We start from the raw sequence: 230686 nt of genomic DNA on the forward strand, positions 1-230686 counted from the left end.
GCATGCTGTTAAATGCAACTGGCACACCCGACATTTCAAGGCCAATATCAAAGCCTTCTGTCATGCCAAGCTCTTTCATTACATCTTCAAGCTTTTCAGTTGCCACATTTACAGCACGAGTAGCGCCCATTTTACGCGCTAAATCTAAGCGGTATTCATTTACGTCAGTGATAACCACATGACGTGCACCAACGTGTTTAGCAACCGCTGCTGCCATGATACCAATTGGGCCAGCACCTGTGATTAATACGTCTTCACCAACTAAATCAAACGATAACGCTGTGTGTACTGCATTACCGAATGGGTCAAAGATTGATGCTAACTCATCAGGAATGTTATCTGGAATTTTAAATGCGTTGAAAGCGGGGATCACAAGGTATTCAGCAAATGCACCTTCGCGATTAACACCAACACCTGTGGTGTTACGGCATAAATGTACACGGCCAGCACGACAGTTACGACAGTGACCACAGGTAATATGCCCTTCGCCCGATACACGGTCACCCACTTGGAAACCACGTACTTCTAGGCCCATATCAACCACTTCACCTACATATTCGTGGCCAACGACCATTGGCGTTGGGATTGTATTTTGTGCCCACTCATCCCATTTATAAATATGGACATCTGTTCCACAAATTGCTGTTTTGCGGATTTTAATAAGCAGATCGTTATGGCCAACTTCAGGCTTTGGCGCATCAGTCATCCAAATTCCTGGTTCTGCTTTTAATTTAGATAATGCTTTCATGATTCACACTCAATTAAACAAAACCGAAGCAAAGGCTTCGGTTTAGGAAATAAAATTAGATAACACCCATTTCTTTACCAATACGGGTAAAGGCCGCTATTGCGGTGTCTAATTGCTCTTTTGTATGCGCCGCAGAAATTTGCGTACGAATACGTGCTTGACCTTTAGGTACCACAGGGAATGAGAAACCCGTTACGTAAATACCCTCAGCAAGTAATTTGTCTGCCATGGCTGAGGCAACTTTAGCATCGCCTAACATTACAGGGATGATCGCATGATCTTTACCTGCACAGGTAAAGCCAGCCGCTTCCATTTGTTCACGGAAATATTTTGCATTGTCCCAAAGCTTAGCGCGTAATTCACCACCGTTGCTCAGCATTTCAAGTACTTTAATTGATGCTGTAACAATTGATGGCGCAAGTGAGTTTGAGAAAAGATACGGGCGCGAGCGTTGACGTAACCATTCAACGATTTCTTTCTTACCTGATGTGTAACCACCTGATGCGCCGCCCAGTGCTTTACCCAAGGTACCTGTGATGATATCAACACGGTCCAGTACACCACAATATTCAGGTGTGCCTTTACCATTTTCACCTACAAAACCAACCGCGTGAGAGTCATCCACCATCACTAACGCATCATATTTATCAGCTAGGTCACACACCGCTTCAAGATTACAAATTACGCCGTCCATTGAGAAAACGCCGTCTGTTGCGATGAGTTTTGTTTTAGCACCTGCTTCGTCAGCTGCAATAAGTTGCTTTTCAAGGTCGCTCATGTCGTTATTGGCATAGCGGAAACGCTTAGCTTTACAAAGACGTACACCATCAATGATCGAAGCATGGTTTAAAGCGTCAGAGATAATTGCATCATCTGGGCCTAGGATAGTTTCGAATAAACCGGCGTTTGCATCAAAACATGATGAGTAAAGAATGGTATCTTCTGTTTCTAAAAACGCAGAAATCTTTTCTTCTAATGTTTTATGAATATCTTGCGTACCACAAATAAAACGGACTGATGCAACACCAAAACCGTGATCATCAAGACCTTGTTGCGCAGCTTTAATTAGCTCTGGGCTATTTGCTAGACCTAAGTAGTTATTTGCACAAAAGTTGATAACTTTATCACCCGATGCAACTTCAATTTGAGCCTGTTGTTGTGAGGTAATAACACGTTCGCTTTTGTATAGACCTTCAGCTTTTACTTCGTCTATTTGTTGCTGAAGCTGATTAAAAAACGCAGATGCTCTCATCTGAAATCTCCAAATAATCTTTTAAGTAATCAGAGCCGATTAGCTGTGACTGTGAAATTTGCGCCTATTGTAAAAGCTTAGGCGAACAATTGCACTGTTTGTAGTTCGTCGCACGCCTTGAATGGGTGCGGATTTGCGAAATAAAACTGGTCTTACCTGCTATGAGTGTAAAACCAGAGCAGGTAAGTCGGCTAATGACTCACAAACGATATCAGCATGTTGTTCTGTTGACTCTGCGTAACTTTGCCCTGAACGCACCAATACACGCGTGGCAATACTTGCCCTTTCAGCTGCAATTAAATCCCCTAACTTATCACCAACCATGATACTTTTTTTAGGGTCAATATCATGCTCAGTAATAGCCTGTAAAAGCATTCCAGGCGCAGGTTTACGACAGTCACACTCTTGTAAATAACTCGCTTGTGCTTTTGTTGGATGATGTGGACAAAAGTAAACCGCGAGAATAGGCACGTCATGACGTTTAAACTCGTCTTTCATCCAAGCTGTTAGATTATGAAAATCCTGCTCAGAATAGTAGCCCCGACCAATCCCCGATTGATTAGTAACCACCACAATTTCGTAGCCATCATCAGTAAACTTTTTGCAGGCATCAAACACACCGGCAACAAATTCAAACTCTTGTGGTTTATACACATAACCGTGATCAATGTTCACCACACCATCACGGTCTAAAAATAATACTTTCTTCATTTCAGTTGCTCTTTCAACACGACAAGGTCAAACATTAAAGTGACATCTTCTACACTAATCTGTGTCATTAGATCTGCCCCTTTAACACGCGTCCCCCATGGTAACTGTTCAGCTGTTTTACCCGTTTGCTTAACAAGGTTTTGATGATAAACCTCAACCACGTAATCTTGGTACAAATAAGGACCTGTTCGTTTTGGGTTTGAATGAGCGTATAACCCTATCACAGGCGTGCCAACCGTAACCGCCATATGGGCAGGGCCTGTATCAGGAGCAAGCACTAAAGACGCGCGCTTTAGCACACATAACAGCTCTTTTAGCTGAGTTTTACCGACAAGATTCAAAATAGCCGTCTTACTGTGACTAATTATTTGCTCTGCAAGCGTTTCTTCGAGCGGCGTTGGTCCCCCCGTAATCACTACCGAGAAACCTTGATTATGAGCGTAGTCAGCAAGTGCTGCATAGCGCTCAGGCAACCAATTTCGCTCTTTTTTACTTGCCGCAGGTGAAATCACAAAAATACGCCCTGCTAAACGCTCTGCACCTAATAATATATCAGCAGCTTGCTGGTGCTGTTCGGTAATTGGCATCTGCCAGCTTGGTTGATAATCAGGCACACCAATGGCGCTGGCAAACCCTTTAAAGCCTTCCAGTACATGAGCCTCGGCTTGTGGTGCAATGCGCTTGTTAATACACAAGCTATGTAATTCTTTTGCACGCGCCCAATCAAAGCCAACTTTTACTTTGGCAGGAATACAACGTGCTACAAGGTTCGCTCTCAGTGCTACTTGCATATGTAGTAACACATCAAATTGTCGCCCTTTAAAAACCTGTTTAAGCTGTTTGTAGGCTTGCTTACCTTGTTTTTTGTCGAACACCACAAATTCAACACCCGGTAAATCAGCCAGTAACATTGCTTCGACTTTACCAATTACCCAAGTAATTTTTGCCTTTGGATGCGCTTTTTGAATAGCTTGCACAGCCGATACCGCATGGCAAACATCACCAATAGCCGAAAGCCTTAATATACATATCTCTGAATACGAGGTTGAATGAGTCACATGTGCCCTTAGCAACAGCAAATAAAATGCGATCTTAAATTAACTTTGTGCTATTGCAAGTACTTATACGAAATACCAAAAATACGGTACTATAATAAGCATAGATCGTTAATACGTTAAGTTGTTATGTTTGAGACTCTGCATCAAGAAAATACCACGCTACTTTGTCACCCCGCTTATACCCAGTTACTCACGCGCGAGTGGTTTGATGCTGACTTTTGGCAACAGCAAAATAAAATTGTTGGTGCTAAAAAAGGCCGTGCAACGGCTTGGTTTTTTAAACATGATCACTTAACTGCCGTGTTAAGGCACTACTGGCGTGGCGGCCTTGTTGGTAAACTTTTAACTGATCAGTATCTCTACTTAGGTTTAGAAAAAACTCGTGTGTATAAAGAGTTCTCGCTAATGATGCGCTTATCTGAATTGGGTTTAAATGTCCCCACTCCAATAGCTGCGAAAGTCACGACTCATGGCTTGATTTATCGAGGCGATATAATTACACAAGCAGTGACAGGCGCGCAAAGCTTACTCGATATACTTATTACACGCACACTTAGTCATGATGAATTAAAAAAAATAGCAACAACACTGAGTGAATTTCATAACCACGGGGTGTATCACGCAGACTTAAATATCAATAACATCTTATTTGACGATAGCGGTAACGTCTTCATTATTGACTTCGACCGTGGCGAAATAAAGCAACCTGACGTTAGTTGGCAACAAGAAAATATGAAACGCTTGGCACGTTCATTTGCAAAAGAGCAAGGCCGTAACGAAATAATGCACTGGCAGCAAAGCGATTGGCAATTACTCATTTGTGAGTACCAAGCACAACTAAAACATTAATTAAAAGATGCGCACTTCTTATGGGAAGTTAACTGTATTTTCATTATTTAAGGTTTCTAAGAAAGCGGCTATATTTTCAACCTCCTCCTCGCTGAGCTTTTTACCTAATTGATGCCAGCCAGTTAAGTGAATAGCTTCTTGTAAGGTTGTTGCAGCTCCATCATGAAAATACGGTGCTGTGTTTGCCACATTCCGCAAGCTTGGCACCTTAAATAAGTAATCATGATCTTTTCTATTGGTCACCTCCCCCATCCCCCTATCATCTCGATTAGGGTATGGGTTTACGATCCCCATTTTCATTGTAAACTGCCCACCTAAAAGACGGCCACTGTGACAACTTGCGCAACTATTCTCTTGAAACTGTAAAAGACCTCGCTTTTCTTGTACTGTTAAAGCGTTATTATCGCCGCTCAGGTAACGATCAAATCGATCTTGTGTGATCAATGTTCTTTGAAAGGATGCTAAGGCTTTGGTTATATTCTCAAAAGTGAGCGCAGGGCTTGAATCTGGAAAAGCATATTCAAACTCTTTACTATATAAAGTACTAAGTTTATCAACAGCCTCTTGCTTACTCGATAGCGCCATTTCGTGTTCACTTAATAATGGTTCAGAGGCTTGCTGCTCTAAGTTTTCAGCCCGTGCATCCCAGTTTTGGGCAAATTGAAAACCAGCATTCCATGTAGATGGGGCATTTCTTCGCCCTTTTATGCCTAAGGCACCTACTGAAACAACCTTAGCGTCGTGACCTTGTCCTTCGTTTAACAAGTTATGGCATGAATTACACGATTGGCTATTGTTACTAGATAAACGAGTTTCAAAATAGAGTTTTTTGCCTAACTGAATTAATGCGGGTGTATCTGCATCACTGCGCGGCATTTTTTCAGGAATAACACCAAATACAGATAGTGCATTATTACGAAGTACTTTGTCATCTATATCGGCTTGCTTTGCTCGTGCATTTAAAGTTAAAGAAGCTGATAACACAATAAAAAGTGTTAACTTCTTAAATAGGATAACAATCAACTGATTTATACTCATATTGCTGCAAGTTAAATAAAAAAGCGGCTTTAAATAAAACCGCTTTGTTTCATTACTTAATTATTTGAGATCGAAACGATCAGCCTGCATAACTTTGACCCATGCTTTGATAAAATCGTTAACAAAACGTTCTTTTGATGTATCGAAAGCATAAACCTCTGCAACGGCTCTAAGCTCGGCTGATGAACCAAATATTAAATCAACCGGTGTGGCTGTGTATTTGAGCTTATCAGTTTTTCTATCCACTCCTTCATAGATATCACCATTTCGTTTCCACTTAGTAGACATATCTAATAAGTTAACGAAAAAGTCATTGCTTAGTACACCAGGTTTATCAGTAAAGATACCGTGCTTGCCGGAATTATTCGCACCAAGTACGCGCATTCCACCCACTAATACTGTCATCTCAGGTACCGTTAAGGCTAATTGGTCAGCCTTATCAACGAGTGCCTCAGTGGGAGACTTGTAATAGCCTTTTTGGTAATAGTTTTGAAATCCATCCGCTTTAGGCTCTAACAAAGAAAACGAGTTGATGTCTGTTTGGGCTTGGGTTGCATCACCTCGTCCTGGTGAAAATGGCACTGTTACCTTGAATCCAGCCTCTTTAGCCGCTTTTTCAATGCCTGCTGCTCCTGCAAGTACAATTGTATCAGCGAGGGAGATCTTACGGCCTCCTCGCGACTTTTTGTTAAAGTCATCTTTCACTTTTTTCAGCTTAGCGATCACTTTTGCTGTGTCTTTTGGTGCATTCACTGCCCACTCTTTTTGCGGCTGTAACGCAATTCGTGCGCCGTTAGCGCCTCCTCGCATATCTGAATTTCGATAAGAAGCAGCCGATGTCCACGCAACTCTTACTAACTCAGAAACGCTTAAACCCGAATTTAAAATATTACTTTTCAGAGTTTTAATGTCTTTTGCATTAACCAGTTTGTAACTTGGTTTATCTATTGGGTCTTGCCAAATTAGCTTCTCTTTTGGAAACGCATCACCTAAATAGTTATCTCGAGGTCCCATATCACGGTGAGTCAGTTTGTACCACGCTTTTGCGAATGCTAAGCGGTATTCTTCAGGGTCGGCTAAGAACCTTTCCGCAATTTTTCGATACGCAGGATCAAACTTCAATGCCAAGTCAGCTGTTGTCATAACAGGCGGATTGAACTTTCCTTTAACATGCGCATCTGGAACGACTTTATGTAAAGACTCATTCGTCGGTACCCAAATAATCGCGCCACCAGGGCTTTTTGTTTTTTTCCACTCAAAGTTTAAAAGATTAGATAAATAAAGCGATGTCCAGCGGGTTGGTGATTGCGTCCACGCTCCCTCAAGACCACTTGTAACTGTGTCTTCAGAGTGACCTTTACCGCATTTATTTTTCCAGCCTAACCCTTGCTGTTCGAGCCCAGCAGCACCTGGCTCAGGGCCGATACATTTTGCCGCTTTATGCGCACCGTGCATTTTTCCAAATGTGTGACCACCGGCAATAAGTGCTAACGTTTCTTCATCATTCATCGCCATACGGGCAAAAGACTCTCTAATGTTAGCCGCTGAACCAACAGGATCAGGAACACCATTTGGCCCTTCAGGGTTCACATAAATCAACCCCATATGAACAGCTGCAAGTGGTCTTTTTAATTTACCATCAGCCTCTCGGCGGTCACTTGCTAACATTTCAACTTCAGGGCCCCAGTAAACCATATCAGGCTCCCAGTCGTCTTGACGACCTGCGGCAAAACCATATGTTTTAAAGCCCATATTCTCAAGAGACACATTGCCAGCAAGCACTATAAGGTCACCCCAAGAAATAAGTTCACCGTATTTTTGTTTCACTGGCCAAAGTAGTCGACGCGCCTTGTCTAAACTTGCGTTATCTGGCCAGCTATTTAGCGGGTCAAATCTTTGTTGGCCTCCACCGGCTCCCCCTCGACCATCAAGCGTTCGATAAGTCCCCGCGGCATGCCATGTCATACGTATAAAGAAAGGACCATAATTTCCCCAGTCTGCGGGCCACCAGTCCTGAGAGTCTGTGAGTGTTTTATTAATATCGCTTTTCAATGCATTCATATCGAGCTTAGAAAATGCTTTCTTATAATCAAAGTTTTCTCCTAGCGGGTTAGAGCGAGAGTCATGATCACGCAGCGGGGCTAGGTCAACCTGATTTGGCCACCAAAATAGGTTTGATTTTGCCTGATTTTGAGCAACATGGCCGCTGCCAACAGCGCCTTTAGGCTTGCTCATTTGAGCTTCAGCCGCAATCCCCTCAAAATTAATAATAATCGCCAGCGCACTGGCTATTAAAGTGTACTTGCTAACAATACGGTTATTCATAACATAATCCTCAAACTAATATAATTTTTAAACTAACTATTTAAAATTAAGCCAAACACCTAAATAATCTAAATAATCTAAAACTAAAACATTAGAAATTTAGAAAAATTTAAGCTCAATAGAATTCAAATTCACAAAAATAAACTAATATGAAAACCAACCTCCTTCATATCGACAAAACGATATAAAACGACCTACCACCCCTCTAACTTGCTAATGTGTAACTTGTGGTAGGTACGTTTTAAACCTTGTAAAGCGCTGAAAGTGGTTAGTTACTGCAACTAAAAATTTGCTTACACGATGCAATACCGTTTATGAATTTTTATGTCGCACAAATGAAAGAACCTCATTATTAACAACGTACTAAAACCTAACCAACAACAGACCCTTTTTAGATACATTAGATGCAAAATACGTTTAAATAAAATCGATTTTATAGATTATATTAATTTGTTTTCTTGATTAAATAATGATAAACAACTAGAAAAAAAAGCAGGGTATAAAATTTTAAAAACAGATAAATAGTAAAAAATAACGATGAGAATTTTAATTTTTAAATTTTAAAAATTAAAAACAAGCTCATAATGAAAAATAAATAGAACACAATATCAATAAGTTAAAGGCGACTGTTAAATATGAAAATAAGCAGGCAGCAAAAAAACAGAACTTTAGTTTTATAGCGAGTTGTAATTTACTAGGAAGTAAGAACTTACTTTAAAGGTAAGATTAAAATATGACTATAAAGACTAATCACTGCTGTCATATTTTTCAGCTTGAATTGCCCCCTTGCTTGATCTAAATCAGGCTTTTACTTATTAACTAATAAGTAAAAGCCTTTATAAAAATCAGCTACAGACTGGTTGCTTCGTAAAGGGCGGAGAAAAGCCCAGCACTTTAGGGTTAAGGTTGTTTAATTTTACTAATCACGTTAGAGGTTGAGCACCCGTCAAGAAACTCAAGCACTTCAACTTTGCCACCATGACGCAGAACATGCTCTGCACCTGCAATTTGCTCAACGGTGTAATCCCCTCCTTTTACGAGTACATCAGGGCTGATCGTTTCAATGAGTTTGGCTGGTGTATCATGTTCTTCTACGCTACCAAATGGGATCACCCAATCGACAGAAGCAAGGGCACTTAATACCATTGCACGCTCTTGTAATGGGTTAATTGGTCGCTCAGGGCCTTTTAATCGTGAAATTGATTCATCGTTATTCAAGCCTACAACTAAGCGATCGCCTCTGGCTTTTGCTTGCGCTAAATAACGCACATGCCCTGCATGAAGGATATCAAAGCAACCGTTTGTGAAGACTATTTTCTCACCATTTTGTTTTGCAAACTCAATATGTTGTAAAACATCGTCAAACGGCGTTTGATAGTGCTCACCTGTTTGCTGTAAGTATTGGCCAAGTTTACGGCTAAGCTCTTCAGGAGACACGGTTGCAGCACCAAGCTTACTAACAGCAATCCCCGCCGCAAGGTTGGCAATTTCAACAGCATCCTTAGGCGTCATTCCAGCGCCTAACATGACCGCTAAGGTCGCGATAACCGTATCTCCCGCTCCGGTAACATCACTCACTTCAAGCTCTTGGGCTGCAAAGTCAAACTTTTCAGCTTCGCTTATTAAGGACATGCCTTGTTCTGAACGTGTTAATAACATAGCCGCAATACCTGCTTCGCTAATCAGCTTACGCGCGCTATCTGTTAAGCTTTGCTCTGAACCTGTTTGTCCACCAGCAAGTTTAAACTCGTTTAAATTAGGCGTTATGTAATCTGCACCACGATATAAATTCAGATCCGATGATTTTGGATCGACAAGTACTGTTTTTTCGGCTTTTTTAGCAACCTGAATCATCGCCTGAATCAAGCTAAGTGAGCCTTTGTTGTAATCTGAAAACAATACGAAATCGTAATCATCAAGCACTAGCTCTAAGCGGTTAAGTAATAATTGGCTGTGCTGCTCAGTAAAGGTTTCTTCTAAATCAAGGCGAACAACTTGTTGATGTCGGCTTATGACACGCATTTTAGAAATTGTAGGTAGCTCACAAACACTGACTAGCTGAGAATCTATTTTTTCCGAGCTTAAAATTGTTTCAAGGATCTGCCCACTTTCATCTTCACCGATCAGACCCAGCAACCCCACCTTGCCATCTAAACGGGCTATATTCTTTGCAACATTTGCCGCACCACCCGCCTTGTCTTCAAACTTACTTACTTTAACAATAGGTACCGGCGCTTCAGGTGAAATACGCCCTGAATCGCCATGCCAGTATCTATCTAGCATGACATCACCAACAACCAAAATACGTGCTTTAGAAAGATTTTTTAGTAACGCTAAATCCATTACTGTTGCTCCGCTACAACCATATCAATGGCTTCACACAACCAATGTCCAATAAACATGTGCGCTTCTTGAATACGCGCTGTTTCGTCATTTTTAATAATGATCGGTAACTTCGCGATATCTTTCACTTTACCGCCATCACGGCCTGTTAAAGCCACAGTATACGCGCCAATTTCATTTGCAGCAGCCAACGCAAGATTAATATTAGGGCTCGTGCCTGAAGTCGTTAAGCCAATCACTAAATCATCTGGCTTACATAGCGCTTGAACTTGGCGTTCAAATACCGTGTCAAAATGGTAATCATTACTATGTGCTGTCAGAATAGAGGTGTCTGTTGTAAGCGCAATAGAAGCAAGCGGACCTCGCTCTAATTTATAGCGAACAACAAACTCTGCAGCAAGATGTTGTGCATCAGCTGCACTCCCACCATTACCAAACCAAATCACTTTTCCGCCTGCTTGTAATGTACTATGGCATGCTTCAAGAAGCTGCATCACTTCTGGGTGGTAGGTTTCCATCGTTTCAAACAACATTTGATGACGGTTTAAACTCTCTAGGTAGCTTGCCGCTACAGAATCAAGATTAGACATAGGTATTCCTCAAAAATAAATAACGGCTTCGCTTACCAAAATAATGCAACGGATAACCAAGTATAGTTCTCTCCAAACACATCTTCACCATAGGTAAGTGTTGTCTCGAGGGTGTGTTCATTCCATTGACGTGTATTACTCAATTGAAGTTCAATTGCTTTTTCATAGTCTGCGCTTGTTTGCCCAAATTCATTTAAATAATTACTTTCGTTTTCAATTAAGGTTAACTTACCACGCCATAAAGAACTTAGGCTCTCATTGTAAGTAAGTTCCATACTATGCACTTGAGTAGGGGGCGCATCTGCATAAACCTTCGCAACACCATCTGCATGAAAATCACTATAACGCTGATCAGCTGCATAGTGGCCAGTCACAAATCCACCCACCGTATTGCCGTTAACTGGATAAATTTCATTTACATACCATAGGCTATGCATATTGGTATATTCATACCGTAATGACATGGCATCTGTCATTTTCGGTAAGAAAAAGCCAACATTGCTTACTGTGTTGCCAAATTGATAGTTTTTATGGTTTTTAGTGTCCTCACCGCCATACTCAAAATAAAGTTCAATGGGCATGCCCCAATTAAAGTTTACGGTACTGGTAATCGTCGCGTATTGATCGCCAAGTTCATTATCTTTACTACCTGTAAGGCCAGAGTTGTCGTTTCCAGCAGGGTCAAAAAATGCATCAAACACATCACCTGCATCAACCTTACGAGGACCACCACCAAATTGCATCATACGGTTGATGCCAATTTTCCAACCATTGATTGGTTCAATACTAAAATGAGTACCTGCAAGCTTAGGTGTACCACTATGGAGCTCATTTTGATAAAGGATACCGTTATCAACATGTTCTAATTCTGAATAGTACAGCTCAAAGTCGAAATTCCACCAATTATGCGCCGGTTGAACCATGCCTATCGATACCGATGGCGCTGTTTTTGCATTGGTAGAAATCACTTGTGCAGCGTGTTTAAATGGTGAGAACCAATGCTCTTTGTAACCAATATTTAATTGTAGATCTTCACCAGCAAAACTAACGAACGTATTGTAGTTTACAAACTTATTTGCTTTAGCACGATAATCAATACCAACTTGCACTAATGTGTAATCGTTAGCACGCCATATGCCTTCAAAAAAGCCTTGCCCCCATTCATCAGAGCCCAAGCCTCGCTGGTTCGCTATTTGTTTGCTTGTATCAGAGTCAACCTGAAGTTTCACGCCGACGCGAGTTATAGCATCATCACTTTGATAAGGTTTAATCTTAGCGCGAATAGCAGCGACCAATGCAGGCTCTGAATTTTTTAGTTTAGTGAGTGCTGTCTCGACTTCGGCCAACCGATAAGGTTTGGCCATCGGCGTACCAGAGGTCAGTGCAAATAGTGTATCTAGTTGATGATCAAGCTGTGCGTCCATGCCTATAGGTAAGTAGGCTGTGGGTGTTGCAAACAGTGGAGAGGAGCAACTAAGTAACACACCTACAATTGAGGCTTTTATCATTTTTAATTTCATAACTACATAGTCCCTATACAAAGTATTTGAAATATTACCAAATTCGACGCGTCGAAACACTTAAAACTCTTAAAGATAACTGTTTTTAACATTTTATATTCAGCTGAGCTATGTTCCACGTTATCATAGCGTTTTATCTATGTTGTAGGCACAGTGATGGCGCGTATTTTATACTCCTTGATTTTATATCTACTTAGCCCGCTTATTATCTTCTATCTATACGTGCTAAGAGGTAAAAAAAATGGCGGTTATCGTCATCATTTTGCGGAGCGCTTTGGTTTTTTAGCAACTAAAAAGCAAGATATTGTTATTCATTGCGCATCGGTTGGTGAGGTGCTTGCAGCAACGCCGCTCATAAAAGCTATCAAACAACACAATCCCAAGTTAAGTATTTTAGTAACATGCAATACTCCTACTGGCCGTGAGCAAATAAAAAACAACTTTCAAGACTCTGTTAATTGCTGTTATTTACCTATTGACTTTCCTTGCGCTACTCACCGCTTTTTAAAACGAGTTAAACCTCAATTACTGTGTATTTTGGAAACAGAGCTGTGGCCTAATTTAGTGGCACAAAGCAATAAACGTGGGATTAAAGTGCTTATTTTAAACGCTCGCCTTTCTGTTAAATCACAGCAGGGTTATCAAAAGGTGATGCCACTAACAAAAGTGATTATGAATTCAATAAGTGCTCTTGCAAGTCATAACCAGGATGATGCTAATCGTTTTATTGAGCTTGGTTTAAAGCCTGAAAAGGTGCGGGTATTTGGCTCTATTAAGTTTGATATCACGCCAACAAACGAGCAATTACATAAAGTCGCTGCTCTTAAGGAGCAGTATCACAACGAGCGCTTTATCTGGGTGGCAGGCTCCACTCACCCTGTTGAACATGAGCTTATTTTGAGTGCTCATGAAAAGCTGTTAAAAGCCTTGCCCAACGCTCTTTTAATTATTGCCCCGCGTCACCCAGAGCAATTTGATAAAGTTGCTGAGCTATTAAAAAATTCAGCCATGAGCTTTAGTCGTCGAAGTGAGGATAACTATCGTAACCAACAGGTCGTGCTAGCTGACACGTTAGGCGAGTTACAATGCTTATATGGTGTAGCGAATATCAGTTTTATTGGTGGAAGTTTAATAAAGCGAGGCGGTCATAATCCGTTAGAATCTGCTGCATTTTCTGTTGGCGTATTAGCAGGCCCTCATACATATAACTTTGACCATATTTATCCTGAGCTAATTAGTGCTCAAGGAGCTGAAACCGTCACAGATGAAAATCACCTTGCTGACACACTTATCGCTTTAAGTAATGATGCAGAGCAAACTATCAAGCTCGGTCACCAGGCTGCGAAATGCGTTGCTAATAATCAAGGTGCTATTAGCAAAACCGTCAATTTAATTGAGCTTTACTTAGAAAGTTAGAATAGATAAATAGAGAAATTACGTGAGTTCAAAGCACACTATGAATCGCCCAGAAAAACAAATGCGCGAATGGGTATCCAGCGTAATTGTAAAATACAATTTTTGCCCCTTTGCTCGTAAAGAAGTTGAAAGCAATTGCATTCATTATCAAATCAGTCAGTCAGTAACGATTGATGATGCAGTAATGGATATGCTTCACGAGTGTAACGAGTTAGACCAACAAGCACAGCGCGAAACAACCCTTTTGATGTTTGAGCAAGGCTTTAAGGACTTTGAAGAGTTCTTAGATTTAGTCGATTTAGCCAATGCGCTTTTAGTGGCGCAAGGTTATGAAGGTAAGTATCAAATAGCCAACTTTCATCCTGACTATGTATTTGCTGACAGTGATGACAGTGATGCTGCTAATTACACCAATCGCGCACCTTACCCAACGCTGCATTTAATTCGTGAAGCCAGCATGAGCGAAGCGCTAGAAAACTACGATGAACCTGAGTCGATTCCTGAGCATAATATTAAACTTGCAAGGCGCAAAGGCATCGATTTTTGGCAGCAGCTGTTAAAAAGCTGTATCGATAAAAAATAAAGCCAGCATTGCTGGCTTTTTAGTTAGTTCAAAGGCTATTTTTTTACCCACTCACCATTTACTTCAATATAATGGCCAGACTTTGTTTTCTCGATGGTTTTTGCTGCAGCAAGGGATTCCACTTGCGATAAAGACAGGTTGTTCTTTTTCGCGAGTTTTAAATACTGCTCTTTACGCTTAGCATTAATATCGCTAATAAGCGCTTTTGCTTCACTATTATTTACCACTAACCCTAAATACCCCGAGCTATCTTCACCTACCAAACCTTGGTTCTTTGCATCATCTAGGCTAATTGCCCAAGCAGAAAATGATAAACAAACAGCACTAATTAAAGTGATCACATTCAATTTTTTAAGTTGTAATTTACGCATGTTTGCTCCTTAGAATAATTCACTGTCATCACTGAATAGGGTATCAAGTTCTTTATCCACTTTAACGCGGATCTCATGGTCAACTTTTACGTTTAAGTTGATTGTAATTGGCTCTTTAGCCGCCACCTCAACACGGTGAGTACAGGCACTTAAAAGCCCCAAAGCCGTTAGCATTACTAACCATTTAGCCATCATTGCTTCCTTTTTTTGCATACTCTTTTTCAACTTTTTGAGTAATTTCGTCACTTAAGCGTAGTGCCCTTAATAAGGTGAAGATATTCTCTTCGTGGTTATAATTAAAATTAACCGCTTGTTGCTGTTGTTCATTATAACCTTGTAAGTTTACATCTAAATGCAACCAACCATCAGATTCAAGGTCAACGCTACTCTTTAGCTGTTTGATATCTAGGTTTTCTAACAAACTAAGTGTCGTACTCAGCTCTTGTTGTTGCGCTTTTACTGCTTCAAAACCAGCATTATTGGTGATTAATAATTTACCATCACCTTGATTAACTAACTGCCCTTGTTTTACCTCTATACCTTGCTTACTTATTACGACAGGTAGAGTGCCAGCTAAGCGACCAGTTAGGCTAATTCCAGACTCAGCATCAAGGGTGACCAATTTGCTGGCATCAATATTTTCAAACTTAACGGTCGCGGTTTGGTTGTCTCTCAGTGGACAAAACTTATTAACCACAAATGCGCCACCCATAACCTGTCCGGTCAAATTAGCTGCGCAAGGGTGATTAGCCGTTACTTGCAATTGACCCTGTATGTTTTTGACCACGGCACCTGCACGCAGTTCATTGAGAGTAAATTTAGTTGGCACAATATTAAGCTGCCCTGAATTAAACTCCCCTTCAATCTCTATAGCAAAGTCATTAGCAAGGTAGTCATTATAAAGCACGCCTAGTTTTGCGATCTGAATATCCCCCTTTGCCTGCTGTAAATTCACATCGCCTTTTATGATCCCTGAAACAACACCATCAGTAATTGTCACGAGCGGTTCGAATTGGGAGATGATAGGGTTGAACTTCGATATAGCTTGTTCTGGTATCACTAACTCAAATGGGTGCGCAACCTTGGACATATGATGGCTGACAAGCGCCTCTAAGCCATCGGCAAACACATGGTGCGTTGCTTGTAAGGCTCGGCTTTGCAAAGCGTTAGTCACTATTGAGAGCTTATTTAAGGTAATTTGTGGGGTTATTAATTTAGCAGCTGTGGTTTTTGCATCAATATCGGCAAATAACTCACCCACACTTAAGTCGCTATTTACACTGAGCTCATTATTGATTTTTAATACTTGAATCTCATTGTAGTTTATAGACTTAGCCTGACTACTTAGTTTAGCACTTAAATGTTGCTCATCACTTAGTTGAGTAACAATGTGGCTAGTAAACTCTGTTATTTTTAGATCTGCTAAAAGCGCATTTTTAGCACTGATATCAGCGGTAAGTTTTTTAACTACGAGCTTAGAAAGCAACTCATCAACCCTCAAATTGCCACTAACCTGAATGCTATCAGCCTGAAAATCTAAAAACGTAGGGAGTGAATCCAATGACAGCTGAAAATCTGCAGTAACGCTTTTTTCATTCAAATGAGCATTGAGCTTAAGTTCATCAATATCTCTACTAATAAAATCAACCCTAACTTGACTATTAAGTGATGTAAGCGGGTTTTGTAAAGAAAGTGCCGTATTACTTACTGTAATCTCACTTTGCCCTTCAGTTGTTAGCAGTTTTACCATTGGGGCTGATAGCCGCTCACCTTCTATAGTAACAGGTTGTTCAATTTGTAACTGCCAATTAAGCGGTAACTGCGCTTTAATAAATGATTGATGTTGTTGATTTGCTATGTTGTTTAAACACTCACGATTAGCGCTAAGCTGATTATTTAAAGCTGATAAATCAGCATACATAAACTGCTGATTTAATTGATACTTTGCACTTGCTTGTCCTTCAGCCGTGAAACTTAGCTCACATTGCTCTATAGCATGCTGATATCTTGCATTAATTACGCTTTCAATCGCAACCGTAATGCCATCAAACCTAAGCTGTGACTCGCTAGTAAAATGGCTACCTTTTGGTAACTCAATGAATCGCTCAGCTATTTTATCATCAAGGGCAATATTGGCTTTCACTTCATAATTAGATATTGCAACATCTGCATTAAAGTCCCGTGAAACCGTAAAATGATTTAGGCGTTTTTCATGTATTGCCAACCTAACAGGGTTGTCGGTAAACGGTGAGACGACATCAAGCTGTTGAATGCTTATCAGCGGCCTTTGCTCAGGCAATGTTAGAGCAAGCTTTTTAAATTCAGTTTGCCTAGAGTTTGGTGCTTGTTTGCCAGCCAAGTTACTGACAGTCAAATTAGCTCGGGAAATTGTCACCTGCTGCTTATTCGCAATAATGCCTGCTAACTCAATTTGCTGCCCTTGATAGGTTAAGCATAATTTCTCGATATTTAAATCAAGCTTGCTGCTCAATGACCAGTCAATACAATGAAGCTCAACGCCACTTTTACCAAGCATAGGTGTTAAGAACCAGGATGTCAGTGGTAACCTGAATAGGTACGCCAAGAGCACAATGCTCAGTATGAACCCTAGCAACCCAACACTTACTCGCTTAAAACTCAAAAAACTCTCCTTGCCTTTGAACTTATACTCAGTCACAACTAACTTATTATAAACAAAAAGGCCACACATAATAGTGCAGCCTTTTTAGTTTAAACAGCTTGTATGAACCTAGCTTGTATAGCTAGGCACATAACTAAGTTCTAGCCAACGTTTTTACGTGCGTTGCGGAACATGCGCATCCATGGGCTATCCTCTTTCCACTCATCTGGGTGCCATGAGTTAGCAACAGTACGGAATACACGCTCTGGGTGCGGCATCATAACCGTTGCACGGCCATCAGTAGAGGTAATACCCGTGATACCTTCTGGCGAGCCATTCGGGTTAGCAGGGTATTGCGTTGTTGGGTTACCGTAGTTATCAACAAATTTCACTGCCACAGTGCCTGACTCAAGCGCTGCTTTAATTGCATCGCTGTTTGCAAACTCAGCATGACCTTCACCGTGAGAAACAGCGATAGGCATACGTGAACCTGCCATACCATTAAAGAATACCGATGGGTTTTCTTGCACTTCAACAAGGCTAAAGCGAGCTTCAAAACGCTCTGACTTATTGGTTACGAAACGTGGCCAGTGCTCAGTACCTGGGATCAATTCTTTCAATGTTGAAAGCATTTGACAGCCATTACACACACCTAAGCTGAATGTATCTTCGCGGTGGAAGAAGCTTTGGAACTGCTCACGCGCCATCTCATTAAATAAGATTGACTTAGCCCAGCCTTCACCGGCGCCTAGTACGTCACCATAAGAGAAACCACCACATGCCACTAAGCCTTTAAATTGCTCAAGTGTTAAACGACCTTCAAGGATATCGCTCATGTGCACGTCAACCGCAGCAAAGCCAGCGCGGTTAAATGCCGCCGCCATTTCTAAGTGAGAGTTAACACCTTGCTCACGAAGAATCGCCATTTTCGGCTTCGCACCTGTTGCAATGTAAGGCGCTGCAACATCTTCGTTTAAGTCAAAGTTTAGTTTTACGTTAAGACCTGGGTCTTTTGCATCAAACTTAGCATCAAACTCTTGCTTTGCACACTCAGGGTTATCACGACGCGCTTGCATTTGATAAGTTGTTTCAGCCCAAATAGTACGAAGCTCAGTACGGGTGTGGTTAAGTACTACATCATCACCACGCGTAAATACCACGCGGTCATCAGCGTTTAATGTACCAATTTCATGGCTGATAGCAGCTAAACCGTGGTCAGCAAGAACCGCTTTCACTGCGTCTAAATCGTCATTAGCTACTTGAATCACTGCACCTAACTCTTCATTATAAAGCGCTTCGATGTCTGAACCTGTTAAGCCTGCAAGGTCAACAGTGACACCTGTGTGGCCCGCAAATGCCATTTCAGCAACCGTAGTGAATAAGCCACCGTCTGAACGGTCATGGTAAGCAAGTAACTTATTATCAGCTACAAGTGCTTGCATTGCGTCATAGAAACCTTTTAATAATGCAGGGTTATCAACATCAGGTGTCACATCACCTAGTTGCTTATAAACCTGTGCAAGGCTTGATGCACCCAGTCGGTTTTGACCCGCACCTAAATCAACTAATAAGAGTGATGAGTCACCTTTATCAGTGCGTAGTTGTGGCGTCACTGTTTTACGAACATCTTCAACACGACCAAATGCAGTGATGATCAGCGATAATGGTGCAGTAACCGATTTTTGTTCACCGTTTTCATCCCATTGAGTTTTCATCGACATTGAGTCTTTACCCACAGGGATTGTTAAACCAAGTGCAGGACAAAGCTCTTCACCCACCGCTTTAACAGCCTCGTAAAGACCCGCATCTTCGCCAGGGTGACCTGCTGCAGCCATCCAGTTTGCAGATAGCTTAATATTTTCAAGGCCACCGATGTTAGCACACGCGATGTTCGTTAGAGACTCAGCCACCGCTAAACGAGCAGACGCACCGTAGTTTAAAAGTGCAGCTGGTGTACGCTCACCCAGTGACATTGCTTCACCGTGGTAAGTATCAAACGCAGCGGCTGTTACCGCACAGTTGGCGACTGGTACCTGCCAAGGACCCACCATTTGGTCACGCGCAACTAAACCCGTTACCGTACGGTCACCAATGGTGATTAAGAATGTTTTCTCAGCAATCGTTGGTAAGCGTAATAAACGTTGTGCAGCATCTGCAGCATCAATGTTAGCAACGTCTAATGGTTGCGATTGTGCTTTTTTCGACTCAACTTCGCGGTGCATTTTTGGTGCTTTACCTAGTAATACATCAAGCGGAAGATCGACAGGACTGTTACCGAAGTGGCTATCTTCAACCGTTAAGTGACGCTCTTCTGTTGCTTCACCAATTACCGCATATTCTGCACGCTCACGTTTACAGATTGCTTCGAAGCGCGCGAAGTCTTCTGCCGCAACCGCTAATACGTAACGCTCTTGAGATTCGTTACACCAAATTTCGTGTGGTGCCATACCCGGCTCATCGTTAGGAATATCACGAAGTTGGAATTTACCACCACGACCACCGTCGTCGACAAGCTCAGGGAATGCGTTTGAAAGACCACCTGCACCCACATCGTGGATGAAAGCGATTGGGTTTGCATCACCTAACTGCCAACATTTGTCGATAACTTCCTGACAACGACGTTCCATTTCTGGGTTTTCACGTTGTACAGATGCAAAGTCTAAGTCTTCGTTTGATTGGCCTGATGTCATACTAGACGCAGCACCACCACCTAGGCCGATGTTCATTGCAGGGCCACCTAGTGCAATTAGCTTAGCACCTACTGGGATTTCACCTTTTTGAACATGCTCAGAGCGAATATTACCTAAACCACCAGCAAGCATGATTGGCTTGTGGTAACCACGTACCTCGATGCCGTTATGGCTTGATACTTTTTCTTCGTATGTACGGAAGTAACCAAGTAAGTTAGGACGACCAAATTCGTTATTGAATGCCGCGCCACCTAATGGACCTTCAGTCATGATATCCAGTGCATTAACGATACGACCAGGTTTACCAAAGTCTGTTTCCCATGGCTGCTCGTAACCTGGAATACGTAGGTTAGAGACTGTAAAACCGACTAAACCCGCTTTAGGTTTAGAACCACGGCCAGTTGCACCTTCATCACGAATCTCACCACCCGAACCTGTTGATGCACCTGAGAATGGCGCAATCGCTGTTGGGTGGTTGTGCGTTTCAACTTTCATCAAGATTTCGATGTTTTCTTGATGGTATGCATACTCGCCTTCATTGTTCGGGAAGAAACGACCCGCTACTGAGCCTTTCATTACCGCTGCGTTATCTTTATAGGCAGATAACACGTTTTCAGGATTTTGCTCGTAGGTGTTTTTGATCATTTTGAACAATGATTTTGGCTGTTCGATGCCATCAATTGTCCAATCAGCGTTAAAGATTTTGTGACGACAATGTTCAGAGTTTGCTTGTGCAAACATGAATAATTCGATGTCGTTCGGGTTACGCCCCAACTTTTGGAAGTTTTCTACCAAGTAATCAATTTCGTCATCTGCAAGTGCAAAACCTTGCTCAACGTTTGCTTTAGCAAGTGCTTCACGGCCACCACCTAAAATGTCAACTGATGACATTGGACGCGGCTCATCGTGACGGAATAATTTAGCTGCGTCAGCCATATCCGCGTGCGTTGCTTCAGTCATACGGTCATGTAATAACGCTGCGACTTCAGCTGTTTGTTCAGCTGATAGCTGACCTTCAACGTAGTATGCAATACCACGCTCAACACGGTGAACTTGGCTTAAGCCACAGTTATGCGCGATGTCAGTTGCTTTTGATGCCCAAGGCGAGATAGTACCTGGACGCGGCGTTACAAGAATTAACGTGCCAGCAGGGGTATGCTCGGCAATCGTTGGACCATAAGTAAGCAGCTTTTCTAGCTTTGTTTGCTCATCGGCTGAAAGTTCAGCAGTAAGATCAGCAAAATGCATAAACTCGGCATAAACGTCAGTGACTGGAAGTTGTGCCTGTTGGCAACGCGCTAAAATTTTCTGAACTCTAAAATCGGAAAGTGCTGGTGCACCACGAAGGATCAACATAGGTATTTTCATCCGGGGTTAGGGATTGAACGATATTTTAGGCGCGTATTATAGTGCAAATAACGCCTAGATTTAACTCAAAATTGCGCTTTTATTTAAATAATCTTCATAACCGCTTTTACGTTTGCAACAATCGAGCACCCTAATACCCGTTATTTTTTCGCAGGTTCTTGTTCTGTATGACTTATCTATTTGCAACCTTGATGCCTTTATTAATTTAAAATAGATATATAAAACTATTCGCCAAGTGACGCAGCTTTGAAGTTTTGCTATAACGGTAAGGTAATGGTTTAAGGGGCATTTATAATCTATGCAAAAGTTACTCGCTATTTTTAGTTTAGTGCTCATGTTATGTGCATGCGATATGCAACAACAGCCTTCGCAACTAGCTCATATCAAGGCGCAGAATAAAATTAGAGTTGGTACTTTAGCCGGCGCGAGTAATTACTATCAAGCGCCACAAGGTGTGCAAGGCTTCGAGTATGAGCTTGCTCAAGAGTTTGCTGACTATGTCGGTGTTGAACTTGAAATGGTGCCCTTTTTTAACTTATCAGATATGTTCACCCGCCTAGAAAATGGCGACTTAGACGTAATAGCTTCAGGGCTTACGTACAATACGATTCGCGCTAAGCATTACCGCTTCGGTCCAACTTATCGCACAATTAGTCAGAAACTAGTTTACAAACAAGGCCGTGTCCGCCCCCGCGAATTCGACGATTTAACTGGCAACTTAACTGTGCTTGCAAAAAGCAGTCACTCACTTGCTTTACAGCAATTAAAACAACTTCACCCGACTTTGAGCTGGAATGAAACTGAGGACATGGATGAAGAAGAATTGTTGCAAGCTGTGATTGATGGTGAGATTGACTACACCCTCGCTGACTCGCATACATTGTCACTGTTTCGCCGTTACCATCCTAATTTAAGCATTGGCTTTTCGGTCACCCGAAACGATCCAATTGCATGGGTTTTAAGAAAAGATGGTGATGACTCTTTATATGCTTTAATGGTGCCTTTTTTTGGCGATATAAAACAAACGAACCAGCTTTACGTACTTGAAGAAAAGTACTTTGGTCATGTACGCCAGTTTAACTATGTAAATACCCTTGCCTATATCGAAGCGATTAAAGAAACCTTACCAAAGTACCAGCCTTGGTTTGAACAATATGCTGGTAATATTGACTGGCGCTTACTTGCTGCACTGAGCTATCAAGAATCGATGTGGAACCCTAAGGCTAAATCGCCTACTGGGGTCCGTGGTATCATGATGTTAACTCAAGCCACTGCCAAACAAGTTGGCGTAACCAACCGTTTAGCACCAGAGCAAAATATCAAAGGTGGCGCTGAATATTTAGCCCAGCTAATCTCTTGGATCCCTGAGCGGATCCCACAACCTGACCGTACATGGTTTGCGCTCGCTTCATATAATGTAGGTTGGGGGCATGTAAATGATGCGCGTATTATTACCGAACAAGAAGGTGCAAGCCCGGATAAATGGGCTGATGTGAAAAAACGTTTACCGCTTTTAATTAAAAAACGCTATTACCGTAAAACTAAATATGGCTATGCACGTGGTGATGTTGCCGTGAAATACGTTGATAACATTCGTCGTTACTATGACGCTTTAGTTTGGCTTGATGAAAATGACGCTATTTCAAACCCGAGTGATGAAGAAGCAATAACGCAACAAGAAGACCCTAACTTGCCGGATAATGACAACAAGCAGAGCAAACCTGACAATGAGCAACAAGCTGCTAATACTGAACAAAACAAGTTAAACAATAACTAACCAATACAGCAGAAATCAGTTTACTTGTCATCAAATGATCATTATCTTCTAGAACAATATCCCAATTCATGCCATGCTTTCTCTCACTTTAGGAGCTCACATGTTAAAAAGAAGACGTACCACACATAAATTTAAACGTAATGTGATTTACTCTACAGCGACACGCCGTCGCATCATGCTACGTAACACACACAAAAAAGTTATTTGGCGCCGCCGTTTATTTGCCATGCAATTAATGGAAGCACAAGAAACCCCAGCAACGCCGGTTGTTTAACTAGGCGTTGCGAGCAGCAAGCTTCGCCGCTTTTTTCTCTTTTCTACGGCGTTTAAAAAACGCTGAAATTACCGCGCCACACTGTTCACTCATTACGTCACCGGTTACTTCAACTTGATGATTTAGTCTTGGTTCTTGTAATAGGTTCATAATTGACCCTGCAGATCCTGTTTTTGCATCTTTAGCACCAAATACCAAACGTTTGATACGACTATGCACTAACAATCCTGCACACATAGAACAAGGCTCTAAGGTCACATATAAAGTACAATCAATCAAACGATAGTTATTAAGTACTTTACCCCCTTCACGTATAGCCATCATCTCAGCATGAGCAGAGGGGTCATTATCAGTAATTGAGCGGTTATAACCATAAGCAATGAGTTGATTATCTTTTACCAGTACTGCACCAACAGGAATTTCATCAATCGCTTCTGCTTTACTTGCAAAAGTGAGGGCTTTTTCCATCCAATACTCGTCACTATATTGTTCGCTCATAAATCACACAAAACTTGTAAAACTGTGAGTAATTATACCTAGTTAGTCAATAAAAAGGGCAATAAATACTGCTACACTTAAAAATTAACGCAAATTTTAGTGGCTTTTTCATGGCTCAACGGACCCATATTGCGCTATAATCTCGCGCTTTTTTTATTTCGCTAATAGCAATTCAACTAGGTAAATTTGTTGATTTACAATTTGCAATTGATATCAATACACGGGTAGCAAATGAAATTTCCTGGACGCCGCAGGCATAAACATTATTTTCCAGTGGAAGCTAAAGATCCACTTACTAATCAACTCAACTCAACGGAACGACTACAACGTAGTTATATAACCGGTATCGATCAAATTGTGGTCGACATTGAAGCTAAAGTTGATCAAGCTTTCCTTGATGAATTTCAATTGCGCCGTGGTATGTCGCAAGTCATTGATAACGATATTACCAATGCCCTATACGACCGCCTAAAGCTCAATAATATGGTCGATTATGAGTTTGCTGGTGGCACTATTGGCAACACAATGCACAATTACTCAACACTTGCTGATGACCGCTCAGTACTACTTGGTGTGATGAGTGAAAATATCAAAATTGGTAGTTATGCATACCGCTTTTTATGTAATACCTCTAGCCGCGTAGATCTTAATTACTTACAACCGGTTGACGGACCCATCGGTCGCTGCTTTACCTTGATTGACGAAACGGGTGAACGTACTTTCGCCATTAGTGCAGGCCTTATGAACCACCTTCGCCCTGAATCAATCGATAAAGAGCTCATAGAGAACTCTTCAGCACTGGTGATCAGCGCCTACTTAATGCGTACACAAGGCGATGAAACCATGACCGACGCAACAATGCAGGCTGTTAAGTATGCCAATGATGCAGGTGTCCCTGTGGTATTAACACTCGGCACTAAGTTCTTAATTGAACAAGACCCTACTTGGTGGGCTGAATTTGTTAAAGAACATGTTGATATTCTTGCGATGAACGAGGAAGAAGGTCTCGCCATTACAGGTTTTGAAGATCCGCTTCTTGCAGCAGATAAAGCCCTTGATTGGACTGACTTAGTGATATGCACAGCTGGCGAGAAAGGCTTATTTATGGCCGGTTATGTAGATGATTCATTCAAGCGCGAAACAGAATACCCGCTTCTACCAGGTGCAATCGCAGATTTTAACCGTTACGAGTTTTCGCGCGCAATGCGCAAAGATGACTGCCAAAACCCTATTCGTGCCTATAGCCATACCGCACCGTTTATGGGTGGTCCTGATAGCATCAAAAACACAAACGGTGCAGGTGATTGTGCGCTTGCTGCGGTATTACATGATTTATCAGCAAACGTTTACCACAAACTCAATGTGGCAAACTCAGCGAAGCATCAGCAACCTGCTATGACGTACTCATCGCTTGCACAAATTAGTAAATACGCTAACCGTGCAAGTTATGAAGTGCTTGTTCAGCACTCACCACGTTTATCGCGTGGCTTACCTGAACGTGAAGATTGTTTAGAGCAAGTATACTGGGAGCAGTAATCGCGACTAAAAAATCGAAATATCCAGTTTCTGGGATAAGCGCTCAAGGGCCGCTATCCCAGCCACTGAGTTACCATATGAATTTAAACGTGGTGCCCATACCGCAACCGTAAACTGATTAGGTAGTACTGCTAAGATTGTTCCAGATACTCCTGATTTTCCGGGCATACCGACACGGTAACCAAAGTCCCCCGCTGCATCGTATAAACCACTGGTAAACAGTAACGAGTTAAGTTGTTTATTTTGCCTTGCACTCAGCACTTTATTGCCGTTGGCATCTTTGCCCTGATTAGCGAGATAATTGTAAGCTTTTGCTAATTCAACGCAGTTCAATTCGATGGCACAGAAATTAAAATAAGCCCATAAGACATCATCTACTTCGTTATTAAAATTACCAAATGATTTCATTAAATGTGCCATGGCCGCATTGCGATGACGAAACTCATATTCAGAGTTAGCCACTTTTTTGTCGATTATGACGCTTGGATTCCCTGATAACTGCCGAAATGATTCAAGCATAGAATGCATCGGTGCAGACAGTCGACTGTAAAGCGCATCACATGTCACAATGGCACCAGCATTAATAAATGGGTTACGCGGGATGCCATGTTCAAACTCAAGTTGGGTCAATGAGTTAAACGCTGTACCAGAAGGCTCTTTACCTACTCGCTGCCATAATTCATCCCCATAACGCTGAAGCGCTAAAGTCAGGGTCATCACTTTAGAAACTGATTGAATAGTAAAACGCGCACTACAATCACCACCGCAGTAAGTTTGACCGTCTACGGTATGAATCGCTATAGCGAACTGATTTGGCTCAACCTCTGCTAACGCAGGAATATAGTCAGCAACCTTACCTTGGCTCAGTAATGGCTGAACTTCTTTGGTTATTTCATCTAATACATGTTGATAATCAATCTGTGACATACCGCGTCCTTAAAACAAAAAGCCCCGCATTTGCGAGGCTCTGTAGTCTACTAGAGATGGTTTGCTATAGCGATCGCTATTAGCTCATTGCTGATTGCAGCTTTTTCATCGCTGTTTTTTCTAGCTGGCGAACACGCTCAGCTGACACATTGTATTTTTCAGCAAGCTCTTGCAGTGTTGCTTTATCATCCGCTAACCAGCGCGCACTAACGATATCTTGCGAACGCTCATCTAGGGTTTTTAATGCGCTAAATAAACGTGCATGAGATTGCTCTTGCCATTGCTGCTCTTCAATATCATCAGCAAGGTCAGCACTGCCATCTGTTAAATACTGTACTGGCGAGTATGTGCTTGTCGGTGCGTCATCATTGTCGTCGCCCGTTAAATCGAAGCCCATATCTTGGCCACTCATACGTGATTCCATCTCACGTACTTCTTTTTCGCTAACACCCAGCTCGTTTGCAACGGTGCTAACCTCAGCTTGGTTGAACCAACCTAAACGTTTTTTGTTTTTACGTAGATTGAAGAATAACTTACGTTGCGCTTTTGTTGTTGCAACTTTCACGATACGCCAGTTTTTCAATACGTATTCGTGAATTTCTGCTTTGATCCAATGTACTGCGAATGAGACCAAACGAACACCGACACTTGGGTCGAAACGTTTTACCGCTTTCATCAGACCGATGTTACCTTCTTGAATCAAATCGGCTTGCGGTAGACCATAGCCTGAATAGCTTTTTGCAATGTGAGCAACAAAGCGAAGATGTGACATAATGAGTTGCTTTGCAGCATCAAGATCACCTTCTTCCTGAAGACGTGTCGCTAACTGTTTTTCTTTCTCAGCATCAAGCATAGGAATAGTGCTAACAGCTTGAAGATAGCCATCCATACTTGCGCTTTGTTGACCTACAGTAAGTGCCATTGCGTATAAATCTTTACTCATTTTTCACCTCAGTGATAAACATTTTAAAACCATCTTAGCACTCTTTAAGCGAGAGTGCTAATTTCAATTAAAAACTTTTTTGAACCTCAGATCAAGTGGTTTTTTTTATCTATTTTTAGTTTACGCTAACACGCTGAATATGCGGTGAATTCTAGCTTTGATTGAAAAAGCGATAAATTAATTACTACTTTATTTAGCGCTAATAGAGCAGTGTAACAACGAATTGTTACACTTTATTGTTATACTTTATCGGGTTCTATTTCTTTTATATAGCGGCTAACTGATAAGTAAGACCCGACAAAGCCGAGTGCTGTTGCAAGTGCAACTAAAACGCCGAATTCCGACATTGTCAGACCGATTAAATCAAAGCTGGTTTCATAGACGCCCGCCACTTCACTAACCGCACTGCCTAGCCACCACATCATTAAAGCAACACAAATAAAAGAGAACAAACCACCAATAATACCGTACCACACCCCTGTCCATAAAAATGGCGCATGAATAAAGGTGTTTGTCGCACCGACAAGCTTCATCACTTGAATTTCTTCTTTTTTGTCCATTATCGATAAACGGATAGTATTACCAATGATTAAAGTAACAGAGGTTAATAATAGTAGGGCAATAGTGATGACGCTCTCTTTTAATAAACTTAATAGTGCATTCAAACGTTCAAGCCACGCGATATCAAGCTTACCAAAATCAACCTCACGCTCAGCCTCTAGTTTTTTAAGTAATTGCTCTGCTGCATTTGGTTGACGGTGACGAATAGTGGGTGTAACGATAACAACATCAGGCAGTGGATTTGCATCAAGGTATTCCAGTGCTTGGCCAAAACCAGATACCTGTTTAAACTCAGTAAGTGCATCCCCTTTTGAAATAAACTCCACTTTATCGATTTCAGGATAAAGAGCTAAACGTTTCACTAGGGTTTGCGTTTGTTGCTGAGTCATACTTTCTTTAACAAACAACGAAATTTCTGCCGCGTCTTCAAAACCACTACTCACTTGAGATACATTTTTAACCACTAGATACAAAGTGGCCGGTAAGGTTAAACTCAAGCCTAAAACAGCAATCGTCATCAGTGATGCAAGAGGTGTTCGCCACATTTCACCGAGGCTGTGCACACCTTGTCGAATAAGGTTCATTATAAAAAAGTAAGGCGAAGCAAAAAGTGATTTTTGTTGTCCCTCTGTTTGGCTTGAACGACTTTTGAATAATAAGCTCATAGTGTTTCCTCCGCTAACGGATCTTGAATCATTCGACCATCCTTTAACGTAAGGCTGCGGTAACGCATACGGGCAATCAAGCCAATATCATGAGTTGCAATTAATACCGTTGTACCATGGTGATTAAAATCCTCGAATAAGCGCAGGATATCCATTGAAAGCTCAGGATCTAAATTACCTGTTGGTTCATCAGCTAATAAAATCGGTGGCGAATTAACAATCGCTCTAGCTATTCCTACACGCTGTTGTTCACCACCAGATAAAGTAGCAGGGCTACATTTAGCTTTATCGAGCAAGCCAACCTTATCTAATGCACCATGAACACGTTTAGCAATTTGCTTGTGGTGCGTTCCTTCAATCACAAGCGGTAAGGCAACATTATCAAATACAGAATAACGCTCTAAAAGGCGATGGTTCTGAAAAATAATACCAATATCACGACGAATATACGGCACCTGGCGTGACTTAACGGCATTTAAATCCACACCATTTATTAGTACCTGCCCTGCTGATGGGCGCTCCATGAGGCTAATGAGCTTTAACAAAGTACTTTTACCAGCACCACTATGGCCTGTTAAAAAAGCAAGCTCGCCAGGCTTAATATGAAAGCTGACTTTTTCAAGGGCACGATGGCCCCCCGGATAGGTTTTACTGACTTGCTGAAAATTTATCATTTTAATTATCAATCATCTTACAGCTAAAAAGGGAGTTAACTCCCTTTTTAATTAGTTATGCATCGTCCTCATCTTGGCTAAACAGCGCATCAATGAAGTCATTACTGTTAAAGGTACGCAGGTCGTCAATTCCCTCACCAACACCTATGTAACGAATTGGAATATTAAATTTATCTGCTACAGCAAAGATGACTCCACCTTTTGCCGTACCATCTAACTTAGACAATGTGATACCAGTTAAACCAACGCATTCATTAAAAAGTTTTACTTGGCTAATCGCATTCTGACCCGTACCCGCATCAATTGTTAACATGACTTCATGCGGCGCATCAGGGTCTATTTTTTTCATTACGCGGGCTATTTTTTCAAGCTCTTGCATAAGGTTATCTTTATTTTGCAAACGCCCTGCTGTATCAGCGATTAACACATCTACATTACGTGCTTTTGCCGCTTGAAAAGCATCAAATACAACTGAGGCACTGTCTGCGCCAGTATGCTGAGCAATGACCGGAATGCTGTTACGCTCACCCCATACTTGTAGCTGCTCAACAGCAGCAGCACGGAAGGTGTCACCTGCGGCTAACATGACCGACTTACCTTCACTTTGGAATTGCTTCGCTAGTTTACCGATAGTCGTTGTTTTACCAACGCCATTGACACCCACCATTAAGATCACAAATGGCTTTTTATCACCTGAAACAACCAACGGCTGCTCAGCAGTTTTAAGCATATCAGCCATTTCTTGCTTCATTAACTCATAAAGAGCATCACCATCTTTTAACTGCTTACGATCCGCTGCATCAGTTAGGTTATCAATCAACTTCATTGTTGTATCAACACCTAAATCTGCTGTTAACAGCTGTGTTTCAAGTTCTTCAAATAACTCATCGTCAATTTTCTTACCGCTAAAGATAGAAGCAAAGCCAGAGCCAATATTAACACGAGTTTTTAATAGGCCTTTTTTAAGGCGTGCGAAGAAACCTTCTTTCTTTGGTTTTTCAGTGGCGGCTTGTGCAGCTTTCTCTTGTTCTACACGTTCAGCTTCAGCCTTTTCAGCAGCAATGCGCTCTTGTTCTACACGTTCAGCTTCAGCCTTTTCAGCAGCAATGCGCTCTTGTTCTACACGCTCAGCTTCCGCCTTTTCAGCAGCAATGCGTTCTTGTTCAACGCGTTCCGCTTGTGCTTTTTCTGCTGCAATACGCTCTTGTTCTACACGTTCAGCTTCCGCCTTTTCTGCTGCAATACGCTCTTGTTCTACACGCTCAGCTTCCGCCTTTTCAGCAGCAATGCGTTCTTGTTCAACGCGTTCCGCTTGTGCTTTTTCTGCTGCAATGCGCTCTTGTTCTACACGCTCAGCTTCTGCCTTTTCTGCTGCAATGCGTTCTTGCTCTAAACGCTCTGCTTCTGCCTTTTCTGCAGCAATGCGTTCTTGCTCTAAACGCTCTGCTTCTGCCTTTTCTGCAGCAATGCGTTCTTGCTCTAGACGCTCAGCTTGTGCTTTTTCTGCTGCAATACGCTCTTGCTCTAAACGCTCTGCTTCTGCCTGCTCTACTGCAACTTGCTCGGCTTCACGCTGCGCCTTTTCAGCAGCAACGCGTTCCTGTTCTAATTTCATTGTAGCTTCTTGCTCAGCAAGACGAGCTTGTTGTTCCAGACGTTGTTGCTCTGCCGCTTGCTGCTCTTGAGCTAAACGCTCCGCTTCTGCCTTTTCAGCTGCGATACGCTCTTGCTCTAAACGTTCAGCCTCTGCCTTTTCTGCAGCAGCTTGCTCAGCTTCACGCTCTGCTTTTTCAGCAGCAACGCGTTCTTGCTCTAATTTCATTGCTGCTTCTTGCTCAGCGAGACGGGCTTGTTGTTCCAGACGTTGTTGCTCTGCCGCTTGCTGCTCTTGAGCTAAACGTTCAGCTTCCGCTTTTTCTGCTGCAATGCGCTCTTGCTCTAAGCGTTCGGTTTCCGCCTTTTCGGCTTCAATACGCTCTTGCTCTAAGCGTTCAGCTTCCGCCTTTTCGGCTTCAATACGCTGTTGTTCTTCTAATTGCTTCTGGTTATCAGCCTCTTTTGCTGCTTGCTCTGTTTGTTGTTTTTCTGATTTGCCAAAACCAAACCAAGACAAGAATTTATTTTTTTTTGCCATACTTGCTAATAACCACTTATAAAAATCTGATAAACTTACATGAATAATAGGTTGGTGATAGTTCAGCTACTTTCAGCCAAACCAAAACGGGTACCATCTATCGCTAAGACACTAATAGTAACACTTTTAGTGCAGTAGAAAAATGACACACTAGCTATAAAGCACAATATTATCTGAGCTAGGTATCAGTTACCATTTATTAGTGAGTTAAATGAGAAAAAAATCAACACCTAATCGCCAAATTAAAGCGACAAGCAATAAATCAAGCCATGGTTTTATTCGTATCATTAGTGGTCAATTTCGCGGTAGAAAACTTCCGGTCAAAGATGTACAAGGCTTACGCCCAACAACGGATCGAATAAAGGAAACCGTGTTTAATTGGTTAATGCAAGATACCCGAGGTGCAAGCGTACTCGATTGCTATGCTGGTTCTGGAGGGCTTGGTTTTGAAGCGCTTTCTCGGTTTGCTGCACATACGGTCTTTTTTGAACTTGATAAAAGCGCAGCGGCACAGCTAAACAATAACATAGCCACTTTGCAACTTGATAATGCCACTGTAAAACAGGGTAATAGCCTAGCGCTATTAGATAATAATGATGAAAATAAACAGTTTGATCTAGTTTTTGTTGACCCACCATTTCGCCAAAATTTGGCCGAAAAAAGTTGTTTATTACTCGAATCAAATCAATGGTTAACTGAGCAAGCGTTAATTTATGTGGAAGTTGAAAGTGAACTAAAAAGCTTAGATACTCCTAGTAACTGGTTGCTATTAAAAGAAAAAACCGCTGGGCAAGTAATTTGTCGCTTGTATCAACGCGCGACAAATTAACGCTGTTTTGCCATCCCAGTTTCTGTTAATATTATCCTTTACATGTGGTGTTGCTTCGGATTACAATACCGCACCATTTTTGAACCACTTGATCGTTATTCGATCAACTTGAGCAACGCTCATTATTTAGGTAGGTGAATTTTTAATGCCAGTAATTAAAGTAAGAGAGAACGAACCGTTTGACGTAGCACTTCGTCGCTTCAAGCGTTCATGTGAAAAAGCAGGTATCCTTTCAGAAGTTCGTCGTCGCGAGCACTATGAAAAACCAACAGCTGAGCGTAAGCGTAAAAAAGCTGCTGCAGTAAAGCGTCACATGAAGAAGCTTTCTCGCGATAACGCACGTCGCGTTAAATTATACTAATCAGTATTTGGTCTTGTATAAATGAGCCTTTTATTAACGCTAAAAGATGCGCAAAAAGATGCGATGAAGGCAAAAGACAAAGAACGTCTTAAGCCTATCCGCATGGTACTTGCTGCAATCAAGCAACGTGAAATTGACGAGCAAATCACGCTAGACGACGACGGTATTACCGCTGTTTTAGTGAAGCTTGTAAAACAACGTCGCGACTCTTACACCCAGTATATTGATGCGGGTCGTGAAGATTTAGCTGAAATTGAAGCCAATGAGATTAAAGCTCTTGAAGAATTCTTACCTCAACAATTGAGTGAAGAAGAAATCATAGCACTTATTGACTCGGCTATTGCTGATACAAACGCAGCGGGTATGCAAGACATGGGTAAGGTAATGGGAGTGATCAAAAGCAAAGCTGAAGGTCGTGCCGATTTAGGTAAGATTTCTGGCTTAATCAAGCAACGATTAACTGCCTAACCCCCACATACAGATGTATGATTCAAGCAAACCGAGCCTAGTGCTCGGTTTCTTGCTTTTGAGCTTTTATATAATCACCTTTTGTGTTCAAATCTTACTTTAAATGCAAAAATAGTGCAGGAAAAAACAACAGCCATGGCCGGAAAAATCCCTCGACAGTTTATTGATGATTTACTCGCTCGTACCGATATTGTTGAGTTAATTGATTCAAAAGTTGGCCTAAAAAAAGCGGGAAAAGACTACCAAGCTTGCTGTCCTTTTCATAACGAAAAAACCCCTTCTTTTACCGTCTCCCAAGATAAACAGTTTTATCATTGCTTTGGCTGTGGTGCGAATGGTAATGCCATTTCATTTGTCATGGAATATGACAAACTAGAATTTGTTGATGCTATCGAAGAATTAGCGAGTATGCTCAATTTAGACGTACCTCGCGAGCAAGGCACAAGCTCAGGTCCGCAACGCACCGCTGAACAAAAGCGCTCTGATTACGATTTAATGCTCCATGCTGCACGCTTTTATCAGCATCAACTAAAGCATCATGTTAATTCTAAAACCGTGATTGATTATATTAAAGGTCGTGGTTTAAGTGGCGAAACAGCAAAAAAATTCATGATTGGCTATGCCCCGAGTGAGTGGGAAGCACTGTGTCAGCAACTAGGCCGCAATAAAGAGCAAAAAGAACAGCTAGTAGAGTTAAAGCTTGCCTCTGAAAAGTCGTCTGGTCGCCAATTTGACTTTTTCCGTGACCGACTCATGTTCCCTATTCGCGACAAACGCGGCCGGGTAATCGCGTTTGGTGGCCGTGTAATGCAAGCAGATCAAGGGCCTAAATACCTCAATTCACCAGAAACGCGTATTTTCCATAAAGGTTTTGAACTTTACGGCTTGTACGAAGCTAAGCAAGCTCATAAAAAACTGGAACATATTTTAATTGTTGAAGGCTATATGGATGTGGTTGCTTTAGCTGAGCAAGGCATTGAATATGCCGTTGCAGCCCTTGGTACAGCAACCACCGCAGAGCATATGCACACATTATTCAGAACCACAGATAAAGTGATTTGCTGTTACGATGGTGACCGTGCTGGTCGCGATGCTGCTTGGCGTGCACTTGAGAATGCACTTCCTTACCTTGCAGATGGAAAGTCATTACAATTTGTATTTCTACCTGACGGTGAAGATCCAGACTCGCTGGTACAAAAAGAAGGCAAAGACGCTTTTGAAGCACGATTAAATGACGCAGATGATTTTAGTAAAGTGCTCTTTAATAAGCTCAGCCAAGAGGTTGACCTAACCCAGGATGCAGGTAAAGCAAAATTACTGAGTGATGCCCTGCCGCTGATTGAAAAAATTCCCAGTGATTTTTACCAAGAGAATATTTTAGAACACCTTGGCCGCTTAATTGGTCGAACGCGAGAACAGTTAAATAACCGCGTAAAATCACCAAAGCAGCAACATGCAATTGAACGTAAATTTAAAATCACGCCAATGCGCCAAGCAATCGGTATTTTATTGCAACATCCAAACTTAGCGACCAGCATTGCTTATATGCCAGAGTTGGCAGAAATGAAAATTGCCGGTATTGAACTTTTTTTGCATATCCAACACTTAGCACTAGAGCGACCAGGAATAACCACGGCACAAATTCTTGAGTCATTTCGTGATAGTGCGCAGTATGATGCCCTTGTTAAATTAGCAACTTGGCAACATCAAATAAATGACGATCGTTTAGAAACTGTTTTTAAAAATACTTTTAAATTTATTGAAGACCAGTGTTTAAATTATCGACTAGAGACCCTATTAATAAAAGACAAGACCCAAGGGTTAACAAGCGAAGAACGTCTTGAGTGTCACTTACTGACACAAGCGTTAAAAGGCAGCAACAGCTAGTCAGATTTGAATTATGCTGTTATACTGTGCTATTCACTGCGTCTAGTTAGTTTTCGTTTCGCTTATAAAGCGAGCTGGCGCCTGTTGTATCAACTTTCAGAGTGGAAGAATAAATCTCTATGGATCCAACTCCTCAGTCACAATTAAAGCTTCTGATTCAAAAAGGTAAAGAGCAAGGTTATTTAACTTTTGCAGAAGTTAATGATCACCTTCCACAAGACATTATCGACTCAGATCAGGTAGAAGATATCATTAGCATGATTAATGATATGGGTATCAAGGTAAGTGAAAACGCACCTGATGCCGATGAATTAATGATGCAAGAAACAACGACAGACGAAGACGCAGCAGAAGCCGCGGCCGCTGCACTTGCGACTGTAGAAAAAGAGATCGGTCGAACAACTGACCCTGTCCGCATGTACATGCGTGAAATGGGTACTGTTGAACTACTTACGCGTGAAGGCGAAATTGTAATCGCTAAGCGTATCGAAGAAGGTATCAACCAAGTTCAGATTTCAGTTGCTGAATACCCTGAAGCAATTACTTACCTACTCGAGCAGTGGGATAAATTTGAAGCTGAAGAAATGCGCTTAAGCGACATTATTTCAGGCTTTTTCGATCCTAATAATGAAGACGAATCACAAATTTCGGCAACGCATATCGGTTCTGAGTTAAACGAAGAACAGTTAGACGAAGAAGACGATGATAGCGACGATGAAGACAGTGATGATGATGACGACGGTGATGATGATGAAGCTGATACAGGACCAGATCCTGAAGAAGCACGCATTCACTTCGAAAATCTACGTGATCTTTATAATAAAGCGCGTGATACATTTGAAGAAAAAGGTCGCTCTCATCCTGACTCATTAGCTGCTATTACCGAAATCGGCGAATTATTTAAAACATTTAAGCTAGTTCCAAAACAGTTTGACCGCATGGTAAATAACATGCGCGAAATGATGGACAGAGTGCGTGTTCAAGAACGTCTTATCATGAAGCAAGCGGTTCAAATTGCTAAGCTTCCAAAGAAAACGTTTGTTAAGCACTTTGCTAATAATGAAACAGATACTAGCTGGATCGACCTTGAAATTGCAGCTAACGATAAACACTCAGTTAAGCTTGAAGAAGTAAAACCTGAGATCATTCGCTGTATCCAAAAATTAAGCGCTATCGAAGAAAGTACGGGTTTAAGTATTGAACGTATTAAAGACATCAACCGCCGCATGAGCATTGGTGAAGCGAAAGCTCGCCGTGCGAAAAAGGAAATGGTAGAAGCTAACTTACGTCTTGTAATTTCGATTGCGAAAAAATATACCAACCGTGGACTACAATTCCTAGACCTTATTCAAGAAGGTAATATTGGTCTAATGAAGGCGGTTGATAAGTTCGAGTATCGTCGTGGTTATAAGTTCTCGACTTATGCAACATGGTGGATCCGTCAAGCAATTACACGTTCAATTGCAGACCAAGCGCGTACTATCCGTATTCCTGTGCACATGATAGAGACGATCAACAAGCTGAATCGTATTTCTCGTCAAATGTTACAAGAAATGGGTCGCGAACCTAATCCAGAAGAATTAGCTGAGCGTATGTTAATGCCTGAAGATAAAATTCGTAAGGTATTGAAAATCGCGAAAGAGCCTATTTCAATGGAAACGCCAATCGGTGATGATGAAGATTCGCACTTAGGTGACTTCATTGAAGATACGACCATTGATTCGCCAATTGATTCTGCAACGATGGAATCGCTACGTGGCGCAACCAACGACGTATTAGCTGGCTTAACGGCCCGTGAAGCGAAAGTACTTCGTATGCGTTTTGGTATCGATATGAACACAGACCATACATTAGAAGAAGTAGGTAAACAATTTGACGTAACACGTGAACGTATTCGTCAAATCGAAGCGAAAGCGTTACGTAAATTACGTCATCCTTCTCGCTCAGACTTACTAAAAAGCTTCTTAGACGCGAAGTAATTACACTGCACTATTAATAACTAAAAGGCCGCTGTTGCGGCCTTTTTTCTATTCGAGAGATTATCATGGCTTGGATCCAAATTCGAATTAATGCAAACGCTGATAATGCTGACATGATCAGTGATTTACTGATGGACACAGGTAGTGCATCAGTGACTTATGTCGATGCAAAAGACACCCCGATTTATGAACCAAAACTGGGGACCGTTCAACTATGGGCTGATACCACAGTGATTGGCCTCTATGACGCTAACCATGATATGGACAGTGTAGTGGCGACATTAAAAGCAGAAGCGACACTCGCTGACAAGCTTGTTTATAAAATTGAACAACTTGAAGACAAAGACTGGGAACGTGAGTGGATGGACAACTTCCATCCGATTCAATTTGGTGAACGCCTTTGGATCTGTCCGAGTTGGCGAGATATTCCTGATCCTGACGCTGTTAACGTATTGCTTGACCCAGGCCTTGCATTTGGTACGGGTACACACGCAACGACTGCACTATGTTTAAAGTGGCTAGAAAGCCAAGATCTAACAGGTAAAACTGTGGTCGATTTTGGCTGTGGCTCGGGTATTTTAGGCATAGCGGCCATAAAATTAGGTGCTGAGCGTATGATCGGTATCGATATTGACCCACAGGCCATTGAAGCGAGCCGCGATAATGCCGAGCGTAATGGCGTGGCCGACAAACTTGAAGTTTACTTGCCAGAAGATCAGCCTGAATTTAGCGCTGATATCGTCGTTGCAAACATTCTTGCGCAACCATTAAGGGAGCTTCATGAGATCATTTTAGGGTTGTTGAAACCCAATGGTAAAATTGCCATGTCAGGTATTTTAGAAGAGCAAGCGCAATCAGTTGCCGACGTTTATGCCCCATTTTTAGCCCTTGATGATATCGCCATTGAAGGTGAATGGACACGCGTGAGCGGCACAAAAAAGGCATAAAACACACAATACTTTTAATCCATAACACGCAAGGTAAAGCCACTATTTAACAGGCTTTACCTTATTTTTACATGCGTAAATTTTACCATTTTAAAACGGCTAAATTTTTTTTGTTTAAATAACAAACAAATCGACCCGCTCGTCAAACTGTTATCAAAAGTCAATACAAAAAGGGCAAAAAAAAGTCACTTTTGTTCAATTTATAGCCTTTGATTTTTGGAAAAAAAACCGTAAACTTAGCGCCCCTTGAAAAGAGGCCTATTGAATAACAGTGCGTATCGGTTCATACCAACTTGAGAACAATGTAATTGTCGCGCCTATGGCAGGCATTACAGACAGACCATTTCGACAACTTTGCCGACGCTTAGGCGCGGGGCTTGCTGTATCTGAAATGCTCTCGTCGAACCCGAAAGTGTGGAAAACCGAAAAGTCGATGAACCGTATGGATCACAGCGGTGAATCGGGTATTCGCTCGGTGCAAATTGCCGGAGCCGATCCTGAGCTTATGGCACAGGCAGCACAATTCAATGTCAGCAATGGTGCACAAATCATAGATATTAATATGGGGTGCCCTGCTAAAAAAGTGAATAAGAAACTCGCAGGCTCTGCCTTATTACAGTTTCCTGAATTAGTAGAAGAGATACTCGATGCGGTTGTTAATGCAGTCGATGTCCCAGTAACACTGAAAATCCGCACTGGATGGGATCAGGATAACCGTAATGGTGTCGAGATTGCGAGCATAGCTGAACGCTATGGCATTGCTTCACTGGCTGTACATGGACGCACGCGCGCATGTATGTATAAAGGTGAAGCGGAGTACGCCACAATTAGGGATATTAAACGTTCAGTATCTATACCTGTTGTCGCCAATGGTGATATTACATCACCAGAAAAAGCAAAACAGGTTTTAGATTATACGGGTGCAGATGCCATTATGATTGGTCGAGCCGCCCAAGGTCGCCCTTGGATTTTTAGGGAGATAGACCACTATTTGCGAACTGGAGAACATTTGCCAGCACCTGAAATTGCAGAGGTGCGAAGCATTTTGATGGAGCATTTAGACAATCTTCATCAGTTTTACGGGGAGCCAATGGGAGCGCGTATCGCTCGAAAGCATGTATCTTGGTATTTGCAAACCCATGACAGTGACGGTCAGTTTAGGCGAGTATTTAATGCGTTAGATAACCCACAGGCACAAATCGACGCATTAGAAGAATACTTTAAAACACTAGCAGCTAACTAAGAAAGAAAGAGACATATAACGATGTTCGAACAAAACGTGACTTCTCCATTTATCACAAACCCTCATGTACAGTCACACGAGAAACCACAGCCGTTGCGTGATGCAGTGAAAAAAGCGGTTCATCACTACTTAAAGCAACTTAATGGTCAAGACGTACAAGACGTATACGACCTTGTTCTTTCTGAGCTAGAAGCACCATTACTTGAAGAAGTAATGACGTATACGCGTGGTAACCAAACTCGTGCAGCAATCTTACTAGGTATCAACCGTGGTACTTTACGTAAGAAGCTTAAAAAATACGGCATGAACTAATACCCGTTTTAATGGACTGATAGTAAGCCAGCATATTTATTTTGCTAATAAACGTTTACTAATCCAATACAACTGGTATAAAAGTTTTGAAAAAAGCACCTTCGGGTGCTTTTTTTATAACAACAAAAACTATGCAAAATCCTCATCCTTTAAACATCGTCTTTTGAGCCATATTCAGTTAAAATACCGCCTTTCTAAGCTAGCTCAAACACTGAGGTAATCAAAACTACAATGGATACACATCGTCCAATTCGTCGCGCACTATTAAGTGTGTCAGATAAAACCGGTATCGTTGAATTTGCTCGCGCTCTTGAAGCTCAAGGCGTCGATATTTTATCAACGGGCGGTACTTGTAAATTACTTGCTGATAATGGCATTAAAGTCACTGAAGTATCTGACCATACTGGTCACCCTGAGATCATGGATGGTCGCGTTAAAACACTTCATCCAAAAATTCATGGCGGCATTCTAGCGCGTCGCGGTCAAGATGAAGACGTGATGAGTGAGAACAACATCTCAGCTATCGATATCGTTGTAGTTAACTTATACCCCTTCGCAAACACTGTTGCGAAAGAAGACTGCAGCCTAGAAGATGCAATTGAGAACATTGATATTGGTGGTCCAACGATGGTTCGTGCTGCGGCGAAAAACCATAAAGACGTGACTATTGTTGTCAATGCAAAAGATTACGACCGTGTAATCAGCGAGATGCAAAGCAATAATGGTTCAACAACGTATAAAACACGCTTTGATCTAGCTATTGCAGCCTATGAGCACACCGCTCAGTACGATGGCATGATTGCAAACTACTTCGGTAAAATGGTTCCTGATTATACTGAGGAAGCCGCTGAAGACACTAAATTCCCTCGCACAATCAACATGCAGTTTACTAAAAAACAAGATATGCGCTACGGTGAAAACTCACACCAAGACGCCGCTTTTTATGTTGAAAGCGAGTTAACTGAAGCGTCTGTTGCAACGGCGGTACAACTGCAAGGTAAAGCACTTTCTTACAACAACATTGCTGACACTGATGCAGCATTAGAGTGTGTAAAAGAATTCGACGTACCAGCGTGTGTTATTGTAAAACATGCGAACCCTTGTGGTGTGTCAATTGGTGACAACATTCTTGAAGCCTATGATCGCGCATTCAAAACAGACCCTACATCAGCATTTGGTGGCATCATTGCATTCAACAAAGAATTAGATGCAGACACGGCAGAAGCGATTGTTGCGCGTCAATTTGTTGAAGTTATCATCGCGCCTAAAGTATCTGAAGCAGCAGCACAAATCGTCTCTGCTAAGCAAAACGTACGTTTATTAGAGTGCGGCGAGTGGACAGGTAATGCAACAGGTCATGATATTAAGCGTGTTAATGGCGGTATCCTAGTTCAAGACCGCGACCTTGGCATGGTAACGCAGAGCGATCTTAAAGTTGTCACTAAGCGCCAGCCAACTGAACAAGAGTTAAAAGACTTACTATTCTGCTGGAAAGTCGCTAAATTCGTTAAGTCGAACGCCATTGTTTATGCACGTGACGGCATGACTATCGGTGTAGGTGCAGGCCAAATGAGCCGTGTTTACTCAGCGAAAATTGCAGGTATCAAAGCAGCTGATGAGAACTTAGAAGTAAAAGGCTCTGTTATGGCATCTGATGCATTCTTCCCGTTCCGTGACGGTATTGATGCCGCTCGCGACGCAGGCATCACAGCTGTTATTCAACCTGGTGGTTCAATGCGTGATGAAGAAGTTATCGCCGCAGCTGACGAAGCAGGTATGGCAATGGTATTCACAGGTATGCGCCATTTCCGCCACTAATCACACAAAGGGTTAAACAGCGTGTTTAACCCTTTTTGTTTGCTACAAATTCACGTATTCTGATTACTAATTGCTTAATTAATGAAGGAACAGACGATGAAATTTGCTCTAAAATCTATACTTGTTGCAAGCCTTACGCTTGCTTCTGTACACGCTCTTAGCCAAGACCTAAACTCAGCACTCACAAAAGCAGTCAGTGCAGCTGAGCGTAGTGATAACAGTGCCCGTGATGAATATCGTCACCCAATCGAAACGCTTAACTTTTTTGGTTTTGAGCCATCAATGACTGTCGTTGAGATTGCGCCTGGTGGTGGCTGGTATACTGAGATTTTAGCTCCAGCATTAAAAGGTAAAGGGACTTATTATGCAGCACATTTCCCAGCTGATTCCTCAGTAGGTTACTATCAGCGTTCACTCGCAGGGTTTAAAAAGAAAATTGCAGAAGATGCACGTTTCAGTGAAGTAAAACTCACAGAATTTGCACCGAGCACGCATCTTGATATTGCTCCTGCTGGCAGTGCTGATATGGTTTTAACCTTCAGGAATGTTCATAACTGGTACATGGGCAAAGATAAAGAAGGTGCATTAAGCGCATTCAAATCGTTTTATAAAGCTCTAAAACCAGGCGGTACACTTGGTGTTGTTGAACACCGTTTACCAGAGCAGCGTAGCGATGAAGATCAAAAATCATCAGGTTATATGAAGCAAAGCTATGTAATTGATATTGCCAAACAAGCTGGCTTTGAACTGGTAGCAAGCAGTGACATTAATGCAAACTCACTTGATACAGCTGATCACCCTAAAGGGGTGTGGACACTCCCACCAAGCCTTCGTTTAGGCGAAAAAGATGCCGCGAAGTATAAAGCGATTGGTGAAAGTGACCGTATGACGCTGAAGTTTAAAAAACCGCTTTAAATAGGATTATTTCGCCATGAATGTACTTGTCATCGGCAGTGGCGGCCGCGAACACGCACTTGCGTTTAAGGCTGCCCAAAACAGTAAAGTAAACACCGTTTTCGTTGCTCCAGGTAACGCAGGCACGGCTCTAGAGCCAAAACTTGAAAACGTTGCAATCAATGTTGAAGATCTTGAAGGTCTTTTAGATTTCGCTAAAGCAAACAACGTTGAACTCACCATTGTTGGTCCTGAAGTACCACTGGTACTGGGTGTTGTTGATACATTCCGTGAACACGGTTTAGCTATTTTCGGCCCTACAGCTGGTGCGGCACAATTAGAAGGCTCTAAATCGTTTACTAAGGACTTCTTGGCTCGCCATAAGATCCCGACTGCTGATTACCAAACCTTTGAGCAAATCGACCCTGCCCTTGAATACCTTAAAGAAAAAGGTGCACCGATTGTTGTTAAGGCTGACGGTTTAGCAGCGGGTAAAGGTGTTATTGTCGCCATGACAGAGCTTGAAGCTGAAGAAGCTATTCGCGATATGCTTGCTGGCAACAGCTTTGGTGAAGCAGGTAGCCGTGTGGTTATCGAAGAGTTCTTAGAAGGTGAAGAAGCGTCTTTTATTGTCATGGTCGATGGCAAAAACGTACTGCCGTTTGCAACAAGCCAAGATCACAAACGTGCTTACAATGGCGATAAAGGTCCAAATACTGGTGGTATGGGTGCTTACTCACCTGCGCCTGTTGTGACTGATGAAATTCACCAACGTATCATGAATGAAGTGATTAACCCTACCGTTGAGGGAATGGCAAAAGAAGGCCACCCTTACACAGGTTTCTTGTATGCAGGCCTTATGATTGCTGCGGATGGAACACCAAAGGTTATTGAGTACAATTGTCGTTTTGGTGACCCTGAAACGCAACCTATGATGCTTCGTCTTAAATCAGATCTTGTTGAGCTAATTGAAGCGGCTAACCGCGAAGAGCTTGATAAAACAGATATTGAATTTGACCCTCGTGCAGCAGTGGGTGTTGTTTTAGCTGCAAAAGGCTACCCAGGCAGCTACCCGAAAGGTGATGCGATCAATGGCTTACAAGTAACCTACCCTGAAGGTGAGAAAGTATTCCACGCAGGCACGAAGCAAGATGGCGAGCATGTAGTTACAGCTGGCGGTCGCGTATTGTGTGCAACAGCACTTGGCAATACTGTCACTGAAGCACAACAACGTGCCTATAAGCTTGTTGATGATATTAGCTGGGAAGGTATGGAATACCGCACTGACATAGCTTATCGCGCAATAGCGCGCGAAAAAGCGTAAGGTCAAACCAGTTAAATCTAAGAAAAAGCGCAGTTTATCTGCGCTTTTTTAATGCTACACTATTGAGGAGCCAAACTAAGCTAAGAAGTCATTTTGAATAGTAAAACGCTAAAATATCATTTTTTGTCATTTTTTATTCTTGCGATCTTATTTTTTATTATCTGCACTTTATCGTCTCACTTGGCGAGCCCAACTCGTTACACCATTGACAAAACAGCCCCTGTTTACTCTCAAAATGCTTACCGCATTGATGAGACTAAATCGCTTACTCTTTTACAGTTTTTAAGTGAACCGAGCAAACTTGAAAAAAAGCCTTTTAAGCACATTGAGTGGGATTTAGCCGCAAAAGATTACTGGTTAAAGCTCGATTTAGAAAATAGGCAGCCGCACCCGATTGATTTGTTTATTCATTTTGATAACCCTATGGTTGACTACCTCACTGTATATCAACTCAATGAACGGCAACAACTTATTAGCACGATTGAACTAGGTGATAAGGTCAGTGGGCTGTCTTTATTTCAGTACAGTACACCACACACCTCTTTAACATTAAAGGGCAGTGAAAAAGTCTCTTTGGTCATAAAAGTAGATACTGTCGGGATAAGCAAAACACCCATCAATATTTACGGTAAAAAAGAATTTCAAGACTTATTGCGTTCACAAGCTGGTATTTGGGGAATATTTATTGGCGTGCTGATTATGGCTGCTCTTTATAACCTTGTACTTTTTTTGGGTATCCGTGATCGTGTTTATCTCATTTATATTGGCTACATTCTTTCTGCCCTGTTACTAATGGGTTCTGTGCTTGGGTTTGGCTTTTATCTTTGGCCACTGTCGTGGCAATTATTTTTTAACGAAAAAATAGTGTTTAGTAACTACGCCATTGCCTTTTTTACGGTTGCATTTTGCACCATGTTTTTGCGCTATCACAAAGATAATTGCCGACTATATAAACTCAGCCTTAGCTTCTTGGCTGTTCTTTTCAGCTTAGGCTTAATGAGCTTTTTTATGCTGGAATATAACTCCTCGAAGATCTTTTTTGCCATTATGGTCATTCTTTATATTTTATGTATTACCATGATTTATAAGAAACTAATTAGTGGTTTCAGATGGGCGAAGTTTTATGTCATGTCATGGATACCGCTTATTATTGGTGCTGCTGTACAGCCACTGGAATTAACTGGCTTTATTCCCTACAGTTTTACAACTCGTCACTTATTCTTAATGGCTATACTTTGCGAAATTGTTTTAATGGCAATGGCACTGGCTGACAGAGTGCGTTATCAACGCGAAAAAGCGCTGTATCACGCAACTCACACTCAACAAACAAAATTATTAAACCAAGCCATGCTCAAGCAAGGATACATGAGTTTAATAAATGAAAAACGCAGCGCACATTTGTGTTTAATTAAGATTGAGCAATTCAATGCATTACTTAGCATCTTAAACCCGAGCCAAAGTAGTAAGATTATTACAACGGTTGCTCTTTCGTTAGAAAACCACTTAGCCAAGCATAGGCAGTTTATTAACCTTGAATATGCACTGGATAATAGCCCTAAAATAGCTGATTTAGGTAATGGTATGCTGGCCTTTATATCAACCAAAATCCAGCCTAAAAGTGACTTATACGATGAGTTAGGTAATATCGCTAAACAGCTGCCAAAGCAATATAAAATTGCAGGCCTCGATTTGCAGCTTTATTACCGATTCAGTGTTACCGAGCCCATTGAAAATGATGGCTTTGATTCTTGGTTACAACGGGGGTTTCTCGCAATTTCTCAAAAACAGGCAATTAAAACTCTCGACTCTGCCTATGTTGATATGGATTTAAGCTTAGCTGCATCATTACAGCACGCTATTCGTAATGAGCAATTAGCGATATATTTACAACCAATCATTGATTTACGCACGGGCAAAATTGCAGGAGCTGAAGCCCTACTACGCTGGCCAAGTGCTGATCAAAATTTAAATATCGAACAACTAATCCAGCTTGCTGAGCGAACGGGACTTATCAATGAATTGAGCTTATGGGTAATTGAGAAAGCATGCCAAACCATAGCAAAACTCAATCAGCACGGGCATAAAGAACATACGATTAGTGTTAACTTAAGTGCCAAAAACTTAGCCATTCCTAAACTGGTTGAAAAAATTGAAAATACCATTTTAAAACGAGGTATTTTTGCCAATCAGTTAAAATTTGAACTGACTGAATATGCATTGATAAAAAACCATAAGGATATGATACGCTTTGTTAATGAGTTAAATAAATTAGGGAGCCAAGTGATTTTAGATGACTTTGGCACTGGCTACTCTTCCCTTAATTACTTAGTTAATTACTCGTTTAGCACAATTAAAGTAGATAAATCGTTTATTCTCGATTTAACCAATAACGATACTCACCAAGTGATCGTAAAAACAGCGATTGATATGGCCCATAACCTTGACATGAATATCACGGTCGAGGGGATAGAAGATCAAGAAACAGAGCAATTGCTTATAAAAATGGGCGCTGATCATGGCCAAGGCTACTTTTACAGCAAAGCCTTGGCAGTTGATGAATATCTTGAGCTTATCGACACACAATCGAAATAGAGCGTGTTACACTACCCCTTTTACATCTTTAGGGGCCAAGTAAAGATGCAAGGTACATTGCGTAAACTCAAGTCGACTCACAGTACACCTGTACAATATCAACTACCTGTTGGTGATGAACTAGTACCTTTAAACGACTATATAGGAAAAACACTCACACTTACGCACACCGGCAATATCTTTTGTTGTAACTGTGGTAAGAAAACCAAAAAAAGTTACTCACAAGGACACTGCTTTGTCTGTATGCGCAAACTAGCAAGTTGCGATATGTGTATTATGAAACCCGAAACTTGTCACTATGACCAAGGCACGTGTCGTGAGCCACAGTGGGGTGAAGAAAACTGCATGATCCCGCACTATGTGTATTTAGCAAATACTTCTGGCTTAAAAGTGGGGATTACCCGTCATACACAAATCCCGACCCGCTGGATTGATCAAGGGGCAACTCAAGCCCTACCTATTTTTAAAGTACAGACTCGTTTGCAATCAGGTTTAGTTGAAGTCGCGTTAGCCAAGTTTATTGCTGATAAAACCAATTGGCGTAATATGCTAAAAGGGCAATCTGACGTGCTCGACCTAAAGGCTGCCACCACAGAGTTACTGCCACAAATAGAAGAAAAGTTAGATGAACTTGCCGAGTTATTTGGTGCAACAGCCATCGAAAAACTAGATGAGGACGTTGTAACTCTCGATTACCCTGTCGACGAATATCCAACCAAGATCAGCTCATTCAATTTTGATAAGGCTCCAGAAGTCTCAGGTGTTTTAAAAGGCATTAAAGGCCAATACTTAATTTTTGATACTGGCGTCATTAATATTCGAAAGTTTACTTCGTATGAAATCACCCTAAGCTAAACTATGTTTGAGTATTAAGATAAAAGTCATACCACTGCTGTTTCGTAATGGGGCGGCAGAAGTAATAACCTTGAATCGTGTCGCAGTTAAGCCCTTGTAAGTAGTTTAACTGCTCCACTTTCTCAACACCTTCTGCAACAACGTGTATATTTAAGCTCTTAGCTAGTGTGACAATCGCCGAAACAATCTCACTATTGCCATATTCATCGGGGACCTTAGCAATAAAGCTGGCATCAATTTTAAGTGTATCGATAGGTAATTTGGTTAGGTAACTCAATGCTGAATAGCCAGTCCCAAAGTCATCAAGCGTAATATGAACGCCCAGCTTTTTAAGTGCCAGCAACTCTTGTTTAGCTTCACTAAAATGACTTATGAAGCAGCTCTCAGTGAGTTCGACTTCAAGTTTGCATGGGTCCACCTCATACTCTCTCAATAAGCGTTCAACATTAGAAGCCAATTGCCCTTGCCGTAAATGATTAGCTGAAATATTAATCGCTAAACGCCCTGCTTCAATATCATTTCGCTGCCATATAGCTAACTCTTTACAGGCTTGTTCTATAACCCACATATCCAGCTTTACAATTAAGCCAAGTTCCTCTGCCAATGGAATGAATTTAGCTGGAGAGATAACACCTAAGCTTGGCTCCTGCCAACGCAGTAAGGCTTCCACGCCTGATATTCGGCCACTTTCAAGGTGTTGCTTCGGCTGGTAGTACAATTCAAACTCATCGTTCTCTATGGCTGTTTGCAAACGACTCATCATCGCAAGCCGCTCAAGAGAGCGTGCATTCATGGCCGGCTTAAACAATTGAAATGAGTTTCGACCCACCTCTTTTGCCCGATACATTGCAATATCAGCATGTTTAAGCAAGGTAGCACTATCGATACCATCATCTGGAAACACTGCGGCCCCAATGGAGGCGGTTATCGCCACCACCTGCTCATTAATTAACAAAGGCATACTGACTTGTTGCAAGACCTGCTCTGCAAATCCAAGTAATGCTTCAATCCTCTCAACTTCGCATAAAAGTACAAACTCATCCCCGCCTAAACGAGCTAGGGTATCCCCCTCAGGTAGTACAGATGAAATGCGCTCTGCTATTTGTTGTAAAAGATTGTCACCTGCATCATGACCTAGGCTGTCATTCACCTCTTTAAAACGGTCTAAGTCAACAAACATAACGGCTAATAAATCTTGATTACGCTTGGCTGCACTTAACGCAATTGACAACCTATCGTGAAATAACCGTCTATTTGGCAAACCGGTTAGTTCATCGTAATACGCCAGTTGTGAGATTTTTTCTTCCGCTCGCTTACGCTCTGTTATATCACTAAAAATAGCCGCATAGAGTACTTCATCAACATTTGGATCTTTAATTTGAATAATCGTCAGCCATTCAACAAACTCTTCACCGCTTTTTTTACGGTTGCAAATTTCTCCTTGCCAAACCCCTTCATACTCTATGGCATGCCACATTTTTTGATAAAATGAACGGCTGTGCATAGACGAGCTTAAAATGCTCGGTCGCTTGCCAATCACTTCATGCTCTTCAAACCCTGTGAGTTTAGTAAATGCAGGATTAACTTGAATAATCGTGCCATCTTTACGAGTTAGCATGATGCCATCCAATGACGCATCAATAATTTTATTAGCTAAAAATAAATTTCGTTGCGACTTTTGTAAGGCAATATCGCGCTGCTCAATCGCTCGTTCCAGTTCGCAGCAATACGCTGACTCTATTTCTGTGATTAAATCTGCAAACGAAATGACTCCACAAATATCAGTCTCTCTCACCGCTAAATGACGAACATTATGTTCAGACATAAGACGATATGCATCAAACAAGCTGCTGTCACTGTCTATCTCTATCAATGGATAACTTGCGTATTGCCAGCAAGGGTTAAGCCATTCAGTTTGAATAATTAGCCCAACAATATCTCGCTGTGTGATAATGCCATGAATAGCTAAGGCTGAATTATAAACAAGCACACTTTCTAGGCGGCTCGTGCGCATAATCTCTACCACGCTTTCTATTGGCAAATTTGCATCAACAATGTCTAATTCAGTGCGATATTGTTCATGAATAGGACGAAACTGTAGGTAGTGATCAAGCCCTTGATTGTGCACAATGTCCGACAAGCTCAACATACCAACAGGCTGTTTATCGCTATTCATCACTAATAAGTGTCGAATACCATGCTGTTGAAAGCGCAGTGTCGCATCGCTCAGTAAACACTGACTTGGCACGGACACCACCGGTGCTGACATAACCTCATGAATAGGTACATTTTTAAATTCAGGGCTTGTAATATCAATGTTTAGGCAGTCCGCCTCAGTCCATATACCAACAATAGATTGGTCGTGTTTAACAAAAATAGCCGTCACACTATGAACATGCATCAACCGCACAGCATCAACCAAAGGGGTATGTGCAGGGCACGATACCAGCTTTTGCGAAATAACATCCCCGACCTTTTGATGCCGTCTTGGTTGACTCATAAGTAGACTTACCTAGTTCTTACAGGAATTAGCAATTATAATCATTTCATTATGTCGGGCTTTGATACAGGACAATAAATGCAATTATCATTTCCTTTGATCATTTTTAGTAAGCAAGAAGTAGCGTACCTTGAAGGTGAGAGCGACTTAAATGATTTTCTCTATAGTTTAACTAAGGAGCAGCGAAACGAGCTTTTACTATTGAATAAAGCTGGAAGGTATGTTGATTTATATAACAACGACGTGACACCAATCACAAGCACAGAACTGGCAAAACGAGTGACGCAACAACTTGCACAAGAGGGGAGCTGCTGCTTGAGTAAAGTGACTCAATTAACGCCGGAACAAGCTTTTATGATGCTAGATAATTAAACTGTATCCACCAGCGCTTTGATATGAGCAACAGCACTACGCCCTAGTGCTGACAAGGCATACCCGCCTTCTAAAAATGACACAATGCCTTTGCAGCCTTGTTGCTGGCATAGCTCCGCTAATTGTGACGTAAGCCAAGCGTAGTCATCTTCAACAAACTTCAAACTTGCCATATCATCTTCTAAGTGTGCATCAAACCCCGCACTAATAAACAATAGCTCGGGTTTAAATTCAGTTAGTTTAGGTAACCACTGCTCATAATAAACCGCTTTTAAATCAGTCCCATCGCTGGCAATAGGTAAAGGTGAATTTACCAAAGTCGGATTATTTTCAACCGCTGTATTAGGATAGAATGGATGCTGAAACAAAGAGCAAAACAGTACATTGTCATCGTTTAAAAAGATGTCTTGTGTGCCGTTGCCGTGGTGAACATCAAAATCAACAATGGCAATGCGTTTCACTCCTTTGCTTTTTGCATACTGCACGGCAATTGCTAAGTTATTAAACACACAAAAACCAGCAGAGGTGGTCCTGTTTGCATGATGACCAGGCGGCCTCACTGAACAAAAAGCGGCATCTAGCTTATCAGCAAGAATTTCATCAACAGCTAATAACCCTGCTCCAACAGCACGTTCAATTGCTTTCATTGAGTCGGGACACAGCCATGTGTCACCATCAAGTTCTGCAAGGCCTGACTCTGGAATAGTTTGCTCTACGTGACGCACCAAAGACTCATCGTGGGCACGTAAAAAGTCTTCACGTGTGGCTTTAGGAGCTTGTAAATGAGTGACTGCGATATCAACACCGCTTGCCAATAAGCGGTCAGTGATCATATCTAAACGCGCAGGACACTCAGGGTGATCTTCAATCATTTTATGTTTTCGACAAAATGGATGAGAGATAACGGCCGTTCTCATTACGCGCTCCTTGAAGTAATTGTCAGCCAATTATAACAAAGCCGCTTTTGAGCGGCTTTGCGACTTTGGTTTACTTTTTAGCTTGTAGATCTAGGTTTCTAAAATCAAAGCTAAAATCTGTCACAGCAGTTGAAACTGCTCGCATTTTGGCACTTTCAACGCGGTTTTCGGGACTCATTTGAAACTCAATAAATGCATCGGCTTCAAGTAGCTTTTCATCCCACTTCACAATAAACGTATTACCCGTGTAATGTTCAAGCTGGCCTTTCAAGCGTTTAGTATGCGTAAAGTCGATACGTAACTGCCCATTAAGCTCTTCGATTACCACATCACCATACCAGTTATCATGCAGTGTGCCTGTGTAATTTATATTTGGTAGCTTTGGTTGATAATCTGCCGGTGTTTCTGGTTTAGCATTTGCGTAGGCTTTTTCTTTACCTTCAAAGTGCTTTTTAGCTAACTCTTCGACCCAATCTTTATCTTCCAAATCCAGCGCATCTTCAAGCACTTCATAAGTAACTGCAGATAACGCACTAAACGCTTGCTGGTTGGTTAGAATAACGATACCTAGGTTTTTTTCTGGTAGTAAGGTCACCTGAGAGACCATACCTAAAATCCCACCACCATGACCTAATTTTTTAATGCCATGAAAATCTTCAATACTCCAGCCTAAACCATAGCCTCTAAATTGTTGATGGTATGCCTCGTATGCACTTTTCGATGCTAAAGAGGTAATATGCGGGTGCCACATTTGCTGTTGCTGCTTTTCAGTAAATAACTGTTCGCCATTTGGCATTTGGCCATGGGCAAGTTGCGTGCGTAGCCACTGGCTCATATCATTGACACTTGAAGCGATAGCACCGGCACCACGAAAGTCTTCTAAATAATTAACAAAAAACGGGTGTAACTGGCCATCCATAGGAATATGCCCTGTGGCCCAGTTTTTATTACTTTCTGGAATGCGTGAAAAACCAGCTCGAGAGTTTTTCATATCAAGTGGCTCTAGAATATTTTTCTCAATGTAATCATTCCAGCTCATCCCTGACACACGTGCCACAACTTCACCAGCGGTCACAAACATTAGGTTGTTATACGCGTATTTACTACGAAAACTACTGGCTGGTTTTAAGTACTTAAGACCGGCAATGATTTCATCAATCGATTTATCGGTGTCAGGCCAAATCATTAAGTCGCCCTGCCCTAAACCTAGGCCACTACGGTGGCTCAATAAATCACGAATCGTCATTTCACGTGTTACATAAGGGTCGTACAGGCGAAACTCAGGTAGATGATCAATTACTTTGTCGTCCCAGTTTAACTTTCCCTCATCTATCAGCTTCGCTAAAGCGGCTGCAGTAAATGCTTTCGTATTTGAGGCGATACCAAATAAAGTGTCTTTATTAACCTTTTTCCCCGTATCAAGGTTGGTCACCCCAAACCCTTTTGCCAAAACGACTTTGTCATTTTCAACAATGGCAACAGCCATACCAGGCACATCAAAACGTGCCATTGATGTTTCAATTACTTGCTCAATTTTTTCACTGTCGATATCAGCGTAACTAAAGAATGAACAGCTTGATAATAAGGCCGCAGCAACGGCTAGTTTACACAGTTTCATAATGTCCCTTGATCATTTTTATTGTTGTGAATAGCGAACTCTCTCGCTGCTCGGGTTTTATCTGGATCATCGCAACTTTCGCGCGCGAGTATTGAATCACTGTAATCATTTGGCACGCCAGCTTCAAGCGCACCGCGATGAACATGCTGTAGATACCAGTCGAATGGCAAAAGTGCAGCGTCTACTGTATTGGCGATATAACAATGTGCTGTTAATTGCTCTCCATCTAACAATTCAACAGACACATCAACGCAGTCATAGCGAGGGCCTTCAATCGTATCTAGAATCGCTTTTTCATCTTCATTAAGCTCATAGACGACCCCATAAACCAGTGCGTCTGGCTGAGAAGTTTGGCGAACACTGCATTTCGCTGAGCCATCGGTACTGACCATATCAAATGTCAGCTCATAGCCTCTGAGTATGGCCGTACCGATACGTTTTGCTTGAGGTAATCGTGCCAACAACCGATTTGATGACATGTTTGAACCAAACGAAAAATTATAAATAGTCATAATTCACCTTACACAACAACACGAATAGCCAACGCAATTAAGATCACGCCGATACCTCTATCAAACCAAAAACCACTTTTTAAGAAAAATTCTCGCACAGCGGCTTTTGTTAACACCAGTGATAAACATGAAAACCACACCCAAGTTGCCAAAGCCATATACACCCCATAGCTTGCTTGCACTAATACTGGGGTCTCAGGGCTGATAACTAACGTAAAAAGCGACATAAAAAACAGCGTTGCTTTTGGGTTCAGTGCATTGGTAAAAAAGCCACGCCTAAAAGCTTTATACACTGACTCAGGCTCAGCCTGAGCAAGCGTTGGCTGTGTGTTATCAGCCGGTTTTGCACTACGTAAAGCGTGTACGCCTAAATACGCTAAATAAGCACCCGCCAGATATTTTAATGCCATAAATAAGCTCGGCGATTGCGATAGGATAAGGGCAACACCCAATACACAATAAGCAACATGAAGTAAAATGGCTGCCCCCACCCCCGCACTTGTCCATAGTGCATTTTGACGGCCATGCTGAATACTTTGTTTAAGCACAACAGCAAAGTCAGGGCCAGGACTTGCAACAGCAAAAAAATGCGCGACAGCAATTAATAAAAACTCATCTAAATACGGCACTGATTATTTACCCTACTTTTTGTTCATCCAACGCAAGTAATAGCGGGTTAGCACTACTATTAACTAATAACTTTATTTGCTTTTGCGCTTTCTTATACTGACCTCGTAAATGAGGCTTTAGGTATTTTTTAGACTGATTATCGCCTTTAAAATGCGATACCAAAGCATGCATAAATAAGGTTTGCGGCTCGGTTAACGCGGCTTGGCGATTGGCATAGGGGTTATAACCACATCCACAGCCCCCTTTAAATTGATACACAGTATTGCTCATCATCACACCAAATCCTAAAAAACAAGCAAGTGCGTCGCTGGCCTGTGGTAAAAACTCTTTACCTCCAGGTGGTAAAACACCAACGTGATGAATAAGTATTGTCGCAAGTGTTCCAGCGAAGCTTGCAACTAAGTCTTGTGGCTGATTTATTTGGTTTGGGTTAAAAGACACATTAATTAAGTGATTCGCAGGCACGATTAACTGAGCGTGTTCTCCTCTTAGAGAAGCCTGAAACTCAAAGTGCGGAAATACCTGTGGAACAAGCTGTGAGGGTGATACTAAACTTACAGGCCACGCCTTCATCCCCGCATAGCCAACAACGCGAGAAAATACTGTTTTAGCCATATCTTCAACGCTCGTGACACTGTCTGGGAAAAACTGGCTATTGGGTAATACAATCTGCGTCTTCTGTAAAAAGTAATCGCTATCAAAATGCTCAACAGCCCATATAAATGTGTCTATTAGCCACTGTTGCTCCTGCTCGTCAAGTAAGGGAGCAGATTTAAATAGGGTTAACATATTTTACTCTTGTCCTTGCGCCCACTGCCATGCATCTGTGTTATAAAGCGGAACGGTTGATAAAGCATGATGATGACTGCCTGATGATTCTTTTGTCGAGTATGATAAATACAAAAGAGTACGGGTTGGTGCATCGTAAATACGACGCACCTTCAATGATTTAAATAAAATACTCTTTGATGATTTAAATACCACATCACCGGATTTACTGCGGTCTATTTTTTGTAACTGTTCAGCAGTAATGGGACCAGTTTGACGACAGGCAATTGACATATCTGAAGGATCTGCAAAATCAAGATTTGCTTCAATATGGCTGATATGACAGGTAACACCACTAATGATTGGGTCTTGTTGCGACACCACTTTAATATCTTTAGTCGTAAACAATCCTAAACTTACAGAAGCCGCGTCATCCGAACAACCATTCAACAAGATGATTGAGGCTGTCAGTGCAGCAAGTTTTAGTGTCTTCATCTTCGTTATCCTTATTAAAAAGCGATAGTTGTCCATTTACAACTATTTGCTTGCTATGTTTCAATACTATCTCAAAATATCTTCAACAACGAGCACCTAAACCATGAAAAAACCGCTCAGTTTACTGTGTTTAATGTTCTTAAGTAGTACCGCTCACGCTGGCTACTCTATTAGCGCTGGTTTCGGCAAAAACTTTACTAACTCAGTACAGACCGAAGAAAACCTTAAAATCGAGTTAGAAAATGATAGTCACTTTACGGTTAGCCTAGACAGAACCATTGATAATGCTCGTTATGGATTCTTTTATTCAGCAACCGAACTTGATATGAAAGACCAAGCCAATAAGCAAATCGAGATGCAATACCTGCTATTTCAAAGTGCCATAGAGGTGCCATTAGCTGACCATATAGTTGGTTTTGTTGGTGCCCAAATTGGCGCAAATCACGTCAGTACTGATTTTGCTGATTCCGACACTTTTTTTACTTCAGGCTTATACGGTGGCGCTGAGTACCTATTTACAGACCAAGCGCGAATTTATGTTGAAACTCGCTGGTTGGCGACTATTGTAAATAATGCAAGTAACATCTCATGTACTTTGCCTGCATCCGAAAACGAACAATGCCTTTGGCACTTCGATGGTGATGTATTAAACCAATTTCAAACAAACATCGGTTTTAGTTACCGCTTTTAAGGAAGAGCCTCATGCCGCATATTGTTATTGAACATTCAGAAGATCTCCCTATTCTTCCTCAAGTGCTGGTTGAAAAAGTCCACCAAGCGGTATTCGATTCTGGTTTATTCGAATTATCGACCATTAAAACACGTGCTATTGCCTACCAACACTATGAGCTAGGTGAAGGGAAAGATGGCTTCATCCATATTGCTGCATCTATCATGGAAGGTAGAACCGTTGAACAAAAGCAGCAACTAAGCGAACAACTACTCAATTGCTTAAGAAAGTACTGTCGCCGTTCTTATAGTTTAAGCGTAAACATTTATGATATGAGCCCTGATATTTATCGTAAGTGCTAATTTTACTGCGGCAGAAATGCCGCAGGAAGACGCTTAATTTCAATCTCAGGTGACAGGTATCCCGTGTATACAAGCCAGCGTTCATCATCCACATAGGTCAGCCCTGATGAACGACTATAAGCACGCTCGGGTAATGCCATCACATCAAAATGCTGTTTTTTCGCCAAATCATAATAACTAATACGATAATCACCAACGCGTACTTTAAAGTAATAAATACGCGCATCATTGTATTCATTCTTCTCGACAAATAACCACGAAAAATGCCTCGCTAAATGGATATCGTCAACAAGTACCTGTTCTTGCCCCGTTCCATGGTGTTTTATCCATATAGCCTTATTGTTATCAGTAAAAAGAATATCACCCGATGATAACTCAACAGCATATTTAGCAGGAGAACTTATCACTTTACCAAGGTTATTACCTTTTAAATCAAATCGATAAACATAATCGTTGTCAGACACAAGAATAGATTGGTTATCACTAGACCACGTTGGTTTGCGTGCATAGGCAAATGGAATATTTAACGCTTGCCTCTTATCGAGCTTAAAGTCATATAGATAAAGTGTACTCAGCCCTTTATCCAGCACTGAAAACAAAATGTAGCGCCCATCCTTTGACCACGTTGGGTCAAGTATTTGCCCAATAACATGTGGAAAGCTCGTCAACTGTTTACGCGAGCTTGCATCTGGGTTAACTATCCATAATTGAGAGCTGCCAGACTCATTTGATACATATAATAGCTTTTTCTGCGCCGAATTATATTCTGGAAAAAGCGAACTAAAATTAGTGGAAAGCATAGAAAAAGGTGAACTGGCAACTTGCTCATCAATTTTTAGCCGTGTAATCACCTTGTCTATATCCCATTGATGAAAATAGACACTGCCATCAGCGCTATACCTTGGCGAACTCATCCCTGCCACTTGAGTGTTAATCAGCTTTTGCTGTTCAATATCGTAGAAAAAACCATAACGCTTACCGCCTTTAGTTGCCGAAAAAACCAGTAAGTTCTTACTCGGATGCCAATCAACACCATGAATAAAGGCAAAGTTTGGAGTAAGTCGTTTAGCTTGCCCTGTTTGTACATCAATCATAAAAAGTGCTTGCTGGTCGTTTTCAACATTACGAGTAACCACGACATGTTTTGCATCAGGTGAAAACGACACGGACTCATCGTTAATATGGCAATAATCAACACAAGGAATAGATGTTTCATGTAGGTTATCTGATGCAAGGCTCAGTAACTTAATGCGGCTTACCGTTTCGCCGGCTTCGGTTACATACTCACCGATATAAGCGAGTGTTTTACCATCGGCACTGACATCAAGATCAGTTCCACCTTCGCGGCGACATTCACTCAGGACAACGCTCGTCGCATTTACAAGTGATAGTTTCACTATTTCGCACGCACTGTTTTGCGTATAACGATAGTAATATAAGGTGCTTGAGTCAGGACTAAACACGGAGCGCCCTTCAGTCTCTACACTGTCGGTTAGCTGTTTTGCTGGATGCTCAGGAAAATGGAGGTCACGTAAATATAAATCCGCAGATTTATCTAAACGGCGCCATGAATAAACCAAGTAATGTTGATCATTTGATACGGCAGGATAAATTTCACGCCCAGGGCTTGCTGTTACACTTTCTATACTGTTTATCGGCATCACAAAGGCCGTGTGCTGCTTTGTTTGATAACTAGAAACATACCAGAATACACACGCAGCAAATACGCAAAGCATAAATACAGCAGCAACACCATAAACTTGAGCACGTTTGAAACTGGGTATATTTTTTTTAGGTTGCTGTTCAATTTTTTCAGGTGATTGAACCAATCGATACCCTGTTTTACGCAAGGTTTCAATGTAACTTGAGTTTGGGTCTAATTCTTTAAACGCCTTACGTAAATGCCAAATAGCATTTGTTAACGCCTTCTCTCCTACAAAATGGTTACCATCCCAAACAAGATTAATTAACTCTTCGCGAGTAATTGGCTCAGGATAACGGGCAACTAAACAACCTAATAACTCGATGAATTTAGGCTGTAAAACGTGCTCACTATCATCACAAACTAGTTTATTTTCAAGGGGATTAATTGTACACCGACCCAAACGGTAGGCGTGATGAGTGGTTTCCATTAAGTCTAAACTTAACCTCTTTTTAGATTTCTAGACGTGTATTTAGCTATCAATTTATCTCAAATAACAATGATTAACCAGCATTATAATTGTCAATAAGTTGACAGCGCAAAAATAACAACACATTGATTTTAAACGAATAGATATTAAATAGATATAAAATAGAGAGATAAACGAGTCACTAAAGATTGCAGTTGTATTCACATTTTTATAAAAAATTTTACGTCAATACCGACAAACCAGGGTGTTGTTCACTGTAAATTTTAACTGCCCTTAAAAGAGCAGCGCTCTGGTTTCACACAACTAAAAATAAAATAAGTACAACTAGGAACGCCTGTGAGAAATCTACTAACTAAGCCATGTGCAATAGCGCTTGCTGTTGCCAGTGGTTTTAGCCAACATGCACTTGCTAATGAAGCAGACATTGCACGCACAGCTAATACCAGCCCTGCAATCAAAGAACAAAACGAAACACCCGAAAAAATTATCGTTACGGGCTCACGTATAAAACGAGACAGCTTTTCGATACCCACGCCACTGGTTACTATGGATCGTGACGCTATCTTGGATACTGGGTTAACGAATTTATCTGATATTTTAGTCGATAACATGCCTGCGCTTAGTGAAAGCATTGGTAATACCACCAGCCAATCAAGTGTTTCTGCAACTGGTTTATCCACTGTTCAATTACGTGACTTAGGTGCTAACCGTACACTGACACTGATTGATGGTCGTCGCGTTGTTTCAAACAGCTACAGTGGTAATTACGTTAGTTTAAATACCATTCCTAGCGGCATGGTTGAACGCGTTGAAATAATTAGTGGCGGTGCATCAGCAACCTATGGGGCAGATGCGGTCGCAGGTGTTGTAAATATAATTACTCAATCGAAAAAAGAAGGCTTCGACTTTAAAGCCAATACAGGTGAAACCACTGATGGTGGCGGCAAAGAGTTTACCCTTGATTTAAATTATGGCACCTCATTTGCCGATGATCGCGGCTATGCGTATTTCAGCGCTAACTGGGACCGTGATTTTGGCATGACGTTTTACGACCGTAAACGTGCCCAGATTGAAGATAGCTACGATTATGACCCTGATCGCATGTGTAATGTGATGCAAACAGCCAATGGCGACCAATGTATGCGTGACATCACTCAAGCTGACTGGGTAAGTAAGAGCGACGGTATTCCTGGCGGTGTGTTCTTAGAAAACGGTAATAACGACACCCAGTTTTGGTACGATGGTCAAACTCTTCGTGATGACTGGAAAGGCAACGAAGAAATTTACGGCATCAACTCTAACCAATACGTGATGTTGGATGTGCCAAGTGATAACTTCTCAACGGCACTGAAAGTCGACTTTGACTTAACAGATGATGTCATGCTGTACGCACAGGTACAATACAGTGACAGTGGATCATTTAACAATAAGTCTCCAGAGGATGAGTACGAAGGTGCTTTTGTACCTCGCTATGATCCCGTCACTGGCGATCCACTTTCGGATGTTGCACCAGGTTATATTCCAATTGATAATCCTTATGTGCCGCAAGAAATCTTAGATGCCAACCCATATAAAGATCGTATTTATTGGGATCGTCGTTTTAGTGAAGTGGGTAATATCAGTACTGATAACACACGTAAAACGATTCGTAGCTGGGCAGGTTTACAGGGGACACTCTTTAACGGTGAATGGGATTGGGATGTATCAGCCAGCTACGGTCGCTTCACTCAACATCAAGTTCGTAGCAATGAGTTAAACACAGTAAAACTAAACCAAGCTTTACAAGCTGAGGAGCTTGCTGATGGCACAATCCAATGTATTGATGAAGCAGCTCGCGCAGCAGGCTGCGTGCCTATCAACTTGTTTGGCGAAGGGTCAATCACTGATGACATGGCGGCATGGATACGTACTAATCCGGTTATTGATACCGAAGTAAAACAATATGGCGTAGTCGGTTACATTGCTGGTGACTTATTTGAACTACCAGCAGGCTCAGTGTCGGCTGTATTTGGTGGTGAATACCGTAAAGATAGCCAAGATCTGAAAACCAGTGATGATATGAAATCCGGTGGGATCACCTTTAACTATGTACCAAACTTCTACGGTGAAGTTGAGGTCTATGAGGCCTTTGCAGAACTTGCAATCCCACTGTTAAAAGATGCACCACTGGCAAAAAACTTAAGTGCTGAAACGTCACTTCGGTTGGCTAATTACAGCATGGAAAACGTCAATACAGTTGCCAGCTACAAACTCGGTATTTTTTGGGAGCCTATCGAAGGCTATGCTTTTAGAGCGAATTATGCACGTGCGCAACGCGCGCCAACCATCACTGAACTTATGTCACCACCGCGTGGCGATTACGACAGCTATGATGATATTTGTGATGGTTTAACTGCAACATCGACTAAACCTGGTCACGATAACTGTCGTAAAGAGCCCACTTTAGCTGCGCAACTTGCTGCCGATCCTGATTTCGAATTTAACGATGAAAATAACAGTTATTCACCGGGTGCTGGTAATGAAAACTTGAAAGAAGAAACTGCCGATACGTATACGTTTGGCATCACAGTGGCACCTGCGTTTTTAGACAATTTCAACCTTGCGGTTGACTACTATGATATTGCAATTGTCGATGCAATTTCGCAAATCAGTAATGAAAACATCATGCGTGAATGTTACGACTCTGAAGTTGCGTGGGGAGCTGAAAACACCTTCTGTAATGATATTACCCGTAATAATGAGGGCAATATTATTAAGGTTTTACAACGTCAATATAACCTCGATGAGCTCACAGCTAGAGGCTATGATGTGGTTGCACAGTACAAGTTTGATTTTGACAGTTATGGTCAACTCTCGTTAAAGCTTGATTATAATCATGTGATTGAAAACTCACAGACCTATGAAGGCCTCGATGGTAGCTTAGTGACCAGTCATTACGCAGGCTATGGTCGCACTAAAGATAAAGCGTCAATGTCGATTACTTGGCGTAATGATGATCTACGTATTCGCTGGCGTACAAATTTCTTAGGCTCGTTTAAAGCAAGCCAGAGTCTTGAAGAAGGTTACAATGAGTATGTAGCCGAAAATGATGCCCGCTGTGAGGCTGGTGAAGATACCTGTATTAGTAACCCAGAAAAACTTGCCTACCAAGATTATGGCTCGTTCTTAAAGCACAGCCTTTCAGCGTCTTACACTTTGTCACTTGGTAAACAAAGCCAACTACGCGTATTCGGTGGTGTAAATAACGTGTTTGATAATAAAGGTGATTTTTATCCTTCAGGGCGTGGTAATTATTACTCTGAGTATGGTGGGGGTAAAGGTCGTTATGTGTATGTAGGCGCACAATATAGTTTTTAACATTTTCATATAAACCCCAGCTAGACTGACAACAAAGGCGCACTTTTTAATGCGCCTTTTATCTTTTCCAGCTTTGCATCTCGACTAATCGAGACTCTGTACGCGCATACTCAAATGCCAGTTTTTGTCCTTGATATATATCACTAATGCCCGCCTCAGCCGAGATCACCAGTAATCGACCTCGGTCATAAAACTCATCAACCAAAGCAATAAAGCGCCGGGCTTCATCATCTAAAAAGTGCTCTTGTAAATCCTGTTTTTCACGTTGATAACTGTCTTCAATACCATGCACAATTTGTTTACCCGTTGCTCCGCGTCCCATTACTGGCACATTGAGCAAATAAATGCGCTGAAAGCGCTCTGCTAAATAAATGTAATCTGCTGTGCTTCTAGCACCTGAACATAACGCCATAAAGTCAAACATAATGGCATCTTGAGCTTGCAGCTCACAGCTAAGCTGACGATAGCAAACCTCTATCGTTGTTTGCTTTTGTACTGCTTGCTCTTGCTTTAAAAAGCGCCCTATAAGGGCACTTTTGTTATCAATAAAGTAATGTTCGGTTTGTTTACCAAAGCGAAAGCGATGATCGGTATTGCCTTCAACACTTAAAATATGACAATGATCATTTAACAAATCGATAGTGGGTAAAAATCGTGCTCGTTGTAAACCGTTGCGATACAACTGCTCAGGTTGACAGTTAGACGTCGCCACTAACACCACTTGGTGCTCAAACAAGGCTTTGAATAAGCCACCTAAGATCATGGCATCGCCAATATCAGAAACAAAGAACTCATCAAAGCAAATCAAACGAATGTTCTGTGCCCACTCCTTAGCAATAAGTGTCAGCGGATTTTTCTGCCCTTGCAGCTGAATCAAACGCTCATGCACTTGCTTCATAAAATGGTGAAAGTGCAAACGCTGCTTCGCATCAATGTTAACCAGCTTAAAAAACACATCCATCAACATGGATTTGCCACGCCCTACTGGGCCGTATAAATAAACCCCTTTTATTGGCTTAGCGCTTTGCCACCAATGTCTTGGCGCAGCCAATTCTGTGGCTAGATTATCAAGCGCATTAATCGCTGTGCGTTGAGCATGGTCTTCATGCAGCTCGCCTTTGGCTATTTGCGCTTGGTAATACCTTAATATTTGTCCTTGCTGTACTGTCATAGGTCACCAGTATCCGCTATACTCGCGGCCATTGTAGCCGACTAAAAATGTGATCCCAATGAAATTCCCATGCCGTTTAGATAAATTTATCAGTCATATTGCTGAATTACCTCGCAGTAAAACCAGAGCTGGTATAAAACGTAAATACGCCACCGTAAACGGTGAGGTGATCACCTCTTTTGACTTTTCAGTCACTGAACAAGATGATATCCGCTGGCAAGGCGAGCCGTTGGTCTTTTTAGGCAAGCGCTACTTCATGCTCCATAAGCCTGCAGGCTATGTGTGTGCCAATAAAGATGACCTTCACCCGACAGTATTCGACTTACTCGATGAGCCAAACATGAGTGACTTTCATGTTGCTGGTCGCTTAGATATAGACACCACCGGCTTAGTTATCATCACCAATGATGGTGACTGGTCGCACAAAATAACTTCACCAAAGCACAACAAGTTCAAAACTTATTTAGTTGAAACGCAAGAACCGATTAATGAAGAAGCAATAGTAGCGTTAGAGCAAGGGGTGCAATTACACAACGAAAAAGAGCTAACTCGCCCAGCCATTGTTGAAAAACTTGCAAGCTACAGCTTACGCCTATCCATTTGTGAAGGTAAATATCATCAAGTTAAACGAATGCTGGCCGCAGTTGATAACAAAGTTGTTGAACTACACCGTGAAAAAATTGCCAATATTCATCTTGATGAAAATCTAGCTAGTGGTGAATACCGCCCCTTGACCGCTGCTGAGCTTTCACTCTAAATAGGTACTTGAACAAATATCATGATAACGCTGTCATTTTTACTTAATAAAAGCTAACAAGTTGCCGATAAACATGGTAGAAAAGTAGAGGGGATATAATAAAAGGAGGCTAACTGTGTTATCAGGACTAGCTTTAAAAACAAAAATTAGCTTATTTGCTACCGCCATTTTTATTGCACTTTGCGCAATAGCCTTGTTGGGTTTACAGTCGTTACGTCATGCAAGTGAGAGCGATAACATTGCGCGTATTAACCAATTGATGAAAAGCACAACTAATATCGTTGAGCAATTCGAATTGATGGTAAAAAATGGCCAGCTTGATGAAACTCAGGCTAAAGAGTTGGCAACTCAGGTTTTAAGAGAAAATAAATATCACGATTCAGAGTATGTTTATGTCGTCGACAATAATTTAGATTTTGTTGCCACGCCACATGACCCAGAATTGCATGGTACTAGCTTTAATGACTTTAAAGATGCCAGTGGTAACAGCATTGGTCGCATGGTCGAGCAACTCGTGGGTAACACAACAAATAAAATTATCACTTACCACTGGGACTCTGTCCGTGATGGTGAAACAGTAGACTTAACGTCTGTTGTACAAAAAACACCGCTGTTTGGCTGGTATGTTGGCACAGGAATTAGTGCAAAAGAAGTCGATGAACGATACTGGAGCACAGCAAAGTGGCTATTGGGTTTATCTATGCTCATTGCCATTGCCCTCACGTTTGCAATTGCACGCTTTGGCTCATCACTGACCAATGCATTGGGAGGTGAAATCAATGAAGTTATTGATATCGTTAAAAACGTATCACGTGGCAACCTCCACTCAACTATCCGCCAAGATGCGCCAAGTGAAAGTATTATTGCGGCCATGCATTACATGCAACAAGGCTTACGCGGCGTTGTTGATGGTATCAAAGATGTAACTGATAGCCTCAAAAATCAAAGTGTTGATAACGAGTCTCGCTCTATTGAGCTTGATAAACTCACCCGTAGTTTAAATGAAGAAACACAAATGGTTGCCTCAGCCATTACTGAGCTAACCGCCTCAGCGCAAACAGTTGTTGAGCATGCCGAACAAGCAGCTTACTCAGTACAAGAAGCTGAGAACCAAGGGCAAAGCGCAAGCCACTTAACCAACGAAGCAGCACAAACAATCGCACTTTTAGAGCAACAAATTGACAGCGCTGGTAATAACATTCAAGTTCTTGATGATGAAGTAAATAATATCGCTAATGTGCTAAGTGTTATTCAAGGAATTGCAGAGCAAACAAATCTATTAGCCCTTAATGCAGCCATTGAGGCAGCTCGTGCTGGCGAACAAGGTAGAGGGTTTGCGGTTGTTGCTGATGAAGTCCGTGGCCTTGCACAACGAACACAAACCAGTACCGAAGAAATCCGCAACATGATTGGTAAATTACAATCAGCAACACAAGATGCTAAGTCATCTGTTGCACTGAGTATTTCGACCAGTGAACAAACTGTGGCTAAATCAACCAAAGCCAATGAAGAACTAAACCGAGTTGCGAGTTCATTAAGTGCAATCGCACAAATGAGCCATCAAATTGCTATAGCAGCTAAAGAGCAATTAGACGCAGGTGAAGATACAGCAAAACGTGTGGTCACCATTTCAGATACTGCCTCACAGACGGCTAACGTATCCAGTCAGGCACATACGGCAACCGATTCAATCAAAGGCCTTACCGCTGATTTAGAGACAGAAACAGCTAAATTTAGCTAACTATTCACGTATCAAAAGCCAGACATAAAAAGCCCAGTAAGTTTACTGGGCTTTTAAGACTTAATCTGTACCAAATCGAAATCGGCCATTCCTGGCACTATTTTTTGTAATCGAGATTCAGTGACATCTAGTGAGTTTAAACACTCACAGTATTCAGAGGCTTTCATTTCAAGCTGCTCCGCTTTCTTTTGCAGTGACTTATCTATTTCCTTAGAGATAATATCCATACGCTGACCCATGTCGTTAATACGATCTTCGATATTTCCCTCACGTGATTTAAACGCATCACCTAATGAAACTAAAATAGCCCCTAATGAGCCATGTACAGCTGAGTGAATTTTTTGGCTGATCTCTTTGGTAAAAAAGTCATCGATTTTCGACAATGATTGCGGGGCGATAAAGAAAAAGTCATCGCCACGCTTAAACTTATCCATCAAAGCACGTTCAACATACTGTAATTGCGTTTTAAGTACTTCAGGTTCTTTGTCGGACATGCCCTCAACGACCTGCTCAATAGCACTCAAACCTAAATTTACACCGTCAGTGGCCAGTTCAACTAATTCAGGCACAGTGTCACGAATACCTAAACTAAACTGCTCCACGACTTTGCTTTCTTCTGGATTAAGGTCAACCCAATAGCCACGAATAAATAACTGAGTATTGTTGTTTATTTGTACACGGGTTTGGCCTTTATCAACAATACGAATAACATCATCTGTAATGATCAAGCCGTGACTAAGCTCAACTTCGCATTGTTTTTTAGCTAATGAGGCATAACTTGAAAAACTCGAGAATGTAATAGCTGCCGCAAGCAGCGAGCGAGAAAAAAACGCCATATACACCCCAAGAAGACAAAAAGAGAGGTCGGTAGATTAGCAAAAATCCAGTTTTATGCAAGTAAAACGCCTAGCTATGCTAGGCGTCTTAAAATAAAGGTGGGTTAAATTGGTGAACCCGGTGGCATTGGCAATACTTTAAAGTTTGCAGGCCACTCACCGCTTGTTAAAAAGTGGCTGATTTGTTCGCTTAAATATTGTTTGAAGGCGCTATCACCTACTGATGCACTTCCTAGCATTGATTCTTGCTGGTAACTCTTTGCAAGCTTGGCAAGATAATAACGAAACTGTGCTTGTACCTCGGGGGCGACTTTATCACTCGTTACTAAATCAGCAAATTGCTTAGCCGTTAAAAGCTGCACTCGTTGGTTAATCTTACCCGCCATCCCCTGGGCAACTTTTTGCTCGAAAATTTGCTGATAAGTTTGAGCTAATAATGAATCTAAACTATAAAATGCATCGCTACGCGCTTGTTGCTGCGCGAGACGATTAACACGCTGGTTATTAAATAATAGGCTTAAACTATGTGCAGCCGCGACTTCAGGCAGTGCCATAGCATCAAGGGTTAATCCTGTACGACCGACGATGCTCTCGCGTGATTTAGATTCCCCATACGCTTTTGGTGGAATAAGCGCTAACACTGACTCAGGTAAAACTAGATTCTCAGCTTTTAGTGTAGCAAGTAATGCATCAACAGCCGCCTGCTGGGTTTGCTTAGCTACAACTTGCGCCCCTTTTGGCTCTGAGCCATCACGTACTTCATATTCGTAATTAACACCGGCAATTAATTTAACCGCAGCTTCAACTTGATAGCGATGGAATAAATAAAGTGGCACCAGCATTTCTTCTAGTTGCGATAACGCAGTCCCCGTTTTGATATTTTCAATACCAAAGCTCGTCAGCGCTTGTTTGCGAACATCAAGTACACGCATTAACTCATCACTTGGTGAACGACCGTTATCCCACAAATGCCCCGTTGGATGAGCGCCCCCTTTAGCACGTGCATCACTGTCCGAAATGAATTCCAGCCCTTTACTTTTATTTTCAGCTAAAATTGCGGCCAGTTGTTGTGGTTCATCTTGGTTTGTAAAATCGCTATAACCGTATTTTATCACTTGTGTGTCCCACACTCCCATACCAGAGGCATAGCCTCGGCTCACATCCAGTTTGCCTTGCTCATTGAAACTAAGTAGCGGGTGAGGATAGTCCATTACCGATGCTCTATCAGCGACCGACGCTGAAAAGTTATGTGCAATCCCTAACGTGTGGCCTATTTCATGAGCGCTTAGTTGACGAATACGGTCAAGAGCCATTGCTTGTAAACGAGTAGCAACTTCATTACCTTCAAAATAAGGGGCAGCTAATGCCTCAGCGATAAGGATATCTTGACGTACACGTAATGAACCCAGTGTTACATGGCCTTTAATAATTTCGCCCGTCCTCGGGTCTATCACTGAGCTGCCATACGACCAGCCACGTGTTGCACGGTGTACCCATTGGATCACGTTGTAGCGTATATCCATAGGATCAGCATCATCAGGTAACACTTTAACGATAAATGCGTTCTTATAACCAGCAGCATTGAATGCATCATTCCACCATTTAGCGCCCTCTAACAAGGCTGTTTTAACTGGCTCAGGCACGCCTGGATCTAAATAGTAAACAATCGGTTCAACGGGTTCGCTAATTGGCAAGCTCGGATCTTTTTTTGCTAAACGATGACGCGGAATGTAACGCACATACATAGACTCACCAAGTGGCGCGGCATAATCTTTATGCTCAATACTCCAGTAACCGGATTGAGGATGGAATTGACGTGGTGTGTAGTTATCATCAGGCAGTTCAATAAAAGAATGATGCATATGTACTGTAAGTACGTGAGGATCAGCGCTCACTTGACGAACAAACTCACCAGGGTTACTACCTTGAAAAGTGAGTATTGCCTCTAACTCTGTATTTTTCACAAATGCGTTTGAACGAGCTAAATAGACTGCGCTTCGATTACCATCTAAATTAAAGCTCCCCTGCGAGGTTGCAGCTAAACGACGACTTACACCGTGCACATCACTCAATAAATAAGGAGTATAGTCTACAAGTACCGCTGAGTCTGACTCTGCAACAACACTAAAGCCCGCAAGAATACTCGAAGCAAACGCTTCTTTGATACTTTGCAGCTCAGCCAAGTTGGCCGTATTCGCCCGATAATAAGTATTCAATGCTCGTAACATCACCTTATCACCAAAACGTTCAAATTGTACTAAATAGGTATTGCCAAGTTGCCCTCGATCAAGCCCTATATCATTTGAGCCGACCCCATAAGGTAAGCTTTGCTGAAGTAAAAAAGGTTGCTTGAGTTTATCAACTGCAACGTACACTTTGCCGCTTTCAGAATCATAATAGAAAGAATAATAGCCCGAAAAATGACTCATTTTTTCAGTAAAATCATTTATAGGCTTAATTGCTGCGTGTGCTTGAGTTATTATAGTAAGCAGCACAGCTAAGAGCAGGTATCGTAGTAATGGTATTTTTTGCATAATCTTATCTTTGTTATTCGCGTTTTAAATACTGTACAGGTATTTGGCAGTATAAAGTATCGCCAACAAAAAACAGCTATTTAAGACGAAATTCAGCGCTTGCTAAGACATTCTCTCTCACACTTAAAAATGTCTGGCTACAACGTTATCAGGAAAATAGAATGCGTAGACTCCCACCGGTATTATTAGAAGATGGCTGCCCTCGTGAACTGATCTCATTGATCAGAACAGTGCTTGCGGCATGTAAAGAAATTTCATTCCGTGTTGGTCAAGGTGCCTTATCAGGTGTGTTAGGTTCAACTCTTGATGAAAATATTCAGGGTGAAACACAAAAGAAATTAGATGTACTTACCAATCAGCTTCTAAAAGACATTTTACTCGAATCGGGCTACGTAAAAGCCATTGCTTCTGAGGAAGAAGACTTTACCGTTGCAGGTAATCCTGATGCTAAATACATCGTTGCCTTTGACCCGCTTGATGGCTCTTCAAATACCGATATTAACTCACTGGTTGGTACAATTTTCTCAATTATGGCAGCGCCTGATGGCGCGGATCCTGCTGATCCAAGTATCTTTATGCAACCGGGTAAAAACCAAGTTGCAGCGGGTTATGTATTATATGGCCCATCTACCGTGCTGGCATTAACAACTGGCAAAGGCACACGCTTTTTCACCTTAGATAAAACGCACGGTACCTTCTTATTAACAGAAGATTTTGCAAAAGTACCTGAAGACACCAGCGAATTTGCTATTAATGCCTCTAACCAGCGCCATTGGCAACCGGCGATGCAAAATTACATCAATGACTTAATTGCTGGTGACACAGGCCCTCGTGGTCGTAACTTCAACATGCGCTGGATTGCTGCAATGGTGGGTGATGTGCACCGTGTTTTATGTCGTGGTGGTATTTTCACTTACCCGACCGATACGAAAGATCCAAATAAGCCTAACAAATTACGTTTACTATACGAAGCAAACCCTATGGCAATGTTAATCGAACAAGCTGGCGGTATTGCCTCAACGGGCACAGAGCGCATCATGGATATTCAACCTGACGCTATCCACCAGCGTGTTGCGGTGATCTTAGGCTCGAAAAACGAAGTTGAAACCTGCTTGAACTATCATAAGTAGCAACAAGTACATACCTTAGGCTGAAAAATATAAGACTCTTTCAGCCTAAGCTCAGTTCTAATAACTTCTTTAGCGTACTTTTACTCAACTCACCCATTTGTTCGTTATTACTTAAGGCAAAGATTGCGCCTTCAACCGCACTTTCGTCGATGTCTTGACGAGACTCTAATACATTTGCCCAAAGTTCTAACTCATCGATATCTATTTCACCGTCAATAACACGCTGTAAAACCTGACAAAAAACGTCTTGCGTAACAATATACACATCACCTTGATTGTCAGGGCTGCTGGTAATAATGGCGATTGCCTCAAATCGGTTTTCACCAAATCGAGCAAACTCATCTAATGCGTCTAATTTATCCATTTGCTATGCTTACCTTTTCAATCTCAAAGCATCTTTTTACAGAATGACAACCCTTACTTGCTCACAATGCAAAGCAACACTTAACTGCCAAGTCGACAATATAAATGCGTGTTGGTGTAATGAGTTACCCGCCATTTTACCACTTGATGAAGCAACTACATCCTGTTTGTGCCGTGATTGTACGATTAAGAAAATAAATTTATTTTTATTCAAACTATACCAACAGCCTCTAAAGCAACAGCTCGCTTTTGCCAAACCTTTCTATGATCAAGGTAAGTTAATTGAAAATCTCGATTACACGATGCAAAACAACTACATGGTATTTAGTCGCTGGTTCTTTTTAAAGCGCGGCCATTGCTGTAAAAACGGCTGCACCCATTGCCCTTTTTCCGATAGTTAACATCCAGATAGAGTATTTATTCAATTATTTTGCATTTTATTGCAAATAACGCATGACTATAAGAATAAAAATACACTATAATTGGATATAAATTCACTAAATCAATCTCTTTTAAGCTTGAATTACTAGCTACGCCTATTTTTTAAGCATAAATTTACTGTAACTACATCGGAATCAAACATGAATACCTTTAGGCCTGCTCTACTTGCAAGTGCAATTTCTGCGGTTTTAATCAATAGCAATATGGCATTTGCAGCAGAAGATGCTATCGAAGTCGATAAATCAATTGAAACAATTCAAATTACTGCAACACGACGAGCAGGTTCTGTGCAAGATGCACCACTCAATATTACGGCCCTAAATGGCGATGTCATTAGCGACCAAAATATTAGTGATTTAGAAGATGTTGCACGCTGGGTGCCAGGCCTAACGATTTCTGATCAAGGTGGCCGTGAAGGTTCTCCGATTATCGTTCGTGGTTTGAACACCAATACCTCTGATCGTATTTCTGATAGCGGCACAGTCGCAACTTATGTTGGTGAAATTCCACTTAGTATTGATTTACGTTTAACTGATGTTGATCGCATGGAAGTACTCATCGGCCCACAAGGCACGCTATACGGTGCAGGCACTTTAGGCGGTGCGATTCGTTACTTACTAAAGCAACCTGAGCTTGATATTACTGAGGGCAAAGTAACAGGCGATATATTTAGCATCAACGAAAGTGACGGTACCGGTGGTGAGTTTGGCGTGGTATTCAACACGCCACTAATCAACGATAAACTAGCATTACGTACTAGCTTAAATTATTACGATAACCCAGGTTACATCGATTACACCCATGTAGTTCAAAAGCCGGGTGTATCAAACCCGGACCCTGATTTTTCTGACAGCAGCGATGTAAATGCCAACTTAAAAAGCGTCAGTGATGTTAACGATGAGCAAATCACCACAGCACGTTTATCACTTCGTTGGCTTGCAACCGAAGATGTTGATGCAACGCTTAACTACTTCTATCAAAAACAAGAAAATGGAGGCAACTCGACATCGCAATACGGCTCACTTGCTAATAGCAGTGCGCTGCAAGGTGTGCCAGGTAAATACGAAAACGTAGCCCGTGTACTTGAGCCTGGTGAAGAAGAAAATGATTTATTAAGCTTAGAAGTAAAAGCAGATCTTGGTTTTGCTGAGCTGGTCTCTGCATCTGGTTGGTCTAGCTATGAGCAATCTGGTCAGCGCGATCAAACCGATCTACTTTACGATATTTGGTCAGGTTATGCCGACTTCCCTTCATTTGTTGGCTACACGCACGATACCTCAGAGCGCGATACCTTTACGCAAGAACTTCGTTTAGTATCAAATAGTAGTAGCGCTCTTAACTGGATTGTGGGCGGCTTTTACAACAAATTAGAAAGCCACTCAGATGATCGTGAATACACACCTGGTTTAACTGAGTACTGGGGTGGCGGCATTCCTAACGTTGAACAAGATCTTGAGTACATTCTAATTTCAGACAGCGAAACCACTGAAAAAGCACTTTTTGGTGAAATTGGCTACAGCATCACAGAGCAATTTGATGTGACCTTAGGTGCACGTTTTTACGAATACGATGTTTCTACAACATCAGGTTCTGCAACACCGCTCTATTCTGGTGATTTTGATTCACTAGATAACCTTGTTATGGAAAATGTGAGCGCTAGCGATAACGGTAACTTATTTAAGTTTAATGCTAACTATACATTCGATAATGGTGTACTTGCTTACTTTACCGTGAGTGAAGGTTTCCGCATTGGTGGTGGTAACGGTATTGCTCCTTGCCCTGATGTATTACCTGAGCAACAAATTGTTTGTGCCCTGCCAAACGAAGAAGATTACAAACCAGATACCACAGTCAACTACGAGCTAGGCTTTAAGTCATCATGGTTACGTAACCGCCTACACTTCAATGCAGCGCTCTTTAACGTTGATTGGAAAGATGCGCAAGTTGGTAGCAGTACGGTAAATGGTCAGGAGTTAATTACTTCGAATGCGGGTTCTGCTAATTCAAAAGGTATTGAGCTTTCAAGCCGCGCTATGATTGGTGATAACTGGGCTGCCTATGCGACATACGCTTATGCAAAGGCTGAATTAACCGAAGATGCCCCCTACTTATTTGGCGTATTAGCCGACGACTTAGCGCAATACCAAAGCTACTATGATGGTACTAAAGGCGACCGTTTACCAGGTGCGCCTGAGCATCAATTCTCGTTTGGTCTTCGTTACGAGCAAGATATCCTAGGCGATAAACTATTAAGCGTAAACTACGGTATTACAGCGCAAAGCGATGTGATCACCAAAGTCGGCCTAAAAGCAGACGGCGAAGTATTACCAGGTTACGCACTAAGCAATTTATCAGCCAAAATTACCGGCGATATGTGGTCTGCAACCCTATACGTAGATAACTTATTCGATAAGTACGCGTTCACTTCTGTACGTCGTGATAAGTCTTGGGCTGGTATGTCGCAATATGCTGAACTTAACAAAGAACTACCTGAACTACAGCGTGTTTATGGTCACTACACCACAACACCGCGTACTATTGGTATGAAGTTTAGCTACAACTTTGAGCTGTGATTAAACATACCCATAAAAGCCTTGCCATCTTTAGGCAGGGCTTTTATTGGGATTGGTATAAGCCTTAAAATAATTAAGTATTATTGTGAATTGGTATACTATGCGCTTATGCTAAATGATACCCAACAAGCGCTTCGCGCTCATATCCAACAGTTGTTAGCCAACAAGCAACTAAACGATGCACATTATCTACTTGTGCAGCGCCTAAAGCAAAACCCTGAAGACCACGTTTGTTACTTTTTACTTAGCGAAGTCAACGCTGCTGCGGGCGATATCAACAAAGCGATTAAACTGCTTGAAAAAGCGCTCAGCTTAGCCTCTTTTGCGATATACCATTTAGCCCTTGCCAAGTTATACGTACTGTTAGGCAAAGTAAGTAATGCAGCTGTGCATTATCAAGACGCTTTGCAAACAACTGACTTGAGTGCCGCTGACTTTGATACCTTAGCCAATATTGCGACCCGATTAGGGTATTATGACGACGCCCTTAGCTTGCAAAAAGCAGCCTACCAACGCAACAAAGATAACCTACAAATTAGCTATAATTTGGCGGTGTGTTATAAAATTCACGGACTGTTCGATGAAGCAAAAAACGTGCTACAGCAACTAACTACAAAGCAACCTTACTTTTATCAAGCCCACTATTCACAGGCTGAACTCAATACTGATGTAGATGCCAAGCTACATATCCAAAAACTACAAGCCTTGGCGAATAAAGAAAAAACCATTATAGAACAACAAGTGTATTTTCATAGTCTTGCGCTTAATTATGAGCACCTTGATGACTACAAAAATGCATTTAAATACTTTGCACTAAGTAAGCAAGCCATAGCCAGTAAAGTTAATTATCAAACCACACAGCATCGCCACTTTTGTCAAAAACTTATTACCAAGAGCAAACAGCAAGCAATTGAAAGTAGTGACTCTGCGTTCTCGCCCGTTTTTGTGGTTGGTATGCCCCGCTCTGGCACAACCTTAATTGAGAAAATCCTTAATCAAAGTGAGCAGCTAAAAGGCATCGGTGAGCTAAACGATATTGCGCAACTCATACAACACGCCACACAATCAGTTCATGTGATTGATAGCGAAATGCTCGATAAAGCATATACATCTAAGGCAATAAAGGCAGCACTTACCAACTATCAACAAAGAGCCGAGCAACTAAGTGATGGCCTTAGAAGTTGTGATAAACAGCCATTTAACTTTTACTATATTGATTTTATATTAGCGGCTTTTCCTAATGCTAAAATAGTTTGTATGCAGCGGGACTGGCGAGATTGCAGCATTGCCAACTTTAGGCAGCTGTATAACCCGCAAAGTGTGTTTCATCACTACAGCTTTGCAATTGAAGATATTGCCTCATACCATCAAGATTACTCTGCATTAGTCAGTCATTTTGCCAACAAGTATCCTGAAAACGTTTTTTTACAAAGCTATGAACAACTCGTGGCAGAACCTACCCAACAGACTCAAAAGCTCTATGCTTTTTGCGATTTAAGCTGGCAAGAAAGCTGCTTATCCTTTTATAAAAACAATGCAGCCTCAGTCACGGCGAGTAAAAAGCAAATTCGCCAGCCTTTGAATAAAAGCAGTATCGGCAGCTGGCAAAATTACGCTAAATTTATTGATGCGGACCTGTTTCAATAGGTAAGTCGTGACGAGCGCCCCACTCACTCCATGAGCCATCGTAGACACGTAAATTGGTGTAACCGCATTCATCGGCGCACAATGCAATTGCACAAGCTGTTACACCTGAGCCACAGCTAAATTGTAACTGGGTGTGATGCACTGCAATATGTTGCTCAAATAATGCCTGTAATTCACCCAGCGGTTTTAGCTCACCGTTATCCAGTACACTTGCAAGTGACAAACTGCGACTATTTGGAATATGACCACTGCGCATGCCTTCGCGCGGCTCTGCGTGTTCGCCGGTAAATCGCTCATAAGGGCGAGCATCCAATGTTAGTGTGCTTTGTTCATCCAGTGAGTTAAGCACTTGCTCTGCACTGATAAAGTAATCAGCACGGGGGCTAGCAACAAAGTTACCTTGACCAGTCGCAGCTGAATAGCTTGCTTGTGTTGCAAAACCAAGTGCCTGCCACTTAGCCAAACCGCCGCTTAAAACTTTAACGTTGTCAAAGCCCATTGCTTTGAACATCCACCACGCACGTGCAGAGCTGAATAAGCCTTGGTCTTCATAAATGACTACCAGTGAGTCTTGGTTTACACCGGCAAGCTGCATATGCTCTGTAAACTGCTCGCTACTGCACATCATACTTGGTACAGGGTTAGTGCTATCTGCTAGCGTCTTTTTAAAATCAAAACGCTGTGCATTAGGCAGCATTGCTTGAGGCGCATACTCGCCAGGCATACCAGGGCGCACCATTCCCGCATCAAAAATAATGATATTTGCGTTATTATAATTTTTATTGAGCCACTCTGGCGTAATTATATTTTTCATTTTGACCTTCCAACTGGAATAACTAACTCAACTTTAAGCTCAAATAAGTCTAGATAATACGTTGTATTTAATGTCATATTCATACGCACTTTCTTATTATGATGATAAACTACAAATAAATACATAACTGGGCAAGAACTCGATTAGAAAATAACGGTCTAACCCCAGCAAAATTGAGCCTTATTCTTTCAAAAAATGAGCTGGGTATTGTCATTCATACTCTCTATCATCTTTGGAAAAATAAGATAAAAGTAAACTTATTGAGAATAAAAAAGCCCTTGCTAACTCACTAATCTGACGTTAAAAAGATAAGCATTAGCAAGAAGTAGTTAAAGATTAATCTCTCAAGAACATAGCAAATAAAAACGTCTCGGCCTCATTCAAATGCCCAAAAACCAAACAATTGATAGTAAAAAAATCCAAGGAAATATACTGGTTGTACTTCCCAAGTTCATTGGCGATACAATTAATTGCACCCCAGCAATCAAAATGCTTAAAACACTTTACCCGAACAAAAAAATCTATGTGTTAGCGCGCCCACATCTTGTTGAAATGCTATCTCGAGATCACTCGATTGAGGTTATTGCTGATAATCGCTTTAATACGCATCAGCCTTGCTCACTTTTAAGCCAAGCGAGTATATTAAAAAAAGCCGATATTGACTTAGCAATCATACTCAGAAACTCTCTTTCAGAAGCGCTCCTTTGTTTTGTAGCTAAGATTAAATATCGTATTGGCTATGCACAAAATGGACGTTCGCCACTACTAACTCACGCATTAAAGCTTAATAAAAATCACCATTATATTTACCGCTATTGCCGTTTAATAAACGAGACACATGGGTCTCCTTTCTCTGAAATCCCCAATACCGAAGTACAAGCTAAAAAAAGTAGTTTTTTAAAAGGTGATAAAAAGAAAAAGCTGGGGATTTACTTTGGTGGTAAAAATAAACGATGCCGTCATTACCCTGAAGATCTCGCCATTCAAACCTTAGAAAAACTCAGTGAAGAGCACCCTGACTGCGACTTTTACATTGTTGGCGACCCTTCTGAGAAGGATGAAGCTGAGCAGTTAATCGCCAAACTTAATAAGAGTAACGTGTCAATCACAAACCTAGCCGGTCAAACTTCTATGTTAGAAATGCTCGACTTAGTTGCGTCTTTAGATTTATTTATCACCATTGATTCTGGCCCTATGCATATCGCAGCCGCCGCAAACATCCCGTTTGTAGCATTAGTCGGGTTAGGCACATCGCCTTGGAGTACCGTCGCTCCGAAGCAAAAGAATTACATTGCCTTGGTTGCCAACGGCCAGCAATTAATAGACAGTGAACTAATAAGAGACATCAAGCCTAGCCAAATTTGTGAGGCGGTTAACCAGCTAATTTAAATATTGATCACTTCTGAACGCATGGGCGCTAAGCGCTCTAAAAGCGTGTTTTGCAGCCGTTGAGGTATTTGCTGCTCGTCCATTGCGTTTATTAAAAGCTCAACCACGCGGTTAAAGTCTTTTTCAGATATATTCATACCGGTATGAATATCAATCATCGAATCGCCTGTATAGCTGCAAGGCCCATCAGTGACTGAGCATAGGTGCAAAATGAAACCTTGGCGAAAGTGCGCTACATTTGCTTGCTTAAAATACTCAAGAATCCTGCTATCGTGCCCGATTTGGTTAATAAAACTATCAACCAGCTTTTCTATACCTTGCTGTCCATCTAGTTGTTGATAGAGGCTAAGCTGGTTTGTTGCTCTACACCCACTCAGCAATACCACAAGTGCAAAAACATAAAGACCATATTTCATTACCAATATCCTGTCACTGACAAATACCAACCTGTTTGATCATCTGCCCCCGCAATACGCCCTAAATCAAGCCATGCAGCAGTGACACTAATATGTTTATTAGGAAACCAAGCAATAAATATATCTTTCCAATCTTGCTCCGAAAGACCAAGGTTATTGCTTTTTTCACGGTACTCGATACCCACTGCCACCTGATGCGTTAAAAATACAGCACTGGACGCTTCAAATAACAATTTTTCAGCGCTGTTTTTACCCCCATATCCTAGTAAGCCTAACTGGTTAGCCTCGCTGTAACGCACAGTAGTGTTCCAAAACCAATTATATCCAGCAAGTGCCCCTAAATGGAGTTTACTTGCTGCAATATACACATCCGTGCCTTTTGTATCCTTAGCGCCTAAAAGTGAAGCAAGCGCACCGTTTTGTAGTTCCTTATGCTGCATGCCTAAGCTTACTTGTGGCCATTCACTGTAAACAATATCACCATAAAGCCTTATTTTAGCCGCACTAATTGATTGTTCAATTTGAGTGTCCAGTGCAGGCACATCAAACTGCTGCTGCGCATAGCTAAGTTCTACACGGTCGAATAAGTTAAACTGCACGCCACACACATCTAAGCGGTAGTCAGTTACATCTGCACGACTACAAAAACCGTTGATTGCCACTTCATCAGCGCTTGCATAACCCGCTAATTGCGCCCACGGTACTAACCCGCCCCCAGCACTTCCTTCAACTTGCGAAACCCCAGGTGTTGCCAGCAACTTGCCCGTTGCTGCAAGGCTTGAAGCTATATTAACTAAACAGTATAAACCTATAAGCCATTTACAATGTTTCATTGTATTGTGCTAACCATTGAATAAATTGTTCGGACTTGAGAGGTCGACTTAAATAATACCCTTGTGCGTAGTCACACTGTATTTGTGTGAGCAAATCAAGAGATGCTTTATTCTCAACCCCTTCTGCTACAACCGAAAAGCCAAGTTGATGGCCCAGGCTTACGGTCGATTGAACTATGTATTGGTCTTGCTTAGATTGATCTAGCTTTAAAATAAAACACTTATCTAGCTTTAACTCGTCAATAGGCAGCGACTTCAGGCGTCCAAGTGATGTTTGTCCCACACCATAATCATCCAAAGAAATCTTAACACCTAAGCTCTTTAGATTTTCAAGCGCTTTTATCCCTTGCTCTTCATTTTCTATGATGTCACGTTCTGTAAGCTCGATTGTGATTAAATGGCCACTTAACTGGTGTGCTTTAAGTTGTTTAGACAAATGAGAGTAAAAGCTTGGGTAAGCAATATCCTGCGCCGATACATTGATGGCAGCCTGCATCGAAATTCCCATTTGCTGCCACTGTGCAACTTGTGATACTACCGTTTTTACCACCCAAGACGTTAACTCAACAATCACACCGGATTGCTCTGCTAAATCGATAAATAACTCTGGGGAAATCCATTGACCATCTTTACGCTGCCAACGAATCAGTGACTCAACTTTATCAATACATTGCGTTTTAATATTTAGCTTGGGTTGATAGGTCATAAAAAGCTGCCCGTCATCATCAAATAATGCTTGCTTTAGTTCATCTATAATAGCCAATCGTTCAAGGTGCTCTTCATCCTCACCTTCTTGATAATAGTGCACATTTTTTTGTTCAGATGAGGCTGTATCAACAGCAATTAATACACGGCGCATTAAATCATCAGGGTTCACGCCTTGTGACATACAATGGACGACACCAGCGCTAAACCGTAAGCTTATATTTAATCCTCGGATCAAATAAGCCACTTGTAATTGAGCCATTAACTCCATCACACTACTTTTTAGCTGCCCTGCTTTTTGACTGGGGAATAAAGTTAAAAACTCATCGCCACCAATTCGAGCATTCACTCCACCAATCTGCTCTGAGTACTCACAAATTCGCTTTGCCACCGCTTTTAAACATTCATCACCAATCCGTGGGCCCAGTTTATCGTTAATATGTCGAAGGCCTCTGATATCAATTGCCACTAAGGTGTAATCAATGCCAAGTCCTAACAGAGATTCCATTTTTTCGAGCATGGCACTGCGGGTTAAAAAGCCAGTTAAAGAGTCATGGCTCGCTTGAAAGCTGATTTGCTGCTCACGCTCTTTAATATCATTACCCATGTTATTGAAAGCGTCGATAAGTGTTGTAATCTCACTACTTTGCTTTTTACCAACAAAGTCTGCCTGATAATTACCACGGGCAAATTGTTGCGCCAGTAATGTCAGCTGTAATAAAGGCGTCGTTAAATTTTTAGCTAAAAAGCCACTGGTCAAAACCCCAATAAACACCGTAATAACCGCTAAAATAATGATAGTAAAAAAGAGCTGCTCAAATTCTCGGTAACTTAGCGTTAAATCTGCACTAAGTAATACCGTAACCTGATGTCCTGACAATGAAGGTAGCTGAATTATACGATTACGATAAACTGGCTTCTCACCAAAAATACGATGTGTCATTTTATTATTGAAGTGATCAAGTACTGAGCTTCCATAAAGCTCATCAGTGAGCGATGTTTCGACAACATCATCCTCTTGACCAATAAAGCTCACATCCATAGTGGTCAGGTTTTTCAACTCTTTAGCGACTAAGTCTGTAATTTTGAAACCAACGAGGCTGTATGCCACTGTACGAGGCGCTCGCACTGGCAGTAAGATCACCTGATATAAAGTTTTATCAATTATAATAAAATTTGATTGCTCAGCATGCTTCAGCAGTTCACGCATCAAAGGGGTAAACTCATCAGAGGTATGATCTAAGTCAGTATTTGCCGATACAAGTTGACCCGACAAATCAATTAACATCATTAAATCTGCGTTAATACGTCGACTGTGATTATTTAAAACGCTACTGATTGTGTCGGCATCTTGCGTGGCAATAGCTTGTTTAAAACCAAAATCAGCAGTCAGCACTTTCGCAGCCGTTAACAATAAGCTTTCTTTGGCGCTAAGATACTGCTTGAACACATTCTCAGCAACATTGATATCTTCAACTAACTTTTGATTATTAAAACGATTTGTTGACCACCAAGAACTCAATAAACTCACCAGTGTGGTAAGTAGAACTAAACCCACGCATAGCGCAATAATTCGCCCTCTTAAACTATTAACCATTATTTACCTTAAACATCTCGCCAAATGTATTTCGTGGTGCAGGTTCTACAGTCTCAACAATAACTTCATAAAACTTTTTAGGAGGTTGATTTACAATCAGTGACTGCTTAAAAGTAATATCACTTACTTGGTTTGGGTGCCAAATAGTTAAACTTAGTGGATATATAACGTCGTTAAGTGTTGTCATTCCCTGATGATTTGTTTTTGTAGCCCGATGATTTTTAGCGACATAGATATAGCCCACCATTGAATCATGGATATTACAACCCAGTACCACAACACCTGAGGTATCAAATTTTTCAGGCTTTTCGGGTTGCCCCGCATACAGTTTTATATCAAAGACTTTAGCAGGCGAAAAAGAGTAAACATGATGGCGAATATCATCACTATTAGGAAAGTCCACTAACTGCCCTTGTTGAACAATCAGTACCGTAGGAGAAAATTGTTTATTAACTTGATCCATTACCGCGACTGGAAGAGGCGTAGATTCATTATTTTTTATTGCAACCTGCTCAATAACAGCGTCAGATAACGGATTTCCTAGCTGGTCACGAACAACAAATGAAATATCCGCTGCAAACAAAGTTGAACTGGTAAAGAGTGCAAGACCACACGTCGCGCGAAGCCAATGCGCAAATAAAAACATAGGTTGGTTCCTTGCTTAGCTTATTCTGCTAATTAGTATAGATTAATCTTGTGTTAAGTTAATGACTGAAAGCAGGAAAAGCAAGAAAAAAGCCAAGCAGATGTACCTAAAATACAAACCTGGCTTAAAAATAATAAAGGCCTTGTAGGAATGTTAGGCCTAAAAAGGTATTTAACTGTGTTTAATCAAACCGTATTCATTGTCTAAAATAGCAATCACTTCACCACGCGGGTCGCTTGGTATCGTTATTTTTTCGCCCACTATTTTACTTGCGATACCAACATAAGTATCAGACACTTCAAGCATCACAGATTCAGGCAATGTGTAGTCTTTTGCTAATTGCTCCCGCTCACCCATGCGATCTTTATTTAACAATACATCACTGTCTGGCACATTATTAATTAATAACTGGCGGAAACCTTCTTTTGAATTTTCAACTATTTTACCATCACGATAAGCAGGGCCATCCCAAATACGTGATGAGTCAGGCGTACCCACTTCATCAATATAAATAAGCTTGTCTGAGCCATCGATATCTTCTACGTAACCAAACTCAAACTTAGTATCTACGAAGATTTGGTCAAGCTGTGCTAACTCATCACTAATAAGCTTAAAGCCCTCAACTAGCAATTGCTCATATTTAGCGACATCATCTTCAGATTTAAAGTTAAATACTGATAGATTATTCGTAATGTTTTCGCGAGTGATATTAACATCGTCCACCTCAGGAATTTCGGCAACACCTGTAATAATCCCTTTTGTTGATGGTGTAATAAGTACATCATCTAACTTTTGATTAGCTGTTAGCCCTTCAGGCAAATCAATACCACAGAAATTGCGTGTGCCTTTCGCGTAATCACGCCACATGCTACCTGTAATATATTGGCGAGCAATTGCTTCAACTTTTACTGTACTTGCTTTACGCACAATCCACACATAAGGATGTGGAATATCAACAATATGATTACCTGCAAGACCTGCTTTATCAAATAACTTAAACCAATGTGATGCCACTGAGTTTAAGGCAATGCCTTTACCTGGCACACCATTTAAGCCATTTTCACCTTGCCAAATACAATCAAACGCAGAAATACGGTCTGAAATAACCATAATAGCTAGCTCAGTTCCCTCTGGAACTTGGTAACCTTTTTCATTAATTAAACGAGCGCTGTCTTCATCAGTTAACCAATAAACTGAACGCACTTTACCACTGTGTACCGCACCTTTGGTACGGATCGGTAAATCATCGTTTACGTCTAAAACTTTATAGCTAGTCATGCTATCTCCGAAAGTATTTGGCATGCTCAAATGAGCACGTGTATGGGATTGGGGTTATGGCCGCCTATAATAATCTAGACGCTATGAAAGCTCAATCATTGCGCTACGATCCGCTTTTCAATTCTCATAACAAAATCAATAAACTTTAAATGTTCTGTAATTTTGCTGTCATAAACAAAACTTCGCTATAATAGCGCCCTCACAATAGGAGGTTTTCTTGGATTACTTAGCAGCTACCGCAGAAAAAAAATACTTAATGTATATTTCACAGAATTATTCATACGCCATCTTGCGCCCTCTACAGCAAGAAATTTTAGCTCATGGCGGTGAGGTTAAGTGGTTTCTAGAAGGAGACGAGGTTAACCCTGATTTTCTTCACCAAGAAGAACAACGTTTGATGTCATTAAACGATGTAAAAGAATGGCAGCCCGATATTGTCTATCTACCAGGAAATATTGTTCCAAACTTTATCCCTGGCAAAAAAGTCAAAGTTTTTCATGGCTTTAATTCAGGAAAACGCGTTAATAATGGCCTAGATAATCATTTTAAAATTCGTGACTGTTTTGATTTATATTGCACGCAAGGGCCATCAACTACGACCACCTTTATAGAGCTTGCTCAGAAGCATGGCTACTTTCAAGTAAAAGAAACAGGTTGGCCAACACTTGATCCCTACTTTTCTGAGATTGAAAATAACCCCTATGAAGATAAGCAAGATCCGCGTAAAACATTGCTCATTTGCTCGACTTTTTCTAGGCGTATCTCACTTGCTCCAAAGCTTTATGAACAAATTAAAGCCTTTAGCGAGCAAGGAAAATGGCGCATTTTAATGCAGTTTCATCCTAAAATGCCAAGTGAACTCGTTGCGCAATATAAAGCGCTACAAAATGAAAACTTAACCTTTGTAGAAACCGACAATGTTTTACCGCTTCTAAAAGCAGCGGATGTGATGCTCTGTGATACCTCATCGATATTACTGATGTTTATTTTACAACGTAAGCCTGTGGTGACCTTCTGCAACCAAAACCCAGGGGAACATCTCGTTGACATTACAGATGCAGACAAAATCGAACAGGCCATCGATTATGCTCTCACAGAACCCGATGAGCTAATGGCTAAAATTGAGCACTTCTGCCAACAGTTACACCCATATCAGGACGGCTTATCGAGTCAGCGTGTACTTGCTGCCAGCAATGAATTACTATTGACTAATCCAGCACTTAAGCCAAAACCACGTAATTTTATTCGTAACCTAAAAATGCGTAAAAAATTAAATTACTGGCGATGGTAACAACTTATAGGTCGTTATGATCACGCTTTCAAATGTGCTATTTAAGTGGCACTCACAACAAACGGCGCCAACGATCAATATTGCACAATTGCAGATTGATCAAGGCGAACATGTTTTTCTTCATGGCCCGAGTGGCTGCGGTAAATCAACGTTGCTGTCTTTGCTTGCCGGTGTTGCTACTCCTAACAAAGGCACAATAGAGTTACTTGGCAAAGCAATAAACCAACTTAGTAATAGCCAACGCGACCGTTTTCGTGCCGACCATATTGGTTATATTTTCCAAAACTTTAATTTACTGTCTTACTTATCACCCATTGAAAACGTGACATTAGGCTGCCAATTTTCACCATCTCGCAAACACCATGCGCTTCAAAACAATGCCACTATTAGTGCAGAAGCGAGCCGACTGCTTACAGCGTTAGGGTTAACAGGCAGCTTACAGCATCAAGCTGTCGGTGAATTAAGTATTGGCCAACAACAACGTGTTGCAGCAGCCAGAGCATTTATAGGTAGCCCAGAAATCATTATCGCCGATGAACCAACCTCGGCACTGGACACACAAAACCGTCAAGCATTTGTGAAGTTACTGTTTGCCCAAGCCACAGCCACTAATAGCACACTCGTGTTTGTCAGTCATGATGAGACCCTGCGCAGCCTTTTCAAACGCAGCATTGACCTTGTTGAACTACAAGGAGGCACACATGCTACTACTTAAACTTGCCGCAAAAAGCTTATTCAATCGCAAAGCCAGTGCTTTGCTTACGTTATTCACTATTGCTATTAGTGTGATGTTGCTCATGTCGATTGAGCGTGTTCGTATCGATGCCAAAAGTAGCTTTAGTAATACCATTTCTGGCACAGATTTGATCGTTGGCGCTCGCACGGGCGACATTCAATTGCTGCTCTCTTCTGTATTTCGTATTGGACATGCTAATAACGGCGTCAGTTGGCAAAGTTATCAGTATATTGCAAAGCAACGAGGAGTAAGCTGGAGCATTCCACTGTCGTTAGGTGATAGCCATAAAGGCCTTGCGGTGCTTGGCACAAACAAGGACTACTTTACTCACTATCGCTTTGGTAAGAAGCAGCCATTAAGCTTTGCAAACGGCCATGAGTTTAATCACTTATTTGACGTTGTTCTTGGTGCTGATGTAGCCAAATCCCTTGGCTATCAACTGGGTGATAAGGTCGTGATTGCTCACGGCATGGGTAATACTAGCTTTCATAACCATGATGATAACCCATTTACCGTTGTTGGTATTTTACAAGCAACAGGTACACCCGTTGATAAAACCTTGCATATTCCACTTGCAGCGATTGATGAAATTCATGGTGGTCATAGTCATCAACATGAAAAAGCCCACGACCACGACCACGACCACGACCACGACCACGACCACGACCACGACCACGACCAGCATGATGCTGTCGATCTCATCGGCACACCAAAACAAATAACCGCTTTTCTACTCGGTTTTGATTCGCCACTGTACACCCTACAAGTACGCCGTAATATCAACCAATACAAAGAGGAGGCATTACTTGCCATCATGCCTGGTGTGACCTTACGCGAATTGTGGGAAATGCTCTCAATTGTCGAAAAAATATTATTACTTTTTTCAATTGTGGTGGTCATTATTAGTTTACTTGGCATGTTGACCAGCCTGCTGTCGAGCTTAAATCAGCGTCGCAGAGAATTGGCTATTTTGCGCTCGGTAGGCGCTAGGCCTTGGCATATTTTTACATTGATAAGCGCAGAATCATTACTCATCACTGGGCTAGGCTGCCTTGTTGGTGTCGCCTTGTTCTACGGTTTAATGCTATTCGGCGCAGGTTACTTGCAAAGCCATGCCGGAATAAGCCTTAATATAGCGCTATTATCGGCCTATGAACTCATGCTATTAGCTGCGATAATGTTTGCAGGTTTTATCGTCGGGTTGATACCTGCAACCCGCGCATATTTTTACTCACTTGCCGATGGCATGAGTATCAAAATTTAAGGAATTTTATGCAATTTTTTCAAAAATTTATTGCTGTTGCCATGCTTTTATCTTGCACTTTTGCGAATGCAGGCAAACCTAAAGAAATTTTTTGGGAAGACTTAATCCCTCAAGGGCATGTACAAATTGACACTCAAGCACAAGCTAACCATGAGGGTTCAGAACAAAATTGGGTGCAACCTGATTTAGATGCGCCGGTTGTTAAAGAACTGAACGGCCAATCAGTTAGTTTGCCTGGCTTTGTAGTGCCACTAGAGGGCGACAGCGAAGTGATTACTGAGTTTTTACTGGTACCATATTTTGGTGCCTGTATCCACGTACCACCACCGCCACCAAACCAAATTGTGCATGTCACAATTGAAGGTGGTGTGCCTATTGAGAGCCTTTATGATGCAATCGTTGTTACAGGGGTGATTAGCACAGAAACGTGGTCGGGTGAAATTGCCCAAGTTGGCTATAAAATGAAAGCGGTCGGTGTCGCACCATTTGAACTATAATTTAAAAGCACACCGAGGCGTGCTTTTTCATGGTTACTTTCAGAGTCACTTTTGGCAATTAGCACAGTAAACTGTGCTTCTTTGCCCTAATCTAATTTCCTTTAGTGGCTCTTTACAGTTAACGCACGGCTCGCCTTTGCGGCCATAAACCAGCAATTGCTGCGCAAAATAACCAGGTTTACCATCACTTTGGGCAAAGTCTTTTAATGTTGTGCCACCTTGTGTAATCGCCGCTGCAAGGGTTTCTTTAATAATGGGCACTAATTGCTGATAACGCTTTAATGATACCTTGCCGGCTTCACGTTTTGGATGAATTCCGGCTTTAAATAGCGACTCATTAGCATAGATATTACCTACACCAACCACCACAGCGTTATCCATAATAAATTGTTTAATAGGTACTTTTTTGTTTCGTGACTGCTCAAAAACGCGCTTTGCAACAAACTCTTCTGTTAACGGCTCAGGCCCTAGCTTTGACAGCAAGGTATGGCATTCATTTGGCGCTTGCCATAAGCAAGCCCCAAAGCGACGAGCATCATTAAGCCGTAACGCTTTACCAGATGCTAAAATAAACTCAATATGGTCATGTTTTTTTAAGGGCTCTGTAGCATCCACAACACGTAAATTACCCGACATACCTAAATGCAAAATAACACTACCCAGTTCACAGCCAAGTAATAAGTATTTTGCTCTACGTTCAACGGACGTAACTTTAAGCCCTTGTAATTGATAAACATCATCAGGCACAGGCCAACGCATGCTGGCGTTATGAATATTTACTTTGGTTACTGTTTGGTCAAGCACATGCGGCGTTATTCCCAAACGGCTAACTTCAACTTCTGGTAATTCAGGCATCTATGACTCTCTTAAAACGGGTATAGCGGAAATAACTGAACGACATCGGCTTGCTCAAGCACAAACACCCGCTGTAACCGCTTATCCAATAAATAGTATTGCTGCTCAATGCTATATAGCTGATACACCGCTGGCAATTGCTCACCAGCAAGCCATACAGAGGCAACATAATCCGCTGATGCCTTTGAAATTTTACTCACTGGCAGCGCTGCGATGGTTAATTGCTGACGCTGCCAACGCTCAACTAATTGCTCTAGTGTTTGTTCATCGGCTTGCCAGGTAATGCTTTGTAACTTTTGGCTCCGCCACGAAGTTCCTATGCGCTCAATTTTCAGTTCAGGAAAAGCCATTGCTAAAATAAAGCTTTGCTCAGGCAGTAGAGCTTGAACGCCCTCATTCGCAGGGGGAGTATTGAGCTTTTTGTGCAAACCGTTAAAGAAAAAAATCATCAACAGCATCGAAATAATCACCACATTATTCCATGCTTTTCGGCTCAAACGCATCGTATCTTCCTCACTTTTCAATACCTTAAAGTGTAACTAAAAAGCCCGTTAATTGGCAGTTGTAATTGATCAACAAAATTTCATGTCTGTTATGTATCAATCTGTAGAGACTTTGCTAAAATATCCGCCAAATTTAAAGGAGTTCCGTCAATGTCAATGTATGTAGTGGGTCATAAGATCCCTGATTCAGATTCAATTTGCGGTGCAATTGCGCTTGCTTATTTAAAAAACCAAATCGAAGAACCTGCAATACCAACGCGTTTAGGTGAAGTATCGCCTGAAACACAGTTTATCCTAGATAAATTTGGTTTCGAAGCCCCTGAGCTAAAGCTTAGCTACGCAGGTGAAGACGTTTATATCGTTGACCATACAGAAAAAACGCAAGCACCTGATGACATCGATCAAGCACGTGTTGTCGGTGTTGTTGATCACCACAAATTGGGCGATTTAACATCATCAACACCGCTTGAGTGTTGGATCCGTCCTGTTGGCTGTTCAAACACTATCATCAAAATGATGTATGACTTCTATAATGTAGAGATTCCAAAAGATATCGCTGGCATCATGCTATGTGCAATTTTAAGCGACACAGTAATCTTTAAATCACCAACGTGCACAACGGCTGACATCAAGTGTGTTGAAGCACTTGCTGAAATCGCAGGTATCGAAGATTTTAAAGAGCTTGGCATGGAAATGTTCAAGGTGAAATCAGCGGTTGAAGGCACACCTGCACGCGACTTAGTCATGCGTGACTTTAAAGACTTCAACATGAACGGTAAGCTAGTAGGTATTGGCCAGCTAGAAGTGATCGACCTTGCTGTATTTGATGAGATCAAAGCAGACCTTAAAGCTGATATCGCAAAGCTGAAAGAAGAAGGCGGTCGTCATTCAGTGTTACTACTACTAACAGACATCATGAAAGAAGGCTCGCAAATGCTGATCGCATCGGATGACACATCGGTTATCGAAACAGCTTACGGTGTTGAGTCTGAAAATGACCAAGTTTGGTTAGATGGTGTACTAAGTCGTAAGAAGCAAGTAGTACCTCCACTACAAGACGCTTTCGCAAAAATCTAATCTCACGAAATAGATACAAAAAAGCCGATGTAACTTCAAACATCGGCTTTTTTATTACTCTATTATTTAAATTTTATCTAGATGTTACTAAGGCTACCTATAATAGGTGCTTTTTCAAAAACGGCGTTATCTCAGAGAATAACTTTACTTGGCTTTCTTGATCGTCAAAAAAGTGTGTTCCATCCTCTATTTCAACATATTTAATATCTAACTGCTTTCTCGCTTTGTCATAGAAATCTTTCGATTGATTATAATTAACGCGCGTATCGTTATTACCATGTATTAAAAGAATAGGTGCCTTAATATGGTTTATTTTTCTTATTGCTGATACCTCAGCTAACGCATCGATAGACTTATCATCTTTAACATCAACAATATTACCTAAGTATTTCCCTTGTCTATCGGTTTTAGTAACAAAAGTTTCAAGGTCAGAGACGCCTGATATACTCACCACACATTTAAAGCGCTTAGGCTCTTGAAAGGCTGCTGTTAAGGCAACATACCCACCGTAACTTGCACCAAAAATACAGGCATTGTCTTTTTTAGCTAAGCCTTGCGCAATTGCCCAATCCATTGCCTCATACACATCTTGTTGCATGCGTTTACCCCACTGGTAATAACCAGCCGTTTCGAATGCGCTCCCAAAGCCTGCAGAGCCCCTAAAGTTAACTTGTAATACAGAAAACCCTAACTCAACAAGGTATTGAAGCTCTTTGTCAAAATACTTATAATCTCTGGCATGCGGACCACCATGCGGCATAACGATCAATGGCGGATTTTTAACATTTGCTGGCTGCGTAAAGTAACCCGTTATTTCCAGACCATCACTGGCTTTAAAGCTATAATTTTGTACAGGGCTAAATGACTTTCTGACTAAATAAGGGTATTTCGATAACCAAACACCTCCTTTTTGAGTATTTAAGTCAAAGTAATAATAAGTTGGCGGCGTAACATCGTTAGTGACTGACACTAATAATCGCGTATGATCTCGGCTACGGCTGCTGATTGTGGCTTGCTTTCCTTTAAATAGGCCTGCTACCTCACGCTCTTGTGCGCCATCTTTGTCATCAAAATAGTGAGTGCGATAGTAGTCATCAAAAAAAGATACACCGATAAACTCGCCCTCATTATCAGTTATTGCGCCATCGAGATCATATTTATCATTACTAAAAATCAACTCCTCAAACTTGCCTGCTTCTATGTTATAGAGCCAAAGAGCTTCACGTCCAAGCTCCCTATTAGAGAGCACATACGCTTTCGAGCCATCTTTTGATAAAGCTTGAATAGAAAAAGTGTCATCTTCGCCCCACACCTGTGAGTGAATTTTTTTAGCTCTGCGTCTTTATTTGCTCTGTACCAAATTGATGCGGTAAATACGTCGTCTTTTTCTTCAACGGCTAGTCCAAGTCTGATAACCCCTTTACTATCAGCATACCAGCTACCAATATCATTTTTATTACCCTGAACTTTATCAAAGTCAGATGTGCCTAAATGCACACGATAGACAACATAGCCCTTATCATTTTTGTCGTAGGTGGAAATAAGCGCGTAATCGGTTTCATCCTTGAGTGATGATACTAACTCAAACGACTGATACTTATACCAACGATCATCTGTAAAACGTGGAGATGTAAGCACTTTAGTTTCAGAGGTTTCTACATTGATAGAGTACAACCTAGATACTCTGAAAAACTGACCATTTACATATTCGGGATAACTTGCCGAAACGATAATGTAGCGATTGCCTGACCAGCGAATAAAATCAACACGGTCTTTGTTTTTCTTTAACCGTGCCAGCACCTTAAAATCAATATCAGGAAACTTAGTAACACTAATCGTTGGGCCCGAATCAGTATTATAGAGTGTCGCAATAAGCTCACCATTTGGCGATAAGCTTGGCTGCTCAACCATTGGAAGTTTGGCGTAATGTTCCCATGCAGGGGCTTTTGCATTGACAATGAATGTTGCCAAAAGCAGGATTGTCACGATTCCTTTTAACATATTTTCCCTTTTGAATTAACCAGTTAAATGACTAATAAAAGGATAACACACAGGAAAAGCTAACACAGCATTAATTTTTAGTTAACGTTTTTGAAGAGCTTTTAGATATTAAATAACCACCTTTATAAAGGTGGTTATTTAATGATATTCGGTGGGTTGCAGTCAGCTTTATAGCTGGGTCGCATTACGCTGGCGTAACACTTCAAATAAACAAATACCGGTCGCCACTGATACATTTAAGCTAGATACCGTGCCTGCCATTGGAATTTTAACAAGTAAATCACAATGCTCACGAGTCAGGCGGCGCATACCATCTCCTTCGGCACCCATAACAACAGCCATTGGCCCTGTCAGGTTTGCATCAAATAATTCCGTATCTGTTTCACCGGCAGTGCCAACCACCCACACGCCAGCGTCTTTAATTTCACGCAAGGTACGTGCAAGATTAGTGACTTGTACCAATGGTACTGTTTCCGCTGCGCCGCATGCTACTTTGCGTGCTGTACCATTGAGTTTGGCAGATTTATCTTTAGGCACAATAATCGCGTGTACACCCGCAGCATCAGCGCTACGTAAACAGGCCCCTAAATTATGCGGATCAGTAATGCCATCAAGCACCAATAAGAAAGGCGTTTCTTCACGGGCAATGATCTCATCTAGATCTTTCTCGTTATACATACGCGCCGCTTTTACATTGGCAATAATGCCTTGGTGTTGCTCACCATTGGCTTTATTATCAAGCGCTTTACGCTGCATAAACTGTACAGAAATACCGAATTTACGTGCTTGGTCAATAACCGGATTTAAACGTTTGTCTTCACGGCCTTTTAAAGCATAAATTTCTAAAAAGCGCTCAGGCTCTTTTGCTAAAATTGCTACAACTGAGTGAAAGCCAAAAATTAATTCATTACTCACGTATTATTTGCTCCTCGGCCATTACGTTTACGGGCATTCCTACCCGGTCTTTTTGCCTTTTTAGTGGCTTTTTTCTTACTCTTTTTGTTACTGGCTTTTACTGCATCAGCTTTTTTACTACTTGGCTTTTTGCGCCCTTTAGAAGGAGAAGACTTGCCACGTTTTTCGTTGTCTTTATCGCCTGATTTTGCTTCAAAGCGACTTGATTCAGATTTTTTACCAGGAATTTTACCTGCTTTTAGCTGGGCACGAACACTTGGTTTTGCAGGGGCGCTACGGCCACGACGACGGGCATAACGGTCTTGCTGTGCCTCGCCTGCTAACACTAAGTTTATGCGTCGCTCATCAAGACTGACAGATGATACCTGAACCGTTAATTTATCGCCTAAACGATAAACAGTGTGGGTTTGCTCACCAATCAAGCAATGCTTAGCACCATCGTAATGGAAATATTCATTGCCTAAGTTGGTTACGTGGATCATGCCATCGATTTGTAAATCGTCTAAACGCACAAACAACCCAAAGTTAGTCACCGATGAGATCACCCCACCAAATTCGTCACCAACATGGTCTTGCATAAATTCACATTTAAGCCAATCTGCTACTTCGCGAGTTGCGTCATCAGCACGGCGTTCAGTGGTTGAACACTGCTCACCTAACATATCAACTTCGTCATCAGTGTATGCGTACTCACCCGATGTTTGCTGGCCTTGCGCTTTAAGCACAGCTTTAATTGCACGGTGTACCACTAAATCTGGATAACGACGAATTGGCGACGTAAAGTGGGCGTAAGCAGGTAACGCTAATCCAAAGTGACCAATATTATCAGGCTGATAAACCGCTTGCTTCATTGAGCGTAGCAACATGGTTTGAATAAGCTCAGCTTCAGGGCGGTCGCCTAATTTTGCTAACACTTGGGTTATTTCTTTTGGTGTTGGCTCATCAGAAATCGCGGTTTCGATACCAAGCTCTGATAAAAAGTTTCTGAAAAAACCAAGCTTTTCAGCATCCGGTTCATCATGCACACGATATAGCGCACTCGCCTCGTGTTTTTCTAATAATCGGGCAGCAGATACGTTCGCTAAAATCATGCACTCTTCGATAAGTTTGTGCGCATCATTGCGCACCACAGGCACGATTGATTCAATCTTACGGTGTGCATTAAACACAAAACGTGTTTCTAAGGTTTCAAACTCAATCGCACCACGCTCTTGGCGTGCAGCTTTAAGTGCCATATACATTTGCTGTAAGTCAGTTAAATGCGGCACCATCTCGGCATAGTCTTCACGCAGCTTTTCATCGCCTTGTAAAATCGCATTCACTTTAGTGTAGGTAAAACGAGCGTGTGAATTCATCACTGCTTCGTAAAACTTATAGCCAGACAACTTACCCGCATCAGACACCGTCATCTCTGCAACCATACATAAACGGTCAACTTCTGGGTTTAATGAGCATAAGCCATTGGATAATACTTTTGGCAGCATCGGAATAACTTGCTCAGGGAAATACACTGAGTTACCACGCTCGATCGCTTCTTTATTCAGTGGTGTGTTCATACCTACATAATGCGACACATCGGCAATGGCTACCCACAAACGCCAACCACCTGATGGCTTGCGCTCACAATAAACGGCATCGTCAAAGTCACGGGCATCCTCACCGTCGATAGTAACCAGTGGTAAGTCACGTAAATCTACACGACCTTGCTTTGCTTGCTCATCAACAAATTCCCCTAAATGAGCAACTTGCTTTTCAACCGCTTCTGGCCACACATGGGGAATATCGTGATTACGCAGTGCAACTTCAATTTCCATCCCTGGTGCTAAGTGTTCACCGAGAACTTCGGTGACTGTGCCCACTGCATTCATATGTCGGCTTGGGTTTTGGGTAATTTGCACCTGCACCATTTGATTATGGCGCGCGCCATTTTCACTGCCGGGCAGTATCATAATATCTTGCGTTATGCGTGGGTCTTCCGCCACAACAACGGCGATACCATGCTCAACAAAATAACGGCCGACGATGGGCGCGCGTTCATTAGTTAATACTTTAATGATACGTGCTTCGCATTTGCCACTTGAACCTTTGCGATTGCCTTTAGCAAGCACAATGTCACCGTGCAACACCATATTCATTTGGTGCTTTGCGATAAACCAATCTTTACTCTCACCTTCAACTTCTAAAAAGCCGAATCCGTCACGATGACCAATGACCTTGCCTTTAACGAGGCCTGATTCATCTATCAATGCGTAGCATTTAAACTTATTGAAATACAGTTGACCATCGCGCTCCATTGCACGTAAACGACGTTTGAACGCAATTTGACGCTCTGTATCATTCACCTGTAATTCGTCACAAAGTTGTGTGAAGTTTGCTGGTTTAGCGCGAGATTCTAAGTGAGTAAGTATAAACTCACGGCTAGGGACGGGGTTTTCGTACTTTTCTTGCTCTCGACTGAGATTGGGATCCTGTTTTGACATTCACTATCTTGTTAGTTGGTTATGTTGTTATTTTAACCCATAACCTCACAATGAGACAGGCAAAAGCTATGAAACTTTTAAGAAATTGATTAATTCTGCTAAAAATGGGGCTTTAATATTCTTTGCAGCAAACACTCTGTGTTAATATTTTCGGTAAATAACAACACACTAACAAATTTATATGGATATTAACTTAACCCACTACCTATCAACGATGGCCTATAACAGCGCCTATATTGGTTTGTTCATTGCGATTATAGCCGTTGCAAAATTGTCCTATAACCTAGCGACCCCTTATAACACCACCAGCCAATTAACCGACAATGCCAACAGTGCTTTAGGTTTATCCATTGGCGGCTACTTAGGTGCGATTACTATTATTTATGGTTTTGTGTTAGCAGGGCCTAGTCAAGGTCTACTGAGCGATTTAATGAATGTATCACTTTACAGCGTATTAGGTATGGTGCTACTTACTTGCTCACGCATTTTGAATGACAAGTTACTACTGCGCTTATTCTGCAATGAAGCACAATTAATCAACCAACAAAACGAGGCGGTTGGCCTAGTACAAGCGGCTAACTATATGGCCGCAGCACTGATTATTGGTGGCGCATTAACAGGCGAAGGAACGTGGTTATCAGCCATCGTATTCTATTTACTTGGGCAACTGATGCTGATCATTTTTGCCAAAGGCTATGATCGCCTAACAAGTTTCAACCTTCATGAGCAACTCGAAAAAGGCAATAAAGCCGTCGCACTTAGCTTTTCTGCCACTATGTTGGCATTAGCTATAATCTTATGCCATGCGCTGATTGGTGGCTTCCACAGCTGGCAACAAAGCCTGAGTTTATTCTTTATTGACGCATTATTTGGCTTTTTAATTTTACCAATTGTGCGCTACCTCGTTGATAAAATTATCTTTAGTAAAATCTCCCTCGACCAAGCAATGCACGACAACAACACTGCGGTGGCGGTTATTGAAAGTAGCATTGCAGTGTGTGTTGCTGTAATCATTACCATCGCTATTTGAGCTTATTTATGGAGTAACGGATGAACATCTATAAGCTTTGTATTATCGCTGCCATCACATTTTTGGCCTGCTTAATAATACGTTCAGACCTACAGACGCCCCTAATCAGTGGCCAAGATGGTAATTTTAAAGACTACGATGGACAAGACAAAGCCTACCTATTTACAGTGCCTGAAGATGGCCAAATGATGCGTTTAGAAATAACAGGTAGCCTGCCTTTAAATTCATGGAAAGCCATTGATATGGAAATTTTTGACCCTGAAGGCAACTATCTATTTAGTTATTCTGATGAGCTATGGGCTGAATCAGGGCGTGATTCTGAAGGTGAATGGCGAGAATATAAGAGCAGGGCTTATCATGATGTGCACTTCCCTAAAAAAGGCCAATATAGTGCATATGTGAGCAGTAGCTTTGGCCCCAGTAATAGCGCTAAGCATTTCAATTATACATTTCGCATCATTCCAATCAAAGGCAACATCAGCTTCATCGACCCTCTACTTTGGATCACTGGCATAATAACAGGCTTCTCTTTCATTGTTATTTTCCATCGACTTGGCGCAAAGAGAAAAAACTCTGAACTTACTTATAAACCAATCAACACGTTAAGCCCAGAGGCTATGAAAGCAATGGAAACCCATATCCCAGCTTGGCCAATTGCATTGTTGTTTTTCGTGCCTGTGCTAGTTGCATCTTTGTTGGCTTATAGCAAAGGCGATGATGAGCACGATTGGCAAGTTTATTCATATCACCACTTCAATATAAACGTTGATAAACAATTACGTGAGCAAAGTATCGGCAGCGCAGGTTTCCGTTCATGAGGCGGCCCAGGTGGTAAGTAAGTCAATTCGCGAAAGCCACATTTTACTGTTTAGTATTTTTGTCGCCGGTCTTTGCTCTATAATTTATGAATTATTAATTGCGACCACTGGCGCCTATTTTTTAGGTGATAGCATCACCCAATTTTCCCTGACAATTGGCGTGTATATGGCGGCAATGGGGGTTGGCTCTTATTTTTCTCGCTTCGTGCCTGATAAGCCATTGCTGGTTTATTTTATCGGTTTTGAGTTACTACTAGCATTACTAGGTGGCTTGAGTGTGCCATTACTATACTTCGCTTATGCGTATGGCTTACCACTACAAGCGATTAGTATTTTACTCACCACCTTAATAGGTATTTTAATTGGTTTAGAAATTCCACTGTTAAGTCGCTTAATGGAAAAGCACTATGCGCTAAAAGCAAACCTTGCCAATGTACTATCAATTGACTACTTTGGTGCCCTGCTCGCAACTTTACTATTCCCTTTTCTATTTTTACCTTGGCTGGGGGTATTTAAAACAGCCTTAAGCTTTGGCCTAATGAACTTAAGTATTGCGCTGTTATTGCTGTGGTACTTTATTGACCATATCAGCACTCATCGTCGACAGGTGCTAAGGTTCACGCTCATTTTAGTTAGTCTCATATTGGTGCTTTGTTTATTTGCTAGTAAACAACTCACCCACCTTTGGCAAAGCCAAATCTATGATGATCGTGTGGTACACTCAGAGCAAACGCCTTATCAACAAATTGTTCTGACTCGCCATAAAGATGATATTCGGCTTTATTTAAATGGTGGCTTACAATTTTCATCGATTGATGAATATCGCTATCACGAAGCGCTTATTCATCCAGCTATGGTGCGCCATGGCAACGCAAAACGAATTCTAATTTTAGGCGGTGGTGACGGCTTAGCAGCTAGAGAGCTTTTGAAGTACCCGCAACTAGAGTCTATTACCCTTGTCGATTTAGACCCTGCTGTTGCCAAGCTTGCAAGGACTAATCACAATTTAACAACCCTTAATCAACAGTCGCTAAATGATCCAAAGGTTAAAGTTATTCACCAAGATGCCTATGTGTTTATTGAGCAAGGCAAGCAACTGTTCGATATCATTTTTATTGATTTACCTGACCCTAAGGCGATTAACTTAGCACGACTCTACAGCAAACAATTTTACCAATTAGTAAAAGCTAGCTTGCCTGACAATGGCATTGTTGTGACCCAAGCAACGAGCCCGTTTTTTGCGAAGCAGGCATTTTGGTCTATCAACAATACGCTCAATGCAGCAGGCTTCGCCCATACTTTGCCTTATCATTTGAACGTACCGTCTTTTGGTGAATGGGGCTTTGTCATGGCGTGTAACCTGATGTGTAGTAACCACCAGTTATTGCCTGTTAACACTCGCTTTTATCGTCCAGAAAATGATGCTCAACTGTTTATTTTCACCCCCGATATTAGCGCTAACAATGAAAAAGTATCGACGCTTGATGAGCCTAATGTGCTCCACTATTACTTGCAAGGTTGGAAATATTGGAACTAACCGAATGGATTAGCCTATTTAGGGAGTTTACAAAGTAAAGGATTACCGTTACAAAGAGAGTTAATAACAACAAAAGCAAGGTTTGTAATGCAGGCGCACAAACAGAGCCTTATGTACTTACATATTGCAGTGCTACTATTCGGTGGCACCGCATTGTTTGCCAAATTGGTCAGCCTAAGTGCATTAGATATTACCGTTTATAGGACAGCGATTGCAGGCTGTGCCTTGCTGATTTTACTCACAATTCAACACAAAGCCATTAAGCTTCATTCTCGCCGTGATTACCTAATAGCCTTGTTACTTGGCATCACGGTTGGAGTTCATTGGCTCACCTACTTTGCTGGTATGCAATTGGCAGGGATTGCAGTGGGTATGATTGCCTTTTTTACTTACCCTGTGATTACGGTATTTTTAGAGCCTTTTTTTCATGGCAGCAAACCGCAACTCAAAGATATAGCAAGTGCCTTGGTGGTGATGTTGGGTATTTACTTACTCATTCCTGATGCCAGCTTAGGAAATGATGTGACTCTAGGGATTGCCATTGGTATTTTGTCAGCGTGTTTTTTTGCTTTTAGAAATATTGTGCATAAGCGTTACTTTAGCCAATATGGCGGCCCACAAACCATGCTTTATCAAACTTGGATCGCGTGTATTATGTTATGCGCGTTTGTCGAAGTACCACCATTACAAGTTGATACAATAAATTGGCTGCTATTAATTACCGTAGGGGTTATTTTTACAGCAGCACCGCATTCACTGTTTGCAGCAAGCTTAAAACATTTATCCGCTTCAACCGCTGGTTTAATATCTTGTTTGCAACCTTTATACGGTACGTTTTTCGCTTTTTTAATTTTGCATGAGCAACCTACAATTAGCACACTTATTGGTGGTACATTAGTGATTAGTGCCGCTTTTTATGAAACATGGTCAGTGACTCGGAAACATAAGCAATGATGAAAGTATTCGCTCACAGAGGTGCCAGTGGTACCTATCCAGAAAATACCAAAAGCGCCATTATTGCCGCAGTAGATTTGGCAGTAGATGGTATCGAAATTGACGTACAGAGCTGCCTTGATGATTACATGATCATTCACGACACTTGGCTCGATCGCACAACCTCTGGTCGCGGTAAAGTAAATGCCTGCACAAAAGAGCACATTCAACAATATGATGCAGGTAACGGAGAAGTTGTTCCCTGTCTGCAAGATGCCATTGACTGGGTAGAAGATAAAACGCTTTTAAACCTTGAACTAAAACACACTTTTTCTTTAGATAAGTTTGTTGAGATGGTAGAGTCAAATATTAGTATTGGAAAAATATCAAGAGATAATATTTTGGTATCATCTTTTGATCATCATCAACTCATGTGGCTCAAACAAAAGTTACCATGGGTAAAAATTGGCGCTCTTACGGCTTCAATTCCAATCAATTACAGTGAATTTGCTCAAAAACTGCATGCCTACAGCATTCATATAGATAAAAACTTTATAAACCATGAATTTGTTGCAGATGCAAAACAACGAGGCCTTCAAGTTTATGCTTACACGGTCGATAAAGTAGAAGATATTGAATTAATGTTAAGTTATGGCGTGGATGGTATTTTTACCAATTTCCCCTGTCATACACAAATGACACTTCAATCACTGTAACTCAGCAAGAGTAAGCTATACTGTTGAATTGAGTGGCATTGAACAAGACTAAGAAACGTCCAAATGAATCAACACAACACCTTAATGAGTAGCTATATGCGCATGTATAATTTTATCGAACAGACTTTCTTTTACACCTTAACGCGTAAAATTGTCGGTAATTTAGGATTCGTGTTTGCATTCCAGGCGATCACTTTAATCTGGCTTTACAATAGCCTTTCAGAGCAACAAGCAAGCATGAGCTTGTTTTGGTTAATGGCACTTATCATCGTCGCGAGCTTTATTTTTACGATTTTCTATATGCGTTTTTTAATTGTACGCCCAGTCCAAGCCATGCGTGACACACTAGCGCACATTAACCGCCATGATGCTGATTTATCTGCTAAGTTACCACACTTCACATTTGATGAATTCAGAGATCTCAGCGAACAATACAATACCTTTACGGCACACTTAGGTGAGCTACTTGCGACAACTTATCAAAGTGCGCAAGCCAGTGCTGACAGCAGTTCAAAGATGACTCAATCAATGCAACAGACAGCAGAGATTAGCCATCAGCAGATTAAATTTAGCCATACAATTACTGATTCAAGTAACCAAATTACTTCAAGCTTAGAACATATTTCGGCTAACACAGACAGTGTACATACGATTAATAGTGAGCATCTGGCATTTGTAAAAAATTCAGCTACAGAGCTCTCTGCACTTGTAAATAAGGTTGCGATGATTAGCCAGATTTTAGCTAACTTCTCAGCGACTATTTCAGGTTTAAAAGAAAACAGTGAAAATATTCGCGCTATTTTAAAAATGGTTGAAGAGTTTTCCGATCAAACTAATTTACTTGCATTAAATGCAGCCATTGAAGCGGCACGCGCTGGCGAAGCTGGACGAGGCTTTGCTGTGGTTGCAGATGAAGTGAGAACACTTTCAGTAAAAGTGAATGATGCGACTCGTCAAATAAGTGACTTCATTAATCAAATGAATACATTAGTTAATGAAACAAACAAAGAGTCTGAGCAGTTAATTAGTCATTCTAGCGATGCAGAAACAGCGATCAGTGATACCTCTGCAGGGTTTAGTAATATGCTTGGCGAATTTGAGCAAAATCAGCAGCAATTACAACAAATAGTCAGTGCAGTACATTTACTGGAACAAACACAAACACAAACTCATCAAAGTGTTGAACAAATTGTGACATTAGGTGAACAAGCGAAACAGCAAATAGATGAGTCACTGGCTGATTGTGAGCAATCACATTTACTAAGTCAACAAACACTACAACAATTAAAACGCTTTGTTTAAGGTCTGTTTTAGCTCTTTTGTTTTAACTATTTATGGTAAAGTAGCCACTTCTTGGCTACTTTTTTATTGACTGTGACAACTCCTACTACCGATTACCAACAACTCGCTTTGCAAATTAAACAATGGGGTAAAGACCTTGGTTTTGCCGAAGTGGGGATCACCGATATCGATCTCACTAAGCATGAAACACAGCTTCAGCGCTGGCTAGATAAAGGTTATCATGGTGAGATGGAGTACATGGCTGCCCATGGTATGAAGCGTGCTCGCCCTGCTGAATTAGTCCCCGGCACACAAAGAGTCATTTCAGTTAAAATGAATTACCTGCCCCCCGATGCCAGCTTTGCAAAAAACTTAAAGCAAACAAACAAAGCGTACATCAGCCGCTATGCCTTGGGTCGGGACTACCATAAGCTACTTCGTAATCGCCTAAAAAAGCTCGGCCAAAAGATTGAGCAGCATGTTGGCGAGCTAGGGTTTCGCCCATTTGTCGACTCTGCGCCAGTACTTGAAAGGCAACTTGCTGAAAAAGCAGGCTTAGGTTGGCGAGGTAAGCATAGTTTGTTAATCAATAAAGAGGCGGGCTCTTGGTTTTTTTTAGGTGAGTTATTTGTTGATATTCCACTGCCTATCGATGAGGAAAACACCTTTGAAGGCTGTGGTAAATGTGTCGCTTGCATGACATTATGCCCTACAGGCGCGATTGTAGAGCCTTATGTAGTGGATGCTCGTAAATGTATTTCATACTTAACAATCGAGCTACAGGGTGCGATCCCTGAAGAGTACCGTCCTTTACTCGGTAATCGGGTTTACGGCTGTGACGATTGCCAGCTCGTCTGCCCTTGGAATCGTTATGGTCAAATAACGGATGAAGCTGATTTTCACCCGCGAAAGCAATTAAAAGATCAAGACCTGTTAACTCTTTTTGCTTGGGATGAAGCAACCTTTCTTAAAAATACCGAAGGCAGTCCTATCCGACGAATAGGCCACCAGCGATGGCAGAGAAATCTCGCTGTAGGCTTAGGTAATGCTGAATATAACGAAGAAATAGTGGCAACATTAAGCGATGCGCTTAAAAGCGCAACTTCACTTGTAAAAGAGCATATTGAATGGGCGCTTGATCAACAGACCCATAAGCGCCAACAACAGTTACGTAAAACAGCGCGACTAATTCGTATTGTAGAAAAAGGCTTACCACGAGACGCCTAGTACGTTACGTCATAAATGTTAGCTTTTCAGTAACAAGGATAAATCTGCTTCAATTTCTTTAAATGCCGCTTTAACACCTTGTACTGACTCTTCACGTGCAACTGAGTTTTGAATCGTTTCATCAACTTTTTGATAAATGAAAACCTCTTGGTCTTCATCAAGGCCCATTGTTGGTATTCGCTGTTCAAGGTCTTCCTGTAGTTGTTTAAAAACAGCTTCATTATTGAGACGGTTCTCATTTAATAGCTCAATCAAACCACGAAACTTACTATGTACTTTACCCACCGCGTCATTTAATTGCTGTTGCTGACGAATAAGCTCTTTTTTAGTAATAATCGCTTTAAGCTGTTGCTCGGTAACACTCACCAAAAAACAAATATGATCTCGAATTCGGCCATGCTTATCAGGGTCTTGTTCAGGCATATTGAGAATCAATAAACTGATCATTTCATAGTTCACTAAAATGCGGCTCGAAAACTCATGTAAGCGGCCTTTATTTTTTAGCATTTCAAACAGTTCAACCACAATAGGTGAGCATATCCCTGTTACAGAAAAATGCTCTACCCCCGAATCAAGACGAAACTCAACATTGCTTTGTAAATCAAATGAGCTTAAACAGTGGAGCAATGCCTTTCCTAGCTCTTGTTCATTATCAATAGAACCAATATGTTCAATATAATTAACAATTTGCCCCATCTCACTGCTATTTGCCATCGCGTTAAACGCTGTCGATGTTGCATCCTCGACTTGTTGTTCTAAGGACTCTTTTTCAATCAGTACTTGGTGTAGATGCTGAAGCTTCAGTTTTAATTCTTCATGCCCAAATGGCTTCACAATATAATCTTCGGCACCAACAGAATACCCTTCCATACGCTCTTCAACTGTGCCTCTTGCCGACACAAACATAACAATAATATTTGCTGTGTTTGGATTTTCTTTAAGCTTTCGGCATACCTCATAGCCACTCATTTGCGGCATACTCACATCAAGTAAAATAACTTGTGGGTCAAACTCTTCAACTACAGCTAAGCATTCTGGACCACTATTAACCATTTTTAATTCAAAATCGAGCTCTTCTAAGATCTCTTCAATGATCTCTAAATTAAAAGGCTCATCATCAACTGCTAAAATTCGTTTTAAGGCCATCTCACCCTCTTCCATTTTAAATTAAGCTTCATAATTACTTTGCACTCGCTCTTCATTTGTTAAATGCTGAGGAAAGTCAATTTCTAAAGGTAGGGTCACTAAAATAGTGGCACCACCGTATTCGTTGTTACTTGCCACAATAGTGCCTTGATGTAGCAAAACAAACTCACGGCAAATTGCTAAACCGAGTCCGGTGCCTCCTGCACCGCTATTGGTTTTACTGCTTTGTTCGAACTTTGCGAATACTTTTTCTAATTCGTCGTCAGGTATACCTATACCACGATCAACAACTGCAATTTCAGCCGATCCATTGCTTAGCGCCAGCTTTATGTCTATATCGCTATTGGGCTCACTAAATTTAAGCGCATTGCCAAGTAAGTTACGCATAATTTGGTTAATTTGTTCTTCATCACACTCAATGGTGATGTTTGTATTAGGCGCAATTAATTTAATGGTGATATTACGTTCAAGTGCTGTACCCGAGACATCATCAATACTGGTTTTTATGATATTCATCAGGCTATGCTTCTGCGGGTTAAAAGGAAATTTACCAACATCAAGCTTAGATAAGTCAAGCAAGTTATTGAGTAAAGAAAGTAACCGTTCACCACTTTGCTCTATTCGTGATAAATACTTATTAAGCTTCTCTTTACTGAGGTCATCATTGGCTACTTTTTCTAAGCCAAACCGTGCGAAGCTAAGAATAGAATGCATAGGTGTTCTAAGCTCGTGAGACATATTAGCTAAAAACTCTGACTTACTGTGATTGGCAGCTTCAGCGACATTTTTTGCGTGCTCTAACTGGGCTGTGCGTGCTTTAACTTCTTCTTCTAGGGTATCTTTTGCTTCAAGAAGTAGCTCTTCTTTCTCTTTCAGGTGCGTAACATTTTTAAAGATGACAGCAAGTGCTATTTCACCGTGATGGTCAATTTCATTGAACGAGCCCACCAATGGAACCGATGCACCATTTTCCTTCAGTACCTTTAAATCACAACTAAATTGACGATTTTTATTAAGTGTACTGACCTTGTCTTTTATACGTGTAGTCGAAGCTAAGTCAAAAAAGTCATACACCGAGCAATTTTCAAACTCTTTTAACGATTTCTCAAATAATGACTCACAGGCATCATTGGCCTCAATAATTTTACCGTTACGATCAAATAGAATGATCGCATCGGGGGTGTGCTTAAAAATAACACGTAATAAGCTGTCTTTTTCGATTAATGCATCAACCGTGTTTTGTAGACGCTCTACCAACTCTGCATTGTGGCGTTTTAACAATTCAGTTTGCCAAAGCTTATGGACCGATTGCAGCAAGCTATTGTCATCTATTGGCTTAATTAAAACATCTTCAACACCTTGACGAATGGCTGCAACCATAGAGACTTGATCGGGCTTAGAGGTATAAAGTAAACAACGGCAATTAGGTTGCAATGTTTTGAATTTATTAAATAGCTCAAGACCTGTACCATCTTCAAAGGTAAAGTCACTAATTAATAAATCAATTGCATGCTGGTTCACTAACTCTACCGCTGAGAATATATTTTCTGCGGTGAAGGTTTTAATATGTGCACCTTTTAAATTGTGCGCGATCGTATTTAATCGCTCAGGGCAGTGATCAACAAGTAAAACCGTAGGAAGTTTTAAGATATTATCGGAATCAAGTTCAAGCACGCCTTCTAATAGAGCGCTGATCTCTTTGTTGGCAAAGAAAGGGTATATGACCACCGCATTAGGTAGTAAGCGATTAATTTCACTAAAGTGCTCAAGTAAATCACTGCGCTGTGCTTTAGGTGCCAAAAGTAAAAGATGCTCTTGAGAAAATACCCCCATTAGCTTTTTGATAGTATCTGTTGGTACACCGTGTGAAGCAGCAACAAGGTCAAATTGCTGCGCTAAAACAGCATTATCAACCATTGAAAAGTGTATCAGCTCAACCCTACACCCTATGAGCTCTAGTAACACCTTTACTCGCATTGCTAAAACACTATTACTATCAACAATTAATATCTTTCGCACTTTACGCTACGCCCAATTAATCATATTACTTAATTAGCGTAGTCGAAAAAAATCGATGCAGCACAATTTACACCGTATTTTTTTATTAGTTTATGAACAAACTATGAATCTAAATGTTTTCCCAAAATAGTTAAGCTGTAAGGTTTTCCATCCATAATTGCCACACTTGGCAATTCACCCCATACTTTATAATTAAATAGATTAAATAACTTAATACTCGGTAGGTTATGACTAAAAATAAATGCTAAAAGTACTTTTATTTTAAGTGTGCTTGCATGGGTCTCCGCGAATGTCAGCAATCGTTTACCTAGCCCTTTTCCTTGTGCACTTGCGGTAATATAAATGCTCACTTCAACAGTTCCATCGTAAGCGGGCCGTCCGTAAAAAGACTTGTAACTTATCCATGCTAAAACCTTTCCTTCTTGTTCATATACAAAAATAGGCCGATTAATAGAATGGGATAAAAACCATGCTTCTTTATCTGTAACAGTTACCTCTTCGGTATCGGCTGTTACCATACGTCCTGGGATTGTTTCATTGTAGATTGCGACGATTGCCGCTAAATCATCATAGGTTGCTGTACGAATAGTCATAAAACGAATATTTGGTGATCACTTTTGCGCATATTAGCGTATATTCGATTGGAAAAACTAGCAGGAAATAACCATGTATAAATTTGCTTTGTTACTTAGTGCAACTCTTCTAACCACTCAGGTTGCAGCTCAAACGCCCGCATCATCAAACACAACACAAGCACAATGTGATGATTTCACTAATGTTGAATTACGGAAGCTTCGTTCCAAAGAAACGATAAACCTATGCCAATTTAAAAATAAACCACTGCTAATCGTTAATACCGCAAGCAACTGTGGTTTTACCCCGCAGTTTGAAGGCTTAGAAGCACTAAACAAAGAATATAAAGACCAAGGCTTAGTTATATTGGGTTTTCCATCTGATGATTTTTTCCAAGAAGAAGATGATGAAAAAGAGACTGCCGATGTATGTTTCATAAACTATGGGGTCACTTTCAACATGTTCGCTACCAGTGAAGTGAGAGGCAGCGGCGCAAACCCTGTATTCCAGCATTTAAATAAGGTAACTAGCTCACCCAACTGGAATTTTTATAAATATCTTGTTTCCGCCGACAGAAAAACAGTGACGCGCTTTAACAGCAAAACCAAACCGCAGTCAGAGAAATTGCGCAAAGCTATAGAAACAGCGCTAGCTACACAATAAATTTAATTGTTCGTTCGTTAAATATTGAACTAGACTATTCATTTAATTCACAAAAACACACATTGTGGGGAGTAATTATGGCAGTAGCCAGCGCGAGGCATATCTTAGTAGACAGTGAAGCACACTGTTTAGACTTAAAACAGCAAATAGAACAAGGTGCAGACTTTGCAGATCTTGCACGAGCTCACTCAAATTGCCCATCAGGCCAAGATGGCGGTGCATTAGGTGAGTTTGGACCCGGTATGATGGTGCCAGAATTCGATAAAGTGGTATTCTCTGCTCCAGTAAACCAAGTACAAGGCCCAGTTCAGACTCAGTTCGGTTATCACTTACTTGAAGTCACCAGCCGTACAGATTGATACAAATACCAACAAATGAGCCGCTCACAGCGGCTTTTTTTTCGACAGGAGATCGTCATGGAATTACTCGGTTCAACAACCTCCCCCTTTGTGAGACGTATTCGAATATGGGCTGATTTAAATGGACTTGCTTTAGTATTTAAAAATTTAGATATATTTTCTGAGCAAGATAGGCAAACGATGATAACTCATAGCCCCGCAAGAAAAATTCCTATTCTTATTGATAATGGTTTTAGCCTATCCGATTCAAATTCGATTATTCGCTACCTACTCGAAAAAAACAATCAACCACTGTTGAGTTGGCGACAAGAGAATTTTCTTACCATCATTAATGCCTGTAATGACTCATTAGTAGAAATGCTTCTGTGTCAACGCTCAGGATTCGACACACACTGACACACTGTTTTTTAATTTACAGAATGAACGAATTGCTGAAACATTAGCCTATTTAAATAATCATTTATCTGAGCCAGTATTTAAAAGCTGTGAATACCTCAACATCAGTTTATACTGCTTGCTAGATTGGATCCGCTTCCGCGAATTAACTGATTTTAGCCAACTAGAAAATTTAGTTGGCTTTTACCATCAATTCGCCGATCAAGCGGCGGTACAACAAACAGATCCACGAAAATAAAGGTAAGGGTTAGGCAAATGAGCGATATCGAAATTGAATCAGAATTAGTAAGCTTCGTTGAAAAAGTTCGTCTCAACGAAACGATGTGGGCACTGGGTGCTGAAGATGGTGGTTTTGTTGTCTGTGAATCAAACCAATTTAGTGACACTGATGTCCTATTACTTTGGGGCACCGAAGATGCTGCAAAGGCGCAATGCAAAGACGAATGGCAAGACTATACGCCAGTTGAAATTGGCCTTGATGAGTTTCTTGATGAATGGGTTGAAGATCTAAACGAAGATGATGCACTGGTTGGTTTAAACTGGAATGATGACCAAGTATGTGTAGAAATTGAGCCTGTAGGACTTGCAAAAGCACTTTGTGATTAATTTTATCACGACACTATGCTCTATGTCGTAGTGTCGTTAGGCTGGAAACTAAACGTTGTTCAGGTATACTCCTTAAAGCGTCTTTATTATCAAGGTATTAGGTTGAAGTCCCATCTCGGTCGCCGGCCCTTTTCGGCCATGGAATTACATACCCTGTATAACGGTTACATCTACAGTGACCAACGTCTTCCTCGTGAGCAAGCAAAGCATTGGCACTTTTGGCTGCCTTTGTTCGCTTATTACACCGGTGCCTACAGCGATGAAATTGGTCATTTAACTCTTGATAACATTGTCACGTGTGATGGTGTTCGCTGCTTTGATTTTCACACTCATGGCAAGATAAAACCACGCTATGTGCCCATCCACAATGCACTACTTAATGCTGGACTTGATCAGTACTTAGACTTTTTAAGCGAACAAAACCAACAACGGCTGATGTTTGATTTACCTGCTAAATCAGGCCGCTATAGCGAAAAAGTACGCATTTGGTTTTCCGGTGAAGGTGAACGTGCTGGTTATTTACAAAAATGCGCTATTCCCAATGTTGACCAACAAGGAATGAAAACGGCGATTAGTAGCTTACGGCTCAACTTTGAACAACAAATTCGTATTCATGCACTGCAAGCAAACAGCAAAGATGCCTTTAACTACTTACTTGGTTTTAAAGATTTCAATGAGCAACGTTTTACGGATATGCCACTATTGAACACCGTGCTACAAAATGTGCGACAAATCAACCCGCAACTGCATTGGCAACGTTTCATCGACCGCCATCATTAGCTGACAAACTTTGTTACTAACTATTTATTACTGTTCAAATTAAAACCTGATAGCATGGTATTTCGCCCCTCATAGCAGGTGCCTTTCTAACAACAAAAAATCAGGGATACTTATGTTCTTAAAAAGCCTATTAACAGTGAGTGTTGCACTTGCTGTTAGCTCAGCCCACGCCAATGAATATGTTATCGAAAAGCTTGCCAAGCCTAGCTCACAACAAGTAAAACTTACGCTTGATCCTGCAAAAGACAATTTTTCCGGTCATACCGACATTGCCCTTGAAGTACTTAAAGCAACGAATTATATCGAACTAAACGGTATTGATTACGCTGTGAGTATGGCCAAGATTTTAGGTGCAGAGAACTGCGACCTTAGTGCTGAAATGCTAAAAACAGGTAAAGTTAAATTCACCTGTGATGAAAAAATTCAGCCTGGTAAATACACTTTAAAAATTGATTTTACAGCGCCTTACAACCGTCAAAGTGTCGGTTTATATAAAACGCTTGATCAGGGTACGCCTTACCTATTTACTCAATTTGAAATGAGCGATGCCCGTCGTGCATTCCCTGTATTTGACGAGCCTAGCTATAAAATTCCATTCCAGCTAACAATCACAGCGCCCACATCTCAAAAAGTGTATGCCAACACACCAGTATTAAAAACCAAAGTTGATGGCGAGATGACAACGCACTTTTTTGATAAAACGCCGCCTATTCCTTCTTACTTAGTCGCAATGGCTGTGGGCCCATTTGAAGAGCTTGAAATTAAAGGCATGCCAATTCCTGGCCGCGTACTGACGCCGCAAGGTAAAATTCATCTTGCTGATTACGCAAAAGAAAATATGCCACGCGTATTAAAAGCACTGGAAGATTACTTTGGCATCCCTTACGTTTATAAAAAACTTGATTCAGTTGCAGTACCAGAATTCCCATTTGGCGCGATGGAAAATGCAGGCCTTGTTACTTACCGTGAAGATATTCTTCTAGTCGACCTTGCCACTGCAACACGTAGTAAAAAAGAGCGCAATGTATCAATCATTGCCCATGAATTAGCTCACCAATGGTACGGTAACCTAGTCACCATGAAATGGTGGAATGACTTATGGTTAAACGAAGCGTTTGCAAGCTGGATGGCTGCGAAAATCACCGCACAAATCAACCCTGAGTTTGAGTCACACTTAGACTTACCACAAAACCATGTAATGGCACTCGATGCACGCTTAAGTACTAAGCCTATACGTAAGCCTATAAAAACCGAAGCTGACATCATGGATGGCCTTGGCCTTGCTTACAGTAAAGGCAGTGCGGTGCTTTCAATGGTGGAGAACTGGATTGGTGAAGAGGCATTCCAGCAAGGTATTCAAGCTTACTTGAAGAAGTTCTCATATAAAAATGCAGAAGCGGCAGACCTTTGGCAAGCATTAGGCGAAGCCTCGAATAAAGACGTTGCAAGTGTATTAAAATCGTTTATTGAACAATCATCTTTCCCACTAATCAAAGTAACCCAAGACGGAAAGAAAATTAATATTAGCCAAAGCCGCTTTGTGAATGCCGGTGTTGATGCGCCAGCACAACTTTGGAATGTTCCGGTGGCAATTAAATATGGTGCAGGCGATAAAGTTGAAACAGCGAATATATTGCTGAACAAAGAGACACAACAGCTAACCCTCGATTTTGAACCAGAGTGGATTTATCCAGATCAAGGCGCCATGGGTTATTACCGCTGGCTATTAGATGACGCACAGTTTAGTGCCCTACTCGACAACGCAGCGGATAAGCTAACCGTGCGAGAGCGCCTAGCGCTTCTTTCGGCGGTAGACTCTCTATTAGATGCAGGCGTTATTTCCGCTGCAAATCTAATGCAAACTCTTGAAGCATTCGTAAGCGATGCGCACCCGCTTGTTGCTAATACAGCCCTTGGTTATTTAGCGTCGCAAAAACGTGTCTTTGAAGATGACAGCAACCGTGATTTATGGCCGAAATTTATCCGTAACAGCATTGCACCGGCGGCGAAGCAATACGGCCTAACAGCAAAAGCAAATGAAGATGCTGCTGTATCACAATTACGCGCACAGGTTATTAGCCGTTTAGGTTTTGATGGCGAAGATCAAAAAGTGATTGATACAGCAAAAGCACAAGCAGCGCTTTATTTGAATAACCCTGAAAATGTTGACCCATATTTAGCTTCAACCTACCTAAATTTGGCAGCCTATCACGGCGATGCAAAGCTCCTTGAAAAGTACAAGCAAACCTTTAAAACAACCAAAGATCCGCAAGTACGTACTAAAATGCTAGCTGCGATGGGGTATTTCGGAAAGCCTGAGCTACAAAAAGCGGTATTAGATTATAGCCTAACAGATGAAGTAACAGCCTCAGATATGCGTACTTTATTAGGTGGCCTAAGTTATGGTAAAGAACGCCAAGCGTTGTTCATTGATTGGATCTACAAAAATTACGATGCTATCACTAAGAGCTTACCGCCGTTCTTTATACCAAACTTGCCATTCTTCACAACCGCAAACTGTGATGCGAAAAGTTTAGAAAAAACCAAAACCTTCTTTACTGATAAAATCTCTGAACAACCTGGCTATGCTCGCACTTTGAGTAAGTTAGAGGAAGGAGTGAATGATTGTATCGCACTGAAGAAACGTGAGCTAAGCTCAGTGAATAGTTTTCTTAAACGCTAACAACCAGCCACATTAGATTAGGGCCACATCTGTGGCCCTTTTCATTGTGCTAAAATAGCACTTAACCGCTTAATAAATAATTCAACGGCTTGGGTGGTTGTCACTTTAAAAGCAACACCATAATGAATGGGCTGAGCACTTTTATAAATCCGCGTAGGGAAGCGTGTCATTTCACTACTATGAAAGTAGTCTTTAACTCTAGAGATACCTTCCAAAGCTTCAAAATCAGCGCTAAACACTTCAAAAGCAGGCCTTATAATTAATTTAGCCTGACCACTTTGCTCATGCACATAAAACGCCTCTTTGGAGTGAGCAAGCATGAACTCGTTAATATTTTTTATTTTAAAATTACTACGACAGCCTAATTTTATAAGCTGTTCACTAAGTTGTGCTGCGGATAAAGACAAGTGCGCGCCTTGTTAAAAATGTTCAATAATAAACACAGTACAGTAATCTATTGAAAATCGTTACTTATTTATTGCACACAAATGCAAGCTTACTATTATGATAACTTAATCGTGTAATTGAGGTTTCACAATAACGACCTAAATCAAGCCACTGCGACACCCCCCCTGCATCATTCAAGTCACGTTTATAAATACGGCTTTGAACCGCATACGCCACTGTGTTGTGATTCACTAATGTAAAATCTTGTACTGCGTCAGGTAGTCGGAATAAATCGGCAACTTCATTCGTCTTAGCTGAAAAGCGTGCCAACCAATGCTGGTTATCTTTTTTATAACTAAACAAAAAGCTGTTTGTGTGTTTATCAAAAATAAGTGTACGACCTATATCACCGGCAATAATTTGAGGATTAGCAGCAGCGAGTGATGTGTATTGTAAGGTATGTGGTTCGCCTAAAATAAACATAACAAGATCATTGTCGGCTCCCCATGCATGGTAGCCAACAGGCTCAATCCATTCAAAAATACGACTTGCTTGTTGGTCTGATTTTAGAGGGTATTGCCACAATTTTTGCTTACCATCCTTTTCCACTACGATGGCTGATAAAGCCTGTTTGTCAGGCATTAAAGTAGGTGAATATTCACTAACAGGAGAATTTGTTAGGTTAGAGGCACTTTGACTGGCAAAATCAAAATAGTACAAGTCAGTTTGTGATTGCCCCTGCTCAGCAATTACTTCATGGGTATAATAAACACCTTGGTCAATCAAAAATGGTTGATTGTTATAGCTTGTATCATCGGTAATACGAGACACCTTCATGCCATAAGGTGTATCAAGATCCGCTAATAATATTTCGCTTTTCGGCATCGCAGCATCCACTGCAGTTGATAAAAATGTACTTGTCAGCGCAAAAAATAAAGGCGAAATTAATTTCATGTTGCTCTCTAGTTTTAATTCTTATTCGCTCATGATAGCGTTATTTAATTGGCCAGTCACTTGACCTTACTATACTCGACCTTTATAACTAAGGCGTGTTTGTTTTTTGTTACTTTAACTGAGTGCTTGAGCAAATAACACGACTTCACTAATAACGAGAACAATTATGTCAGCTAAACACCCAATTATCGCAATTACCGGCTCATCTGGTGCAGGCACAACCACCACCACGAATGCCATTAAGCATATCTTTAGAAGCTTAAATATTGATGCGGCCTTTATTGAGGGTGATAGCTTTCATCGTTATACGCGTCCTGAAATGGATAAAAAAGTTCGTGAAGCACAGCAAGAGGGCAAGCACATAAGCTATTTTGGTCGTGAAGCTAACGACTTTGGTGCACTCGAAGAATTATTCTACCAATATGGTGAAACTGGCCAAGGAAAAATTAGACGCTACTTGCACACTTTTGATGAAGCCGTGCCTTACAACCAGTTGCCTGGAACCTTTACTCCTTGGCAAGACCTAGAAGCCAATACCGATATCCTCTTTTATGAAGGCTTACATGGTGGTGCAGTTGATCAAGACCATGATGTAGCCAAGCATGTTGATTTGCTTATTGGCATGGTGCCTATCATCAACCTTGAATGGATCCAAAAACTAATCCGTGATACCTCAGAGCGAGGCCACTCTCGCGAGGCTGTCATGGGCTCAATTGTGCGCAGTATGGACGACTACATCAACCACATTACGCCACAATTCTCACGTACTCATATTAACTTCCAGCGCGTGCCAACGGTTGATACTTCAAATCCATTTAGCGCTAAAGATATTCCGTCACTAGACGAAAGCTTTGTTGTTATCCGTTTTCGTGGCATTGAAGATGTAGATTTTCCATATTATCTACGCATGATTGAAGGTAGTTTTATGTCACGTATAAACACCCTAGTTGTACCAGGTGGGAAAATGGGCTTAGCGATGGAACTTGTTTTAACACCGCTAATCAAAGACATCATTTTGAAAAAACGTGCACTGGAAAATTTAGCCCCAGTTGACTTGCCGATTTAAATCACTCGGGTACACTGCTGACTCAACCAACAATGATGGAGTCGTCAGCTTGAAAGAAATATTACGTGTTATTGTCGGTTCAAAGAACCCTGTTAAAATTAATGCAGCTAAACATGTCTTTAGCCTTTACTTCCCAGACCATATCATTGAATGCAAAGGTGAACACGCCCCTTCCGATGTGCCTGATCAGCCATTGGGGGAAGATGAGACCCGTATAGGTGCTGAAAACCGCGTAAAATACTGCCAAACTCACTTTAACGCTGACTTTTATGCAGCAATGGAAGGTGGCGCAGAACAGTTTAGTTATGGTGCAGCAACCTTTGCATATGTAGTTATTGCAAATAAACAACAATTTAGTGTTGGTCGCAGTAGTAACCTCCCCTTACCGCAACCTTTTTACGATGCCTTATTGGCCGGTAAAGAACTGGGTGATGTCATGGATGAGGCATTCAATACAGTTAATATCAAACAACAAGGGGGCGCTATTGGCTTATTAACCAATCACCTTGCTACCCGCGAAAGCACCTATATACAAGCGCTTACACTCGCAATGGCGCCATTTTTACACCCGAGCTTATTTAATCAGTAGTTAGGATAACCATGAAGTATAGCCACGTATTATTCGATGCCGATGAAACCCTATTCAGTTTTAATGCATTTGAAGGGTTAAAGGTGATGTTCGCCAATTATGGCGTAAAATTTACTGATGCAGACTATCAGCATTACCAAGCCACTAATAAACCTCTTTGGATTGCCTATCAAAAGCATGAGATCACTGCCAGTGAGCTACAAATAACCCGTTTTACCCAGTGGGCTAACAAGCTCAATGTTCCCGCTAAAACTCTTAACGATGGCTTTTTAGATGCGATGGCATCAATTTGTGTGCCACTGCCTGGTGCTGTTGAGTTGTTGGCAAAGTTAAAGCCACATGCAAAGCTGGGCATTATTACTAATGGCTTTGCTAAATTACAGCAAAAACGCCTAGAGCATACAGGTTTACAAGATATGTTTGATTGGCTCGTTATTTCAGAGTTAATAGGTAAAGCAAAGCCTGCTCCTGAAATTTTTCAGCACACGTTTCAATTAATGGGCAATCCGCCAAAAGAGCAAATCTTAATGGTTGGTGATACAGCAGCCAGCGATATTTTAGGGGGTTATAATGTGGGTATCGATACTTGCTGGTTGCAACACCCAGGTGTTCTATTACCTGAAGATATTAAACCAACTTATCAAATCAACCAGTTAGTAGAGCTTGAAGCTATTCTTGGATTATAAACAAGGCAAAAAAAATGACGCTAAAAGCGTCATTTTTTATAACTGTAATATGCTTGCGATTAAGCTGTCGCTACTTCTAGGCCTGGTGCAGGCATAGTCACTGGGGTCTCAAATGTTGCCCATTCCCATGCTGACTCAGTCGCCATAATTTTACGAAGTAGTTTATTGTTTAAATCATGACCTGATTTATAAGCCGTGATTTTACCTAGAATGTTGTGGCCAGTCATAAACATGTCGCCGACACAGTCTAAGATTTTATGTTTAACAAACTCATCGCTATAACGTAAGCCGTTTGGATTTAGTACTTTAAAGTCATCCAAAACAACTGCGTTATCCATGCTACCACCTAATGCTAGGTTATTAGCATGCATATACTCGATATCTTTCATAAAGCCAAAAGTACGTGCACGGCTGATTTCTTCAGTGAAGCTTTGCGTAGTAATATCTAAACCGATACGTTGACGGCTTTCATTGATTGCTGGGTGATCAAACGCAATTTCAAAGTCGATGTGAAAACCATCATAGGGTTCTATTTCAGCCCATTTATCGCCTTCTTCAATACGTACTTTTTCTTTAATACGAATAAAGCGCTTAGCTGCATTTACTTCTTTAATGCCGCCTTTTTGTAACAAGTAAATAAATGGTAATGCACTACCATCCATAATCGGCACTTCTGAGCTATCTAATTCAACAATTAGATTATCAATCCCCATTGCCGCAACGGCAGCAATAAGGTGCTCAGTCGTTGATAAACGAACACCATCTTTGTTTGTTAAACAGGTACACAATTGCGTATCGCCAACGGCTTCAGGTGTTGTTTCAAAATCAACAACCGGGTCAAGGTCCACACGACGAAATACAATCCCAGTATTTGCGCTCGCAGGTCGGAGAGTAATAGTGACCTTCTCACCTTTATGAAGTCCAATTCCTATGGCTTTGACTACTTCTGCAATCGTACGCTGTTTAATCATAGGTTCGCTCACTTATAGTTACAGTTAGACGGCGGATTGTATCATAAATACACTCAACTGCCAAATTTGTTTACTTTTCAGGCAAAGTACCATAAAAAAATCTTAGTCAGCTTGTTTTCTCAAAAACGCTGGAATGTCGAAATAATCGCCACCTTCTGACTTATCAGACTTTTTGCTGCTTTCAGTATTACTTGATACTGAACTACTTGCTGTATTTTGCTTCACAGATTCTTGCTTATCAACACCTGCTGACACGCTTACATCGTCGCTACTACCTTGGCTTGCAAAGCTTGGCACGTACATGCTGCTAGTCGATTGGCTTGTTGTGCTTTGCACATCTGAACCCGATGCTTTTTTAAAGCCATTATCAACAATACCAAACTGTGGACGACGCTCGCCACCTAAACCAGTTGCAACGACTGTAACGCGTAACTCATCACTCATTTCAGGGTCAATTACCGCACCAACAACCACCGTTGCGTTTTCTGACGCAAGCGCTTTAACGTGATTACCAACAATCTCAAACTCTTCAATCGCAATATCCATACCTGCTGTGATATTAACTAGAATGCCTTTAGCACCGGTTAAATCGACATCTTCAAGTAATGGGCTTGAAATAGCGGCTTCTGCTGCTTCTTGCGCACGGTCTGGGCCAGACGCTGACGCAGTCCCCATCATCGCAGTGCCCATCGCTGACATAACAGTACGTACGTCGGCGAAATCCACGTTGATTAGACCAGAGCGTGTGATTAATTCTGCAATACCTTGAACCGCACCAAATAACACATCGTTTGCTTTTGCGAAGGCATCTAATAATGTCGTGCCTTTGCCTAAAACTTTAAGCAATTTATTGTTCGGAATTGTAATAAGTGAATCAACAGTTTCTGACAATTCATTAATACCTTGTTCAGCCGCTGCGGCACGCTTTTTTACCTTCAAAGTCAAACGGGCGTGTTACAACTGCAACAGTTAAGATCCCTAACTCTTTAGCAATTTTAGCAACCACAGGAGCCGCACCGGTACCTGTACCACCGCCCATACCTGCAGCGATGAACACCATGTCAGCACCTTCAAGGCTTGCACGGATTGTTTCAGCATCTTCTTCCGCTGAATTACGACCCACTTCAGGGTTGGCTCCAGCACCTAAGCCAGAAGTGATTTGCGTACCTAGCTGTACAGTGACATCTGCTGATGAATTACGCAGTGCTTGTGCATCGGTATTCGCCGCAATGAAGCGTACACCTTCAATTTGTTGTTTTACCATGTGCTCAACAGCGTTACCGCCGCCACCGCCCACGCCAATTACTTTAATGACAGCTTCTTCGCTGTGCTGTTCCATTATATCAAACATCTTTACTCTCCGACTTGAGTCTTAAAACTCACCTTGGAACCACTTCGTAATACGGTTCCACCAATTATTATCACCTTCTGCTTTCGACTTTTGTGCATTCATCGATTGCATTGTACGGCCGTATTGTAACAAACCAACAGCGGTTGCGTACGAAGGATCATCAACATAATCTGTCAAACCAACTATCCCAATTGGTTTGCCAATTCTTACAGGCATTTGGAAAATGTCTTCTGCCACTTCCATTGCGCCTGTCATTTTTGCCGTCCCGCCAGTTATGACAAGACCGGCAGCAATTTGGTCTTCTAAACCTGAGCGGCGTATTTCTTCCATTGCCAACTCGAATAATTCTCTAAATCGTGGCTCAACAACCTCAGATAAGGTATGACGCGACATAATACGTGCAGGTCGACCACCCACACTCGGCACTTCAATGGTGTCTTCATTGCTTGCCATTTGGCTGCTTGCACACGCATATTGTACTTTGAGTGATTCAGCATGCGATATAGGTGTTCTAAATATTTTTGCAATATCGCCAGTCACCTGATTGCCCGCAACCGGAATAACTGCTGAGTGACGAAGCGCACCATTAATATAAATGGTGATATCCATCGTTCCACCACCGATATCCATAACAGCCACGCCCAGCTCTTTTTCATCATCTGTCAGAACGGAATAGCATGACGCTAATGCAGTAAATATCAGTTGATCAACTTCTAACCCACAGCGCTCAACACATTTTTCTATGTTTTTAGCCATGTCATTTGAGCAAGTAATGATGTGCGCACGCGCTTCCATACGTACCCCACTCATGCCTAATGGGTTTTTAATCCCCTCTTGCATATCAATACTGTATTCTTGCGGTAACGCATGTAGCATTTTTCGTTCCGCCGAAATAGGCACTGAGCGTGCAATGTGAATCACATTCTCAATATCTTCATCAGTGACTTCAGTGTTGTTAATCGCAACCACGCCGCTTTCGTTTTGACACTGAATATGTTTACCAGAAATACCTAAATAAACAGAACTGATACGGCAATCTGCCATTAGTTCAGCTTCATCAATAGCGCGACGAATCGATTCAGAAACAAGGTTAAGGTCGTTAACGCCACCTTTGTCCATACCATGCGAAACTTGGCTGCCAACACCCACAATGCTGAGTTTATTATCTGCGGTGATTTCACCAACGGTGGCCACTACCTTCGAGGTGCCAACGTCTAATCCAATCACTAGGTTTCTTTCTGCTGACTTAGTCATGCCTTACTCTTATTTTCTAATTGTTCCTCTTGCAATGGCTTCCAGCTCACTGCAAGACCGGTATCGTACCGTAAATCAACAACATCAATTTGTGCATCTACACGTTGTTCCATGCGCGGATACACATCTATAAAACGTTGTACACGCTTTGCTTTTTCTTTACGCCCCAAATTGAGGCGAATGCCATTATCAAGCCACAGCTGCCATGAAAAACGCTCTGAAAGCGCGAGGCTTGTTAGCTCTAAATTATTCACTTTTAGCATCGCTTTAAATTGACCAAATGCCGTCCATGCTTCTACCTCACTCCCTTCAGGGCCATAGAGCTTAGGTAATGTGTTTGGTAATTTATCACTGCTTGCTTGAAACACTTCACCAGACTGATTTAACAATAAATCATCATTCCAATGTGCAACCGCTTCATGCTCAACCACATACACTTGAATAGTATCAGGCCACTGCTTTCTGACCGATGCCGTCGCCACCCAAGGCAAACTTTGTACTAAGCGTTGCACATGTTTAACATCCAATTCAAAAAAACTCGATAAGTCGGCTTTTTTTATTGCGCTAATAATAGCCTTTTCATCTGTATACTTAGGCTCACCTTGTACAGCTAAGTGCTTTATTTGCGCATCTTTATTTTCGACCAACCAATCTGACACACCGGTAGTGATTTTAATCAAACTAAAAATCACGATAAGAAAAAAGCTCACGCCAAAGATCAACGACCAATTGAGCCGCTGCTTTAACTGTTGTGCTTTTTCTAAAAAGTGATGCATATTAAAGGGTTTGCTCCAAAATGCGAACAACTAATTGCTCAAAACTCGCTCCGTTGGCTTTTGCTGCCATTGGTACCAATGATTTTTCAGTCATGCCAGGAACTGTATTGACTTCAAGTAAGTAAAAATTACCTTGCTCATCGCGCATCGCATCGACACGCCCCCAACCACTGGCTCCGACTAAATCAAATGCTTTTAATGCCATATCTTGCAACAGTTCAGTTTCTTGCACAGATATATCCGCAGGGCAATGGTACTGAGTTGTACTTGACTGATACTTAGCTTGATAGTCATAAAAACCATTTGGCGTGGTCATCTCAATGACCGGCTGAACATCGTGTCCAAGCACAGCAACGGTAAACTCACGCCCCGTGATCCACTGCTCAACAAGCACTTGGCTATCAAACTTAAATGCAGCGTTGAGCGCAGTATCTAGTTGCTCTGCGCTGTTTGCTTCTGCCATACCAATACTTGAGCCTTCATGTGACGGCTTAACCATCACTTTGCCAAACTGATTAATAATTGCTTGGCTATCAAACTCATAACGGCTATCAACAACAGCATAAGGAGCGGTACTTAAGCCCATTGCTTTAAATAAGTGTTTACAGCGTACTTTATCCATCGCCAGTGCTGAGCCTAAAACATCACTACCGGTATAAGGAATCCCCATAAATTCAAGTGCACCTTGAATCGTACCGTCTTCACCACCACGACCATGTAGAGCAATGAACACACGTTCAACATTTAACTCTTTTAATTGCCACAGCGGCTGGTCTTTTGGATCAAAAGCAATGGCATCAACGCCGACATTTTGCAAAGCGTTCAACACAGCTTGGCCTGATTTTAGAGAAACTTCTCGCTCAGCAGACGTGCCGCCAAAAAGTACTGCTACTTTGCCAAATTTGTCGCTTAACTGGCTCATACATTTACCTGCTTAAGTTGTTCAATAGATAAGTTAGTAGCCGCGAGCGTCTTAACTAACTGACCAATATTACCAGCACCTTGAGTTAATACTAAGTCGTTATCTTGCAGAAGGTTAGCAAGAACGCCTGCAAGCTCAGAGCTATTAGCAACATGAATAGGCTCTTTGCCTCGTTGACGCAAACTACGACATAAACTCTTACTATCTGCTCCGACTATTGGCTCTTCACCTGCTGAATACACATCAAGTAATAAAAGTTGATCGACATCTGCCAATACCTTCACGAAATCTTCATACAAGTCACGTGTACGGCTATAACGGTGAGGCTGATAAACCATCACTAAACGCTTATCAGGCCAACCTTCGCGCACTGCCGCAATGGTTGCTGCAACTTCTGATGGATGATGACCATAGTCGTCCACCAACATGACATTACCACGTTCATTATCAAAAGTGCCGTAATGCTGAAAACGACGACCCACTCCTTCAAACTGCGCAAGCGCCTCTAAAATCGCTTGGTTAGCAATATGCTGATCTTTGGCAACAGCAATAGCCGCTGTTGCATTTAAAGCATTGTGCTTACCAGGCATATTTAAAGTTACAGGTAAGCTTTCACCTTGTTTATTCACAACATCGAACGAGCATGTGTTAGCTGTTTGACTGAAGTTAAGCATTCTATAATCTGCATCCGTTGACTCACCATAGGTGATCACTGGGCGGCCAAAACGTGGAATAAGCTCAGCAGCAACGTCTGAATCGATACACACAACAGCGAGACCGTAAAATGGCAGGTTGTGGATGAAATCGACATAGGTATCTTTCATCTTCTCTAAACTGCCACCATAGGTATCCATATGATCTTCTTCAACATTCGTGATCACCGATACCATAGGTTGTAAATGCAAAAATGATGCATCACTTTCATCGGCTTCTGCAATCAAGAAATCACTCTTACCGACTTTGGCATTACTACCTGCGCTATTTAAGAGACCACCAATTATAAAGGTTGGATCAAGACCTGCTTGTGCATAAATGCTCGCGATTAAGCTGGTTGTAGTTGTTTTACCGTGCGTTCCAGCCACAGCAATACCGTGGCGAAAACGCATTAGTTCAGCGAGCATTTCTGCACGGCGAACAATAGGAATACGCGCTGCTCTGGCCGCTTTAATTTCGGGATTTTGCTCATTGATGGCACTTGATACCACCACAACGCTGGCATCTTTTACATTGTTTTCATCATGGCCAATAAACACTTCTGCGCCAACATGAATTAGGCGCTCAGTCATTGCACTGTGCGCAATATCAGAGCCGGTAATACGGTAACCTTCAAAAGCAAGTACTTCGGCAATACCACCCATCCCTGCACCACCAATTCCGACAAAGTGGATGGTGTCGATACGACGCATCGCAGGGCGCGTGTTGTTTTCTTTTATCATGCTTTCTTTCACTACGAATCTCTTCTATCTACTAGCTGCTCACAGCGGTTTGCAACCTTGGCTGTGGCATCTAAAATAGCAAGCTGTTTTGCTTTGCTTGCCATTATGGAAATTTTTTCTGGTGCAATTAAGTACGGTGTCAACAAATCCACCACCGCCTCTTTAGAAAACGCGTTTTGCTGCATCATCAGTGCAGCACCTGAATTAACTAAATAAGCAGCATTAGCAGTTTGATGGTCATCCACTGCATGTGGGAACGGCACAAATAATGCCATTCGACCTGCTGCGGCAATCTCACTAACCGTTAATGCACCAGCACGGCAAATTACCAAATCAGCCCATTGATACGCACTATCCATATCATCAATAAACTCAGCCACTTTCGTATTTTCAGCAAGACCTAGTTGTTGATAGTCTGCCGTGACTTTTTGTTCATTATTTTTTCCGGTTTGGTGCCATATATTAAGCGTTGTTTGCGCTGAAAGTGCACTGAATACAGCAGGTAAAGTGTGATTAAGCACCTGCGCTCCCAACGATCCCCCCACGACTAATATATTAATGGGTGTGCTTGTTTGTTTTGCACTAACTTGAGCAACACTTGCCCTCACTGGATTACCGACTACCTCGCACTGCCCCTTAGCAAATGCTGAAGGAAAAGCCGCCAATACTTTACTGGCAAACTTGGCTAGCCAACGGTTACTCATACCAGCGACTGCATTTTGCTCATGAATCACTAACGGGATACCTAAACTTTTTGCTGCAATCCCTGTTGGTCCTGTCACATAACCCCCCATTGCAAGTACCACATCAGGGCGTTGTGCTTTTAAAATTTTACGTGCTTGAAAAATCGCATTCATCACCATAAATGGTGCTTTAATTAACCGTTTAATGCCATTACCTCGCACCCCTTTGACATCGATAAAATCAATTTCAATGTTGTGCTTAGGAACCACAGTTGCTTCCATTCGATCAGGTGTACCAATCCAGCTAACCTGCCAGCCTTGCTGTTTGAGAAAGTCAGCCACTGCAATGCCCGGGAAAATATGTCCACCAGTACCACCGGCAACAACAAGTAATTTTTTACTCATCGCTTACCTCCTGAAGTCGCTTGCTTGGTGGCCATTTTAGTTTCAAAGTCAATACGTAAAAGTACACCTGTGGCTATCGTCATCACCAACAAACTCGAACCACCATAAGAAATAAATGGCAGTGTTAAGCCTTTGGTTGGTAAAATACCAGCACTTGCACCGACATTTACCATGGTTTGAAAAGCAAACCAAATACCTATCGCAAACGCAAAATAGCCTTCATACTCTTTTCCGCATTTAAGTGCCTTTTGACCAATTAATAATGCCCTGAATACCAAAACAGCCAACACACATAAAATACTCATAACCCCAAAAAAGCCGAGTTCTTCGCCAATTACAGCAAAGATAAAGTCATTATGCGCTTCTGGTAGATACTGCAATTTTTGTACGCTGTTACCTAAACCTTGCCCAAACCAGCCCCCTTGGCTATATGCCATTAGTGACTGCACGAGTTGATACCCCTTACCAAACGGGTCTTCCCACGGCTCTAAAAAGCCTACAACACGTGCCATACGGTAAGGTTCAGCAATGATCAATCCGACAACGGCGGCAACGCCTGTTAAAATCAAGACAAAAAACTGCCATAGCTTCGCACCGGCTAAAAATAATAGGCCCACCGTCGTAACAAATAGTACTACTACGGTACCCAAGTCAGGCTGTAATAAAATTAATAAAGCATATGCACCGAATACCACCATAGGCTTTGCAAAGCCTTTTAAGTTTTCTTGCACTTCTTCTCGCTTACGAACCAAGTAGCCAGCGATGTAACTAAAAAAGTATAATTTAGCGGCTTCAGCAACCTGAAAACCCACAGGCCCAATCGGGATCCAGCGTTTTGCTCCATTCACTTCGCGACCCACAACAAGGACTAATAAAAGCAAAGCAAGACCAAGCAATAACAAATAGGGATTACTTCGTTTCCACCAATCCATAGGTACATTGGTTGTGATCCAAAATAAGATAAACCCCATAACAAGGAACATCGCATGGCGAATAATAATATGGTAAGGGTCGTCAAATAACCTTTCAGCGGTAGGCATAGAAGCACTGGTTACCATGACAAAACCAACACCAATCAGCATTATCATGCAATACAATAAGGGGACGTCATAAAGCTGTGCGGACTGCTTAGGCGTTAATGCGTCACGGATATCTGCAAATGCAATCATACTGCCTCCGCCAATACGCATTGCGTAAAATCATCACCACGTTGCATGTAGTTGTTATACATATCAATACTGGCACAAGCTGGCGCTAAAAGTACGATATCACCATTAACACTGAGGTTTTTCGCTAGCTGCACAGATTCATGCATACTCGTGGTTAAGTGACCTTTTTCACTCAGTGCCACGAGGGCTTTGGCGTCTTTACCAAAACATACCAAGGCTTTGACTTTGCTGCTTAAATACGGTTTTAGAGCATCTAAATCAGCCCCTTTCGCATCACCACCTGCAATAACAACTAACTGCTTTGCTTGATCGGCTAGGCTTTCAATGGCTGCGATGGTTGCGCCGACATTGGTCGCCTTTGAGTCATTAAAATACTTTACACCCTTAATTTCAGCAACAAACTGACAACGGTGCGCAAGTCCTGTAAATGCGCCGAATGCTTGTTCATAATGCGCCGCTGTTATGTCAAAAGGACTGAGCAATGCCATTACAGCTAAGGCATTTTGTTGATTATGCGAGCCCACCACTTTCAAGCTGCTTGCGGGTAACACGGGTTTCCCATAAGCTGCAAAATATTGCTCACCTTGATGCTCAATCAGTGCATAGTCAGCATGCGCAAGGGCAAAGCTTACTTGTGGTTGTTTTGCTGTGTGCGTTGCCACATCAATAGCATTGACGACAGCAAGCTCTGATCCGTTATAAATACTTTGTTTTGAATCTATATAAGCTTGATAGCTTGAATAACGATCTAAATGATCTTCGCTCACATTAAGTACGCAAGCGCTCTTGGCTTTTAAGCTGTGCGTGGTGTCAAGCTGAAAGCTCGACAGCTCAAGTACATACACATCGCAGTCTTGCGACAGTAAATCAAGCACCGCAGTGCCAATGTTACCGCCAAGGCCTACTTTATAACCCGCCGCTTTAAGCACTTCAAACGCCAATGTAACAACGGTCGACTTACCATTTGAACCCGTCACTGCGACAATGGGTTTATTTGTTAGGCGCGCGAACAACTCAACATCACCAATCACTTCAACACCAGCATCAATTGCGTTTGCGACAGCCGGTGTCGCTAAGCTTAAACCAGGACTGATGATAATAATGTCATTGCTGCTCAGCTGTGCATTATCTAAATCACCAAAGTGAGTCGTTAACTCACGAGCATGCTCCCTTAACCAATCTGCACCTGGTGGCTGTTGACGACTATCAACTACCCTAGGGCTGATGTTCTGAGATAATAAAAAACGCACAATGCCCAGACCGGTTACACCGAGTCCGAGCACTGTAATTTTTTTATTTTTTATCTCGTTAATAACTGTCATTTACCTGATCTTCAATGTAGCAAGGCCAGCAAGAACTAGCACGATTGAAATAATCCAAAAGCGCACAATTACACGTGGCTCAGGCCAACCTTTCAACTCATAGTGATGATGAATGGGTGCCATTCTAAAAATACGTTGGCCGCGTAATTTGTAAGAGCCTACCTGTAAAATCACCGATAATGCTTCCATTACAAATACACCACCCATAATAATTAAAATAAGTTCTTGTCGAACGAGTACCGCAATAATGCCAAGTGCTCCGCCCAGCGCTAATGAGCCGACATCGCCCATAAAGACTTGTGCTGGGTAAGTGTTAAACCATAAAAAGCCAAGGCCTGCACCAACAATCGCGGTACATACCACAACCAGCTCACTTGCCAGTGGTAAATGCGGAATATGTAAGTAGCTTGAGAAATTCACATTACCGGTAAGGTAAGCAATAATAGCAAGGGCTGAAGCCACTAAAATAGTAGGTACAATCGCTAAACCATCTAGGCCGTCTGTCAGGTTTACTGCATTCGATGTGCCGACGATTACAAAGTAAGTCATGACGATATAAAACAAACCAAGTTGCGGCAGTACATCTTTAAAAAATGGCACAACCAAAGACGTTTCACTTGCTTGCTGGGATGTAAAGTACAATGCACTTGCTACGACTAAAGCAATGACTGACTGCCAAAAATACTTCCATTTAGCAATCAGCCCTTTTGGATCCTTACGAATAACCTTGCGGTAATCATCAATAAAGCCAACGATACCCAATGATCCCACAACAAATAAGGTTGCCCAAACATACTTATTAGATAAGTCAGCCCACAACAGTGTGCTGGTAAAAATCGCACCTAAAATCAAAATGCCACCCATGGTTGGCGTGCCTTTTTTCGACAGGTGAGACTCTGGTCCATCATGACGAACAACTTGACCAATTTGCATCTTTTGCAAGCCACGGATTAATATTGGACCAAAATAAAGTGATATCAGTAATGCTGTTAAAATACCTAAAATCGCGCGCAGCGTTAGGTACGAAAATACATTAAAACCACTGTAATATTGTGTTAAATACTCTGCCAGCCAAACTAACATGACGATACTCCATTGTTGCCATTTTGCTGGCTATTAACTAAATCTGCGACGACTAGTTCCATACGAGAACTACGTGACCCTTTTACAACTATCGTGGTTTTTTGCTGAGACTGAGCAAGCACACTCTGCAATTGTTGTAGTAATTGTTCGCGGCTTGAGAAGTGGCGGTTTGGCTTTTCAAATACATCACTGGCTGACTTGCTCAATACGCCTAAGCTGTATAGCTCATCAATCCCTTTTTGCTGTGCGTACTCGCCGACTTGTTGATGATAAAAACGCGCTTCTTCGCCAAGCTCGCCCATATCACCTAGTGCAAAAATGCGACGACCAGGCATATCACTTAATAAATCAATCGCCGCCTTTACAGACTGTACATTGGCATTATAAGTGTCATCAATCACAGTCAGGGTGTCAGAGACTTTAAGCACATTCACACGACCTTTAACTTCACCCATGGTTGCCAGTGCCGATGCAATGCTTTCAAGGCTTACGCCAAGCTCAGTCGTTAAGGCTGTGGCAATCAATGCGTTAGCAATATTGTGCTTACCTGGTAGAGCAAGGGTGACAGGTACTTTTTTATCTTGATTACACAGCATAAAAGATGCGCGAGCCTGTTCATCAAGCACCACATCTTCTGCCCAATAATCTAATTGCTTGCTGGTAGAAAAACGTTTTACGTTGCGATCATTTAGTTTGGCGAGCCAAAAATCAGCAAAATCGCTGTCACAGTTAACCACGGCTACACCATCTGGCTTTAAGCCATCATAGATTTCGCCCTTTGCTGTTGCTACACCTTGTAATGAGCCAAAACCTTCTAAGTGAGAAGCTGCTACATTACACACCACGGCGACATCGGGTTTAGTCATTGCAACAGTGTAAGCAATCTCACCGATGTGATTCGCACCCAATTCAATCACCGCATATTCATGCTGTGGTTCAAGGCGTAATAAAGTCAGTGGCACACCAATGTCATTATTAAAGTTGCCTTTCGTCGAAAGCACTTCGCCGTGCCCTGACAAAATTGCCGCACACATTTCTTTTACGGTTGTCTTACCAACACTGCCTGTAATCGCAATAGTTTTAGGTGCAACTTGTGCCATAACGGCTGAGCCAATTTCACCTAGCGCAATGCGTGTATCAGTGACCACAAACTGCACAATATCGACATTAACAGGATGTGCCACTATCACGGCAATCGCCCCTTTTTCTTTGGCTTGTGCTATAAATTTGTGGCCATCAAAGTTTGGGCCTTGAAGCGCCAAAAACACGTCTCCCTCACAAAGTGTGCGCGTATCTGTATTTATATTTTTAACTTGTTGATTACCACCTTGGTAATCGGTTGCTAGAACCTTTGCTAGCCAATCAAAATCCATAGGGATCATAACTGCGCCCCTTGCGATTTTTCTTTTAATTGTTGTTGTACATATTGACGATCACAAAAATCGATACGTTGCTCGCCAATAATTTGATAATCTTCGTGGCCTTTACCTGCAATAAGAATGACATCATCAGCACTTGCTTGTTCTATTGCGTAGCTGATTGCACGCGCGCGATCTGCTTCACTATGCGCTTGCTCTGGGTGTTCAAGCCCAGCAATCACATCAGCAATAATCGCATCAGGATCTTCACTGCGTGGATTATCGCTGGTGACAATAATACGGTCTGCATTCCCTTCTGCAGCTTTTGCCATCATTGGGCGTTTGCCTTTATCGCGGTCACCGCCGCAGCCAAAAACACAACTCACGCCACCCGGAACATGTTTTTGCAATGCTTGTAATGCAAGTGCCAGCGCATCAGGAGTGTGAGCGTAATCTACAATACAGGTTGGTTGACCTGGCGCACTAAATGCCTGCATACGCCCTGCAACAGGCTGCAAAGTACTACACGCATCAGCTAATAATTTAAGTGGATACCCTAAGCCAAGAAGCGTTGCGAGTGCAGCAGCCAAGTTATAAAGATTGAATTCACCAAATAAAGCGCATGTAATATGTACATCGCCCCAACTGGTTTCGAACTTAGCGGAAATACCTGTGTTGTCATAGGTTACGTCACTGAAATAGACAAAACGTGCATTTTCAGGTGTTAAGTTTTTGTGTCCATAACAAACAAGGTTATTAAAGTCGTATTTTTCTAACCACAATTCAACTTGCGCATCATCTTGATTAAGAACGACAAGTTCAGGATTATGGTCACGCATTAACATCAATTTAGCGTCACCATACGCTTCCATTGAGCCATGATAATCTAAATGATCCCGTGAAAGATTAGTAAATACTGCCGCCTTAAACTGGCAATGATCAACACGTTGTTGCACTAAGCCATGGGATGAAACTTCCATTGCCACAATGTCAGTGTGCTGTTGTTTTAATTCAGCTAAAATACGCTGTAAGTCAACACTTGAAGGCGTAGTATTCATCAGCGGCGTTAAATTATCAGGATGACCATAACCTAAGGTGCCTATAACCGCAGCTGACTTGTAACACTGCTGGGCTAAATGCGCAATCATAGCTGTGGTTGTTGACTTACCATTGGTACCCGTAACCCCCACTAATTCGAGCTGTTTAGAAGGCTGACCATAAAAAGCAGCGGCCAAAGCAGGCAATTTTTTAGCTAAATCAGTAATTAAAAAAAGTACTTCAAAATGGCTCTCAAACTGACATAAGCGGTCAGCAATGATTGCCACAGCACCGTTTTCAATGGCTTTATCTATAAACTGGCCACCATCAAGTTGGTGTCCTTTAATTGCCACAAATACATCGCCAGGTTTTACGTCTCGGCTATCGAGACGAAGTTGGTTAACCAATAAGCTATTAGCTTCAACATCAATATGATTAAGAATCGGTTTTAAATCACGCATCGTTATCTTTGCCTTCTACGTACGCAACCGCATCTTTGTCCGGTGCGACGTTTAAAATTCTTAAGGCATTGGAGACAATCTCTGCAAACGCAGGGCCTGCCGTCGCACCGCCATAATACACATCTCCACCGGGTTCATTAATCATTACTACAACAGCTAAACGAGGGTTACTAGCCGGCGCGACACCTGCAAAGTAACCGACATATTCGTCACCATAGCCACCCACAGCAGCTTTTTTAGAGGTGCCGGTTTTACCCGCTGCACGATAGCCATCAACTTTAACGCTTCTAGCCGTACCATCTTTTTCAAATACGCTCTCCATCATGTGAACTACGGCCTCAACGTCTTTTTGTTGAAAAACACGCTCACCCTCAGGGATTGAATCTTGCTTTAAAACTGTTAGCGGACGCATTACACCACCCGAGCCAAGCATGGCGTAGAAACGGGCCATTTGTGCTGTGCTAACCGCTAGGTTATAGCCAAATGAAAGCGCTGCTATCTCATGATCTGACCAACGTCGATTAGGGTAAAATAAGCCACTACTTTCGCCGACCATGCCTGTTCCACTATCGCTTCCGAAACCTACTTTTTGATAAAGACCAACAAAGTAGTCTTTCGGTACGGTTTGGCTCACTTTTGTAACACCCATATTACTTGAATACTTCAAGATTTCTCTTAAAGTCATTTCACCATGGTTTCGTGTGTCTTGTACTAAGCTGCCACCTACGCGCATCCAGCCTGGGTAAGTATCAATGATGTCATCCGGTTGGATCGAGCCGTAGTCTAAACCAGCTAAAATGGCTAGCGGCTTAACAGTTGAGCCTGGCTCAAATAAATCTGTAATAGCACGGTTACGACGCTTATGAGGTGCTGCATCGTTAAGGTTATTAGGGTTAAACGAAGGGCTATTAACCATCGCTAACACTTCACCTGTTTTTACATCAACAACCATCGCTGATCCTGAGGTTGCTTTATATGTCAACACTGCCGACTTAACAGCCTTATAGGCGATTGCCTGAATACGTTGATCAATACTAAGTTGAATATTTTCGGGTTCAACACGCTCACGCTCATCAAGTACTTCCACTTCACGACCTTGCGCATCTTTACGGATAGTACGTTGCCCTTCGACACCTGTAAGTTGTTTTTCGTAAAGTTTTTCAATGCCTTCAATACCGTGGCCATCAATGTTAGTAAAACCAATAACATGCGCAGTCACTTCACCGGCAGGGTAATAGCGTTTTGATTCATCAAGTAAATGGATACCTGGTAAACGTAAATCACCAATATAATTTGCTACAGCGGGAGTCACTTGACGCTTTAAATAAACAAAGCGGCGTTTAGGGTTATCGCGTAGGCGTGCATTAATTTTCTTTGGCTCAATACGAAGCACATCAGCCAGCTCTCGCCAACGTAAATCGTGGTTATAGTACGTGGCAATACGTTTATTGAGCTCATTGGTGTTTTCAGCAAGGGCATTTTGGTCTTCACCATTTTTACGGGCTTGACGGAGTACTTTGCTTACTAAAGATTTATGAAGTGCTTTTGGATCTGCATAAACGCTAACAACAGGAACACTAACAGCAAGTTCTTTACCATTGCGGTCAAAAATCATACCTCGTTGTACATGTTGTTTTTCAACTCGTACTGTGCGTTTATCACTTTCTGAACGGGCTTTATCAGGCTCAATCACTTGCAAATAGGCAGCACGAGCAACTAACGTCATAAAGACGAGTAGAACAACTGAACACACGAGCGTAAAGCGCCATGTGATCAAGGTATTTGTTGGCTTTTTCCCTCTGCTTCTCATTGCAGTACTACCACCTGTTCATCTTGGCTAGTTGGCCTTTTCATTTCAAGCTGCATGGTCGCAACTTCTTCGATGCGTGCATGCTGTGAGTAAAACTCTTCTTCTACCAACAAGTAGCGCCACTCTAAATCGAGTTCATCACGCTCTTGCAATAATTTATCCTGTTCAATTAGCTGTTGACGCGCTAAGTGTGTCACTTGAACCACAGCTAAGCTCGATGCAAGGATCACAACCAACAAGGCCAAGGTCAGCTTATTCGCTCCTAGGCCTTTAAAAATTTCTTTAAATAAATTTGGTTGGCGATGCGTCGCTTTAGCTTTCATTACAATCTCTGCGCAACCCTTAGTACCGAACTACGCGAACGAGGATTCATTTCAATCTCCGTTTTGCTAGGCTTAATGGCTTTACCCACTGCCTTTAACGTCAGGTTTTTGTTTATTTGTGCGTCCGTTAAAGGCAGACCTCTGGGTATCGCCTCTCCCTTACTCTGTTTTTTAATAAACTGCTTAACAATGCGATCTTCTAACGAGTGGAACGAGATAACGACTAAACGCCCACCTGGTTTTAAAACGTCAACAGCGGCTTGCAGTGCAGTTTGAATTTCTTCAAGTTCACTGTTGATATAAATACGGATCGCTTGGAATGTGCGTGTTGCAGGGTGCTTATGTTTATCTTTTACGGGGACTGCTTCATCGACCAAATCAGCAAGCTGCTTGGTACTAGTAATCGCAGTGTGCTCACGAGTCTCAATAATTTTATGAGCAATACGGCGACCAAACTTTTCTTCGCCATAGGTTTTGATCACATGAGTGATGTCTTCAAGTTCAGCTTCAGCTAGCCATTGTGCTGCGCTGCGACCACTGGTTGGATCCATGCGCATATCAAGTGGGCCATCTTTCATAAAACTAAAGCCGCGCTCAGCATCATCTAGCTGTGGTGAAGAAACACCGATATCTAACAAAATACCATCAACCTTGCCGATTAAATTGTTATCTTCAGCAACCGTTTTTAAGTTTGAAAAACGGGTATGGGCAATTGAAAATCGCGTATCGTCGGCAAATTTTTCGGCGGCTTTAATCGCTTGCGGATCTTGATCGATTGCTTGTAAGCGACCTTGGTCACTTAGACGCGCAAGAATTTGACCTGAATGTCCGCCGCGACCAAATGTGCCATCCATGTAAATGCCTTCGGGTTTAATGTCCAAAGCATCTATGGTTTCGTCCATCAGTACAGAGACATGTTCAAATTGCGCTGTCATTAGCTATTTTTTGCCTTTTTATTATTGTGGTTAGAGTGAAAAGTTATCGAACTCAGGGTTCGCCTCAAAATCACCTAGGCGTTCAATTTCAGTATCTTGGCGCATTTGCTCATGCCAACGATCTTCATCCCAAATTTCAAACTTATTCATCAAGCCAACCAACATGATTTTTTTTCCAAGTTCTGCATGAGCCCGTAACGACGGCGCAAGCAAGATTCGGCCATTTTTATCGAGTTGATATTCTGTAGCATTACCGAGCAACATTCGTTGCATACGGCGTGCGCGTGGATTCATGTTAGAGATCTTTAATAATCGTGATTCAATTTCTAACCATTCAGCTAATGGATACAACCACAAACAAGGCTCGTTTAAAGCAACAGTGCAAATAACCGTGCCCTGATCTTCAGACAAGATCGCATCTCGGTACTTGGTTGGTACCGCAAAGCGTCCTTTATCATCCAAACTCAGAGAGCTCGAACCCCGAAACATAGCTTGCCTTAAAATTAGGTTGTTAATCGCTGACGATTATTTCCGATCCAATTTGATCCACTAAAAACCACTTTTTACCACAGTGCTCCAGTTTAGGGCTTGACAAGCCATTTTGTCAAGTAAGCTGATCATCATACTCGCCTTCTAAAGCCAGAAAAAATAAGGCCTCAAGCAAAGCTACTGAATTAAGTGGGAAAAAGTGGCAAACAAAGAAAAAATTTTTTTTACCTGTTTTATTGGCATGCTATTGGGCAAAAATGATGAATGAATGAGCAATGAATAGTTACACTATTTCTACCGCACTGTAATTTTTACTCAGTTACCCTGCAAGAGTTACGAGAAAATAGTGCTAAAACAAAAACCATTCAATTCGAAAAAACATAACCCATTAAAACTTAAGGATATTTATATTTGGTATGAAGGTTGCGACATGTTGTTTACCAACTAATGGCAATATTTAAGGAATGATTATGACTACCGCAACGACAAAATCGAACTCAACTGCAACAAGCAACAGTAATGTAGATCCAAAAGCGGCTCAAGTTGAAGCGCCATTCACAGATAAAGCAACTGAAGCAGCACATCACGCTGTGGATGCTTTATCGACTCGTGCAGCCAGTGCCGAGCACAGTGTTCGCCAAGGTGCGTCAAGCTCTGCTAAAACGCTTTCTGAAAAACAAGCTGTAGCGCGTGCTAAATTTAATGAATACAGCGGCAAAACACGTCAGCTTGCCTCAGAAAACCCACTTGCAACAGCAGGTATTGCGTTTGCAGCGGGTATGCTAGTAACTGCACTTATTCGCCGTAAGTAATTGTTATGCAATCTTCTCAACCTACAGATGAGAAAACGCAAGATGCCACTGATCAGAAGTCAAACGCTGATCAGTGGCAAAATCATCTTGCCAAACTCTCAGACTACTCTAAGCAGCTATACGTCGACTACCGAAAACAAGCGGGTATATGTAAAGAGTTAGCAGCCGCTGAGTGGCGTTTATCAACACGCTCGTTGGCACTCACTATTATTATGCTGGTTTGTTTCGCAGGTGGTCTAGTGCTGTTATGGGCTGGTTTACTTGCCACAATCGGCATTGCGATATTCACCCTAAGTCAATCGCTAATATTATCAGCGATTTCATTAATCGCTTTGCAATTACTTTGTTTAGTATGGCTTTGGAAGAATATAGGGTATGTCAGCAGCAAGATTGGGTTTGATAAATCAGTACGTAGTTTTAAACAGCTTCTTAATATTGATAAGGATGAATCATGATTATTGATTATTTTATTCATAAGCCTCAAAAAAATGTACGCTCACTTAGCGAACAAATGGATTTGGCTGATGAATTAAAACGCCAACATCATCAAGCTTTTAATTATCGTTTAAAACGCTTTGCAGTAAGCAAAGCCGGTATCGCAAGTGCTTTTACCGCAGGGATGGGTTATCAAGCAATGAAAAGTGATGAACCTTCGAAAGGTCCTGTTAAGCAAGTCACTCAGTTTGCTTGGTTGCTAAGATTGCTATAATCATGATTTATATCATCTAAATCTATTTTGCTACTTCTCATTTTCACTTTATGCTATTAACTTAAAGCTATTATGGCTAATAGGATAGGTAAATTGTGAAAAAACGGATTGTGTTAACAGGTGGACCTGGTGGTGGTAAAACAACGGCAATTGATTTATTACGACGTGAGTTTTCAAATCAAATTGTAGTTGTTCCTGAATCCGCAACCATGCTGTTCAGTGGTGGTATAGAGCGTAATGATTCGCCTAGTCTAATCAAAGCACAACAACAAGCAATTTATAATCTCCAGAAGCACCTTGAACATATCCAACGCACCAAACATCCAGACCGTTTAATGCTTTGCGATCGTGGCAGTTTAGATGGGCTCGCCTATTGGCCCGATAACCCTGATGAGTTTTTCAAATACCTAAACACCGATTTAAACACCGAGCTCGCGCAATACGACGCTGTTATATTTTTCGAAACCGCGGCTAAATCAGGTCAAAGCATCCACTCAAATAACCCTGTTAGAAATGAATCAGACAACCAAGCAATTATACTTGACGATAAACTTCAAGCCGTCTGGTCGCAACACCCAAATTTTAACTTAGTGAAAAGTTCAGAGTCATTTATTCAAAAGGTGATGTTTGGCATCAACACCATTCAAGACGTAATGAAGGGTTATCAATAGCAGCTGAAGTAGCTGCTATTGCGTGCTGTAATTAGCCACGATTATGTGCTCGGTTGTAATCTATTTCAGGACCTTTTGGCACAACTTGAGTTGGGTTAATCATGGTGTGGCTAAAATAGTAATGACGTTTTATATGATAAAAATCAACGGTCTTACTCACACCTTCAAGTTGATATAGCTCACGTAAATAATTGCTGATCGCCGGATAGCTCTCGATAGTACGTAAGTTACATTTAAAATGCCCCACATACACACTGTCAAAGCGGATCAAGGTGGTGAATAAACGCCAATCAGCTTCTGTCAGTGTTTCGCCCACTAAATAACGATTAACAGTTAAACGCTGTTCAATTTTATCTAAAGCGGCAAACAGATCATCAAAGGCTTCTGTATAAGCGTCTTGTGTCGTTGCAAAACCCGCACGATACACACCGTTATTGATGTTGTGATAAACAAACTCGTTTATTTCATCAATTTCAGAGCGTAGCGACTGTGGATAAAAATCTCGCTCATTACCTGTAAGGGTATTAAACGCACTATTAAACATTCTGATAATTTCAGCAGACTCATTACTGACAATGCGCTGCGTTTTTTTATCCCAAAGCACAGGAACCGTAACACGGCCTGAATAATCAGCTTTATTACGCGTATAAATTTGATGCATAAAGTCACTATTGAAAAGTGCATCACCGGTGCTGTGATTGTCTTTATCAAACGTCCAGCCGTGCTCTAGCATATCAGGGCTTACAACCGACACACTGATATAATCTTCAAGGCCTTTTAAATGGCGAAAAATCAAAGTGCGATGCGCCCAAGGACAGGCTAAAGAGACATAAAGGTGGTAGCGATCTTTTTCTGCTTTAAAGCCAGCATCACCACTTGGTCCTGCACTGCCATCTGCGGTGATCCAGTTACGTAACTGGGCTGCCTCTCGCTTAAATTCACCTTGGTTGTTGTCTGTGTCGTACCATTTATCTTGCCATTGGCCATTTACGAGTAATCCCACAATAACCTCCTATAGTGTGCCAAATTTACCTTGTTGATAGTCTTGTACTGCTTGATGTAATTCTGCTTGAGTCGTCATTACAAACGGGCCCATATGGGCGATTGGTTGCTTAAGTGGCGAGCCTACAAGTATCAAAACGCCAGCACCTGTTTGTGAGTTAAATTCAATGTCACTATCAGGCTCTAAAATCAGTAAGCTGCCTGCTTTAACTGGACCGCCCTGTTCAGTATGAATTTCACCCGTGTGGACATACAGCATCACCTTGGTTTGTGTAAGCGGCGCATGGTAAAACTGTGTACCAGCCGGTAAAGTTACATCAGCGAGCATGCCATCAGCTGCTAAGTCTTGTAGACTAGAAACCTGCTGCTCACCGGCGAATTGCCAGCTCCCAGCAAGTGCTTTAAGTTCTACACCTTGCTCATTGCGAGTCGTTGGCGCTGGCGCTTCTGTAGTATCTTGATAGCGTGGCGCTCTGAGTTTTTCTGCACTTGGCATATTTAGCCAAATTTGAAAACCATGCATGCCCTCTTTAGCATCAGCCAATGGCATTTCACTGTGAATGACACCAAAGCCGGTACTCATCCACTGCACATCGCCTGCACGGATGGCTTTTTTGTTACCCATTTGATCTTGATGCTCAAAGCCACCTTTAATGATATACGTAAAGGTTTCGATACCACGATGAGGATGTGCAGGAAAGCCCCCCATAAAATCACTGTGATCATCTGACTTAAGCTCATCGATCATTAAGAAGGGGTCTAAATATTTACCATCAAAGCCTGGAATACGGCTAATATTTACACCATCGCCATCTTGTGTGGCACGGCTATTTAGCTGTTGAATCACTTTCATAACTTTACTCCCGTAAATTGTATGAAATGATTGTAGGCGCTAATTTAACTAACAACCATGCGTAAAATTCGCGCTAATCATTCTTTTTATTAGAATGCTCATTTTGTTGCCTAGTTAATCTATCAGCCACAGTTGCTCCGCGCTCGCCGACTTCTTTTACTGGCCCTACAGTACTATCAACCAGTGTTTGCTGTTCTATACTGGCATTAACGGCCGCACCAAAAACAATGAAATAAGCACTGATATAAAGCCACATCAACATGATCACAACACCACCTAACGAGCCATACGTTTCGTTGTAACTTGCAAATTGCGAGACATAATATGAAAAGCCAATGGATGCGAGGATCCACAATAAAGTGGCAATAATCGAACCTGGCGTAATCCAACGCCACTTTGCGGGGGTACGGTGAGGTGCGTACCGATATAAGAATGCCAGTGCGCAGTTAAAAATAATAGCTAGCAACGGCCAAGTAATGAGTTTAATCATTAAATCAATAAGCTCAGTTAAGCCTACTAAATTAAGCACTATCGGTAAGATACCAATGATCAATAATGCCACCAGCGCAACAACTATCGCGCCAAGTGAAAATAGAAAACGTACCAGTAATGCCACAAAAAACTGTCGTTTGTTATATTGATGATAGGTAATGTTACAAGCTGTGATTAGCGCTTGGCAGCCTTTACTGCTACTCCAAACAGTCAATAACAAAGTACCTATTGCACTCATACTTAACACTTTTTGCGACTGCTGTGTCACCTCACTGACTTGCATCAGAATAATATCGCGACTACTAGCAGGTAAAATGGCAATCACTTTATCAAGCTGATCATGAATATCGGTTGGTGAGGCAAAGTAAGCATAAACAGATACAATCGCAGCCAAAGCAGGAAAAATAGCTAACAACGCATAAAATGCCACACCAGCCGCTACAAATGATAAGTTATCTTGTGATAAATTATGGTACACCCGCTTGCTAATATCCCACCAACCTCGCATTGGAATTTCCACCGGCGAGTGAGCCTGAAAACCGCGATTGTCTTTAGTCATATGTGACCTAAAAAATTGCTTAGATGATTATAAAGGTGCAAACAACTTGCCAATCGTAATGGCGCCTAATTTGCATTGAGCTAAGCTTATAAGAGTAAAGCAATTATCCAGGGAACGGTGCAATGAGTTATTATTTAATCTTTAAAAATCAATTAGCTAATCTACTTATATCGAACACACCTATAGTACCAAAGGCGGTCGTAGATAGTTTATCTTGGCAAGATTTAAACTCACAAGTTACGCAGTTCTTACACACTGCATGGCAAATGTTACCCGCACTGACACTCGGTATTACAGCCATCATTATCTGCTACTTATTAGCTCGCCCTTTATCGTATCTATTGATAAAGCCGCTTGGTTTTGTAAGTGAAAGTAAACTATTACATGTGGTGACACGGCGTTTTTTTAGCATCATTATAATCTTGTTTGGCGTGTACTTATTTTTGCGTCTTGCAGGGCTCACCAGTTTTGCTGTAGCCATTATGAGCGGTACAGGATTAGTCGGGCTTATTTTAGGTTTTGCCTTTCGCGATATTGCCGAAAACTTTATCTCAAGCATGCTGCTCAGTGTACAACGCCCTTTTCGTATTGATGATGTTATCGAAGTGGATGGTCGTTTAGGGGTCGTTAAAAAGGTTACGGCTCGCGCTACTACCTTGGTTGATTTTGATGGTAATCACATTCAAATACCCAATGCGACCGTGTATAAAAACGTGATTAAAAACCTCACAGCCAACCCCAAAATGCGAGGCCATTTTACTGTTGGCATTGGTTACGACAATGACATTCGCTACGCTCAGCAACTAGCGATGAAAGTGGTTAATCAAAACCCTGCTGTTATTAATGATCCACCGAGTCAGGTCTTGATTGAATCGCTTGGCTCTGCCACTCTCAACTTAACAATATATTTTTGGGTGAACAGCAACGAGCATAGCACTGTAAAAGTCGCCTCACAATTAATGCGAGAGCTGGTCAATACTTACTTAGCCGAGCAAATAAGCATGCCTGATGATGCTCGCGAGCGAATTATTTTAAATAGCGATACCGATCAACCAAGCAACACCGAAAGTGCGCCTGTAAAAGCAACAAAATCACTCGACGACCACAGCCTTGATGACGTTAGCAGTGACGCCGATGATATTCGCGAACAGGCAGATCAATCTCGTGACCCTGAACAGGGGAGTAATATAATTTAAAGTAATTGCGAACTAGGCTTCATCATTAGGTTTATCTTGCATAGCGCGTTTAAACCCTTTGACTGACGTCCCTAAATCGCCACCTATTCGAGATAGTTTTTTTGTGCCAAATAAAAGCACCACAATTGCGGCAATAATGACTAATTGCCAAACACTAATTCCTGCCATAACGACCTTTTTTAAATTAAAAGCGCCCTTGCAGGCGCTTGTACAACACTAACATTAGGAATACTAAAATTAGAAACTAGCTCGAACACCCAAGGCAACTTGAGTACCAAAACGCTCAAGATAACTCACTTGGTCAGTACGCTTTGTGTAACCCCAATAACGCTCATTTGTTAAGTTCGTTGCTTCGGCAAACACAGTGAATTGGTCACTGATGTTATAGCTCATGCTGGCATCTAACTGACCATAATCAGAGATCCAATATGGACCACCCCATGCATCAGGATCCGACAAGAATTTGCTACGCCAGTTATACGCTAAACGCGCTTGGAAACCATATTGCTCATAGTAAACCACGGCGTTGTATGAGTTTTTCGACATACCTCTAAATGGCAAGCCTGACTCTTTCAGCTCTGGCTCCTCGTAGCTGCTGTCAACATAAGTGTAGTTAAGCTGAAAACCTAAGCCATTGAAGGGTTCAGGTAATAAGTTCTCAAGCGATTGCTGATAAGCAAACTCAGCTCCTTTAATAGTTGCACCATATTCACTCTTACCAGGGTAAGATGCAAAGTAACGAACGCCTTCGATTTCAACTGGGCTTTCGACGTAATCGATAAATGATTTCAGGTCTTTTACAAACACCCCACCACTCAACGAGCTGCTGTCTTCAAAGTACCACTCTAAGGTCATGTCGGCTTGATTAGCTTCTTCTGGTGTTAACGATGAATCCCCCATCGAAAGTTGTGGTAAACCTTCACGATAAGTATCAAAGTTTGGCGCAAGCCATGGGCGTAAATAAGCTAAAGATGGGCGGCTAATGACTTTAGCGGCTGAAAAACGATAAATAAAATCATCTGTAATACTCAGTTTAAAGTTCATGCTAGGTAAAATATTGCTGTAATCACCTTTAAATGATTGCTCAACGGTATCGCGCCAACCATTTTCGAGTGGTTTACCATCATCTTGTAAATCAATTAACGATAAATCATACACCGACCCTTTAGAGCTCACTTCCGTTTGCGAACCGCGAATACCGACGTTTAACATGTACGGCATTTTTGCAAGGGTACTTTCGAGCGTCACTTGCGCATACGCAGTAAGAACCTCTTCGGTTACCTCATAAGTGCCCGATGAATTAAGCGATGCAACGATACTTTTATCAGTTGCTTCAGCATTAATTGAACGATAATAAGCAAGTAACTTATCGTAATCAAAACTTGGCCAAGGCTCAGGTGTAATGCTGCTTTCGCCTTCTAAGAAGTTATCGAAATTGGCCTCAACGAACACATCGCTTGGGATTTCAAATAGGTTAAAGTCACCGACATTCACCACGGTGCTGTCATCAAATTCATAACCATCACGCTCTAAGTATTGACCACCATTGCTAAATTGGCTGGCATTTTTTGATGCATATTCAAGTTGACTCTTAGTTTGTTCAAGATAAGTTAAACCAAAATCAACACGGGTAACTAAATCACTTTCCGGCACAAACGTACCGGTAAACTTAAAGTCATTAACCGTGTCTTCAACACCGGTACCTGTGTTACGGCTATAGTGAGCACCGTAAGATTGATCCGCAGTTAAGCCTGGCGATAAAGTCACATCTGGTAGCATATTACCTGTGGTGTAATCGATACCAATCGAGTCAATAAAACCACGCGCTACCACGAAGCGATTATCACCACCGTTTTCGTTTTTCGCTTTTGAGTGTGCAACATCCACAGCCAATGTTAGACCATCCATTGGATACCATTTGGCATTAAGGGCAAACTGATAAGTGTCGGTTTTACGAGGGTTGGTTAAGTTGAGTAACTCCACCATGGTATTACCGGTTTGCGTCATTGATACTACACGGCCTGTGTCATCAAATTCTGCATCAGTAAACACTGGCGTGCCTGGCGTCCAGCTTTCATCATAGTTTACAAAACCGATTTGATAGCGATGACCATCAGTATTGTAACGTGAATAAAGAGCATCAAAGTTTATATCTAGGGTATCTGTTGGACGCCATTGCATTGCTAACGTCGCACCGACGCGCTCACGCACATCCTGCGCGTTCGCAAAATACATGTAACTCGGAATTTTTGAGGCAAATATTTCACTTTGCCCATCAATTTCTCCGTTGCCATTCATATCGACTGGCACACCTGCGCTGTCTGCCCCCCAACCTTCTTCTTCGTCAAAAAAGCCGCTAGCAGAGTATGTGTCTGCACGTAAGGTTTTCTTTGAATAAGCACCCGAGAAAAGTACACCAAAGGTATCATCATTAAAGTTGTCACCAATGATGAATGAAGCATGCGGATGTACATCGCCTGTTCAGTGATTCATAAATTCCTTTTGCAGAAGCGCTCAAAGTAAAGCCGTCTTGGTCTAATGGTTTGCGAGTTTCAATATCAACAACCGCACCAATGCCCCCTTCAATTAAACGTGCTTCTGGCGACTTATAAACCTGAAGCGCTCCTACTAATTCTGAGGCAATTGTGTCAAAGTTAAAGTCGCGGCCTGAGTTTTCAGACGCCAGTTTACGACCATTCAAAGTGGTAATGTTGTAGCCACCACCTAAGCCACGCACGAGGATATTTTGCCCTTCACCGCCATTACGAGTAATGGTGATGCCCGGTATACGCTGCAATGCTTCGGCTAAGTTTTCATCAGGGAACTTACCGATATCATCAGCGACAACGACGTCAACGACTGTCGTTGCTTCCTTCTTTCGAAAGTTTGATTCTTTAATACTGCTACGGATCCCTGTAACTTCAATAACCTCAACATCCTCTTCGGCCTTACTATCTTTTTCTTGTTGTTGAGCAGTTGCAGCAAAACTGATTGATGAGGCCAGAATCGAGCTTATCAGCACACTCAAATATGTTTTTCTAGTTGTTGTTGCCATGATGATTTCCTGTTTTTAATGTTCAGTTTTTTTCACCATTAAAATGGTAATGAGTAAGGCCTTATATTTAATCTATAACAAAACGAAACAAATTGGCAACAATAAATCACCTACCGAAACTTTCGATAGTTACGAAATGAGTTTTAAAAATGACAGAAATGGCTTTAAAAGCCTTTATGGACGTGAATTTAATTTCGAAAGTTACGATAACAATTTTTTTTGAAGGTTGTCTTTTAAGTGAGCTGGTACGGTTTTTTAGGATAATAAAAAAGGCAGCTAACGCTGCCTTTTCATGATCCTATTTAACTAGAAAATTAAACGGTAATCACCTCAATACCTAAGCTTGTTAATGACTCAACGAACTCTGCCGGCATACTTTTATCGGTTACCAGCACATCAATTGATTTCAGCGGCAATACATTATACAAAGCACGCTTACCAAATTTACTTGAATCGGTTACTGCAATGACTTTATCCGCGCGAGTGCACATAGTGCGATTCAACATTGCCTCGGGTTCATAATGGGTGGTGATCCCTGCTTCTGAGTCGATACCATCAACCCCTAAAATAACCTTTTTAAAGTTATACTTACTGAGTGCTTGTTCAACTTCATTTGAGTAGAAAGACATTGATTTCTTTCGTAATTGTCCACCCAGCATAAACACATTTGCATCATCAATATCAGCCAGTACATGGGCAATATTAAGGCCGTTTGTCATCACAGTAAGGCCCTGTTTATTGGTTAATGCTTTAGCAACTTCTTCTGTTGTGGTGCCAGAATCAATAATTAATGAGTCGCCATCATCAACTAAACTTGCCACAGCTTTCGCTAATAACACTTTCACAGCGTAGTTTTCGTTATGCTTATCTTTTACCGAAAGCTCTTTAGCCAATTTATCGCAGGCAATTGCCCCACCACGTGAACGGACAACTAAGCCTCGTTTACCGAGCTCGTTAAGATCATGGCGAATACTAACCTCCGAAATATCAAAGATCTTTGCAAGATCTTTAACATTTACTTTGCCATTTTCCTCGGTCATCAGAACGATTTTTTGTCTTCTTTCTATTGTGGTTAACATAGCTGGCCTGTTGTTTTAATAGCTGCTTTCAAATTCGTAGTTCAATATTACACAATTTACAGTTCCAAAGCCAAAATTAGTTTCGAAATAAAATAAAACTTTCAAAACTTACGGAATATGTTTTATGATTATTTCACAATAAACTTCTTTGGTGACAAAAATGACAACACAAAGCTCACTGTTAGAGCAAACAGAACACACCAATCGCACGCAATTACTGCCTATGATGATTATAGGTGGCTTGTTTTTTTTATTTGGCTTTATAACCTGGCTAAACGGCTCCTTGATCCCATTTTTACAAATGGTCTGCGATCTCAATCATATTGAAGCTTACATGGTGACACTGGTGTTTTATATCGCCTATACTGTGATGGCACTGCCAAGCGCGAAGATTTTGCAAATCTTCAGCTATAAACAGGGTATGTCATTCGGTTTAGGCACCATGGCATTTGGTGCAATGCTGTTTATTCCTGCAGCACAAATTCAAGCGTATTGGTTGTTTTTGGTTGCCTTATTTACTCTCGGTAGCGGCCTCACCTTATTACAAACCGCTGCGAATCCTTACATTGTACTCATTGGCTCTAAAGACACGGCTGCGGTGCGCATTAGCATTATGGGTATTCTCAATAAGAGCGCCGGTGTGGTTGCTCCACTGCTCTTCTCAGCAATGGTGTTTAGTGATATTGCGAGCTTTAGCCCTGAAGCCCTTGCTCAATTAAACAGCATTCAAAAACAATTGCAGTTACAAGAACTGGCTAATCGTTTAATTACTCCTTACTTTGTAATGGCAATTGCGTTAGGGATATTAGCGGCGTTAATCATGCTGGCTCCGTTACCTAATATTGAGCAACCAAAAACCAGCAACAACAGTGAGAGTAAATCAGTACTGCAATTTCCACACTTAGTTTTAGGCGTGATAGCTCTATTCTTTTACATAGGTGCAGAAGTCATTGCCGGCGACACCATTGGCCTTTACGGTAAAGAACAAGGGGTATTACAGTTTGCTGATCTCACATCTTACACCATGGGCTTTATGGTGCTAGGTTATGTATTAGGTATCGTGTTAATTCCCCGTTTTTTTAGTCAGCAACAGGCGCTGATATTTTCTGCGTTAAGTGGTTGTGTGTTTTCACTTGGTATCATTTTGATTGAACCGCAACAAACTGCGATTTCGAATTTAGTGCTCTTTTGGCTTGCTGATAACAGTTTTCCAGATACCGTGTTATTTGTTGCATTACTTGGCTTATCGAATGCGCTGGTATGGCCGACCATTTGGCCTATGGCCCTTGCAAATCTTGGCGATAAAACTCAAACCGGCGCGGCATTACTGATTATGGGGATTTCTGGTGGCGCTCTATTGCCTTTGGTATACGGTGTATTTGCAGAATATACAGGCAATGCACAACAAGCTTATTATCTGTTGATCCCTTGCTATGCGTTTATTCTTTATTACGCACTGATTGGTCACAAACTAACAAGTTGGCGTAAGTAACGACATGGGCAGGCTTAGTTGTTTTACTATTTAACTAGCCTGCAATTTTTCTGATGTGAAATAGCCCAGTAGCAAAAATTCACGCACGGTAAAAATACACTTATAAATTAAATACTCGTCACGCTTATCAGGGCTCACTTCTGAAAGAGGTAAGGCTTGCTGCGCTATTATGCGCTGTTGCTGCAGTGAAGAGATAGTAAATAAACCTGTGAGTTTATCTGCTAATTGCGACGATGAAAGAGCACCTTCTGCAATCAGCTCCGCGCCTTTTAAGCATGCCGTACGCTCAGTCGTAGTTTGTGTATTTGCTAGCATTAAATCTGTAAAAGCGACTAAATTAAAATACAGCTGTTCATTTGGCTCCAGTTCCAAAATAACCGCCTGCATTTGCGTGACCACATCCCGGTGAGCCGCTGTTTTAAGCACCTCAAAATGATTGTCATCCACTTTATCAAATAGCTGAGTCGCAGCCACTGGCGTAATAGCCGCACCGAATAATGCTGCTAAACATTTAATCGCATTTCGCCTTTGTAAATCAGCCATTGAACACCCCATTTTGATAATGTCGTGCAGCATGATCGGCGGCTCTTGCAGTAAATGCCATATAGGTTAACGAAGGGTTCTGATAAGCCGACGAGCACATAAACGAGCCATCAGTAACATAGACGTTACGCACACTATGAATTTGGTTATAGCGATTAAGCACAGAGCTTCTCGCATCATGCCCCATTCGCGCAGTTCCCATTTCGTGGATGGCCTGCCCCGGCGCTGAGCCTTTATCGTACGCTTGCACATTTTGGTAACCTGCTTTGGTCAGCATCTCGACGGCTTGCGCTTTCATATCCTCGCGCATGCGCTGCTCGTTTTCAGCAAATTGGCAATCGAAATTAACTAAAGGTAATCCCCATTGATCTTTTAATACCGGATCTAAGCTCATTTTATTACGATGATAAGGCAAGCATTCACCAAAGCCTATCAATGCAACTTGCCAAGGCCCTGGTTTGGCGAGCTCTTCTCGATAAGACTTACCAAAGCTAAGTTCTTTAAAACCGCGCCGCCAATCTTTACGTGTTGCATACCCTTGATAGCCATAGCCACGAATAAAACTATGCTGCTCTTTATTATTAAGGTTTCGAAAACGCGGGATATGAAAGCCAACGGGTCTATCGCCATCATTGAGATCATTATCAAAGCCTTTAGGCTCACCCGTTGCGCCAACCCTAAAATGGTGATCCATGAGGTTATGGCCAAGCTCTCCACTGTCGTTCCCTAAGCCATTAGGAAAACGTGCAGAGGTTGAATTTAATAACAAGGCTGTTGTTGCCACCGTTGATGCACAGCAAAAAATAATGTTCGCTCGTTCAATACGCTCTTTTTTAGATTCAGCATCAATCACAGTCACACCTGTGGCTTGCCTAGTTTCTGGGTTGTATATAATCTCTTTGGCAATGGAGTGAGTCTGAATGGTAAGTCGCCCAGTGCGCATTGCAGCAGGCAAGGTCGAGGCTAAACTACTAAAGTAACTACCGGTTGGGCAACCACGCATACAGCGGTTGCGCTTGGTGCATGCGGCACGACCTTGCTCAGGTTTTGCCTTGGTTAAATGCGCCACTCGCCCGATTGTTAGGTGCCGATTAGTGTAGTGGGTTAATAAACTGTGTTTAAGTTGCTGTTCTACGGCATTAAGCGCGAAGGGAGGCAAGTAAGGTCCATCAGGTAGCTGAGGTAAATTTAGCGCTTCGCCAATAACCCCGATGTAGGCTTCGACTTTATCGTACCAAGGCGCAATATCTTGATAGCGCACTGGCCAATCAACGCCGTGACCATCTTGTTTGTTGGCTGCAAAATCTATATCACTGAGGCGTAAGCATTGCCGCCCCCAAGTTAATGAGCGCCCACCAAGGTGATACCCTCGGATCCAGTCAAAACGTTGCGATTCTAGATAAGGGTGCTGCAAATCATTCACAAACCAGTGTTTTATTGACTGTTTGGTGGCATAGCCAGTGCGTGCTTGTTTAGCTTGATGCCGCTTTTCTAGCAGGCTAGCTCTGCCGCGAAATGGCAGTTGCCAATCGTCTTTAAACGCAGTGAAATAGTCAGAACCGTGCACAACCTGCCTGCCACGTTCAAGTAGCAGTACATTGAGCCCTTTTTCAGTCAGTTCTTTGGCAGCCCAGCCGCCTGTAATGCCACTGCCAATAACAATGGCATCAAATACTTTTGCCTGCATTCGTATCGTTAACTTTTAAAAGATTTGCTTACCCGCACATATCGTTGCTTGAACAGAAAAGTCTTTATCGAGCAGTGCAAAATTAGCGTGTTTACCAACCGCAATACTGCCTATTTGCTCCGCTTTATTTAAAAACTCAGCGGGTACTAAACTGGCCATTTTAGTTGCTTCAACTAGGCTTGCATCAGTTAGGTTATAAAAACGTCCAACGCCCACTTCCATGGTTAATGTACTGCCCGCTAAAGAGCCGCTTTCGGTTCTTGCAACCCCTTGCTCAACCACAATAGGAAGCTCTCCTAAGCGGTAGCGACCATCTTGTAAGCCTCCGGCACTTACACAGTCTGTAATTAGAGCAATTTTATCTGCCCCTTTTAAGCGGTAAACCATGTTCATGATGCTTGGGTGCAAATGAATACCATCAGGGATAAGCTCAACCATGGCATCGTTGTCCATCAACAGTGCGCCAGTACAACCAGGGTCACGATGATGAATACCGCGCATACCATTAAAAATATGCACACCACCGCAGGCACCATGGGCAAGAGCGTGTGTTGTTTGCGCAAAATTAGCATCTGTGTGGCCCAGCATCACCCGTACACCTTTATCAGTGATATAGCGGATCATGTCAGGTGATTTAAGTAGTTCTGGCGCTAATGCAAAGGAGCTTAAGCAACCTTCACATGCGGCATAAATTTCATCAAATCGCTGTTTAGTCAGTTCTAAAAAAAATGACTCGTTATGCGCGCCTTTATGCGCTTCTGCAAAGAATAAACCTTCGTTATAAGCCCCCAGCAACTGCGCACCCGCTAAGCCTTTTTGATAGGCACTCGCCATATTTTTATAAGCTTGAATTGATACGTCCCAGTCTGCGGTCACCGTGGTGCCAACAAACCCCGTTACGCCATGCTTTGCTAAAGCACGAGAAATAGTCTCTAGTGATTCTGGGGTGCCATCCATAATATCGCAGCCTTCACGGCCATGAATATGCAAATCGATAAAGCCCGGAAATAAACTGTGCTCACCTAAGTCTATTACCTCGATCTCGGGCTCTATTTGCGTGGTAATAGCACTAATTTTACCTTGCTCGACCAAGACCACATGATCGAGTAAAACCGCATCAGCAGTCACCACGTTTGCGGCTTTTAAGTAATAACGATTAAGATGCGCTGGAATTAGCATGAACACTTCCTATTATTGCAGCGCCTCTTACGCCGCTAGAATCACCAAATTTTGCGCGCTTCACGTCGGGCACGGCAAAACCTGAAAATAAATGAGTTTGAATTGCGTCAGGGAGCTTTTCTACAATTGCATCAATGAGCGACAAACCGCCCCCAAGTACGATAACTTCTGGGTGTAAACTTTTACTAATGGCAGCAAAGGTTTCGCCAAGAATATCTAAGTAACAAGCGAGCACCTTTAAGGCTTGCTCATCCGAGCGCTTGATATCGTTTGCCCATTCAATCGCAGATTTAGGAGATTGCGTAATATGTTGATACAAGGTTTGTACACCTGGCCCCGCAATATAACTTTCGACACAGCCATTTAAACCACAGCCACATTTTAAAACCGGCAGCTGGTATTTTTGCTGCAAATACGCAGACAGCGGTAAATGACCGTACTCCCCCGACATACCCAAGCCTTGGTTAAACAAGGTTCCATCAATGCACATACCACCCGCCGCACCAGTGCCAACAATAGCACCAAATACTCGGCTGTAACCTTCACCAGCTCCGCCATTAGCTTCTGATAAGGCGAAACATCGGGTGTCATTTAATATCGCAACAGGGCGTTTTAATAATGCTTGAAGATCGTTGGCAATCAATTTGCCTGTGGCACACGGCACATTAGCCGACAGCACTTTACCTTCATCATTAACGATACCTGGCATACCGATGCCCACCGCACCTTGGCAACCTGTCAGCTCATCGGCTTTAATTACCTGCTGATAAATTGCGTGCAAAAATTGCTGATAGTCATCCGTTGGCGTAGTAATACGCCAACTTTGCTGTTGCTCTAAATTATCATTAAAAATGGCGGTCTCTATTTTTGTACCACCAATATCGAGTCCGTAAACAGCCATACTTTACCCAACACTACTTAGCGAGAAGTTAATGGGTAAATAGTTACCCCTTTTACAACACGGTTAACTTCGCCCGTCGGACAAGGGTTATCAGGTGTTAAACCGAGTGACATTGATTTATAAAATGCAAAAATCTGACAATAGACAATATAATACAAGCCTTGCCAAACATCATCTAGCTCGACCAGTTCAGTATTTAACGCCAGTTTTTTAACCGCTAAACATTGTTGGTCATTTAATAGCTCATTATGTAAATCAGCATCATACAAACTACTATAAAAATCACTTGAGGCCATTAACAACACTGCGGTTTTATCATTAATGATGGTTTTAGGACCATGACGAAAGCCAAGCGGGGTTTCAAAGTAACTAATTAAATCCCCATTGGTCAGCTCTAAGCACTTTAAAGCCGCTTCTTTAGCATAGCCAAGTAACGAGCCAGCCCCTAAAAACACCAAACGTTCAATGTCAGTTTGCGCAAAGCCTTTGATCTCTTCAAGTTGAGTGTCGAGTAGCTGCTCTGTCTGCGTAGCTACTTGTGCAAGCTGGTTAACATCAGGGGTAAAAATACATAAGGTTGAAAGCAGCATTGAGGTGAAACTGCTGGTCATTGCAAAACTTTCATCTAAGGTTTCTTTTGGCATAAGTACACTAAAACTATTTTTTTTAGCTGCCGCCCTTTTAGCTAATTCACCATTTTCATTACAGGTAATGACTAAGTGATAGCACTTTTCAACAACTTGCTCTGCGATATCAACCGCAGCAACACTTTCAGGGCTGTTACCTGAGCGCGCATAAGAAATAAGTAAGGTTGGTGTGCTCTTTTGTAAAAACCCATGTGGGTTAGACACAATGTCGGTAGTGCTAACTGCACGCACATTTAAATCAGTTTTGGCCGTTAAATGAGGTGCTAATACTTCGCCAACATAGGCTGATGTACCCGCGCCAGTTAAAACAATTTTTAAGTTTTTAAATGCTAAAATCGGCACTAAAAAGTCATTAATTTCAGCGCGATTATTATCAACCAGTTTTGCTGTATTACGCCATGAACTTGGCTGTTGTGAAATTTCTTTTGCTGTCCAATAAGCGCTTTGTTGCTTAAGTTCTGTTTCGTTTAATGATAGATACTGCGTCATAATTAATTCTCTCTCAACACCACTTATTGATTACAAGCAAGCGAATAGGTATTCGTTACTTCCATTATTTTATTAAGTACTAACTCACGCGGTGATGAGTTAATTTTGCCATTATTCAATGCCTTGTATTGCGCTGGCATAAATTGGCTAAGCAAAGTCTGTGGAATAGTTTGCGCTTCTAAGTTGGCAAATAAGGTTTCTACTGTTTGTTTTATTTCATCTTCAGGCCAGTAGTAGCGAATACGGTCGCTATAACTATAAGCTCTAAACAGCTTAGCTTCAGCACCTTCTGTTGGATAAAACTTATTCCAGTAATGTGGCTTTTCTAGCATGATACGCTCACACACATCCCGCAAATGAGAGCGTTTAGCAGGTTCAACTAATTGATCTTCAATATAAGATAAAGCAAACAACCCTTCGCGTAGTGCGTAGGTAAGCTGTGGACCCACTTTTAATATGGCAAAGTGATCTTGCACCAACTCGTGGTAGCAATGTTCTGGCTGATAATCAGTAGAGTGAGCCTCATAAACAAGATTATCGACAGTAGTAATAAACTCTTTCAGTTTTTTCGCTTTATTACGTTGATAGTCAAAAACTTGATGGTTATCAAATTCAACGCCTGGCTGCACAACAACAGCAATAACACGCGACCACACATCACTCATGTTTAAGTTAGCAAACGCAGCCTGATGTAATTCAATTGTTTGCTGTACCCCCTCAACATGCGATACCTCAATAACTTCATGCTCTTCTGTAGCGCCACCCGGAGGAGGAACCTCAGTACCCACTACATAAAGAATATCGTTATCTTTTGAGACTAACTCAGCAGCTTGGCACATCAATGCTGCACGCTTGGCAATTTCAGCATCAGCTAAACGCGCACCATCATCACTACATGGCATACTGGCATCTAAGTGAATTTTCTTAAAACCAGCACTTGCATAGGCTTTTACTAGTTCTACAGCTTTTATCATCGCAACGTCTGCAGGCTCATTCACCCAACACACTGGGCCTAAATGATCACCACCTAAAATAATGCGCTGGGTATCTAACCCTACTTCTTCGGCTATTGCATGAACAAACTCAACAAAGTCATGGGGCTTCATACCTGTGTAACCACCAAACTGGTTAACTTGATTCGCTGTAGCTTCAATTAAAATTTCGGTGTCATCATTGAGAGCTTGCAACATTGCTGCTTCGATAACGAGCGGGTGTGCACAGCACACAGAATAAATACCCTGCGCTTGCCCTACTCGATTGTGATTTATAATCGTTTTTAATGCATTCATGGTTTTCTCCAAGCAGCTTACGCTAATGGTTAGATATCTGATTTGAAATTACAGTAGCACAGAGCGAAACCACACACAATATAATGAAAGAAAATGAAAGATAAAAAGTAAGCTTAAAATACACTAAGCACGCTATTTTACAAGGATTGAAATAGTAAAAACCAAATTTACGAAAGAATTTGAAAGCATTTAATTGTAATTAACTTTGAGTTGCGATATAACAGAAACAACTGAAACACACTATTAAAATAATCTCAGTGATTTAGGTATCGTTATGACAATAGATAGACGTAGTTTTTTAAAATCTGCCGCAGCCATTACCGCCGCGACAGTCGTGACTGGCTGTGCGAAAAGCCAACAAGGTGATAATCAGAGCACCCCACTTGCAGCACAAGGTAAAAGCGTAATGGGCTTAGCTGTGCCAGCAATGGATGTGGTACGTGTTGGTTTTATTGGGGTTGGTCAACGTGGTAGCGGCCATGTAAAACACCTTTGCCACATTGAAGGTGTTGAAATTAAAGCGATTTGCGATACAGATCAGCTGATGCTAGACAAGTCTGTTAACTATGTTGTTGAAAAAGGCTTACCTAAACCTACTGCTTATACGGGGTCTGACAAAGCCTATTTAGACATGCTGGCTCGCGATGACATCGACATTGTGATCATTTCAACACCTTGGAAATGGCACACACCGATGAGTGTTGAGACCATGGAAAGTGGTAAACATGCCTTTGTTGAAGTACCTGCAGCAACTACGATGGAAGAGTGTTGGCAACTAGTGAACACTGCTGAGCGTACGCAAAAGAACTGCATGATGATGGAAAACGTTAACTACGGCCGTGACGAGTTAATGGTATTAAACATGGTTCGTAAAGGCGTATTTGGCGAATTACTACACGGTGAAGCCGCTTATATTCATGACCTGCGTTGGCAAATGAAAGAAATTGATCGCAGTACTGGCTCGTGGCGCACTTACTGGCATACAAAAGTGAACGGTAACTTATACCCAACCCATGGCTTAGGCCCTGTATCTCAGTATATGAATATCAACCGAGGGGATCGCTTTGACTTTGTTACATCAGTCAGTTCACCAGCACTTGGCCGCGCCGCTTATGCAGAGCGTGAATTCCCTGTAGGCCACGAACGTCGTTCACTAAAATTTACTGCTGGCGACATGAACACCAGTATTATTAAAACAGTGAAAGGTCGTAGCATTATGGTGCAGCACGACACCACAAGCCCGCGCCCGTACAGCCGCCATAACCTAATTCAAGGTACGAATGGAACATTTGCCGGTTTCCCTAACCGTATTGCCCTTGAAGATGTGCCACCAGCGATTGCAAAAATTTATCAACAGCAATATGAAGCTGAGCTCGCAGCGTGGGAAAAAGCGGGTTCGCAAGGTCGTAAGCCACATTTACAAAACTTCCATAGCTGGGATCAAGATATGGAAAAATGGCGTGCTGAATTTGATCATCCACTGTGGAAACGCATGGGTGAAGAAGCGGTTCGTAACGGTGGCCATGGCGGTATGGACTTCATTATGCTTTGGCGGATGATCTACTGCTTACGTAATAATGAGCCACTCGATCAAGATGTATACGATGCCGCAGCATGGTCATCAATCTTCCCGCAAAGTATGGCATCGGTTGCAGATAGAAGTAACAGCAAAACAATTCCAGACTTTACCCGTGGCGCTTGGCAAACAGGCAAGCCTCTGGGGATTGTGGCTTAATACACCTTAACTAAAATATAAAGCCCGCAGCGTATGCTGCGAGCTTTCCTAATCAATAATAATTATTCGTTAATTTGCGACGCAATATCAGCATAGTTTGCTTGAAACTCAGCGTGGCGAGTTTGTGCTGCATCAAATGCACTGAAAGTGACTTGTTGCCATCCACCTGAGTTTGGTTTTGCTGTATTTGCTTGATCTATCATCACATTTTCTTGACGTGTTTTAAAACTTGCTGAACCAAAATCGCTGGCCTCGAGTGTTTCACGGTAAGTTTTATTTGCCCAATAGCGATCCCAACTGTCGCTATAAAATGTATCTGTACCACGGTAATGACTAACAATCACTGGCGTATAGAACACTCCCCAGTTACCTAAGAATTCGACTGTTTCTTTGTCTTGCTGATTTGCATAGCGAAATGCATGAGTACCAATACCATCTTTATGAAAAACAACCATAGGATGACCGTTTTGCTGGAGCACTTCATTAAACGCTCGCGTATCATAATTACCATGGGCACTGGTGCTTATGTGACTAATATACTCATTACCACTTTCTTTCACAGTCCAAACGATCACCGTTTCAACGTCATGACGATGTCCACCCGCAAATGACCAGTGAACTGATTGATCCTTTTCAAAATAGAGCTCATAAAAGTGCGCACAGTATTGGTCTTGGTTATCTGTTTGATGGCATAACTGACGATGCATAGTATTCGCGAATAGCTCCCAGCCAGTATCTCTACATCCTCCCCAAGGCGTTTTCCATGCCGCATCTTCGCCTTTGTTTTGCGCCAAATTATTATTTTTATCAAAAGGTGTGGCTGGATAACAGCCGTCCGAGTCAAAATCAAATACCGGTGCAAAATTACGTACTGCTGCTTGATTATACCAAGTCACTGCTTCATCTAAACGAGGCAATTCTTGCCCAAAAGCAGCATTCGTTATTAAAAGGCTTGCCGTGGTTAATGCCATTAATTTATCCATATTATGTTCCTTATTCTCTGTTGATGAGTGACACTTGAGTGCCACTATTTAGACGAAACATTTCCCATTTAGTGGACAAGAAATTCAATGAAAGTTTTCTTACAGAGTTAATGAAAGGCTAAGTACAAAACGGCGACCAAATTGCTCAACCTTCATAAGAGATGAAGCATCGTTTGTTTGCACCTCTCGAACAAGACTTTTGTCTGTGGCATTAAAAATATCAAAACGCAATGCTACCGCATCAGAGAAAAACCAACTGTAGCTGAGATCAACACTGGTAAACTCATCAATATATACATCAGCATTATTCGATAAGTCTCGTTGCTCTAAAAACTCGCTTCGATAATTAACGTTAACAGCACTTTGCCATCTCTTAGCATTAAACAAGAAGCGCAGATTTGCAGTTAGTTCAGAGACCCCTTCAATCTCAGGGTTGTTAATTTGCTTAGCCGTTAATTTAGCGTCCAGCAACTGACTAACACTCGTTATCATACGACTTTGCAAAAAAGAGTTTGATAGCATAGGCAAACTCAAATCAGCACTTAATTGCAGCCCATTTATTGTTGCTTGGCCATCATTGGTTGCCTGTAAAGCTGGGTACTGTTGCTGTTGATAGGTAATGGCTTTAATTTGTTCAACAATAAAATTATCGAGTTGGTGATTAAAGGCCATGAGTTGCAGGTTATTTTCTTCTGTTAACCAATTGAGCGATAGACTTGTCGTATCTGCTACCACGGGTTTTAGAGTTGGATTGCCGACTTCTGCATAAGGTAATCCTCCAGAATTAACATGAAGCTTTGGGTTTAAGTCAGAATAATTAGGTCGATTCACTGCTCGGCTATAGCCTAATCGACCAAGCCATTGGTCAGACAATTGCCATTTAAGATTCAAAGAAGGCAACCACATAGAGAATTTAACTTGCTTATAAAGCTCTTCTAATTGGTTATTCTCATTGAGCTGATACCCTAATGTTTTACTCCTTGTATCACTATACCTAAGTCCAAAAGCAACCGTTAAGCTTTCAAGTTCTGGTATCTGCCATAAACTGTGAATATAGCTTTCATAGGCAGTAAATTTGTTTTCATAGCTATTCAAGTAATCATTGGTGTGTCGCTCAGAAAAGGGCAGCTCAATATCATAAAGCTGCAAAAGATCACGTTTTGGGATCAACCAAGCTTGCATTGGCTGCGATAGAAAATCAGCTTTAAATGGCTTATTCAGAGGCTCCAACCAACGGCCATCAAGATCAGGTAAAGCAGCTAATTGTGCTTTAGATAAATTAATATCTTGGCGCAGGTATTGATGAGATTGTGCTGATTTTACGGCACCAAACTGCACACTCGACAACCCCCAACTAGATGAAACTTGCCATGTATTATCGACTCCCCACTCTGTTACTTGGTCATTGACCTCTATCATACGTCGACTCAACTGCGACAACTGCGAGTAACTATTAACCAGTGCTAGATTTGTAGCAAATTTATACTGAGCCAATTTTTTGCCTGAAATCGAAACCGCTGCTGACACAGGCTTTAAATCAACATGAGTTCGAGTAATAGGGGCTTTGGTTGCACTAAGTGATTCACTATGGCTATAAAACGGACTTATTTGCCAGTGGCTACCGTCTTTTGCATACCATGTTGGTATGATTTGAAAGCTCTGATTATGGTAATAAAGACCGGATTCTTCTCGTGAGGATTTACTTTGCGTGGCGCCAAACTGCACATTTTGAACACTATTGTTCTTTTCATCTAAGGTGGCTTTAGCCTGTTCACTTAGAGGATTAATCGAGAGACGATGCTCATCGTAAGTAAAATCTGTATCCGAACGAAGCCATAGCGTATCTAACTCGAACTGCGGGTGCGGTCGCCAAGCTAGGTTTGCATAGTAACTCGTTCGTGTCCTGTCTTCATTTTCGATGGTCAGTGCTAGCGTATCGGTAGGTACTAAGCTATTACTTTCTAATCCCTGCCAATAATAAGCTGCGGGAGCTCCCTCATTATTGCCCCAGTGCCACGTTTCAAATTGAAATTGCCTTTGTAATCGGTTCTCGTAATTAAATTTAACAACCGCAGCTAACTCCTCATCAGCTGAAAGAGTATTCGCTGTTAAGCCAAAACTTGGTTGAAAGTTACGCTCACCTGCAAGTGCAGCACTGGTCAGAGTTACCTTTAAATGATCACCATCAAATGAAAGCGGATCATCACTCACCAAGTTAACTGTCGCTCCTGCCGCTCCGCTTGGAAACCTTGAGTCAGCCAATTTGTATACCGCAATATTAGAGAAAAGTTCGGCGCTAAATGTATCAAAACGGTACTGCTGACCGTATTGATTCGAGTTACGAACGTTTTCAGTATTCGCTAACCTGTGACCATTCAATAACGTTAATTGATACTCTGGTCCAAGTCCCATCGCACTTATATTAAGTGCTTCGCCGCGATCTCGGGAAATACTCATACCAGGAATAGCCTGCAATGCCTCAGCTAAATTCTCTGCGGGCAATAAAGAAAGCATTGCGCCATTAGCAAAGTCAGCTTCACCTAAGTAATTTTGCTTTTGTTGCTGTGCATAGTCTGCACTTTGTTGATAGTTTCGGTCATAAAGACGTGTATAGGCTTTGCTATGCTTATCGCCCGTCACCGTCACTTCTTCCATCACAAGCTGTGATGGAGTTTTACTTTGTATTTTAACAGACTTTGAAACCACAATTCCCGATGGGGTTTGCTGCCAAATAAAGCCATTTTTTAGTAATAATGTATCAAGGCGTGCTTCTATACTGTTAGCTTTAGGAACTTCAGCTGACGGTAAAACCACGTCACTCACTAACTTATCTGGGTAAATAATTGCAACTTGGTACTGCTCAGCCAGTGCATTAAGCGCTGCTTTTAGGGTGCTTTGTGCAGCATATAGCTGCTTGGCATACACACCAAACAGCATCAAAGCAAAGCAGAAAATACGCCCCATTAACTTGCATCCTCATTACTAGAGGAAAACATTGTGTCTATTTTCGATGAAAGGTTTATGACAAAATCATGTCAATTTCGAGCCTTTTTACTTAACTCAATGCTATCAGGATACTGCTTGACATCGAGTGTATTTAGCTGAGCAATTAACTTTGCGGCCCCAAATATATCGTTAACAGCAAAGCGACCACTTACTTGTATATCTGCCGACACATTTTTTAACACGACCGGTTTTTCGCTATAACGGTTTAACTGAAATAGAGCATCATTGATAGACACGTTATCTAAGTCCAACCAGCCTTGCTGCCAATCAGGTTGTAAAGCATTAAATTGCGATACCTGTATTGCAGAATCGCTCACTCGGGCACGCTGTCCTTTCACTAATTCAACATGCTGCAATCCATCTAAACTAGTCACTGACACTTTGCCATGAAAAACCTCGACTAAGGTTTCACGCAATGTTTTATCCACATTAAAAGCCGTACCAAGCACTTCAATCGTGGCATTGCCTGCATCAATAGTGAATGGCCGCGATTCATCACGGTGCACAGAAAAGTACGCTTCGCCTTTACTTAAGATTGCTTTTCGAGTTTGACTATTTTCAGTAAATTCAAGTTGAGCATGCACATTCATTGCAACCTGTGTCCCGTCAGACAAGCTGACTTGCTGTGCTGTATCACTACTAAATTGCTGCACAGCTACAAGATTAGAGGCTGGTATCGAGCGCTGTTCATTTAGTGGCATTAACGTCCACATGAAAATAGCAAAGCACGCTGCTACAGCACCGCAGCCCCAAGAGTATTGCGCTAAACGACGACGTTTTTTAGCTTGTTCAAGTTGTTCATTCTGTTGCGTATCCACCAGCTCAAGCGCGGCTAATAATGCAGGGTCGTCCCAAATAGCCTTTTCTAGCGCATTATCCGATTCGTAATCATGTTGGTGTGAAGAGTTCATCGTTATCTCAATTACTCGTAATACTAATGTGACGGGTTAATCGCCCTAACGGGGACACTCATGCATTAAAAAATACTCAGTCATGGCATTTTTTAGCATATCCATTGCCCGCGAAATATGTTTTTTTACCGCTTCTTCAGAGATCCCCAAACTGCTTGCGATCTCAGAACGAGTTTGGCCTTTAATCCGACGCCGAATAAACACGTCTCTACGCAGTGCTGGCATTTGTGACAAAATACGCTGATAGAGCGCAATACGCTGCTCATACTCAAGCGCGGACTCAAGCGATAACGCCTCACAATGCGGCTCATGCTCTAAGCTTTCTGGTATTTTCTTTTGCTCACGATGATGATCAATAACCAAGTGCTGGGCCATTCGATAACCATATGCCAGTGGATTATCTATCGGATCTAAATGCTCAGAGTTAAGTGCTTTTAGCAGCAACTTTTGAAATAAATCGTCCGCATCCGCACGCTCTGCAACGGCTTTGCAAAAAAAACCTTTAAGCGCGTCTTGATTGGCTATAAAGCACTGCAATAAGGTTCTGCTATGCGCTGTAACTGTATTATTCAAACCGTTAGTCATTGAAGGTAAAGCCATAATTTAGTGGTGAAGGCTAGCTTATTTATCTAGATATAACGCAAATGCTAGCCTAAAGGGGACAGCTGTTTGATGATCATTTGGTTACAGTTTTAAGTAATTATCGACTTAAAAACGTCACGAAAGCTTCACGAAAAAAGGCGTCCCCTTCTTTGTTATTGCAGCGTCTTTACAGGCGAATTTAAACCAAATATTGCATTTAACAGGAATTAACTCACATGACGTATCGTGCATTTTCATTATCACCTTTAGCACTTGCTGTTGGCTCATTATTAATCACTCCCGCTTACGCAGAAAAAAACCAAGAACCGATTGAAGAAATTGTTGTCACTGGCAGCTACATAAAAAGTTTAGAAAAAGCGATTGATTTAAAACGCACAAATATTGGCTTCTCAGATTCAATAGTGGCATCTGATATTGCTGACTTCCCAGAGCAAAACTTAGCGGAAGCTTTACAGCGTATGCCAGGTGTTACTATTGAACGTAATAAAGGCCTAGGTCAAAAAGTCAATGTACGAAGCTTACCGTCTGAGTTTACATTTGTTTCTATTAATAACCTTGCCACAGCCTCTGGCAGTGGTGGCCGTGATGTTGAATTTGATATGTTCGCTTCAGAGATAATTCAAAGTGTCACTGTAAAAAAATCACCAACAGCAGCAGACGAAGAAGGTGGCATTGCCGGCTCTGTAGCCATTACCACTGCGCGCCCATTTGACTATGATGGTCGTCAAATCGTAGCATCAGTTGAGGGGGCATATAACGACATCTCAGAAAAGAGCGATCCTAAATTTGCATTCTTAGCAAGTGATACCTTTGGCGACTGGGGTGCGCTTGCCTCATTTGCATACTCGGAACGTACCAACAGAACAGATAGCAACTCTGGTATTGATTTTCGTCCTTTATCACGCTGGCTAGAAAAGTCAGGATCCTCGCAATGGCAATCAGATCAAGCTGCTGATGTTCTAGAACGCGATACGGGTATCACTATAAATGATCGTTTCGATAAAGATGAGACTAGCCGTGTAGTGTTTATGAATAAAGTCGGCGACAGAGCTTTCTTAACAGAACAAGAAAAGTGGGGCGCAACCTTATCACTGCAATATAAACCGAGCAGTGAGTTCAGCCTCACCTTTGATGCTTTACTTGGTAACTTTGATAATCATGAGGATCAATATGACGCAGCGGCCTACTCTGCTTCAAGTATCAGCTCATTAGAAAAAATAAACAATTACGATAACACCACCCTTGCTGACTATGGTATTACCGTTTTAACTGATGTTAACTATGCCGCAACGCAGCACGAATTTTTAAGTAAGGAAAATAGTAGCGATACAGACTATCAACAATTTAGCTTAACCCTTGATTGGATGCTGGGCGATTGGGAAGTTTACGGAGTAGTTGGTTACAGTGGTGCAGACAAACTAGCAGAAACAACTAATTTAAAGCACACAGCATACCGCCCAACTCGTACTCGCTATACATCAACTGGTGGCGAAACGATTCCCAGTGATAATCCAGATACATTTGACATGTATAATTCTCCTGAAGCTTATACATTTGACTATTATGAGGTAAATTTAGAAGATATCTCTGATGACAAATATGCGGCTCAGCTCGATTTTAGCCGCCATTTTCAACTAGACTTCTTCCCTGCATTATCAAAAGTACAGTTCGGTGCGCGTTATACAGATAAATCTAAACAACGTAATTATGGTAGTAACAGAGTTACAGGCTCTTCTGCAGGTGATTCATCATGGGTAGGCACACGTACTTTAGCTGATAGCGAAATCCATGATATTTCAGATTTAGTGTCAGGTGGTGAGTATCTATCTGATGTATCGTCTAAACAAGACTGGAGTCAAATTTCAAATAATTATGCACGAAATGAATTACGTTACGATGGTTTTGCAGTAGATTTCGCACCGGATGAGTTTTACGAAGTATCAGAAAAAACCACCGCTATTTACGCTATGGCTGACTTTGTATTTGATATTGGCACATTACCAGCTACTTTAAACGCGGGTGTCCGTTATATCGATACCGATGTTAATTCTTCTGGCTATCACCAAGTACAAAGTGATGACGGTAGCACAGGCTATACGCCTGCGCCTATTTCAAAAGAAGGTAACTACAAAGAGACCCTACCAAGCATTAACTTTAGTTTAGAGCTTACAGACAACCTATTATTCCGCGCTGCTGCATCAGAAACATTTATTCGCCCAGCACTGACTGATATTGCCTACAAACGTACAGTTAGCTTAAGTGAATTTAAATATCGTGACGGTAACCCTGATCTTAAACCTACTTACGCAGACCAATGGGAAACCGGTTTAGAGTGGTACTTAGAAGAAGGTGGTTTACTTGCTGTGTCTTACTTCGAAAAAGAAATTGAAGGTGTAGTACGTGAATCCCTTACAGGTGTTGTAAATGACGTAACTAAATATAACGACAATGGCACTGTCGATGGCGTGTATGATTTTGACGTTTATCAAAAAGTAAACGCTGAAGGGTCTTATGATGTAAGTGGTCTTGAATTTATTGCACAAATTCCATTTTCCCGCTTCCACCCAATGTTACAAGGTTTTGGTATAAATGCTAACTACACTACGCTTGATAACTCGCTCACTGGCGCGTCTGATTTAGCGATTCCAACACCACCAGAAGGGCTTAGCTGACGAAACCTATAACCTTACCTTTTATTTTGAGAATGACAGCTTTGATGCACGCATTTCTTACAACTACAAAGATAAATATGTTGAATACATAGAACGCGATATGTATCCAGTTTACCGCGATGCTTACGGTCAAACAGATGTTTCGTTTGGCTACAAAATAAATGACACGATAAAAGTCACCCTTGAGGGCATCAATATTACAGATGAGGAGACCACGGGCTACACCATAGCACCTGCTTTCCCAACTATGTATGAGTTCTCGGGTCGTCGCTTCTCATTAGGCTTACGCGGCAGTTTCTAAGCGGATCATCGGGGCGGTGCGCCCCGATTTTTTCAGTAAGGCTATATTAATGCGATTATTTGCACTACTTTCACTGCTTTTTGCGACGTTTCAACTCTATGCCAAAGAGCTAAACACGCAAATTGCTTTTATACCAGATATACATTTTCACGATATTTACGCTGACTTTAGCCAAGCTGGCTTCGCTGGCATTAAGCTCGATAACCAATCGAAGCCTGTCTCTATTCGCAGCATGAAATCTCAGCTTCACTCAACTCGATTATTTAATGAAAACTACTTTGCTCTGATAGCAGCGCTAGATGATATTGCCGCACGCGGCGTGAAATTAGTGGCATTACCGGGGGATTTTACCGACGACGGACAACCTGTTCACCTAAAGGGATTAAAAACTCTTTTAAGTGATTACAGCAAACGCTATGGAATGCGCTTTTTTGCTATTCCAGGCAATCATGATCCTGTTAAGCCAATAAGAAGTGCGGCTGGTAAATCAGACTTGTTAGATGAGCAAGGCCGTGAGGTGGCAATTTTTAGTAACGACCACGCTATGTGTAAAACCCCTCATACTGATTTCTTGTTTTGCGATGATGCTATTAGCCACGGTGGCTATCAAGAAATCATGGACGCGATGTCTGAATTCGGTTTAAAGCCACAGAGCCAAGACTTGCTATGGCAAACACCTTTTTTAGATAATCACGCTTCTTTGGCCGAGCGCCAGTACCAGCAGTGCACTAATGATAATAAGCACTGTGTAATGATCCCTGATACGAGTTACCTTGTTGAACCTGTTGCAGGATTATGGCTTTTAGCTATCGATGCCAATGTTTATTTACCTGAGTTTAAGAATAACCAACTTACTTTCAAGGGATCAGGCAATGCAGGATACAACAAGGTCTTAACGGAAAAGCCGTACTTATTAAGTTGGATAAAACAACTTGTTACCGCAGCAAAAGAACAGCACAAAACACTGATTGCATTTAGTCACTTTCCAATGGGGGAGTTTTACGATCAGCAAAGTGAATCAATTAAGGACTTGTTCGGCGACAACGCTTTTCAACTAACTCGAAAACCCACAAATCAGACGCAAAGTGCGTTAGCTGAAACTGGGCTACGTTTGCATATTGGCGGCCATATGCATATGAATGACACCCGTATAATTAGAGCAAAGAAAAACACGCTTTATAATATTCAAGCTCCATCCATAAGCGCTTACCGCCCAGCTTACAAGCTCGTAAGTATACTTGGAAGTGAAGCCAAAGTTGATACAGTACTACTTGATTCCATAGCTAACTTTGACACATTATTTCCTGCTTATGAGAGAGAATACGATCACTTAGCAGAGCATAATCCAGATGAAAAATGGCTTGCGGATATTCTAGGCAGCGAAAACTATCAGCAATTTACTTTGCAACACCTAGCCGGACTCGCAAAATGGCGATTTATACCTAAAGAGTGGCCTGACAGTTTTAAAACCCAGCTAATCTCATATAGCTTCCAGGAGCTATTAACACTTTACGATAGCCCTACAAGCCCTCCAATAACGCAAGCTTCAGATGCTTTGTTGAGTAAAGTCACTTTATTTGATTTTATTCGTGACTTTTACCTACTACGAAATGCAGGTTCATTAGCATTTGAAGATATTTCAAAAGAACACTTCAAAACTTATAAGCTGATAACACAGCAGTTAAATGCTATGGGGCAATGCTTACCAAGGCAAATGAGTAAAATAGCGCAAACAGTTGATGTCTGTACTCTACAAGTGGGCCTTAGCAAAGCGCTTACTATTTTCGAAAAACTAGCAGCAGGTGAAAATGATCGCTGCTTGATCATTGATCTGAATCTAAAAACTAATAAGCCAGCAAAAACCTGTGATTCCATAAATAAAAGCGGCACCTAAGTCGATGCCGTTTTTATTATTTTTTGCGATTACTGAGCATGTGCTGCAGCACGGAAAATTGTGTTAGTTAGCAGTACATTCATACCTTCAAGGTAAGCACGATAGGTTGGTGATTGTGTAAAGCCAATCACCATGCCTTTACCTTGCGATTGATGAACTAATAATGGCTTATACGCAAGCTGTGCTTTATTTTGCTGCCATAGATAACCACTTGCTAGCACATCGTCCTTACCTGTGAACCATGCTAAGTTTTTACCTGAGTTCAGTTTTATTGGTGTGTAAATATCGTTACCGTAAGCCACCGCAACGAGGTTTTTATCAACCCCTGCTGTTAACCAATGCTCTTGGTCTACTTCAACATTAGCAAGTACACCCGCTACATAGTCTGGCGATGTGTGAGGCTCGATGCTTGCTGCTTTTAAATCATCACGAGATGTGAACAGCTGCCCTGCCACTTTACTGCTTTTATCATCGCTGCTGTCGGCTTTATCTTCACGGTAAGCTTGCTCACGCTTAACATCTAATAAGCCGTAATCGGCATTACTAGTAAAGCGGTTTGCATTACCAAGGGCAATCAACACGCCGCCTGCTTCAACCCAGCTTTTTAAATTAGCCGCGCCTGATTTACCGAGCCCTTGCTCGTAATCACCTTCCGGTAAAATAAGCACTTGGTAATCACTTAAATCAGCCCATGCGAGCATTGGCGTGCGAATCGCCGTGACTGGGTAACCTAGCTGTCTTTCTATAACAAAACGGGTGTTACCGGCGCTTAGCTCACTGGTGGGTGCATCCCATGCCATCGCCACTTTTGGCGCCACCATGGGCACTGTTTTGTTACTACCAAAGCTTGGGCCTTCAATCACCCAGCTAGAATTGACACCATCAACAATTGCACCAGTTTGCTCGGCGATTTTGCTAATTTTAGCAAGTAGTTCTTTGTCGTTTAAACGCTTTTCGATTACTAAGCTCCCCGCTGGGTACTTAGTTTTATCACCTAATACAAATGCTTGGTCAGCACTTTTCAGTTTAATGCCTGCTTGCAATGCTGCTGTTAAAAAGCGTGCTGCGGCCGTATCACCCCAGGCAACAACATAAGCCACTGAAGCTTCTGGATTATTCACTTTACCAAGCAATGTGTCATCGGCCAGAACCGCTTTGCTGTCTGCGCTAACAGTACGGTCACAACTATCGCTATCAACATTAAACATCATCGGCAGTGACCAACCTGTGACATCGTAAATTTCATCGTCAAGGTTACGCGCACGGCGTCTTTCTTGCTCTTTTACAAATGCCTCAGCCATATCAACTTGGTCTGTAAACGTGGTACGCACAAATACACCACGCGGCTGTGCGGTATCAATAAAATAGCTACCCGCTTTATACTTAACGCCACATGCTTTGAAGTCTTCAGTTGCTTGTTTAACTTCAACACCATGCTCAGCCATTAAGGTTGCGAGTCTATGAGCGCCTTCACGGTTACTTTGTTTAGGTAAGATATAAACACGCTCCTTGCTATCTTTACCCGAATCAATCGCATCAACTTGATATTGATAAAAATCACCCAGTAATTTTTCACGTTGATTGGCGGCACCTTCTGCGGTTGAAATTGACGCTATAAACTGACGTTTTACGGTATTAAAATAACTGAGCAGTTCACCGGTGTTTTTCTCAAACACGTGCCCTCGAGCTGAACCTACTTCGTAAGTTGATGCAGACGCCCCATAAAATACGGGCCAGCTATCGCCGTAGCCTGGGTAAAAGGCATCAAAAATTTCACGGGTAAAATAATCAAAGCCAAACTCATCAAAATACTTCGCATGATTTTGACCAATCGCATCCATATTGGCGATTTGTGTTTTTGTCATATGTGGGTTAAATGGCTGAGCAGCTGGTGCAAAGTAGTAAGATTGATCGCCGCCCATTTCATGAATATCAACCACCACTTGTGGTTTATATTTATTGATTGCAGCCACTCTTCCATTTGTTTCAGGCTGAGTAAGTGCTAACCAATCACGGTTCATATCAAACAAATAATGATTTGTTCGACCTCTTGGCCACGGCTCATTATGCTCTGCACTTAAGCGATCGGCACTGTGCTCAAGACCGACGGTTGCATAGTAACGAGTAACAAATCGCTCACGACCATCTGGGTTTTGTAATGGGTCGATAAAGACCACTGTATTGTCTAAAATTTTATTGTTAACAGCATCATTAGGGGCTGCTAATAAGTGATACGCTGTAAATAATGCGGCATCGGTTGAGCTAATTTCATTACCATGCACCGCATACTGAAGCCACACTGATGTCGGTAAGTTTTTAATCAGCGACTTAGCTTCTTTTTCAGAAGTAATTCGCGGATCAGCCAAAGCTTGTGTGTTATTCGCAAGGGTTTCTAGTGAGCGAATATGCTCAGCGGTGCCAACCACCGCATAAACCAGCTCACGCCCTTCCCAGCTATTTGCGTACTTAAACACTTTAATACGATTAGGTGCCGCCTTTTCAAGGGCACTGAGGTAACGGCGCATATCGTTATAATTAGTAATACGCTCACCTACATCATAACCAAGAACCTGCTTAAACGTAGGTATATCGGTATTGTAAACAGTACCATGCCACATCACTTCGGTATTGTTAATACTTGCAGTGGCACTAAAGCTGACAGACATTGCCATCATGCACATTGAGACTGCTTTGATTGCTCCCTTTGCTAACATATGAATTCCACCCATTAGAAAAACGTAAATAAACTAGTTATCAACATATAAAACTATTGAAAATAAGGGAATTAAAAGCGTTAGAAAGGCTTAAATTAGAGTTAACTGGAAATAACACCCCTTGTCAGCGAGAGTCATAAGTGCAAGGGGCATTAGGTGTGATTTGATTTTATGCCTTGGTCTTCAAGAAATCATACAGCTTATCTTTCAGCGCCGCTCTTTGATGTTTCTTTTCATGCATTTCACTGTCATCAATCGGAGAACTATTGAGCTCAAGTTCTCTAATTTCTTTATCCATATCATCATATCGCTGCATGGTATTTTTAAAGTGCGCATCACTTTTAGCAAGGTTGTGGATTAATTCATTAAACTCTGGGAATTCATTCAATAACGAGTGTTTTTCGCCTAGCATGGGCAACTCCTTTGATTAGAATTAGATTTCAAATTCACTGTAACATTGTGCAAAATAGAGTCAACGTCGCAACCTTGTCCGAGATCAATAATGGTGGCGATTAGGGAATAATAGTACTTGGTTAAAAATTGCTTGTGATTTAGAAAGCAAAAAGCCCCGCATTACTGCGAGGCTTTGATCTAATTTGATGAGTCAGCCAGTAAGCGATGTTTTGTATGCGCGGAGTGGATTTTCTTCCCCAAAAAAACAAAAGCCCCGCATCGCTGCGGGGCTTTAATCTAATTTGGTGAGTCAGCCAATAAGCCGGGTTCTGTCGTGGATAATCATTCGTCTAGGCCATAAATTGCTCTATGGCTCAAGCAACCTACCCGGTTCTCACGTGGGCCACGCGTTCATTATTTAAAATGATAGAACCCTATTTGGTCTTGCTCCGGGTGGAGTTTACCTTGCAACCAACTGTTACCAGTGGCTCGGTGCGCTCTTACCGCACCCTTTCACCCTTACCAACCGAAGTTGGCGGTCTCCTCTCTGCTGCACTTGTCGTAGGCTCGCGCCCCCCAGCCGTTAGCTGGCACCCTGCCCTGTGGAGCCCGGACTTTCCTCCCCCTGCGCATTTTCGTTGCAGGCAGCGATTATCTCGGCTGACTCGGCGCGCAGTATACCTGAGCGCGCACGTCTATGCAGTAAAGAATTAGTCTTTTTCGTCAATAATTGCTTTATAAAGTGCGTTTTTCTTCAACCCAAAATACTCAGCTACGACACCACAGGCTTTTTTCAGTGGCATTTCGGCTTCGAGTAAAGCAAGCATACGGCGCGCATCTTCTGGAATATCATCACTTTGCTTCGCCTTACCTGGGAGCATAAGCACAATTTCGCCGCGCTGCTTAGTTGGATCATCTGTTAAAAACTGCTTTAGCTCGGCAACGCTGCCGTTAAAGAAGGTTTCGAAGGTTTTTGTTAGCTCTTTCGCAAACACCACAGGCTGCTCTGAGCCGAGCGCCTCTTCTAAATCATCAAGGCTTGCCATAATACGGTGGGTGCTTTCATACATGATGCTGGTTATACCTGAGTTTACCGCTTCCATAAAAAAAGTTTGTCTGGCTTTACTTTTTGCTGGCGTAAATCCAATAAACTGAAAACGGTCAGTTGGTAAGCCTGAGCAGCATACCGCAGTGATCGCAGCACAAGCACCAGGCACAGGCGTTACATGTGCGCCTTGTTCACGACATAAATTGACAACTGCATAACCTGGGTCGCTAATTAATGGTGTGCCGGCATCTGATACCAGTGCAATGTTCATTCCCTGCTCAAGCCAGTCAACTATTTGCTGCGCTTTTTGTTTCTCGTTATGATCATGTAAAGCAAAGGTTTTTGCTTTGATATTAAAGTGGCTTAACAACTTCCCCGTATGACGAGTATCTTCAGCGGCTATTAAGTCAACCTCAGATAGGGTTTGAATGGCACGCTGGCTAATGTCATCAAAGTTACCAATAGGCGTGGCAACAATGTAAAGAGTGCCGATTTTATCTGAATTGTCCTCATTTAACATTGAGGTCTCCTGCGTCAGTCAGTAATATAAGCAAATCGCGTTAACGTATTGGGAAATCATTGTGCGACTTAAACTTGTTAGTCTATTAATTGTATTGTCAGGGTTATCGGCTTGTAGCACAACCGAAAAACCATCAAATAGTACAGAAAATCCATCGAGCCAATCGAGTAGTGCTCTGTCACAATTAACCGACGCACAATCTATGTATCAAACGGCACTTAATCGCCAAGGTGCTGATAAAATCCAACTACTTTATACAGCCCGAGATGCAGCGATTAGTGAAGAGCGTTGGTCTCTTTTAGAAAATATCTGTTTAGAGCTTGAAGCAACTCCCAGCGTAGACCAAATTCAAAACAAGCTTTATATTGCGTTAGCACAAGAGCAGCAAGGTAAAAGCGATCTTGCACTTGAGCAACTACGAGTACTTGAGCCTGAGCTAAGTCTGCCTGAACATAAGGCTTGGCATCAGTATTTAACGGGTCGAGTTTACGCATCACAAGGTTTGCCAAAACAAGCCATGCCCTATTATTTTGCGGCTTCAACAATTAGTAATGATAACAACTTTAGCGTTGCAAATTTAAATCAGGATTTATGGCATAGCCTTACTCAGCTTTCATCGTATGCACTAGAGCGCTTTAACCGCGGTTCTGTTGTGCAACAAGGTTGGGTTAATTTAGCGCTTTATCATCAAGTATATTTAGGGGCGCCGGTTGAATTGCATCAAGCGATGAACAACTGGATGCGACGCTATCCAGGTCACCCTGCCGCAGAGGTTTTACCTAAGAAAGTCACTGAGCTTGTGCAAGTTGAGCCTCTTAATGTCAACCGTTTAGCGGTGCTTATTCCACAGTCAGGCGCGAATGAACGTTTAGGCGATGCACTCAAAGCAGGAGTACTCGCTGCACTTGATAACAATCCGCTAGAAGAAACCTTATTTATAGACGAATCGCTGTCAGCGGCAGAAATTGCCCTAAAACTCAGTGAATTTAAAGCCGATTTTGTTATTGGCCCTTTACTCAAAAGCAATATTGAAAAATTAAGCACAGCGCAAACACTTATTGATTACCCTGTTATGCACCTAAATACGTTTGATGGTGAACGAGTGTCTCAACAGCACTTTTTCTTTGCTTTAAACCCTGAACATGAAGTGCAACAAGCACTTGAGCGCTTTTTAACAGCGGGTTACCAAAAACCTATGCTGCTGGCACCAAATAATAGTAATGGCCAACGCTTAGTTGAATACTTCAACCAGCAGTGGCAACGCTATAGTGAGGTTAAACCACAAGTTGGCTTTTACGCTAGTAAAAATGATATGCCTAAAACTATTACAGGCTTATTAGAAGTAGACCAAAGTAAAGAGCGCATTAAAGTAGTTAAGTCATTATTTAGGCAAGAGGTTGAGAGCGAAACGCGATCGCGTAGCGATGTGGATGTTATCTATATTCTTGGAGATGCAACTGAGACACGCCTAATTAAGCCTTACTTAGATGTTAATGTCAGTACTTTTGCTGAACGTATTCCGCTTTACGCTAGTTCAAAAAGTCATAGTAAGCAAATAGATAGAACTGACAAAGGTGACCTAGATGGCCTTTATTTCACGGAACTCCCTTGGATGCTCGAAGGTCAAATAAAGCAACATAACTTGCGTCAGCAATATGAGCGCCTTTGGCCTGAAAATGCCGATATTAACCAGCGTTTATTTGCGATGACCTATGATGCAACCAGTATGCTAGGAAGCGTAAAACAATTGAGTATGGTTGCAGGCAAGCGCTTTAATGGTATCAGCGGCGAGTTGAGCATTGCCAGCAATGGCCATGTCACACGTTCTTTAGATTGGGCGCAATATAAGAATAAACAAATTATTGCTGTTGATTTAGCAACTGAGCAACCTATACCGTTATTCATGCAGTCAGCTTCAGGAATTAGCTCTGCAGAATAGCCAATAAGATTCAAGGATGAGGTCATGTCGTGGTTCAAAGAGTTATGGCAAAATAGCCGCGAGAAAGGTTTATATTATGAAAAGCAAGCCGAAAGCTACCTGAAGCAGCACGGCTTAAAAACCATTGAGTGTAATTACTTATGCCAATATGGTGAGCTTGATCTCATTATGCGAGAAGGCAATACACTCGTATTTGTCGAAGTGAAGTTTAGAAAGAACAAACTTCGTGGTGGCGCAAATTATGCGCTTAGCCAACAAAAGCAGCAACGGCTTAGGCGAACTATCGCCCATTACCTTGCAGATAAAAAATTACCCAACCAGCGTATGCGCATTGATTACGTCGCCATAACAGGTGAACAAGATAGTGAAATAAACTGGTTTAGAAATGTATATTAACATCAAAGGCCAACAAGCCTTATTGGTAGGTTATGCAAGAAACTATTAAAAAGATTTTTACCGAAAATATTCAAGTCCAAATAGCCGCTGGTGAAGTTTTGCCAAGTGCTCTTGAGTCTGCAGCATTTACCATTGCACAAAGTCTTATAAATGGAAATAAGTTACTTTGCTGCGGTACCGCCAGCTGTCATATGCTTGCACAACATATGGCAGGCTTACTGATTAACTTTTATGAAACTGAACGCCCTTGCCTACCCGCTGTTGCGCTTGCACAAGAGCAAGTTAACCTTGGCCAAAGCAATCATAACGATGAACATGAAGCTTTTGCGAGACAAATTCGCGCTTTTGCTCAAGAAGGTGACTTATTACTCGCTATTGCAGTGAATGGCAATGAGAAACAAATTATTTCTGCTGTAGAGGCTGCGCTAACCCGCGATATGAAAGTCATTGTATTAGTCGGTGATGATGGCGGAGAATTAGTTGGTTTATTAGGCCCTAACGATGTAGAGATCCGCGTCCCTTCAAAACGCCCAAGTCGAATTGTTGAATCTCATCTCGTTAATTTACACTGCTTAGGTGAGCTTATTGATTTAACCTTATTCCCACAGGAAGAAAACAATGTTTAAACAGTCTCTTATTGTCATAAGTACCGTATTACTTCTACAGGGTTGCGCTGCAGCAGTCGTTGCTGGCACAGCAGGTGCTGTTACCTCAGCCAATGATCGCCGTACAATAGGCTCACAAATTGATGACAACAACATTGAAATTAAAAGCTCTATTGCTATAAGTGAAAATGAGCGCCTACACAAGTTTGCCAATGTCAATGTAATCAGTGTGAATGGCATTGTACTGATGATTGGGCAAGTTGCTAACCAAGAAATGAAAAACGAAGCACAACGTGCTATCGAAGGCGTGGATGGCATACGTAAAATTCATAACCAAATTCGTATAAGCTCAAATATTGGTATGAGCACGCAAACTCACGACTCATGGCTAACATCAAAAGTAAAAACGCAATTACTCACCACAGAGAACATCAGTAGCAATAATATAAAAGTGGTTACAGAGAATGGCGAAGTCTTTTTAATGGGCTTAGTGAGCAATACAGAAGCTAATTTAGCCGTTGAAGTGGCACGTAATGTTTCAGGTGTTGAACGAGTCATTAAGGTATTCGAATACCTATAACTTTTACCACTAATAATAAAAAACCCGCTACGAAGCGGGTTTTTTGTAAGTCTGAAAGGTTATTTAATCACTCGTAAGTGAGACCCTTTTTTCTTCTCTGGTTTAGTCGGCGGCTCATCATCTGGCGTAATATCGTCAGGTGTTTCAACACTTTCTAATACCGGAGCAAACTCTTCTTCGTCCTCGATGAATTCTTCTGCAGTAAATACAGTCCCTTCACCATTCTCACGTGCGTAAATTGCGAGTACAGCGCCCATGGGTACGTATACTTGCATAGGCTGTCCACCAAAGCGTGCATTAAAGCTTAGCTGTTGGTTATCCATAGCAAAATTTGTAACTGCCGATGGGCTAATGTTTAAAACGATCTGGCCGTCTTGAACAAACTGAGTTGGCACTTGTACAGCAGGAAAATCAGCGTTCACAACTAAATGCGGTGTGCACTGATTATCAACAATCCAATCAAAGAAAGCGCGTAGTAAATAAGGACGATTAGGCGTCATTATAAACGGATCTCACGCTCAGCTTCAGTTAGTGAAGCTTGGAATGATTCGCGCTCAAATAAACGCAACATGTATTCTTTAAGCTCTTTCGCGCCTGCACCAGTAAGCTCTATACCAAGTTCTGGTAAACGCCAAAGTAGTGGCGCTAAGTAACAATCAACTAGGCTGAACTCTTCACTCATGAAGTAAGGCGCTTCAGAGAAGATAGGAGCAATTGCAAGTAATGCTTCTGTCAGCTCTTTACGCGCTTGAGCTGCTTCACTGCTACCGCTTGAGATTTTGTTAGCTAAGCTATACCAGTCAGTATCAATGCGATGCATCATTAGACGACTACGGCCACGCATAACCGGATAAACTGGCATTAGTGGAGGATGAGGAAAACGTTCATCAAGGTATTCCATGATGATGTTTGCCTGATATAAACCAAGCTCACGATCGATCAGTGTGGGTACTGTACCGTAAGGGTTAATTTCATGAAGTGCTTCTGGCAGGTTATCCTTTTCAGCCAGGTGAATGTCAACACTTACACCTTTTTCAGCAAGTACAATACGTACTTGATGGCTATACATACAGTTAGCACCAGAAAACAGGGTCATTACAGGGCGCTTATTGGCAGCTACGGCCATGCCTACCTCCATTATATTACAAAAACAGCAATAGGGGCTTAAGCCCCTATCACAAAATTACCTTTCAACATGCCCAGGATTAGTGAACATCTCTCCAGTATTCTTTCTTCAGCATGAATGCCAAGATAAATAGAATCACTAGGAAACCAATTACCTTAAGACCTAACGCTTCTGACTCTAAACGTGACGGTTCGCCAACATAAGCCAAGAAGTTAGTTAAGTCACGAGCAGCACGGTCGTACTCATCGTCACTCATTTCACCGGTACCATCTGTTTCAGTGCCAACAACTTTAGTCACAGTATGACCATGTTCTTCGACTTCTTCAGTGATTGGTGTTGGTAAACCCTGCAGCTCTTGAAGAACATGAGGCATACCTACCGATGGGAAAACAATATTATTTACGCCAAACGGACGTGATTCGTCTTTATAGAACGACTTCAGATATGTATAAATCCAGTCAGTTCCACGAACACGTGCTACAAGTGTTAAGTCTGGTGGCGCAGCACCAAACCACTTAGCAGCATCTTCTTTACCGATCGCGTTTTTGATATGGCTACCTACTTTTGAACCGTCAAAAATAAGTTGTTCTTGACCAATTTCAGTAGGAATACCGATATCGCGGAACGTACGTTCATAACGCTGATACTGCATTTGGTGACAACCAAGACAGTAGTTCATGAACAATTTAGCACCACGTTGTAAAGACGCATTGTCTTTTAGGTCAATGTTCGCATCCATTAACGGAACCGAAGGACCTGCTGCCATTGTCAACGATGGCAACAATGCGAATAAACCGATAATTAGCTTTTTCATCATTTCGTCAACCTCGTTGGTAATGGCTTAGTTTTCTCATTCTTACTGTAAACAAATAACAATACGAAGAACATGAAGTATGTCACAGTCGTGATTTGTGATAACAGCGTTTTGAAATCAGTTTGTGGTGTTGCACCAACCCAACCCAAGATAATGAAAGTTACCACGAATTGAGCAATGTTTAACTTGTGTAAGCCACAACGATAACGAATAGAGCGAACCGAACCACGGTCAATCCAAGGTAGTAACGCAAGCACTACGATAGATGCACCCATCGCGATAACACCAATTAGTTTATCTGGGATAGCACGCAGAATCGCATAGAATGGCGTGAAGTACCAAACAGGGAAAATGTGCTCAGGTGTTTTCAGTGGGTTCGCAGCTTCGAAGTTTGGCGCTTCTAAGAAGAAACCATTCATCGCAGGCATAAAGAATACAACCCAACAGAATAAGATTAAGAAACCAACCACACCCACAATATCTTTTACTGTGTAGTAAGGGTGGAACGGGATTGCATCAACAATGTCTTTCTTGTTGGTGTAATACTCGTGGAATTTGAATTTAGGTTTATCTTCTTCAGCAACAGAACCTTTCTTACGCTTGATTTCAACACCATCTGGGTTGTTTGAACCCACTTCGTGGAGTGCAACAATGTGTAAGAATACTAAAATAACGATAACTAAAGGTAACGCAATTACGTGAAGCGCGAAGAAGCGGTTAAGCGTTGCACCAGAGATTACGTAGTCACCACGGATCCAAAGCGTTAAGTCATCACCAATAACCGGAATCGCACCGAATAGTGAAATGATTACCTGTGCGCCCCAGAAAGACATTTGTCCCCAAGGAAGTAAGTAACCCATGAAAGCTTCAGCCATAAGTGCTAAGAAGATGAACATACCGAATAACCACAGTAACTCACGTGGTTTTTGGTAAGAGCCGTAGATCATGCCACGGAACATGTGCAGATAAACAACGATAAAGAACGCTGAAGCACCTGTTGAGTGAAGGTAACGAAGTAACCAGCCGTATTCAACATCACGCATGATGTATTCTACCGATGCGAAAGCACCCTCAGCAGACGGCACGAAGTTCATTGTTAACCAAATACCCGTTACGATTTGGTTAACAAGTACTAACATGGCTAATGAGCCAAAGAAGTACCAGAAGTTAAAGTTTTTTGGTGCTGGATACTGTGCGATATGCATGTTCCAAACACGTGTCATTGGAATACGATCGTCGATCCAACCAATAATTTTACCAAACATTATGCCACTCCTTCTTCTTCACCGACTAAGATAGTCGTGTCATCAATGAAGGTGTACGGAGGGATTTCTAGATTTAATGGCGCAGGTACAGATTGGAATACACGACCAGCCATATCAAATTTAGAACCATGACACGGACAGAAGAAACCGTCATCTGTGCCCTCTACTTTTTCACCAAAGCCACCTTGTAAGAAGCTCGGAGAACAACCTAAGTGTGTACAAATACCCACAGCAACGAAAATCTCTGGTCGTTGTGAACGGTATTCATTGGTTGATGATTCAGGTTGTTGAGGCTCTTCAGATGCAGGATCACGAAGTTGACCTTCATGCTCTTTCATCTGTTCAAGCATTCTCGGGGTACGTGATATAACCCATACAGGCTTACCACGCCACTCGACACGTATTAATTGTCCTGACTCAAGCTTGCTGATATCTACTTCTACAGGCGCACCCGCAGATTTAGCTCGCTCACTTGGATTCCAAGACGCAATAAAAGGAACAGCAGCCCCAGCCGCACCAACACCACCAACAACAGAGGTAGCTATGGTTAAAAAGCGACGTCGGCCATTGTCTACAGGCGCATTGCTCATCCACTTATCTCCACTATGATTCCCAACACTTGCCATATTGAGAACATCAGTTACAGCAGGTTAATTTTTAGAAATTTCAAAATAGACGCGATCATAATTAAAAGCCTTGATTAAAACAAGGTTATTCACAGTCTCATGCTTGAATAAACCCGTTTTAATACTTTATTAATTTGGGTTAGCTCGAGTATGAAGCCGCTATTTATGATAACGCATATAAAAAAACAATATACTGACCAAGATCAACCTCACTAAGAGGAAACAGAATTCTGTATTAGCTGTTGTTGAACTCACTCACATTACTTGCCCTCCAATTGTAGCAAAAAAATTCATCAATTAACTGATGGATTTAAGCTAATTTTGCTAAATCATGAAGTTTTTTTACTGTAATACGTAGGAATTACTAAGAGCGGTTAAATATCGAGCGAAAAAAAGAAACATCTGTGCGTAAAGGATGCTTGATTTTGCTCCCCCTCTATAACGAATTGAGAGTCAGCCATTTAAAGTGAGGAATGAGAATATGGTTTGTGAGTTAACCGTGGCGGCTGAATAAATCAATACACTTTTTACACGAAAACAAAAAACCCAGCCGAAGCTGGGTTTTTGGTATTCTGATAAACGTAAATATTAACGTTTTGAGAATTGTGGACGCTTACGTGCTTTCTTAAGACCCACTTTCTTACGCTCAACTTTACGTGCATCACGTGTAACGAAACCTGCTTTACGAAGTGTAGGACGTAGTGACTCGTCAAACTCCATAAGTGCACGAGTGATACCGTGACGGATAGCACCAGCTTGACCAGTAGTACCACCACCTGAAACAGTGATGTGTAGGTCAAACTTTTCAGTCATTTCTACGTGCTCTAATGCTTGACGAACAACCATGCGAGCAGTCTCACGACCAAAGTACTCTTCTAGAGAGCGCTTGTTGATTACGATGTTACCAGTGCCTGGGCGTAAGAATACGCGAGCACTTGAACTTTTACGACGACCTGTACCGTAGTATTGATTTGCCATGATAGTGCTCCTTAAATGTCTAGAACCTGAGGCTGTTGTGCAGCATGGTTGTGCTCAGTACCCGCGTAAACTTTAAGTTTACGGTACATTGCGCGGCCTAAAGGACCACGTGGCAACATGCCTTTAACAGCTTTTTCGATAATCATTTCAGGCTTTGCAGCTTGAAGCTTGTCGAAAGTAGTAGACTTAAGACCACCTGGGAAACCAGTATGAGCGTGGTACATTTTGTCTTTTGCTTTATTACCAGTAACAGTCACTTTCTCTGCGTTGATAACGATGATGTAATCACCAGTATCTACGTGAGGAGTGTACTCAGCTTTATGCTTACCGCGTAGGCGACGAGCGATTTCAGTAGCGATGCGACCTAAAGTTTTACCTTCAGCGTCAACTACGTACCAGTCACGTTTTACTGTTTCTGGCTTAGCAACAAACGTTTTCATTTATTAAAATCCAATGTTTTCTTATTTAAAACCACAGGTAATTATCATTAATTACCGCTCTAAGTTGAATGCTTTAACCCCTTCGAGTTTAAGACTTTGAGCCATCAATTAGAGGCTAAACTAATATCAGGCAATAGAACGCAACGTGGCAGACGCGGGAGTATACCAGCACTTAAACCACATTGCTATATGATGGTCGTTTTTTATTCTAAAAAATAAAGCATAGCCGCTAGGCTTGTCAGGCACATTTCAAAGAAAGAAATTGCGCCAACAGCTTTATGCCAAATGCTCTTTTGCTAAATATTCGAGCGATTGCATTTCTTGTAATCGGCTAATGCAACGCTTAAATTCAAAATTTAAATTTCCCTCGCTATACAGCTCGGTTATTGGCTTTTCAGCGGAGATAATCAGGGTTACATGACGCTCATAAAATTCATCCACTAAGGCGATAAAACGACGTGCCGCATCATCATTAGCCTGACCAAGTGCTTTTACGTTCGACAAAATCACCGTATTATAAAGTCGGCTTATTTCCATATAATCGACTTGACTGCGAGCTGTTTCGCACAGTTCACTAAACTCAAACATGGCAATACAGTCTGAAACTTTACGGGTTTTGATCATCCGCCCTTCAATTTCAATTGCCTTATCAAGCACACCTGGCTCAGGCGACAATTTATCGAAATATTCAAATAAATTTTCATCAGCCTGCTTATCAAGCGGGCTATGGAAAATCTCAGCCTGCTCTAGTGTACGTAATCGGTAATCAATGCCAGAATCAACATTGACGATTTCGGTATTCGCTTTTACCAACTCAATCGCTGGTAAAAAACGGGCCCGTTGTAAACCGTTACGATACAGCTCATCAGGCACAATGTTTGACGTCGCAACGAGCACAATGCCGCGTTCAAATAATGCTTCCATCAAACCACCTAGCAGCATTGCATCGGTAATATCTTGTACAAAGAACTCATCGAAACAGATAATGTCTGTTTCGGACTTAAAGATATCGGCAACAACGTTCAATGGATTACGGGTGTTTTTTAACTTTTTAAGCTCATCATGCACGCGATGCATAAAACGGTGAAAGTGCACACGCATTTTACGTTCGGTGGGTAAAGCTTCGTAAAACGTATCAACTAAATAGGTCTTACCTCTGCCCACTCCGCCCCAAAAATACAGCCCTTTTATGCTAGGCGTGCTATCTTTAGAGAATAGTTTGGCAAACCATCCCTTCGCGGCGGGTTTGTCTGCCGTTAGGTCATCATAGAGTCTTTGCAAATGGCGCACTGCATTTTCTTGCGCTGCATCATGTACAAAGTCTTCTCGCTGTAAATCTTGTTGGTATTTTTGCCAAGGAGTCATAGGTCGTTACAATAAAACACAGTTAAATTTGCACAGTATATTAACACGCATCGTATCTCAGGGTATATTAACCCGCAGTATGATTTCACAATCACATTAAGCTTTTTTTAATATAGATTGGACTATAAAGGCTTCAACAGCATAGTTTTTGTTATTTTTCCCAAAGGGGTAGGTTTATGGGTACTATTACCTGGATAGGTATTTTAATCATTGTTGCAATCTCGGCATTCTTCATTGGCGCATTTGTAACTAAAAAGCAATTTAAACAAGACGAATTAGAAGAGCAAGTTGAACAAGCCAACAATGCACTTGAGCAATATCGCCAAGATGTTGCTGATCATCTCGCAAGCACAGGTAAACTAGTATCTAAAATGAAGGATAACTATGACCAATTGCTTAACCATGTTGAAGAAACAAATAAGTTATTACTTGCTGATAAGAAGCAGCACCCTGCTGAGCCTTTCTTTTCGAAAGAAACCACTGAGCAGCTACAAAACTCATTAAAAGATCGCAGCAGCGATCGCTCAAACGCCGAGGCTCAGCCAGCTGACTACGTTGTTGGTGAGAGTGGCTTGTTTGCCGGTGAAAATAAAGTTTCAGAACATTCTAAAGCCTCTTGATGAACTTTTTTTTGACCCCATAGTCTTTAGGTATAACAGCTTTATATCTAAACCAAGAAAAGGGCTGCTTACGCAGCCTTTTTCTTTTTGGGCGAGTTAACATCAAAAATTAACACGCCTCATTTGCTTTAACTCTGAAATCTCTGAAGTGGAGTAAACCCAGACTATGAAAATGAAATTATCTGTTATTAGTGCTGCCCTTTTATCGTCAAGCTTATTATTGAGTCCGGCGATTGCAACTGCAAAACTTCCTATTGCAGTTAATGGTCAACAGTTACCTACCTTAGCGCCTATGCTTGAACAGATCACCCCTGGGGTTGTCAGTATCCAAGTTTCTGGCTCAAAAGAAGTACGCCGCCGTGCAACACCCTTTGATGACTTTTTTGGTGTCCCCCGAGGTGGTAGCCAAAAACGCCAGTTTAGCGGTCTTGGGTCAGGTGTAATCATTGATGCAAAAGAGGGTTATGTAGTCACCAACAACCATGTGATCGAAGACGCAGAAAAAATGGTCGTCACGTTAGAGGACGGTCGTGAGTATGAAGCAACAAAAATCGGTAGTGATAAAGAGTCTGATGTCGCATTGCTGCAAATTGATGCCGAAGACTTAACAGCCCTGAAGATTGCCGATTCGGATAAACTTCGTGTGGGTGACTTTGCCGTTGCGATTGGTAATCCATTTGGTTTAAGTCACACCGTGACATCAGGTATCGTCAGTGCCCTTGGCCGCAGCGGTTTAAATATAGAAGGCTATGAAGACTTTATTCAAACCGATGCTGCTATTAACCAAGGTAACTCTGGCGGCGCCTTAGTTAACCTAAACGGTGAACTAATTGGTATCAATACGGCTATTTTAGGCGCCTCAGGCGGTAACGTAGGTATTGGTTTTGCCATTCCATCAACCATGATGAAAAACCTTGTTGACCAAATTATTGAGCACGGTGAGGTTCGACGTGGCTCACTAGGTATTTCAGGTCGTCCACTTGATGCAGGCCTTGCTAAAGCGCAAAAGCTCGATGTGAAACAAGGTGCTTATGTGATGCAAGTAATGGATGATACCGCAGCGAGTAAAGCAGGCATAAAGGCTGGTGATGTCATTATTAGTGTTGATGGTAGCGAGATCAGTGGTTTTCATGAACTGCGCAGTAAGATAGCTACCCTAGGTGAAGGTAAAAAAGTCAAACTGGGCATTTATCGTGATGGTAAAGTTAAAACAGTGAGCGTTACCTTAGATGGTGCAGCAAGCTCAGTGTCCGCTGGCGAAGAAACCCACCCTGCTTTCCAAGGCGCAACCCTTGAAAACACGCAAAAAAGTGATGGTAAAGGCGTAGAGGTTACCTCGGTAGAAGCTCGCTCACCAGCAGCACGAGTAGGCTTGGAAGAGGGAGATGTGATCATGCAAGTCAACCGACAACGCGTTGAGAATATCCGAGATATGCACAAGATTATTGAAAACACCCAAGGCAATATTGTCCTAGGTGTAAAACGTGGAAGAGAGCTTATTTTTGTTCTTATCCAATAAACTTAATTGATTAATCATGAAAAAATAACAGTGGTGCTTGCCGCTGTTATTTTTTTTGTGCCATCATTAAGGGATTGCTCACTGATAATAAGAATACTGTGCTTAAACTTTTAAAATTTATTCTTCCACCACTTTTCACAGGCTTAGGCATTGCCTTTTTAGTCGTTTTGCTCAGTCCTACGATGCGCGCGGCGCTGTTTCCGAATGTCAGCCTACCGGATGCAATATCCACTCAACATATGAGTTTTGCGGACGCAGTCCATCGTGCAGCGCCTTCGGTAGTGACTATTTTTTCAGAGAGCATCAGTAATCAACCTCGTTACAAGCGACAAAATACCATTCAAGAGCTTGGCTCTGGTGTAATCATGTCGCAAGACGGGTATATTTTAACGAACTACCATGTCATTAATAATGCCGATCAAATCATTGTTATCTTAACTGATGGTCGTCGCTTCTATGATGTTCAGTTAATTGGCTTTGATACAATCACTGACTTGGCCTTATTAAAGATCAATTCTGATCATTTACCTGTTATCCCGATTAATGATGACTTCAAGCCTCGCGTTGGTGATGTTGTTTTAGCGATTGGTAATCCACTTAATTTAGGGCAAACAATTACTCAAGGTATTATCAGTGCAACAGGAAAACAAAAAATTACAGATAGTCCTTACAATAACTTGCTCCAGATGGACGCTGCGATAAACGTGGGTAACTCCGGTGGCGCATTAGTTAATTCTCGGGGTGACTTAGTCGGTATTACTTCTGCACAATTTAAAACCCGTGAAAATTTAGATATACAAGGTATTTTCTTTGCAGTGCCCTACTCACTGGCGAAGGATATTATGGACAAACTGATTAAACACGGCCGAGTTGTCAGAGGCTATCTTGGCTTTACGGGTACAGCTGTTGATAGCACGGGTAAAGATGTGAGTGACAACTACACCCCCGTCACTGGAATGCGTATTAATAACCTCGATCCCCTAGGCCCTGCCTGGCAAGCGGGTATTAAAGAGCAAGATATTGTGATTAAGATCGCCGGTTTATCGGTCGCTAACCCACAGCAAGTTCTTGAAAAAATTGGGAACACGGAACCTGGTAAAGAAATTGAATTTGAGCTCTACCGTGATGGTAAAATATTGAAAATCATGGTGACAGTTGCTGAACTCGAAACCAAATTATAAGCACAAAAAAGGCCTAACTTAGTATTAGGCCTTTTTTACACTTAACGTTTTCTAACTAATTTGAGCGGCGCTTAATATTAGCACCCAGCGCGCTAAGTTTATCCTCAATGCGCTGGTAACCACGATCAACGTGATAAATACGATCAACAATCGTTTCACCTTGCGCTACAATCCCCGTTAAGATAAGGCTCGCTGAAGCGCGTAGATCCGTTGCCATTACTTGTGCACCTGACAACTTATCGGTATCTCCACAAATCGCTGTATTGCCCTCTAAACGAATATTAGCCCCCATACGCTGCAACTCAGGCACGTGCATAAAACGGTTTTCGAAGATAGTTTCTGTGATTGTTGCACTGCCTTTTGCCACAACATTGAGTGCAGTAAATTGTGCTTGCATATCTGTTGGAAAACCTGGGTGTGGCATGGTTTTGATATTCACGGCTTTTAAATCACGGCCGCGCATGTCTAGGTAAATACTGTTATCTGTCACTTCAACCAATGCATTGGTAGCACGCAGTTTTTCAATCACAGGATCAAGGCTATGGTAGTGGGTATTTTTACACAGTACCTCGCCTCCGGCCATTGCCGCTGCAACCAAGAAGGTGCCTGTCTCAATACGATCTGGCAATATGCTATATTCACAACCAGATAGCGACTCAACGCCTTCAATTTCGATTCGGCTCGTACCTGCGCCAGTGATTTTTGCACCCATTGCGATTAAGCAATTAGCAAGGTCGGTAATTTCAGGCTCACGGGCTGCATTCTCAAGTACGGTTTTACCATCAGCCAGCGTTGCCGCCATTAATAAGTTTTCAGTAGCGCCGACACTGACCATTTCCATGAAAATCTCAGCACCTTTTAAGCGACCGTCAACTTTGGCATTTATATAACCGTTTTCAACCTTAATCGCCGCGCCCATGCGCTCAAGGCCCTGAATATGGATATCAACCGGACGAGCACCAATTGCACAGCCGCCAGGCAGTGATACTTGGGCTTCGCCAAAACGCGCAACCAGCGGCCCTAAAGCTAAAACCGAGGCACGCATCTGCTTTACTAATTCATAAGGTGCAAGTGTCTTATTGACGGTTGCGCCATCAATTACAAGCTTATCTTGTTGCCACTCGACATTTGCGCCCAGCGTTTTTAACAAGGCTTCTGTGGTACCGATATCGCGCAAGCGAGGGACATTACTAAAGGTACTTTTGCCTTGTCCCAACAGTGCAGCAAAAAGAATTGGCAGAGCGGCATTTTTAGCGCCTGAGATAGTGACTTCACCTGCCAGTGATATACCACCTTGAATAACAAATTGATCCATGAGGAGGTCCTGTGACTATTGTGGAAGTATAAATTTTTGTTCGCGTTTCCACTCTGTTGGTGTAAATGCTTTGATTGACACTGCGTGGATGGTACCGTCTGAGATAGTCGCCATTAATGGAGCATATACCAGTTGCTGCTTTTTAACGCGAGATAAACCATCAAAACACTCACCAACAGCAATCACTTCATAGTGACTACCGTTTGCTTTAACAATTACTTCATCTAATTTTAATTCGTCGCGTAATAACGTTTCGACTTGGCTTGTTTCCATAAATCTCACTCAAAAAGGTTTGTGACCTGACCTAATTGCATTAATTTCTGCAGTTGATCAGGGCTGTTTTTCAGCTCAAGGCGCACACCTTGCTGCTTTAATTCTGCGAAAGAATGAATTAACCAAGCTAAGCCCGCCGTGTCAACCCTAGAGACCTCAGAAAGGTCAAAATACCATGTTTTATGCTTAGTTTGTGGCTTCATATTCAGAAGTCGTTCATGACCGATAGAATTTCGAGTCAGTTCACCGCTGACGCGAAATTGGTCATCATCGAGTTGAGTAATCGATACTTTACTCATTCCCACCTTCACCTCTAAATTGCACTGGCAGTTGGCTCTTTTGCTCTAGTAAGTCACTCACATGCTCAATACCTTGTTGACGTAAGATACCTTGGAACTCACTTTGCTTTGCATCCAGTAAACTGATCCCTTCTGCAATCATATCGTAAGCGCGCCAATCACCATCACGATCTTCACGTACTTTAAAATCAATTTTGATATCAGGTTTGCCCGACTCAACAATTTTTGTCTTAACTAAAACAACGTCTTGACCTTTAAAAGGCTGAGCAGGGCCAAACTCTACACTTTGATTTGTATATTGTGTGAATACACCTGCATATGTCGCAATTAAATACTTTTGAAACACGTCAATAAAGCGCTGTAACTCTTTAATTGCTTTTGCTTTTTCAGCCTTATCCTCGATTGCTCTTACTTTTGAAACATGATTACCCAAAACACGCAGCGCTGCGTATTTATAATCAATGTATGGCATCAACTCTTCTTCAACGATAACACGCAAGTGCTCTTTGTCTTTAGCAATTAATGGCTGATCTTTAGTAATACGTGCGAATGTATTGTCAGACACTTCACGCACCATTTTATATGGATCTTTTAAATCGACGGTTGGTTCAGCCGCGTTGGCACTTAGTGCACATACAGCACTTAAACATAACAAAAATTTCTTAAACATAATTACTCACCACCCTGGTTGAATAAGAACTGACCGATTAGCTCTTCAAGTACTAATGCTGATTTAGTATCAGTAATGTAATCACCATCAGCTAATGCTTTACTCTCGACACCAAATAGTTCATCTAAGCCTGCATCTTGCTCATCGGCAGTGACTTCACTTCCCATGCAACGTTGCTCAGCTGACTGTGGCGCAATAACAGGATTGATACCTAAATATTGCTCACCCAAAATACCTGACGTTAAAATAGAGATTGATGTCGTGTCCGAAAACTTACATAAATAGTTCGCATCAATAGCCATGTTAACCACAGGAACAAACTCTTTAGGATGAATGGAGATAGACTCGACACGCCCCACAACAACCCCCCCACTTTAATTGGCGCACGCGCTTTTAAAGAGCCAATATTTTCAAACTTGGCATTAAGCTGGTAGGTCTCACCATTACCGCTGATCCCCGCATTGGCGACTTTGAATGCTAATAGCGCAAATGCAGCAATACCAAGGGCTACAAAAAAGCCAACTAAAATTTCTAATTTCCGTGAATTCATCTTTATACCCTAATTAGCTGGTAAACATTACCGCTGTTAAAATAAAGTCAAAACCTAATACTGCCAGTGACGAGTGCACAACGGTTTCTGTTGTGGCTTTGCTTATCCCTTCTGAGGTTGGGATGCAGTCATACCCTTTATAAAGAGCAATCCAAGTCACGATCATGGCAAAAACAAAACTTTTAATCATGCCGTTTACGATATCTTGTTGAAACGACACCTGCGATTGCATGATTGACCAGAAGCTACCCGAGTCAACACCAAGCCAATCAACACCCACTAAATGAGCGCCTATAATAGCTACCGCAGAAAAGATAAGTGCCAATATGGGCATACTAATGAAGCCAGCCCAGAATCGGGGTGCAATAATTCGCTTGAGCGGATCAATTGCCATCATCTCTAGACTCGATAGTTGCTCGGTTGCTTTCATTAGACCGATTTCCGCCGTTAAAGCACTTCCCGCTCGACCGGCAAAAAGCAGTGCTGTAACCACAGGCCCAAGCTCACGCAATAGGCTAAGTGCAACCAATGGACCTAAACTGTCCTCAGCACCATAACCAACTAATACAGTGTAGCCTTGGAGCGCAAGTACCATGCCTATAAATAAGCCTGACACCATAATAATAAGCAGCGATTGCGACCCCACCATATACAACTGACGTATAAGTAAAGGCGTGCCCTTTTTAAAGTTCGGCTTATTGACTAAGGCGCCAAATAACATTTGTGTAGAACGACCCAGTGCCGCAAAACGCCCTAAGGTTTTATGTCCTAGCTTTTGCAAAAGATCAAACATTGCGCACTCCTAATAACTCTTCACTGTATTCAGGAGCAGGGTAATGAAAAGGCACGGGGCCATCAGACAAACCTTTTAAGAATTGTTGTACTAATTCAGACTCGTGGTTCTGCATTTGCTCAGGGGAGCCTTCGCCTATCACCCCTTGTTCAGCAATTATAATAACATGGTCTGCAATGCTTAAAACTTCAGTGACATCATGTGTCACAATTAAAGAGGATAAACCGAGCACCTGATTAAGTGATTTTATGAGTTTCACTAACACCCCCATCGAAATAGGATCTTGGCCAGCAAAAGGCTCATCATACATAATGAGTTCAGGATCAAGTGCAATAGAACGCGCTAGTGCAGCACGCCTTGCCATACCACCCGATAACTCAGATGGCATCAAATCTTGTGCACCACGTAAACCAACGGCTTGTAGTTTCATTAACACGACAAGACGAATTAAGTCTTCACTGAGTTGCGTGTGTTCACGTAAGGGAAAAGCAATGTTATCAAATACAGTCATATCAGTGAACAAAGCGCCACTTTGAAATAACATGCTCATTTTTGTACGGGCAGCATAAAGTGCCTTGCGTGACATATTAGGGATACTCTGCCCTTCGAATAAAATGTCACCCGCGTCAGGCTTAAGTTGGCCACCAATTAAGCGTAACATGGTGGTTTTACCAATGCCGCTTGGTCCCATAATAGCGGTAATTTTGCCTTTCGGAATGTTAAAAGTCATATTTTTATATATGATTCTATCGCCCCGTGAAAAGGTTACATCCTTGATTTCTACTATTGATTGCGACAAGTCGCTCTCCATAACTTTTTTCACTAGTTTTGCCATTTTAAGGGTTTTTTAGTCAAGATGGAAAAAACAAATCGTAAAATTTTGTAATATTTTCTATCAAAATAATCTATGCTAGAAATGTCGAACTTAATACACGCTTAAATTTAGTTTCCAAAAAACACCCATTTAAAACATTCAGTCTATTCTTTTACTTATACTTTCAGGTTTGCTTTTGTTACTATTTGCAGCCATCTGTTTAAGTAATATTGGCGTATAAAAATGGTGACTTCTTTTGTCATTTTAATTATCGGTTTTGCCGCACTTGTATGGAGTGCAGACCGTTTTGTTTACGGGGCAGCGGCACTGGCAAAAAACATGGGGATCCCAACCCTAATCATTGGCCTTACGGTTGTTGCCATGGGTTCATCGGCACCCGAAATGATGGTGTCAGCATCAGCAGCCCTTGCAGGCAAAACAGATACCGCGGTAGGGAATGCTGTTGGCTCTAATATTACTAATATCTTACTAGTATTAGGTATTACAGCACTGTTAAGGCCTTTATCTGTTTCTTCAACAACACTCAAACGTGAGATGCCATTAGTACTATTAGTGTCGGTGGCTTCTTGGTACATATTCTCTGATAACTTCTTCTCATTTGCTGAGGGTGTTGCGCTCCTTATTGGCTTTATTGTTTTTATTGCAGGCTTAGTTATTATTTCTTTAAGAGATAAAAACCAAGCGGATGACCCTTTCGTTTCTGAAGCGTGTGAAGATATCCCTGATAATGTTTCTACAGGCTCAGCTTTGTTTTGGCTTGTCGTGGGTATGATCCTTCTTCCTATCAGTTCACACTTTCTGGTTGGTTCGGCAGTAGATATTGCAAAATACTTTGGCTTAAGCGACTTAGTGATTGGGTTAACCATCATTGCTATTGGCACCAGTTTACCTGAACTAGCAGCCTGTATTGCCGGGGTACTAAAAAATGAAGATGATTTAGCCTTAGGTAACATTGTTGGCTCAAACTTATTCAACCTATTGGCGGTACTGCCTCTTGCAGGGATTATCAACCCATCAATCATCGACCCTTCAGCGGCTAACCGAGATGCTTTGATTATGATTGGCGCAACCATTGCTTTAATCGCCATGTCATTGAACTTAAGAGGTGCTCGTCGTATCAATAGAATTGAAGGTGGTTTATTGTTAGTCGCATTTATTGCATACCAAGGCTATATTTTCAGTCAAATAGGATAACAAATGACGCAGCAAAGCTTTATTGCGCAAGGTAAGCGAGTTCTTGAAGTTGAAGCGCAAGCATTAAGAGAAATTGAACAGTATATCAATGCTGATTTCGAACATGCTTGCCAATTAATGTTTCATTGCACAGGTCGTATTATTGTCATAGGTATGGGTAAATCAGGCCATATCGGCAACAAAATAGCCGCTACATTAGCAAGTACAGGCACCCCTGCATTTTTTGTTCACCCAGGTGAAGCGAGTCATGGTGATTTAGGTATGATCACACGTGAAGATGTTGTGATGTGCATTTCAAATTCAGGTGAAACCAGTGAAGTGCTTGGTATTATTCCTGTTATTAAGCGTATTGGTGCAAAAATGATATCTCTAACAGGTAACCCTAACTCAACTATGGGGAAGCTATCGGATGTCCATGTGTGCATCAAAGTTAGCCAAGAAGCGTGTCCATTGGGCCTCGCCCCGACTGCCAGCACCACTGCGACATTAGTTATGGGCGATGCGATAGCCGTTGCCCTACTCGAAGCGCGCGGTTTTACTGCCGATGACTTTGCTTTATCTCACCCTGGGGGGAGCCTAGGTAAGCGCTTATTACTGAGCCTTGAAGACGTCATGCATACCGGCAGTGCCACACCTATCGTTACCGAATCCCAAAGTGTTAAAGATGCACTAATAGAAATGTCAGCCAAAGGCCTCGGTATGACAGCCATTGTCGATGAAAACAAAAAGCTTGCAGGTCTGTTTACTGACGGTGATTTACGCCGTATTTTAGAGCAACGTGTCGATATTCATAACACATCGATTAGCCAAGTAATGACGCGCTCATGCACCACCGCACATGCTGATATGCTCGCTGCGGAAGCATTGAATATTATGGAACGAAAACGCATTAACGGTTTAATAATAATCGATGAAAGTAATACACCTATTGGCGCACTTAATATGCAAGACCTTTTAAAAGCAGGGGTACTTTAAAGATGACGTTTGCCGAGCTTTATCAGCCATTAAGCACCGATGTAAGCCAACGTGCTCAGAAAATAAAACTACTCATTTGCGATATTGATGGCGTTTTCTCTGATGGCCGTATTTACTTAGGAAATAACGGTGAAGAACTCAAAGCGTTTAATACCAAAGATGGCTTTGGTATTAAAGCATTAATAAATAGTGGTTTTGAGGTTGCGGTTATTACAGGGCGGCATTCACAAATAGTTCAGCAACGCATGACTAGCCTAACAGTACAACACATCTATCAAGGTCAAGAAAACAAGCTTATTGCGTATCAAGAATTAAAAGACAAACTGACTTTGAGCGATGAGCAAATAGCCTATATCGGTGATGATGGCCCTGATTTACCTGTCATGGAAAAAGTAGGCTTTGCGATTGCTGTAAACGATGCTCACCCACTTATAAAAAGACTCGCTCATTACACCACCATGTTACCCGGAGGGTTTGGTGCTGTGCGAGAGCTGACTGATTTATTAATGCTGGAAAACGCGAAAGCGTTAACAACTGATGGAACCAGCGCATGAATATAGCCCGTATTTTACTGAGTATTGTTTTTGTTTGTTGCATGATCTGGTTATGGTATCCGTACTTTAGCCAACCAACAGGCGCAATAAACAGTGAAGACGAGATAATCGCAACACCGGATTACACCGCCATTGCGCTAAAGCAAACGGCGTATGATGAGCAAGGTAACATCAGCCATAAAGTCGCTGCGGCTAAAATGGAGCTATACCAACAATTAGGATTTACTTTTTTTGAGCAACCTATTTTTACCATTTATGGAGATCAACAGGTTTGGCAGGTGAAAGCAAAAGAGGCTACCTTGTACGAAAACGATCAACTTATTTTTGAAGGTGACGTTGTTGCAAAAAATCTAACTCATAATGGCATGATTGAAGATATCAACGCAGAAAATATCAATGTTGATATTGAAAAAATGACCATGTACTCAAAACAACCTGTTACATTAACAGGCCCAAACTTAAAGATTACCGGTAAAGGTTTAAAAGCTGATTTAAAAGCCGAAATCGTCGAGTTAACTAACCATACACGAACCATATACTATGACCAATAAACTTAAAAAATTACTTCTAATCCCAAGCTTATTGATTGCGTTTTCAAGCGCTGCTGCAGACCAAGCGGGTACTCCTATCAGCATTAGCTCAGATCGCCAAGTAGGTCAGTTAAAAAATGGTGTCGGGATTTTTGAAGAAAATGTAGAAATAACCCATGGTAATCGTCGTATTACCGCAGATCGCCTAGAAGCACATGCTGGTGAGGTTGATGGTACTGTTTCACTTATCATTGCCACTGGTAAGCCAGCCTACTTTGAAGAAAAACAAGAAGATGGCACGGTTATGAGCGCCAGTGCAGACGAAGTACGTTACGATGTAGCAAAGCGTTTACTCACCTTAGTTGGCGATGCACAAGTGACACAAGCAGGGCAAAAAGTCAGTGCAAAAAGTATAACTTACGACATGGAACAACAACTCATTAGTGCTGAAAAAGACGAAAATTCAACGGATCGTGTGCATACAATCTTAGTGCCTGTTGATAATAAAAAAGATGATAAAGGCCAGCCATGAGTACATTAAAAGCAGAGCTGTTAGCAAAGAGCTATAAAGGCCGCCAAGTTGTCAAAAATGTGGGACTAGAAGTCGAAGCTGGCAGTATTGTTGGCCTACTAGGCCCTAATGGTGCAGGTAAAACCACCACCTTCTACATGATTGTAGGGCTAGTGCCAAGCGACAAAGGTAAAATTAGTATTGATGACAACGACATCACTTTATTACCCATGCACAATCGCGCTCGATTAGGTATTGGCTATTTACCCCAAGAATCATCCATTTTTAGAAAGTTGACGGTCTACCAAAACCTGATGGCGATTCTTGAAACACGTAAAGATCTTAAAAAACAGCAACGAGAAGAAACACTCAATAACCTGCTTGATGAATTTAGTATTCAGCACATTCGAGATAGCCAAGGTATGGCGCTATCAGGAGGCGAGCGTCGCCGTGTTGAAATCGCGCGAGCATTAGCCGCAGATCCAAAATTTATTCTGCTAGATGAGCCTTTTGCTGGTGTTGATCCAATTTCAGTGTTAGATATAAAGAAAATTATAGAGCATTTGAAAAACCGTGGTATCGGTGTACTAATAACTGACCATAATGTTCGAGAAACCCTTGATGTTTGTGAAAAAGCCTACATTGTTTCTCATGGGGAGCTAATTGCATCAGGCACGCCTGAACACGTATTAGCAGACCAAACCGTACGCGATGTTTATCTAGGCGAGCAATTCAGGTTGTAACCAATACACCACCGACTAGAGCATCTGCTAGACTTACAATAATGACAACATATTGATATTGACTCAAAGTAGTATCAATAAATGATTTAAAAGGATTGTTAGGGATACATGAGGCAATCATTACAGCTGCGCATGGGCCAGCAACTTACAATGACTCCACAACTGCAACAAGCCATTCGCTTATTGCAACTTAGTACATTGGATCTCCAGCAAGAAATACAAGAAGCGCTTGATAGTAATCCTCTACTTGAAGTGGAAGAAGCGGATTACAGTGAAGACGCAATCGGTAAAAACGAACAAAAATCTGACTCTGATGATTCACAAGTCACTGCTACGGCAGAAGAAGCACCAAGTGAGTACGAGCAAGAAAGCAGTGATGCACTCAATAAAGATACCGTTAGTGACGACCTAGCAATGGACGTCACGTGGGATGAGTACATGAGTGCAGCTCCTTCAACCTCTTCAGGGCCAATGCCAGAAGATGAGTCTATTTATCAAGGTGCGTCAACCGAAACTCTCCACGAATATCTGATGTGGCAACTACAGTTGACCCCATTTAGTCCAACTGATGAAGCAATTGCTGTTGCTATAGTCGAAGCTATTGATGACTCAGGTATTTTAACCGTCAGTTGTGAGGATATTGTTGAAAGCTTTAATCAAAACGATGATGAAGAAGAAGAAATAGAACTTGATGAAGTCGAAGCGGTCCTAAAAAGAATACAGCTATTTGATCCTGTCGGCATTGGTGCTCGCAGTTTACAAGAGTGCCTATGTATTCAACTTCGTCAATTCGATGCAGATACACCTTATTTGGCTGAAACTAAAATGGTTTTATCTGAGCACATCGAATTATTAGCAAGTCGCGACTATCGTACTTTGATGAAAAAGACTAAGCTTAAAGAAAACGAGCTAAAAGAAGTCATGACGCTTATCCATAGCTTGAACCCTAAGCCCGCGGATAGCATCGTACGTGAAGAGTCTGAATACGTCATACCCGACGTATCAGTAAAAAAAGTAAAAGGTCGTTGGGTCGTTGAGCTTAACCCTGACTGTATGCCAAAGATCAGAGTGAATAGCCAATATGCGGCTATGTCACGCTCTGTAAAATCAAGCAGCGACAGTCAGTTTATTCGCTCTCATCTGCAAGAAGCTAAGTGGTTTATTAAAAGCTTAGAGAGCCGGAATGATACTTTATTAAAAGTAACGAACTGTATTGTTCAACAACAACAGGCTTTCTTTGAACACGGCCCTGAGGCGATGAAACCGATGGTGCTAAATGATGTCGCTGAAATGGTCGAAATGCATGAATCGACGATTTCACGGGTTACAACGCAAAAATATATGCATACCCCAAGGGGTATTTTTGAGTTGAAATATTTCTTCTCAAGCCACGTCAGCACAGAAAATGGTGGCGAGTGTTCATCAACGGCAATACGCGCTTTAATCAAAAAGCTTATTGCCGCAGAAAACTCAGCGAAGCCATTGAGTGATAGTAAGATTGCAGATATATTGGCTGAGCAAGGAATTAAAGTAGCTAGACGTACAATTGCAAAATACCGAGAGTCTCTAGCAATACCGCCGTCTAATCAGCGTAAAAGCTTGATTTAGACGTTTTACATAGAAGGAAAATGCTTATGCAACTAAACCTAACTGGTCGTCATGTAGAAATCACAGATTCATTAAAAGACTATGTAAACACCAAGTTTGCGAAACTAGAAAGGCATTTTGATCATATTAATAATGTTCATGTCATTTTAGACGTAGAAAAATTAAGTCAAAAAGCAGAAGCAACTTTACATGTAAACGGAGGCGAACTGTTTGCCTCTACAGAGCATCAAGATATGTACGCGGCCATCGACTCGCTAATTGATAAGCTTGATCGCCAAGTAATTAAACACAAAGAGAAATTAGCTCGACACTAAATTATGAAACTTAGTTCACTTACTAGCCAGGACTGCAGCAAAGCTGCGGTCCTTTTTAATAGCAAAAAAAGAATTCTCGAATTTATCAGCGAACTCGCTCATGAGCAGCTTCCTCATCTATCGCAGCAAGATATTCTTAATGCTTTACTCAATCGAGAAAAATTGGGGAGCACAGGAATTGGTAGAGGTATTGCTATTCCGCATGGTCGTATGTCAGGTGCTGATAAACCGCATGCGTTTATTATAGTGAGCGAATCTCCAATTAACTTTGACGCAATTGACAACCGCCCTGTTGATATTTTTGTTGCACTCATCGTACCTGATGGAGACTGCCAACTTCATTTAAAGACCTTATCAACAATTGCTGATAGACTAAAAGACAAAGAATTTTGTAAACAGTTACGCAGCGCTAAAACCGATCAGGAACTGTTTCAAGTTATTGCATCAGAGGCATAAATGGAATTAATTATTATCAGTGGCCGTTCTGGCTCAGGTAAATCAGTCGCTTTACGAGTCCTTGAGGATCTTGGTTATTATTGCGTTGATAATATTCCTGTAAACCTATTACCTTCGCTAGTGCGCAGCGTCTCTGATAATTACGACAAAATAGCAGTCAGTATCGACGTACGTAACCTGCCAAAAGAGCAACAAGAATTTAATGATATTCTTGAATACTTGCCAGGTTTCGCCAATCCAACCTTATTTTACCTTGATAGTGATGATCAAACACTCATTAGACGTTTCTCTGAGACAAGACGTTTACATCCGCTTTCTTTAGATTCTTTACCACTCGATTTAGCAATTAAGCAAGAAAAAATACTGCTCGATGTACTAATTACCCGCGCCGACTTTATGATCGACACAACGGATTTAAGTGTACATCAGCTAGCAGAGTCAATTCGTGAGAAGATTCTCGGTAAAAAAGACAAAAAGCTTATTATTACCTTTATGTCATTTGGCTTTAAGCATGGTATCCCGAAAGAAGCTGACTATGTATTTGATGCACGCTTTTTACCAAACCCACACTGGGAGCCAGATCTTAAGCCACTTACGGGTCTCGACCAACCAGTTAAAGATTACCTTGCAAGCCATAGCATAGTGCAAAAATTTACTTGGCAGATTCAAACCTTTGTGCAAACGTGGTTACCACACCTTGAACGTAATAACCGCAGCTATTTAACGATCGCAATTGGCTGCACAGGTGGACAGCATCGCTCGGTTTACTTAGCACAGACGATTGGTGAAAGTTTCGCGAAAAGCCATGCGAATGTAAAAATTCGCCATCGTGAGCAAGACTTATAATAAGGGCTTTAACATGTATGCTGAAAATACGTTTTTAATTCAAAACAAACTTGGCTTACACGCTCGGGCAGCAACTGTACTTGCACAACTTGCACTTCAATTTGATGCTAAAATTATGTTATATCAAGATGACAAAGAAGCTGAAGGTGACAGTGTACTTGCTCTAATGTTATTAGAAAGCAGCCAAGGTAAAGAAGTACGCGTTGTATGCGAAGGCCCTGATGCAACTGCTGCACTTAATGCAATAGGTGAATTAATAGCACAACGCTTTCATGAGCAAGAATAGCATTTGCTAAGCACGAAAGATTTGCGTTAAACTTAACTTAGGTATTTAAATTCCTCTTAAATATCTTACTTTTAAGTCATTCGTTCATCTTATATAACAAATATTCTTAATATAATGGTTGCTTTAAACGATAACTCAGCAAATTTATTATTGTGCAACTATGCTGTATTTATTTAGCCAGAGCTCACTTTTTAGTTGTAAGGACGCCAATGCCAGAAGCCTTTGAACAAGATTACCCACTACAACAACTTAAACAGGTGACCAAGTCACTTAATAGTGGTCAATTTGTTCAAGTGCGCGGTATGCTAGCTAAAACAGCACCTTGCGATACAGCACTGTTACTTGAGTCATCACCTCATAAAATCCGCCGCATGTTGTGGCAACTCGTTGATCCAGATGTACGTGGTGACGTACTTGAAGAGCTTTCAGAAGATGTACGCCTTGGCATTATTGCCCAGATGGAACCTGAGCATATTGCCGCCGCAACTGAGGACATGGACGATGATGACTTAGGTGAAGTACTTCGTAGCTTACCTGATACTGTTTATCAAGATGTTGTCGGGGCTATGGATACGCAAGATAGAGAAAGAGCGACCCAAGCACTTTCTTATCAGGAGCGCTCTGCAGGCGCACTAATGAATAGTGATACCGTCACTATTCGCCCCGATGTCACATTAGACGTTGTACTGCGTTATTTACGTCTACGTGGTGAGCTACCTGAAGGTACAGATGATCTGTACGTGGTTGATAAACATAATTGCTTTTTAGGTGCCTTGTCATTAACAACACTTTTAACCAGCCCATCAGACAAAATTGTTCGCGATTTAATGGATGAAGAATGTGAGTCTATTCTCATTTCGATGGACGAAAGTGATGTTGCTCAACTATTCGAGCGTCATAACTGGATTTCAGCGCCTGTTGTGGATGATAACGCCCACTTGCTTGGTCGTATAACCATCGATGACATCGTTGACGTCATTCGTGAAGATGCAGAGCATAGCATGCTTAGCCTTGCGGGTCTTGATGATGAAGAAGACACCTTTGCACCCGTTCTGAAAAGCTCGCAGCGTCGCTCTATTTGGCTTGGGGTGAACCTATTAACCGCATTGTTAGCTGCCATCGTTGCAAGCTTCTTTGAAAACACCTTAGCAATCTTACCAATCCTTGCGGTACTTAATGGAATTGTGCCTTCAATGGGGGGAGTTGCTGGTAGCCAAACACTTACTTTAGTTATTCGTGGTATAGCCGTTGGCCATATTAATCAAACCAACCAACGCTTTTTATTACTCAAAGAACTCGCGATTGGGGCGCTAAATGGTGTTATTTGGTCGATATTAATCGCCGGTGTTGTCGCACTCTGGCAGTGGGACTTTAAGCTCGGTGCGGTGCTTGCCTTTGCGATGTTTATGAATCTCGTTGCAGCAGGTATTGCTGGTGCGAGCATTCCTTTGATCTTAAAGAAAATGAAAATTGACCCTGCTCTTGCAGGCAGTGTCGTGCTGACCACCGTCACCGATATTGTGGGCATTTTTGCCTTTTTAGGCACCGCAACCTGGTTATTAATTTAATATAAAAACGGCCCTTCTAAGGGCCGTTTTTATTTCTATTTACTTGCACGCTGCTTATTTTTACCAACTCTAGGTTTAGTATTGGCCTTTTTAAACTGGCTAAAACCAGTGTGACGTGTCAGTGCTGCACGGCCTTTACCGCCCTTTCCTTTCGCTGCTTTCTCATTGCGGCTCTCTTCAGGTATCAAGCAATTTGGTCCTTTACCAATTAAGTTCGCCTTACCCATTTTTTTCAGCGCTTCACGGATCATTGGCCAACCTGCTGGATCATGATAACGCAATATAGCCTTATGTAAGCGACGCTGGCGTGCACCTTTTGGCACAGCTACTTGCTCAGTATTGTTTTTAATATTACGCAGCGAGTTCATCTCAGTATGATAAATCGTTGTTGCATTTGCCATGGGTGATGGATAAAAATTCTGCACTTGATCAAGCTTAAAGTCATTACTCTTTAACCACAGCGCCATGTTCACCATATCTTCGTCTTTGGTGCCTGGATGAGCAGAAATAAAATACGGGATCAAGTACTGCTTCTTACCCGCTTCTTTCGAATACTTATCAAATAACTCTTTAAACTTATCGTAGGCACCCATACCTGGCTTCATCATTTTAGAGAGCGGGCCATCTTCAGTATGCTCTGGGGCTATTTTCAAGTAACCACCAACATGGTGAGTAACTAACTCTTTTACGTAACGAGGATCTTCAACTGCTAAGTCATAACGAACGCCAGAGGCAATTAAAATCTTCTTCACGCCTTTAACGTCACGAGCCTTTTTATAAAGTTCGATAGTTGGCGTGTGATCAGTGTCCATGTGCTTACAAATATCAGGGTATACACAGGATAAACGACGACACGTACTTTCTGCTTTTTTACTCTTACAACGCAGCTTGTACATATTCGCTGTCGGCCCACCTAAATCAGAAATAACCCCTGTAAAGCCTGGCACTTTGTCACGAATTTGCTCAATTTCATCAATGATTGATTGCTCAGAACGACTTTGGATAATGCGCCCTTCATGTTCAGTAATCGAACAGAATGAACAGCCGCCGAAACAGCCACGCATAATATTCACTGAGGTTTTGATCATCTCGTAGGCAGGGATTTTCTCATCACCATAACTTGGATGTGGAATACGCTGATAGGGTAAACCGAATACCCCATCCATCTCTTCTGTTTCAAGTGGGAATGCAGGCGGATTGACCCAAATAGAACGATCGCCATGACGCTGAAATAACGCACGCGCACAGCCTGGGTTTGTTTCTTGGTGTAAAATACGCGATGCATGGGCATAAAGTGGTTTATTCACAATGACTTGCTCATACGCTGGCAACTTTACGTATGTCTTTTCCCATGGCTTAGGCCGTGCAGGTTGAATAGTAATTGGTTTAGCAGCCTCGGCGGTTAAATCAATACCCGCTTGTTTAAACTCAGACTTACTACAACCAACATCATCGGCACCATACGGATTTGGAATTGGATCAATCTTACCGACTTTATCGATGGCAGTGGAATCACTACCACGCCAGCCAGGTAAAGGCTCTTTACGAATAACCGCAGTACCGCGGATATCTTGAATAGTCTCTATGGCTTCGCCACCAGCGATGCGGTGGGCAACCTCAACTAATGGACGCTCAGCATTACCGTAAATTAAAATGTCGGCTTTGGCATCAAACAACACACTTCGACGTACTTTTTCTTGCCAGTAATCATAATGAGCAATTCGACGTAAACTCGCCTCAATACCACCGATGATCAACGGCACGTCTTTATAGGCCTCGCGACAACGTTGGCTATATACAACCACCGCACGGTCAGGACGTTTACCGCCTATGTTACCTGGTGTATAAGCATCATCATGACGCATACGCTTTTCTGCGGTATAACGGTTGATCATTGAGTCCATGTTACCCGCGGTTACACCAAAGAATAAGTTAGGCTTACCTAATGCCATAAAAGCATCTTTAGAGTTCCAATCAGGCTGGGCAATGATACCAACACGAAACCCCTGTGATTCAAGCATGCGACCAATCACCGCCATACCAAAGCTAGGATGATCAACATACGCATCACCGCTGACGATAATAATGTCACAGCTATCCCAGCCCAACGCATCCATCTCAGCGCGAGTAGTGGGTAAAAATGGCGCTGTGCCATAGCATTCGGCCCAATATTTAGGGTAAGAAAACAGGCCGCGCTCGGCTTTTAATGCGCTCATAAAATGTACTCTGCTACCAAAAGGGGGCGAATTATACCCCACTATGAGTCATTATTATAGAAAACAAAACGCCCTTCAATTTGAAGGGCGTTAGCATGTGGGTGCATTTTTTAAAGAGCCACTTAATGCTTGGCTTGCAAATACGTTATTAACTCTTTTTCTGGCATAGGCTTAGCATACATAAAGCCTTGTACTTCATCACAGCCAAGCTCTAGAAGATAATCAGCTTGAGCTTGTGTTTCCACCCCTTCTGCGATGGTTTTCAAGCCGAGTCTTGCACCTAAAGAAATAATTAACGCTGCAATTGCTTCACTATCTTTATCTGGTAAGTCTTTGACAAATGCCCTATCAATTTTTAAGCGATCTAACGGGAGTTGTTGTAAATAACTGAGTGATGAAAAACCAGTACCGAAATCATCAATCGCAATCTCTATGCCAAACTCTTTCAATTCTTTTAAGGTGGTAATGACACTTGCAAGTTCGTCCATAACCACGCTTTCTGTTACTTCTAACTCTATAAATTGCGGCTTAACTTGGTATTGATTTAATGTATCTTTTACCTGCTGCGCGTAACCTTTCACTTTAAACTGAGGCACTGACACATTAACCGCTATACTAATTTCGATGCCCATGGCTTCAAGTCGCTTTTGCTGCATACATGCTTGTTCAAGTACCCATTGGCCAATATCAACAATTAAGCCAGCATCTTCGGCCATAGGCACAAAAATAGCCGGAGAAATATATTGACCATTACCAGAGGGCCAACGCAACAATGCCTCACAGCCAATAATCTTAAGGGTCGTTAAATCAAGTTGTGGCTGAAACCATACTTCTAGTTTACGTTGCTCAAAGTCTTGACGTAACTGTCTAATAATTCCTAATCGCCACGCCATTTTTTCTTCCATATCAGGCGTATAAGTTACCACAGCTTCCATTGACTGCTTTTTAGCTTGGTTTAGCGCGATATAACCTAGTTTTAAAGTCTCGATCCCTGCTTGCTGAAAATCACTTTGGTTACATAAACCTATTTTAAAATTAATAGGTAAAATATGTTCTCCTGCATTGAATGGCAAACTCAAATGCTCTCGAAGTAGCTCAAGATCATACTGCTCTTTTGGCAATAGTAAACCAAACACATCCGCACCAATACGCGATATTAGCTCTGCATTAGGGTATTCTTGCTCAAGCCTTTCAACGATGGCCATTAATAACAGGTTGCCAATTTCTTGACCTAAGCCATTGTTTATATCTGAAAAATGCGCAACATCTATTAATAAAAATACGTAATCATTTTTATTTGGCTGGTAGAAGCGTTCAATTTTGTTCATAAAATCATTGCGGTTAGACAGGCCCGTTAAGATATCTTTATAGGCAGCATCACGCAGTCGATTAAATAAACGCACATTATCTAATCCTACACTGACGTTGGTGAGGAATATTTCAGCAAACTGAAGTTGTGACGGGCTTGGAATATGCTCTGTTTCCAAGTAGATTGCTGCTTGACGGTTTTTACTTTTCAGTAAGTAAGTGCTATCGATATCTGTATGTTGGTGCTGTGACTGCTCTAGGCAATTTTTAACTTGTAAAATAATGCGACCATCATCAAGTTGTTCAATACCTTGTCCAATAAAACTGTTATATTCTGCACAGCCCCCTAACACACATATTTGATTATCATCTTCTAAGGAGCCACACACGACCCCTTTCGGCTCACAATCTAAAATAAACGATAACTGTTTAATCACAGCCATCGTAAATGCTTTAATATCAGTAAACCCTAAAATAGCTTTTGAAGCATAAAGAATGTTATTCAGCGCACGACTTTGAAACTCAAGTTGACAAACTTGCTCATAGGAGCGAATAGCAGTAACCAGTGATGTAATCAGCTTACTACGTGTTAATTCTGTTTTCGTCTTGTAATCATTAATATCATACTCACGAATTACCTTTTCTTCTGGGGCATAACCTGGTTGTCCTGTTCGTAAAATAATGCGTACGTTATGGTTATTTAGGCATTCGCGAACTTGTTTAACCACCTGCAAGCCTGCATCATCAGACTCCATCACAACATCAAGTAATACAACAGAAATTGATAGGTTTTCTTTAAGGACAGTGAGCGCCTCGGCTCCTGAGTAGGCGTGATGAAAGCGTAACGTTTTATCCCAAAACTCTACACCAGAGAGGGCAAGTTTAGTAACAGAATGTATTTCTGGGTCATCATCAACGATTAACACATCCCAAAAATCCGAAACAGACTCCTCTAACGGCTGTTCATCATCCTGATCACTAAATAAAAAGTCGTTACTCTCTGATGCCATTAATAATTCCTTAGACTACCCATCTAAAAACTGCAACGATGGTTCCGTCCCATTTTACAGCCTTGATGGAAAATTCTACCACTTAATTTGACTATGATACATTGCTGATAACTTATATTGTGTAGATTATAGTCTATGATACGTATAATGTTATGAAAGCTATAAAATTATTACCTGAGGTGAGATTATTAAACTCTTCGTTCTGTGTATAAAGACACTGTTTATATGTGCCCTTATAATTTTAGTAATTGGGCTGATGCTTGCACAGCAATATACTGTGAATAAAGCAATAACAGTCACCGCTAAGCGTGACGATATTGCCTCGCTCGTTACGGACTTGAACCAATGGCCACAATGGCAACCTTGGGAAGCAGTCGATCCGAGTATTCAGTTTACAATAGCAGAACCAAGTCAAGGTGTCGGCGCCCATCAATTTTGGGATAGTCGCTGGGGAGCGGGTGAAATGACAATTACACAAATGAACGACGAAGGAATGAGCTTCAACATTTTATTTAACCAAGAACACATTGCTCGAGGTTCTATTCGTTACTTAAATCAAGGCAATGATGTTGAAATCATATGCACGCTTCATGGTGAGGTAAACACCCCAATTATAGGTGGCTACCTTGCCCTTTTAAGCCAATACATACTTAACAACACGGTAAAGCTTGCGCTTAATAATATAAAAACACATGCGCAATTAACCACTACCAACAAGGCCAATGCCAGCGATGACAGTCAAAACGGCACAAGCAAGAGTTAACCTTGCCAATATTATAGAAAACCAACTCGGGTATTCTATTCATAAGTCCCCTTCTGCAAGAATTAATAACCTAGACAGTGATAGCTATTCTTCACAAGGGCAACAACAACTTCCCTACAAAATAAAGGCTGATGTCGGCTTATTAGAGCGAGCTCACACTCGTCAAGAGATTCAATTTATTAAACGCCAAGAAAACATAGAAACAATCATGGCTATGGCAATGGGCTTTTGCCCTGATGTAACAGGACGCCATCAACCTGACTCGGATTGGATAGAGCGTTTCATAAGTTTATGCGAAGATACGGCCAATACTTCAATGCAAAAGCTCTGGGCTAAGATATTGGCAGGTGAAACTGTTTCGCCTGGTACTTTTTCCATAAAAAGCCTGCAAACACTCAAGCATATGACTCAGCGTGAAGCTGACGCACTTCAGCGCTGCACGTCGCTATGTGGTTTTAATGAAAAAGATAACAGCAACCTTATTTTGTTGGGCTTTTATAAAAAGCCTTCCTTGTTTGATTTACTACGTAAAGGTAACAAGGTGTCATTAAACTTAGGTAAAACACCTGTCAGTTTTCCTGATATTTTGACACTGATGGATATTAACCTGTTATACCGAAAAGAGATCGAATCGGCTGTTTTAAAAGCCGGACAGGAATTTAATTTAAGCTTTATGCATCAGCGCTTAACCCTAAAAGCAAAAAGTAATGACTTAGTACTGAGCTATTATAAATTTACACAAACGGGGGATGAGCTAAGAAAGCTTATTGCCTCACCTGTTAACAAGGCCTACAAACAAATAGTATCTACATCGTTAGAAGAGGAATTCGAAACTAGCTGGCAAGTAAACAAATAACCTGCCAGCTACTTTTACTAAGTAAAGTGCTTAGAAGTGTACTTGAATACCCGCAAATGGGCCTGATGCATCAATATCTGTATAAATATCATCAACATCATCAAGCTCTAAGGTCATTGAGCGGTAACCGGCTTTAACGTCTAAATCAACCGCAAGATTATCAAGTAACGCATACGCGATACCCACTTGGTAGTCTTGTACTTTGCTATCATCAATCGCAAGCATACTTCCTTCAAAGAAAACGCTCAGACCTGTCAGTGGCAAACCCACTTCCGCACGACCGTAAACTAAAGGAACGAAGCCAGAAAAATCAACACGTTCTGTTGATGCAGGGCCACCATTTTGTGACGTACCAGTGACAACGATATCACCATCAAATTGCTTTGCGTTTAAGCCTAAATCAATCGAAACGAGATCATTATCAAAAATCTCGTAATAAAGAATATAATCGATATGAGATAAATCACTCACCGTGCCTACTTGCGTACCAACAACGTAATCAGCATCACCAAAACTAAACGTATCATCTAAGGTTGTTGAGCCATTTAGCTCAAGCTCAGTGTACTTAAATTTAAAGTTAGGAACTAAAGGTACGGGATGCTCTAGTGCCGCGTAATAACTAATGAATGTCTCATCATCATAATTAAAGTTTTGTAAGTTGTCGTTTTGAGCAAAACTACCACTATTATCTGACCGCCAGCCATCAACACCCAAGTACAGGCCCAATAAAGTATCAGCTTGTGCTGTAGGTGCTAAACAGGCCATCGACAGCGCGGCCGCTAAACAGTACTTTTTCATCATTTTATCCTTGCGCTAAAAGTTCGCTAAGTTCAATTAGAGCCGCATTGGCTCGCGAAATATAATTTGCCATCACCAGTGAATGGTTTGCTACAAAGCCAAACCCACTGCCATTGAGAATCATCGGGCTCCACACTGTTTCTTGTGTAGCCTCTAATTCACGAATAATTTGCTGCAGGCTCACTCGAGCATTTTTCTTTTCTAGTACATCGGCAAAATCATACTCCACCGCTTGTAAAAAGTGCAGTAATGCCCATGTTGCACCTCGCGATTCATAAAATACATCATCAATTTGCCACCAAGATGTTTTCACTTGATTTTGCAATGGCGTGTACGTTGCTTGATGAGCCGCTGTATCGCCGGCTAAGTCTGTGTTTAAACGTTCTTGACCGACACTGGCACTTAATCGTTGGCTTAAGCTACCAAGGCGCTTCTCAGCCTCTTTTAGCCAGCTACGCAAGTTATCTGCACGAGCATAAAATTGACTGTCTCTGTCATTTTGGTCGGCAATTTGGCTACGGTAAACAATGAGGTAATTGATACCTTTTTGATACTCTGCTTCTGCACTAGGCCATGCCCACGCCTCAGAGCTAATATTAAATTGTGGTTGTGCCTTTTTAAGTGCTGCATGTTCTGTTGATTGAGATTGTGAACGGCTAAAATCTTTTCGCATCGACAACACTAAGTCTCGCGTCATCTCAAGCGCGCCATATTCCCATGCAGGCATATTATCCATCATTACACTCGGTGGCATAATATCATTAGATAGATAACCACCCGGTTTATTTAACAGTGTATCAGCAACGTTGATCAGTGTGCTTGTCGTGGTATAGCCCGTCACAAATTTATCGCCGCGCATTTGTGCTTCTTGCTTCGCCTTGCTTACCACATCCATACGAGCAGGCTCACTACTCCAATAAAAGGCAATTGCATAAAAAATAATTAAAATTATAAGCAACGCACTGGCTATTTTTCCTTTGTGTTCAGACATATTATCTCCTAGTGATGTGAGTGCTCTTTACTTTTTTGCGGTTTTTCTTCTGTCATTGTTTGTAAAGATACAACTTTAGCTTGAGTAAAAACGCGATTTCCATCTTTAAAATATAGCGTGAGTTTTCGTTCTTGCCCTGCTTGTAGCTTATCTTCTGGCTCAAACACCATCAAATGATACCCCCCAGGTTTAAACTCAACGCTGCTGTGGGCATCAATCTCTAATGATAAAACCTGCTCCATTTTCATCATGCCATCCACATGTGTATGCTGATGAATTTCAACGCGCCCCAAACCATCTAGTTCAGCCTTCGTTAAAACAGCAGCATGATTGCTAGGGTTTGTGATAGTCATATAGGCAACACTGGCTTTGCTCGCGGGTAAAAACTCACGGACTTGCGCATTACTGACTGAAATTTCAGCGCTATCAGTATGGTCATGACCACTATGAGCAAATGAAAAAGTGCTATAAAGTAAACTTGCAGTAAGAAAAGAGAGTGCGGGTAACAGCTTCATCGTGCTTTAATCCTTGTTAAGACATCAACTTACCCGCTAAATTTAGCATACTTTGTTTATTAAGGCAGTTTATTAAGGCGCTAAGCCGCTGATTTTTTGTTATCAGCAATCAACCAGCATAATGCGGCGATTAACAACAATGGCCATGCAACCATCACTGAGCCAAATAGAAACGCAAGCACAACACCTATCACAGCAACAACACCAGCGCCAAGTAGGCCAATAGTGAATAATGCAACACCTGCCACAACGGCAATCACTGCCACTATCGCACCGATGACTTCAAGCCCTGCCCAGCTCATATCAGCAATTGATAACGGCAACTGCCACGAGTCAAACGATACGAATGACACTGCATCGGTACACAGCAATAGCATTGCTAAGACGATGATAGCTAACGTTTTCATGCTCTACTCCTAGTAACCTTTTACTGGTAAAGAACAGTGAGCAACTAAATAACCCACGCCTATTAACAGCGGCATATTAATCAGTAATATGATCATCACCAATCGCGTAGACCATACTGGAAACCCTAAGCGCGCAGCGAGTCCACTGCACACTCCCGAGATTTTCTTATTGCTTAAATCTCGGTACCAACGTGATGATGTATGATAAGTGTTCATCATTAACCTCCTAAGCTGACTGCTTCATCGTAGCTTTTAAATCAGCAAGCTCTTTATCGATCGCCTCATTTTTCTCTAAGGCAGCGATTTGAGCAGCGGTTGAGTTGGCAGCATCTGCGTGCGTTAACTCGTACGCTTCGACTTGCGATTCAATGTTTTCAACGCGCTGCTCTAAGTAGTCAAAACGCGCTAGTGCATCCGTCACCTTATTGCTATGCAACTGCTCTTTTACTTTTAAACGTGCTGTAACGACGCGCTCTTTTTGCATATAGGTCAGTTGCTTGGCTTTGGCATCTGCAAGCTTGTTTTGTAAACGCTGACAATCTTCAGTTAATTTAGACAGTGATTCAGCCACCTTATCCATTTCAGCTTGCTGCGCTTCAATCTCTGTAATTAAGCGCTGCTTTTCTACTAGTGCAGCTTTGGCAAGGTCGTCACGCTCTTTACTCAGCGCTTTTTCTGCTTTCGCTTGCCAGTCTGCTACTTTCGTTTGTTTTGCAGCTATTTCACGCTTCATTTGCTTTTCTTGCGTTAAAAATGTCGCAGCGGTTGCACGGCATTCAGTTAGTGCATCCTGCATTTCTTGCACGAGTAGATTAAGTAACTTTTCAGGGTCTTCCGCTTTATCGAGTGCTGCAGAAAGATTTGCCTGAATAATGTCATTTACGCGATTTAATACACCCATGTGACTCTCCTGTTGATAATTGGGTTAATACAGCTAGGAGATTCCAATTCTTGTGCCAACTAACAAATAAAATTAATTTATTAAATAAATACAAAGCGTTAAATTACTTAAGTTTAGTTTTCGGCTGACTAGTGACTGAATGAAAAATAACTAATTTGACTAAAAAGCTAACTTTTTCACCAAATTTTAGGATCAAAAAAAGCCACAAAATGTGGCTTTTTTAACGAGATATATGATTAGGCTTCTGGGACAAAACTTAAGGCTTTATCCATAACAGATAAGTCAGCCGCTTTACCGTGCCCGTTCTCAGACAAATGACGTCTAAAACCACGCGCACCTGGTTGCCCTTGGAAAATCCCCAACATGTGACGAGCAATATGCCAAAAATTAGCGCCGTTACTCATTTCATCTTCAATATAGTCATACATAGCGCGCACAACCTGATGACGATTAAGCATAAAAGCTTCATCACCATAAATTTTTTCATCCACTTCAGATAAAATAAATGGATTACTATACGCTTCACGGCCAATCATAACACCGTCAACATACTCAAGATGAGCTATGCTATCAGCGATGGTTTTCACGCCGCCATTTAAGCTTAAGTGCAGTTGTGGGTAATCTGTTTTCAACTGATAAACACGCGGGTAATCTAGAGGTGGGATCTCACGGTTTTCTTTTGGACTTAGACCATTTAACCATGCTTTACGGGCATGAATAATAAAGTCATCACACCCCACATCATGACTTGCTTCTATTAAGGCACACAAAAACTCATACGAGTCTTGCTCATCAATACCAATGCGAGTTTTAACAGTAACAGGAATAGTTACCTCGGCCTTCATTGCTGCAACGCAGTCAGCAACGAGTTTAGGCTCAGCCATTAAACAAGCACCAAAGCGACCATTTTGAACGCGATCAGACGGACATCCCACATTTAAGTTTACTTCATGATAGCCGCGTTCAGCCGCTAATTTAGCACACTTCGCCAACGCTTCTGGGTCAGAGCCACCAAGTTGCAATGCCACAGGCCCTTCATGCTCATTAAAGTGTAAGTAGTCACCTTTACCAAATAAAATAGCGCCGGTTGTCACCATCTCAGTGTATAGCACAGCATGCTTAGTCATTTTACGGTGAAAGGTTCGACAATGACGATCAGTCCAATCCAGCATAGGTGCCACGCTAAACCGTCTAAACCCTGTATTACCTGCTATTACTGGGCTAGAGCCCTTATTTAGTGTGTTACTCATATAGTCTGAATTGCCTTGAATTACCTTAAATCGCCGCGAGTTTCGATATACAGTCACCCTATAGTCACCCCCGCGGGGTAGGACTGATCGATAACTTAGGGTTACTCAATGGCTTCATACAATATCGAAAAACGCCGTCTTGCTTCAGGCGACTACCGCTACAAGTGCGTAGTACGCGAGAAGTCTAAAGGAAAGATTATACACAACGAAAGTAAAACATTCAGTAAAAGAGTACTGGCAGAAAGCCTAGGCAAAAAACACTTCCGAATTAGACGTAGCCTATGCAATTTTGAGTGATGATATCCATTCAATGCATATTATTTCTATTGGAGAGGCGCACGATTGGATACAAGAATACTCGTTAGGTTACAAAGGTCCTCAAAGTGCAGAAGTAAGGAGTGCTATTAAAACGTCCCTAGACTTCTAGACAGAGAATTAAAAGTAAATTATAACTGACTTTTAAAGAAAAAAGGCTTTTTAAAACCTATAAGTTAATTATATTTGACTTATAACCAATTCAGCATTACTTTATATTTAAAAGTAAATAATAATTAACTTATATGGGTAATTTAGCCAAAACAAACAGAACAGGTAAGGCGGTTAAGGCAACAGCCATGCCTAACTTATCAGAACGCTTTACCCCGACTCAACTCGCTGAAGCGATCACTGCAAAGCGAACAGGTATGAAGCTGTCTTTAGTAGATGTATCTGAAGCATTATCGATTTCAAAGCCAACGCTGGTGAAAATAGAAAAAGGCAATACCAATGTAAAGTTAACGAACCTACTCAAAGTAATGGAATACCTTGGTCTTTCATTTAGCCTTCTTTGTGATGATGCTACTTCCAAAGAAGGAACAGAGGTAAGTGATGACTGGTACTGATCTAAATACCCTGAACGTTTATATCGGTCATGGTCGTAAAATTGCGATAATAACCATTCCTGTAGGCTCTGAAACCGAATTAACCTTAACTTACGAGCCTGATTGGATCAAAGAGGGTTTTGCTATCTCGCCCCACCTGCCTTTGAACGGTGAGTTTGATCACAGGGCTGTCCGTAACTTTTTACAAAACTTGTTGCCTGAGGGTAAAGGGTTAGAAGAGATCATTAGTAATACAACTATCTCCAAAAATAATACCTTTGGGCTTATCAAGATCATCGGCGCTGACACATCTGGCGCGTTATCATTTACAAGTCAAAACAATGAAGAAACCGAAACTTCATTTCGAGAAGTCACTAATGAAGAACTAACCGAAAAGCTAGCTCGTTTTAAGAATGCTGGAGAATCTATTACTTATTGGGATGGTCGTACAAGGCTATCAGTCGCGGGTGTACAAGATAAACTCAACTTATTAGAAATTGAGGGCAAATTAGGGTTTGGTGAAGGCCAGCTTTGCTCCAATAAGATCTTTAAGTTTGAAACGGGAAAAGCACCTTTTATCGCCGTGAATGAGTTATTTACCATGTTATTGGCAAAGCATTCGGGTATTGATGTACCAAACGTAGCAGTACGAAAATACGGAGAAGTCAGTGCGTTTGTGATTGACCGTTTTGACCGCAAGTTAATAACTGAGCAACAGCGTGTTATGCGCCGTCACATTATCGATGGCTGCCAAGCAACCAACCTACCCCCATCATACAAATACGAACGTCAACATGGTGATGAAGGCGACGGTATTTATATTCGTGATGGTGTGTCTTTTGTGAAGCTATTTAATGTACAAACAACTAATGCCGAAGCGTACCAAACACAACTTATACGCTGGATGACCTTTAATATTTTGGTACGCAACTATGATGCGCACGGCAAGAACATCAGTTTCTTTGTGGGTAAACAAGGGCTAAGTCTTACGCCATTTTACGATTTAGTAAATATTGAGGCCATTATTCGAGAGATCCAAGCAAGACAAGCTGAGGAAAATTCTAAAATACCAATGGCAAACCAATTTGCGATGTCTATAGGTGAATATGGTTCTGGCAGTGCAGGTAATTTTAATCACCCATTTACCGCTTACATGTTGGCTGACTTCGCCCAAGAATTCGAAATATCGCTCGCACGTCTGCAATTGTTGATGAGGCAAATGATTAAACAAGTGCAAAGCTCTGTTGATTTAGCCAAAGCTGATGCGCTTAAACAGCAGTTAACTGATTCTGAAATACAGCATGTTGATACCTGTATTCAAATCATTGATGAAGCAGTTGAAGAGCTAAGTTCAGAGGTGGATAAAATAACGGAAATGAGCGACTTAATTTAGTGTGAATTTCTAGCTATTTCTATTTATTTCATTAAAGTGGCATGACAATAAGTAGGCATCGAATAAAAGTACTTATAAATCATATGATTAAATCTATTTTTCCGCGTGTATGATTACTTTCTAACATGGGTGCTACAGAAAAACGGCACATGGCTTAATCGAAGATCAGATGATGAAAAGAGGCGAAGAAGTGTACTGCAATCTCACTTCTTCGATGAATAAAATAAAAATGTAAAGACTACATTTTCACTTCGTTTAGAAGGTGCTCAAGGTTTTTGCCTGTAAGCTCTAAAACAGTGATTTCAAGCTCTTTATAATCTTCATTTTTCAGATTAACCAATTTAGCACCCACTGCAATGCGAGCAACTTTCTGGGCAGGATCTATCTCTACAATTTCAATGGATGCATGTGTATCATGATCTTTTGACTGTACGTAATACTCGCTAAAGAAAGTACCATCGGCACGCACATTTGAATTGTTATCAGACTCAGACTGCAAAAGTGTGCCCTTTTTAAGATCACTTTTACGAATAGAAAAGCTGTATTCCGCCACATTAGCATGGCCTACAATTATCGTAACGGCGCTCTCCCCATTAATTTTAAAATCGTGGTCGGTCACTTCAATCACTTTTAGCTTACCACTATCATAGGTTGGCTCCATGCAAGCGCCTAAACTAAAAATCAGAAAAATAGATAAAATAACATTTTTAATGAGCATTCTTTGTTCCTTAAATTTTATATTGCCTTCCTTTAAGTTAGATAAAAGCAGGCAATAATTCAAAATTTAAATTACTGAAAATGCACTTTAAATTTAAATTATGCTGTCACAGCTAAACCAAAGTAATGAGCAATTCCCCCCAAAATATTAGTCACAGCCACGGAAGATAAAATTAATCCCATTACTCGGCTAATAATACTTGCCCCACTATCGCCAATTAACTTATGTACATGTGTTGCGAGCAATAATAAAACCAACACAATCACTAATACAGAAAGCATGATTGATGATGTTACAAGCTGCTCATACCAAGTGTATTCTGTATTTCGAGTCATTAGCACCGCACCAAGCATGGCACCTGGGCTGGCTATAGAAGGAATGGCTAATGGAAAAATAGCAGTTTCGGTACTGTCGCGAACGCTTTTGATTTCAGTTTCAGGTTTACTTTCACCGAATATCATCGACAAGGCAAAAATTAATAATACGATACCTCCGGCAATCTGAAACGCTGAAAGCGGAATATTGATCGCGTTTAAAAGTAGTTCACCAGCAATCACAAAGAACAATAAAACTAATGCAGAAACGCCAACTGCCTTTAACGCAACTTTACGCTTAAATTTAGCATCATCCCAACGAGTAACAGCAATAAATACAGGCACTGTACCGATAGGGTCAATGACGGCAAAAAAGAAAATGAATGCAGCAAGCAATTCATTCATTAAGAAAACTCCCTATAAAACGTGTTAGCGAATAAAAACACTGCAACTACAATACAGTATGTTAGTATATCACGGTAGCGTAAGGATAAGAGAAGATGAATATAGAATCACTCGTCAGTAAAGCAAAACAAGTCTGCGATAATCGTGGGGCACGTTTCACACCTATCCGTGAGAAAGTATTCCGCCTGCTAGCAAGTGCTCAGGGTGGCGTTGGTGCTTATGACTTATTAGAACAACTTAAATTAACAGAGTCAGGCGCAAAACCTGCCACTATTTATCGTGCTCTCGATTTCTTGTCAGAACTTGGCTTTATTCACAAAATTGAAAGTACCAACTCATTTATGTTGTGCCATCATTTTGATCATATTCACCCTGTACAATTACTCATATGTGACAGTTGTGGCTATGTTAAAGAATTACACTCAACCGTTATTTCACACGAACTAAATAACCTAGCCGCAGAGAGTGGGTTTATTGTCTCAGGACAAACTATCGAAGCTCACGGTAAATGTGAAAATTGCAAAGATTAAGTGCGCTGTCACATACAGCCACTACACTTATAGTTAGAAAAACAGTTTAACTGCGTAATCTGAGGGAAAATAAACAATGAATGTAGAGTTCATCAACCCTTTTTTATCATCATTATTGAATGTATTGAGCACCATGGCTCAAACAGAATTAAAACCGGGTAAACCAAGTTTAAAAAAAGATGAGTTAGCCCGTGGCGATGTGTCAGGCTTGATTGGTATGGTGGGGCCACAAACAAAAGGCTCACTATCAATTACTTTTGATGAAAATCTAGCATTAACCATTATGGAAAGAATGCTAGGTGAGCGACCAGACTCAGTCAATGAAGAAGTCACTGACATGGTGGGCGAAATTACCAATATGGTAACAGGTGGCGCTAAAAACCTACTCGGCGAAAAAGGCTATGAGTTTGATATGGCAACACCTGTCGTTGTGTCTGGTAAAGGACATACAATCGCTCATAAATGTGAGGGTGCTAAGGTGTTAATTCCATTCACTTCAGCTGATGGTAACGCTAATATTGAAGTTAGCTTTGATAAACTATGAGCTGGCAGCAAAAAACCATTCAATTGAAGCCTCGTTCACGAGGCTTTCACATCATTGATGACGAGCTACTTCGTCAACTTCCTGAAATAAGGCAATACAAAGTTGGTTTGTTACATCTTTTCATTCAGCATACTTCTGCAAGCTTAACTATTAACGAAAATGCAGATCCTACTGTACGAATGGATATGGAAAGTCACTTCAATCATTTTGTGCCAGAACGACAAAGTTATTATCGTCATGATTATGAAGGTGATGATGATATGCCAGCCCACATAAAAAGCAGTACATTAGGTGCTGAGCTCACCATTCCAATTAATCAAGGCCGTTTAATGCTAGGTACTTGGCAAGGTATCTATTTAGGTGAACACCGAGATCAAGATGGTGCAAGACGTATTGTCGCGACGATTCAAGGTCAGATCTAAAACAAGCTGTAAGCAAAACTTGGCATTAACTAAATTATTTAAGAAAGTATTTTGGGATTTGTCTAGAGATTGGAGCGGCACACGAGGCTCGAACTCGTGACCTCAACCTTGGCAAGGTTGCGCTCTACCAACTGAGCTAGTGCCGCTTTATAAGTAGTCAGTAATTTGTCCGTTGCTGCACAACCTAAAGGTTGCGGTGAAACGTTCTGGCAACTGAGCTAGTGCCGCATTCAAAAGTAGTCAGTAATTTGTCCGTTGGCGCACAACCTAAAGGTTGCGGTGAAACGTTCTGGCAACTGAGCTAGTGCCGCATAAATAACTTGTAAGCTGCAAGTTTCTAGTTTCAAGCTCATGCTTTTAACTTTCCCCTTAAAACTTATATCAATTTCTTTTGGTGAGAAATTGGAGCGGCACACGAGGCTCGAACTCGTGACCTCAACCTTGGCAAGGTTGCGCTCTACCAACTGAGCTAGTGCCGCATTCAAAAGTAGTCAGTAATTTGTCCGTTGGCGCACAACCTAAAGGTTGCGGTGAAACGTTCTGGCAACTGAGCTAGTGCCGCATAAATAACTTGTAAGCTGCAAGTTTCTAGTTTCAAGCTCATGCTTTTAACTTTCCCCTTAAAACTTATATCAATTTCTTTTGGTGAGAAATTGGAGCGGCACACGAGGCTCGAACTCGTGACCTCAACCTTGGCAAGGTTGCGCTCTACCAACTGAGCTAGTGCCGCTTTATAAGTAGTCAGTAATTTGTCCGTTGGCGCACAACCTTGAAGGTTGCGGTAAAACGTTCTGGCAACTGAGCTAGTGCCGCTTTTAAGTAGTCAGTAATTTGTCCGTTGGCGCACAACCTTGAAGGTTGCGGTAAAACGTTCTGGCAACTGAGCTAGTGCCGCTTTTAAGTAGTCAGTAATTTGTCCGTTGTCGCACAACCTGAAGGTTGCGGTGAAACGTTCTGGCAACTGAGCTAGTGCCGCAAAATAAGTTACTAGTTTTAAGTTATAAGCTTCAAGTTAATTACTTTCTTCTTGAAACTTAAGCCAATTTCTTTTGGTTAGAAATTGGAGCGGCACACGAGGCTCGAACTCGTGACCTCAACCTTGGCAAGGTTGCGCTCTACCAACTGAGCTAGTGCCGCTTTATAAGTAGTCAGTAATTTGTCCGTTGTCGCACAACCTGAAGGTTGCGGTAAAACGTTCTGGCAACTGAGCTAGTGCCGCTTTATAAGTAGTCAGTAATTTGTCCGTTGTCGCACAACCTGAAGGTTGCGGTAAAACGTTCTGGCAACTGAGCTAGTGCCGCATTCAAAAGTAGTCAGTAATTTGTCCGTTGCTGCACAACCTTGAAGGTTGCGGTAAAACGTTCTGGCAACTGAGCTAGTGCCGCATTCAATTACTTAGAGACATACGAACCCCGCGAGGGTTAACGTCTTAAGCGGGGCAGGATTCTACAATAATCCGATGTGTTTGCAAATGTTTTTTACAAATTAAAGAATTTTTCTTGGTAAACCTTTAATTCCATGATCGAATCTTTGATATCGTCGAGGGCTAGATGTGAACCTTTTTTGTTCACTTGCGCTAATACGTCAGGTTTCCAACGACGTGCAAGTTCTTTAACTGTACTCACATCAAGGTTACGGTAGTGAAAGTAGTTTTCCAATTCAGGCATGTACTTATTCATAAAGCGGCGGTCTTGGCCGATAGAATTACCACACATAGGTGAAGCACCCGCAGGTACCCATTGCTTTAGAAATGCCAGTGTTTGATCAATAGCATCTTGTTCAGTGAATGTGCTTGCTTTACAACGAGCTGTTAAACCAGATTGACCGTGCTGAGTTGTACACCACTCGTCCATGCCATCAAGCAGTTCATCACTTTGATGAATAGCAATAACAGGGCCTTCAGCCAAGATGTTTAAATCACTGTCGGTGACAACAGTGGCAATTTCGAGTATTTTATCTGTTGCTGGTTCGAGGCCAGTCATTTCCAGGTCGAGCCAGATAAGATTTGATTTATGAAAAGACATAGTTACCTTAGCGGTGCTTTCCTTTAGATCCAACGCATTTAGATATATCATATTAGTATCATCAGTCGACCTAAAGCTTTTTTTTCAAAAAGCCCGACATTTAATCAAGTTATGGGCCAAAAGTGGCAAAACAAAAGAAATTAAGTAAAGGCCAATCACGTCGAATTAAGGCCAATCACCAAAAACGCCTCTCTAATGCAGATAAAAAGCAACAGAAAGGGGCTGCAGTGCAATGGCAAAATGATAATTTAGGCCCTGCCGAAAATGCGGTTGTGATCAGTCGATTTGGCCAACATGCCGATATCGAAACCGAATCAGGCGAAGTGCTGCGCTGTAATATACGCAGAACCGTATCAAGCCTTGTGTGTGGTGACGAGGTTATTTTTCGCCGTGCAAAAGTTAGCGAAGGCGACTTAGCTGGCGTTATTGAAGCAACCCATGAACGTCGCTCACAACTAACACGCCCTGATTTTTATGACGGAGTGAAAGTCGTCGCTGCCAATATCGACCAAATTTTAATGGTCTCGGCGGTACTGCCTGAGTTTACGCCAAACATTATTGACCGTTATTTAGTTGCCTGTGAAGACATGGGTATTGAGCCTATTTTGGTACTTAACAAAATAGATTTAATAGACGATGAAGGCCTTGCTTTTATTGATGAAATTCTCGATATCTATCGTGAGCTAGGTTATCAAGTACTGTTAGTCAGTAATAAAACAGGTCATGGCATAGATGAGCTAAAGCAAAAGCTGGTAGATAAAAACAGCATTTTTGTTGGTCAAAGTGGTGTGGGTAAATCAACCTTAGTCAATACAGTGCTACCCGACGCTGAAATTTTAACTCAAGAAGTCTCTGAAAACAGCGGCCTTGGCCAGCATACAACCACCGTATCGCGATTACACCATTTACCAAGTGGCGGTAACCTAATCGACTCACCAGGAATTCGTGAGTTTGGCTTATGGCATTTAGATGTTGAGCGCGTTACGTGGTGCTTTAAAGAGTTCCGTGATTTTATTGGTGGCTGTCGTTTTCGCGATTGTAAGCATTTAAACGATCCTGGCTGTATAATTCGCCAAGCTGTTGATGATGGTGAAATTTCAGAACTTCGCTTTGACAGTTACCACCGAATTTTAGAAACTATGGCCGACGGCCGTGCTGGTGCACGCGCTCCTCGCGTATAACTATTTAGGAAATAACAAGTGAGTTTAGATAAATTCAAAATTGCTATGCAATATGCCATGCCAAAACATTTCATTTCGCGCATGGTTGGCAAGTTAGCAGCAGCAAAAGCGGGTGGCTTAACAACGGCCTTAATTAAATTGTTTATCAAACAATACAAAATTGATATGAGTGAGGCTAAATACCCAGATCCAGCTCATTACAAAACTTTTAATGAGTTTTTCACTCGCCCATTAAAAGAAGGCATTCGTCCACTTGCTGAAGAAAGCGACATTATTGCTCACCCAGTTGATGGTGCAATTAGCCAATTAGGCGATGTAGTCGACGGTCAAATCATCCAAGCAAAAGGCCACGACTACAGCTTACAAGCACTACTTGGTGGCAAAGAAGAAGACACAGCGCCGTTTTTAGGCGGTAAGTTTGCGACTATTTATTTAGCACCAAAAGATTACCACCGTATTCACATGCCTGTTGATGGTACGCTGAGCAAAATGATCTACGTACCGGGTGATTTATTTTCGGTAAACCCGTTAACAGCACAAAATGTACCTAACCTATTTGCTCGTAACGAGCGTGTTGTGGCTATCTTTGAAACCGAAATTGGCCCACTAGCTATGGTGCTGGTTGGTGCGACAATTGTTGCTAGCATCGAGACTATCTGGGCAGGCACTGTAACGCCACCAGCGGGTAAAGATGTATTTAGTTGGAATTACCCAACTGAAGGTGACAATGCGATTACCCTTAAGAAGGGTGAAGAAATGGGCCGCTTTAAGTTAGGCTCTACCGTTATTTTAGCTTGGGGTGCAAATCAAGCTGAGTTCTTATCAGATCAACACCCAGAAACAGTGACGCGTATGGGCACACCCTTTGCGAAAATTAACGACTAATAAGTTCAATTAAGCAAACCACTTTAGCAAAAGTGGTTTGCTTAAAATTCACTATAAATCGCGCCTACCCTCACGATTACACTCTGAGCATTCACTATCTTTTTGAATATTAAAGCGCTGCTGTTTTAGTGTTAGCCCATCAAATTGAATAAACTCACTGCCCGCTTTATGGCCAAGTAATATATTGATAGCCAATAAACTTTGCATGCTCCCCATAACCCCCAGTAACGGGCTCAATACCCCAGCATTGTCACAATTAAGCGCTGTTTGCTCCTCCATTTTCGGGAATACACAACCATAGCAAGGGCTATATTTATGACGAAAATCAAAACTCATCACCTGCCCCTGTGTTGCAATAGCAGCAGCTGATACAAGTGGGATAGATTTAGCTAAACAATAACGATTAACCAAATAACGGGTAGCAAAGTTATCACTGCAATCAAGGATGATGTCAGCACCCTCAAGAAGCTCAGCACAGTTACTTTCATCAAGCTTTTGGCATAAAGGTTTAACCGTTATTTGATTATTTAAACTGCTTAACACCTTGGCAGCTGCCTGTGTTTTTGCCTGCCCCATATGGTTTATTTTATACAGTATTTGTCGCTGTAGGTTTGAAAGCTCAACCTTATCATCGTCTATTAAAGTGAGCGTTCCGATTCCAGCCGCCGCTAAATAAAACAGTGCTGGAGAGCCAAGTCCCCCCGCCCCGACAACCACAGTATGCGCAGACTTTAACTTTTGCTGGCCCGCATGCCCCACCTCTTTTAATAGTAAATGGCGGCTATAACGAATTTGCTCTTTGTCGCTTAACGCGCTCATATTAAGACTGACCTTCGACCAGCAGTTTTAACTTGGCAATGGCTGTTTGGTAGTCTTCGGCTTCAGTAATCGCACGTACTACTGCAACACTGCCAACCCCCGTACTCGCAACTTGCTCTGCACGTGATAAATCAATCCCACCAATTGCGACTGTTGGATAATCGGCCATTAGCGGCACAAATTTTTCGAGCTTTTCTAAGCCTTGAATTTGCCCCGTCATGTCTTTAGTGGTGGTTGGGTAAATAGCGCCAAATGCCATATAACTTGGTCTGTAATTGTGCGCGCGTAGCATCTCATAAAAACCATGGGTCGAAACACCTAAACGTAACCCAGCCTCTTTTATGGCAATTAAATTAGCGGTTTGTAAGTCTTCTTGTCCTAAATGCACACCATAAGCGCCGTGCTTAATCGCCAATTGCCAATAATCATTAATATACACCTGCGCATCGTACTTCTGCCCCAGCATAACCGCACTTGCAATCGACTCTTCAAGTGCTGCATCGTCTGCATTTTTCATTCTTAATTGAACCGTTTTAACCCCTTCGGCTAAACACTTCTCTAACCAATCAAGGGTATCAACAACGGCATATAACCCAAGCTGTTTCGAGTCACATTCTGCAAAGCCTGCTGCCATGGTAAAATTAACTGGGCAATCAAAGTCGAGCTCATCACCTAACCAACTCCCCGCTTCGATGACTTGTGGGTAATCCGCCAGCGTTGTTGGAAAGCAAGTGTGTGCAACAGGACCAATCCCTTCACCATATCGAACGGCTGCTTTTAAACCTTGGTTTATATAGGCTTTCGCTAAAATAAAGGCATCTTTGAGTGGATACTGTTTGGCTAAACACGCAGCAATAACAGAAGCCATACTACATCCAGTGCCATGACTATGCGGAGTTTGAATTTTTTCGTTGCCAAGCCAATATGCTTGTTCGCCTTGCACGCAGTAATCAATGCAATAGCCACTTGGGTAATCCCAATGACCCCCTTTAATAATCACCGCTTTTGCACCATAGCTTGTTAACTTTTCAGCGGCTTCTTTCACTGCGCTTGGGCCAATCAAATAAACACCGGTTAATAACTGCGTTTCGTGGGTGTTCGGTGTTACAACATCGACTAATGGCAATAAACACTCTTTGATGGCACTAACGGTATCTTCTTCTGTTAATAAATCACCACTCGAGGCAATGGCAACCGGATCATAAACAACCAAAGGCGGTTCTGCCCAAGTTGCTTTATAATGTTTTAAATGCTCACTAATAAGCTGTATTTGCTGCACATTGGCAAGCATGCCAATTTTAATCACACTGGCAGGCATATCACTGGCTAAGGCTAATAGTTGCGACTCAATCACTTCTGTTGAAATCGGGTTTAGCGCTTCTACACCTAAACTATTTTGTGCCGTTAAAGCAGTAATAACTGTACAGCCATGTACATTAAAACTTTGCATTGCCTTAATGTCGGCTTGAATTCCTGCACCGCCGCCCGAATCTGAGCCTGCTATGGTCCATACAACCTGATTCATGTTATTCCTCACATTTTATTCTTGATGCCAAAATGGCATACCGAGCGTCGGCGTTGATGGGCTTGCTACGTCTTTCTCTGGCATCGCTTTGGCCACATAGCTATACCGCCCCGCCTCTACAGCACTCTTAAACGCTTTACTCATCGTCACTGGGCAACCTGCACCTGCAATTGCCGAATTTAATAATACGGCATCATACCCTAATTCAAGCGCTTGGCAGGCATGAGATGGTAAACCTAAGCCTGCATCAACAATTAACGTATGGTTTGGCAAGCGCTCACGGATCATTTTTAAGTTGTAAGGGTTCAGCAAGCCTTTACCCGTGCCAATCGGTGCGCCCCAAGGCATAAGTACTTCGCAGCCTAAATCAGCTAAGCGCTGACACAGTACTAAATCATCAGTGCAATAAGGTAAAACTTTAAAGCCATCGGCCAATAAGGTTTTAGTGGCTTCGAGCAGTGCGATTGGATCGGGCTGTAAATTATATTCATCACCAATCAGTTCTAACTTAATCCAGTCAGTGGTAAACACTTCTCGGCACATTTTCGCCAAGGTCACCGCTTCTTTCACACTATGGCAACCCGCCGTATTTGGCAGCACTTTTAACCCGGTATTTTTTATCAATTGCCAAAAATCATCACCCGCAGCAACGCTTTGCTGACGTCTTAGTGAAACGGTTACAATCTCAGCCTGTGAGGCCACTATCGAATCCTGCATAACACTCGGTGAAGGATACAATGCTGAGCCAATCAGTAAACGACTGGAAAATTGTTCACCATAAACCGAAAAACTATCCATCTTAGCCTCCTTGAATTGGCGACAATAGCTCAATGCTGTCGCCTTCGTTGAGGGTTTTAGCGTCACACTGGCTGCGCGGCACAAAGTCACCATTAACGGCAACGGCAAATGGCGGTCTTGCGCCAAATTGACTTAACGCCTGAGTCAGCGATGTATTATCATTCACTGTAACTGACTGACCATTAATTAAAATATTCATTTTTATCCTTAAGCAATTAAGCTCACTGCATCATCGACCACCTGAGGCGCAAGTAAATAGCCATGACGGTATAAGCCATTAATGCAGATCACTCGACCTTGTTTTGTGACTTTCGGGCGGTTATCTGCAAACGCTGGACGAAGCCCCGATTGCAAGCTCTCGATACGCCCTTCAGCAAAGCCGCTATGCACCGTATAAGCAGCAGACAATAACTCCAGCGCCGAGCGTACGGTGACTTTACCTCGGTCTTGCGATTCGATTTCAGTCGCACCAATCACAAATTGATGATTTGGCTTAGGAGCAATATAAATTGGGTAACGTGGATGCATCAGACGTATCGGTCTGGTTAGGTTCACCTCTGGTGCATATAAACGCGCCACTTCCCCTCTTACTCCACGCAGTAAAGGTTCAGATTGTTTAGCACCTAAGCCGCGGCAATCAAACACATAATCATAGCTTTGCCCATTCACTTGATGGGCGTTCAATGCAACTTTACAGCCAAAGTTAAATTGCACTCCTTGCGAGGTAAGCTTTTTAAAACTAGCGCCATAAAATGCCTGATTATCGAGTTGCCCTTCACAAGGTAAATACACACCTTGATGGAACCGCCCAGCTAGCTCTGGCTCAAGGTCAGCGATTTGAGTGCCAACCAATGTCTGTGCTTGATAGCTTTCAAGCGGTTTTAAGCGACTCACAAAACTGTGTAAATCGCCCTTATCTTGCTGATGAGCAACCACCAAGCTGCCTGTTTGTTGAAAATACACAGCGTCATCAAGTTCACTTAAAATTTGCTGCCAACGAGTGATGCTATTAAGCCCTTGTAGGGCTAAATCCTGTTCACACAGGACTGATTCAGCAAGGGGGGCTAACATCGCTGCAGCAACGCTACCAGCACTGTTGCTAGCATGTTCATCATCTTGCTCAAACACCGTAACTTGATGCTGCTTACTTAACGCCAATGCAGCTAAGCGTCCCGTTAAGCCAAAACCAATCACTGCAATGTTGTAAGACATATTAACCTCAGCCTTAAACGATAAGATTTAAGCAAATAGCGCGATATAAAATCGCGCCTACAACTAGCCTAAACTGCTTTGTGGTATATCTCAGAGCCTGTTTTTTTGAACTCATCTGATTTCGCTTTCATCTCGGCTTCGACATCAACCATTTTGATTTCGATGCCCTCACCTAAGGTATTAAAATCAATCCCTCTTTGCTCAAGATCTTTGGCATAATCACGTACTTCTTGAGTGATCTTCATTGAGCAGAATTTAGGACCACACATAGAGCAAAAATGAGCTATCTTGCCCGATTCTTGCGGCAGCGTTTCGTCGTGATATTCGCGAGCACGTTCAGGGTCTAAACCGATGTTAAATTGGTCGTGCCAACGAAACTCAAAGCGCGCTTTTGATAATGCGTTATCGCGCTCTTGCGCCCCAGGGTGGCCTTTTGCTAAATCGGCGGCATGGGCAGCAATCTTGTAGGTGATCAAACCTTCTTTAACGTCTTCTTTGTTTGGTAAGCCTAAATGCTCTTTCGGGGTTACATAACACAGCATGGCGCAGCCGTACCACGCAATTTGCGCAGCGCCAATACCTGATGTGAAATGATCATAGCCAGGGGCAATATCCGTGGTTAATGGGCCAAGAGTGTAAAACGGTGCTTCTTCGCAGTGTTTTAGCTGCTCTTCCATGTTCTCTTTGATCATATGCATTGGCACATGGCCTGGGCCTTCGATGAATACTTGCACATCATGTTTCCAAGCAAGTTTGGTCAGCTCACCTAAAGTACGTAATTCGCTGAACTGGGCTTCGTCATTGGCATCGGCAATAGAGCCCGGACGCAAGCCATCCCCTAATGAGAAACACACATCATACTGTTTTAAAATTTCACAAATATCTTCAAAGTGAGTATATAAAAAGTTTTCTTTATGATGCGCTAAACACCATTTCGCCATGATTGAACCACCACGCGAAACAATACCGGTCACACGCTTTGCGGTCATTGGCACGTAACGCAATAATACCCCAGCATGAATAGTAAAGTAATCAACACCTTGTTCTGCTTGTTCAATCAAGGTATCGCGGAAAATTTCCCACGTTAGGTCTTCGGCAACACCGTTTACTTTTTCAAGGGCTTGATAAATCGGCACGGTACCAATTGGTACTGGTGAGTTACGTACCACCCACTCACGGGTTTCGTGAATATAGCGACCCGTTGATAAGTCCATTACCGTGTCAGCGCCCCAACGAGTAGACCACACCATTTTTTCTACTTCTTCTTCGATTGATGAAGTGACCGACGAATTACCAATATTCGCGTTCACTTTAACTAAGAAGTTTCGGCCAATAATCATCGGCTCAGTTTCTGGGTGATTGATGTTGTTAGGAAGCACGGCACGACCACGGGCAATTTCATCACGCACAAATTCAGGGGTAATAAAATCAGGAATGCTAGCGCCAAACGATTCGCCTTTGTGCTGGGCTGCGAGTAACTCTTCACGAATTTTTTCGCGTCCCATGTTTTCACGGATCGCCACATATTCCATTTCAGGCGTCACGATACCTTGTCGCGCATAATGCATTTGGGTAACGTTTCTACCCGCTTTGGCACGGCGGATCTTTGGTAGATGTTCAAAGCGGATATGATCTAACCCTTCATCTGCCATACGCTGCTGAGAAAATTGCGACGTCACTGAGTCTAAAATTTCAGTGTCACCACGCTTTTCAATCCACTTTTCACGATACTTTTCAAGACCTTTACGTACATCAAGTTGAAAATCAGGGTCAGTGTATGGGCCCGAAGTATCGTAAACACGAATTGGCGCATTGGGTTCAAATACGGGGTTCTCTTCAGTACCACCGATAAAGGTATCGCTGAGGGTGATTTCACGCATTCCCACACGTACGTTTTCTTGTGTGCCTTCAACATAGACTTTATGTGAGTTAGGAAAAGGTTGACCGGTTAGGTTGTAAATATAATCTGATGCAGCCGCACGTGTTTCGCGGCGAGACGGTTTAGTTGGTGTGTTTGACATGACTTACCTCATTGCTTTAAGGGTTGTCTTGTCAGATATTGCAAGTGCAATAGAGAGTGGCAAACGCCATTGGATCGTTAGTAAGATAAACACTTACTGTTGCAGCCTATATGCCGCTTATGCCCCTATATTTGGCGCACAAGCGCCCGGTGAGGCAGCTTGTTCCCTACGCAGGTGTTAGCCTGATCAGGTTCACGGATCCCGCTTTCGCGATCTCAGCCTTATTAAAGGCACTCCGACAAGTTTAAATTCGTTGTTTTATAAAAACACAATGAGTGTACGTGAGTTAAAAAATAGCTGCAAGCTAAGCGTTTTAGTTTTTAACGATAAAAGTGAAGTGATGCTCGCCTTGTAACACCAACTTTTCATCATTCAGTGAAATTGCTGCGCCTTGCTTTAAAGTCATTAATAATTTCTGTTCTAGCTCATCCACTTTTTCACCGCATGACTTACGAGTCATACCTAGCTTATTTACTTTCAATGTGTCTTCGACGAGCTGCCCTTCACCAAAAAATTTATTACAGCCCGCAAAGCCATTGATTTGCATGGCTTCAATAAAACGCATTGATGCACTTTGTGACACAGGGATAGATAAACCATTTATTTTTGATAGCTGCCATTGTGTGTATTTTAAGTGTTCGCTTGACACGCTCCCAGTTGATGAGCATCCCACACAAAATAATACAAAAAGAATTGGCAAGGCGACTAGCTTCATATGTTTTTCGACTTTATTTTCAATTTAGTAATGATAACAATATTTAACGTGTTTGATCGTTAAAAAAACATGTTTTATCTGTAAAAAAATGTTCTAAGCTAGCTCTTTATAGAACAACACGGGTTATTTGAATAACTTATCGATTTCTTCTGGTAAAAAAGGACGACCTTTTTCATTAACTGACGTGCCAATTACAAATGCTTGCAACATAACTTTATCATCATATTTACGATAAATAGTTTGTCTAAAAGCAAACTTTAGTCGACTAACTCGCTCAGGTTCTACCACAACATAAAATTCATCGCCAGGTACTAAAGAGGCTTTGTAATCCATTTCACTGCGAAGCACCACAAGATTCACTTTTTCTTTGGCTAATTTTGCAAAATCGATATCTTTAGCATGTAAAAACTCATGACGTGCGTGCTCAAGATAATTAAAATACACACTGTTGTTAACAATGCCTTGTAAATCGCACTCATAATCTCGCACTTTAAAGTCAACTTTAAAGGTCATAGTCGTATTCCTAATCAATTTACGTATAATTGCCTGCGTTTATATCATAAATACCTAAACAACCTAAAGATTCACTTTGTTTGGGTAGCAATAGCCATTTGGCCAGCAGGCTTGCTAGAATAGCAGTCCCTAAAATGGAGTTAAGAACCGCATGAAACGACGTTTATCATTATTATCTGCTGCTATTTTGCCATTATTTGCAGCATCAACAATCGCTTATGCTGAAGACGGTGAGCTAGAAAAAATTTTAGTCACTGGTGATTTCCAAAAAGAAAGTATTCAAACACTTAGCGCCAGCGCCAGCTTATTTTCTGATCATGAGATCAATCAGCGAGGCGCTAAGTTTTTAGATGAGATGCTAGCAAGTGCCGCGAATGTGAACTTTACGTCTGGCGCATCACGTGGTCGTTATGTGCAAATTCGTGGTGTTGGTTTGCGCTCACAGTTTGTTGACCCAATTAACCCATCTGTAGGTTTGGTGATCGACGGTATTAACTACTCTGGCCTTGGTGGTAGTTCATTATTATTTGATGTTGACCAAGTTGAAATTTACCGTGGACCTCAAGGCACACGCTTTGGTGCTGATGCGCTTGCCGGTATGATTCAAATGGAATCAGCGGCACCAACCCTTGATCCAAGTGTAAAAGTGCAGCTTGGCGCAGGTAATTATAACAGCTATGAGGCAGGTATTGCTGCCGGCACGGGTATTACCGACGACACCGCAGTGCGCGCCAGCATTTATCAACGAGAGTCTGATGGTTATGTTGAAAACCGTTATTTAAATAAAGATACCCAGCGACAAGACGAGCTCGTTTCTCGCTTTAAATTACACAGCCAGCTAACAAATAACTTACGCACAGAACTGAGTGTTCACTATATTGATATTAATAATGGCTACGATGCATTCACACTCGATAATAGCCGTTACAGTGTTGCTGATGAGCCTGGCGAAGATAACCAAGAAAGCATTGCAGTTGGCCTTGCCAATACGTACACCGGCTTCGATTTATTTGATGTAAGCCTTAATGTGTCAGGTATCGACAGTGAGCTACTTTACAGTTTTGACGAAGATTGGGTGTGTAACGATGAAGCTCAGCCAGAGCTTTGCGCCGCAGGTTTACATGAGTGGGGCTATAGCTCAACAGATACTTACTTGCGTGATCGTAAAGATCAAGCGGCCGAACTGCAATTTAATGGCAAGTCTGGCGAATGGGTAGCGGGCATTTATTATCAAGGTCGTGAAGTTGATTTAGAACGCCAATACACATGGCTGACACAACCATTTACCTCAAATTATGAAACCAGCAACATCGCTGCATATGGTCAAGTAGCAACCCCTATAGGACCAAAAACAACCTTAATTACGGGTCTGCGCGTTGAGCAATACCAAGGCGACTACATTGATAACAATGGCTTTATTGAAGAAACCGATGATGTCATGGTAGGTGGTAAGCTTGCACTTGAATACCAAGTGATTGATCGCACCATGATCTACACCAGTATTACTCGTGGCTACAAAGCGGGCGGTATTAACTCTGAAGCACTGGCAAAAGCAAAAGATGAAGGCTTAAATCTAGATGCTGATTTCTTTGCGAATCACACATCATTTGCCCCTGAATATTTATGGAGCGGTGAGTTTGGTGTGAAAGGCAGCTCACTTGACGATAGATTTGTATTACGCCTCGCCGCTTTTTACATGTATCGCGAAGATATGCAGCTAAAATCGTGGCAAGTTGAAGGTCAAAAGTTCACAGGCTATATCGATAACGCAAGCTCTGGCGAAAACTACGGTTTAGAAATTGAAGGCAGCTTCCAAGCCACCGATAATCTGCTACTCACTGGTAGTGCGGGTTATCTACACACTGAAATTAATGACTTTGTTGCACAATCAGGCCTTGATCAAGATGGTCGTGACCAAGCACAAGCACCTAAATACCAATATGCATTCACTGCGCGCTATAACTTTACGCCAGCACTTTACGCATCAATTGGTGTAGAAGGCAAAGACGATTACTACTTCTCTGATAGCCATAACTCAAAAGCGCCAAGCACTAACTTAGTGAATGCTTCGTTTGGTTATGAAAGTGATAATTGGAGCATTAATGCATGGGCACGTAACTTATTTGACGAAGACGTACCAACCCGTGGCTTTGAGTTTGGTAACGACCCATTAGATGGTTACGCGACTCACACTTACACACAACTAGGCGAACCTATGGTTGCCGGCGTGACATTTATTTACGAGCTATAAATCGTAGGCGCGACTTTATGTCGCGCTTTTAAAATCAACGAAAATCGCGGGGTAAACCCGCTCTACAATTAAGCCCTTTCAACATCAAAGGCGAGTACGTCTTTAATCTTTTGCTTATTCGTTGCCAGCATAATGAGTCGATCAATTCCCAGTGCCACACCCGCACATTGCGGTAGCCCATTTTCAAGTGCTGCTATTAAACGCTCATCCATTGGCACTTGTTTTAAGCCATTCGCTTCACGGTATTGGTTATCTTCTTTAAAGCGAGCAGCCTGCTCTTTAGCATCCGTTAATTCATTAAAGCCATTTGCCAGTTCCATATTTTTAAAATACAACTCAAAGCGCCCTGCTACCCGCTCATCATGCTGGCAAATTTGTGCAAGCGCTGCTTGCGAAGCCGGAAAATGATAGATAAAACAAGGCTTTTCTTGGCCAATCGTTGGCTCTACCTTCATACAAAATAATAGCTGCAACAAGGTATCGCGATGTGTTTCATGCGCAGCAATATCGGCAAAACCCTGCTCTGTTGCTAGTTGCTGTAATGTGCTGATATCAGCCGTTAAAGGGTCTACAGCTAAAGCATTAATAAAGGCTTGCTGATAAGTTAGTCGCTCTGCGGGTTCTACGCCGAGCACTAATTGCATAAGCTCATCCATTTCATCCATAAGCGCAAATTCATCAAAACCAGGGCGATACCACTCAAGCATTGTAAATTCAGGGTTATGATGGCTTCCTGCTTCTTCATTTCGAAATGCTTTACAAAGCTGAAAAATAGCACCAGAGCCCGCAGCAAGTAAACGCTTCATGGCAAACTCAGGTGACGTTTGTAAATACAATGGCAAGCCACCAGCATGGCCTGGGCCAACAAACTTTGTGCTAAATGTGGCTAAATGCACATCGGTTACACTGGCAGCACTAAGGCTGGGCGTTTCAACCTCCATCACATCACGAGTGTAAAAAAACTCACGAATGCAGCGAATGATTGCAGCGCGCTCGCGTAATGTTTCAATATCGGCGCTTGGTTGCCAAAGGACATTAGACATAAAGTGATTCCCAAAAAAATCCCAGCAGAAGCTGGGATTTTATAATAAATTGCTTAATTAAGCCTATTACTTAACACGGCTCACGTATTCACCGCTACGTGTATCAACTTTGATCACTTCGCCGATTTGAACGAATAGAGGAACACGAACAACAGCACCTGTGCTTAATGTTGCTGGTTTACCGCCAGTACCCGCTGTATCACCTTTTAGACCTGGATCTGTTTCAGTAATTTCTAATTCAACAAAGTTTGGTGGCGTCACAGCGATTGGGCTACCGTTCCAAAGTGTGATTGTACACACGTCATTTTCAACTAACCATTTTGCATTGTCGCCAAGCGCTTTTTCATCAGCAGCGATTTGCTCAAATGTTTCGTTGTTCATAAAGTGCCAGAACTCACCGTCAGTGTATAGATACGCTAAATCTGTATCCATTACGTCTGCACCTTCAACTGTTTCACCTGACTTGAATGTTTTTTCTAGTACTTTACCTGTGATAAGTTTACGAATACGAACACGGTTAAACGCTTGGCCTTTACCTGGTTTTACCATTTCATTTTCTAAGATGCTGCAAGGTTCGCCGTCTAACATAATTTTTAGGCCGCCCTTGAACTCATTGGTGCTATAATTCGCCATCGTTTCCTCTGTCTAAATAATTTCGAGTAGTCTACGTGTCAATGATACAAAGAAATGAAGTAAATTTGCATAAAAACTGGCAAAAAGAATTGGCAAATGTTGTCACTTGCCCTGAACGCTTGCTAGAAATGCTAGGATTATCAAGCAAAGTAGACGAAAAAGACCTCAAAGCACGCAGTCTTTTTCCTGTCCGCGTGCCGCAGCCTTTTATCAAAAAAATGCGTTATGGCGACATCAACGACCCACTTTTGCTGCAAGTAATGCCAAGGCACCAAGAATTTTTAGCACAAACAGGATACAACAAAGATCCATTAAAAGAGCAAGATAACGACCAACCTGGTTTATTACACAAGTATCGCTCTCGTGTTTTGGTTATGTTTAAAACAGGCTGTGCGGTCAATTGTCGTTATTGTTTTAGACGCCACTTTCCGTATCAAGAAAATCAATTGAATAAGCGCAGCTTAATTGAAGCCCTCGCCTATATAAAAGCAGATACCAACATTAACGAAGTTATTTTAAGTGGTGGCGACCCATTAATGGCTAAAGATGATGCTGTTAGTTGGTTTATGGATGAGTTAGAACAGCTTCCACAAATTAAACGCCTACGTATTCATAGCCGCTTGCCTGTGGTGATCCCAGCAAGAATTACCGATGAGCTGTGTGCCCGTTTTGCAGCATCACCTTTAAAAGTGGTGTTTATCAACCATATTAATCATGCAAACGAAATTGATGATGACTTTAAAGCGGCTATGCAAAAGCTAAAAGTAGTGGGGGTCACTTTGTTAAATCAAGCGGTGTTATTAAAAGATGTAAATGATACAGCAAGCGCGCAAATAGCCCTCAGTGAGGCTCTATTCGATGCTGACATACTGCCCTATTACTTGCACCTACTCGATAAAGTGGAAGGGGCGAGTCATTTTGATATACCTGAGCAACTAGCAAAAAAAATAATGTCAGACATGCTAGCAGCATTACCTGGGTTTTTAGTCCCCAAACTAGTTAGAGAGATCGGTGGCGAAAAAAGTAAAACCCCTATCGACCTCAATCTAGTTTAGTTACACGTATACGTTTATATTATTACCCAGCGTTGCGGTTACAGACTTTGCAGGTGTTTGTGCGGCGCTCGTATTTACTGCAGCACCTTCAATAAGAGCAAGTGCAGCAGCACCTTCAGCTTTTTGCTGTTTTTTTGCAAGAGCAGCACTATAAAGCTCCGCACTTTCGCCACCGCCACTCATTGCCGGTAAATTTGATCCTGATATATTCATAGTTCACTACCTGACTTTTTATAACAATCCACGTACTATATCGGCATTGCAGTCTAAAGCTTTAGGAAAAAAATGGATTCGATCATTGAACAGCTCAATGCTAATTTAAAAATTGTTTATCGTCAGGCACTTGATGCCGATAAAAAATTAGATGACCTACAACAACAAGGTCATGGTAAGTTTAAAGCCTTATTTGCACAAGACGCTGGTTTTGACTTTGAAGCCAAGCGCTTTAAACCTTATGTTCTCGATGTTGCTGCTGATGTAGAAAGCTTAAGCAACGACGGGATGGACGAAGAAAAACTGAAAAAAACAGTTATTAAGCTTCAACAGTTATTACAACTATTAGCGACGTTCAAGTAACGTAGAAGCCTCTATTTCATTTATTGTAAATAGAGGCTATCGCGCGGAATAAATTTCACGCCTACATCAAACGTAGACGTAAAGCTTGCTTGGCCGTGCCTAACTGATGGCTGACGGCTTACAGCTTATAGTGATTACTCGCCAAGGTTTAACGATGGTAATAGCTCATCTTCAAACCAATCCGTGATTAAACGTTTATCGTAATAATAAGCTTCATCACGGCCCATTTTCATACGATCCATAAAGCCCATGTCCTTGAGTTTTACATCGTTGGCCTCGCTTAATACCTTGCCACTTTTGTCTGTCACTGAATAATTTAAATCGATTCTAGGAAAATAAATTGGCTTAATAATGCGCAGTTCGTTCATCGAACCAAAACGAACATCACCAGCAAGATCAAGATCCGTCACCTCAACATTAAGCGTATACCCTTCTGGTAGTTTTTCAGCAAGCTTGCTAAAGTGTTTTTCAAGGTTGTTCGCTACGCTTTTATGAAATGATCCTTTAGTTGAGTTATTCCCTGGGCGTACATCCCGATAATCATCAAAGTCGTGCCATTTTACCTTTGCCTCTCCCGCATAGGTGAAGGCTGGCAATACAAATATCATAGCGAGAGTTATTTTCTTTAATGTATTCATCTTTCTCTCCATCGAAATACGGTTATATAAACTAAACAGCCACCTTTAACTATAGCTTAACCACATCGTTCACTTGTAACCAATATGGTATAAAATGTAACCCAAAGCAAGACAATAGACACCCCTTACTATTGTAAATTTAGAATATAATTTTGCTACAAAGTATGATGAAATAGAGGCTATTCAACCACGTATTAATCTTAGAGCTTTTATGGCCATTTTAGTCACCGGCGGAGCTGGATACATCGGTTCTCATACAGTGTTAGAGCTACTCCAACAAGGCAGTGAAGTTATTGTTCTTGATAACTTAAGTAACTCATCCAACGAATCGCTTAAACGCGTTAAGCAAATCACTGAAAAAGAAATTACTTTTTATCAAGGAGATGTACAAGATAGAGAATGCCTTGATGAGATTTTCAAGCATCATAACATTGATAGCGTCATCCACTTTGCTGGTTTAAAAGCTGTAGGCGAATCTGTTGCTAAACCTATTGAGTACTATCAAAACAATGTACAAGGTACCCTTACATTAGTGGATGCCATGCGTGATGCAGGTGTATTCAAATTAGTTTTTAGTTCATCTGCAACCGTTTATGGTAACCCTGCGAGTTTACCTATTCGTGAAGATTTTCCTGTGGGTGGCACAACCAATCCATATGGCACATCTAAGCTTATGGTTGAAATGATACTGCAAGACATTGTTAAATCAGATGACCGTTTTGCCCTAGCATTACTACGCTACTTCAATCCTGTAGGGGCGCACAAATCAGGCCTCATTGGTGAAGACCCTAATGATATTCCAAATAATTTATTGCCGTATATTTCACAAGTTGCTGTAGGAAGGCTCGAAAAACTCAGCGTATTTGGCGATGACTACAATACAAAAGATGGTACCGGTGTTCGTGATTATATCCATGTGGTTGATTTGGCATTAGGCCACTTAAAAGCACTAGAACGCATTGCCGATAATACAGGTGCCCATATTTATAACCTTGGCACAGGAAACGGCTATTCAGTACTAGAGATGGTCAACGCCTTCGAGAAAGCCAGTGGTCAAGCCGTACCTTACCAAATATCACCACGTCGCTCTGGCGATATAGCCGCCTGTTATGCTGCAACTGAAAAGGCATTCAATGAACTAGGTTGGCAAGCTGAGCGAGGTATTGATGAAATGATGCAAGATACGTGGCGTTGGCAAAGCAATAACCCTAATGGTTATAAGTAATCAGCCAGTATTAGCGCTTTAAATATGTTTTTAAGCCGGTGTTTGTACCGGCTTTTTAAGCGGCGAATAATTTTTAATCTACACTAAACCTCAAGCTGTATGAGTGAGGTTTACTTAAATGGTT

The 230686-nt window shown here is 41.8% G+C and carries 212 protein-coding genes, 4 tRNA genes, 1 other RNA gene, 4 pseudogenes and 1 riboswitch (1 of these 222 running past the window's edge); of the genes and pseudogenes, 93 read left to right on the top strand and 128 right to left on the bottom strand.

The genetic code is table 11. The annotated features are described in order from the left end of the window. From tdh to L0Z67_RS13940, 4 genes are all read right to left on the bottom strand, one after another. On the bottom strand, positions 1-748 hold the 5' portion of the coding sequence (gene tdh, locus L0Z67_RS13925; protein ID WP_405128146.1) for an L-threonine 3-dehydrogenase. 278 nt of this gene lie to the left of the window's left edge; the window shows 748 of its 1026 coding nt (coding positions 1-748); the start codon lies at positions 746-748; the stop codon falls past the left edge of the window. Between the two features lie 55 nt (positions 749-803). Beyond that, a complete protein-coding gene (locus L0Z67_RS13930; protein WP_062568717.1) occupies positions 804-2000 on the bottom strand; it encodes a glycine C-acetyltransferase in 1197 nt (398 codons plus the stop codon). 159 nt (positions 2001-2159) lie between these two features. After that, the gene (gene gmhB, locus L0Z67_RS13935; protein ID WP_405128147.1) at positions 2160-2711 is read right to left on the bottom strand and encodes a D-glycero-beta-D-manno-heptose 1,7-bisphosphate 7-phosphatase; all 552 of its coding nucleotides are present in this window, start codon (positions 2709-2711) and stop codon (positions 2160-2162) included. Continuing rightward, positions 2708-3769, bottom strand: a complete 1062-nt coding sequence (locus tag L0Z67_RS13940) for a glycosyltransferase family 9 protein (protein ID WP_405128148.1) — start codon at positions 3767-3769, stop codon at positions 2708-2710. Before L0Z67_RS13940 ends, gmhB begins: the two co-directional genes overlap by 4 nt. A 126-nt stretch (positions 3770-3895) precedes the next feature. Here L0Z67_RS13940 and L0Z67_RS13945 point away from each other — a divergent pair, with 126 nt between their 5' ends. Further along, positions 3896-4618, top strand: a complete 723-nt coding sequence (locus L0Z67_RS13945) for a 3-deoxy-D-manno-octulosonic acid kinase (RefSeq protein ID WP_062568714.1) — start codon at positions 3896-3898, stop codon at positions 4616-4618. 18 nt (positions 4619-4636) lie between these two features. Here L0Z67_RS13945 and L0Z67_RS13950 read toward each other — a convergent pair whose 3' ends face one another. The 5 genes from L0Z67_RS13950 to L0Z67_RS13970 all read right to left on the bottom strand — a co-directional run bounded on the left by L0Z67_RS13950 (position 4637) and on the right by L0Z67_RS13970 (position 12434). Continuing rightward, positions 4637-5656: a cytochrome-c peroxidase gene (locus L0Z67_RS13950; RefSeq protein ID WP_062568713.1), complete on the bottom strand. Its 1020-nt coding sequence runs from the start codon at positions 5654-5656 to the stop codon at positions 4637-4639. Between the two features lie 60 nt (positions 5657-5716). Continuing rightward, entirely contained in the window at positions 5717-7981 is a 2265-nt protein-coding gene (gene katG, locus L0Z67_RS13955; RefSeq protein WP_062568712.1) for a catalase/peroxidase HPI, read from the bottom strand. Positions 7982-8881: 900 nt separating this feature from the next. Beyond that, positions 8882-10324, bottom strand: coding sequence for a bifunctional D-glycero-beta-D-manno-heptose-7-phosphate kinase/D-glycero-beta-D-manno-heptose 1-phosphate adenylyltransferase HldE (hldE, locus tag L0Z67_RS13960; RefSeq protein ID WP_405128149.1), 1443 nt, complete (start codon positions 10322-10324; stop codon positions 8882-8884). Continuing rightward, positions 10324-10914 (bottom strand): SIS domain-containing protein, encoded by a 591-nt coding sequence (locus tag L0Z67_RS13965; protein ID WP_062568710.1) that lies wholly within the window; start codon positions 10912-10914, stop codon positions 10324-10326. Before L0Z67_RS13965 ends, hldE begins: the two co-directional genes overlap by 1 nt. A gap of 32 nt (positions 10915-10946) precedes the next feature. After that, a complete protein-coding gene (locus L0Z67_RS13970) occupies positions 10947-12434 on the bottom strand; it encodes a capsule assembly Wzi family protein (RefSeq protein WP_405128150.1) in 1488 nt (495 codons plus the stop codon). Positions 12435-12590: 156 nt separating this feature from the next. Here L0Z67_RS13970 and waaA point away from each other — a divergent pair, with 156 nt between their 5' ends. Together waaA and L0Z67_RS13980 are read left to right on the top strand one after the other, a co-directional pair. Further along, positions 12591-13850, top strand: coding sequence for a lipid IV(A) 3-deoxy-D-manno-octulosonic acid transferase (gene waaA, locus L0Z67_RS13975; protein ID WP_405128151.1), 1260 nt, complete (start codon positions 12591-12593; stop codon positions 13848-13850). Between the two features lie 40 nt (positions 13851-13890). After that, the gene (locus L0Z67_RS13980) at positions 13891-14433 is read left to right on the top strand and encodes a DUF1415 domain-containing protein (RefSeq protein ID WP_062568708.1); all 543 of its coding nucleotides are present in this window, start codon (positions 13891-13893) and stop codon (positions 14431-14433) included. Positions 14434-14468: 35 nt separating this feature from the next. Here the strand turns inward: L0Z67_RS13980 and L0Z67_RS13985 are convergent, their stop codons facing one another. From L0Z67_RS13985 to purL, 4 genes are all read right to left on the bottom strand, one after another. Then, a complete protein-coding gene (locus L0Z67_RS13985; RefSeq protein ID WP_062568707.1) occupies positions 14469-14804 on the bottom strand; it encodes a YdbL family protein in 336 nt (111 codons plus the stop codon). A gap of 9 nt (positions 14805-14813) precedes the next feature. Next, positions 14814-14996, bottom strand: coding sequence for a YnbE family lipoprotein (locus L0Z67_RS13990; RefSeq protein WP_062568706.1), 183 nt, complete (start codon positions 14994-14996; stop codon positions 14814-14816). After that, positions 14989-17445, bottom strand: coding sequence for a YdbH domain-containing protein (locus L0Z67_RS13995; RefSeq protein ID WP_405128152.1), 2457 nt, complete (start codon positions 17443-17445; stop codon positions 14989-14991). The genes L0Z67_RS13990 and L0Z67_RS13995 overlap by 8 nt, the downstream gene beginning before the upstream one ends. A gap of 140 nt (positions 17446-17585) precedes the next feature. Beyond that, positions 17586-21470 carry a phosphoribosylformylglycinamidine synthase gene (gene purL, locus L0Z67_RS14000; RefSeq protein WP_405128153.1) on the bottom strand — a complete coding sequence of 1295 codons (3885 nt, stop codon included), beginning with the start codon at positions 21468-21470 and terminating at the stop codon, positions 17586-17588. Between the two features lie 310 nt (positions 21471-21780). Here purL and mltF point away from each other — a divergent pair, with 310 nt between their 5' ends. Then, positions 21781-23259: a membrane-bound lytic murein transglycosylase MltF gene (mltF, locus tag L0Z67_RS14005; RefSeq protein ID WP_062568703.1), complete on the top strand. Its 1479-nt coding sequence runs from the start codon at positions 21781-21783 to the stop codon at positions 23257-23259. Positions 23260-23359: 100 nt separating this feature from the next. After that, positions 23360-23533 (top strand): hypothetical protein, encoded by a 174-nt coding sequence (locus L0Z67_RS14010; RefSeq protein ID WP_162898022.1) that lies wholly within the window; start codon positions 23360-23362, stop codon positions 23531-23533. On the opposite strand, the gene tadA is transcribed toward L0Z67_RS14010, so the two are convergent. Next, positions 23534-24031: a tRNA adenosine(34) deaminase TadA gene (gene tadA / locus L0Z67_RS14015; RefSeq protein ID WP_062568702.1), complete on the bottom strand. Its 498-nt coding sequence runs from the start codon at positions 24029-24031 to the stop codon at positions 23534-23536. It abuts the gene before it with no gap. A 231-nt stretch (positions 24032-24262) separates the two neighbouring features. Here tadA and L0Z67_RS14020 point away from each other — a divergent pair, with 231 nt between their 5' ends. Further along, positions 24263-25567 (top strand): inosine/guanosine kinase, encoded by a 1305-nt coding sequence (locus L0Z67_RS14020; RefSeq protein WP_237127200.1) that lies wholly within the window; start codon positions 24263-24265, stop codon positions 25565-25567. A gap of 6 nt (positions 25568-25573) precedes the next feature. Here the strand turns inward: L0Z67_RS14020 and glsB are convergent, their stop codons facing one another. The 5 genes from glsB to ftsY form a co-directional block, all read right to left on the bottom strand. After that, a complete protein-coding gene (gene glsB / locus L0Z67_RS14025) occupies positions 25574-26494 on the bottom strand; it encodes a glutaminase B (RefSeq protein ID WP_062568700.1) in 921 nt (306 codons plus the stop codon). Positions 26495-26573: 79 nt separating this feature from the next. Further along, on the bottom strand, positions 26574-27437 hold the full coding sequence (rpoH, locus tag L0Z67_RS14030) for an RNA polymerase sigma factor RpoH (protein WP_062568699.1): 864 nt from the start codon (positions 27435-27437) through the stop codon (positions 26574-26576). A 239-nt stretch (positions 27438-27676) separates the two neighbouring features. Then, complete coding sequence (ftsX, locus tag L0Z67_RS14035) at positions 27677-28663, bottom strand: permease-like cell division protein FtsX (protein WP_062568698.1); 987 nt, start codon at positions 28661-28663, stop codon at positions 27677-27679. Next, positions 28660-29337 (bottom strand): cell division ATP-binding protein FtsE, encoded by a 678-nt coding sequence (gene ftsE, locus L0Z67_RS14040; RefSeq protein WP_062568697.1) that lies wholly within the window; start codon positions 29335-29337, stop codon positions 28660-28662. Before ftsE ends, ftsX begins: the two co-directional genes overlap by 4 nt. Positions 29338-29392: 55 nt before the next feature. After that, positions 29393-31471, bottom strand: coding sequence for a signal recognition particle-docking protein FtsY (gene ftsY, locus L0Z67_RS14045; protein WP_405128154.1), 2079 nt, complete (start codon positions 31469-31471; stop codon positions 29393-29395). A 211-nt stretch (positions 31472-31682) separates the two neighbouring features. Here ftsY and rsmD point away from each other — a divergent pair, with 211 nt between their 5' ends. The 13 genes from rsmD (at position 31683) to L0Z67_RS14110 (ending at position 46980) form a co-directional block, all read left to right on the top strand. Then, positions 31683-32300 (top strand): 16S rRNA (guanine(966)-N(2))-methyltransferase RsmD, encoded by a 618-nt coding sequence (gene rsmD, locus L0Z67_RS14050; RefSeq protein WP_405128155.1) that lies wholly within the window; start codon positions 31683-31685, stop codon positions 32298-32300. Positions 32301-32445: 145 nt separating this feature from the next. Further along, a complete protein-coding gene (gene rpsU / locus L0Z67_RS14055; RefSeq protein ID WP_002957797.1) occupies positions 32446-32661 on the top strand; it encodes a 30S ribosomal protein S21 in 216 nt (71 codons plus the stop codon). Between the two features lie 21 nt (positions 32662-32682). Beyond that, on the top strand, positions 32683-33129 hold the full coding sequence (locus L0Z67_RS14060; RefSeq protein ID WP_062568695.1) for a GatB/YqeY domain-containing protein: 447 nt from the start codon (positions 32683-32685) through the stop codon (positions 33127-33129). A 135-nt stretch (positions 33130-33264) separates the two neighbouring features. Continuing rightward, a complete protein-coding gene (dnaG, locus tag L0Z67_RS14065) occupies positions 33265-35016 on the top strand; it encodes a DNA primase (protein ID WP_405128734.1) in 1752 nt (583 codons plus the stop codon). Positions 35017-35135: 119 nt separating this feature from the next. Beyond that, positions 35136-36995: an RNA polymerase sigma factor RpoD gene (gene rpoD / locus L0Z67_RS14070; protein WP_062568693.1), complete on the top strand. Its 1860-nt coding sequence runs from the start codon at positions 35136-35138 to the stop codon at positions 36993-36995. A gap of 65 nt (positions 36996-37060) precedes the next feature. Further along, on the top strand, positions 37061-37942 hold the full coding sequence (prmA, locus tag L0Z67_RS14075) for a 50S ribosomal protein L11 methyltransferase (RefSeq protein ID WP_062568692.1): 882 nt from the start codon (positions 37061-37063) through the stop codon (positions 37940-37942). Between the two features lie 271 nt (positions 37943-38213). Beyond that, positions 38214-39185, top strand: a complete 972-nt coding sequence (gene dusB / locus L0Z67_RS14080; protein WP_062568691.1) for a tRNA dihydrouridine synthase DusB — start codon at positions 38214-38216, stop codon at positions 39183-39185. 21 nt (positions 39186-39206) lie between these two features. Next, positions 39207-39497, top strand: a complete 291-nt coding sequence (gene fis / locus L0Z67_RS14085) for a DNA-binding transcriptional regulator Fis (RefSeq protein WP_002957804.1) — start codon at positions 39207-39209, stop codon at positions 39495-39497. 231 nt (positions 39498-39728) lie between these two features. Beyond that, entirely contained in the window at positions 39729-41315 is a 1587-nt protein-coding gene (gene purH, locus L0Z67_RS14090) for a bifunctional phosphoribosylaminoimidazolecarboxamide formyltransferase/IMP cyclohydrolase (protein ID WP_062568683.1), read from the top strand. Between the two features lie 96 nt (positions 41316-41411). After that, entirely contained in the window at positions 41412-42230 is an 819-nt protein-coding gene (locus L0Z67_RS14095; RefSeq protein ID WP_405128156.1) for a class I SAM-dependent methyltransferase, read from the top strand. 16 nt (positions 42231-42246) lie between these two features. After that, positions 42247-43533, top strand: a complete 1287-nt coding sequence (purD, locus tag L0Z67_RS14100; RefSeq protein ID WP_237114440.1) for a phosphoribosylamine--glycine ligase — start codon at positions 42247-42249, stop codon at positions 43531-43533. A 93-nt stretch (positions 43534-43626) separates the two neighbouring features. Further along, the gene (locus tag L0Z67_RS14105; protein WP_405128157.1) at positions 43627-46125 is read left to right on the top strand and encodes an EAL domain-containing protein; all 2499 of its coding nucleotides are present in this window, start codon (positions 43627-43629) and stop codon (positions 46123-46125) included. 45 nt (positions 46126-46170) lie between these two features. Continuing rightward, positions 46171-46980, top strand: a complete 810-nt coding sequence (locus L0Z67_RS14110) for a DUF2797 domain-containing protein (protein ID WP_405128158.1) — start codon at positions 46171-46173, stop codon at positions 46978-46980. Position 46981: 1 nt separating this feature from the next. On the opposite strand, the gene L0Z67_RS14115 is transcribed toward L0Z67_RS14110, so the two are convergent. Continuing rightward, complete coding sequence (locus L0Z67_RS14115) at positions 46982-49480, bottom strand: EAL domain-containing protein (protein ID WP_237114442.1); 2499 nt, start codon at positions 49478-49480, stop codon at positions 46982-46984. A gap of 78 nt (positions 49481-49558) precedes the next feature. Between L0Z67_RS14115 and L0Z67_RS14120 the strand changes: the two genes are divergently transcribed. Continuing rightward, complete coding sequence (locus L0Z67_RS14120; protein ID WP_062568677.1) at positions 49559-49852, top strand: hypothetical protein; 294 nt, start codon at positions 49559-49561, stop codon at positions 49850-49852. On the opposite strand, the gene L0Z67_RS14125 is transcribed toward L0Z67_RS14120, so the two are convergent. The 6 genes from L0Z67_RS14125 to L0Z67_RS14150 all read right to left on the bottom strand — a co-directional run bounded on the left by L0Z67_RS14125 (position 49849) and on the right by L0Z67_RS14150 (position 54792). Then, positions 49849-50769 (bottom strand): histone deacetylase family protein, encoded by a 921-nt coding sequence (locus tag L0Z67_RS14125; protein ID WP_062568676.1) that lies wholly within the window; start codon positions 50767-50769, stop codon positions 49849-49851. The two genes, L0Z67_RS14120 and L0Z67_RS14125, sit on opposite strands and share 4 nt — an antisense overlap. A 70-nt stretch (positions 50770-50839) precedes the next feature. Continuing rightward, on the bottom strand, positions 50840-52387 hold the full coding sequence (locus L0Z67_RS14130; RefSeq protein ID WP_237127204.1) for a serine hydrolase: 1548 nt from the start codon (positions 52385-52387) through the stop codon (positions 50840-50842). Then, positions 52384-52899 (bottom strand): gamma-glutamylcyclotransferase family protein, encoded by a 516-nt coding sequence (locus tag L0Z67_RS14135; RefSeq protein WP_062568674.1) that lies wholly within the window; start codon positions 52897-52899, stop codon positions 52384-52386. Before L0Z67_RS14135 ends, L0Z67_RS14130 begins: the two co-directional genes overlap by 4 nt. 8 nt (positions 52900-52907) lie before the next feature. Then, the gene (locus L0Z67_RS14140) at positions 52908-53528 is read right to left on the bottom strand and encodes a LysE family translocator (RefSeq protein WP_062568673.1); all 621 of its coding nucleotides are present in this window, start codon (positions 53526-53528) and stop codon (positions 52908-52910) included. A 7-nt stretch (positions 53529-53535) separates the two neighbouring features. Then, positions 53536-54318 (bottom strand): hypothetical protein, encoded by a 783-nt coding sequence (locus tag L0Z67_RS14145; RefSeq protein WP_062568672.1) that lies wholly within the window; start codon positions 54316-54318, stop codon positions 53536-53538. Positions 54319-54321: 3 nt separating this feature from the next. Then, positions 54322-54792, bottom strand: a complete 471-nt coding sequence (locus tag L0Z67_RS14150) for a CreA family protein (RefSeq protein ID WP_062568671.1) — start codon at positions 54790-54792, stop codon at positions 54322-54324. Between the two features lie 103 nt (positions 54793-54895). On the opposite strand from L0Z67_RS14150, the gene L0Z67_RS14155 reads away from it, so the two are divergent. Together L0Z67_RS14155 and L0Z67_RS14160 are read left to right on the top strand one after the other, a co-directional pair. Then, the gene (locus tag L0Z67_RS14155; protein ID WP_193987791.1) at positions 54896-55483 is read left to right on the top strand and encodes an outer membrane beta-barrel protein; all 588 of its coding nucleotides are present in this window, start codon (positions 54896-54898) and stop codon (positions 55481-55483) included. An 11-nt stretch (positions 55484-55494) separates the two neighbouring features. Continuing rightward, a complete protein-coding gene (locus L0Z67_RS14160; RefSeq protein ID WP_062568669.1) occupies positions 55495-55824 on the top strand; it encodes a 5-carboxymethyl-2-hydroxymuconate Delta-isomerase in 330 nt (109 codons plus the stop codon). A 2-nt stretch (positions 55825-55826) separates the two neighbouring features. Here the strand turns inward: L0Z67_RS14160 and L0Z67_RS14165 are convergent, their stop codons facing one another. Next, entirely contained in the window at positions 55827-57956 is a 2130-nt protein-coding gene (locus L0Z67_RS14165; protein ID WP_062568668.1) for a winged helix-turn-helix domain-containing protein, read from the bottom strand. A 336-nt stretch (positions 57957-58292) separates the two neighbouring features. Here L0Z67_RS14165 and L0Z67_RS14170 point away from each other — a divergent pair, with 336 nt between their 5' ends. Continuing rightward, the gene (locus tag L0Z67_RS14170; protein ID WP_405128159.1) at positions 58293-61313 is read left to right on the top strand and encodes a TonB-dependent receptor domain-containing protein; all 3021 of its coding nucleotides are present in this window, start codon (positions 58293-58295) and stop codon (positions 61311-61313) included. A gap of 58 nt (positions 61314-61371) precedes the next feature. Here L0Z67_RS14170 and zapE (L0Z67_RS14175) read toward each other — a convergent pair whose 3' ends face one another. Then, positions 61372-62484, bottom strand: coding sequence for a cell division protein ZapE (gene zapE / locus L0Z67_RS14175; protein WP_062568666.1), 1113 nt, complete (start codon positions 62482-62484; stop codon positions 61372-61374). Between the two features lie 58 nt (positions 62485-62542). On the opposite strand from zapE (L0Z67_RS14175), the gene rsuA reads away from it, so the two are divergent. Further along, positions 62543-63241 carry a 16S rRNA pseudouridine(516) synthase RsuA gene (rsuA, locus tag L0Z67_RS14180; RefSeq protein WP_062568665.1) on the top strand — a complete coding sequence of 233 codons (699 nt, stop codon included), beginning with the start codon at positions 62543-62545 and terminating at the stop codon, positions 63239-63241. Positions 63242-63356: 115 nt separating this feature from the next. Continuing rightward, on the top strand, positions 63357-64982 hold the full coding sequence (locus L0Z67_RS14185; RefSeq protein WP_062568664.1) for a methyl-accepting chemotaxis protein: 1626 nt from the start codon (positions 63357-63359) through the stop codon (positions 64980-64982). Positions 64983-65035: 53 nt separating this feature from the next. On the opposite strand, the gene L0Z67_RS14190 is transcribed toward L0Z67_RS14185, so the two are convergent. Then, the gene (locus L0Z67_RS14190) at positions 65036-65818 is read right to left on the bottom strand and encodes a YggN family protein (protein ID WP_062568663.1); all 783 of its coding nucleotides are present in this window, start codon (positions 65816-65818) and stop codon (positions 65036-65038) included. Positions 65819-65922: 104 nt separating this feature from the next. Next, positions 65923-68352: a zinc-dependent metalloprotease gene (locus L0Z67_RS14195; protein WP_405128160.1), complete on the bottom strand. Its 2430-nt coding sequence runs from the start codon at positions 68350-68352 to the stop codon at positions 65923-65925. A 161-nt stretch (positions 68353-68513) separates the two neighbouring features. On the opposite strand from L0Z67_RS14195, the gene L0Z67_RS14200 reads away from it, so the two are divergent. Then, the gene (locus tag L0Z67_RS14200; RefSeq protein WP_062568661.1) at positions 68514-69482 is read left to right on the top strand and encodes a class 1 fructose-bisphosphatase; all 969 of its coding nucleotides are present in this window, start codon (positions 68514-68516) and stop codon (positions 69480-69482) included. Positions 69483-69522: 40 nt separating this feature from the next. Here L0Z67_RS14200 and L0Z67_RS14205 read toward each other — a convergent pair whose 3' ends face one another. Continuing rightward, positions 69523-69846, bottom strand: a complete 324-nt coding sequence (locus tag L0Z67_RS14205; protein WP_405128161.1) for a hypothetical protein — start codon at positions 69844-69846, stop codon at positions 69523-69525. Between the two features lie 43 nt (positions 69847-69889). Here L0Z67_RS14205 and L0Z67_RS14210 point away from each other — a divergent pair, with 43 nt between their 5' ends. From L0Z67_RS14210 to L0Z67_RS14220, 3 genes are all read left to right on the top strand, one after another. Further along, the gene (locus L0Z67_RS14210; RefSeq protein WP_193987795.1) at positions 69890-70246 is read left to right on the top strand and encodes a DUF5522 domain-containing protein; all 357 of its coding nucleotides are present in this window, start codon (positions 69890-69892) and stop codon (positions 70244-70246) included. Positions 70247-70426: 180 nt separating this feature from the next. Next, positions 70427-72859 (top strand): TonB-dependent receptor, encoded by a 2433-nt coding sequence (locus L0Z67_RS14215; RefSeq protein ID WP_405128162.1) that lies wholly within the window; start codon positions 70427-70429, stop codon positions 72857-72859. Between the two features lie 108 nt (positions 72860-72967). Then, on the top strand, positions 72968-74506 hold the full coding sequence (locus tag L0Z67_RS14220) for a tetratricopeptide repeat-containing sulfotransferase family protein (protein WP_405128163.1): 1539 nt from the start codon (positions 72968-72970) through the stop codon (positions 74504-74506). Here L0Z67_RS14220 and L0Z67_RS14225 read toward each other — a convergent pair. After that, positions 74481-75320, bottom strand: a complete 840-nt coding sequence (locus L0Z67_RS14225) for a sulfurtransferase (RefSeq protein ID WP_405128164.1) — start codon at positions 75318-75320, stop codon at positions 74481-74483. The genes L0Z67_RS14220 and L0Z67_RS14225 overlap by 26 nt on opposite strands. Before the next feature lie 384 nt (positions 75321-75704). Here L0Z67_RS14225 and L0Z67_RS14230 point away from each other — a divergent pair, with 384 nt between their 5' ends. Further along, the gene (locus L0Z67_RS14230) at positions 75705-76709 is read left to right on the top strand and encodes a glycosyltransferase family 9 protein (protein WP_193987799.1); all 1005 of its coding nucleotides are present in this window, start codon (positions 75705-75707) and stop codon (positions 76707-76709) included. On the opposite strand, the gene L0Z67_RS14235 is transcribed toward L0Z67_RS14230, so the two are convergent. The 5 genes from L0Z67_RS14235 to L0Z67_RS14255 all read right to left on the bottom strand — a co-directional run bounded on the left by L0Z67_RS14235 (position 76706) and on the right by L0Z67_RS14255 (position 82184). Next, positions 76706-77125: a group 1 truncated hemoglobin gene (locus L0Z67_RS14235; RefSeq protein WP_062568654.1), complete on the bottom strand. Its 420-nt coding sequence runs from the start codon at positions 77123-77125 to the stop codon at positions 76706-76708. The genes L0Z67_RS14230 and L0Z67_RS14235 overlap by 4 nt on opposite strands. Further along, positions 77125-77958: a DUF3034 family protein gene (locus L0Z67_RS14240; protein WP_405128165.1), complete on the bottom strand. Its 834-nt coding sequence runs from the start codon at positions 77956-77958 to the stop codon at positions 77125-77127. Before L0Z67_RS14240 ends, L0Z67_RS14235 begins: the two co-directional genes overlap by 1 nt. Further along, entirely contained in the window at positions 77945-80260 is a 2316-nt protein-coding gene (locus tag L0Z67_RS14245) for an EAL domain-containing protein (protein ID WP_405128166.1), read from the bottom strand. Before L0Z67_RS14245 ends, L0Z67_RS14240 begins: the two co-directional genes overlap by 14 nt. Beyond that, the gene (locus L0Z67_RS14250) at positions 80253-80906 is read right to left on the bottom strand and encodes a methylamine utilization protein (protein WP_405128167.1); all 654 of its coding nucleotides are present in this window, start codon (positions 80904-80906) and stop codon (positions 80253-80255) included. Before L0Z67_RS14250 ends, L0Z67_RS14245 begins: the two co-directional genes overlap by 8 nt. A gap of 171 nt (positions 80907-81077) precedes the next feature. Then, a complete protein-coding gene (locus L0Z67_RS14255) occupies positions 81078-82184 on the bottom strand; it encodes a phosphoribosylaminoimidazolesuccinocarboxamide synthase (RefSeq protein ID WP_062568650.1) in 1107 nt (368 codons plus the stop codon). A 217-nt stretch (positions 82185-82401) separates the two neighbouring features. On the opposite strand from L0Z67_RS14255, the gene L0Z67_RS14260 reads away from it, so the two are divergent. From L0Z67_RS14260 to L0Z67_RS14275, 4 genes are read left to right on the top strand one after another with little or no spacing between them, the layout of a single operon-like run. Beyond that, positions 82402-83475: a CDP-glycerol glycerophosphotransferase family protein gene (locus L0Z67_RS14260; RefSeq protein WP_405128168.1), complete on the top strand. Its 1074-nt coding sequence runs from the start codon at positions 82402-82404 to the stop codon at positions 83473-83475. 16 nt (positions 83476-83491) lie between these two features. Further along, positions 83492-84190: an ABC transporter ATP-binding protein gene (locus L0Z67_RS14265; protein WP_405128169.1), complete on the top strand. Its 699-nt coding sequence runs from the start codon at positions 83492-83494 to the stop codon at positions 84188-84190. Next, positions 84177-85475, top strand: coding sequence for an ABC transporter permease (locus tag L0Z67_RS14270; protein WP_405128170.1), 1299 nt, complete (start codon positions 84177-84179; stop codon positions 85473-85475). The genes L0Z67_RS14265 and L0Z67_RS14270 overlap by 14 nt, the downstream gene beginning before the upstream one ends. An 8-nt stretch (positions 85476-85483) precedes the next feature. After that, a complete protein-coding gene (locus L0Z67_RS14275; protein WP_062568647.1) occupies positions 85484-85972 on the top strand; it encodes a DUF3299 domain-containing protein in 489 nt (162 codons plus the stop codon). Positions 85973-86017: 45 nt separating this feature from the next. On the opposite strand, the gene mutM is transcribed toward L0Z67_RS14275, so the two are convergent. Beyond that, positions 86018-86827, bottom strand: coding sequence for a bifunctional DNA-formamidopyrimidine glycosylase/DNA-(apurinic or apyrimidinic site) lyase (mutM, locus tag L0Z67_RS14280; protein WP_062568646.1), 810 nt, complete (start codon positions 86825-86827; stop codon positions 86018-86020). Between the two features lie 11 nt (positions 86828-86838). After that, positions 86839-87330, bottom strand: a complete 492-nt coding sequence (locus tag L0Z67_RS14285) for a hypothetical protein (RefSeq protein ID WP_062568645.1) — start codon at positions 87328-87330, stop codon at positions 86839-86841. A 150-nt stretch (positions 87331-87480) separates the two neighbouring features. Here L0Z67_RS14285 and L0Z67_RS14290 point away from each other — a divergent pair, with 150 nt between their 5' ends. After that, a complete protein-coding gene (locus tag L0Z67_RS14290) occupies positions 87481-88407 on the top strand; it encodes a manganese-dependent inorganic pyrophosphatase (RefSeq protein ID WP_405128171.1) in 927 nt (308 codons plus the stop codon). Positions 88408-88504: 97 nt separating this feature from the next. Here the strand turns inward: L0Z67_RS14290 and L0Z67_RS14295 are convergent, their stop codons facing one another. The 4 genes from L0Z67_RS14295 to rnr all read right to left on the bottom strand — a co-directional run bounded on the left by L0Z67_RS14295 (position 88505) and on the right by rnr (position 93803). Further along, the gene (locus L0Z67_RS14295) at positions 88505-89656 is read right to left on the bottom strand and encodes an alpha/beta hydrolase family protein (protein ID WP_405128172.1); all 1152 of its coding nucleotides are present in this window, start codon (positions 89654-89656) and stop codon (positions 88505-88507) included. After that, complete coding sequence (locus L0Z67_RS14300) at positions 89605-90408, bottom strand: hypothetical protein (protein WP_405128173.1); 804 nt, start codon at positions 90406-90408, stop codon at positions 89605-89607. Before L0Z67_RS14300 ends, L0Z67_RS14295 begins: the two co-directional genes overlap by 52 nt. 168 nt (positions 90409-90576) lie before the next feature. Further along, positions 90577-91323: a 23S rRNA (guanosine(2251)-2'-O)-methyltransferase RlmB gene (rlmB, locus tag L0Z67_RS14305; RefSeq protein WP_405128174.1), complete on the bottom strand. Its 747-nt coding sequence runs from the start codon at positions 91321-91323 to the stop codon at positions 90577-90579. Then, positions 91320-93803, bottom strand: a complete 2484-nt coding sequence (gene rnr, locus L0Z67_RS14310) for a ribonuclease R (RefSeq protein WP_405128175.1) — start codon at positions 93801-93803, stop codon at positions 91320-91322. The genes rlmB and rnr overlap by 4 nt, the downstream gene beginning before the upstream one ends. A gap of 181 nt (positions 93804-93984) precedes the next feature. On the opposite strand from rnr, the gene L0Z67_RS14315 reads away from it, so the two are divergent. The 7 genes from L0Z67_RS14315 to queG all read left to right on the top strand — a co-directional run bounded on the left by L0Z67_RS14315 (position 93985) and on the right by queG (position 101345). Next, positions 93985-94833 carry a DUF350 domain-containing protein gene (locus L0Z67_RS14315; protein WP_228074320.1) on the top strand — a complete coding sequence of 283 codons (849 nt, stop codon included), beginning with the start codon at positions 93985-93987 and terminating at the stop codon, positions 94831-94833. Between the two features lie 20 nt (positions 94834-94853). Beyond that, positions 94854-95651, top strand: a complete 798-nt coding sequence (locus L0Z67_RS14320) for a hypothetical protein (RefSeq protein ID WP_405128176.1) — start codon at positions 94854-94856, stop codon at positions 95649-95651. 10 nt (positions 95652-95661) lie between these two features. Further along, on the top strand, positions 95662-97188 hold the full coding sequence (locus L0Z67_RS14325; RefSeq protein ID WP_237114454.1) for a polyamine aminopropyltransferase: 1527 nt from the start codon (positions 95662-95664) through the stop codon (positions 97186-97188). An 87-nt stretch (positions 97189-97275) separates the two neighbouring features. Then, positions 97276-98142 (top strand): DMT family transporter, encoded by an 867-nt coding sequence (locus L0Z67_RS14330; RefSeq protein ID WP_193987811.1) that lies wholly within the window; start codon positions 97276-97278, stop codon positions 98140-98142. Then, complete coding sequence (locus L0Z67_RS14335; RefSeq protein ID WP_193987812.1) at positions 98139-98837, top strand: glycerophosphodiester phosphodiesterase family protein; 699 nt, start codon at positions 98139-98141, stop codon at positions 98835-98837. The genes L0Z67_RS14330 and L0Z67_RS14335 overlap by 4 nt, the downstream gene beginning before the upstream one ends. A gap of 84 nt (positions 98838-98921) precedes the next feature. Beyond that, on the top strand, positions 98922-100139 hold the full coding sequence (locus tag L0Z67_RS14340) for a methyl-accepting chemotaxis protein (RefSeq protein ID WP_062568820.1): 1218 nt from the start codon (positions 98922-98924) through the stop codon (positions 100137-100139). A 72-nt stretch (positions 100140-100211) separates the two neighbouring features. Beyond that, positions 100212-101345 carry a tRNA epoxyqueuosine(34) reductase QueG gene (gene queG / locus L0Z67_RS14345; RefSeq protein WP_062568819.1) on the top strand — a complete coding sequence of 378 codons (1134 nt, stop codon included), beginning with the start codon at positions 100212-100214 and terminating at the stop codon, positions 101343-101345. Positions 101346-101363: 18 nt separating this feature from the next. On the opposite strand, the gene L0Z67_RS14350 is transcribed toward queG, so the two are convergent. The 3 genes from L0Z67_RS14350 to L0Z67_RS14360 form a co-directional block, all read right to left on the bottom strand. Beyond that, the gene (locus L0Z67_RS14350) at positions 101364-102491 is read right to left on the bottom strand and encodes a PleD family two-component system response regulator (RefSeq protein WP_062568818.1); all 1128 of its coding nucleotides are present in this window, start codon (positions 102489-102491) and stop codon (positions 101364-101366) included. Positions 102492-102512: 21 nt separating this feature from the next. Continuing rightward, complete coding sequence (locus tag L0Z67_RS14355; protein WP_062568817.1) at positions 102513-104468, bottom strand: ATP-binding protein; 1956 nt, start codon at positions 104466-104468, stop codon at positions 102513-102515. 143 nt (positions 104469-104611) lie between these two features. Continuing rightward, positions 104612-105103 (bottom strand): GNAT family N-acetyltransferase, encoded by a 492-nt coding sequence (locus L0Z67_RS14360; RefSeq protein ID WP_062568636.1) that lies wholly within the window; start codon positions 105101-105103, stop codon positions 104612-104614. Between the two features lie 73 nt (positions 105104-105176). Between L0Z67_RS14360 and L0Z67_RS14365 the strand changes: the two genes are divergently transcribed. The 6 genes and pseudogenes from L0Z67_RS14365 (at position 105177) to L0Z67_RS14390 (ending at position 110570) form a co-directional block, all read left to right on the top strand. Further along, positions 105177-105746: a glutathione peroxidase gene (locus tag L0Z67_RS14365; RefSeq protein ID WP_062568635.1), complete on the top strand. Its 570-nt coding sequence runs from the start codon at positions 105177-105179 to the stop codon at positions 105744-105746. A gap of 77 nt (positions 105747-105823) precedes the next feature. After that, positions 105824-106105 (top strand): peptidylprolyl isomerase, encoded by a 282-nt coding sequence (locus L0Z67_RS14370; RefSeq protein WP_062568634.1) that lies wholly within the window; start codon positions 105824-105826, stop codon positions 106103-106105. A 57-nt stretch (positions 106106-106162) separates the two neighbouring features. Then, a pseudogene (locus L0Z67_RS14375) lies at positions 106163-106739 on the top strand (glutathione S-transferase family protein). Positions 106740-106756: 17 nt separating this feature from the next. Next, a complete protein-coding gene (locus L0Z67_RS14380; RefSeq protein ID WP_062568632.1) occupies positions 106757-107107 on the top strand; it encodes a DUF2750 domain-containing protein in 351 nt (116 codons plus the stop codon). Positions 107108-107209: 102 nt separating this feature from the next. After that, positions 107210-107887, top strand: coding sequence for a hypothetical protein (locus L0Z67_RS14385; RefSeq protein ID WP_062568631.1), 678 nt, complete (start codon positions 107210-107212; stop codon positions 107885-107887). A 112-nt stretch (positions 107888-107999) separates the two neighbouring features. After that, on the top strand, positions 108000-110570 hold the full coding sequence (locus L0Z67_RS14390) for a M1 family metallopeptidase (RefSeq protein WP_237114461.1): 2571 nt from the start codon (positions 108000-108002) through the stop codon (positions 110568-110570). A gap of 41 nt (positions 110571-110611) precedes the next feature. Here L0Z67_RS14390 and L0Z67_RS14395 read toward each other — a convergent pair whose 3' ends face one another. After that, positions 110612-110977, bottom strand: a complete 366-nt coding sequence (locus tag L0Z67_RS14395; protein WP_062568629.1) for a hypothetical protein — start codon at positions 110975-110977, stop codon at positions 110612-110614. A gap of 64 nt (positions 110978-111041) precedes the next feature. Beyond that, the gene (locus L0Z67_RS14400; RefSeq protein WP_405128177.1) at positions 111042-111911 is read right to left on the bottom strand and encodes a hypothetical protein; all 870 of its coding nucleotides are present in this window, start codon (positions 111909-111911) and stop codon (positions 111042-111044) included. A 166-nt stretch (positions 111912-112077) separates the two neighbouring features. On the opposite strand from L0Z67_RS14400, the gene L0Z67_RS14405 reads away from it, so the two are divergent. From L0Z67_RS14405 to yjjG, 3 genes are read left to right on the top strand one after another with little or no spacing between them, the layout of a single operon-like run. Further along, positions 112078-112977 (top strand): phosphoribulokinase, encoded by a 900-nt coding sequence (locus L0Z67_RS14405; RefSeq protein WP_062568627.1) that lies wholly within the window; start codon positions 112078-112080, stop codon positions 112975-112977. Positions 112978-113026: 49 nt separating this feature from the next. Continuing rightward, positions 113027-113566 carry an inosine/xanthosine triphosphatase gene (gene yjjX / locus L0Z67_RS14410; protein ID WP_062568626.1) on the top strand — a complete coding sequence of 180 codons (540 nt, stop codon included), beginning with the start codon at positions 113027-113029 and terminating at the stop codon, positions 113564-113566. An 11-nt stretch (positions 113567-113577) separates the two neighbouring features. Next, a complete protein-coding gene (yjjG, locus tag L0Z67_RS14415) occupies positions 113578-114252 on the top strand; it encodes a pyrimidine 5'-nucleotidase (protein WP_405128178.1) in 675 nt (224 codons plus the stop codon). Between the two features lie 59 nt (positions 114253-114311). On the opposite strand, the gene lpxC is transcribed toward yjjG, so the two are convergent. The 16 genes and pseudogenes from lpxC to mraZ form a co-directional block, all read right to left on the bottom strand. Continuing rightward, positions 114312-115223 (bottom strand): UDP-3-O-acyl-N-acetylglucosamine deacetylase, encoded by a 912-nt coding sequence (gene lpxC, locus L0Z67_RS14420; RefSeq protein ID WP_062568624.1) that lies wholly within the window; start codon positions 115221-115223, stop codon positions 114312-114314. 102 nt (positions 115224-115325) lie between these two features. After that, positions 115326-116574: pseudogene (gene ftsZ, locus L0Z67_RS14425) on the bottom strand (cell division protein FtsZ). A gap of 21 nt (positions 116575-116595) precedes the next feature. Beyond that, complete coding sequence (ftsA, locus tag L0Z67_RS14430; RefSeq protein ID WP_062568622.1) at positions 116596-117828, bottom strand: cell division protein FtsA; 1233 nt, start codon at positions 117826-117828, stop codon at positions 116596-116598. Continuing rightward, complete coding sequence (locus L0Z67_RS14435; protein WP_062568621.1) at positions 117825-118604, bottom strand: cell division protein FtsQ/DivIB; 780 nt, start codon at positions 118602-118604, stop codon at positions 117825-117827. The genes ftsA and L0Z67_RS14435 overlap by 4 nt, the downstream gene beginning before the upstream one ends. 1 nt (position 118605) lies before the next feature. Then, positions 118606-119526 (bottom strand): D-alanine--D-alanine ligase, encoded by a 921-nt coding sequence (locus L0Z67_RS14440; RefSeq protein ID WP_193987819.1) that lies wholly within the window; start codon positions 119524-119526, stop codon positions 118606-118608. Continuing rightward, positions 119523-120962: a UDP-N-acetylmuramate--L-alanine ligase gene (gene murC, locus L0Z67_RS14445; RefSeq protein ID WP_405128735.1), complete on the bottom strand. Its 1440-nt coding sequence runs from the start codon at positions 120960-120962 to the stop codon at positions 119523-119525. The genes L0Z67_RS14440 and murC overlap by 4 nt, the downstream gene beginning before the upstream one ends. Positions 120963-120973: 11 nt before the next feature. Next, complete coding sequence (gene murG, locus L0Z67_RS14450) at positions 120974-122050, bottom strand: undecaprenyldiphospho-muramoylpentapeptide beta-N-acetylglucosaminyltransferase (protein WP_193987820.1); 1077 nt, start codon at positions 122048-122050, stop codon at positions 120974-120976. Then, positions 122047-123219, bottom strand: coding sequence for a cell division protein FtsW (gene ftsW, locus L0Z67_RS14455; protein ID WP_062568617.1), 1173 nt, complete (start codon positions 123217-123219; stop codon positions 122047-122049). The genes murG and ftsW overlap by 4 nt, the downstream gene beginning before the upstream one ends. Next, positions 123216-124541: a UDP-N-acetylmuramoyl-L-alanine--D-glutamate ligase gene (gene murD / locus L0Z67_RS14460; protein WP_405128179.1), complete on the bottom strand. Its 1326-nt coding sequence runs from the start codon at positions 124539-124541 to the stop codon at positions 123216-123218. Before murD ends, ftsW begins: the two co-directional genes overlap by 4 nt. After that, positions 124542-125624: a phospho-N-acetylmuramoyl-pentapeptide-transferase gene (gene mraY, locus L0Z67_RS14465; protein WP_193987822.1), complete on the bottom strand. Its 1083-nt coding sequence runs from the start codon at positions 125622-125624 to the stop codon at positions 124542-124544. It abuts the gene before it with no gap. Continuing rightward, positions 125618-127006 (bottom strand): UDP-N-acetylmuramoyl-tripeptide--D-alanyl-D-alanine ligase, encoded by a 1389-nt coding sequence (murF, locus tag L0Z67_RS14470; RefSeq protein WP_237114463.1) that lies wholly within the window; start codon positions 127004-127006, stop codon positions 125618-125620. The genes mraY and murF overlap by 7 nt, the downstream gene beginning before the upstream one ends. Further along, positions 127003-128481 carry a UDP-N-acetylmuramoyl-L-alanyl-D-glutamate--2,6-diaminopimelate ligase gene (gene murE / locus L0Z67_RS14475; protein WP_193987824.1) on the bottom strand — a complete coding sequence of 493 codons (1479 nt, stop codon included), beginning with the start codon at positions 128479-128481 and terminating at the stop codon, positions 127003-127005. The genes murF and murE overlap by 4 nt, the downstream gene beginning before the upstream one ends. After that, positions 128474-130291, bottom strand: coding sequence for a penicillin-binding transpeptidase domain-containing protein (locus L0Z67_RS14480; RefSeq protein WP_062568612.1), 1818 nt, complete (start codon positions 130289-130291; stop codon positions 128474-128476). Before L0Z67_RS14480 ends, murE begins: the two co-directional genes overlap by 8 nt. Continuing rightward, positions 130288-130614, bottom strand: a complete 327-nt coding sequence (ftsL, locus tag L0Z67_RS14485; RefSeq protein ID WP_062568611.1) for a cell division protein FtsL — start codon at positions 130612-130614, stop codon at positions 130288-130290. The genes L0Z67_RS14480 and ftsL overlap by 4 nt, the downstream gene beginning before the upstream one ends. After that, complete coding sequence (gene rsmH, locus L0Z67_RS14490) at positions 130614-131549, bottom strand: 16S rRNA (cytosine(1402)-N(4))-methyltransferase RsmH (RefSeq protein WP_062568610.1); 936 nt, start codon at positions 131547-131549, stop codon at positions 130614-130616. Before rsmH ends, ftsL begins: the two co-directional genes overlap by 1 nt. 30 nt (positions 131550-131579) lie before the next feature. Beyond that, positions 131580-132038 carry a division/cell wall cluster transcriptional repressor MraZ gene (mraZ, locus tag L0Z67_RS14495; RefSeq protein WP_405128180.1) on the bottom strand — a complete coding sequence of 153 codons (459 nt, stop codon included), beginning with the start codon at positions 132036-132038 and terminating at the stop codon, positions 131580-131582. 470 nt (positions 132039-132508) lie between these two features. Here mraZ and L0Z67_RS14500 point away from each other — a divergent pair, with 470 nt between their 5' ends. From L0Z67_RS14500 to L0Z67_RS14515, 4 genes are all read left to right on the top strand, one after another. Next, positions 132509-132850 carry a DUF883 domain-containing protein gene (locus L0Z67_RS14500; RefSeq protein ID WP_130149392.1) on the top strand — a complete coding sequence of 114 codons (342 nt, stop codon included), beginning with the start codon at positions 132509-132511 and terminating at the stop codon, positions 132848-132850. A gap of 5 nt (positions 132851-132855) precedes the next feature. Beyond that, a complete protein-coding gene (locus L0Z67_RS14505; RefSeq protein WP_405128181.1) occupies positions 132856-133305 on the top strand; it encodes a hypothetical protein in 450 nt (149 codons plus the stop codon). After that, positions 133302-133559 carry a hypothetical protein gene (locus L0Z67_RS14510; protein ID WP_405128182.1) on the top strand — a complete coding sequence of 86 codons (258 nt, stop codon included), beginning with the start codon at positions 133302-133304 and terminating at the stop codon, positions 133557-133559. The genes L0Z67_RS14505 and L0Z67_RS14510 overlap by 4 nt, the downstream gene beginning before the upstream one ends. 95 nt (positions 133560-133654) lie before the next feature. Next, the gene (locus tag L0Z67_RS14515; RefSeq protein WP_193987826.1) at positions 133655-134230 is read left to right on the top strand and encodes an AAA family ATPase; all 576 of its coding nucleotides are present in this window, start codon (positions 133655-133657) and stop codon (positions 134228-134230) included. A 31-nt stretch (positions 134231-134261) separates the two neighbouring features. Here L0Z67_RS14515 and L0Z67_RS14520 read toward each other — a convergent pair whose 3' ends face one another. The 3 genes from L0Z67_RS14520 to L0Z67_RS14530 all read right to left on the bottom strand — a co-directional run bounded on the left by L0Z67_RS14520 (position 134262) and on the right by L0Z67_RS14530 (position 137136). Beyond that, positions 134262-135233 carry a glutathione S-transferase family protein gene (locus L0Z67_RS14520; protein ID WP_193987827.1) on the bottom strand — a complete coding sequence of 324 codons (972 nt, stop codon included), beginning with the start codon at positions 135231-135233 and terminating at the stop codon, positions 134262-134264. A 9-nt stretch (positions 135234-135242) separates the two neighbouring features. After that, entirely contained in the window at positions 135243-136085 is an 843-nt protein-coding gene (locus L0Z67_RS14525; RefSeq protein ID WP_193987828.1) for a pirin family protein, read from the bottom strand. Between the two features lie 73 nt (positions 136086-136158). Next, entirely contained in the window at positions 136159-137136 is a 978-nt protein-coding gene (locus tag L0Z67_RS14530) for a YihY/virulence factor BrkB family protein (RefSeq protein ID WP_062568603.1), read from the bottom strand. Between the two features lie 122 nt (positions 137137-137258). Between L0Z67_RS14530 and L0Z67_RS14535 the strand changes: the two genes are divergently transcribed. Beyond that, entirely contained in the window at positions 137259-138332 is a 1074-nt protein-coding gene (locus L0Z67_RS14535) for a mechanosensitive ion channel family protein (RefSeq protein ID WP_062568602.1), read from the top strand. Positions 138333-138350: 18 nt separating this feature from the next. Here L0Z67_RS14535 and tatA read toward each other — a convergent pair. The 4 genes and pseudogenes from tatA to agaR all read right to left on the bottom strand — a co-directional run. After that, a pseudogene (gene tatA / locus L0Z67_RS14540) lies at positions 138351-138500 on the bottom strand (twin-arginine translocase TatA/TatE family subunit); the annotation flags it as partial. A 69-nt stretch (positions 138501-138569) separates the two neighbouring features. After that, the gene (locus L0Z67_RS14545) at positions 138570-140783 is read right to left on the bottom strand and encodes a TonB-dependent receptor (protein ID WP_405128736.1); all 2214 of its coding nucleotides are present in this window, start codon (positions 140781-140783) and stop codon (positions 138570-138572) included. Then, positions 140773-141387, bottom strand: a complete 615-nt coding sequence (locus L0Z67_RS14550) for a TonB-dependent receptor plug domain-containing protein (RefSeq protein WP_405128183.1) — start codon at positions 141385-141387, stop codon at positions 140773-140775. The genes L0Z67_RS14545 and L0Z67_RS14550 overlap by 11 nt, the downstream gene beginning before the upstream one ends. Positions 141388-141701: 314 nt before the next feature. Continuing rightward, on the bottom strand, positions 141702-142466 hold the full coding sequence (gene agaR / locus L0Z67_RS14555) for a transcriptional repressor AgaR (RefSeq protein WP_062568600.1): 765 nt from the start codon (positions 142464-142466) through the stop codon (positions 141702-141704). A 160-nt stretch (positions 142467-142626) separates the two neighbouring features. Here agaR and L0Z67_RS14560 point away from each other — a divergent pair, with 160 nt between their 5' ends. Continuing rightward, the gene (locus L0Z67_RS14560) at positions 142627-143958 is read left to right on the top strand and encodes a sugar MFS transporter (protein WP_405128184.1); all 1332 of its coding nucleotides are present in this window, start codon (positions 142627-142629) and stop codon (positions 143956-143958) included. Between the two features lie 30 nt (positions 143959-143988). Here the strand turns inward: L0Z67_RS14560 and L0Z67_RS14565 are convergent, their stop codons facing one another. From L0Z67_RS14565 to L0Z67_RS14590, 6 genes are read right to left on the bottom strand one after another with little or no spacing between them, the layout of a single operon-like run. Then, positions 143989-144501 (bottom strand): hypothetical protein, encoded by a 513-nt coding sequence (locus L0Z67_RS14565; RefSeq protein ID WP_062568598.1) that lies wholly within the window; start codon positions 144499-144501, stop codon positions 143989-143991. Continuing rightward, complete coding sequence (locus L0Z67_RS14570) at positions 144494-146188, bottom strand: GMC oxidoreductase (RefSeq protein WP_062568597.1); 1695 nt, start codon at positions 146186-146188, stop codon at positions 144494-144496. The genes L0Z67_RS14565 and L0Z67_RS14570 overlap by 8 nt, the downstream gene beginning before the upstream one ends. A 15-nt stretch (positions 146189-146203) precedes the next feature. Continuing rightward, the gene (gene nagA / locus L0Z67_RS14575) at positions 146204-147367 is read right to left on the bottom strand and encodes an N-acetylglucosamine-6-phosphate deacetylase (protein WP_405128185.1); all 1164 of its coding nucleotides are present in this window, start codon (positions 147365-147367) and stop codon (positions 146204-146206) included. Then, a complete protein-coding gene (locus L0Z67_RS14580; RefSeq protein ID WP_237127226.1) occupies positions 147345-148268 on the bottom strand; it encodes an ROK family protein in 924 nt (307 codons plus the stop codon). Before L0Z67_RS14580 ends, nagA begins: the two co-directional genes overlap by 23 nt. A gap of 17 nt (positions 148269-148285) precedes the next feature. After that, positions 148286-149404 (bottom strand): SIS domain-containing protein, encoded by a 1119-nt coding sequence (locus L0Z67_RS14585; protein ID WP_237127227.1) that lies wholly within the window; start codon positions 149402-149404, stop codon positions 148286-148288. 23 nt (positions 149405-149427) lie between these two features. Beyond that, entirely contained in the window at positions 149428-150693 is a 1266-nt protein-coding gene (locus L0Z67_RS14590; RefSeq protein ID WP_405128186.1) for a D-tagatose-bisphosphate aldolase, class II, non-catalytic subunit, read from the bottom strand. A gap of 274 nt (positions 150694-150967) precedes the next feature. Between L0Z67_RS14590 and L0Z67_RS14595 the strand changes: the two genes are divergently transcribed. Beyond that, positions 150968-152428 (top strand): Gfo/Idh/MocA family protein, encoded by a 1461-nt coding sequence (locus L0Z67_RS14595; RefSeq protein WP_062568593.1) that lies wholly within the window; start codon positions 150968-150970, stop codon positions 152426-152428. Between the two features lie 62 nt (positions 152429-152490). Here L0Z67_RS14595 and L0Z67_RS14600 read toward each other — a convergent pair whose 3' ends face one another. The 4 genes from L0Z67_RS14600 to L0Z67_RS14615 all read right to left on the bottom strand — a co-directional run bounded on the left by L0Z67_RS14600 (position 152491) and on the right by L0Z67_RS14615 (position 157913). Further along, complete coding sequence (locus L0Z67_RS14600) at positions 152491-153411, bottom strand: NPP1 family protein (protein WP_405128187.1); 921 nt, start codon at positions 153409-153411, stop codon at positions 152491-152493. A 99-nt stretch (positions 153412-153510) separates the two neighbouring features. After that, entirely contained in the window at positions 153511-156375 is a 2865-nt protein-coding gene (locus L0Z67_RS14605) for a TonB-dependent receptor (protein WP_405128188.1), read from the bottom strand. Positions 156376-156446: 71 nt separating this feature from the next. Beyond that, on the bottom strand, positions 156447-157328 hold the full coding sequence (locus tag L0Z67_RS14610) for a FecR family protein (RefSeq protein WP_062568590.1): 882 nt from the start codon (positions 157326-157328) through the stop codon (positions 156447-156449). Between the two features lie 45 nt (positions 157329-157373). Next, the gene (locus tag L0Z67_RS14615; RefSeq protein ID WP_062568589.1) at positions 157374-157913 is read right to left on the bottom strand and encodes an RNA polymerase sigma factor; all 540 of its coding nucleotides are present in this window, start codon (positions 157911-157913) and stop codon (positions 157374-157376) included. 233 nt (positions 157914-158146) lie between these two features. Between L0Z67_RS14615 and L0Z67_RS14620 the strand changes: the two genes are divergently transcribed. The 3 genes from L0Z67_RS14620 (at position 158147) to L0Z67_RS14630 (ending at position 162798) form a co-directional block, all read left to right on the top strand. Further along, positions 158147-160603, top strand: coding sequence for a TonB-dependent receptor (locus tag L0Z67_RS14620; RefSeq protein ID WP_405128189.1), 2457 nt, complete (start codon positions 158147-158149; stop codon positions 160601-160603). 100 nt (positions 160604-160703) lie between these two features. Continuing rightward, positions 160704-160904, top strand: a complete 201-nt coding sequence (locus tag L0Z67_RS14625; RefSeq protein WP_405128190.1) for a hypothetical protein — start codon at positions 160704-160706, stop codon at positions 160902-160904. A 49-nt stretch (positions 160905-160953) separates the two neighbouring features. Next, complete coding sequence (locus L0Z67_RS14630) at positions 160954-162798, top strand: metallophosphoesterase (RefSeq protein WP_405128191.1); 1845 nt, start codon at positions 160954-160956, stop codon at positions 162796-162798. 29 nt (positions 162799-162827) lie between these two features. On the opposite strand, the gene L0Z67_RS14635 is transcribed toward L0Z67_RS14630, so the two are convergent. The 4 genes from L0Z67_RS14635 to rsmI form a co-directional block, all read right to left on the bottom strand. Continuing rightward, positions 162828-165512 carry a M14 family metallopeptidase gene (locus L0Z67_RS14635; protein WP_405128192.1) on the bottom strand — a complete coding sequence of 895 codons (2685 nt, stop codon included), beginning with the start codon at positions 165510-165512 and terminating at the stop codon, positions 162828-162830. A 169-nt stretch (positions 165513-165681) separates the two neighbouring features. Beyond that, positions 165682-165924 carry a YdcH family protein gene (locus tag L0Z67_RS14640; RefSeq protein WP_237114478.1) on the bottom strand — a complete coding sequence of 81 codons (243 nt, stop codon included), beginning with the start codon at positions 165922-165924 and terminating at the stop codon, positions 165682-165684. Between the two features lie 283 nt (positions 165925-166207). After that, positions 166208-166573: RNase P RNA component class A (gene rnpB, locus L0Z67_RS14645), an RNA gene on the bottom strand. 42 nt (positions 166574-166615) lie between these two features. Then, positions 166616-167473, bottom strand: coding sequence for a 16S rRNA (cytidine(1402)-2'-O)-methyltransferase (rsmI, locus tag L0Z67_RS14650; RefSeq protein ID WP_062568584.1), 858 nt, complete (start codon positions 167471-167473; stop codon positions 166616-166618). Positions 167474-167534: 61 nt separating this feature from the next. Between rsmI and L0Z67_RS14655 the strand changes: the two genes are divergently transcribed. From L0Z67_RS14655 to dolP, 4 genes are read left to right on the top strand one after another with little or no spacing between them, the layout of a single operon-like run. After that, on the top strand, positions 167535-169412 hold the full coding sequence (locus tag L0Z67_RS14655) for a penicillin-binding protein activator (protein ID WP_405128193.1): 1878 nt from the start codon (positions 167535-167537) through the stop codon (positions 169410-169412). A gap of 24 nt (positions 169413-169436) precedes the next feature. Beyond that, positions 169437-169808: a YraN family protein gene (locus L0Z67_RS14660; protein WP_062568582.1), complete on the top strand. Its 372-nt coding sequence runs from the start codon at positions 169437-169439 to the stop codon at positions 169806-169808. Positions 169809-169840: 32 nt separating this feature from the next. Continuing rightward, positions 169841-170434 (top strand): SIS domain-containing protein, encoded by a 594-nt coding sequence (locus L0Z67_RS14665; RefSeq protein ID WP_062568581.1) that lies wholly within the window; start codon positions 169841-169843, stop codon positions 170432-170434. Next, positions 170427-170993, top strand: a complete 567-nt coding sequence (dolP, locus tag L0Z67_RS14670; RefSeq protein WP_062568580.1) for a division/outer membrane stress-associated lipid-binding lipoprotein — start codon at positions 170427-170429, stop codon at positions 170991-170993. The genes L0Z67_RS14665 and dolP overlap by 8 nt, the downstream gene beginning before the upstream one ends. Positions 170994-171052: 59 nt before the next feature. Here dolP and L0Z67_RS14675 read toward each other — a convergent pair whose 3' ends face one another. The 8 genes from L0Z67_RS14675 to zapE (L0Z67_RS14710) all read right to left on the bottom strand — a co-directional run bounded on the left by L0Z67_RS14675 (position 171053) and on the right by zapE (L0Z67_RS14710) (position 177607). Beyond that, positions 171053-171493, bottom strand: coding sequence for a ClpXP protease specificity-enhancing factor (locus L0Z67_RS14675; protein ID WP_062568579.1), 441 nt, complete (start codon positions 171491-171493; stop codon positions 171053-171055). Then, positions 171493-172119, bottom strand: coding sequence for a stringent starvation protein SspA (gene sspA / locus L0Z67_RS14680; RefSeq protein WP_062568578.1), 627 nt, complete (start codon positions 172117-172119; stop codon positions 171493-171495). Before sspA ends, L0Z67_RS14675 begins: the two co-directional genes overlap by 1 nt. Before the next feature lie 79 nt (positions 172120-172198). Next, a complete protein-coding gene (locus L0Z67_RS14685; protein WP_062568577.1) occupies positions 172199-172936 on the bottom strand; it encodes a cytochrome c1 in 738 nt (245 codons plus the stop codon). Then, positions 172933-174198: a cytochrome b N-terminal domain-containing protein gene (locus L0Z67_RS14690; RefSeq protein ID WP_062568576.1), complete on the bottom strand. Its 1266-nt coding sequence runs from the start codon at positions 174196-174198 to the stop codon at positions 172933-172935. The genes L0Z67_RS14685 and L0Z67_RS14690 overlap by 4 nt, the downstream gene beginning before the upstream one ends. Further along, positions 174198-174788: a ubiquinol-cytochrome c reductase iron-sulfur subunit gene (petA, locus tag L0Z67_RS14695; protein ID WP_062568575.1), complete on the bottom strand. Its 591-nt coding sequence runs from the start codon at positions 174786-174788 to the stop codon at positions 174198-174200. Before petA ends, L0Z67_RS14690 begins: the two co-directional genes overlap by 1 nt. A 624-nt stretch (positions 174789-175412) precedes the next feature. After that, on the bottom strand, positions 175413-175805 hold the full coding sequence (gene rpsI, locus L0Z67_RS14700) for a 30S ribosomal protein S9 (RefSeq protein ID WP_095209788.1): 393 nt from the start codon (positions 175803-175805) through the stop codon (positions 175413-175415). 8 nt (positions 175806-175813) lie between these two features. Next, on the bottom strand, positions 175814-176242 hold the full coding sequence (rplM, locus tag L0Z67_RS14705) for a 50S ribosomal protein L13 (protein WP_062568574.1): 429 nt from the start codon (positions 176240-176242) through the stop codon (positions 175814-175816). Between the two features lie 276 nt (positions 176243-176518). Continuing rightward, complete coding sequence (gene zapE, locus L0Z67_RS14710; RefSeq protein ID WP_193987850.1) at positions 176519-177607, bottom strand: cell division protein ZapE; 1089 nt, start codon at positions 177605-177607, stop codon at positions 176519-176521. A gap of 176 nt (positions 177608-177783) precedes the next feature. Here zapE (L0Z67_RS14710) and L0Z67_RS14715 point away from each other — a divergent pair, with 176 nt between their 5' ends. The 3 genes from L0Z67_RS14715 to L0Z67_RS14725 all read left to right on the top strand — a co-directional run bounded on the left by L0Z67_RS14715 (position 177784) and on the right by L0Z67_RS14725 (position 180927). After that, the gene (locus L0Z67_RS14715; protein ID WP_062568572.1) at positions 177784-178227 is read left to right on the top strand and encodes a YhcB family protein; all 444 of its coding nucleotides are present in this window, start codon (positions 177784-177786) and stop codon (positions 178225-178227) included. A 166-nt stretch (positions 178228-178393) separates the two neighbouring features. Continuing rightward, entirely contained in the window at positions 178394-179746 is a 1353-nt protein-coding gene (locus tag L0Z67_RS14720; protein WP_062568571.1) for a Do family serine endopeptidase, read from the top strand. Positions 179747-179844: 98 nt separating this feature from the next. Continuing rightward, positions 179845-180927 (top strand): trypsin-like peptidase domain-containing protein, encoded by a 1083-nt coding sequence (locus tag L0Z67_RS14725; RefSeq protein ID WP_062568570.1) that lies wholly within the window; start codon positions 179845-179847, stop codon positions 180925-180927. Positions 180928-180982: 55 nt separating this feature from the next. Here L0Z67_RS14725 and murA read toward each other — a convergent pair whose 3' ends face one another. From murA to L0Z67_RS14760, 7 genes and pseudogenes are all read right to left on the bottom strand, one after another. Beyond that, positions 180983-182242: a UDP-N-acetylglucosamine 1-carboxyvinyltransferase gene (murA, locus tag L0Z67_RS14730; RefSeq protein WP_405128194.1), complete on the bottom strand. Its 1260-nt coding sequence runs from the start codon at positions 182240-182242 to the stop codon at positions 180983-180985. A 15-nt stretch (positions 182243-182257) separates the two neighbouring features. After that, complete coding sequence (locus tag L0Z67_RS14735) at positions 182258-182515, bottom strand: BolA family protein (protein ID WP_062568568.1); 258 nt, start codon at positions 182513-182515, stop codon at positions 182258-182260. A 5-nt stretch (positions 182516-182520) separates the two neighbouring features. Further along, positions 182521-182814: a lipid asymmetry maintenance protein MlaB gene (locus tag L0Z67_RS14740; protein ID WP_062568567.1), complete on the bottom strand. Its 294-nt coding sequence runs from the start codon at positions 182812-182814 to the stop codon at positions 182521-182523. Then, on the bottom strand, positions 182807-183484 hold the full coding sequence (locus L0Z67_RS14745) for a phospholipid-binding protein MlaC (RefSeq protein ID WP_062568566.1): 678 nt from the start codon (positions 183482-183484) through the stop codon (positions 182807-182809). Before L0Z67_RS14745 ends, L0Z67_RS14740 begins: the two co-directional genes overlap by 8 nt. 2 nt (positions 183485-183486) lie before the next feature. Then, a pseudogene (mlaD, locus tag L0Z67_RS14750) lies at positions 183487-184034 on the bottom strand (outer membrane lipid asymmetry maintenance protein MlaD). Positions 184035-184047: 13 nt separating this feature from the next. After that, positions 184048-184827 carry a lipid asymmetry maintenance ABC transporter permease subunit MlaE gene (gene mlaE, locus L0Z67_RS14755; RefSeq protein WP_062568564.1) on the bottom strand — a complete coding sequence of 260 codons (780 nt, stop codon included), beginning with the start codon at positions 184825-184827 and terminating at the stop codon, positions 184048-184050. Continuing rightward, the gene (locus L0Z67_RS14760; protein WP_083515295.1) at positions 184820-185638 is read right to left on the bottom strand and encodes an ATP-binding cassette domain-containing protein; all 819 of its coding nucleotides are present in this window, start codon (positions 185636-185638) and stop codon (positions 184820-184822) included. Before L0Z67_RS14760 ends, mlaE begins: the two co-directional genes overlap by 8 nt. A gap of 246 nt (positions 185639-185884) precedes the next feature. Here L0Z67_RS14760 and L0Z67_RS14765 point away from each other — a divergent pair, with 246 nt between their 5' ends. The 12 genes from L0Z67_RS14765 to mgtE all read left to right on the top strand — a co-directional run bounded on the left by L0Z67_RS14765 (position 185885) and on the right by mgtE (position 195247). Next, positions 185885-186856 carry a calcium/sodium antiporter gene (locus L0Z67_RS14765; protein WP_193987852.1) on the top strand — a complete coding sequence of 324 codons (972 nt, stop codon included), beginning with the start codon at positions 185885-185887 and terminating at the stop codon, positions 186854-186856. Between the two features lie 3 nt (positions 186857-186859). After that, positions 186860-187831 (top strand): KpsF/GutQ family sugar-phosphate isomerase, encoded by a 972-nt coding sequence (locus L0Z67_RS14770; RefSeq protein WP_062568561.1) that lies wholly within the window; start codon positions 186860-186862, stop codon positions 187829-187831. 2 nt (positions 187832-187833) lie between these two features. Continuing rightward, positions 187834-188385 carry a 3-deoxy-manno-octulosonate-8-phosphatase KdsC gene (kdsC, locus tag L0Z67_RS14775; protein WP_405128195.1) on the top strand — a complete coding sequence of 184 codons (552 nt, stop codon included), beginning with the start codon at positions 187834-187836 and terminating at the stop codon, positions 188383-188385. Then, positions 188382-188936, top strand: a complete 555-nt coding sequence (gene lptC / locus L0Z67_RS14780) for an LPS export ABC transporter periplasmic protein LptC (protein ID WP_062568559.1) — start codon at positions 188382-188384, stop codon at positions 188934-188936. The genes kdsC and lptC overlap by 4 nt, the downstream gene beginning before the upstream one ends. Then, positions 188926-189447, top strand: coding sequence for a lipopolysaccharide transport periplasmic protein LptA (lptA, locus tag L0Z67_RS14785; RefSeq protein ID WP_062568558.1), 522 nt, complete (start codon positions 188926-188928; stop codon positions 189445-189447). Before lptC ends, lptA begins: the two co-directional genes overlap by 11 nt. Further along, entirely contained in the window at positions 189444-190169 is a 726-nt protein-coding gene (gene lptB, locus L0Z67_RS14790) for an LPS export ABC transporter ATP-binding protein (protein ID WP_062568557.1), read from the top strand. The genes lptA and lptB overlap by 4 nt, the downstream gene beginning before the upstream one ends. 108 nt (positions 190170-190277) lie before the next feature. After that, positions 190278-191777, top strand: coding sequence for an RNA polymerase factor sigma-54 (locus tag L0Z67_RS14795; protein WP_062568556.1), 1500 nt, complete (start codon positions 190278-190280; stop codon positions 191775-191777). A 26-nt stretch (positions 191778-191803) separates the two neighbouring features. Then, positions 191804-192091 carry a ribosome hibernation promoting factor gene (hpf, locus tag L0Z67_RS14800; protein ID WP_062568555.1) on the top strand — a complete coding sequence of 96 codons (288 nt, stop codon included), beginning with the start codon at positions 191804-191806 and terminating at the stop codon, positions 192089-192091. Positions 192092-192094: 3 nt separating this feature from the next. Then, positions 192095-192547, top strand: coding sequence for a PTS IIA-like nitrogen regulatory protein PtsN (gene ptsN / locus L0Z67_RS14805; RefSeq protein WP_062568554.1), 453 nt, complete (start codon positions 192095-192097; stop codon positions 192545-192547). Further along, positions 192548-193393, top strand: a complete 846-nt coding sequence (gene rapZ, locus L0Z67_RS14810; protein ID WP_062568553.1) for an RNase adapter RapZ — start codon at positions 192548-192550, stop codon at positions 193391-193393. It begins immediately after the preceding gene. Positions 193394-193406: 13 nt separating this feature from the next. Next, positions 193407-193679 (top strand): HPr family phosphocarrier protein, encoded by a 273-nt coding sequence (locus L0Z67_RS14815; protein WP_062568552.1) that lies wholly within the window; start codon positions 193407-193409, stop codon positions 193677-193679. A gap of 209 nt (positions 193680-193888) precedes the next feature. Next, positions 193889-195247, top strand: coding sequence for a magnesium transporter (mgtE, locus tag L0Z67_RS14820; RefSeq protein WP_062568551.1), 1359 nt, complete (start codon positions 193889-193891; stop codon positions 195245-195247). 35 nt (positions 195248-195282) lie between these two features. On the opposite strand, the gene L0Z67_RS14825 is transcribed toward mgtE, so the two are convergent. Continuing rightward, entirely contained in the window at positions 195283-197463 is a 2181-nt protein-coding gene (locus tag L0Z67_RS14825) for a YgiQ family radical SAM protein (protein ID WP_405128196.1), read from the bottom strand. Between the two features lie 122 nt (positions 197464-197585). Continuing rightward, a complete protein-coding gene (locus L0Z67_RS14830) occupies positions 197586-199781 on the bottom strand; it encodes an EAL domain-containing protein (protein WP_062568549.1) in 2196 nt (731 codons plus the stop codon). 277 nt (positions 199782-200058) lie between these two features. Here L0Z67_RS14830 and L0Z67_RS14835 point away from each other — a divergent pair, with 277 nt between their 5' ends. Together L0Z67_RS14835 and L0Z67_RS14840 are read left to right on the top strand one after the other, a co-directional pair. After that, positions 200059-200544: a hypothetical protein gene (locus L0Z67_RS14835; RefSeq protein WP_237114486.1), complete on the top strand. Its 486-nt coding sequence runs from the start codon at positions 200059-200061 to the stop codon at positions 200542-200544. Beyond that, positions 200513-201400 carry a TIGR03899 family protein gene (locus tag L0Z67_RS14840; protein WP_237127234.1) on the top strand — a complete coding sequence of 296 codons (888 nt, stop codon included), beginning with the start codon at positions 200513-200515 and terminating at the stop codon, positions 201398-201400. The genes L0Z67_RS14835 and L0Z67_RS14840 overlap by 32 nt, the downstream gene beginning before the upstream one ends. 30 nt (positions 201401-201430) lie before the next feature. Here the strand turns inward: L0Z67_RS14840 and L0Z67_RS14845 are convergent, their stop codons facing one another. The 7 genes from L0Z67_RS14845 to dusA form a co-directional block, all read right to left on the bottom strand. Next, on the bottom strand, positions 201431-202198 hold the full coding sequence (locus L0Z67_RS14845) for a TIGR04219 family outer membrane beta-barrel protein (RefSeq protein WP_130149630.1): 768 nt from the start codon (positions 202196-202198) through the stop codon (positions 201431-201433). 4 nt (positions 202199-202202) lie between these two features. Further along, positions 202203-203189: a DUF2333 family protein gene (locus tag L0Z67_RS14850; protein ID WP_405128197.1), complete on the bottom strand. Its 987-nt coding sequence runs from the start codon at positions 203187-203189 to the stop codon at positions 202203-202205. 8 nt (positions 203190-203197) lie between these two features. Next, positions 203198-203704, bottom strand: a complete 507-nt coding sequence (locus L0Z67_RS14855) for a copper chaperone PCu(A)C (RefSeq protein ID WP_062568544.1) — start codon at positions 203702-203704, stop codon at positions 203198-203200. 80 nt (positions 203705-203784) lie between these two features. Next, positions 203785-204111 carry a hypothetical protein gene (locus L0Z67_RS14860; RefSeq protein WP_062568543.1) on the bottom strand — a complete coding sequence of 109 codons (327 nt, stop codon included), beginning with the start codon at positions 204109-204111 and terminating at the stop codon, positions 203785-203787. 9 nt (positions 204112-204120) lie between these two features. Then, entirely contained in the window at positions 204121-204327 is a 207-nt protein-coding gene (locus tag L0Z67_RS14865) for a PspC domain-containing protein (RefSeq protein ID WP_193988998.1), read from the bottom strand. A 10-nt stretch (positions 204328-204337) separates the two neighbouring features. Further along, positions 204338-205012 carry a PspA/IM30 family protein gene (locus L0Z67_RS14870; RefSeq protein ID WP_237127235.1) on the bottom strand — a complete coding sequence of 225 codons (675 nt, stop codon included), beginning with the start codon at positions 205010-205012 and terminating at the stop codon, positions 204338-204340. 236 nt (positions 205013-205248) lie between these two features. After that, positions 205249-206262, bottom strand: a complete 1014-nt coding sequence (gene dusA, locus L0Z67_RS14875) for a tRNA dihydrouridine(20/20a) synthase DusA (protein ID WP_267135527.1) — start codon at positions 206260-206262, stop codon at positions 205249-205251. Between the two features lie 614 nt (positions 206263-206876). Here dusA and L0Z67_RS14880 point away from each other — a divergent pair. Then, a complete protein-coding gene (locus tag L0Z67_RS14880) occupies positions 206877-207143 on the top strand; it encodes a helix-turn-helix domain-containing protein (RefSeq protein ID WP_083515294.1) in 267 nt (88 codons plus the stop codon). Next, positions 207127-208515 carry a HipA domain-containing protein gene (locus tag L0Z67_RS14885; RefSeq protein WP_405128198.1) on the top strand — a complete coding sequence of 463 codons (1389 nt, stop codon included), beginning with the start codon at positions 207127-207129 and terminating at the stop codon, positions 208513-208515. Before L0Z67_RS14880 ends, L0Z67_RS14885 begins: the two co-directional genes overlap by 17 nt. Before the next feature lie 238 nt (positions 208516-208753). On the opposite strand, the gene L0Z67_RS14890 is transcribed toward L0Z67_RS14885, so the two are convergent. Further along, a complete protein-coding gene (locus L0Z67_RS14890) occupies positions 208754-209233 on the bottom strand; it encodes a hypothetical protein (RefSeq protein ID WP_237127237.1) in 480 nt (159 codons plus the stop codon). A 98-nt stretch (positions 209234-209331) separates the two neighbouring features. After that, positions 209332-209952 (bottom strand): MarC family protein, encoded by a 621-nt coding sequence (locus L0Z67_RS14895; RefSeq protein WP_062568537.1) that lies wholly within the window; start codon positions 209950-209952, stop codon positions 209332-209334. A 95-nt stretch (positions 209953-210047) separates the two neighbouring features. On the opposite strand from L0Z67_RS14895, the gene L0Z67_RS14900 reads away from it, so the two are divergent. From L0Z67_RS14900 to L0Z67_RS14910, 3 genes are all read left to right on the top strand, one after another. Further along, positions 210048-210482, top strand: coding sequence for a transcriptional repressor (locus tag L0Z67_RS14900; RefSeq protein ID WP_062568536.1), 435 nt, complete (start codon positions 210048-210050; stop codon positions 210480-210482). Between the two features lie 76 nt (positions 210483-210558). Further along, positions 210559-211026 (top strand): chemotaxis protein CheX, encoded by a 468-nt coding sequence (locus L0Z67_RS14905; protein WP_062568535.1) that lies wholly within the window; start codon positions 210559-210561, stop codon positions 211024-211026. Continuing rightward, the gene (locus L0Z67_RS14910; protein ID WP_405128199.1) at positions 211023-211448 is read left to right on the top strand and encodes a secondary thiamine-phosphate synthase enzyme YjbQ; all 426 of its coding nucleotides are present in this window, start codon (positions 211023-211025) and stop codon (positions 211446-211448) included. Before L0Z67_RS14905 ends, L0Z67_RS14910 begins: the two co-directional genes overlap by 4 nt. Before the next feature lie 70 nt (positions 211449-211518). Here L0Z67_RS14910 and L0Z67_RS14915 read toward each other — a convergent pair. From L0Z67_RS14915 to orn, 5 genes are all read right to left on the bottom strand, one after another. After that, positions 211519-211594: transfer RNA gene (locus L0Z67_RS14915), tRNA-Gly, on the bottom strand. 257 nt (positions 211595-211851) lie between these two features. Continuing rightward, positions 211852-211927: transfer RNA gene (locus L0Z67_RS14920), tRNA-Gly, on the bottom strand. Between the two features lie 175 nt (positions 211928-212102). Further along, a tRNA-Gly gene (locus tag L0Z67_RS14925) sits at positions 212103-212178 on the bottom strand. 331 nt (positions 212179-212509) lie between these two features. Further along, positions 212510-212585 (bottom strand) — tRNA-Gly (locus tag L0Z67_RS14930). Positions 212586-212926: 341 nt separating this feature from the next. After that, on the bottom strand, positions 212927-213472 hold the full coding sequence (gene orn, locus L0Z67_RS14935; RefSeq protein ID WP_062568533.1) for an oligoribonuclease: 546 nt from the start codon (positions 213470-213472) through the stop codon (positions 212927-212929). 122 nt (positions 213473-213594) lie between these two features. On the opposite strand from orn, the gene rsgA reads away from it, so the two are divergent. Then, positions 213595-214653 carry a small ribosomal subunit biogenesis GTPase RsgA gene (rsgA, locus tag L0Z67_RS14940; protein ID WP_193987862.1) on the top strand — a complete coding sequence of 353 codons (1059 nt, stop codon included), beginning with the start codon at positions 213595-213597 and terminating at the stop codon, positions 214651-214653. Positions 214654-214671: 18 nt separating this feature from the next. After that, positions 214672-215538, top strand: a complete 867-nt coding sequence (gene asd / locus L0Z67_RS14945; RefSeq protein ID WP_171038291.1) for an archaetidylserine decarboxylase — start codon at positions 214672-214674, stop codon at positions 215536-215538. A gap of 51 nt (positions 215539-215589) precedes the next feature. Here the strand turns inward: asd and L0Z67_RS14950 are convergent, their stop codons facing one another. From L0Z67_RS14950 to L0Z67_RS14985, 8 genes are all read right to left on the bottom strand, one after another. Then, a complete protein-coding gene (locus L0Z67_RS14950) occupies positions 215590-216357 on the bottom strand; it encodes a HesA/MoeB/ThiF family protein (protein WP_405128200.1) in 768 nt (255 codons plus the stop codon). 1 nt (position 216358) lies between these two features. Then, positions 216359-217882: a thiamine phosphate synthase gene (thiE, locus tag L0Z67_RS14955; RefSeq protein ID WP_193987865.1), complete on the bottom strand. Its 1524-nt coding sequence runs from the start codon at positions 217880-217882 to the stop codon at positions 216359-216361. Between the two features lie 15 nt (positions 217883-217897). Next, on the bottom strand, positions 217898-218680 hold the full coding sequence (locus L0Z67_RS14960; RefSeq protein WP_062568529.1) for a thiazole synthase: 783 nt from the start codon (positions 218678-218680) through the stop codon (positions 217898-217900). Between the two features lies 1 nt (position 218681). After that, on the bottom strand, positions 218682-218879 hold the full coding sequence (thiS, locus tag L0Z67_RS14965; RefSeq protein WP_171041525.1) for a sulfur carrier protein ThiS: 198 nt from the start codon (positions 218877-218879) through the stop codon (positions 218682-218684). A gap of 8 nt (positions 218880-218887) precedes the next feature. After that, complete coding sequence (locus L0Z67_RS14970; RefSeq protein ID WP_062568528.1) at positions 218888-219892, bottom strand: FAD-dependent oxidoreductase; 1005 nt, start codon at positions 219890-219892, stop codon at positions 218888-218890. Positions 219893-219960: 68 nt separating this feature from the next. Beyond that, complete coding sequence (gene thiC, locus L0Z67_RS14975; protein ID WP_237114495.1) at positions 219961-221913, bottom strand: phosphomethylpyrimidine synthase ThiC; 1953 nt, start codon at positions 221911-221913, stop codon at positions 219961-219963. 146 nt (positions 221914-222059) lie between these two features. Beyond that, positions 222060-222161, bottom strand: a riboswitch (TPP riboswitch). Between the two features lie 65 nt (positions 222162-222226). Continuing rightward, complete coding sequence (locus tag L0Z67_RS14980) at positions 222227-222628, bottom strand: META domain-containing protein (protein WP_062568526.1); 402 nt, start codon at positions 222626-222628, stop codon at positions 222227-222229. Between the two features lie 123 nt (positions 222629-222751). Beyond that, positions 222752-223141, bottom strand: coding sequence for a thioesterase family protein (locus L0Z67_RS14985; RefSeq protein ID WP_062568525.1), 390 nt, complete (start codon positions 223139-223141; stop codon positions 222752-222754). Between the two features lie 151 nt (positions 223142-223292). Here L0Z67_RS14985 and L0Z67_RS14990 point away from each other — a divergent pair, with 151 nt between their 5' ends. After that, positions 223293-225392, top strand: a complete 2100-nt coding sequence (locus tag L0Z67_RS14990) for a TonB-dependent receptor (protein ID WP_237114496.1) — start codon at positions 223293-223295, stop codon at positions 225390-225392. Positions 225393-225460: 68 nt separating this feature from the next. Here L0Z67_RS14990 and epmA read toward each other — a convergent pair whose 3' ends face one another. Together epmA and efp are read right to left on the bottom strand one after the other, a co-directional pair. Beyond that, positions 225461-226435, bottom strand: coding sequence for an elongation factor P--(R)-beta-lysine ligase (epmA, locus tag L0Z67_RS14995; protein ID WP_237114497.1), 975 nt, complete (start codon positions 226433-226435; stop codon positions 225461-225463). Positions 226436-226501: 66 nt separating this feature from the next. Continuing rightward, a complete protein-coding gene (gene efp / locus L0Z67_RS15000) occupies positions 226502-227068 on the bottom strand; it encodes an elongation factor P (RefSeq protein WP_062568522.1) in 567 nt (188 codons plus the stop codon). Positions 227069-227109: 41 nt separating this feature from the next. Between efp and epmB the strand changes: the two genes are divergently transcribed. After that, entirely contained in the window at positions 227110-228123 is a 1014-nt protein-coding gene (gene epmB / locus L0Z67_RS15005) for an EF-P beta-lysylation protein EpmB (protein ID WP_405128201.1), read from the top strand. On the opposite strand, the gene L0Z67_RS15010 is transcribed toward epmB, so the two are convergent. Then, the gene (locus L0Z67_RS15010) at positions 228124-228336 is read right to left on the bottom strand and encodes a hypothetical protein (RefSeq protein ID WP_193987872.1); all 213 of its coding nucleotides are present in this window, start codon (positions 228334-228336) and stop codon (positions 228124-228126) included. It abuts the gene before it with no gap. Positions 228337-228408: 72 nt separating this feature from the next. Between L0Z67_RS15010 and L0Z67_RS15015 the strand changes: the two genes are divergently transcribed. Further along, the gene (locus L0Z67_RS15015; protein WP_405128202.1) at positions 228409-228699 is read left to right on the top strand and encodes a prephenate dehydrogenase; all 291 of its coding nucleotides are present in this window, start codon (positions 228409-228411) and stop codon (positions 228697-228699) included. A gap of 134 nt (positions 228700-228833) precedes the next feature. Here the strand turns inward: L0Z67_RS15015 and L0Z67_RS15020 are convergent, their stop codons facing one another. Continuing rightward, positions 228834-229337: a DUF3016 domain-containing protein gene (locus tag L0Z67_RS15020; protein WP_405128203.1), complete on the bottom strand. Its 504-nt coding sequence runs from the start codon at positions 229335-229337 to the stop codon at positions 228834-228836. 211 nt (positions 229338-229548) lie between these two features. Between L0Z67_RS15020 and galE the strand changes: the two genes are divergently transcribed. Continuing rightward, a complete protein-coding gene (gene galE / locus L0Z67_RS15025) occupies positions 229549-230562 on the top strand; it encodes a UDP-glucose 4-epimerase GalE (RefSeq protein WP_062568517.1) in 1014 nt (337 codons plus the stop codon). Positions 230563-230686: the final 124 nt, after the last annotated feature.

The organism is Pseudoalteromonas sp. PB2-1, from assembly GCF_045040605.1.
GTDB lineage: Bacteria > Pseudomonadota > Gammaproteobacteria > Enterobacterales > Alteromonadaceae > Pseudoalteromonas > Pseudoalteromonas arabiensis.

Coding starts and splice junctions, on each gene's coding strand:
- L0Z67_RS13930 (WP_062568717.1), bottom strand. CDS start 2,000: ATGAGAGCATCTGCGTTTTTTAATCAGCTTCAGCAACAAATAGACGAA.
- gmhB (WP_405128147.1), bottom strand. CDS start 2,711: ATGAAGAAAGTATTATTTTTAGACCGTGATGGTGTGGTGAACATTGAT.
- L0Z67_RS13945 (WP_062568714.1), top strand. CDS start 3,896: ATGTTTGAGACTCTGCATCAAGAAAATACCACGCTACTTTGTCACCCC.
- L0Z67_RS13950 (WP_062568713.1), bottom strand. CDS start 5,656: ATGAGTATAAATCAGTTGATTGTTATCCTATTTAAGAAGTTAACACTT.
- katG (WP_062568712.1), bottom strand. CDS start 7,981: ATGAATAACCGTATTGTTAGCAAGTACACTTTAATAGCCAGTGCGCTG.
- hldE (WP_405128149.1), bottom strand. CDS start 10,324: ATGGATTTAGCGTTACTAAAAAATCTTTCTAAAGCACGTATTTTGGTT.
- L0Z67_RS13965 (WP_062568710.1), bottom strand. CDS start 10,914: ATGTCTAATCTTGATTCTGTAGCGGCAAGCTACCTAGAGAGTTTAAAC.
- L0Z67_RS13970 (WP_405128150.1), bottom strand. CDS start 12,434: ATGAAATTAAAAATGATAAAAGCCTCAATTGTAGGTGTGTTACTTAGT.
- waaA (WP_405128151.1), top strand. CDS start 12,591: ATGGCGCGTATTTTATACTCCTTGATTTTATATCTACTTAGCCCGCTT.
- L0Z67_RS13980 (WP_062568708.1), top strand. CDS start 13,891: ATGAATCGCCCAGAAAAACAAATGCGCGAATGGGTATCCAGCGTAATT.
- L0Z67_RS13985 (WP_062568707.1), bottom strand. CDS start 14,804: ATGCGTAAATTACAACTTAAAAAATTGAATGTGATCACTTTAATTAGT.
- L0Z67_RS13990 (WP_062568706.1), bottom strand. CDS start 14,996: ATGGCTAAATGGTTAGTAATGCTAACGGCTTTGGGGCTTTTAAGTGCC.
- purL (WP_405128153.1), bottom strand. CDS start 21,470: ATGTTGATCCTTCGTGGTGCACCAGCACTTTCCGATTTTAGAGTTCAG.
- mltF (WP_062568703.1), top strand. CDS start 21,781: ATGCAAAAGTTACTCGCTATTTTTAGTTTAGTGCTCATGTTATGTGCA.
- L0Z67_RS14010 (WP_162898022.1), top strand. CDS start 23,360: ATGTTAAAAAGAAGACGTACCACACATAAATTTAAACGTAATGTGATT.
- tadA (WP_062568702.1), bottom strand. CDS start 24,031: ATGAGCGAACAATATAGTGACGAGTATTGGATGGAAAAAGCCCTCACT.
- L0Z67_RS14020 (WP_237127200.1), top strand. CDS start 24,263: ATGAAATTTCCTGGACGCCGCAGGCATAAACATTATTTTCCAGTGGAA.
- glsB (WP_062568700.1), bottom strand. CDS start 26,494: ATGTCACAGATTGATTATCAACATGTATTAGATGAAATAACCAAAGAA.
- rpoH (WP_062568699.1), bottom strand. CDS start 27,437: ATGAGTAAAGATTTATACGCAATGGCACTTACTGTAGGTCAACAAAGC.
- ftsX (WP_062568698.1), bottom strand. CDS start 28,663: ATGAGCTTATTATTCAAAAGTCGTTCAAGCCAAACAGAGGGACAACAA.
- ftsE (WP_062568697.1), bottom strand. CDS start 29,337: ATGATAAATTTTCAGCAAGTCAGTAAAACCTATCCGGGGGGCCATCGT.
- ftsY (WP_405128154.1), bottom strand. CDS start 31,471: ATGGCAAAAAAAAATAAATTCTTGTCTTGGTTTGGTTTTGGCAAATCA.
- rsmD (WP_405128155.1), top strand. CDS start 31,683: ATGAGAAAAAAATCAACACCTAATCGCCAAATTAAAGCGACAAGCAAT.
- rpsU (WP_002957797.1), top strand. CDS start 32,446: ATGCCAGTAATTAAAGTAAGAGAGAACGAACCGTTTGACGTAGCACTT.
- L0Z67_RS14060 (WP_062568695.1), top strand. CDS start 32,683: ATGAGCCTTTTATTAACGCTAAAAGATGCGCAAAAAGATGCGATGAAG.
- dnaG (WP_405128734.1), top strand. CDS start 33,265: ATGGCCGGAAAAATCCCTCGACAGTTTATTGATGATTTACTCGCTCGT.
- rpoD (WP_062568693.1), top strand. CDS start 35,136: ATGGATCCAACTCCTCAGTCACAATTAAAGCTTCTGATTCAAAAAGGT.
- prmA (WP_062568692.1), top strand. CDS start 37,061: ATGGCTTGGATCCAAATTCGAATTAATGCAAACGCTGATAATGCTGAC.
- fis (WP_002957804.1), top strand. CDS start 39,207: ATGTTCGAACAAAACGTGACTTCTCCATTTATCACAAACCCTCATGTA.
- purH (WP_062568683.1), top strand. CDS start 39,729: ATGGATACACATCGTCCAATTCGTCGCGCACTATTAAGTGTGTCAGAT.
- L0Z67_RS14095 (WP_405128156.1), top strand. CDS start 41,412: ATGAAATTTGCTCTAAAATCTATACTTGTTGCAAGCCTTACGCTTGCT.
- purD (WP_237114440.1), top strand. CDS start 42,247: ATGAATGTACTTGTCATCGGCAGTGGCGGCCGCGAACACGCACTTGCG.
- L0Z67_RS14110 (WP_405128158.1), top strand. CDS start 46,171: ATGCAAGGTACATTGCGTAAACTCAAGTCGACTCACAGTACACCTGTA.
- L0Z67_RS14115 (WP_237114442.1), bottom strand. CDS start 49,480: ATGAGTCAACCAAGACGGCATCAAAAGGTCGGGGATGTTATTTCGCAA.
- L0Z67_RS14120 (WP_062568677.1), top strand. CDS start 49,559: ATGCAATTATCATTTCCTTTGATCATTTTTAGTAAGCAAGAAGTAGCG.
- L0Z67_RS14125 (WP_062568676.1), bottom strand. CDS start 50,769: ATGAGAACGGCCGTTATCTCTCATCCATTTTGTCGAAAACATAAAATG.
- L0Z67_RS14130 (WP_237127204.1), bottom strand. CDS start 52,387: ATGAAACTGTGTAAACTAGCCGTTGCTGCGGCCTTATTATCAAGCTGT.
- L0Z67_RS14135 (WP_062568674.1), bottom strand. CDS start 52,899: ATGACTATTTATAATTTTTCGTTTGGTTCAAACATGTCATCAAATCGG.
- L0Z67_RS14145 (WP_062568672.1), bottom strand. CDS start 54,318: ATGTTAACCCTATTTAAATCTGCTCCCTTACTTGACGAGCAGGAGCAA.
- L0Z67_RS14150 (WP_062568671.1), bottom strand. CDS start 54,792: ATGAAGACACTAAAACTTGCTGCACTGACAGCCTCAATCATCTTGTTG.
- L0Z67_RS14155 (WP_193987791.1), top strand. CDS start 54,896: ATGAAAAAACCGCTCAGTTTACTGTGTTTAATGTTCTTAAGTAGTACC.
- L0Z67_RS14160 (WP_062568669.1), top strand. CDS start 55,495: ATGCCGCATATTGTTATTGAACATTCAGAAGATCTCCCTATTCTTCCT.
- L0Z67_RS14165 (WP_062568668.1), bottom strand. CDS start 57,956: ATGGAAACCACTCATCACGCCTACCGTTTGGGTCGGTGTACAATTAAT.
- zapE (WP_062568666.1), bottom strand. CDS start 62,484: ATGACAGTACAGCAAGGACAAATATTAAGGTATTACCAAGCGCAAATA.
- rsuA (WP_062568665.1), top strand. CDS start 62,543: ATGAAATTCCCATGCCGTTTAGATAAATTTATCAGTCATATTGCTGAA.
- L0Z67_RS14190 (WP_062568663.1), bottom strand. CDS start 65,818: ATGGCGTTTTTTTCTCGCTCGCTGCTTGCGGCAGCTATTACATTCTCG.
- L0Z67_RS14195 (WP_405128160.1), bottom strand. CDS start 68,352: ATGCAAAAAATACCATTACTACGATACCTGCTCTTAGCTGTGCTGCTT.
- L0Z67_RS14200 (WP_062568661.1), top strand. CDS start 68,514: ATGCGTAGACTCCCACCGGTATTATTAGAAGATGGCTGCCCTCGTGAA.
- L0Z67_RS14205 (WP_405128161.1), bottom strand. CDS start 69,846: ATGGATAAATTAGACGCATTAGATGAGTTTGCTCGATTTGGTGAAAAC.
- L0Z67_RS14210 (WP_193987795.1), top strand. CDS start 69,890: ATGACAACCCTTACTTGCTCACAATGCAAAGCAACACTTAACTGCCAA.
- L0Z67_RS14215 (WP_405128162.1), top strand. CDS start 70,427: ATGAATACCTTTAGGCCTGCTCTACTTGCAAGTGCAATTTCTGCGGTT.
- L0Z67_RS14220 (WP_405128163.1), top strand. CDS start 72,968: ATGCTAAATGATACCCAACAAGCGCTTCGCGCTCATATCCAACAGTTG.
- L0Z67_RS14225 (WP_405128164.1), bottom strand. CDS start 75,320: ATGAAAAATATAATTACGCCAGAGTGGCTCAATAAAAATTATAATAAC.
- L0Z67_RS14230 (WP_193987799.1), top strand. CDS start 75,705: ATGCCCAAAAACCAAACAATTGATAGTAAAAAAATCCAAGGAAATATA.
- L0Z67_RS14235 (WP_062568654.1), bottom strand. CDS start 77,125: ATGAAATATGGTCTTTATGTTTTTGCACTTGTGGTATTGCTGAGTGGG.
- L0Z67_RS14240 (WP_405128165.1), bottom strand. CDS start 77,958: ATGAAACATTGTAAATGGCTTATAGGTTTATACTGTTTAGTTAATATA.
- L0Z67_RS14245 (WP_405128166.1), bottom strand. CDS start 80,260: ATGGTTAATAGTTTAAGAGGGCGAATTATTGCGCTATGCGTGGGTTTA.
- L0Z67_RS14250 (WP_405128167.1), bottom strand. CDS start 80,906: ATGTTTTTATTTGCGCATTGGCTTCGCGCGACGTGTGGTCTTGCACTC.
- L0Z67_RS14255 (WP_062568650.1), bottom strand. CDS start 82,184: ATGACTAGCTATAAAGTTTTAGACGTAAACGATGATTTACCGATCCGT.
- L0Z67_RS14265 (WP_405128169.1), top strand. CDS start 83,492: ATGATCACGCTTTCAAATGTGCTATTTAAGTGGCACTCACAACAAACG.
- L0Z67_RS14270 (WP_405128170.1), top strand. CDS start 84,177: ATGCTACTACTTAAACTTGCCGCAAAAAGCTTATTCAATCGCAAAGCC.
- L0Z67_RS14275 (WP_062568647.1), top strand. CDS start 85,484: ATGCAATTTTTTCAAAAATTTATTGCTGTTGCCATGCTTTTATCTTGC.
- mutM (WP_062568646.1), bottom strand. CDS start 86,827: ATGCCTGAATTACCAGAAGTTGAAGTTAGCCGTTTGGGAATAACGCCG.
- L0Z67_RS14285 (WP_062568645.1), bottom strand. CDS start 87,330: ATGCGTTTGAGCCGAAAAGCATGGAATAATGTGGTGATTATTTCGATG.
- L0Z67_RS14290 (WP_405128171.1), top strand. CDS start 87,481: ATGTCAATGTATGTAGTGGGTCATAAGATCCCTGATTCAGATTCAATT.
- L0Z67_RS14300 (WP_405128173.1), bottom strand. CDS start 90,408: ATGTTAAAAGGAATCGTGACAATCCTGCTTTTGGCAACATTCATTGTC.
- rnr (WP_405128175.1), bottom strand. CDS start 93,803: ATGTCAAAACAGGATCCCAATCTCAGTCGAGAGCAAGAAAAGTACGAA.
- L0Z67_RS14315 (WP_228074320.1), top strand. CDS start 93,985: ATGGATATTAACTTAACCCACTACCTATCAACGATGGCCTATAACAGC.
- L0Z67_RS14320 (WP_405128176.1), top strand. CDS start 94,854: ATGAACATCTATAAGCTTTGTATTATCGCTGCCATCACATTTTTGGCC.
- L0Z67_RS14330 (WP_193987811.1), top strand. CDS start 97,276: ATGCAGGCGCACAAACAGAGCCTTATGTACTTACATATTGCAGTGCTA.
- L0Z67_RS14335 (WP_193987812.1), top strand. CDS start 98,139: ATGATGAAAGTATTCGCTCACAGAGGTGCCAGTGGTACCTATCCAGAA.
- L0Z67_RS14340 (WP_062568820.1), top strand. CDS start 98,922: ATGAGTAGCTATATGCGCATGTATAATTTTATCGAACAGACTTTCTTT.
- L0Z67_RS14350 (WP_062568818.1), bottom strand. CDS start 102,491: ATGGCCTTAAAACGAATTTTAGCAGTTGATGATGAGCCTTTTAATTTA.
- L0Z67_RS14355 (WP_062568817.1), bottom strand. CDS start 104,468: ATGCGAGTAAAGGTGTTACTAGAGCTCATAGGGTGTAGGGTTGAGCTG.
- L0Z67_RS14360 (WP_062568636.1), bottom strand. CDS start 105,103: ATGACTATTCGTACAGCAACCTATGATGATTTAGCGGCAATCGTCGCA.
- L0Z67_RS14365 (WP_062568635.1), top strand. CDS start 105,177: ATGTATAAATTTGCTTTGTTACTTAGTGCAACTCTTCTAACCACTCAG.
- L0Z67_RS14370 (WP_062568634.1), top strand. CDS start 105,824: ATGGCAGTAGCCAGCGCGAGGCATATCTTAGTAGACAGTGAAGCACAC.
- L0Z67_RS14380 (WP_062568632.1), top strand. CDS start 106,757: ATGAGCGATATCGAAATTGAATCAGAATTAGTAAGCTTCGTTGAAAAA.
- L0Z67_RS14390 (WP_237114461.1), top strand. CDS start 108,000: ATGTTCTTAAAAAGCCTATTAACAGTGAGTGTTGCACTTGCTGTTAGC.
- L0Z67_RS14400 (WP_405128177.1), bottom strand. CDS start 111,911: ATGAAATTAATTTCGCCTTTATTTTTTGCGCTGACAAGTACATTTTTA.
- L0Z67_RS14405 (WP_062568627.1), top strand. CDS start 112,078: ATGTCAGCTAAACACCCAATTATCGCAATTACCGGCTCATCTGGTGCA.
- yjjG (WP_405128178.1), top strand. CDS start 113,578: ATGAAGTATAGCCACGTATTATTCGATGCCGATGAAACCCTATTCAGT.
- lpxC (WP_062568624.1), bottom strand. CDS start 115,223: ATGATTAAACAGCGTACGATTGCAGAAGTAGTCAAAGCCATAGGAATT.
- ftsA (WP_062568622.1), bottom strand. CDS start 117,828: ATGACTAAGTCAGCAGAAAGAAACCTAGTGATTGGATTAGACGTTGGC.
- L0Z67_RS14435 (WP_062568621.1), bottom strand. CDS start 118,604: ATGCATCACTTTTTAGAAAAAGCACAACAGTTAAAGCAGCGGCTCAAT.
- L0Z67_RS14440 (WP_193987819.1), bottom strand. CDS start 119,526: ATGAGCCAGTTAAGCGACAAATTTGGCAAAGTAGCAGTACTTTTTGGC.
- murC (WP_405128735.1), bottom strand. CDS start 120,962: ATGATAAAAGAAAACAACACGCGCCCTGCGATGCGTCGTATCGACACC.
- murG (WP_193987820.1), bottom strand. CDS start 122,050: ATGAGTAAAAAATTACTTGTTGTTGCCGGTGGTACTGGTGGACATATT.
- ftsW (WP_062568617.1), bottom strand. CDS start 123,219: ATGATTGCATTTGCAGATATCCGTGACGCATTAACGCCTAAGCAGTCC.
- murD (WP_405128179.1), bottom strand. CDS start 124,541: ATGACAGTTATTAACGAGATAAAAAATAAAAAAATTACAGTGCTCGGA.
- mraY (WP_193987822.1), bottom strand. CDS start 125,624: ATGTTAGTTTGGCTGGCAGAGTATTTAACACAATATTACAGTGGTTTT.
- murF (WP_237114463.1), bottom strand. CDS start 127,006: ATGATCCCTATGGATTTTGATTGGCTAGCAAAGGTTCTAGCAACCGAT.
- murE (WP_193987824.1), bottom strand. CDS start 128,481: ATGCGTGATTTAAAACCGATTCTTAATCATATTGATGTTGAAGCTAAT.
- L0Z67_RS14480 (WP_062568612.1), bottom strand. CDS start 130,291: ATGAGAAGCAGAGGGAAAAAGCCAACAAATACCTTGATCACATGGCGC.
- ftsL (WP_062568611.1), bottom strand. CDS start 130,614: ATGAAAGCTAAAGCGACGCATCGCCAACCAAATTTATTTAAAGAAATT.
- rsmH (WP_062568610.1), bottom strand. CDS start 131,549: ATGACAGCGCAATTTGAACATGTCTCTGTACTGATGGACGAAACCATA.
- mraZ (WP_405128180.1), bottom strand. CDS start 132,038: ATGTTTCGGGGTTCGAGCTCTCTGAGTTTGGATGATAAAGGACGCTTT.
- L0Z67_RS14500 (WP_130149392.1), top strand. CDS start 132,509: ATGACTACCGCAACGACAAAATCGAACTCAACTGCAACAAGCAACAGT.
- L0Z67_RS14505 (WP_405128181.1), top strand. CDS start 132,856: ATGCAATCTTCTCAACCTACAGATGAGAAAACGCAAGATGCCACTGAT.
- L0Z67_RS14510 (WP_405128182.1), top strand. CDS start 133,302: ATGATTATTGATTATTTTATTCATAAGCCTCAAAAAAATGTACGCTCA.
- L0Z67_RS14525 (WP_193987828.1), bottom strand. CDS start 136,085: ATGAAAGTGATTCAACAGCTAAATAGCCGTGCCACACAAGATGGCGAT.
- L0Z67_RS14530 (WP_062568603.1), bottom strand. CDS start 137,136: ATGACTAAAGACAATCGCGGTTTTCAGGCTCACTCGCCGGTGGAAATT.
- L0Z67_RS14535 (WP_062568602.1), top strand. CDS start 137,259: ATGAGTTATTATTTAATCTTTAAAAATCAATTAGCTAATCTACTTATA.
- L0Z67_RS14550 (WP_405128183.1), bottom strand. CDS start 141,387: ATGGCAACAACAACTAGAAAAACATATTTGAGTGTGCTGATAAGCTCG.
- agaR (WP_062568600.1), bottom strand. CDS start 142,466: ATGTTAACCACAATAGAAAGAAGACAAAAAATCGTTCTGATGACCGAG.
- L0Z67_RS14560 (WP_405128184.1), top strand. CDS start 142,627: ATGACAACACAAAGCTCACTGTTAGAGCAAACAGAACACACCAATCGC.
- L0Z67_RS14565 (WP_062568598.1), bottom strand. CDS start 144,501: ATGGCTGATTTACAAAGGCGAAATGCGATTAAATGTTTAGCAGCATTA.
- L0Z67_RS14570 (WP_062568597.1), bottom strand. CDS start 146,188: ATGCAGGCAAAAGTATTTGATGCCATTGTTATTGGCAGTGGCATTACA.
- nagA (WP_405128185.1), bottom strand. CDS start 147,367: ATGCTAATTCCAGCGCATCTTAATCGTTATTACTTAAAAGCCGCAAAC.
- L0Z67_RS14580 (WP_237127226.1), bottom strand. CDS start 148,268: ATGGCTGTTTACGGACTCGATATTGGTGGTACAAAAATAGAGACCGCC.
- L0Z67_RS14585 (WP_237127227.1), bottom strand. CDS start 149,404: ATGACGCAGTATCTATCATTAAACGAAACAGAACTTAAGCAACAAAGC.
- L0Z67_RS14590 (WP_405128186.1), bottom strand. CDS start 150,693: ATGAATGCATTAAAAACGATTATAAATCACAATCGAGTAGGGCAAGCG.
- L0Z67_RS14595 (WP_062568593.1), top strand. CDS start 150,968: ATGACAATAGATAGACGTAGTTTTTTAAAATCTGCCGCAGCCATTACC.
- L0Z67_RS14600 (WP_405128187.1), bottom strand. CDS start 153,411: ATGGATAAATTAATGGCATTAACCACGGCAAGCCTTTTAATAACGAAT.
- L0Z67_RS14605 (WP_405128188.1), bottom strand. CDS start 156,375: ATGGGGCGTATTTTCTGCTTTGCTTTGATGCTGTTTGGTGTGTATGCC.
- L0Z67_RS14610 (WP_062568590.1), bottom strand. CDS start 157,328: ATGAACTCTTCACACCAACATGATTACGAATCGGATAATGCGCTAGAA.
- L0Z67_RS14615 (WP_062568589.1), bottom strand. CDS start 157,913: ATGACTAACGGTTTGAATAATACAGTTACAGCGCATAGCAGAACCTTA.
- L0Z67_RS14620 (WP_405128189.1), top strand. CDS start 158,147: ATGACGTATCGTGCATTTTCATTATCACCTTTAGCACTTGCTGTTGGC.
- L0Z67_RS14625 (WP_405128190.1), top strand. CDS start 160,704: ATGTATCCAGTTTACCGCGATGCTTACGGTCAAACAGATGTTTCGTTT.
- L0Z67_RS14630 (WP_405128191.1), top strand. CDS start 160,954: ATGCGATTATTTGCACTACTTTCACTGCTTTTTGCGACGTTTCAACTC.
- L0Z67_RS14635 (WP_405128192.1), bottom strand. CDS start 165,512: ATGTTAGCAAAGGGAGCAATCAAAGCAGTCTCAATGTGCATGATGGCA.
- L0Z67_RS14640 (WP_237114478.1), bottom strand. CDS start 165,924: ATGCTAGGCGAAAAACACTCGTTATTGAATGAATTCCCAGAGTTTAAT.
- rsmI (WP_062568584.1), bottom strand. CDS start 167,473: ATGTTAAATGAGGACAATTCAGATAAAATCGGCACTCTTTACATTGTT.
- L0Z67_RS14660 (WP_062568582.1), top strand. CDS start 169,437: ATGTCGTGGTTCAAAGAGTTATGGCAAAATAGCCGCGAGAAAGGTTTA.
- L0Z67_RS14665 (WP_062568581.1), top strand. CDS start 169,841: ATGCAAGAAACTATTAAAAAGATTTTTACCGAAAATATTCAAGTCCAA.
- dolP (WP_062568580.1), top strand. CDS start 170,427: ATGTTTAAACAGTCTCTTATTGTCATAAGTACCGTATTACTTCTACAG.
- L0Z67_RS14675 (WP_062568579.1), bottom strand. CDS start 171,493: ATGACGCCTAATCGTCCTTATTTACTACGCGCTTTCTTTGATTGGATT.
- sspA (WP_062568578.1), bottom strand. CDS start 172,119: ATGGCCGTAGCTGCCAATAAGCGCCCTGTAATGACCCTGTTTTCTGGT.
- L0Z67_RS14685 (WP_062568577.1), bottom strand. CDS start 172,936: ATGATGAAAAAGCTAATTATCGGTTTATTCGCATTGTTGCCATCGTTG.
- L0Z67_RS14690 (WP_062568576.1), bottom strand. CDS start 174,198: ATGTTTGGTAAAATTATTGGTTGGATCGACGATCGTATTCCAATGACA.
- petA (WP_062568575.1), bottom strand. CDS start 174,788: ATGAGCAATGCGCCTGTAGACAATGGCCGACGTCGCTTTTTAACCATA.
- rplM (WP_062568574.1), bottom strand. CDS start 176,242: ATGAAAACGTTTGTTGCTAAGCCAGAAACAGTAAAACGTGACTGGTAC.
- zapE (WP_193987850.1), bottom strand. CDS start 177,607: ATGACTCCTTGGCAAAAATACCAACAAGATTTACAGCGAGAAGACTTT.
- L0Z67_RS14715 (WP_062568572.1), top strand. CDS start 177,784: ATGGGTACTATTACCTGGATAGGTATTTTAATCATTGTTGCAATCTCG.
- L0Z67_RS14720 (WP_062568571.1), top strand. CDS start 178,394: ATGAAAATGAAATTATCTGTTATTAGTGCTGCCCTTTTATCGTCAAGC.
- murA (WP_405128194.1), bottom strand. CDS start 182,242: ATGGATCAATTTGTTATTCAAGGTGGTATATCACTGGCAGGTGAAGTC.
- L0Z67_RS14735 (WP_062568568.1), bottom strand. CDS start 182,515: ATGGAAACAAGCCAAGTCGAAACGTTATTACGCGACGAATTAAAATTA.
- L0Z67_RS14740 (WP_062568567.1), bottom strand. CDS start 182,814: ATGAGTAAAGTATCGATTACTCAACTCGATGATGACCAATTTCGCGTC.
- L0Z67_RS14745 (WP_062568566.1), bottom strand. CDS start 183,484: ATGTTTAAGAAATTTTTGTTATGTTTAAGTGCTGTATGTGCACTAAGT.
- mlaE (WP_062568564.1), bottom strand. CDS start 184,827: ATGTTTGATCTTTTGCAAAAGCTAGGACATAAAACCTTAGGGCGTTTT.
- L0Z67_RS14760 (WP_083515295.1), bottom strand. CDS start 185,638: ATGGAGAGCGACTTGTCGCAATCAATAGTAGAAATCAAGGATGTAACC.
- L0Z67_RS14765 (WP_193987852.1), top strand. CDS start 185,885: ATGGTGACTTCTTTTGTCATTTTAATTATCGGTTTTGCCGCACTTGTA.
- L0Z67_RS14770 (WP_062568561.1), top strand. CDS start 186,860: ATGACGCAGCAAAGCTTTATTGCGCAAGGTAAGCGAGTTCTTGAAGTT.
- kdsC (WP_405128195.1), top strand. CDS start 187,834: ATGACGTTTGCCGAGCTTTATCAGCCATTAAGCACCGATGTAAGCCAA.
- lptC (WP_062568559.1), top strand. CDS start 188,382: ATGAATATAGCCCGTATTTTACTGAGTATTGTTTTTGTTTGTTGCATG.
- lptA (WP_062568558.1), top strand. CDS start 188,926: ATGACCAATAAACTTAAAAAATTACTTCTAATCCCAAGCTTATTGATT.
- lptB (WP_062568557.1), top strand. CDS start 189,444: ATGAGTACATTAAAAGCAGAGCTGTTAGCAAAGAGCTATAAAGGCCGC.
- L0Z67_RS14795 (WP_062568556.1), top strand. CDS start 190,278: ATGAGGCAATCATTACAGCTGCGCATGGGCCAGCAACTTACAATGACT.
- hpf (WP_062568555.1), top strand. CDS start 191,804: ATGCAACTAAACCTAACTGGTCGTCATGTAGAAATCACAGATTCATTA.
- ptsN (WP_062568554.1), top strand. CDS start 192,095: ATGAAACTTAGTTCACTTACTAGCCAGGACTGCAGCAAAGCTGCGGTC.
- rapZ (WP_062568553.1), top strand. CDS start 192,548: ATGGAATTAATTATTATCAGTGGCCGTTCTGGCTCAGGTAAATCAGTC.
- L0Z67_RS14815 (WP_062568552.1), top strand. CDS start 193,407: ATGTATGCTGAAAATACGTTTTTAATTCAAAACAAACTTGGCTTACAC.
- mgtE (WP_062568551.1), top strand. CDS start 193,889: ATGCCAGAAGCCTTTGAACAAGATTACCCACTACAACAACTTAAACAG.
- L0Z67_RS14825 (WP_405128196.1), bottom strand. CDS start 197,463: ATGAGCGCATTAAAAGCCGAGCGCGGCCTGTTTTCTTACCCTAAATAT.
- L0Z67_RS14830 (WP_062568549.1), bottom strand. CDS start 199,781: ATGGCATCAGAGAGTAACGACTTTTTATTTAGTGATCAGGATGATGAA.
- L0Z67_RS14840 (WP_237127234.1), top strand. CDS start 200,513: ATGACAGTCAAAACGGCACAAGCAAGAGTTAACCTTGCCAATATTATA.
- L0Z67_RS14845 (WP_130149630.1), bottom strand. CDS start 202,198: ATGAAAAAGTACTGTTTAGCGGCCGCGCTGTCGATGGCCTGTTTAGCA.
- L0Z67_RS14850 (WP_405128197.1), bottom strand. CDS start 203,189: ATGTCTGAACACAAAGGAAAAATAGCCAGTGCGTTGCTTATAATTTTA.
- L0Z67_RS14855 (WP_062568544.1), bottom strand. CDS start 203,704: ATGAAGCTGTTACCCGCACTCTCTTTTCTTACTGCAAGTTTACTTTAT.
- L0Z67_RS14860 (WP_062568543.1), bottom strand. CDS start 204,111: ATGAAAACGTTAGCTATCATCGTCTTAGCAATGCTATTGCTGTGTACC.
- L0Z67_RS14865 (WP_193988998.1), bottom strand. CDS start 204,327: ATGAACACTTATCATACATCATCACGTTGGTACCGAGATTTAAGCAAT.
- L0Z67_RS14870 (WP_237127235.1), bottom strand. CDS start 205,012: ATGGGTGTATTAAATCGCGTAAATGACATTATTCAGGCAAATCTTTCT.
- dusA (WP_267135527.1), bottom strand. CDS start 206,262: ATGAGTAACACACTAAATAAGGGCTCTAGCCCAGTAATAGCAGGTAAT.
- L0Z67_RS14880 (WP_083515294.1), top strand. CDS start 206,877: ATGCCTAACTTATCAGAACGCTTTACCCCGACTCAACTCGCTGAAGCG.
- L0Z67_RS14890 (WP_237127237.1), bottom strand. CDS start 209,233: ATGCTCATTAAAAATGTTATTTTATCTATTTTTCTGATTTTTAGTTTA.
- L0Z67_RS14895 (WP_062568537.1), bottom strand. CDS start 209,952: ATGAATGAATTGCTTGCTGCATTCATTTTCTTTTTTGCCGTCATTGAC.
- L0Z67_RS14900 (WP_062568536.1), top strand. CDS start 210,048: ATGAATATAGAATCACTCGTCAGTAAAGCAAAACAAGTCTGCGATAAT.
- L0Z67_RS14905 (WP_062568535.1), top strand. CDS start 210,559: ATGAATGTAGAGTTCATCAACCCTTTTTTATCATCATTATTGAATGTA.
- L0Z67_RS14910 (WP_405128199.1), top strand. CDS start 211,023: ATGAGCTGGCAGCAAAAAACCATTCAATTGAAGCCTCGTTCACGAGGC.
- orn (WP_062568533.1), bottom strand. CDS start 213,472: ATGTCTTTTCATAAATCAAATCTTATCTGGCTCGACCTGGAAATGACT.
- L0Z67_RS14950 (WP_405128200.1), bottom strand. CDS start 216,357: ATGAGCGCGTTAAGCGACAAAGAGCAAATTCGTTATAGCCGCCATTTA.
- thiE (WP_193987865.1), bottom strand. CDS start 217,882: ATGAATCAGGTTGTATGGACCATAGCAGGCTCAGATTCGGGCGGCGGT.
- L0Z67_RS14960 (WP_062568529.1), bottom strand. CDS start 218,680: ATGGATAGTTTTTCGGTTTATGGTGAACAATTTTCCAGTCGTTTACTG.
- thiS (WP_171041525.1), bottom strand. CDS start 218,879: ATGAATATTTTAATTAATGGTCAGTCAGTTACAGTGAATGATAATACA.
- L0Z67_RS14970 (WP_062568528.1), bottom strand. CDS start 219,892: ATGTCTTACAACATTGCAGTGATTGGTTTTGGCTTAACGGGACGCTTA.
- thiC (WP_237114495.1), bottom strand. CDS start 221,913: ATGTCAAACACACCAACTAAACCGTCTCGCCGCGAAACACGTGCGGCT.
- L0Z67_RS14980 (WP_062568526.1), bottom strand. CDS start 222,628: ATGAAGCTAGTCGCCTTGCCAATTCTTTTTGTATTATTTTGTGTGGGA.
- L0Z67_RS14985 (WP_062568525.1), bottom strand. CDS start 223,141: ATGACCTTTAAAGTTGACTTTAAAGTGCGAGATTATGAGTGCGATTTA.
- L0Z67_RS14990 (WP_237114496.1), top strand. CDS start 223,293: ATGAAACGACGTTTATCATTATTATCTGCTGCTATTTTGCCATTATTT.
- epmA (WP_237114497.1), bottom strand. CDS start 226,435: ATGTCTAATGTCCTTTGGCAACCAAGCGCCGATATTGAAACATTACGC.
- efp (WP_062568522.1), bottom strand. CDS start 227,068: ATGGCGAATTATAGCACCAATGAGTTCAAGGGCGGCCTAAAAATTATG.
- epmB (WP_405128201.1), top strand. CDS start 227,110: ATGATACAAAGAAATGAAGTAAATTTGCATAAAAACTGGCAAAAAGAA.
- L0Z67_RS15010 (WP_193987872.1), bottom strand. CDS start 228,336: ATGAATATATCAGGATCAAATTTACCGGCAATGAGTGGCGGTGGCGAA.
- L0Z67_RS15015 (WP_405128202.1), top strand. CDS start 228,409: ATGGATTCGATCATTGAACAGCTCAATGCTAATTTAAAAATTGTTTAT.
- L0Z67_RS15020 (WP_405128203.1), bottom strand. CDS start 229,337: ATGAATACATTAAAGAAAATAACTCTCGCTATGATATTTGTATTGCCA.
- galE (WP_062568517.1), top strand. CDS start 229,549: ATGGCCATTTTAGTCACCGGCGGAGCTGGATACATCGGTTCTCATACA.